This window comes from Actinomadura rudentiformis (assembly GCF_008923185.1).
Lineage (GTDB): Bacteria > Actinomycetota > Actinomycetes > Streptosporangiales > Streptosporangiaceae > Spirillospora > Spirillospora rudentiformis.
This window is the reverse complement of the sequence record NZ_WBMT01000013.1, coordinates 1-225906: the sequence shown is the minus strand read 5'-3', so window position 1 is coordinate 225906 and position 225906 is coordinate 1. Positions and strand designations below refer to the sequence as shown.

Below are 225906 nucleotides of genomic sequence, written 5' to 3'. Positions count from 1 at the left end.
AGGTTGAGGGACAGCACGTACACCGACGCGCTGAACCCCGCCGCGAGCATCACCCAGCCCACCCGGAGTCCGGGGCGATGCCGCAGCAGGAACGCGGCGACGGGCGTCCAGAAGAGGGCGATCACGATCTCCGGATGCCACCAGACCATCCGCCGGCGCTCGGGGACGTCCAGGCCGAGCAGCAGTGAGGCGAACACGAGCAGTACCGCGGTCAGGGCGAGCCAAAGCGCACCCCGGGCGCCGGCCCGCTCGCTGTGCCTCACCGTGAGCATCCACGCTCCCCGAGTCAAAAAGTAATGGAATGGTAAAGCTTCCGGGTCATGTCCTGTGGGCGCAGGGGCGGCCGCCTCAGGACAGCGGGACTGCTCGGTAAGGAGACTTGCCTCGTCACCCGCGTGTAACCGGGGTCGCGCGGGCGCTGCAAAAAAAGGGGGAGTTCGTCATGCGCGGGGTGCTCGTACGTAGGTTGGGCAGCGTCCCCATCGAACGGCTGACGAAGGGGCGTCGGCGGCGTGGCGGCGGGGGTGGACGTGACTCTAGCCGCACGGTGCGCGAAACCGCACTATCCGAACTTTCGCCGGAGACGGCTCAGGCTCAGGCGACGGCTGCGCTCTGGTGGGAACTGGCCGTCGGCTCACGCTCGCGTCCCGTACCGCGTCTCAAAATAGCCGGACGCTGGTAATGCACCGGCCGGGGTAAAGCCCGGTCAGGTGGGATCTGGGGTCAGGGTCGTGGACGCGGCCAGCGAGCGGAGCCCTCGGCGGAAGTCGTCCGGGGTGACGTCGCCCACGAGGAGGTACTGGAGAACGAAGCCCGGCAGCATGCCGAAGAGCGCCTTGCCCGCGGCGGTGCAGTCGGTGTCGGGCGGGACCATCCCGGCGTCGCGGAGCCGGCCCACGTACATGATCCAGAGCGACCGGACCACACTCATCCGGTCGCGGACATAGGTGCCGAATTGCTCGTCGTACATCGCCAGGGCCCAGGCCTGGGGGGCGAGGCGGAGGTTCTCCCCAGGGCCGACCAAGGTGACGATCTGCTCGGTCAGGCGGCCGACGGCGTCGTCCAGGGTCGGGACGGGATCCTCTTCGAGGACCGCGGCGACGTAGCCTGCGAGGCTGCCGATGGTGCCGGACGCCAGGGCCTCGATGATCTCGGTCTTGCTCTTGAAGTATCGGTAGACGGCCCCCGCGGACAGCCCGGATTCGGCGAAGATGTCCTGCATGGACGTCTCATGGAAGCCCTTGCGGATGAAACAGGCCCGGGCGGCGTCAAGGATCTGCGCGCGACGGCGTTCCAGGTGCTCTTCGCTGACTCGTGGCATGGTCAAAATATAAAACGAGTATTCGTTCTCCACAAATCCGCCACGCGGTACCGCCATCAGGGGGTGAAGTCGGCTCGGACCTGAATCCCCGTGCAGGTCCGAGCCGGCGCCTGGTCGGCCGGTGCCTGGCCGGTCGGTGCCTGGCCGGTCGGCGCCTGGTCAGCCGGCGGTGTCTGGGAAGGCCAGTTCGATGCCCTTGCGGTCGCTGGTGTAGCGGGCGTTCCACACGTACAACTTGATGTCCTTTGTGTCGAGGCTCTCGCTCACGGGCAGGTCGGTGGCGACGCGGACGAGGTACGAGGCGCCCGTGGGGATGAGGGTGTCACCGTCGTCCTGGATTGGGGCCTGGGAGCCGTTCAGGCGCGCCGTGACCTTGCTGTGGTTGGGGAGCGTGCACATGTGCTGGGGGACGCCTGCCTGAGGCATGCAGCGCTCCTGGGCCTCTCTGGGCACTTCCCCACGCGGCAGGAAGATGTCGGCAGGGAAGTCCAGAAGGACCGGGCGCTTCTGCGTGTTCGTGATGACGTATTCGGCGTACGCGTAGGTCGAGCCGGCCGGGGCCGGGGTGCTGTCGCTCAGCGGTTTGGAGTCGACGCCGGTCTTGGCTGCGGCGAGGCTGTAGGCGTAACCCTCGGGAGTGGTGATGCTGAGCGCCGGACCGACCTTGGGCGCGGGTGTCGTCCCTGGCGCGTTGCCCTGGCTGGAGAGTGCCGGAGGCCTGTCGGCGGCGCCATCGGAGCCGGGGCTCAGAACGGGGCGGATGACGAGTATCCCGGCCGCCACGGCCGCTATGCCGGCGGCACCCGTGAGGGCGCCGGCCAGGCCGACCTTGCCCGCGCTGCTTTTCTTGCGGCGGCGGTGTGAGTGGTAGCTGTTGGACATCGTCTCGTGCTCCTCGGGCTCTCCAGCACAGTCCTCGGGCCCCAGCCTCATGAAGCTCAGGCGCGTCGTCGGGCCTGCCTACCAGCGCAGGCGGGGCCGTCGTCGGACCTGCCTGCGGGCCTGAGCGCCGCGAGCCCGCCCCACCAGGCCCTGTAGGCGCTCCCTGTCCCGGGGGCAGTCACCATAGCAGGGCGTTCGGAATGATGGTGACGAGGCGTTACCAAGGGTGATTGGACGGAAAAGGTGGTCAGTTCGCTACGAAGATCGCCTGAGGAGGGGCCCGGCGCCGAGGCCGCGGAGTGAGGCGTCCAGCACCTCGGCCGTGTGCGCGACGGCGATCCGCGTGCCCTGGCGAGCCAGCGCGGTGGTGATCTGCATGGAGCAGCCGGGGTTGGCGGCGACGAGCAATTCGGCCTCTGTGGCCCTTACGGACAGGGCTTTGCGGTCACCGAGCTCGGCGGCGGCCTCCGGCTGGAGGAGGTTGTACGTACCGGCCGAACCGCAGCACACCTCAGGGTCGGAGATCTCGCGCACGGTCAGTTCCGGAATGCCGGTGAGCAGGGCGCGTGGCTGGCTGCGCACGCCCTGGGCATGCGCGAGGTGACAGGCGTCGTGGTAGGCGACGGTGGCCGGAACTGGCCGCCGTTCCGCTCGCGGCCCGATGTCGACGAGGAATTCGGCCAGGTCCTTGGTCTTGACCGACAACGCCTCGGCCCGGCCCGCCCACGTGGGATCGTCCGCGAGCAGCCTCGCGTACTCCTTCATCGCCGACCCGCAGCCCGCCGCGTTCACCACGATCACGTCCACGGCTTCGAACGCCACGATCGTCCGGCGCGCGAAGTCGCGTGCCTCCTCGTCCCGGCCGGAGTGCAGGGAGAGCGCGCCGCAGCACCCCTGGCTCTTGGGAATGATGACGTCGCATCCCTCCATGGCCAGAACACGGGCGGTCGCCGCGTTCACACCGGGGAAGAACTCCCGCTGCACGCACCCGGTCAGCATCCCGACCGTCGCACGCCGCTCGCCCCGTGCGGCCACGCGTTCGGGGAGGCGCGGCGCACGGCCGAGAGGCGGCGCGAGCCGTTCCATCGCGGCAAGGGACGGCGACAGGCGGTCCAGGACGCCGCTGCGGCGGACGAGCCGGTCGAGCCCCGTCTTCTGGTACGCGCGGAGCGGGCCGCGCAGAGCGCGGAGGCGGGCGGGGTACGGGAAGAGCTTGAAGATCGCCTCACGCACGAGACGTTCCCTGAGCGGACGGGGGTGCTCGCGTTCCACCTCGGCCCGGGTCAGCTCGATCAACCGGTCGTACTGGACTCCGGACGGGCACGCCGTCACGCATGCCATGCAGCCCAGGCACCGGTCGAAGTGCTCCACCATGGGCCCGCTCAGCGGCGTCCCCTCGGCGTGCTGCTGCATCAGATGGATGCGCCCGCGCGGCGAGTCCATCTCCTCGCCCCACAGCACGTACGTGGGGCACGTCGGCAGGCAGAACCCGCAGTGCACACAGTCGCCGAGCAGCTTGGGAAGCTCGCCTTCGCCGAGCAGGTCCGGCGGCGTGGCCCCAGGTGATCCCACGACCGGCTCAGGCAGATCCTGGGGTGCGGTCATCAGATTCCTCCCACGAAGCGGCCAGGTGACAGCCGGTGCTCTGGATCGAACTGGGCCTTCACCCGGCGCATCAACGTCAACGCGGGCACGGGTCCCCACACATCGTCGGCCGTACGAACACCTTCAGGCGCATAGCGCACGACGGCACCGCCCCGGTGGCGGGCGAGTGTCGTACGCAGGCGCGCCAGCACCTCAGCCACCTCGGCCGCGTTCGCCGTCAACCCCACATACCCCTTTCCAGACGCCGACCACCGCACCTGGCAACCCTCCACACCTGCCAGCGCCGCGCCCCACAGCAGCGCCGCGCCATCTGCCGGCGCCGTGCCTTCTGTGGCCGCAGGCGCCTCCGCCAGGGCTGAGGGCGGAGCGGTCACCTCGATGAGGGTCGTCCCATCAGGGTAGGCGCCCCACCAGGCCGGCGGTTCGTGGCTGATGTCGGCGCCGGGACCCAGGAGGTCCGCGACGCGTGTGGCGCGGGCCGCCACGCCCTCTGGAACGCCCTCCAGGAGGACGCCCAGCGTGATGCCGTCTCCGGAAGCCTCGCATTCGAGGGCGCTCGGGGCGACGGGGGAGTGCAGCACGCCTTGGACAGCCTCATGGGCGTTGGCGGCGTCTGGGACGCGGGTCGTGACGTAGGCGTGGGCAGAGGGCACCGGGTGCAGCCGGAAGGCGGCTTCGACGATGACGCCCAGCGTCCCGTACGACCCGGCGAACAGCCGCCCCAGGTCGTATCCCGCCACGTTCTTGACGACCTTGCCGCCCGAACGTGCGATCTGGCCGTCCGCGCGCACGATGGTGAGACCGATGACCAGGTCGCGGGGCGATCCGTACAGCAGCCGGAGGGGCCCGGCCGCGCCGGTGGCGATCGTTCCGCCGACCGTGGAGCCGGGGAGGGGCACATCGAGCGACAGGCGCTGGCCGCGCCCGGCGAGGACCTCGGCGAGCCGTTCCATCGTGAGCCCGGCTTCGGCCTTGACGACCAGGTCACCGGCGGCGTGTTCGATGACGCGGTCCAGCCGCGACGTGTCGAGGAGCAGATCGCAGCGGCCCGGTGGCAGGCCCCAGTCGAGGCGCGTCTCGCCGCCCCGGGGGATCACGGCGAGCCCCTGCTCGGCCGCGACCCGCATCACCTCGGCGGCCTCGGCCACCGTCCCGGGCGCGGCCACGAAACGCGGGGTGACGCCGAGGACGCCTTCTTCGGGCTCTCCAGGCCGTACGTCACCGCAGACCTTCGCCAGCGCGTCCAGAGGGTCCAGAGGGCCGCCCATCAGAAGATGTCCGCCTTTCCTTCGTACGGGTGCGGCCCCTTCCGCACGCCCGGGACCTCGCCGCAGAGGCGGGGTGTCGGGAACACCTTGCCCGGGTTGCACAGACCGGCGGGGTCGAAACCGCACCGCACCATCTGCATGGTGTCGAGGTCGGCGTCGCTGAACATCCGCGGCATGTAACGAGCCTTGTCGACGCCGACCCCATGCTCGCCCGTGATGGAGCCGCCGTGCTCGATGCAGAGATCGAGGATCCTGCCGGACACCTCTTCGGCACGTTCAGCCGCGCCTGGCTCGGCGTCGTCGAACAGGACGAGGGGGTGCAGGTTGCCGTCGCCCGCATGGAAGACGTTGGCGACGCGGACACCCGACTCTGCCGAGAGCGCGTCGATGCTGGCGAGAACCTGGGGGAGTGCCGTACGGGGAATCACGCCGTCCTGGACGATGTAGGCCGGGCTGATCCTGCCTACGGCGGCGAACGCGGATTTACGGCCCTTCCAGATCAGTGCCCGTGCGGCGTCGTCGGCGGCGATGCGGATCTCGAACGCGCCGGCCTCGCGGCACAGCCGTTCGACCTCGGCGAACTGGGCTGCGACCTCGGGTTCGGGGCCGTCGAGCTCGACGATGAGGACGGCGCCGGCGCCGGGCGGGTACCCGCACGCGACCGACGCCTCGGCGGCCTCGATGGACAGCGCGTCCATCATCTCGATCGCCGCCGGCACGACTCCCGCGCCGATGATCGCCGAGACGGCCGTGCCGCCGGCCTCGATCGAGTCGTACGCGGCGAGGAGCGTCTGCACGGTCTCGGGCACGCGCGTCAGCCGTACCGTGATCTTGGTCGTGATGCCGAGCGTGCCCTCGGAGCCGATGAACGCGCCCAGGAGGTCGTAGCCTGGGTCGCCGGCGGCCAGGGTGACCAGCTCGCCGTCCGGCGTCACGATCTCGCAGGCGAGGACGTGATGCGCCGTGAAGCCGTACTTGAGGCAGTGGGCGCCGCCGGAGTTCTCCGCCACGTTGCCCCCGACCGAGCAGATCTGCTGGCTGGAGGGGTCGGGCGCGAAGTAGTAGCCGTACGGGCGCACGGCGCGGGTCACATCGAGATTGATCACGCCGGGCTCGACGACGGCGCGCTGGTTCGGAACGTCGATCTCCAGGATGCGGCGCATCCGGGACGTGACGATCAGCACGCCGTCGGTCCGGGGGAGCGCGCCGCCCGACAGCCCGGTGCCCGAACCGCGCGCCACGTACGGGATGCCCGCCGCGGCGCACTCCCGCACGACCGCCGCGATCTGCTCCGCGCTCTCGGGCAGCACGACGATCGCGGGCATGGCGCGATGGTTGGTCAGCCCATCGCACTCGTACGTGCGCAGCCGCACCGGATCTGTGATGACCGCCTCGTCGCCGAGCGCCCTGGCCAGGCGTTCCGCGAGCGCGGGGAGTGTCGTCTCCATCCCCGCCCACCTCCCCTCGCCCCTTCAGCTTCCTCCCCCGAGACGAACGACTGCAAGATCACCCTGTCTTTTCCGGAGAGGTGACGAGGGTGACCTTGCAGTCGACGCTGCCTACGGGAAGTGGACGTACGCGGGAGTGGTCAGGAACTCCTTGTACTCGTCCGCGAGCGTGACGTCCTTGAAGAGCGCCACGGCCTCGTTGAAGCGCGGCTCGTTGAAGGCGTCGCCGAGCTCCTCCCGGATCTTGGCGAGCTCATCGTCCAGGATCTGCTCGACCCACTCCTTGGTGATCTTCTGGCCCTCCTTGGTGGAGATGCCGTTGTAGATCCACTGCCACACCTGGGAACGGGAGATCTCCGCCGTGGCGGCGTCCTCCATCAGGTTGTGGATCGCCACCGCGCCCGACCCGTTCAGCCAGGTGGCCAGGTAGCGCAGTGCCACGTCGACGTTGCCGCGCAGGCCCGCCTCGGTGATGTCGCCCGGCGTCGCGGCCACGTTGAGCAGGTCGGCGGCCGAGACCCGGACGTCCTCACGGAGCCGGTCGCGCTGGTTGGGCTTGTCGCCGAGCACGCCGTCGAAGACCTCACGGCACACCGGGACGAGGTCGGGGTGCGCGACCCAGGAGCCGTCGAAACCGTCGTTCGACTCGCGGGTCTTGTCGGCCCGGACCTTCTCCAGCGCGATCTTGTTGACCTCCTCGTCCTTGCGGGACGGGATGAACGCGGCCATGCCGCCGATCGCGTGGGCGCCGCGCTTGTGGCAGGTGCGCACCAGCAGTTCGGTGTACGCGCGCATGAACGGGGCGGTCATGGTGATCGCGTTCCGCTCGGGCAGGACGAAGTCGGCGCCGCGGTCCCGGAACTTCTTGATGACCGAGAAGAGGTAGTCCCATCGGCCGGCGTTCAGGCCGGCGGAGTGGTCGCGGAGCTCGTAGAGGATCTCCTCCATCTCGAACGCGGCCGGGATGGTCTCGATCAGCACGGTGGCGCGGATGGTGCCGCGCGGGATCTCCAGGGTGTCCTGGGCGATGTTGAACGCGTCGTTCCAGAGCCGTGCCTCGAGGTGGCTCTCCATCTTGGGCAGGTAGTAGTACGGGCCCTTGCCCTTCGCCAGCTGGCGGCGCGCGCTGTGGAAGAAGTAGAGGGCGAAGTCGAACAGCGACCCCGACACCGGCTCGCCGTCCACCAGGAGGTGCTTCTCCTCCATGTGCCAGCCGCGGGGCCGGACCACGATGGTGGCCAGCTCCTCGTCGGCCTTGAGCGCGTAGGACTTGCCGGACTTGGAGTCGGTGAAGTCGATCGTGCGGTCGAGGGCGTCGCGCAGGTTGAGCTGGCCCTCGATCATGTTGTCCCAGAGCGGGGTGTTGGCGTCCTCGAAGTCGGCCAGCCACACCTTGGCGCCGGAGTTGAGCGCGTTGATCGTCATCTTCCGGTCGGTCGGACCGGTGATCTCCACGCGGCGGTCCTCCAGGCCCGGCGCCGGCGCGGCCACCCGCCAGCTCTCGTCGGCGCGGATCTCGGCGGTCTCCGGCAGGAAGTCCAGGGTGCCGCCCGAGGACAGGTGCGCCTGCCGGTCGGCGCGGGCCTGCAGAAGCTCCTTGCGCCGGGCGCCGAGCTCGCGCTGCAGCGTGGCGACCAGGCCGAGCGCCTCGGGCGTCAGGATCTCGTCGTACCGCTCGTTGATGGGGCCGGTGACCTCGATCCCCACCCGACCAACCGACCCCGTCCGACCTCCCCGGCCTTCGAGTGCAGCCATCTGCCCTGCCCTTTCGTATCGTGAAATTCTGCTTCTGTTATGTGGAGAACGCTACTCGCCGGTACAGGAGCCGGTCAAAGCGGTGGGCTGGGTATCCCCTGGCGGCAGGGGGATAATCAACTGACCGTGCGGTCGTGGGCGTGAGACGATCGCCGGGATGTGAGGATCGCCGGCATGTGAGGGAAGACACGCCCGCGTGGCGGTGTTCAAACAAGACATATGACTCACGTTTTCTTCGCAGACCAGGAGACCAAGATCCGCAACGAGATCGAGCGGGACGAGATCGAGAGCTTCGAGGGTTCGAACGCCGCCGGAGACTTCGACGGCGACGCTGAGCTCGAGGGCAACGCCGGGTTCGACGACTTCACCGACTTCGACGGCGAGCCGATGACCGGCGAGCTCGACCTCGAGGACCGGCGGGCCCTTCGCCGCGTCGCGGGGCTCTCCACCGAACTGACCGACGTCACCGAGGTCGAATACCGGGCTCTGCGGCTCGAACGGGTCGTCCTCGTGGGCGTCTGGACCGAAGGCACCGCCGAAGAGGCGGAGAACTCACTGCGCGAGCTCGCGCTGCTCGCCGAGACGGCGGGTTCGCAGGTGCTCGAGGGCCTGTCCCAGCGACGCACCCGTCCCGACGCCGCCACGTACATCGGCTCCGGCAAGGCGGCCGAGCTGCGCGACATCGTCATCTCCACCGGCGCCGACACCGTCATCTGCGACGGTGAGCTGGCGCCCAGCCAGCTGCGGCACCTCGAGGAGATCGTGCAGGTCAAGGTCATCGACCGGACCGCGCTGATCCTCGACATCTTCGCCCAGCACGCCAAGAGCCGCGAGGGCAAGGCCCAGGTCGAGCTCGCCCAGCTCGACTACCTCCTTCCCCGCCTCCGCGGCTGGGGCGGCAACCTGTCCCGCCAGGTCGGCGGACGGGCGGCCGGCGGCGTCGGCATCGGCGGCCGCGGTCCCGGTGAGACCAAGATCGAGCTGGACCGGCGCCGGATCCGTACGCGGATGGCCAAGCTGCGCCGCCAGATCGGCGAGATGGCCAAGTCGCGCGACACCAAGCGCGGCGAGCGACGCCGCAACGCGGTCCCGGCCGTGGCGATCGCCGGCTACACCAACGCGGGCAAGTCGTCGCTGCTCAACCGTCTGACCGGTGCCGGCGTGCTGGTGGAGAACGCGCTGTTCGCCACCCTCGACCCGACCGTCCGGCGTGCGGAGACCCCGAGCGGCCGCACCTACACCCTCGCCGACACCGTCGGGTTCGTGCGGCACCTTCCGCACCAGCTCGTCGAGGCGTTCCGTTCGACGCTGGAAGAGGTCACCGACGCCGGGCTGATCCTGCACGTGGTCGACGGCTCCGACGCCGACCCCGAGGCCCAGCTCGAGGCGGTGCGGGTCGTGCTCCGCGAGATCGGCGCCGACTCGATCCCCGAGATCGTGGTCATCAACAAGGCCGACGCCGCCGACGACCTGACGCTCGCCCGTCTCCAGCGCCGTGAGCCGCACAGCGTGGTCGTCTCAGCCCGTACTGGCCAGGGCATGGACGAGCTCCGCGCGCTCATCGAGCGTGACCTGCCGGGGCTGGAGCGCGAATTCCACGGCGTCGTGCCGTACGCCCGCGGTGACCTGGTCGCGCAGGTGCACGACCGCGGCGAGGTCATCAAGCAGGAGCACGTCGCCGAAGGGACCGTCCTGCACGCGCGTGTGCCCGCTGACCTGGCCGGGGACCTCGAACGTTACGTGGAGCAAACGGTCACAACGTCCTAACCTTTGCACCGTTCTAACGTCACTCTCCGGAGTGGTGTGACGCACCGTAACGAGGCCATAGGGTCCTAGCGGGTCGGATGAGGCCACCGGTCGCGTCCGTCCCGCTGGTCCCGTCCGTACCGAGGGGCCTCGCCTGCCCCGCCGGACCGAGCCCATCGGTTCAGGCAGGCGGCTGCGGGGTCCGGTGCCCTGCGGGCGAGACCGGCTCCATCGGTCTCGCCCGAATTCCGGTCCGGGCGCGCTTGTGTGGGGGGTTGGCCATCCAAGCGACGACAGCCCATATTGCCTTCTGTTCCCTTTTAGGGCGCGGCGGGCAAACCACGAGTCGTCCGTGTCACACCAAGGCGGGCCGCTCGTGGGCCGCGCGCGGAGAGGCAGGTGGGCGCCCGGCTGAGCCTGGTGAACGCACCTGGTTCTGTTGCCGGTCCGGTGGCCGGCGGCGGTGCGCAGCCTCGTGTCTCATGCGTTTGGCGGGCGCCGGCGGGCGTTAGCATGTTGGCCGGTGGCATTGGCCGGGCAGGTTGGTCGTGCCTTTGGCCGGTGGAATGCCGGCCGAAACCTTAATGGTGGTCGCCTTACGGTGACAGCTTCTCAATTCCGCTTGACGCCCCTGCGAGAGTCCGTACGGTCGTAGGACTAAGGACAGGGCGTCGGAGGAGAGGGGCAGCGGCCGAATACTTCTTGGATTACTAGGGATCTGCGTACTTTGTCCGGTTGTCCACGTCTGGTGACCTGCGCGAACGAGGGGCCCTCGCGGCCCGGTGAGCGGCGGGTTCCTGGAACCCTTTCCGAGATGGGTGCGTTTGTTGGCCAGAGGTTGTCGGTCGGGCCTTCAGTGCACTACCGTGACGAAACCGATATCTCCGGTCTCGTTGCTCAAGGTGATCAATCGATCACCCGTTCCCCCAGTGGTGAGTTCGTCGGCACCCAGTCGGCGTTCGGATCGAGAGCAGGTGGCCCTCTGCATGGCATGTCTGCGTTCATGGTCGCGAGCAGGTGGCCCGCCCCATCTCGCCACGGCGTCCGGTCCCGTGCCGGCCGGCACGTTGATCCATTCAGGTCGGTGACCCTATGACGGTACGGCTGTTGACGAACATCGGCAGGCTCTGGACGGGCACCGACGTCTGCAGCAACGCCGCCGTGCTCATCCACGACGACCGGATCGTCTGGGCGGGCCCCGCGTCGGACCTCCCGCAGAGCGTCCCCGGCATCATCGACGACATCGTCGATGTCGACCACGTGGAAAACCTCGGCGGCGGCCTGGTCACCCCCGGCCTCATCGACGCCCACTCGCACCCGGTGTACGCGGGCAACCGCTGGGCCGAGCTCGCCATGCGCACGAGCGGCTCCTCCCACTCGGCGATCGCCGCGGCCGGCGGCGGCGTCAACTCCACCGTCACCGTGACGCGCGGCACCGACCCGTGGACCCTGTGCAACGCCGTTCGTGAACGCCTCCGCCAGTGGATCCTCGCCGGCACCACCACCGTCGAGGCCAAGACCGGCTACCACCTCACCCGCGACGGCGAGCTGGCCGACATCCGGATGCTGCGTTCGCTCGAGGGCGAGCCCTCCATGCCGCGCATCCACGCCACGTTCCTCGCCGCGCACATCCTGCCGCCGGAGTTCTTCGGCCGCCGCCGCGACTACATCGAGGCCGTCCGCCTCTGGGCCGGCGACGCCGCCGCGGCCGGCGCCGACTCGATCGACGTCTACTGCGACGAGGGACACTTCACCGCCGAAGAGGCCCGCGCGCTCCTGCTGACCGGCAAGCGTGCCGGCCTCAAGGCCCGCATGCACGCCTGCGCCAACGAGCGCGTCGGCGCCGCACAGGTCGCCGCCGAAGTCGGCTGCGCCTCCGCCGACCTGCTCACCCAGGCCAACGACGACGACATCAAGGCCCTCGCGCACGCCGGGGTCACCGCCACCGTCTGCCCGGGCAGCGCCCTCAACAGCGCCCGCCCGCCGGCCCCGGTCCGCGCCATGCTCGACCGTGGCGTGACCGTCGCCCTCGGCACCGACCACAACCCGGGCCAGTGCGGCATCACCTCGATGCCGCTCGTCATCGGCCTGTCCGTGGCGATGTTCGGCCTCAGCGTCACCGAGGCCCTGCGCGCCGCCACGCTCGGCGGAGCCGCCGCCCTCCGCGTCGGTGACCGCGGCTCCCTCGCCCCGGGCATGCTCGCCGACATCGTCCTCTGGGACGCCGACCACGAGGGTGCCTTCGCCTGGGCATTCGGACTTCGCGCCCTCCGGGTCTGGCGAGGCGGAGTCCCCGTCCAGCCCTGACCCAGGTCGTTCCGCAAACGCCCACGCTCACCAGCCCGACCCATGGACGAACGCGGCCCGGGAAGGCTCCGCTCGCATGCTGTGAGGGCGGCGAAAAAGGTTCGTTACCTGGCGATAATTCACCTTCCTGCCTGAGGGGATAACCTCGCTCCATGGGAAGCGCCGTCGCGGTCGTCACGGACTCCACCTCCTACCTGCCTCCCGGCCTGGCCGAACGGCACGAGCTCACCGTCGTACCGCTGCAGATCGCCATCGGCGGGACCGTGCGGGACGAAGGCGACATCACCTCCGCCGAGGCGGCTCAGGCGCTCAAGGAGTGGCATCCGGTCACCACGTCCCGGCCGTCTCCCGAACGGTTCGCTCATGCCTTCAAGGCCTGCGCCGGAGCGGGGGCGAGCTCCATCGTCTCGGTGCATCTGTCTGCGGCGATGTCCGGCACCGTCGAAGCGGCACGGCTCGCAGCCGAGGACGCGCCTGTGCCCGTACGCGTCATCGACTCCCACACCATCGGACTCGGGCTCGGCCTCACCGCTCTGTCCGCCGCCGCAGCGGCGCTCCGCGGCGCTGACACGGACGAGGTCGTGACGGTCGCCCGCCGCCGTGCCGAACTCTCCCGCTCGCTCTTCTACGTCGACACGCTCGAGCACCTCCGCCGTGGCGGCCGCATCGGTGCCGCCGCGACACTGCTCGGCTCGGCGCTCATGGTCAAGCCGCTGCTCAACATCGTCGGCGGCAAGATCGAGCCGCTGGAAAAGGTCCGGACGTCCTCCCGCGCGCTGGCCCGCCTCGAAGAGTTGGCGGTCGAGGCCGCCGGCGAACACCCCGTCGTCGACCTCGGCGTCCAGCATGTGTCCGCCGCCCCTCGCGCGGAGGCCCTGGCGGCCCGCCTGCGGGAGCGCATTCCCAACGTCGAGGATGTCTACGTGGGCGAGGTCGGACCGGTCATCGGAGCGCACGTGGGCCCCGGCATGATCGGCGTCGTGGTGGCTCCCCAGCTCCGCTGAACGGGCTGTGGTGGGAGTTATCCACAATTGGCTCAGGGTCTATCACCGGTTACGGTGAGTGCCTAGCTTCGTGAGGCATGAGGTTCAGTAGTCCCACTGACAGGCTGTACGAGCTGATCGAACGGTTGCGCGCGCCCAGGCGGGAAGGGAGTGGCCCGCCGAGCTCCTTCGGAGGCGGCGCTCCACCCGCCGCGTCCTTACGTTCGGGCCCCGAAGCCCCTGAGCCACCGCTCCGCGACCGACTCGACCCAGGCCTTCCAGGCGCCCGCGCGCTGGCCCTGCTCGGCGTGATCGCGGCCCTCGCCGCCGGTGTCTACCTCTGGATGGCGCGACCTCGTCCAGAGCCGGTGACTGCGGCCGCTCCCAGCCCGTCGCTCGCCGTCGCCGCCGTGGCGTCGCCCGCCGGCCGTGTCGTCGTTCACGTGTCCGGCAAGGTCCGGCGTCCCGGCGTGGTCGTCCTGCCGACCGGAACGCGGGTGGCTGACGCGATCAAAGCCGCCGGTGGCGCGCGAGCAGGAGCCCGGACGGACGCCCTCAACCTGGCCCGCAAACTCGTGGACGGCGAGCAGATCCCCGTCGGCATCCCTCCCCCGGCGGCAGCCGCTCCCGCCCTATCCGGAGGGCCGGCGTCCGGGGCTCCAGGGACACCTCTCGATCTCAACGCCGCGACCGTTGACCAGCTGGACGACCTGCCCGGTGTCGGCCCTGTCCTGGCTCAGCGGATCGTGGACTACCGCACCCAGCACGGCTCCTTCCGTTCAGTCGACCAGCTGCAGGAAGTCTCCGGAATCGGCGCGCGCCGCTTCTCCGAGCTCAAGTCCATGGTCCGCGTATGACGCCGCATGAGGAGGAGGGACAGCGACACGACTTGCGGCTCCTTCCACCCGCGTTGGCCGTGTGGTCGTCATCGGCGCTCGCGATCGGAGCTCCGCCAGTCGCGGCATACAGCGCCGCCACCCTTGCCGGACTTGCTGCGGTCCTCCTCCTGACCCGCCGATGGCGACGAGCAGCGAGCCTGGCATCCCGCATCGCGGGATCACGCTCGCAACTTACTGAGCCGAACGGTGACCTGGCTCGCGGGTGGTGGGCGGCGAGTGTGGCATCCCGCGCCGTGCGATCACGTTCGCAGCCTGCTGAGCCGAACGGTGACCTGGCTCGCGGGTGGCGGCGGGCAGCGAGGGCAGCACGATCAGGTTCGCAGGTCGCTGGGCCGAACGAGGAGAGGCGGCGGGCACGCTCCCCGAACGCGAGCCCGGTCGAAGAAAGTTCGCGCCCATGCGATCAGCGGAAGCAGAGAGGTTGGTTGGTGTGGAGGTCGGCGCGCCGCATTCACTCATTGGGGGCGGCAAAGGTTCGGCGGGCGCTGGTGGGGGTGGTGCTGGCCTGCGTGGCGGCTTCGGCGGTCGGTGTGGGAACGCGGGTTGCGGCGGTGGAGACGGGCCCGGTACGGGAGCTGGCACGGGCAGAACGTGTCGCGTCGCTTGAGGTGGTGGTGACCGGGGAGCCGCAGGCCACTGGGTCGGCGGCGCGTCGGATCTTGCTGGTTCGCGCGCGGGCGGAGGTGGTGCGGCGGACGCGGGTTCGGGTGCCGGTGTTGTTGATCGCGGCGGACCGGCGGTGGTCGGGGCTGGTGCCGAGCCAGAGGGTGCGCTTGACCGCTCGATTGACGGTTCCCCGGCATGGTGAGCTGCTGGCGGCGGCCGCGGTCGTGCGGGGCCCACCGCAAGTGCTGGGGCCGCCGTCGAGAGTCCAGCGGGCGGCGGAGGAGGTGCGGGCCAGGTTACGCCTGGCGGTCGAGGGGCTGCCCGACGACCAGCGGGGCGTGCTGCCGGGCATGGTGGTCGGCGACACGTCGCGGCTGGACGCCGGATTGGCCGAGGACTTCCGGACGGCAGGACTCTCACACCTGCTCGTGGTGTCCGGCGCGAATCTCGCGATCGTCATCGGCGCCGTGCTGGGGTTGTGCCGCCTGCTGGGATTGGGGCGGCGCTGGGCTCCGTTCGTCGCGGCCGTCGCGGTGGTCGCGTTCGTGCTCGTCGCGCGGCCCGAGCCCAGCGTGCTCCGAGCCGCGGTGATGGGCGCGATCGGCCTGCTCGCGCTGCTGAGCGGCCGTGAGAAGCAGGGGCTGCCCGCGCTGTGCGCGGCGGTGATCCTGCTGGTGCTGATCGACCCGTCGCTGGCGCGTTCGTACGGCTTCGCGCTCTCGGTGGCCGCGACGGCCGGGTTGCTCGTCCTCGCGCCACCCTGGCGGACGCGGCTCCGTCGCAGGATGCCCGGACCGCTGGCCGACGCCCTGGCGGTCGCGGCCGCCGCGCAGTTCGCCGTCACACCCTTGCTGGTGATGCTCTCGGGTGAGCTGGGGGTCGTGTCGATCGCGGCCAACCTGTTCGCGGCCCCGGCGGTGGCACCCGCGACGTTGCTCGGCGCGCTTGCAGCGGTGGTCGCGTTCGCCGAGCCGTCACTGGCGCGGCTGGTCGTGTGGCCCGCGGGCCTCGCGGTGGGCTGGATCATCTGGATCGCACGTACGGCGGCCGATCTGCCGTACGCGACCATCGCCTGGACCGGAGGCGCGCTGGGTGCGTGCACCCTATCGGTGGCGTGCGCCGCGGCATTGGTGATCCTGCGGTGGCGGCCGGCGCGCCTGCTCGGGGCCGCCGTGATGGTCGGCGTCCTCGCCGCCGTCATCGGACTGCGGGTGACGGCTCCGGGGTGGCCGCCCAGCGGCTGGGCGCTGATCGTTTGCGACGTGGGGCAGGGGGACGGTCTGGTCCTCGCGGCCGGGAGTGAACGAGCGGTCGTCGTGGACGCCGGTCCGGATCCCCAGCTGATGGACGGATGCCTGCAACGGCTGGGAATCCATGCCGTGCCGATGCTGATCCTCACTCATCCCCACGCGGATCACGTGGACGGGGTCGGCGGAGTCAGACGTGGCCGCGAAGTCGCCATGGTGCTGACCACGTCCCGCAGTTCGGGCAAGGAGTCGCGCCTGATCGGTGGCCTGCAGGTCAGGGCGGCCGTACCCGGGCAGCAGTGGACTGTCGGTGACCTCCACCTGTCCGTACTTGCGCCACCAGAGGGGCCGCGCCTGTCATCGGACGACGACGGGACCACGATCAACAACGCCAGCATCGTGCTGGTGGCGCGGCGCCCGGGCTTCAGCGCCCTCCTCGCAGGCGACATCGAGACCGAGGCTCAGAGCGCCCTCGTGGCGAACGTTCCGCCGGTGAACGTGCTCAAGGTCGCACACCACGGATCACGCCGCCAGGACCCGGCCTTCGTGACCGCAGCCGGCGCCGCGATCTCGGTCATCTCGGTGGGGCGGGACAACGACTACGGACACCCGGCGCCCGCCACCCTCACCCTCCTCCGGCACACGCATACCCGCATCTACCGCACTGACCAGAGCGGCGACGTGGCGTTGGTTCGAGCGACCAAAGGCGTGTCGGTGGTCACACGGCGGTGAGCGCCAGATCGCGGCATGCGCGGACCTGTATCTAGCGGACTGGCCTGAGTGGTGATGTGGCGTTGGTGCGAGAGTCATCCGACGGCTGGAACCAAGTCGGATTCCTAGTCCCGCTGTTCAAGGTTGGCGGGGACGGGTGCTCGGGCTGCTTGGCGGGGGAGCAGGAGCGGGGTGGCCAGGATGAGGAGGCCGGCCGTTGCGATTGCGGCGCGGGGGCTGGTGATGCCGGCAAGAAGGCCCCATAGGGCGGTCATGGCCGCGATGGCGGCGTTGCTCGTGACCGTCCAGGCGGCCAGGGTACGGGCGACGCGGTCCGTTGCGGTCAGTTCGAGCCGGTAGGTGACGTACACCGGGTTGAACACTCCCACGCAGGTGATCAAGCCGAGTTCGATGACGATGACGAGTGCGAGACCGGTGACGCCGGGATGGATGAGGGCCAGGCCGAGCAGCCAGCACGCGCGCAGTGTTCCAGCGGTGAGCATCACCTTGTGCTGACCGAACCGCGTGACGAGGCCGGGGGACAGGCGTGAGCCTATGAGGCCGCCGACGCAGGGCACCGCGAACGCCAGGCCGTACTGCCAGGGTGCGAAACCGAGGGGGCCGAGCATGAGCGACGCCAGCAGTGGCGCGGTGGCCATGATCAGGCCGTTGACCAGGATGGTGTTGAAGAACAGCGGGCGCAGGGTGGGGTTGGCCAGGATGTACCGCCATCCTTCGAGCAGGTCGGTGGCCCGGTGGCGTGGTGCGCCGGTTCGTACGGGCTGCGGCTCGTTCCCGCCGATGGCGCGGATGCCAACGGCCGAGAGCAGGAAGCTGACCGCATTGGCCACCACGGTCGTCACCGGGCCGAAGAGCCCGATCGCGGCCCCGCCGAGCGGCGGTCCGAGCACAGCGGCGGTCCATGTCGTCGACTCGAACCGTCCGTTCGCCACAAGGAGGTCCTCGGGGGGCACAAGCGCTTTCAGACATGCGCCGCTCGCCGCCCTGAACGCGATGTCAGCGGTGGCGACGATGACCGACACCACCAGGAGCTGGGCGAACGTGAGCCAGCCGAGCACGAACGCGGCGGGGACGCTCATCAGGGTCGCGAACCGGATCAGATCCATCGCGACCATCACCGGGCGCTTGCGGCGGAACTCCACCCAGGGGCCGAGCGGCACCGCGATCACTGTGCCGGCCGCGAGTCCGGCGGCCGCCAGCATCGACACCTCGCCCGGTTCGGCGTGCAGGACGAAAATCGCGATCAGAGGGAACGCGTCGAACGCGAGCCGCGTGCCGAACGTGCTGACCGCGTAGGCCGTCCAAAGCCACCGGAACTCCCGGCCCAGCGACCTCATGTTCTCCCTACAACCTCGCGTTGACCATCGAGACCGTAGCGATCGGGAAGCGTGAGGACAAACAACTGATGGGGGGTAGAGCTACAACCAAACGTTGTACCTCTAGGGTTCCCATTGTGGACCTCGGAGCCGTGCGCACCTTTGTGGCCGTCGCGAACGCGGGCCAGTTCCAGCAAGCAGCGGCCGACCTGGCGATCACTCAGCAGGCGGTCTCCAAGCGCATCGCCGCACTGGAGAAGGATCTCGGCGTACTGCTGTTCACCCGCACAGCGCGCGGAGCCCAGCTGACCATCGACGGCCAGGCGTTCCTTCCCCACGCCCATGAACTCCTCCAGGCCGAGGAACGGGCGGCCGCCTCAGTCCGGGCAGACCGCCGCGCGCTGCGGGTGGACGTGATCGGCCGGCACCTCGCACCAGCGGGTCTGCTCCGCGGCTTCCATCGCGCGCATCCCGATATCGACCTCGATGTCGTGACCCTCTTCGACGCCGACGCGGCCATCGACGCCCTCCAGTCCGGCACGATCGACGCGTCCTTCCGGGCCGTCACCCGGCGGCCTCCCGATGGCATCGAAGCGGCCCGGGTCTGCAACGAACCCCTTCAGCTCGTCACCGGGCCTGACCACGAGCTCGCCTCCGCCCGGGCGGTGACGCCCGCCCAGCTCGCAGGTCACCGGATCTGGATGCCCGGCATCCTCCCCGGCACCGAGTGGGCCACGTACTACCAGGACCTCGCCTCCGAGTTCGGGCTCACCATCGAGACGACCGGCCCCAACTTCGGCATGGACGCCCTCCTCGACACGATCGCCGACTCCGCGGCGCTGACCACCTTCGTCGGTGAGCAGACCCGTTTCGCCTGGCCCGCCGACTACGGTCTGCGGCGCATCGCCCTCCACAGCCCGACACCGGTCTATCCGCACTCGCTGATCTGGCGCGATGGCAACCCGCACCCCGCACTCGCGACCCTCCGCAATCACCTCGGCTTCCCCCGCCCCGACCCCGGGAGCTGGACCCCGAAATGGGCGCATCAGTGAGTGCCACGTGACGCCTTCGGGCGCCTACGTGCCATGACCATCGCCGTCATCGGGCCAGGTGCCTCGGGCTGAGTGGCCGGGCAGGGTGTGGTCGGGCTGCGTGGTCAGATAGGGGCACCCGGCAACGTCGTCAGGCTGCGTGGTCGGGCAGGTGTTGGGGGCCGGGCATGGCGACGGGTGTGATGGCTGGGAGGGCTGCTGGGCACAGGCGCGGGCGGGCTGTTGGTCGTCAAGTTGGTCGTCAAGGATGGCGGGGTTCGGGGACGGAGCCGGGGGTCAGGCGTGGCATGCTGCTGGGGTGCCAGCTGACCCCATCACGCTCATCGTCGGTGACGAAGAACTGCTCGTGGATCGTGCGGTCGGCGACGTGGTCGCCGCCGCCCGTTCGGCCGATCCCGAGGTCGAGGTGATCGACCTTGCGCCGGGCGGGCTGGAGACGGGGCGGCTGGCCGAGCTGACGTCGCCCTCCTTGTTCGGGGGCAGCAAGGTGCTCGTCCTGCGGTCCTCCCAGGATCTGGGCAAGGATCTGGCGGCGGAGGTCCTCGCGTACGTCAAGAATCCGGCCGAGGACGTCGCCCTGGTCGCGGTCCACGCGGGTGGCGCCAAGGGCAAGGCCTTGGCGGACGGGCTCGCCAAGGCCGGGGCCCGAAAGATCGCCTGCCCGAAGATCACCAAGATGGGCGAGCGGATCGACTTCGTCCGCAACGAGATTCGCCGGCACGGCGGGAAGATCTCCGCGGACGGCGCGCGCAACCTGCTCGACGCCGTGGGGAACGACCTGAGGGAGCTGGCCGGGGCGTGCAGCCAGCTCGTGGCCGACACCGGCGGCAAGATCGACGACGTCGCGGTCGCGCGCTACTACCGTGGCCGGGCCGAGGTCAGCGGCTTCAGCGTGGCCGACAAGGCGATCGAGGGGCAGCTCGCCGACGCCCTCGAACAACTCCGCTGGGCCCTGGCGACGGGCGTCGCGCCTGTGCTGATCGTCAGTGCCCTCGCCCAGGGGCTCCGGGGCCTCGCCAAGGTCGGTGGAGCCCCGCGCGGTGCCCGCGGAGCCGCGCTCGCCAAGGAACTCGGCATGCCCCCCTGGAAGATCGAACGCGTCCAGCGCCAGCTGCGCGGTTGGTCCGGCGAAGGCGTCGCCCGGGCCCTGGGTGCCGTCGCCGAGGCCGACCTCCAGGTCAAGGGCGGTGCCGCCGACCCCGCGTACGCCCTGGAGAAGGCCGTCAGCGACATCGTCGCTGCACGAGCCGTCCGCTGAGGCGATGGCCGGCTTCTTGCAGGCTGTCGGCGGCAAATGTGCGGCCATCGTCCGCCGTTCGCCGGGCTCGCAGCATCACGCGATCTGGGAACGCGGAAGGCTGCAACATTGCTGCGCGGCGCGGACTCCATCATGGGTGCCCTCCCGATCGCAGGAGGGGCGTCGCTCGGTGCTGCGGTGGTCCGGCTCGCTGGGCTACTGCTGGAGCTCGGCCTTGCGTTTCAGGCCGGCGGCTTCCATTGCCACATAGCGGCGGGAGCGGGCGCCGGCCAGGAGGGCGACTAGGAAGGCCAGGGGGCCGGTTTGGTCCAGGACCAGGCGGACGCTCACCGTGCCGTCGGCGTGGGTGGTGACGTCATGCGAGGCCACGGTGGTCAGGCCGGGGGTGCGTGCCGCCCAGGTGAACGACCGGCCCGGATCGAAATCGGTGACGGTCCACACGGCGGCAGGGAGTTTGGGCTGGTGGACGCGGGCCTTACTGCCTTCGCCGAACGGGCCCTGGGTGAGGCGTTCCACGCGGTCGATCGAAGCGGTCCACTCGGGCCAGCGTTCGACGTCCTCCAGGAGACGCCAGACGGTCTCCGCAGGCGCGTTGATCTCGACGGTGACTTCGTGGTGCATCTGGGGCTCCGGATCAGCCAGGGATCATCAGGTACGCGGGCGGGACGGAGTCGACCAGCCAGACGCCGTTGGCGCTGACCTGGAATTCGTGGCCGTCTGCGGCCATGCGGGCGGAGTCGACCACCAGGACGACCGGGCGGCCGCGGCGGGCGCCCACCCGGATGGCGGTCTCGCGGTCGGGGGAGAGGTGCACGGCGTGCCGGGCCATGGGGCGCAGACCCTCCTGGCGGATCGCGGCGAGGGAGGTGGCCACGGTGCCGTGGTAGAGGACGGCGGGCGGCGGCGTCACGGGCAGATCGAGCTCGACCTCCACGGAATGGCCCTGGCTGGCGCGGATGCGTTCGCCGGTCTCGTCGAACGAGTACCGGCGCTTGTCGTTGTTCGCGACCACGTGATCGAGCTCGGCGCGGGTGATCGGGAAGTTGTGCCGGGCGGCGGCCGCGAGCAGTTCCTCGACGTTCGCCCACCCGGCGGCGTCCAGGGTGAGACCGATCCGCTCCGGCCGGTGGCGCAGGTGCTTGGCCAGATATTTGGAGATCTTCACGGTGCGCCGGTCGTCCATGGTCACCTGGCCACCGTACGGCGATCACGTTGTCGGACGCTCGTCATTTTGGCGCTCCGGGCAGCACGAAAACGCCGTGGCCCGGCTGGGCCACGGCGTTCTGTGAAGACGCCGGGTCTTACTTGGCCTGCAGGGCGGCGGCCTGCTTGGCGATCGCCGACTTGCGGTTGGCGGCCTGGTTCTTGTGGATGACGCCCTTGCTGGCCGCGATGTCGAGCTTGCGGGCCGCGGTGCGCTGGGCAGTGATCGCCTCGTCGACGTTGCCCGCCTCGGCGGCCTCGCGGAACTTGCGGATCGCCGTCTTCAGCTCGGACTTGACGGCCTTGTTGCGCAGGCGAGCCTTCTCGTTCTGCTTGTTCCGCTTGATCTGGGACTTGATGTTCGCCACGTCGAAGAGCCTCAACTTGAAAGTCGTTGGTCAATGGGTTGCGCTCGCCGGCCCGGAGGGGCCGGCACCGGCGGCGGCCGCGGTGCCCCACGGCACGACGCAACGCCACACGCAGTCGCACAGCCTACCAATCCCAGCGCTCCACCCAAAACCAGCGGGCGCCGGGCTGTGCGACTCCAAATGTACGGCCTCGCGAGCGATGTGACCGTGTGAACGGAGCATGCCCGGGGACATGGGACTATGGGATACGGCAAGATCTGCCCTGCCATCGTCACCTGACGATCCCTGACCACCGAGTTTGCGAAACGGACCCCGGTGCCTGCGCCAGAGCCCAACAAGACCGATCCCGCGATCATCCGGAACTTCTGCATCATCGCGCACATCGACCATGGCAAGTCGACGCTCGCGGACCGCATGCTGCAGCTCACCGGGGTGGTCGAGGCGCGCCAGATGCGCGCGCAGTATCTCGACCGCATGGACATCGAGCGGGAACGCGGCATCACGATCAAGAGCCAGGCGGTGCGGCTGCCCTGGACGGGGAACGACGGCGTCGACTACGTGCTCAACCTGATCGACACCCCCGGGCACGTCGACTTCTCGTACGAGGTGTCCCGTTCGCTCGCGGCGTGCGAGGGGGCGGTGCTGCTGGTGGACGCGGCGCAGGGCATCGAGGCGCAGACGCTCGCCAACCTCTACATGGCGCTCGAGGCCGACCTGCACATCATCCCGGTGCTCAACAAGATCGACCTGCCGGCGGCGCAGCCGGACAAGTACGCCGCGGAGCTGGCGAGCATCATCGGCTGCGAGCCGGACGACGTGCTCCGGGTCTCGGGCAAGACCGGCGAGGGCGTCCCCGAGCTGCTCAACAAGATCGTTGAGACGGTGCCCGGCCCGGTCGGTGACCCGGATGCCCCGGCGCGGGCGCTGATCTTCGACTCGGTGTACGACACCTACCGCGGTGTGGTGACCTACATCCGGATCATCGACGGTCACCTGTCGCGCCGCGAGAAGAGCCTGATGATGTCGACCGGCGCGGCGCACGAGACCCTGGAGGTCGGCGTCATCTCGCCGGAGCCCAAGCCCGTCGCGGGGCTCGGCGTCGGCGAGGTCGGCTACCTGATCACAGGTGTGAAGGACGTCCGCCAGGCGCGCGTCGGTGACACGGTCACCGTGGCCTCGCGGCCGGCGCCGGAGTCGCTCGGCGGCTACCAGGACCCCAAGCCGATGGTGTTCTCGGGCCTCTACCCGATGGACGGCGACCAGTATCCAGAGCTGCGCGACGCGCTCGACAAGCTGCGCCTCAACGACGCCGCGCTGATCTACGAGCCGGAGACGTCGGCGGCGCTGGGCTTCGGCTTCCGCTGCGGCTTCCTGGGCCTGCTGCACATGGAGATCGTCCGGGAACGGCTGGAACGCGAGTTCAACCTGTCGCTCATCTCGACCGCGCCGAACGTCATCTACCGCGTGGTGATGGAGGACGGCACCGAGCACGTCGTCACCAACCCCAGCGAGTTCCCCGAGGGCAAGATCGGCAACGTGTACGAGCCGATCGTCAAGGCGACGCTGCTGGCCCCGTCCGAGTTCATCGGCGCGATCATGGAGCTGTGCCAGGGGCGGCGCGGGGTCCTGCAGGGCATGGACTACCTGTCCGAGGACCGCGTCGAGATCCGCTACACCCTGCCGCTGGCCGAGATCATCTTCGACTTCTTCGACCAGCTGAAGTCGCGGACGCGGGGGTACGCGTCGCTGGACTACGAGCCCAGCGACGAGCAGGAGTCCGACCTGGTCAAGGTCGACATCCTGCTGCAGGGCGAGTCGGTCGACGCGTTCAGCCAGATCGTGCACAAGGAAAAGGCGCGCGAGTACGGGCTGATGATGACCTCCAAGCTCAAGGAGCTCATCCCGCGGCAGCAGTACGAGGTGCCCATCCAGGCGGCCATCGGCGCCCGCATCATCGCCCGCGAGAACATCCGCGCCATCCGCAAGGACGTGCTCGCCAAGTGCTACGGCGGTGACATCTCCCGTAAGCGCAAGCTGCTGGAGAAGCAGAAGGAAGGCAAGAAGCGGATGAAGACGATCGGCCGTGTCGACGTCCCGCAGGAAGCCTTCGTCGCCGCCCTGTCCACCGGCGAGACCTCCACGGACAAGCCCAAGAAGTAACACGCGCACCGAACCGGCAGCCACAGGGGCATCGCGGTAGCCACAGGGGCATCGGCACCGCCACGCCCCAGAAGCGACGCGGGCGTACGGCTCGGGCCATATCGGATCAGGGCGCGTCGCGGGAGCGCGTTCCAGCAAACGTCTCGATATCGCAAAGCGGTGGTGACGCGGTGTCCCCACGAGGACACTGGGCGTTGTGACCCATACGTTGCTGCATCAGGTTCTCGTTTCCGACCTGGTGGTCCCGATCGGGCTGGCGGAGACGGCCGAGCAGGCGTCCCGTACCGGGTCGGGGCCACGGCTGGCCGACAACACGTGGCTGCGCTCGGATCTGCTGGTCTTCCGCAAGGAGCAGGACGCGGGGGATCGCGGGTACATCGAGGGGGCGCCGCTCCTGGCCATCGAGGTGACCTCCGACGCGTCGCGCGAGGTGGACCTCGGTGCAAAGAAGGACATGTACGAGCGGTTCGCGGTCCCGTCCTACTGGGTGGTCGACCTCAAGGGCGATGAGCCCGAACTGCAGGTCTTCGAGCTGAGCGATGACGGGCGGTACGCCGAGGAGGCGCGTGTCACCTGGGGTCGGACCTGCACGATCACCCGCCCCTTCGCGATCGAGCTCGCCCCTGACCAGATCTTCGACCGGCTGCCCCGGCCGCCCGCCCCGAGGAAAGGCATCCACATGTCCGACCAAGATCACCGAACTGGCCCGGACCTCCCGCACTGCGAGGAGCCCATCCTGATCGACGCCTTCGGCCGCTGGCCGACGGGTGCCGAGAAGGTCGAGCTGTGGGACGGCTGCCCCGTCTTCTACGGCGCCTGGGACGAGCGTGACGTCGAGATCGCCGAACGTGCCTATCCCGGCCGTGTCATCCGCCTGGACCAGCCGCCCGGCGAGCCCGGCACGCTCACCGTTCTCCCGGGCCCCGGCGTCCCTGAAGACTCCCAAGCCAGCTGAACCCGAGTCGGTTGAACGACCGTGTCGCCACACCGAGGCGGCGACTCATCGCTCAGACGGGCCGGCTCCGCCGGTCATTTGAAGATCGGCCAGGCCACCGGTGTCGGGACGCGGCGGAACTCGCCCCGGTTGGCGGCGCGCGCCCCGTACACCAGGTAGAACATGGTCACGGCGGTGAAGCCGAGCGGGATCCAGATCATCACCTCGACGGCGAGGGAGAGCAGGCCGCCGACCAGCCACACGGCGATCGCGGCGAGGCCCATGTTGAGGCCCTGCGCGGCGTGCCGGCGGACGAACGGTGACCGGCCCTTGCCGACGAAGGCGATGGCGGGGGCGATCGCGCCGATCAGGAACTGGCCCACATACGCCATGAGGGCCCAGCTCTTCTCGTCGTGGCTCACCTGGCCGAAGTGCCCCGGCATCTGGGCGGTGCTGCGGCCCTGCTGCGCAGGCGGCTGCTGCTGCTGCCATGCGGACGGCTGCGGCTGCTGCCAGGCCTGCTGGCCCTGCTGCTGCCATCCGGGCTGCCCCGGCTGCTGACCCTGGCCGGGTGAAGGGGGAGGCCCGTAGGCCATGAGGCATGTCCTCTCAGAGTCTGCGAGAGCTCTTGGCGAAGTCTACGACTACTTCGACGCACGCGAGGTTCGCAGGTTCCACGGGTTAATTGGGACCAGAGGGGTTGCGCCAGAGAATCGCAGTGGGGGACTGGGCAGTGAGCGTGATCGAGCCGGTCCAGGAAATGGCGGAACGCTGGGGGAGATAGGCGCTGCGCAGGAAGAAGCCACGGTTGACGGAGGTGACCGTGGACGGGGCGCCGTTGTCGCCGAGGCCGACCGGGCGGCGGATGGCTTCGATGGACGCGATGTCGGCGACGGTCGTGCCCCGGGGAAGTTCGATCGTCGTCGCTGCGGGGCCGTCGCGTTCGATGGACCAGGAGGGTTCTGCGTGGTCGGAACGGTAGAGCCTGGCCGGGTCGCGCTTCAGCCGTACACCGAGGGACACGCCGGGGGCCGAGCCGATGCCCGTCGGTGCGCCGGTGCGCTTGGCGAGCTCGACGAAGAGGTACGTGCGCAGATCGCCGACCGCCTTCGTGGCGGGGTCGGAGGGCTTCTCGATCTTGCCCTCGCGGAGCATCTCCTGGGCCATGATCCGGTACGTCCACGGCTCGCGGTCCATGACGACCTCGCGGGCACGGGCGGCGGGCTTGGTGCGCGACGCGTCGAGGAGGAAGCGGAGCGGGGCCTTCGGCATGATGACGTCGCACATGTTGTTGTTCATCGTGCACGTCTGCAGAACGGGATGGTCGCCTTCGTAGCGCCCGGTGAACTTCAACGTCAGATGTTGCGGCCCCTGGTAGACCCCGGTGCCGGCGACCCGGCGGCCGGACGCGTCCACCTCGACCCGGTACACCCATTCGATGTCGGTCGTACGGCCCCAGCGGGCCATGAGGGCGGGGCTGTCGGTGCCGCCGTCCTCGTTGCTCCACACCGCCGAGTACTCGATGATCCGGTGCCCGGCCGTCTTCGCGGGGGTCGAGTCATGCCAGGCGATCAGAGGCAGGTCGGTCTTGGCGTTCTGGTACGGGTCGCCGAACGGCCAGCCCGTGCGGCCGACGATGACGGGCGCGTGGCGGAGGGCGACCTGGTCGGCCTGAGGCATCCGCACGGTCGGCCGCGCGAGCGTGACGCGGCGGGCTGACGGTGCGCTGCCCTTCGCGAACCTGAGCGTGACCTTGTGCTTGCCCGGCCGTACGGGCCCCAGACCGAGGCTGCGCGGGATCGGATCCGCGGAGGGGACGACGAGGTCGGTCACATGCCGCCCGTCCACCGAGATCGCCACGACCGCGGACTCCGCGCTCTTGCGCGCCCACGAGACGCCGGGCGCGGCGGCGGTGAACGCGATCACGGCTTCGCCGGCGCGGTCGGCGGTGAACGTCAGCGTGCGTGCCGGGCCACCACGGTTCACGGTGATGATGCCGGGGGCTGAGGAAGCGGCGGCCGAGGAGGTGGTGGCGGCCGAGGAGGTGGTGGCGGGTACGAGAACGAGGGGTGCGCCGACGAGGGCGCCGGTCAGACCGAAGGCGGCGGAGCGAGCGCGGCTTCTCATGATCAGGGAATCTAGAGAGCCCTGATTGCGGTCCGGTGAAGAACGGGTCCCTCGTGGATGTCAGGATCGTTCAGCGGCTGTGGCGCCCCTGCCGTCGCCGGGCGGCTTGGAGCGAGACGCCGGTGAACAGGCCCTGCGCCGACCCGCCCTCCGGCCGGTAGAGCCTGAGGCCGAGGGCGGGCAGATGTGACATGCGGCCTCGTACGTTCACCTCGTGCCCGAGATCCCGGAGCAGTGCGATCACGTCGTCCGCGGGGTCGTCGAGCAGGTCGATGCCGTCGAGCCGGAAGCGCAGTTCGGGGTTGCCGCCCCAGCCCGTGACCCGTTCGCCGTAGATCTCTCCGACGAGCTCGTCGCCGCGGCCTCGGCCGTCCTGGCGTTCGGTCGAGACGGCGAGCCGTCCGCGCCCCACCCAGATGCTGCGGTGGTCGGCCCAGCCGCACAGGAACTGGGCCTTGGGCGGCCGCGTGCCGCACTGGTCGGCGACGGTGGCGAGCGTCGTCCAGGCGTCGGCCGCGCGCGTGGAAAAGCGCAGATGGGCGTCTGGCAGGACGGCGCCGTTGCCGGGTTCGAGCGTGACGACGTACGGGGGCACCTTCCCCGGGAACCGCGCCGGATCGGGATCCCGCAGGGTGACCAGGCCCTCCCACGCGATCGGAGCCTCGACCTCGAACCACGAGATGCCGGCTTCCAGGCCGAGTTCGAGGAACGTCCGGTCGCTCAGGCTCCGGCCGAGGTGCTCGCGGAGGCACTCGGCGGTCTCGTCCAGCCTGCGCCGCCACCATGCGGGTTCGGGCTCGCCGCCCTCCCAATGCACGCCCGGCCCGCGTACGTCGACGCGTTCCTCGGCCCCGTCCTTATCGACGATCACGTAGTGCCAGCCGCCGGGCTCGCCGCGGAGCAGCACCCGGATGGGCACCCGGCCGAACTTGATTGCCCCCTCATTCCGCACCAGGTGACCCTATCCGGGCTTGCGCGCCGCAGTCGTACGGACGCCGGCCGCCGGACGCCGGCCGCCAGATCGCCATTCGGATGGGGGTCGCGGCGCCCGTACTGATCGACCGTGATCGTCCCGGCTTGTCCTGGCGCTTTGACCTGGTGTTCCGTGCGACACGGCGGGGGTTGCTCATCCCGCGCGGATATGTCGGTACGGTCGGACGGCAAGGGTCGCCGAGGTCCGGGAGGTTTCGACCGTGCCCCACTCCGAGCAGGTTCTGCGTTCTCCGAAGGAGCGGGCAGCGGTGAACGGCGTGGTGCGAGCCCTGCGGTCCGCCGCGCCGTTCGGCTGGGAACGGCTCGGGTTCGAGTTCCGCGCCACCGTGGGCATCGACAGCGCCTCGTTCGAGATCATCGACTCGCGCGGGGAGGCGCGTCCGGCCGTGCCGCCGGGGCAGGCCATCGGCAAGATGGACGAGCTGCGCCGGGCCATGTACGTGCGGGGCAAGGGCGCCTGGTTCACCGCGCGCCTGAGAGTGGAACGGTCGGGACGGGTGAGCGCCGAGTTCGACTACGACGGCGAGCCGGATTTCACGCCGCCGCTGACCCCGTCCGCGTACGTTCTGGATCTCGAACGTTTCCCGCGTACCGACGAGCACATCCCTCCCTGGCTCCGCGCCAAGCTCCGCCAAGCCTGATCCGCCCGCCGCCCGCCGCCAACGGCGGCCGGACCAGGGGCATGGAGAGGGCAGACTTGAAGGGTGCCCGCGACCCTGCCCGATGGCGACCCCGTACCGGCCGACGGAACACTGCCCCGCAGCGCGATGACCGGCCTCGGTTCCCGGCCTTTCGCCTTCTACGTCCATGTCCCGTTCTGCGTGACCCGCTGTGGCTATTGCGACTTCAACACCTACACCGCCACCGAGCTGGGGCCGGGCGCGAGCAGGGAGTCCTACGCCGACACCGCGATCCGCGAGGTGCGGATGGCGCGGCGGGTGCTGGGGGAGGCCGCGCTGCGGGTCGAGACCGTGTTCGTGGGCGGCGGGACGCCGACGCTGCTCTCGCCCGACGACCTGGGACGCGTCCTCACCGCGATCGACGCCGAGTTCGGGCTGGCGCCGGATGCCGAGATCACCACGGAGGCCAACCCCGAGTCGGTGGACGAGGCCTACCTCGGGAAGCTGCGCGAGGCCGGGTTCACGCGCGTCTCGTACGGCATGCAGAGCGCCAGGGAGCATGTGCTGGCGACGCTCGACCGGACCCACACGCCCGGGCGGGTTCCGCAGGTCGTCGAGTGGACGCGGCAGGCGGGCTTCGAGCACGTCAACCTGGACCTGATCTACGGAACGCCCGGGGAGAACGACGACGACTGGCGGGCCTCGCTGGAGGCGGCGCTGGCGACCGAGCCCGATCACGTGTCCGCGTACGCGCTGATCGTCGAGGAGGGCACCCGCCTGGCGGCCCAGGTGCGGCGCGGTGAACTCGCCACCCCCGACGACGACGCGATGGCCGACCGGTACCTGATGGCGGAGGAGCTGCTCGGCGCCCACGGGCTGCGCTGGTACGAGATCTCCAACTGGGCCACCGGCGACGCGGCGGCCTGCCGTCACAACCTCCTCTACTGGACCGGCGCCGACTGGTGGGGGGTGGGTCCCGGCGCGCACAGCCACGTCGGCGGCACCCGCTGGTGGAACGTCAAGCACCCCGCCGCCTACGCGTCGCGGCTGGCCGAGGACGTCACCCCGGCGCACGCGAGGGAGATCCTCGACCCCGCCGACCGCCGGATCGAACGGATCATGCTGGAGCTGCGGCTGGCCGAGGGCTGCCCGGTGGAGCTCCTCGACGACGCGGCGGTGCGGCGCGCGATCGGCGACGGGCTGATCGAGGCCGGGCCGTACGAGCGCGGCCGCGCCGTCCTCACCCTGCGCGGCCGCCTGCTCGCCGACGCCGTCGTCCGCGACCTGACCTGACCGGTCTCCGGCCGGCCTACTTGATCATCGGCCAGGCCATGAACGTCGGGAACCGGTAGTACTCGCCCCGGTTGGCCGCGACCGCCGCCATGATCAGGAAGACGATCTGGGCGATCCCCTGCGCGATGAGCAGCGGGATCCCGATCAGGATGAAGATCAGCACGAAGTTGATGATCAGGTAGACGAACTGCGTGATCGCGAAGTTGAGCCCCTGGGCGCCGTGGTGGCGCAGGAACGGCGACTCGTCCTTCTTGATCAGGAAGACGAGCAGCGGCGCGATGAAGCCGAGCAGGAACTGGCCCAGGTGGCACATCAGCCCCCAGGTCCGGTCGTCGGAGCTCGGGGCGCCGTATCCGTGTCCCGGAGGCCCGTACGCCTGGATCTGGCCGCCATAGCCGTAGGGCTGGTCGTAGCCGGGCGCCTGCCCGTACCCCGGTACTTGGCCGTAGCCCTGCTGGCCGTAGCCCTGCGGCTGGCCATAGCCAGGGGTGTCTTGCCCGTAGCCCGGCTGGTCGTAGCCCGGCTGCTGGCCGTAACCCGGTTGCTCTTGCCCGTATCCGGGCTGCTGCCCGTACCCAGGCTGCTGCTGCCCGTGGCCCGGCTGGTTCTGTCCGTGATCCGGTTGTTCCGGAGGCCCGTACGACATCGCCTGCTCCTCAATGGGGGTCCGGCTTACAGCGGGGGGCGTCAGGGGTTCAGGGGACCGTCACAAAGTCGATCAATTCTTCGACGCGGCCCAGGAGTTCTGGTTCCAGGTCGGTGTAGGTGGACACGGACCGCAGGATCCGTTTCCATGCTTCCCCCACGTCGTCCCCCCAGCCCAGTGCGGCGAGTACCCCCTCCTTCCAGGGTACGCCGCGCGGGACTCGGGGCCACCCGGGAATGCCCACCGCGGCGGGCTTGACCGCCTCCCAGATGTCGATGAACGGATGCCCGGTGATCAGCACGTGCGGGGACGAGACCCGCGCGGCGATCCGGCTCTCCTTGGAGCCCGCCACGAGATGGTCGACCAGGACGCCCAGCTTGCGCTCGCGCCCGGGCCCGAACTCGTCCACGATGGCCGGAAGATCATCGATGCCTTCCAGATACTCGACCACGATGCCCTCGACCCGCAGATCATGGCCCCAGATCTTCTCGACGAGCTCGGCGTCGTGCACGCCCTCCACGTAGATGCGGCTCTCCTTGGCGACCCTGGCCCGCAGCCCCGGGACGGCGATCGACCCGGAGGCCGACAGCATCCGGCCCTTCGCGGCCGCGCCGGCCGTTCCCGCCGCGCCACCCCCGCCCCCAGCGCCCCCAGCGCCCGTCCCTGTTGGCCGGACGAGCGTCACCGGCTTGCCGTCGATCAGGAAGCCCGCCTTGGTCAGCGGGAAGACGCGCCGCTTGCCGAAACGGTCTTCCAGCGTCACGCCGAATTTGTCGCAGCTCACCACGGCGCCGCAGAATCCACTGCCGGGATCCTCCACGACCAGGTCGATCTCGGCCGGAATCTCGGGTATCTGTCCTTTACGCGGGCGCCGCCAGTCGCCCGCGAGAACGTCGTCACCGTAGTCCTTGCTCTGCACGGATCGGCACTCTAGTGACTGGAGACCATCCCGGCACCCTCCTGACCGTCCCTTCCGGGCCGTACAATTGGCACTCGAAAGTACGGAGTGCCAGTGGAGTGCCAGTACAGAGCCAGTGCACGGGGCGCTCGCAGGCAAGTGCCAGTACGGGGGCGAAGGAGGTGACCACGTGCTCGACGACCGCAAACTCGAGGTCTTGCGCGCCATAGTCGAGGACTATGTCTCCACCAATGAGCCGGTCGGCTCCAAGGCCTTGGTGGACCGGCACAACCTCGGCGTGTCCTCGGCCACGATCCGCAACGACATGGCCGTTCTGGAGGAGCAGGGCTACATCGCCCAGCCGCACACCAGCGCGGGACGCATCCCGACCGACAAGGGCTACCGGCTCTTCGTCGACCGCCTGTCCACGGTCAAGCCGCTGTCGTCGGCCGAGCGCCGGGCCATCGAGACGTTCCTCAACGGCGCGTACGACCTGGACGACGTCGTCGGCCGCACCGTCCGGCTGCTCGCCCAGCTGACCCGTCAGGTCGCGGTCGTGCAGTACCCCTCGCTCACCCGTTCGTCGGTACGGCACGTGGAGCTGGTGCCGGTCGCCTCGCGCCGGCTGCTCCTCGTCCTGATCACCAATACCGGCCGGGTGGAGCAGCGGGTCATCGAGACCTACGGCGAGGTCTCTGAGGAGTCCATCGGCCATCTGCGGGCGTTGCTCAACACCTGTCTGGACGGCTGCGGGCTGGGCGAGGTGCCGGTGGCGGTGGCCGACCTGCCCGAGAAGGTCGCGGCGGACGATCGGCCGCTTGCGGCCGCGGTCCTGTCGGTCCTGCTGGAGACCCTCGTCGAGAAGCACGACGAAAAGATCGTGTTCGCGGGGGCCGCCAACCTGGCCGCCGTCGACTTCTCCCGGAGCCTGCGCGACGTCCTGGAGGCACTGGAGGAGCAGGTGGTCCTCATGCGGTTGCTCGGGGAAACCGGTGATTCCTCTAGTCTTACGGTGCGCATCGGGACCGAGAACCCCGACGAGGGGCTCCGGTCGACTTCCGTCGTCGCCGCCGACTACGGAGTCGGCGATCAGACATTGGCCCGGCTGGGAGTGCTCGGGCCGACACGGATGGACTACCCCAGCACGATGGGAGCGGTACGGGCAGTGGCACGCTACGTCGGACAGATCCTGGCGGGTTCGTAAGTGGCCAACGACTACTACGCGACCCTAGGGGTCCGCCGCGACGCGAGCGCGGACGAGATCAAGAAGGCGTACCGCCGGCTCGCGCGCGAACTGCACCCTGACGTCAATCCGGATCCGGAGACGCAGGAGAAGTTCAAGGAGATCACCCAGGCCTACGAGGTGCTCTCCGACCCGAAGAAGCGCGAGATGTACGACCTGGGCGCCGACCCGTTCGCCCCGGGCGGCGGCGCGGGCGCGGGGGGATTCGGCGGCGCCGGGTTCCCGTTCAGCGACATCATGGACGCCTTCTTCGGCACGGCCACGTCCCGCGGGCCGCGCAGCCGCGCCCGCCGTGGCCGCAACGCGACCCTGCGCGTCGAGCTGGACCTGCAGGAGACCGCGTTCGGCACCACGCGCGAGCTGTCGATCGACACCGCGGTCGTGTGCACGAGCTGCACCGGCTCGGGCTGTGCCCCGGGCACGCATCCCGATACCTGTGACACCTGCCACGGCCGTGGCGAGGTCCAGCAGGTGCAGCGCTCGTTCCTGGGCCAGGTCATGACCTCCCGCCCCTGCCCGCAGTGCGGCGGCTACGGCAGCGTGATCCGCACGCCCTGCCCCGAGTGCTCGGGCGACGGCCGGGTCCGGACGCGCCGTACGGTCAAGGTCAAGATCCCGGCGGGCGTCGAGAACGGCATCCACATCCAGCTCGCCGGCGAGGGCGAGGTCGGCCCGGGCGGAGGCCCGCCCGGCGACCTGTTCCTGGAGATCGTGGAGAAGCCGCACCAGATCTTCGAACGCGAGGGCGACGACCTGCACTGCACCGTCGAGATCCCGATGACGGCGGCGGCCCTCGGCACCAACGTCACGATCGAGACGCTGGACGGCGCCGAGGAGGTCGACATCAAGCCCGGGACCCAGTCCGGCCAGGTGATCACGCTCTACGGGCGCGGTGTGCGGCACCTGAACGAGAGCGGGCGCGGCGACCTGATGATCCACGTGAACGTGGAGACGCCCGGCAAGCTCGACGAGGAGCAGGAAGAGCTCCTGCGCCGCCTGGCCAAGCTGCGCGGCGAGGAGCGCCCGCCGGGCAAGTTCGCCCCGGGCCAGCGCGGCGTCTTCTCGCGCCTGCGCGACGTGTTCAACCAGCACTGAAGAGAGACCGTCCGGTCCTACCAGGAGGGCCTGCGCGGCGACCCTCCGCCGTGATCGCACCCGGTCACGGCGGAGGTCTTCTCACGGGGCTCACGGGGGCTCATGGGGGCCTTCTCGCGCAGGCGTTCCCACGGTGGGTCCTTCTCGCGGGAGGATGAGGCATGAGCGCGCCGGTGTTCCTCGTGGAGCCCGATCGCCTGAGCGGCGAGAGCGTGGTCCTCGACGGGCCTGAGGGCAGGCACGCGGCGGCCGTGCGGCGGCTGCGCGCCGGGGAACGGGTCGACCTCACCGACGGCGCCGGGCTGCTGGCCGAATGCGTCGTGACGGCGGCCGGCAAGGCGACCCTGACGCTGGACGTCCTCGCCCGCCATCGCCATCCCCGCCCGGAGCCGCGCCTCGTGGTCGTTCAGGCCCTCCCGAAGGGCGACAGAGGCGAGTTGGCGGTCGAGACCATGACCGAGGTGGGGGTCGACGAGATCGTCCCCTGGGCGGCCTCTCGCTGCGTCACGCAGTGGAGGCCCGAGCGCCGGGACAAGGCCCTCGGCCGCTGGCGTTCGACCGCCCGCGAGGCAGCCAAGCAGGCCCGCCGCCCCTGGTTCCCCGAGATCACCGAGCTGGCCACCACCGCACACGTGGCCGAACGGATCAAGGCCGCGTCCAGCGCCCTGATCCTGCACGAGACGGCCACGTCCCCCCTCAGCGCCGTCCGGGCACCCACCACCGGCGAGATCATCCTCATTGTGGGCCCGGAGGGCGGCATCAGCGACGACGAGCTCGACGACTTCACGGCCGCCGGCGGCCGCCCGACCCTCCTGGGCCCGACGGTCCTGCGCACTTCCACGGCAGGCGTCGCCGCAGCGGCCGTCCTCCTGGCCGCTACGGGCCGCTGGTGACGACCGGCCGCTGGTGACAACTCGGCGGGCGGGGAGCGGCGGCGCCGTCCAAGGGCCTGTGACGGCGCCGCCTTTGGCCCGCTCGATCAGGGGTTGTTGGAGGTGGGTGGCGGTTCGTTGGCCGACTGTTCGGAGGCGGTGGGAGTCGGCGTCACCGAGGGCTCCGGCTCCTTGGTCGGCTTGTCGGTGGGCTTGTCCGGCGGCTCCGACGAGGGCGGTGGGGCGGTGGGCGCCGGTGCCGACGCACACGGGGACGCGGTCGGCTTGCTCGCCTCGGTGCTCTCCGGCTCCGGGGAGGAGGCACTCTGCGGCGGCGAACCACCGTCACCGCCGCCAGGAGGTCGGCAGGCGGACGTGGAGGAGGAGCTTGGCGGGGTCGGGCTCTGGGAGTTGGCGGGCTTGCCGTTCTGGGAGGGAGGCGGGGGTCCCTGGGTCTGGGAGCCGTTCGGCTGCCCCTGAGCGTTGGTGACGGTGCTCGGAGGCGCCTGGTTGCCGCCGGCGGTCGAGCCGTTGTGGCCCGCCGGCGACGTGAACAGGTTGACCGTCTGGGGTGCGGACACGCCGATGCCCGCGATGGCGACGGCCGCCCCGACGGCCAGTACGGGGCGTGCCCAGCTCTCGGTGAACCAAGCCCATCCGAAACGCCGGTGACGGCGCTCCTCGATTCGGGTCCGGATGCGCTCCAGACCGTCGGCGGATGGGGTGACCGTGTCCGCCTCCGCGTTCAGGGCGCGGCGCAGGATCTCGCCGTGCTCTTCGTGGGGATCGGTCATGAGAATTGCTCCAGGACGTTACGTAGCGCGGCCATACCGCGCGCCGTATGACTTTTCACAGCGCCGCGGCTGATGCCCATGGCGTGGGCGATCTCGGCTTCGGACAGATCGGCGTAGTAGCGCAGGACCAGCGCCTCACGCTGACGGTTCGGCAACTTGTGCAGCGCGGCGACGACCGCGGAGCGCTCGAGCTCCCCGATGGCCCCGGCCTCCGCGCTGGGCGCGTCGGGCAGGCCCTTGGGGGCGTACTTCTCGACCACGGCGCGGTGCCGCAACACCGATCGCGACCGGTTGACCACCGATTGACGCAGGTACGAGAGGGCCTTGTCGGGGTCGCGCAGGCGGCGCCACCCGCCGTGCATGGCCACGAACGCGTCCTGGACGACCTCTTCGGCCGTCCCGGAGTCCCGTACGAGCATCGCGGCGAGGCGTACCAGCGAGCGGTAATTGGCGCTGTAGAGGGCGGTCACGGCCTGATCGGCGTCCCAGGCCACAGCCACGGCCCCGGCAGTGCCCCTGGCCACGAGGGTCTCGGTCACGTCTGTGGGACGCGCACCCTCCTCGTCCGGTTTACGAAAGGGCATCTTCTGTCTTGCCTCAGTCACCTATCCGCCGCCTTTGCCGTCCCCCGGCCACCCATTCGGATGGTCACCTTCGGTACGGCGTGGATGGGCGATCCCCGGCCGGTCTGAGGCAGTGTGGCGCACGGCTTCGGGAGTCCGGGGGGAACGCCTGAGTTTGCAACTTTAACCAGTGAACGGCGGCCTGTGGACCCGAACGGCCGTTCGGTTGATCAACGAGAGATTACCCGGGGGAGAGGTCCGCAGGCTACGGCCGAATTCGCCCCCCGATAGGATTCGCTGGGGTTCGTGGCGACGGGAGGACACAGATGACGGACTGCCTGTTCTGTAAGATCGTTTCCGGTGACGTGCCCGCGAAGATCATTCGCGAGTCCGACCGGACGGTCGCGTTCCGCGACATCAATCCCCAGGCGCCCACGCACGTGCTCGTGATCCCGAGGGAGCACCACCCGACCGTCGCCGGTCTCGCGGCCGCCGACCCCGACCTGCTGGCGGAGATGCTCCAGGAGGCCGGCCAGGTCGCGGTCGACGAGGGAGTGGCCGACACCGGCTATCGCGTCGTCTTCAACACCGGCGCTCAGGCGGGCCAGACCGTCTTCCACGTGCACGCCCACGTGCTGGGCGGCCGTGGCCTCAACTGGCCCCCCGGCTGACGTTCGGCGTTCCCCTGGTGTTGCCCCTTCCGTTCCGGTGGCGGGGCAGGGTCCTCGGCGGCCGTAAATACAGCGGCGTGATGTCGTGGGCGGCCAGTACCATGGACAGAGACAACCGCTGGACACCTGGAGCAGACAGAAGGCAGGTCGGAGAGGCCGCAAGGCCCGGCTGATGACCCAATCAACTCACGCGGGACGCGACGACCGCAATGGTGCGCGGTCCCAGATCAAGATCCTGGTGCCGGACGACCATTCCATGGTGAGCCTGCTGGGCTCACGGGATGAGTTGCTCCACGTCATCGAGCGCGCGTTCCACGCCGACATCCATGTTCGCGGCAACGAGATCACCGTGACGGGTGCCGAGGCCGAGACCGATCTGGTGTCCCGGCTGTTCGCCGAGCTCATCGACCTCCTCAAGGGCGGCACCCAGCTCACCCCCGACGCGGTGGAGCGCAGCCTCGCCATGCTCCGCAACGAGTCCGGCGAGCGCCCGGCCGAGGTCCTGACCCTCGACGTGCTCTCCAGCCGCGGGCGGACGATCAGGCCCAAGACCCTCAACCAGAAGCGGTACGTCGACGCTATCGACAAGCACACGATCGTGTTCGGCATCGGCCCGGCCGGCACCGGCAAGACCTACCTGGCGATGGCCAAGGCGGTCAAGGCGCTGCAGGACAAGAAGGTCAACCGCATCATCCTCACCCGCCCCGCGGTCGAGGCCGGCGAGCGTCTGGGCTTCCTGCCCGGCACGCTGTACGAGAAGATCGACCCCTACCTGCGGCCGCTGTACGACGCGCTGCACGACATGGTCGACCCCGACTCGATCCCGCGCCTGATGGCGGCCGGCACGATCGAGGTGGCGCCGCTGGCCTACATGCGAGGCCGGACGCTCAACGACTCGTTCATCATCCTCGACGAGGCACAGAACACCTCGCCCGAGCAGATGAAGATGTTCCTCACCCGTCTGGGCTTCGGCTCCAAGGTCGTGGTGACCGGCGACGTCACCCAGGTCGACCTGCCGAACGGTCACCTGAGCGGCCTGCGGGTCGTCCAGGACATCCTGGAGGGCGTCGACGACATCCACTTCTGCCGTCTCAACAGCCACGACGTCGTCCGCCACAAGCTGGTGACCGACATCGTCGAGGCCTACAGCCGCTTCGACGAGGTGGCCCGCCAGGGCGGCAAGGGAGACCGGGTCTCCGAGATCAAGGGCGCCGCCGGCGGCCGCGGTGGCTCCCGCAAGCGAGGCCGCTGACGGTTTCCCGGCGAGCAGGCTCCCCAGCGACCACGGTCATCCGACCGTGGTCGCTGAGGTTTCGGGTGGGTCGGTAGGCTGTGGAAAGGTTTCGGGGGCACTGGGGCGATCTTGCCGGCTCGGCTCCACGACGGACCGGCTCGGCCCTCCATGGGACAGGATTCTGATGAGCATCGAGGTGTTGAACGAGTCGGGCGTCGGGGTCGACGAGAAGAGTCTCGTCGATCTGGCCCGGCATGTGCTGGACGGCATGCGGGTGCACCCGCTCGCCGAGCTGTCGCTGCTGCTGGTGGACGAGGCGGCGATGAGCGAGCTCCACGAGAAGTGGATGGGGGAGCCCGGTCCGACCGACGTTCTGGCGTTCCCCATGGACGAGCTGCGCCCGGGGCCGATGTCGGGCGGCACCGATGACGACGAGACCGATCCGGGGTTGCTCGGGGACGTGGTGCTCTGCCCGGCGGTGGCCGAGCGGCAGGGCGCCCAGGCCGGGCACGGCACGCAGGACGAGCTTGAGCTCCTGTGCACGCATGGGATCCTGCATCTGCTCGGGTACGACCACGCCGAGCCCGACGAGCACAAGGAGATGTTCGGCCTGCAGGCCGAGCTGCTGACCGCCTGGCGGGAGAAACGCGGCCAATGACGTCCCGAGCGGGGCTCGTCCGTTGATAGGCGGCTGGGTGGGGGCTGGAAGAGGTTGAGCCGAGCGAAGCTCGTCCGTTGATAGGCGGCTGGGTGGGGGCTGGAGGACGGTGAACACGCAGATGGGGTGGCTGCTCACCCTGGCGGCCGGACTGGTGATCCTGGCCGGGCTCCTGGCGGGTACCGAGGCGGCGCTGGCGCGGGTGTCGCGGGTCCGGGTCGAGGAGCTGGTCCGGGAGGGCCGGCGGGGCGCGCAGCGGCTCGCCGAGGTGGTGGCCGACCCCGCGCGTTACCTCAACATGGTCCTGCTGTTGCGGATCAGCTGCGAGCTGGTCGCGACGGTGCTCGTGGCCGATCTGTGCATCTCGTGGCTGGACGAGACGTGGCGCGCGTACGTGACCGCCGCGGCGATCATGATCGTGGTCAGCTACGTGGTGGTCGGGGTCGGGCCCCGCACGCTGGGGTTGCAGCATGCCGACCGGATCGCGCTGGCCGGGGCCGCCGTCATGCATCCGGTGACGAGGGTCTTCGGGCCGCTGCCCAAGCTGTTGATCTTGCTGGGGAACGCGCTGACACCCGGGCGGGGCTTCCGGGAGGGGCCGTTCGCCACGGAGGCCGAGCTCAGGGATCTGGTCGACCTGGCCGAACAGCGCAGCCTGATCGAGCCGGACGAGCGCGAGATGATCCACTCGGTGTTCGAGCTGGGTGACACGCTCGTGCGCGAGGTCATGGTGCCGCGTACCGACATCGTGTTCATCGAACGCGGCAAGACCCTGCGGCAGGCGATGTCGCTGGCGTTGCGCAGCGGCTTCTCGCGGATCCCCGTGGTGGGCGAGAACGAGGACGACGTGGTCGGGATCGCCTACCTCAAGGACATCGTCCGGCGCAGCCATGAGCATCGCGAGGGCGAGTCGGTGGAGAAGGTCGAGTCGGTGATGCGCTCCGCCACGTACGTGCCCGACAGCAAGCCGATCGACGAGCTTCTGCGGGAGATGCAGGCCCGGCAGACGCACGTGGCGATCGTGATCGACGAGTACGGCGGCACCGCCGGCCTGGTCACCATCGAGGACATCCTCGAGGAGATCGTGGGTGAGATCGCCGATGAGTACGACGTCGAGACGCCGCCGGTGGACTGGCTCGACGAGGACAAGGACACGGCCCGGGTGACGGCCCGGCTGCCGGTGGAGGACCTGGGGGAGCTCTTCGACGTGGAGATCGACGTCGAGGAGGTCGAGACGGTCGGCGGCCTCCTGGCGCACGCGCTGGGCCGGGTGCCGATCGAGGGCTCCACCGCCGAGGTGGCCGGGCTGGCCCTGACCGCCGAGAGCATCGCCGGCCGGCGCAACCGGATCGGCACGGTCCTCGTGCGCCGGCTCGAAGAGCACCGGACATCTCCGGAGTAATCGCCACAAGTCGCACATCGGGGTTAGATGCGCGTCCCGCTGGGAATGATCATGCGCTGAGAGATTCGGGGGGATCTCATGTGGCGCATCGTGGGCGGAGCCCTGCTCGCCACCTTGCTGGCGGGATGCGGGGCGGAGGCTTCGTCGTCGAGGCCCGCGGCGGTGAGCATGTCGGGCGCCGTTTTATCCGGTGCCGAGATGCCCCCGGGATTCCTGGCCGCCGACAACCAGCGGGTCTTCGAGGGGATGGAGCCCGTCGACCCCGACTGCGTGCGGCTGCTCCAGCTCGCCGACGTCCAGGCTCCGCGCGACATCCGGGGTGTCGAGGACGCCCCGCAGGCGCACGCCGCGTTCTACCGCGCCAGCCCCGTCGTCAGCCTCGCCGAACACGTCTTCCGGCTGCCGTCCGGCCGGGCCGCGCGACATGTCGCGGAGATGCGCAGGGCGACCGTCAGGTGTCCGCGGATCGAGGTCGAGACGGCCGAGGGAGACATCCGCCTGCGCCGGATCGACGCCCGGAGAGTCAAAGCCCTCCGCAACGCGCTCGCCGTCCACTACGCCGACGCGCAGGGGCGCGTTGGTCTGAGCGTGGTCATGGCCGCGGTCGGCGACGACCTGCTCGTGGTGGACGCCGCGGGGTCGGGCATGGCGCGTGTCACCGAGCAGGTCGCGATCAAGGCCTTGACGAAGCTTCGCGGCGTCCGCGCCGCGCCGGGCCCGTCCTGACGGAGACCGGCCCGTCCTGACGGAGACCGGCCCGTCCTGACGGAGACCGGCCCGCCCTGACGGAGTCAGGCGAGGGTGGTCTTCAGGGAGCCGTCCGGGGCGGCGACGAAGACGGGAGCCTTGGGACCCAGGTCGCGTACGGCGGCCACGTCGGAGTCGCGGGCGCTCTCGTCGGCCGTGACCAGCGCGGCGGCCTCCAGTTCTTCCGCGCCGCTGGAGACCGCCATGGCGATCGCCACCTGGAGGGCGGTCAGCTTCAGAGCCGGCAGGTCGACGCTGGTGGCCGAGTAGGTCCGCCCGGTCTCGTCGCGGACCGCCGCGCCCTCGGCCGCACCCGTGCGGGCACGGGCGGCCCGCGCCAGCGTGATGATCTTCTTGTCCTCGTCGTTCACGGGGACAAGCCTAGGGTCCCCGTCTCAAGTCACTGCCAAGTGGGCGGGTCGCAAGTCACTGCCAAGTGGGCGGCAAGGGCGGCGGGTGAGGCTCGTGACCTCAACGGAAGACGCTTTTGCGAGGGAACGATGTCTCGTCTGCTTTACCGCCTGGGAAGGGCCGCGGCGCTGCGGCCCTGGCGGTTCATTCTGGTGTGGGTGCTGCTCGTCGGCGCGGTGGCCGGTGTCTCCGGCGTCGCGGGGGGCGCGTTGCACGACGACTACACGCTGAAGGGCACGGGTTCCCAGGAGGCCACCGATCTTTTGAGGGAACGGTTCCCGGCCGTGGCGGGAGCGGACGCCCGGGTCGTGGTGCACGCCGAGTCGGGCAAGCTCGCCGAGGCGAGCGTCGCGGCGGCGGCGGAGCGGCTGAAGCGGCTCCCGCACGTGACCGCGGTGGAGACCGCCCCGCCCAGCAAGGACGGCGCGACGGCGCTGCTGACGGTGCGCTACGACGTGCCGGTCACCGATCTCACGCCGAAGGAGACGCTCGGGCACCTGGAGGACGCCACTGCGGGGCTGGCGTCCTCCGGGCACAAGGTCGAGTTCGGCGGGCAGGTGCCGGAGAACGTGACGGCTCCCGGCGGGCTCGCCGAGGCGGTCGGGATCGTGGCGGCGCTGGTGATCCTCCTGCTGGCGTTCGGCTCCATCGTGGCGGCGGGGCTGCCGCTGGCGGTGGCGCTGGCCGGGCTCGGCGTCGGGGTCTCCGGGATCACGATCCTCGCGGCGTTCACCGACGTGGCCACCACCGCGCCGACGCTGGCGATCATGGTCGGGCTGGGCGTCGGGATCGACTACGCGCTGTTCATCCTGACGCGCCACCGGGAGGGCCTGGCGCAGGGCCTCGACGTGCCGGAGTCGATCGGCCGGGCCACCGCGACGGCGGGCCAGTCGGTGATCTTTGCGGGCTTCACCGTGCTGCTGGCGCTGTGCGGGCTGGTGTTGTCGCAGATCCCGGTGTTCATCACGATGGGCTTCGCCACCGGGATCGTGGTGGCGGCGACCGTGGCCAGCGCCGTGACGTTGCTGCCCGCCCTCCTGGGCCTGGCGGGTCGCCGGGTGCTGCGCAAGCGGGACCGTGCGGAAGGCGCGCAGCTGAAGGTCGAGTCGCCGCGGGTGCGGAGATGGGCCGATCATGTCGCGCGCCGGCCGTGGGCGTGGCTCCTCGCCGCGCTGGTGCTCATGCTGACGCTGGCGGCCCCGGCCCTCGGCATGCGCACCTGGCCCAGTGACGCGAGCAGCGAGCCGACCTCCAACACCGTGCGCCGCGCGTACGACCTGATCGCCGAGTCGTACGGGCCCGGGGTGAACGCCCCGCTGCTCGTGACCGCCGACCTCGCGAAGGTCGACCGCGCCACCCTGCCCGCGCTGGGTGACAAGCTGGCGAAGACCGAGGGCGTCGTGGCCGTCGCGCCGCCGCAGTTCTCGCCGGACCGGAGCGCCGCCGTGGTCGCGGTGACGCCGGAGTACGGGCCGCAGGACGAGCGCGTCACCGGGCTCGTCGACCGGATCAGGGCGGACACGCTCCCCGACGGCGCGGAGGTCACCGGATACACCGCCGTCTACGTCGACCTCAGCCGCGTCCTGTCCGACCGGTTGTGGCCGGTCATCGGCGTGGTCGTGGCGACCTCGTTCATCATGCTGATGATCGTCTTCAGATCGTTGCTGGCGCCCCTCAAGGCCGCCGCCATGAACCTGCTGTCGATCGGCGCCGCGTACGGCGTGCTGGTGGCGGTCTTCCAGTGGGGCTGGGGCGCCGAGCTCCTCGGGCTGCCGCACAGCGTGCCGGTCTCCAGCTTCATCCTGCTGCTGATGTTCGCGGTGCTGTTCGGCGTCTCGATGGACTACGAGGTGTTCCTGCTGTCCCGGGTACGGGAGGAGTGGCTGCGCACCGGCGACGCCCGCGGCTCGGTCGCGACGGGCCTGGCGGCGACCGGCCGGGTGATCTCCAGCGCGGCGCTGATCATGGTCGCGGTGTTCCTCGGCTTCGCGCTCGACCCCGGCCTGGTCATCAAGCAGATGGGAGTGGGGCTGGCAGTGGCGGTCGCCCTGGACGCGACGGTCGTGCGCCTCGTCCTCGTGCCCGCGACGATGGCCCTCCTGGGCCGCGCCAACTGGTGGCTGCCCGGCCCGCTCGACCGGATCATCCCGAAGATCGACATGCACGGCGCCGAGCCCGCTCCCGCGGCCGAACCGGCCCGCGAGACCCTGCCGGTCTGATCGCGCAGTCCGATCACGCAGGTCTGACGGTCGCGCGAGCACCCGGAGCCGGCTGGACCCGGACCGCCTCTGGCCTCTGGCCAGGGGCGGTTTAGGCTTCCGTACATGGCGGGAGGCGTTACGGGGGCGGCGATCCGGGTGCTCGGCCCGTTCGAGGCGTCCGTCAACGGCGCGTGCGCCGATCTCGGCGGGCCGCGCCAGCGTGCCGTCCTTGCGCGGCTGGCGGCCGCCCACGGGCAGATGGTCCCGGCCGAACGCCTGATCGACGAGCTGTGGCCCGGTGAGGCGCCGCCCCGCGCGGCCGCCGGCCTCCAGTCGTTCGTCTCCCACCTGCGCCGCGCCCTCGAACCCGACCGTCCGCCGCGCACCCCCGCCGAGGTGCTGGTCACCTCGCCCCCCGGGTACGCGTTGCGGCTGCCCATCGGGAACGTGGACGCCTGGCGCTTCGACACGCTGGTGGACGAGGCGGGCGAGTTCCTCGCCGCGGCCGACCCGGCGACGGCACGGCTGCGGGCCGACGCCGCGCTGGGGGAGTGGCGCGGGCCTGCGTACGCCGAGTTCGCCGAGCTGTCCTGGGCCGTCACCGAGGCCGGGCGGCTGGAGGAACGGCATCGCCTGGCCGTCGAACGCCGCGCCGAGGCGATGCTCCGCCTCGGCGCCGCCACCGAGGCGGTACCCGACCTGGAGGCGCACGCGGCCGCGAATCCCATGCGCGAGGAGGCCTGGCGGCTGCTGGCCCTGGCGCTCTACCGGGCCGGGCGCCAAGGCGACGCCCTCGGAGCGCTGCGCCGCGCCCGTGCGACCCTGGCCGACGAACTGGGGGTCGATCCCGGTCCGGCCCTGAGGCGTCTTGAGGCCGACATCCTCGCCCAAGCGCCGGAGCTCGACCCGCAACCAGCGCCGATGCCGCCAACGCCAACGACACCACCCACGGCGTCCACGGCGCCCATGGTGTCCACACCGCTCCAGACTGCGCCGCCCCTTCTGCGCCTTGTGCCGGAGCCGGCGGAGGAGGCACCGGCGGGCCCGCTCTTCGTCGGGCGGGCGGACGAGTTGGCGAGGCTGGCCGCGGCCGCGCAGGCCTCGGCCGCGGGCAGATGCACCGTCGCCCTGGTCAGCGGCGAGGCCGGAATGGGCAAGACGTCCCTTATCGAACGGTTCGGCGACACTCTGGGCGGCGAGGGCTGGACCTGCGCCTGGGGCAGCGCGCCGGAGACCGGCGGTGCCCCGGCCGCCTGGCCCTGGGCCGAGCTGCTGCGGGAACTGGCCGCAGCCGACCCACCGGAGGCCGAGCTCGCCCGGACGCTCGGGCCGCTGCTCGGCGACGCGGTGACGGGTCTCGGAGCGGACGCCACCACGGCCCGTTTCCGGCTGCATCTGGCTGTGGCCGACTACCTGGGCGCGCTCTCCGAGAAGGCTCCGTTGCTCCTCGTCCTGGACGACCTGCACTGGGCCGACGACGAGACCCTGGCCGTTCTCACCGGGCTCCCGGCACGGCTGCGCGGCAGGCCCGTGCTCGTGGTCGGAACCTTCCGGCAGACGGAGATCTCCGACCGGCTGGCCACCACCCTCGCCACGCTCGCCCGCCAGGAGCCGCTGCGCATCGAACTGGCCGGGCTCGCCCCCGACGAGGTGGCCAGGCTCGTCCGGGACGTGTGCGTCACCGAGGTGGGCGAGGCGGACCTCGCCGGAATCGCCGAACGCACCGGAGGCAACCCGTTCTTCACCCGCGAGACCGCGCGGCTCCTGGACGCCGAAGGGATGCCGGCGGCCGCCCGCGGCGTCCCCGCCGGGGTGGGGGACGTCCTGCGCCGGCACATCGCCCGGCTGCCCGAGGACGCCCAGTCGATCCTGCGGAACGCGGCCGTCGTCGGCCGGGACGTCGACCTCGCCGTGCTGACCGAGGTCTCGGGCGGCGACGAGGACGCGGTGATCGAGGCGGTCGAGGCCGGGCTGGCCGGCGGGCTGATCGTCGAACCGGCGGCGGGGCGGATCCGGTTCGGGCACGCGCTCGTCCGCGACACCCTCTATGGCGAGCTGTCGCGGATCCGCCGCACCCGCATCCACGGCCGGGTGGCGGCCGCGCTGGAACGGTGGCGTCCGGGTGAGATCGCCGCGCTCGCCCACCACTTCCTCGCCGCCGGGGACGAGCCCGCCAAAGCCGTCCGCTATGCCCGGCTGGCGGCCGAGGCCGCCGAGGCCAGGTTCGCCCACGGGACCGCCGCCGAGCTCCTGGTGCGGGCAGCCGACCTCCTGCGCGCGCGGGACTCGGAATCCCTCCGCGAGCTTCTGGAGACGGAGGTGGACGCGATCCACGCGTCCGCGCTGGCCGGGCTGGTCGTCGCGGCGCGGGAACGGCGGTGGCGTGCGATCGCCGAGGCCCGCGCCTTCGGGGACCTACGGCTTCTGGGCCGGATCATCGTGAGCTACGACGTGCCCACGTTGTGGACCAGCCACGTGTACGGCACGGTCGACCATGACGCCATTGAGGCCGCCGAAGAGGCCTTGGCGGGGCTCGGCGACGACGATGAGGAGCTGCGCATCCGGCTCCTCACGTCGCTGGCGATCGAGCTGGAGGGCGACCCGGACGAGCGCGGCGCCGAGGCCTCCGTCGAGGCGGTCCGCCGCGCCCGCCGCCTCGGCAGGCCCGATCTGCTGGCGGTCGCCCTCAACGGCCGCTTCCTCAACGCCTTCCGGACCGCGGACGACCTGGCTGAACGCCGCCGCATCTCCGCCGAGATCCTGGAGCTCGCGACGGCCCACGATCTCGGTCTCTACCAGGTGCTGGGCCATCTGCAGATGCAGTCGGCCTCGTTCGCCTCCCTCGACCTGGCCGCGGCCCGCGAGCACCTGGAGGTGGGGCGGCGGCTGGCGGACCAGTACGGCCTGCCGCTGCTGGGCTTGATCGCGAGCTGGTACGACGCGATCGAGCATGTCTTCGCCGCCCGGCCCGAAGCCGCCGAACGCGCCTACTCCGAGGTGGGCGACGCCATCGGCCGGACCGGTATCTGGAGCAGCGAGCGCGGCATGGAGATGGTCGGGGTCTTCTGCGTCCGGCTGTCGCAGGGCCGTGCCGGCGAGCTCGTCGACGCCGCCCGATGGATCTGGCAAGAGTGGCCGCATGTCGGGGCCGCCGCCGACCTCTACGCGATAGCCCTGATCGAGGCGGGACGTACCGCGGAGGCCCGGCGCGTCGTGGCGGACGCCGGTCCGGTCCGGCCGGACTTCTTCTTCGACCTGGTGATGTCGATCCGCGGTCTGCGGGCCATCGCCCTGGACGAGCACGAACTGGCCGCCGACGTCTACGAGAGGCTGCTGCCGTACGAGGGTCACGTGAGCGGCGGAGCCTGCACCGTCGCGAGCGTCGGGCCGGTCGCGCACATCCTCGGTGACCTGGCGGTCTTCCTCGGCCGCCCCGGACCGGCGGCGGGCCATTACCGGCGCGCGGCCGAGGTCGCCGAACGCATCGGCGCGCAACACTGGGCAGAGGCCGCCCGTACCGCGCTGGCCGCCCTCGGCCACCCCGCCGCCTAGCCGCCACCCGGTCTCCGGTCCCACCGGATCAACGGAGCAGCCGCTTTCGCCTGCGACAATTGACGGCGTGACGACGAACGAAGGTTTCCGGTCCGGGTTCGCCTGCTTCATCGGGCGGCCCAACGTCGGCAAGTCGACCCTCATGAACGCCCTCGTCGGCACCAAGGTGGCGATCACCAGCAACCGGCCGCAGACCACCCGCCGGGCCATCCGGGGCATCGTCCATCGCCCGGACGCCCAGCTGATCGTCGTCGACACGCCGGGCCTGCACAAGCCGCGCACCCTGCTCGGCGAACGGCTGGACAGCCTGGTGCGGTCGACCCTGACCGAGGTCGACGCGATCGGGTTCTGCGTGCCGGCGGACGAGAAGGTCGGCCCGGGCGACAAGTACATCGCCCGCGAGCTGGCCGGCATCAAGAAGACCCCGATCGTGGCGATCGTCACCAAGACCGACCTGACCCCGCCCGAGCGGGTGGCCGAGCAGCTCATGGCGGTCGGGCAGCTCGGCGACTTCGCCGACATCGTGCCGTGCTCGGCCGCCGACGGCTTCCAGGTCGATCTGGTCGGCGACCTGCTGATCCAGCACCTGCCGGAGGGCATGCCGCTCTACCCGGAGGGCGACCTCACCGACGAGCCCGAGCAGGTGCTGGTCGCCGAGCTGATCCGGGAGGCCGCGCTGGAGGGCGTCCGCGACGAGCTGCCGCACTCGATCGCGGTGGTCGTGGACGAGATGGCGCCGAGGGAGGGCCGCGACGACTTCATGGACGTCTACGCGCACCTCTATGTCGAACGGGACAGCCAGAAGGGCATCATCATCGGGCACAAGGGCAGCCGCCTGCGCGAGGTCGGTTCCGGGGCCCGCAAGCAGATCGAGGCGCTGCTCGGCACCAAGGTCTACCTCGACCTTCGCGTCAGCGTGCTCAAGGAATGGCAGCGCGACCCCAAGCACCTGCGCAGGCTGGGTTTCTACGACTGAGTTTCTACGACTGATCAGGCGGGTGGCGGTCCGGGGTCGATGTCCGGCTTCTTCGAGGGCTTCGGCTCCTCGTCCTGCGGCTCGTACGTCTGCGCGTAGGCGCGGGCATCGGATGCGGGGTCCGCGTACGACTGGCCTGTGTGCGGCTGGCTTACGTACGCCTGGGCTACGTGCTGGTCCGTGTACGCCTCAGCCGCCTGCTGATGTTCCGCGTAGGCCTGCGCTCCGTGCGACTGGCTCCCGTACGACTGGCTCCCGTAAGGCTGGCTTGTGTACGGCTGAGCTGCGTACGGCTGGCCCGCGTCCTGCTGCTGAGCCGGAGCGTGCTGTCGCGGGTCCTGCCCTTCGCTCGTTCGCCTGCGCCCGATGAGTGGCCGCACCAGGCTGAAGCCCAGGACGAGCAGGGCGGCTGAGATCGACACGTACCACCCGTAGGCCGGGGTGACGTCGTACGGCAGCAACGTCGACCGGCTCCCCAGATCGTCACTCGCGTCGTCCAGCCGCAGCAGGAAGAGCATGCACACCAGCAGGGCCAGCGCTCCGGGGACGGCGGTGAGGGAGGAGATCCGGGTGTCGCGGGCGGCGATGCCCCAGAGCGCCATGCCGACGGCGGTGAGGGCGAGCACCGGGAGGGCCAGCACCATGCTGTCGGCGTCGATGCCCGCTCTCTCGCCGAGGTCGTGGGTGAGGGTCTGGCCGAAGGCGTCCACGATGACCCGCGCCCGGATCCAGGGCAGGAACGCCGCGACCAGCAGGGCCGACGCGGCGCAGACCACCAGGATGTTCCACCACGTGCCGGCGGAGTCCGAGCCGGAGGGCGGCGCGGCGGGTGCGGGCCGCCCTCCGGGAGCCTGCGCGGCGTCCTGCGCGGCGTTCTGCGCGGCGGGCGGCGGATACTCGTCGGCCGGTGGCAGGAAGTCCGGCCGCGGGCGCGGGGCGTGGGCGTCCGGGCCCTGGTCACCACTCATGGACCCAGAGTAAGGGTCACGGCGACCGTGATCTTTAGCGTCGCGGGGAACTCGGCGGGTCGGCCGCGTCACGGCCCGCGGATCGGTACTTTGGAGGAGTCCGTAATGGGAGGAGAGCCCCGGTGTTGCTAATTTTCGGCCTGTCGGTGTTCTTCCGTACGGTTAGTGAGGGATCGTTCCACTGCCCGCAGTGCGGCGGTGACCGGGCGTACCGGCGGCGGGCCGGGCGACGGTGGTTCACGTTGTTCTTCCTGCCGGTGATCCCGCTCAACCGGATCGGTGAAGTCGTCGAATGCCGGACCTGCCGTACCCGCTACAGCGTGTCGGCGCTGCGCGCCCCCACCGCCCAGCAGATGGCCGCCGCGCTGCCCGCCGGCATGCGCGCCGCAGCCACCCTGGTGCTGCAGGCCGGTGACCCCTCCGACGAGGCGGCGCGCGGCCGCGTCGTCGAGGTCGTCCGGGGTTACGGCGAGACGCGCTACGGCCCGGACGACGTGACCGCGGACCTTCAGCTCCGAGTGGAGTTCCTGGAGGAGGAAGTCGCCCAGGCAGGGGGCCAGCTCGCGGTCGAGGCCAAGGAGTGGTTCTTGTCACAGGCCGTCCGGGTCGGCTTGGCCGACGGACCGCTCACCGAGAACGAGCGCCAGACCCTGCACCGCGTCGCGCAGTTGCTGGGCATGTCCCGCGCGCATGCGCTCGGGGTCATCGTGACGACCGAGGGCGCGGCCCGGTGACCTCGCTGCCGGGGTCGTTCGCGCAGCCGCACCCCGGCTCGCCGGCGGGCGTCGCCCTGGTACGGGCCCCCGGCCCGCGGCTCGCCGAGGGACTCCTCACGCACATGGAACGGCGTCCGGTGGACGTCGCGCTCGCCGCGCGGCAGCACGCCGCGTACGTCTCGGCGCTGCGGGCGGCGGGCTGGCAGGTCCGCACGGTGGCGCCGGACGACGACCACCCCGACGCGGTGTTCGTCGAGGACGCCCTCGTGGTGTGCGGGGATCTCGCGGTCGTGGGCCGTTCGGGAGCCCCCGAACGCCGTGGCGAGGCGGCGGCGGCCGAGCAGGCGGCCCGCGACCTCGGCCTCCGGATCGAGCGCATCAAGGAGCCCGGCACCCTCGACGGCGGGGACGTGCTGCAGGCCGGCGACACCGTCTACGTGGGCCGCGGTACCCGGACGAACGAGGAGGGCATCTGCCAGCTCGCCCACCTCCTCGGCGGGCGGCGCGTGGTGCCGGTCGACATCGACGGGTGCCTGCACCTGAAGTCCGCGATGACCGCGCTGCCCGACGGCACCCTGATCGGGGTGCCCGAGATGCTGGACACCTCGGTCCTGCCGAGCGTGCGGGTCGCGCCGGAGCCCGCCGGGGCGCACGTGGTCGTGCTGGGCCCGGACCATGTGCTGCTGTCGGCCTCCGCACCGCGTACCGCCGAACGGCTCGCCGCGGACGGCCTGCGCGTCACCGCCGTCGACATCGGCGAGTTCGAGGCCCTGGAGGGCTGCGTCACCTGCCTTTCCGTGCTCGTCCGCTGACTCTGCGCCCGCCCACTGGCTCTGACCAGGCACTTTGAACGCCCCGGCTCGGGAATGAGTGGGGGCGTTCGTGGCGTTGAGGTGCTGAATAGGGGGATTTGTTACTGCGTCTCATATGGCGGACGGTGTTTCCGTAACGCGGATGGGATCTGTTAGCTTTGCCAGCGTGTTGCGTGAGCTGCTCCTCCTTAGCGGCCGCAGCGGGGGCCTGTAACCAGGTCGGCTCCCTCGCTGCGGGACTTTGGCGTGGACGGTCGGCCGCAGGAATCCGAGCAGAGGGAACTCACACGTGTATCCGCAACAACAGCCTTCCGGCATGCCGTTCGAGCGTTATCGGCCCTTCGAGGCGATCAAGCTCACGGACCGGACCTGGCCGGACAAGGTGATCACCGAGGCGCCGCGATGGTGCGCGGTCGACCTGCGCGACGGCAACCAGGCCCTCATCGACCCGATGGACTCGCACCGCAAGCTCCAGATGTTCGAGCTGCTGGTACGGATGGGCTACAAGGAGATCGAGGTCGGGTTCCCGGCGGCCAGCCAGACCGACTTCGACTTCGTACGGCAGATCATCGACGAGGACCGGATCCCCGAGGACGTGGTGATCCAGGTGCTGACGCAGGCGCGGCCCGAGCTGATCGAGCGGACCTTCGAGGCCGTACGGGGCGCCGAGCAGGCCATCGTCCACCTCTACAACTCCACCAGCACGCTGCAGCGGCGGGTGGTGTTCGGGCAGGACAAGGACGGCATCACCGCCATCGCGGTCGAGGGCGCCAAGCTGTGCAAGAAGCTCGCCGACGACATGGGCGAGACCCAGATCTTCTTCCAGTACTCGCCGGAGTCCTTCACCGGCACCGAGCTGGAGTACGCGGTCGAGATCTGCAACGCCGTCAACGACGTGTGGCAGCCCACGCCGGAGCGGAAGACGATCGTCAACCTGCCCGCGACGGTCGAGATGGCCACGCCCAACGTCTACGCCGACCAGATCGAGTGGATGAACCGCAATCTGGCCTACCGCGACTCGGTCATCCTGTCGCTGCACCCGCACAACGACCGGGGAACGGCGGTCGCGGCGGCCGAGCTGGGCTACATGGCCGGGGCCGACCGCATCGAGGGGTGCCTGTTCGGCAACGGCGAGCGCACCGGCAACGTGTGCCTGGTGACGCTGGGACTGAACCTGTTCACCCAGGGCGTCGACCCGCAGATCGACTTCTCCGACATCGACGAGATCCGCCGGACGGTCGAGTACTGCAACCAGCTGCCCGTCCACGAGCGGCACCCGTACGGCGGCGACCTGGTCTACACCGCGTTCTCGGGCTCGCACCAGGACGCCATCAACAAGGGCTTCGACCACCTCAAGCGCGACGCCGACGCGGCGGGCGTGCCGGTGGACGACTTCACCTGGGCCGTTCCGTACCTGCCCATCGACCCCAAGGACGTCGGCCGCTCGTACGAGGCCGTGATCCGGGTCAACAGCCAGTCCGGCAAGGGCGGCGTCGCGTACATCATGAAGACCGAGCACGCGCTGGAGCTGCCGCGGCGGCTGCAGATCGAGTTCTCGCGGGTGGTGCAGCAGCACACCGACGACGAGGGCGGCGAGGTCTCGGCCGAGCTCATGTGGGACATCTTCGAGAAGGAGTTCCTGGTCAGCGGGCCCCGGGTGGGCCTGCTCGCGCACCGCGCGACGTCCCGGGTGGACGAGAAGGACCTGCTCAACTGCGACATCCGGATCGACGGCGAGATCCGCGAGATCCAGGGCGTCGGCAACGGCCCGGTCTCGGCGTTCGAGGAGGCCCTCGCCGGCGTCGGGATCAACGTCCGGGTGCTCGACTACAGCGAGCACGCACTGAGCGCCGGCGGCGACGCCCGCGCGGCCGCCTACGTCGAGTGCGACGTGAACGGCACGACCGTGTGGGGCGTCGGCATCGACGGCAACATCGTCACCGCCTCCCTCAAGGCGATGCTCTCCGCCGTCAACCGCGTGGCGGGCGCCAGCTCCTAATACCTTCCTGGGCCGACCAAAGGCCCTGGAACACAAGCCCGGTCACAACGGTGTGCGAACCATGCGTGTGATCGTTGGTGCGGCCCCTGCCGTGATGACCTCACGGCAGGGGTCCGCTCGTTCTTGCGCCGGGCCGCTCAGGTCGGGCGGCCCAGGACGTGGTGGACCAGCTCGCGGAGCGGGCCGTTCAGCTGCGCCTCCCCGACGGTGGCGGTGTCACCGTCGATGTCGATGTCGTACAGGAACTGGTCGGGGATGCGGCCGGGCGGCGGAACGGCGCCCAGGTCGACGCGGTCCACCAGCCGGCGCAGCAGCGGATCGCTCGCGGTGTCGGACTCGCCACGCTTCTCGATGCCCGCGAAACCACCGCTGCGGATCACTTTCACCCTCACGCTGTCACCTCGGGTCGTTCGTCACGCCTGGACGCCTACCCCCGCCCACGCCTGTTGTACCGCGCGGGTCTCGGCCGCGTCGGCTCCGTACAGCCCGGTCGCGACGGCGATCGTCGCGGCGGCGAAGCCGGCGAAGTCCTCGTCCGTCTTGATCGTGCCGCCGGTGAGCGTGTCGTACCAGACGCGGCCGGCCTTCTCCCAGGCGTTGCCGCCGATCGCGACGGACGCCAGGTAGAACGCGCGGTTGGGGATCCCCGAGTTGATGTGGACGCCTCCGTTGTCGCGGTAGGTGTCGACGTAGTCGTCCATGTGCCCGGGCTGCGGGTCCTTGCCGAGCCGGGGGTCGTCGTAGGCGGTGCCGGGCTCCTTCATCGACCGCAGCGCCTTGCCGTTGACGCCCTCGGCGAGCAGGCCCTCGCCGATGAGCCAGTCGGCCTGGTCGGCGGTGTGCCCGAGATGCCACTGCTTGATGAGTGCCCCGAAGACGTCGGAGACCGACTCGTTGAGGGCGCCGGACTGGCTGTAGTACTCCAGGTTGGCGGTGTACTGCGTGATGCCGTGCACCAGCTCGTGCCCGGTGACGTCGAGGGGCCCGGTGAACGCGTTGAACAGCACCCCGTCGCCGTCGCCGTAGACCATCTGATCGCCGTTCCAGAAGGCGTTGTCGTAGTCGCGACCGTAGTGCACCGTTGAGATCATCGGCAGCCCCGCGGCGTCGATCGAGTTGCGCCGGTAGGCGGCCTCGAAGAAGTCGAAGGTGACTCCGAGCCAGTCGTACGCCTGGTCCACGATCGTGTCGCCCGTGGCGGGCGCGCCCTCGCCGCGCACCGTCTCGCCGGGCAGGACCTCTTGGTTCTGCGCGTCGGCGATGGTCCGGTTCGGGACGAAGTCCTCGGTGGGCGAGGGCGGCTCGACCGGCAGCGTGCGGCGTTCGGTGCGCAGGGCCGCGCTCAGCGCGAGGGTACGCCGCGCGATGTCACGGAGGGCCGGATCTTCGGCGTCGTGGACGACCCGCTCCAGCATGTGCGGAGGGACGATGGTGCATCTCATGGAACAACGCTGCCAGGTGGTTGTGATTCAGGCCACAGCTTTCGCGGCTCCAGTGCGACCGGATGCGGTCACGGACGGTGATGGACGGCCCGTGTCCCGGAGTACGGGAGAATGGGCGGGTGACGCTCTACCGTGACGAAGGCATCGTGCTGCGTACCCAGAAGCTGGGCGAGGCCGACCGCATCGTGACGGTCCTGACTCGGCGCACGGGCCGCATCCGCGCAGCCGCCAAGGGCGTCCGCAAGACCAAGTCGCGGTTCGGGGCACGGCTGGAGCCGTTCACCCATGTGGATCTGCAGTTGTACGAGCGGCGTTCGCTCGACCTGATCACCCAGGCCGAGACCCTGCGCCCCTACGGCGAGCAGCTGGTCGCCGACTATCCCCGCTACACGGCGGGCACGGCGATGCTGGAGACCGCCGAGAAGCTCACCGCCGAGGAGCGGGAGCCCGCACTGCGGCAGTTCCTGCTGCTGGTGGGCGCGCTGCGCACGCTGGTCGAGCGCGATCACGACCCCCGGCTGGTGCTCGACGCGTTCCTGCTGCGGTCGTTGTCGGTGGCGGGCTGGGCGCCCGCGCTCGACGAGTGCAGCCGCTGCGGCGATCGCGGGCAGCTGCGCGGCTTTGCGATCGCGGCGGGCGGGGCGGTCTGCGCCCGGTGCCGCCAGCCGGGGGCCGCGACCCCGGCGCCGCCGACGTTCGGGCTGATGCTGGCCCTGCTGCGCGGCGACTGGGAGTACGCCGACGGGAGCGAGTCTCGCCACCGGGTAGAGTGCAGCGGCCTCGTGGCGGCCTACCTGCAGTGGCACCTGGAGCACGGCATCCGGTCGCTCCGGCATGTGGAGCGATCCGGCGAGGGAACGAGTTTGAGCAAGGAGAGAGCTTGAAGAGGGCCGTTCAGCCGCCGTACCCGCACTCCGGCGGCGCCCGCCCGCCCGCGATCCCGGCCGACCTGGTGCCCCGGCACGTCGCCATCGTCATGGACGGCAACGGGCGCTGGGCCAAGGAACGCGGGCTGCCGCGCACCGAGGGGCACAAGATGGGGGAGGACTCCCTCTTCGACGTGATCATGGGTGCGATCGAGCTGGGCATCCCCAACCTGTCGGCCTACGCCTTCTCCACCGAGAACTGGAAGCGCTCGCCCGACGAGGTGCGGTTCCTCATGGGCTTCAACCGGGATGTGATCCGGCGCCGCCGCGACCAGCTGCACTCGATGGGCGTGCGGGTCCGCTGGGCGGGCCGGCGGCCGAAGCTGTGGCGCAGCGTCATCAAGGAGCTTGAGGACGCGGAGGAGATGACGCGCCACAACGACGTCCTCACCTTGCAGTTCTGCGTCAACTACGGCGGCCGGGCCGAGATCGCCGACGCCGCCGCGGCCATCGCGCGCGACGTCAAGGCCGGCAGGCTCAACCCCGACAAGATCACGGAGAAGGTCTTCGCGCGTTACCTCGACGAGCCGGGGATCCCCGACGTCGACCTCTTCCTGCGTTCGTCGGGCGAGCAGCGGATCTCCAACTTCCTGCTGTGGCAGTCGGCGTACGCGGAGATGGTCTTCCTCGACACGCTGTGGCCCGACTTCGACCGGCGGCATCTTTGGCACGCCTGCGAGCTCTACGCCAGCCGTGACCGCCGCTACGGAGGTGCCGTCCCCAATCCGGTCGAACCCTCAGCCGCACGGTAGTCCATATTCCCTACCGACTTTGTTGACTTTCCTGTGCCGGGCTGCGTAACTTCGTGGGCATGAGCCCGAACGCCCAGCAGACCCTCGATCCCGTTCGCCCGTCCGTCCTGGAGTTGTGTCCGGTGAGCGGCCGGATCGGGGCGGTCGTCTCGGGTGTCGAGCTCTCCGGGGATCTCCCCGAGGAGACCGTCGACGAGATCCGCCTCGCGCTCCTGCGGCACAAGGTCCTCTTCGTCCGCGGCCAGCACCACCTGGACGCCCGCTCCCAGTCCGCCTTCGCGCGGCGGCTCGGCGAACTCATCGACCCCGACACGGTCATCCCGTCGCTCGACGCCTGGCACAGCGACGCGACGTTCCTCGACCGGCCGCCGCTCGCGTCGGTTCAGCGGGCCCTGGAGGTTCCCGCGCAGGGCGGCGACACCGTGTGGGCCAACACCGTCACCGCGTACGAGGATCTTCCGGTGGAGCTGCGCGACCTGGCCGACCGGCTGTGGTTCCTGCACTCCGCAGCGCACGGCACGCTGGAGACCAGGCATCCGCTCGTCCGCGTGCATCCCGAGACCGGCGAACGGGCGATCCTGCTCGGCGGGTTCGCCCACTCGGTCGTGGGGCTCAGCCGGCGGGCCGACTCCGAGGCGCTGATCCGGCTCTTCCAGGAGTACGTGACGCAGCTGGAGAACACCGTCCGCTGGCGGTGGGCCGTGGGGGACGTGGCGATCTGGGACAACCGCGCCACCCAGCACCGCGTGGTCAACGACTTCGGCGACCGCCCACGCCGCCTGCACAGCGTCACCATCGCAGGCGACGTGCCGATCGCGGTCGACGCGGCTCGTGCTGGACGAGTCGACCAGCAATGAGCAGACTCGCCCCGCACCCGCTTAGGCGGGCGCGGGGCGAGTCTCTTTGCTGGGGCGTTCTGACAACCGTCAGGCGAGAGCGGCGTCCAAAGTGATCTTGGTGCCGGTGAGGGCCTTGCTGACCGGGCAGTTCTCCTTGGCGTTCTGCGCGGCCTTCTCGAAGTCGGCGGCCGAGAGGCCCGGCACGCTGGCGCGGACCGTCAGGTGGATGCCGGTGATGCCCTCGCCCGGCTGGAAGGTCACGTCGGCCTTGGTGTCGACCTTCTCCGGCGGGGTGCCCGCCCCGGCGAGGCCGTGGGAGAGCGCCATCGAAAAGCAGGTGGAGTGCGCCGCGGCGATGAGCTCCTCGGGGCTCGTCTTGCCGTTCGCCTCCTCGGCCCGCGACGGCCAGCTGACTTCGAACTCGCCGACGTTGGACGAGTCCAAGGAGACCTTGCCCTGGCCGCCCATCAGCGGCCCTTCCCAATGCGCGTTCGCGGTACGTGTCGTAGCCATGGTCCGATCCTTCCGCATTACCGGTCGGTTGGCGCCACCCGGGTCTCGGTTCAGCCGGTCTTGGCGGGGGCGGCACAGTCGGAGCAGGTGCCGAAGACCTCGACGGTGTGGGTGATCTCCACGAAGCCGTGCTCCGCGCCGATCGCGTCGGCCCACTTCTCCACGGCCGGGCCCTCGACCTCGACCGTGCGGCCGCAGTCGCGGCAGACCAGATGGTGGTGGTGTTCCTCGGTGCGGCAGGCACGGTAGACGGCCTCGCCCTCGTCCGTGCGGAGCACGTCGACCTCACCGGAGTCGCTCAGCGCCTGCAGCGCCCGGTAAACGGTGGTGAGACCGATTTTGGAGCCGTCCGCGCGCAGGTCGGCGTAGATGTCCTGGGCGCTGCGGAAGTTGTCGCAGCCGGCCAGAGCCTCCCGCACCGCGTTTCGACGGGCAGTCATCCCCCAAGCACCTCCGCCTCGGCTTCCACGCTGGTCCGGGCCGGTCGATCGGCGGTCGCCGGAACCGTACGGGTCCGCATCCGCCGCAGGACCGTGCCTCCGATCACCGCGGCGACGAACACCGCCAGGGCCAGCAACACGATCGAGGGCCCCGGCGGGAGATCGTACTCGAACGAGCCGGCCAGGCCGGACACCGCCGACAGTACACCGATGCCCATCGCCACGAGCATCGTGCTCTTGAATCCCCGGGTGAGCTGCTGGGCCGCAGCCACGGGCACGACCATCAGCGCGCTGACGAGCAGCAGCCCGATGGCGCGCATGGAGATGACCACGGTGACGGCGGCGGTCGCGGCGATCAGGATGCTGAGGAAGCGGACGGGCAGGCCCGCCGCCCGGGCCACCTCCTCGTCCTGGCAGAGCAGGAACAGCTCCCGCCCGAAGAGCGCCACGATGCCGAGGACGGCCACCGCCAGCCCGGCCACCACGTACAGGTCGGTCGCCGACACGCTGCTGATGGATCCGAAGAGGTAGGACTGCAGGCTGGTGCCGCCGTCCTGGCCGTTGGTGAGCAGCACGCCGCCCGCCAGCCCGCCGTAGAACAGCAGGGCGAGCGCCACATCGGCGCCGCTGCGGCTGCGCGCGCGCAGCACCTCGATGGCGACCGCGCCGAGCACGGACACCAGGAGGGCACCCAGGATCGGTGAGTTGCCGGTGAGCAGGCCCAGGCCGATACCGGTCAGCGCGATGTGCCCGATGCCGTCTCCGAGCAGGGAGAGCTTGCGCTGCACGATGAACGTGCCGACCGCGGGCGCGGTCAGCCCGATCAGCACCGCCATCACGAGGGCGATGCGCATGAAGTCGTACTGCAGCATTTCGGTCACGCAGGAGTTCCAGTCTCTGTGCTGAGGTGCGCGGTCAAGGCCGCACTGTCGTTCGCCATACGGCCGTGGTCGAGGACGATGCTCCGCGTGATGAGGGGCGCCAACGGGCCCAGCTCGTGCGTTACGAGGACCACCGTACGGCCGGCGGCGGTCAGGTCGCGCAGCGTTCGCGCCAACGCGGCCTGGCTCGCGGCGTCCACGCCCGCGGTGGGCTCGTCCATCACGAACACCTCGGGTTCGCCGGCCAGCGCACGGGCGATGAGCACCCGCTGCTGCTGGCCGCCCGACAGCAGGTGCGCGGAGTCACGGGCGCGGTGGGACAGGCCGACCGCCTCCAGCGCGCTGTCCACCGCCGCGCGGTCGGCGGCGGAGGTCGGCCGCCAGCGGGACTGCCGCGCCACCCGCCCCGACGACACGACTTCGCGGACGGTCGCGGGCACGCCGCCGCCCATGGGCAGCCGCTGCGGCACGTACCCGATCCGCTTCCAGTCCCTGAAACGGGCCGGGGCCGCACCGAAGATCTCGGTGCGGCCGGACGACAGCGGGATCAGCCCGAGCAGGGCCTTGATCAGGGTGGACTTGCCCGCCCCGTTCGGTCCCATGACGGCGAGGACGTCGCCGGGTTCGACGGTCAGGTCGATGCCGCGCAGCACGTCGCGCCCTTCGAGCCGGACGTGACCGCCGGTCATCTCGAAAGGCGCGGGCTGCGCGGCGGAGCCGCCGGGGTGGATGACCGTCATGTGACTCCCAGGGCGGTGCGCAGGGTCTCGAGGTTCTTCTTCATGATCGACATATAGTCGTCCGAGGAGCCCTTGGCGATGCCCTCGACCGGGTCGAGGACGGCGGTCTTCACCTTGGCCTCGCGGGCCAGGCTCTCGGCGACCTTCGGGCTCACCAGGGTCTCGGTGAAGATCGTGGTGGCACCGGCCTCGCGCACTTCGTGGGTGAGCTCGGCGATGCGCTTGGGTGACGGCTCGCTGTTCGGGTCGACCCCGGCGATCGAGACCTGCTTGAGGCCGTACCGGTCGGCCAGGTAGCCGAACGCGGCGTGCGCGGTCACGATCGTCTTGCCCTTCGCGCCCTTGAGCCCCTGGCTGTAGCTCTGGTCGAGCGCGGTGAGCTGGCCGGCGAGCGCCTTCGCGTTCGCCTTGTAGCCGGCGGCGTGGCCGGAGTCGGCGGCGGCGAGGCGGTCGCCCAGCGTGGTGGCGATCGTCGCCATGCGGCTCGGGTCGAGCCACACGTGCGGGTCGTACGTGAGCTCCTCGCCCTCGTGCTCCTTCCCCCCCGCCTCGTGCTCGTGCTCGTCCTCCGCGGCGGCGGGCAGCGTCTTGACCACGCTCACGGCGTCCAGGGACTTGTCCTTGGCGTGCTTGGCGACGGCGTCGTCCATGGCGGGCTGGACGCCCTTGACGTACACCGCGAAGTCGGCCTTCTGGACGTCGGCGATCTGCCGTGCCGTCAGCTCGAGGTCGTGCGGCTCGGCGCCCGGCTTGGTGAGCGTCTCGACCGACACGTGGTCGCCGCCGACCTTCTCGGCCAGCCAGGCCATCGGGTAGAACGATGCGACGATCTTCGTCTTGGCGGCGCCGGAGCCGGAGTCGCCGTCCGCCCCGGCGTTGCCACAGGCGGTGAGGCTGAGCAGCGCAGCGGTGGCCAGCGCCGGCAGCGAGAGGGCGCGGAGAGGCTTCGGGGAGGTGAACACCCCCCAAGTGTGTACGAAGATGAAAACGGTTGTCAAAACCGACTTAGAAGCCGCCTACCACGTGACCCACCGCGAAGGCCGCCAAAAGCCCCATCGCAACGACTCGCAGGGCCCGTCCCGAGGTGTCCAGCGCGGGCCAGTTGAGGTAGGCGAACCAGGTCAGGAACGCCAGCAGGACAAGCAGTCCCGCCGCGCCGACCCAGCCGTTCCCCCACATGCCGATCACCAGCAGCGCGAAGACCGCGACGAGCAGCACCCAGCGCGGGAGTGTGTGCAAGAACACCACCGGCTTCGCACTCAACCGCTCCACGGTGGCGCGCATTCCCGGGGTTTCCCTTTCAGTGTTCACGAGCCCAAACGTAGCCTCTCTCCGCCTGCCTGGAAGGATGGAGGGATGATCGCAATCACCCGGTACCGCGTGCCGAGCCAGGAGGCCGACGGGTTCACCGCGCAGATGACCTCCGTGCTCGACGCCCTCGCCGCGAGCCCGGGCTACCGGTCGGGACGGCTGGCCCGCACGGTCGACGACCCCGACCTCTGGGCCCTCATCACCGAGTGGGACGGCGCCGGGTACTACCGGCGGGCGCTCGGCGCGTACGAGGTGCGCCTGGTCTTCATCCCGCTGGCCGCGATGGCGGTGGACGAACCCGGCGCCTACGAGGTCGTCAGCGAGGTCGTCGGTCAACGAACGGCAGAGTCCGGGAAAGAACGTATCTGAAGTCGTTTCATCACCCTCCGTGCTGGTGATCACTGCCGCTGACGGGGCTGGGCGCACGGCACGGGGGAGTTGTGATGCGGCATGCGGTCGTACTCAGTGGACTGCTCGGGGTGGCGGGTGTCGCCGCCCTCGTCACCGGCCTCCAGCCGGCCACCGCGCGGCCCCCGGCCGTCCAGGCCACCGCGCTGAACCAGGCGGCTCCGGCCCGCGCGCTGAACCAGGCCCGCGTGGCCGAATACCGCGGCGTGCGGATTCCGGTGCCGGCCGGCTGGGAGGTGCACCGGCTCGACCTCGATCCCACGCGGTGCGTACGGCACGACCGTCCCGCGATCTATCTCGGCCGGCCCGGCCCGGAGCCCGACTGCCCGGCGCGGTTGATCGGCGGCGCGGAGACGCTGCACATCGAGCCGCTCGACGGCGCCACTGGGGCCTCCGGGGCCTCTGGAACCGCGCAGCGCGGCCGCGCGGTGGAGATGCGGGTCGCAAAGCTGGCCCGCTTCACCGTCCGGAAGAACGTCGATCACCAGGTGCGGATCGATCTCCCAGAGGCGGGGGCGTCGGTCACCGGCGTGTACGGCGCGGACACGGACGTGTTGCAGACCGTCATCCGTTCGATCCGGCTGACCGCGGAATGGATCACGACACCGCCTCCCAGCCCCCTCCGCGGCGGCACCGTGGAGGGCGAGTCCTCGGTCGCGCCCCTCACCGAGCGCGCCAAGTCCGGGACGAGCAGATCCTGGGGCAAGGGGAGGGGCTTCGACACTTGCACGGCACCTTCGAAGCGGGCCATGGCCGCCTGGCGCCGCTCGTACAGCGTCGTCAACATCTACATCGGCGGCGCGTCGCGTGGATGCTCCCAGCCCAACCTCACCAGGTCCTGGATCCGCGCCGTCCGCCGGATGGGCTACCGGCTGATCCCTACGTACGTCGGGAAGCAGGCGCCCTGTAACAGGGACAACTTCCGCGTCCACTTCAAGGCCGGGACCGCCGCCGCGGAGGGCCGCCGGGCCGCCGCGGCCGCCGTCGCGCGGGCCAGAGCGCTCCGCATCCCGCGCGATATGCCGATCTACTTCGACATGGAGGCGTACTCGAGCGGCAAGGCCAAGTGCCGCCGGGCAGTGCTGACCTTTCTTGACGCCTGGTCCCGTGCTTTGGCTGACCGGGAGTACGTCTCCGGCGTCTACAGCAGCGCCGCATCGGGTGCGCGCGACCTTGGCCGGGCCAACGGGATCACCAGGCCGGTGGCGATCTGGTTCGCGCACTGGGACAACAGGCCCAACCCGTACGCCACCCCGTACCTCCGCGCCCGCTGGTGGCACCCGCACCGCCGGATCAAGCAGTACCGGGGCAGCCACAGGGAGAGGCACGGCGGCATCGCGCTCAACATCGACAGCAACATCGTGGACGGCCACGTCTACTGACGGACGCGGGGGCGCGGGGCCTTTTGCGCACTCGTCACTTTGCGTACTCGACCGTATCCAGCCGGTCGACGTTCGGGAGGTGGCGGCGGTGCCCTAGACTCGGAAACGCTCTTGGAGCGCCGACGCGACGTCGCAGTCGAGGCGTCCAAGGGCGTCACACCACCGGGGATCACATCTCGCCTTTCCGCGCGCCGCCCGTCAGCAGATCGGGGTGGCGGCGTGCGGGGCGCACGAATATCCCGCCGACCGCCAGCCGGATGGAGAACGCTCATGGCACGCCGTTCCGACGTGATGGACACGATCGTCAACCTCGCCAAGCGGCGGGGACTGGTCTACCCGTCAAGCGAGATCTACGGCGGTCTGCGCGCCTCCTGGGACTACGGGCCGCTGGGCGTCGAGCTCAAGAACAACGTCAAGCGCCAGTGGTGGAAGTCGATGGTGCAGGGCCGGGACGACGTCGTCGGCCTCGACTCCTGCGTCATCCTCGCCCGGGAGGTCTGGGAGGCCAGCGGTCACGTCCAGGCGTTCGTCGACCCGTTGACCGAGTGCCAGTCGTGCCACAAGCGCTTCCGTGCCGACCACCTCGAAGAGGCCTACGAGGAGAAGCACGGCAAGCCGCCGGCCGGCGGTCTCGCCGACATCTCCTGCCCCAACTGCGGCGTGAAGGGCTCCTTCACCGAGCCGCGGATGTTCAACGGGCTGCTCAAGACCTACCTCGGCCCGGTCGAGGACGAGTCCGGGCTGGCCTACCTGCGGCCCGAGACGGCGCAGGGCATCTTCATCAACTACAAGAACGTCGAGCAGTCGGCCCGCCGCAAGGTCCCGTTCGGCATCGGCCAGATCGGCAAGTCGTTCCGCAACGAGATCACGCCCGGCAACTTCATCTTCCGGACGCGCGAGTTCGAGCAGATGGAGATGGAGTTCTTCGTCAAGCCCGGCACCGACGAGGAGTGGCACCAGTACTGGATCGACGAGCGCCTGCAGTGGTACGTCGACCTGGGCATCAACAAGGAGAACCTGCGGCTCTACGAGCACCCGCAGGACAAGCTCTCGCACTACTCCAAGCGCACCGTGGACGTCGAATACCGCTTCGACTTCGTCGGAAGCGAGTGGGGTGAGCTGGAGGGCATCGCCAACCGCACCGACTTCGACCTGTCGACGCACTCCAAGGCCTCGGGCGCCGACCTGTCGTTCTTCGACCAGGAGGCCGGCGAGCGCTTCGTCCCGTACGTGATCGAGCCGGCGGCCGGTGTCGACCGCTGCACGCTGACGTTCATGATGGACGCCTACGCCGAGGACGAGGCGCCCAACGCCAAGGGCAAGCTCGAGAAGCGCACGGTCATGCGGCTCGACCGCCGGCTGGCCCCGGTGAAGGTGGCGGTGCTGCCGCTGTCGCGCAACGCGGACCTGTCGCCGAAGGCCCGGGACCTTGCAGCCCAGCTGCGCCGGAACTGGAACGTCGACTTCGACGACGCGGGGGCCATCGGCCGCCGCTACCGCCGCCAGGACGAGATCGGCACGCCGTTCTGCGTCACCGTCGACTTCGACACCCTCGAAGACGACGCGGTGACCGTGCGCGAGCGCGACACCATGAGCCAGGAGCGCATCGCGATCGGCCAGGTCGAATCCTTCCTCGCAGCCCAGCTCATCGGCTGCTGATCACGGCTTTTACGGCGAACGGCCGTGTGATCACCGGCGAGGTGATCACACGGCCGTTCAGCTGATGTGGGAGCTCAGCCCGCACGCGATTGCGCTACCTGAGCCGGAGCGAGCGCCAGCGAAGCTTCGCGCGAAGATCGCGAAGCGATGTCGCAATCGCCGCTTTACGGTTCGGGTCCGAGCCGCCAGGCGAGGACCCGAGGCCGTAAAAGCCATGAACAGGGCCGTAGAAGCCATGAGTTAAGGGTTGGTACCAGTCACGTAGAGGGACTGGTCGTACGTGCCGGATCCGGGGGTGGTCTCACCGAGGAGCTGGTAGGTGGCGTTGACCGTCGCGGTCGACGGGCAGAAGAAGTTGCCGCCCGACAGCCGGTTGACGGTGGCGTTCGTGACGCCGACCTGGGCCTGGTTGTTGGTGGCGACCGGCCGGGAGGGGTTGTCGCCGTTGAACCCGTTGGCGGTCAGGTTGCCGCCGAAGTAGCAGGTGATGCCGCCGAGGAGGTCGACGACGGCCTTGATCCTGAAGTTGGAGATGAGGACGGTGGCGTCCCGGCCGCCGGTGTGGGCGGCGTCCCAGGTGACGTTGCCGCCGCTCCACGGGAGGTTCTCCGGGGTGATGGTGGAGGACACGCTGCCGGTGCACGGGCCGCCGTTGGTGTTGAACGTGACGCCCGAGATGCTGAGGTTCGAGCCGTTGGAATTGATCGAACCCGTCATCGTCGACTGGTTGCAGCTGCCGCTGCCGATGGAGGTGGTCACGGTGGCCTCGCCGAGGAGCGAGGCGCGCACGTTGCCGGAGTAGGCGTCGGCGGTGGCCGAGCCCTTGCGGATGGTCGTGGTGACAGCGGAGGCGGGCGGAGCGGCCACGGCGACGACGGCGAGAGCCGTGATGCCGACCGTGACGGTCTGTCTGATGCGTGCCACCGGAAACTCCTTCGTCCGGTTCGGGGGTGGGCATCGTGAAAGTAATTCGTCTTTTACTGGATCTGCAATGCCTTGTGGAGACCTTGGTATGGCCGGATTGAGACACCGTCGCGTTTTCCGAGGTGGCGGTCCCGGGCCCGCTCCGGCCGAAACGGATCAAGGTGGCCGGGCGGTCCGATAGCGTGGCGTGGATACAGCGGCCGCATCGGCGGCCTGGACCGACCAGTGAGGCCCACCGGCAGAGACGGAGGACGCGCGTGAGCGACGCTCAGCGATCCTCCCCGCCGGCCTGTGAAGATCGCGGGCGGGCCGCCAGGCTGCTCCTCATCGTGCTGGGCGTCCTGGGCTTCGTGGTCCTGCCCGGCGCAGCACCGGCGTCCGGCTCGGCCGGTGTCGGGATGCGTGCGGGCGCCACCGCCCAGCCCGGCCAGGCCAACGTGGCGAGCCGGGGCAAGAGCTCCAAGCCCTGCCCCGTCCGTTCCGACACGGCGGCCATTTCGGCCTCGGCGCGGCAGATCGCCGCCGCGCCCGCCCCGGCGCCTGTCCCCGCGGTCCTGCCGCCCGGTGTCGAAGTACGGCCGTCCAGCGTCGTCGCGGCCCGTCCGGCCGTCCGCGCCGAGTCTGCCGAGGCCGCTCCGGCCGGCCTGCCACGCGGGCGTGCCCCGCCGCTATCCACGTGATCTGACGACATCCCCCATCAGACCTCGTGGAAGGTTCTTCCTTTGACTCGCGCCAACGTGGTGCGGGCGATCCTGGCGTTCGCCGTGCTCGCCGCATCGCTGTACTTTGCCCTGTCCAAACCAGCCCGCCTCGGCCTCGACCTGCGCGGCGGCACCCAGATCGTTCTCGAGACCCAGGACTCGCCCAACGCCAAGGCGACCCGGGAGAACACCGACCGCGCCAAGGAGGTGCTGCACCGCCGCGTCGACGCGCTCGGCGTCGCCGAATCGTCGATCACCCGCTCCGGGGAACGGCGGATCATCGTCGAACTGCCCGACGTCCAGGACCCGACCCGGGCCGCCGAGGTGATCGGCAAGACCGCCCAGCTCACCGCCCACCCCGTCCGCGCCGGTGACGGCAAGCCCGCGAAGGGCGAGCAGGCCGTCGCCGACGAGCGGGGTGAGCCGATCCTGATCGGCCCGGCCGTGCTGACCGGCGACGGCGTCGGCTCGGCCGACGCGTCGATCGACACCCAGAACGGCACCGGCTGGTACGTCACGATCGACTTCCGCAACGGCGGCGGCAAGGCCTGGCAGCAGGTCACCGCCAAGGCCGCCTGTGCCACCGGCGCCGAGCGGCGCATCGCCATCGTGCTGGACGGCAAGGTGATCTCCTCACCGGGCGTCGTCGCGGACGTGCCCTGCAACGTCGGCATCGCTGGCGGCTCGACGCAGATCACCGGCGACTTCAGCGCGGACGAGGCCAAGGACCTGGCCGCCCTCGTCCAGGGCGGTTCGCTGCCCGTCCCGGTGAAGACCATCGAGCAGCGGGTGGTGGGCCCCACGCTGGGCGACGAGGCCATTGACGCCAGCGCCAAGGCCGCCGTCATCGGCGTGCTGCTGACCGGCCTGTTCATCATCGCCGTCTACCGCCTCGTCGGGGCGCTGGCGACCATCGCCCTGGCCTGCTACGCGCTGATCTCCTACGCCGCGCTCGTCATGATGGGGGCCACCCTCACGCTGCCGGGCCTGGCGGGCTTCGTCCTCGCGATCGGCATGGCGATCGACGCCAACGTCCTCGCGTTCGAACGAGCCCGCGAAGAGTACGAGGCGATACCCAAACGCGGTGTGCGCACCGCGCTGACCACCGGCTTCACCAAGGCCTGGTCAGCCATCGCCGACTCGAACATCACCACACTGCTGGCCGGCGGCCTGCTGTTCTTCCTGGCCTCCGGCCCGGTGAAGGGCTTCGGTGTGACCCTCACCATCGGTGTGCTGGGTTCACTGATCTCGGCGATGCTCCTGAGCCGCGTCCTCACCGACGCCGCCCTCAGCCGCAAGTTCATCGCCAACCGTCCCGGCCTCACCGGCCTCGGCTCCACCGGGCGGCTCCGTAAATGGCTGGACCGCCGTAACCCCGACCTGATGAAGGGACGCAAGCTCTGGCTGGGGCTCTCCGCCCTCGCCGTCGTCGTGGCCGTCACAGGGATCTTCTCCAAGGGGCTCAACTACGGCGTGGAGTTCACCGGAGGACGCCTCGTCGAGTACTCCACGAGCACGCCCCTGGACATCGACGACGCACGTTCGGCTGTGGCCGACGCGGGCTTCCCGCGCGCCGTCGTGCAGACCTCCGGCAAGGACGACATCTCCGTCCGCACGGAGAACCTCGGCAACGCCGAGGTGGTCAAGATCCAGAACGCCCTGGCCGAGAAGGGCGGCCAGACGACCAAGCAACGCGACGAGCTGATCGGCCCCAGCCTCGGCGAGGAACTCCGCAAGAAGGCCCTCATCGCCCTCGGCGTCGCGCTCCTCGTCCAGCTGGCCTACCTGGCCATCCGGTTCCGCTGGAGCTTCGGCGCCGGGGCCGTCCTCGCGATGTTCCACGATGTGATCATCGTGACGGGCGTCTTCGCCTGGCTCGGCAAACCCATCGACGGCGTCTTCCTCGCCGCGCTCCTCACCGTCATCGGCTATTCCGTCAACGACGCCGTCGTGGTCTTCGACCGCATCCGCGAGCTCTGGGGAGAGCAGCCCAAGGCCCGCTTCGCCGACGTCGCCAACCGCGGTGCCCTCCAGACCGTGCCCCGCACGGTCAACACCGGCATGGGCGCCGTCTTCATCCTGGCGGCTCTGGCCTTGCTCGGCGGTGACTCGCTGACCGACTTCGCCCTCGCCCTGCTGGTCGGCATCGGCGTCGGCACGTACTCCAGCGTCTTCACCGCGACCCCGCTGGCCATCGAGTTCGAGCGCTTCGTCAAGGCCCCCGCGCCCCGTCCGAAGACGCTCAAACGCCCCACCCGCCAGCCCGGCGAGTCCGGCGCCGTCGTCTGACGCTCGTTCCCTGGCGGGCCGCTCCACGCGGCGCGCCGGGGGCCACGAAGGGCATGCTCGCGCGAGCATGCCCTTCGTCGTCTCGCCCGGCAGAGTGTGATCTTGGATGGTCCACATGCGGCCATAAATGGAAAAGGCATGCCGACAGGCGGCTGTCCAGATGTGGCATCTGACCAAGTCTGCCGATCCAGTCATCACTGTAGTAAGCATTATTCCTAACGTGTCACCCGAGCAAAGGAGTGGATTGGCGACCAAATTCAGGAAGGTGTCATACGTCATCACCAGGAAGTGAGACAGAGGTGAACTCGATCAAGCGTGTTCTGCTATCGATGCTGGCGGCATTGGCCCTTATCGCGGGCCTGCTGCCCTCAGCCGCGATGGCGCGGAGCTCCTCGGCCCCACCCCCCGTCGATCCAGGTGCCGCCGCGGCGTCCGGAATCACGAACACCACATCGAGCAAGAAGATCCTGGACTACTGGACCACGGCGCGCATTCGTGCGGCCACGCCGGAGCCCCTCCCGCGTCCGGCGCCGCAGCCCACTGCGGAAAAGCAGGTCAAGAATGTCCTGCCGCCCCAGGCTGCGGGAGGAGCACGGCCTGCCCGGCTGAAGGGCACATCCGACTCACCGCGCGTGCTCGCTCATACGCAGGCCCAGCGCTGGAACAGGCAAGGCAGTATGCCGGCGACCACGATCGGCAAAATCTACTACGTCCGTAACAACGGAACGCCGGGCTACTGCTCTGGCAGCGTCATCAACGGCAACAACAAGAACACCGTCTGGACCTCCGGTCACTGTATCCATGCAGGTGGTGGCGGTGCGGGCAACTACTTCCGCGACTTCATCTTCGTGCCCGACGCCGACAACAACCGGGAGCCCCACGGCCGGTGGACCTACCGGTACGCCAACACGACCATCGGATGGGAACGGGACGGCAACTGGAGTTATGACGTAGCGGCCATCGCCTTCAACCCGCAAGCGCAGCGCGGCAATCTCGCCGACTGGGTCGGTTACCAGGGCTACCGGTTCGGCTACGGCCAGGCCTTCAACAACATCCACGCCTTCGGTTTCCCGCAGGACGGTTACCGGCGCACGGACTTCAGCGGCAATGACCTCTGGTATTGCCTGACCTTCACCTGGCGTGCCGGTGTCTTCGACGACCGTATCCACATGGAATGCGATATGCACCATGGCGCCAGTGGTGGGCCGTGGCTGGAAGACCTGCAACTGAGCCGGGGCTGGGGTTACATTATCGGCGCCTACAGTCATCGGAACGTCGACGGCAATCAGATGGCTGTCGACACCGTCGCGAAATCACCCAACCACGGCGACGCGGCCATCAACGTTCGCAATGACGTGCATGTCCGCTAAATATGCGCGTCCGCTGAACATGCGCGTCCACTGAATATGCGCGTCCGCTAAGGAGATGCGGGAGCCCGCAGTCCCGCATCTCAGCCGGGCGTCGCCTGCCGTTTGCGCTCGTCCGTCCAATAGGACGAGATCTCCTCCGGCGAACGGGTGTTCTCCACACCGCCGCCGACACCATCGTTGTCGGAAGCTTGGTTAAGCGCGACCACCACGCCAACTCCAACTGTGAGCGCGGTGCCCACCGCCAACGCGGCAATTCTCTTCCGCCTCATCCCGCCATGCTACGCCGCGTCCCGCACCCTGCTTCTCGGGGCCGAGCGCTTCAACGATCTGCTGGCCGGTTTGCCCGATCCGCCTGGAAGGCGCCCCCCAGGCGCAACATCGCCTGACCGCCCTTCTGGCCAACTCCGCTTGAGGCGGTGTGCCGTGGCCGGGGTCACCGGCCACGGCGGCGGCCTCAGGCGAGCGGGGGCGGGTTCTGGTCGTCCTCGGCCTGGATCACCTGCATGACCGCGTTGATCAGGGCCAGGTGGGTGAAGGCCTGCGGGAAGTTGCCCAGGTGCCGGCCGGTGTGCGGGTCGATCTCCTCCGCGTACAGCTGGAGGGGGCTGGCGTACGAGAGCAGCTTCTCGCAGAGCGCCCTGGCCCGTTCGAGCTCACCGATCATGACGAGGGAGCTCACCAGCCAGAACGAGCAGATGGTGAACGTGCCCTCCTCGGACTCGAAGCCGTCGTCGGTCTCGGTGGCCCGGTAGCGCAGGACCAGATCGTCCTCCGACAGCTCGTCGGCGATGGCCAGGACCGTCTCGCGGACCCGCTTGTCGTCGGCGGGCAGGAAGCCGAGGAGCGGGATCAGCAGGGCCGAGGCGTCGAGGGCGGAGGCGCCGTAGTGGGCGGTGAAGACCCCGCGCTCGTCCAGGGCGTTGGCCAGGACGTCGGCGTGGATCTCGTCGGCGGCCGCCTGCCAGCGCTGGGCCCTGACGTTGTCGCCGCGGATGCGGGCGAGGCGGGCGCCGCGTTCGGCCGCGACCCAGCAGAACACCTTGGACGAGGTGAAGTGCTGCGGCTCGCCGCGCACCTCCCACATGCCGCAGTCGGGCTGCTGCCAGTTGTCGAGCGCGTCCTCCACCTGCTTCACGACGATCTTCCACAGCCGGTCGTCCAGGCGGTCCCGCTTGCGCACGAACAGGTAGATGGAGCCGATGATGGCGCCCCACACGTCGTGCTGGGCCTGCATGTACGCCTCGTTGCCGATGCGGACCGGCTGGGCGTTGTCGTAGCCCGACAGGTGGTCGAGCGTGGACTCGGGGAGTTCCTCGCGGCCGTCGAGGCCGTACATGATCTGGAGCTTGCCCTCGGAGGCCTCGGCGACGTCGGTGATGAAGTAGAAGAAGTCGTTGGCTTCCCAGTCGTAGCCGAGCGTGTAGAACGCCCACAGCGCCATCGTGGAGTCACGGATCCACGTGTAGCGGTAGTCCCAGTTGCGGTCGCCCCCAGGGCTTTCCGGCAGCGAGGTCGTGGCCGCGGCGGCGACCGCGCCGGAGGGGGCGAAGGTCAGGCCCTTGAGGGTGAGGGCGCTGCGCTGGAGGTGGCTCCGCCACGGGTGGTCGGGGAAACGGCCCCGGTCGAGCCAGTGCTGCCAGTGGTGCACCGTCCAGACGAGGCGTTCGTGCGCGTCCTCGTAGGTGTGGGGCGGCTCGTGCTCGCTCCACGAGAGGGCGACGAAGCGGGCCTCACCCTGCTTGAGCAGCGTCCGCGAGGTGGCGAGCGAGCCTTCGAAGCCCACGTTCATGTCCGTGGTCAGGCGGAGGGACACCCCGTTGCCGCGCGCGACGGCCTCGTGGTAGCCGGCCCCGGTGTGCTCCCACCTGGCGGGTGCCCGGCCGTAGTCGAACACCGGCATGCAGTCGAGCCGCACCTGGACCTGGCCGTTCACGCACCGCACCATGCGCAGCAGCACGTGGTCGGCGTCATAGTCCGTGGGGGCGCGCCGATGGGTGTGGGATCGTTCCGTCTCGTGGTGCCAGGGGCCCATCAGCAGGGCGTCCGTCACCACCAGCCAGCCACCGTGGGTCCACCAGGTGGTCTCCATCACCATGGTGCCGGGGATGTAGCGCTGGGCCGCGGGCACCTCCACCCCCGCCGGGCCGACGCGGAAATACCCCGCGTCCCTGTCGAGGATCGACCCGAACACGCTGGGCGAGTCCATCCGCGGCAGGCACATCCACTCGATGTTCCCGCTCGGCGCCACCAGCGCGGTCGTCTCACAGTCGGACAGGAATCCGAAATCGGCGATGGGAGCGAACGGATCCCCCGCCCGGCCTCCGGCGACCATCGGCCTCACAACCTCACCTCCTTGATCCATCATTCCCTCTCAATCGCAATGGCTGCGCCATCCATGGCGCGGTGTCAGGCCGGTTTCCGACGTGACATGTCTGGAATGTCCGCATTGGAATAGACCACTAAAGCACCCCTGAGCTGCGAGAACGTGACGCGGGGACCGGGGCGACGAGCGAAGACCGGCTTCGCGGGTACAGTCCCGCAAACAGGGCATACGGCCTCCACGGCCAGGCGGGATCGCGGCGCAGCGTTCTCCCAGCTGAGGAGACCGGCCGTCCGGGGAGACCCGGGCACCCTGTGTTCGGGTTGAATCGGAGCGTAAAGGAGCTCCTCGTGCCGAAGTTCGTCTATGACTTCACTGAGGGAAACAAGGACCTCAAGGATCTGCTGGGTGGCAAAGGCGCCAACCTGGCCGAGATGACCAATCTCGGCCTGCCAGTGCCGCCCGGGTTCACGATCACAACGGAGGCCTGCAGGTACTACCTCGAGCACGGGACGCTTCCCGAGGGCCTCGAGGCCGAGATCGACACCCATCTCACCGCGCTCGAGAGCACGATGGGCAAGCGCCTGGGGCAGGCCGACGACCCGCTTCTCGTCAGCGTACGTTCCGGTGCCAAGTTCAGCATGCCGGGCATGATGGAGACGGTCCTCAACATCGGCCTGAACGACGAGTCCGTCCACGGCCTGGCCGCCCAGGCGGGGGACGAGCGCTTCGCGTGGGACTCCTACCGGCGCCTGATCCAGATGTTCGGCAAGACCGTGCTCGACATCGACGGCGACCTGTTCGAGGAGGCGCTGGAGGCGGCCAAGGACCGCAAGGGCACCAAGGACGACGTCGATCTCGACGCCGGCGACTTCCGCGACCTGGTCGGCACCTACAAGGGCATCGTGCGCGAGCACGCCGGCCGGGACTTCCCGACCGACCCGCGCGAGCAGATGAACCTGGCCACGATGGCCGTGTTCGACTCGTGGAACGCCGACCGCGCGATCCTCTACCGCCGCCAGGAGCGCATCCCGGTCGACCTCGGCACCGCGGTCAACATCTGCTCCATGGTGTTCGGCAACCTCGGCATGGACTCGGGCACCGGCGTCGCGTTCACCCGCGACCCCGCGTCCGGGCAGCAGGGCATCTATGGCGACTACCTGCAGAACGCGCAGGGCGAGGACGTGGTCGCCGGCATCCGCAACACCGTGCCGCTCGTCGAGCTCGAAAAGATCGACAAGGCCTCGTACGACCAGCTGCTCGACATCATGGAGACGCTGGAGAACCACTACCGCGACATGTGCGACATCGAGTTCACGATCGAGCGCGGCAAGCTCTGGATGCTCCAGACCCGGGTGGGCAAGCGGACCGCCGCCGCGGCGTTCCGCATCGCCTGCCAGCTGCTCGACCAGGGGCTCATCGACGCCGACGAGTCCGCGCGGCGGGTCACCGGCGACCAGCTCGCGCAGCTGATGTTCCCGCGCTTCGACGGCGCCGCCGCCAAGGAGGCCACGAAGCTGACCAAGGGCATGAACGCCTCGCCCGGCGCCGCCGTGGGCAAGGTCGTCTTCACCTCCGAGCGGGCCGTCGAGCTCGCCGCCCAGGGTGAGGACGTCATCCTGGTCCGCCGTGAGACCAACCCCGATGACCTGTCCGGCATGGTCGCCGCCCAGGGCGTGCTGACGTCGCGCGGCGGCAAGACCTCGCACGCGGCCGTCGTCGCCCGCGGCATGGGCAAGACCTGCGTCTGCGGCGCCGAGGAGCTCGACGTCGACGTCAAGGCCGGCTCGTTCACCGCGCCCGGCGGCGTGACGGTCAGCGAGGGCGACGTCATCTCGATCGACGGCAGCTCCGGCGAGGTCTTTCTCGGCGAGGTGCCGGTCGAGGACTCGCCGGTCGTGCGCTACTTCGAGGGGGAGCTGAGGGCCTCCGACGGCGACGAGCTCGTGAAGTCCGTGCACCGGATCATGAAGCACGCCGACGGGCGCGCCCGGCTCAAGGTCCGGGCCAACGCCGACAACCCCGAGGACTCCGAGCGGGCCCGCCGCTTCGGCGCGCAGGGCATCGGTCTCTGCCGGACCGAGCACATGTTCCTGGGGGAGCGGCGGCAGCTCGTCGAGAAGCTGATCCTGGCGGAGACGCCCGAGGAGAGGCAGGCGGCGCTGGACGCCCTCGAGCCCCTGCAGAAACAGGACTTCGAGGGCATCTTCACGGCGATGGACGGCCTGCCGGTCACGATCCGGCTCATCGACCCGCCGCTGCACGAATTCCTCCCCGACCTCACCGAGCTCTCGGTCAAGGTGGCCCTCGCCGGTGACAAGGCGGACCCCCAGGACCGGAGGCTGCTCGAGGCCGTTCACCGGCTGCACGAGCAGAACCCTATGCTTGGACTCCGCGGTGTGCGCCTGGGTTTGGTGATTCCTGGCCTCTTCTCGATGCAGGTGAGGGCGATCGCCGAGGCGGCCGCCGGACGGATCGAGGCCGGCGGTGATCCGCGCCCCGAGATCATGATCCCATTGGTCGGCGCCGTCCAGGAACTGGAGGCCGTCCGCGAGGACACGCTGCGGATCCTGGCCGAGGTCAAGGAGGCGTCCGGGGTCGACGTGCACGCCCTGATCGGCACGATGATCGAGCTGCCGCGGGCGGCGCTGACGGCCGGGCAGATCGCCGAGGCGGCCGAGTTCTTCTCCTTCGGCACCAACGACCTCACGCAGACGACCTGGGGCTTCTCCCGCGACGACGTCGAGGCGGCGTTCTTCTCCCGCTACCTGGAGCTCGGCATCTTCGGGGTGTCGCCGTTCGAGACGCTGGACCGCGACGGCGTCGGCCGCCTGGTGCGGATCGCCGCCGAGGAGGGCCGCGCGACCCGGCCGGGGCTGAAGATCGGCATTTGCGGCGAGCACGGCGGAGACCCCGACTCGGTGCACTTCTGCCACGAGGTCGGGCTCGACTACGTGTCCTGCTCGCCGTTCCGCATCCCGGTCGCCCGCCTGGAGGCCGGACGTGCCGCGATCGAGTCACACGGCGACGACACCCGCTAGGGGACGGTGAATGGGATCGATCCAGCGTGAGGTACGCCACGAGTCAAGGTTCTCCCGCGGGCACTTGTGAACCTCTGACAGGCGCCGGACCATCTAACTAACGTGTCGGATGCGATGACGTTGGAAGTGGAGTTGCCGGAGACCGAGCGCCCGGAGGAGTCCGAGGAGCGCCCGGACGACCTTCCGGAAGGGGCCAGGCGGCGGCGCGAGCCGCGGCCGCGCTGGCTCGTCCTGACGATGAGCGTGGTCCTCGGCCTGCTCGCGATCGCGGTGCTCACACCGCTCGTGGTGGGCTGGCGGGTCTGGTACCAGGCGCGCCAGGACGAACATCCCAAGTCCGACGCGATCATCGTGCTCGGCGCCGCCCAGTACAACGGCGTGCCGTCCCCCACACTGAAGTGGAGGTTGCAGCACGCCCTGAACCTCTACCGGGCCGGGGTCGCGCCGCGCATCGTCACCGTCGGCGGCAAGCAGCCGAACGACAACTTCACCGAGGCCGGGTCCGGCCGCCGCTGGCTGATCGAGAAGGGCGGGGTGCCCGCCGACCGGGTGATCGCGGTCGGGGAGGGCCGGGACACGCTGCAGAGCATGAAGGCGGTCGGCCGGGAGTTCAAGAGGCTCGACCTGCACTCGGGTGTGATCGTCACCGATCCGTGGCACGGCCTGCGCTCCAAGCGCATGGCCGAGGACAACGGGATCAAGGCGGCGGCCTCGCCGACGCGCAGCGGCCCGAGCGTGCAGACCCGCGACACGCAGATGCAGTACATCGTCCGGGAGACCGGCGGCTACCTGTCCTACGTCCTGCTGGGCAAGAGCTGGAAGCCGCCGAGCGAGACCATCAAGGGCAGCACTCCGCCCGACCCGTCGTGATGGTGACATCCTGGTTCGACCGTGACGTCACGAGGCCCGCATACCCTGATGATGAACGAGGGATTCCGGGTGATCGATGAAGGACTACACAGACCACGACCGGGAGCGATGGGCTCCGGAGCCCGCCAAGCGGCGTGACCGCACGGCGTTCGAGCGTGATCGCGCCCGCGTGCTGCACAGCGCGGCCCTGCGGCGGCTTGCGGCCAAGACCCAGGTGGCCTCGCCCGGCTCGGACGCGACGGCGGACAACGTGCAGAGCCTGCGTACACGGCTCACACATTCGCTGGAGTGCGCCCAGGTCGGGCGCGAGCTGGGCAAGTCGTTCGGCTGTGATCCGGACCTGGTCGAGGCCGCGTGCCTCTCGCACGACATCGGGCACCCGCCGTTCGGCCACAACGGCGAGACGGCTCTGGACGTGGTCGCGCGCGACTGCGGCGGCTTCGAGGGCAACGCGCAGAGCCTGCGTGTCCTGACCCGGCTGGAGCCCAAGTCGTTCGCCCAGGACGGGCCGCCCCTGCACGGGCGGAGCGTCGGTCTCAACCTCACCCGCGCCGCGCTCGACGCCTCCATGAAGTACCCCTGGCCCCAGTCCGAGGCCGTGAACGGCAAGTTCGGAGTGTACGACGACGACACCGACGTGGCCCGCTGGGTACGGGAGGGCGTGGTCGACGGGCAGACCTGCTTCGAGGCGCAGGTGATGGACTGGAGCGACGACGTCGCCTACTCCGTGCACGACCTGGAGGACGCGCTGGTCGCCGGGCACATCGACTTCGTGCGGCTGGCCGACCCGGCCGAGCGGCGCCTGGTGGCCGCCACCGCGATCAAGCTCTACTGCGACGACGCCGACCTGGCCGAGCTGGAGGAACGCTTCGCCGCGCTGCTGGCCGAGCCGTACTGGCCGGATCGCTACGACGGCACGCCGCGTTCGCTGGCCGCCTTGAAGAACCTCACCAGCACGCTGATCGGCCGGTTCTGCCTGGCCGCCGAGGACGCCACCAGGGCGCGCTACGGCGACCGGCCGCTGACCCGCTACGCCGCCGACCTGATCGTGCCGCGGGCCCAGCGCCTGGAGTGCGCGCTGCTCAAGGGCGTCACGGCGCACTACGTGTGGATCAGCCATGAGGAACGGCGGGCCCGCCAGCGGGACCTGCTCGTCGAGCTGGCCGAGCTGATCCGGCGCGGCGCGCCCGGCACGCTCGACCCGGCCTTCCGCAGCGCTTACCTGGAGGCCGAGGACGATGCGGGGCGGCTGCGCGCGATCGTCGACCAGATCGCCTCGCTGACCGACGCCTCGGCGGTCGCCCGCTACCGGCGCCTGGCCGGCCAGGACTGATCGGGCTCGGACTGATCGAGCTCGGACTGATCGGGCCGGCACCGTTGCGGGCAGGGACTGATCAAGCCCGTGTGTGCCCCCTTGTCTCCTTGGGAAGGCCGCTGTAGGGATAGCAGGAACGACGCGGTGCCCAGCGACTGGAGGTCGCCATGCCCGAGGAGACGTTCGTCATCGTCGGCGCGAGCCTGGCCGGAGCCAAAGCGGCGGAGACTCTGCGGGAGGAGGGGTTCGGGGGGCGGATCGTCCTCATGGGGGAGGAGATCGAACGTCCCTACGAGCGGCCTCCCCTGTCCAAGGGGTTCCTCCTGGGCCAGGAGTCACGGGACAAGGCGCACGTCCATCCGGCCGACTGGTACGAGAAGCACGATGTGGAGCTGCGGCTCGGCACGGCGGCCGCACGCATCGACCGGGTCGCCAAACAAGTGTGGCCTGCCAGCGGGGAGCCCGTCGGCTACGACCGCCTGCTGCTGACCACCGGCGCCTCGCCGCGCCATCTGGACGTCCCCGGCTCGAAGTTGCAGGGCATCCACTACCTGCGGTCGATGGGAGACTCGGCAAAGCTGCGGGAGGCGATTTCGCACGGCGGGCGCCGGGTCGTGGTCGCCGGGGCGGGTTGGATCGGCCTGGAGACCGCCGCGGCCGCCCGCGAGTACCGCAACGACGTGACCCTCATCGAACCGGAGCCGACCCCGCTGCACGGCGTCGTGGGTCCCGAGGTGGGCGGGATCTTCGCCGGGCTGCACCGCAAGCACGGCGTCGACCTGCGCCTGGACCAGGGCGTCGCCGGCTTCTGGGGCGCCGGTCAGGTGTCGGCCGTGGTCACCTCGGGCGGCGCCGAGATCCCGGCGGACGTGGTGATCGTGGGCATCGGGGTGAAGCCCAACACGGCGCTGGCGGAAGAGGCCGGCCTCGATGTGTCCGACGGCATCCTCGTCGACGAGTCACTGCGCACCTCCGACCCCGACATCTTCGCGGCGGGCGACGTCGCGGCGGCGTACCACCCGCTGCTCGGCCGGCGGATCCGGGTGGAGCACTGGGCCAACGCCCTGGACGGCGGTCCGGCCGCAGCCCGCGCGATGCTGGGCCGCGACGTCTCGTACGACAAGATCCCCTACTTCTTCAGCGACCAGTACGACATGGGCATGGAGATGGCCGGGACGTCCGCGCCGGGGGAGTACGACGAGGTGGTCTTCCGGGGCGATCGCGAGGAGATGGAGTTCATCGCCTTCTGGCTCGCGGGCGGCCGGGTCGTGGCCGGCATGAACGTCAACGTCTGGGATGTGACCGACGACATCCAGGCGCTGATCCGCTCGGGCAAGGAGATCGACCGGGACCGGCTCACCGACACCAAGATCCCCCTGACCGAGGTCTGAGAACGAACCGAGGTTCGAGAACGGTCTGCCCCGGTGCGGCGACGGCGCGAGCTTGATCTCAATTTGGCCTAGGCGGGCTGGGCATTTGTAGCGCTCAGGTAAGGTCTGGGCGAGTGAGCACCATTCAGCGGTCAAGACCGAGCAAAACGGTCGTGACCGCCACCAGACACCGCACGTTCCTGCGTGAGCTGCTGAGCTTCGGGTTCGTCGGGTTCGTCGGCACGGTGATCACCATCGGCGGCGCCAACCTGCTGCGGCACTGGCTCGGCGGCAGCCCGCTGACCAGCGTGGTCGTGCCGACCATGGCGTCGACGTTGTTCTCCTACCTCGCCAACCGCTTCTGGACGTTCCGGGAGCGCGACAGCGACGGTTCCGGCCGCGAGGTCGTGATCTTCTTCGCGCTGAACGGCGTGGGGATGTCGATCCAGGTGCTGATCACCGGCTTCACCTACTACACGCTCGGCCTGACCGGCGGCATCTCCTACAACATCGCGCTGCTGGTCGGCCTCGCCCTGGGCTCCGCCTTCCGCTACTGGTCGTACCGCAAGTGGGTCTTCACCCCGGCGGCCGCCTGACCCGCCCGTACGACGCCGTGAGCTCCAGACTCGAGACCGAGTGGCCCGAGCACCGTTCGGCGGTGTTCGGCGCCGCCTACCGCATCACCGGAAGCGTCGCCGACGCCGAGGACGTGACGCAGGACGTCTGGATGCGCGCCGCCGCCCAGGAGTCCCTGGACGGTATCCGCGATCTGCGGGCCTGGCTGATCACCGTGGCCGCCCGCCGCGCGTACGACCTGATGACCTCCGCCCGTGCCCGCCGGGAGAGCTACGTGGGGCCCTGGCTGCCCGAGCCGCTGCTCACCGGGCCCGACGCCGCCCAGCCGGTGCTGGTCGACGACACCGTGGGCACGGCGATGTTGCTGGTGCTGGAGGAGCTGTCGCCGCCCGAACGGGTCGCCTTCGTGCTGCACCAGGCCTTCGAGGTGCCCTACGAGCGGATCGCCGAGGTGCTCGGCAAGTCGCCCGCCGCCTGCCGGCAACTGGCCTCCAGGGCTCGGCGCAAGGTCGCGGGAGCCCGCGAGCCCAGGGCGTCGCGGGCCGAGAAGGAGAAGCTCATCGCGGCCTTCCGCGCCGCCTACGAGAAGGGCGACGGCGCCCAGTTGATGGCGCTGCTCGATCCGGACGCCACGTACGTCACCGACGGCGGCGGCAAGGTCTTCGCCGCCCGCAAGGTCATGGCCGGTGCCGGGCACATCGCGGCGATCATGCTGCGGGTGTCCGCCAAACTGTCGCCGCGCCTCGTCCCGGCCGACGTCAACGGCGAGCCGGGCCTGATCCACATCCGGAACGGCCGGGCCTTCGCCGTCGACACGTTCGCGGTCGCCGGCGGCCGCATCACCGCCGTCCGCCGGGTGCTCAACCCGGACAAGCTCGCGCACGTACAGGCTCACGGCAAATGAAAGAGCCCCCGGCGGTCTCACCGCCGGGGGCCCTTCACAGGTAGTGCGTCGTGCCGGACGTCAGGATCAGTCGAAGTAGTCCGGCTGGGTCTGCGCGTTCAGCTCGGAGAGCCACACGCGCTTGCCCTTGTCGGTCCGCCGGTCCCGGATGTCGATGACGTCCAGGCCCTTCTGGATGTCGTTGGAGTAGATGTAGCCGTTGTAGTAGTACGCCGACCACGAGCCCGCGAGGACCAGCTTGTCGTCGTACAGCGGGCCACGCTCGAACCAGCCGATCTCCTTCGGCTTGCGCGAGTCGGTGAAGTCCCACACCGAGATGCCGCCCTGGTACCAGGCCTGCACCATGATGTCCTTGCCCTTCACCGGGATCAGCGAGCCGTTGTGGGCGACGCAGTTCTCGGTGTCGGTGTTGGCGCGCGGGATCTTGTAGTAGCTGCGGAACTCCAGCTTGCGCTTCTTGCCCTTGCCGACGATGTCGTAGATCGCGTTGGCGCCCTTCTGCATGCCGATGGTGGCGTTGCAGGTGGCGGCGGAGCCGCCGCCGAGCTCGTCGGTGAAGACGACCTTGTTGGCGCGGTTGTTGAACGTCGCCGAGTGCCAGAACGCGAAGTTCTTGTCGTCGCGCACGCTGTGGATGGTGCGCGGGTTCTCCGGGTTGCTGATGTCGAACAGCACGCCGTCGCCCATGCACGCCCCGGCCATGAGGTCCTTGTCCGGGTAGGCGGTGAGGTCGTGGCAGCCGCTGGTCGCCCGGGTGCCCTCGGGGTAGGGCAGGTTGTCACCGGGGTTGCCGCCGTCCGGGAAGAGCACCGGCTCGCTGATCAGGGCAGCGGCGGCCGGCTTCTTCAGCGGCACCTTGATGATCGAGATCAGGTCGTGCGGCGGCTGGCAGTCCGGGTAGGTCGAGTCCGGGTTGTACGACGACACGTAGATGTACGCGGTGCCGCGCTTTCCGGGGACCATGGTGTTGGTGTGCGAGCCGCACTTGGTCTCGACGGCCTTGACGTACGCCGGCGCCGCCGGGTTGCTGATGTCGAAGATCTTGATGCCCTCCCACGCGGACTTGTCCGTCGCGGGCTTGGCCGTGCTCTGGCATGAGTCATCGCTGCGCGACGAGTCGGTCGACAGGAACAGCAGGTTCCCGGCGATCGAGACGTCGTTCTGGGAACCCGGGCAGTGGACGACCGCGACGACCTTGGGCTTGGCCGGCCTGCTGATGTCGTAGACCGTGAAGCCCTCGTAGTTGCCGCCGTAGGCGTACTTGCCCTTGAAGGCCCAGTCGGAGCCGTAGGCCGACTCCGGAGCCAGCGGGCCCTGCTTGGGAATGTTCGCCAGATGGTGCATGTTCGGGCTCTTGGCGATCTCGTCCCGGCCCGGGATGTCGGCCGAGGCCGCAGCCGCCGGAGCGACGAGCGCGGTGGAGACCGCCACGACCAAGGCCGCAAGGCTGCCCATCACTGCCCTGCGTCTGGTCCTGCGTTTGACGACTAGCGCCACCCTGACTCCTTCACACGTACTGGCCCCCGTTGATATGTCTTGATCATCGGAGTATGGGCGCTGGCCGGGGTTTTGACCAGCCCTGTGCGCATCTGTGAGCATCTCGAGATCTAAGACCCTTTTGCCGCGTGACCTTGACTGGATACGGTCCGGCTATCTGAGCAGCTTGGAGGATCGTTGATGCGACAGCGGATCGCGGTGGTGGCGACGGCAATGGCGTTGGCCGCCTGTGGCCTGGCTGGGTGCAGCGGGGGCGACGACAAGAAGCCTGACACCGGTCAGAAGGCCACGGTGCTGCAGCCGGGGCGTCCTGGCGAGCCCAACAAGACCGCCGTCATCGGGCCGTCCCCGGCCAAGCCGCCCACGGACGCGGAGGTCCGGTTCGTCCAGATGATGATCCCGCACCACCAGCAGGCGGTGGAGATGTCGGTGCTCGCGCCCGGCCAGGCGTCCAGTGCCCAGGTGAAGGCGCTGGCCGACCGCATCGACAAGGGGCAGGCGGGCGAGATCTCGGTCATGCAGTCGTGGCTGAAGAGCGTCGGCAAGTCGACCGCGGGCACGGGCACCGGCGGCGGGCACGGCGGTCATGGGGGCAAGAAGGACCCGCACGCGGGCATGCCGGGAATGGCCACGCCGGAGCAGATGACGCAGCTGCGGGAGGCGAAGGGCGCGGCGTTCGACAAGCTCTACCTGCAGTTGATGATCGTCCACCACCAGGGCGCGCTCACGATGGTCAAGGACGTCCTGGACAGGGGCACCAACGTGACCGTGCAGCAGATGGCACGGGACGTGCAATCCACCCAGCTGGCCGAGATCAACCGCATGAAGGACCTGATGGAGGCGTAGGCCCGCGGCCGTCGCCCAGGCCCTGGCCATCGCCGGGGCCGGGCGCGGGTGCTCAGGCGGTGCCGCGGACCAGGCCGATCAGCCGGTCGAGCACGCGCCCGTCGCTGACCCGCAGGCCGTCGTGCTCGTATTCGTTCGTCACCCAGGTGCGCAGTCCGCGGATCGCCGCCGCCGTCTCCATCGACATGCCGAAGTCGACGTACATGTCGTCGTGGTAGACGGCGGCTGCGACCGGGACGTCGTTGCCGCGCAGCCGGGCCGCGTCGTACAGCACCGGCCACGCGTCGTGCTCGGCGAGCAGGTCCGCCGTCTCACCCAGCGGGCGCAGCGACGGATCGTTCTCGAACATCCAGGGGTAGATCATCTCGCCGGTGAAGAGCAGCGGCCGTTCGCCGGGCTCGAACTCGGGGAATTCAGCGCGGACGCGTTCGGCGGCCCATCGGGTCGCGCGCCCCTGCGCGTAGATCGGCTCATGCAGCAGCGCGTAGAGCGGTGCCGCGGTGAAGCCGAGGTGCCGTTCGACCTGGGCCAGGAACGCGTCGGTGAGCTCCGGGCCCTCGGCGCCGTCCTCGAAGGCGTCCTCCAGCAGGTAGTGGAGCTGGTGGCCTCCTGAACCGGTGCCGAGCATCAGCCCGAGGGACTGGAACGCCTCGACGGTCAGGCGGGCGCCGCCGGGCAGCCGTTCGTCACGGTCGTGCAGATGGCCCGCGATCCGCGCTGCGATCGCCGCGTCGCCGGGGTAGCGGGCGTGATGCTCGCGGTTCTTGGCGGCCACCCGCGGATAGGCGGCGCGGTAGACGTCGTCGGCCGTGGCGTCGAGGCCCGGCAGCCCGCCGGTGATGAACACCTCACGGAGGCCTTCAGGCGCGAACGACAGGTACGTGGTCGCGCAGAAGCCGCCGAAGCTCTGCCCCAGCACGCTCCACGGCGCGTTCCCGGCCAGCTCCCGCCGGATCAGCTCGGCGTCCAGCACGATCGAGTCGGCACGGAAACACCTCAGATACCGGGCCTGTGCCGCGGCGTCGCCGATCCGGGCCAGCGAGCGCCGATGCGCCGGTGTCGAACGACCCGTACCACGCTGGTCCAGCAGCAGCACGCGGTAGTCGTCCAGCGCGCGGTCGAGCCAGCCCTCCCTGCCTATCGGACGAGGTGAGCGATTGCCCGGCCCGCCCTGGAGGAACAGCAGCCACGGTAGATCCGTCCTCTCGGCCTTGTCCGCGGCGACGACCTCCCGCGCGAACACCTCGATCTGGGGGCCGCCGGGATCAGCGTGATCCAGCGGGACGGCGAAGCGGTGGTCGGTCAGGACGGTGCCCGGGTGGCGGAAGGAGCTCATGATCCGATTCTGCTCGTTGTCACACGGCCGGGTGCCGCGTCGTCTCCCTGGCGAACCATCCGAAAAGGGAGAGACATGACACAGCGCATGCGCCTGAACGAGTCCGCGCCCGAGGCCTACCAGGGCTTCGTGGAGGTCGCGAAGGCCATCAAGGCCGGACCCTTGGCCGTGAAGCTCCAGGAGCTGATCAAGATCCGCGCCTCGCAGCTCAACGGGTGCGCCTACTGCGTGGACCTGCACACCCGCGACGCCCGCCGGTTCGGTGAGCCGGAGGACCGGATCCACCATCTGACGGTCTGGCGGGAGTCCCCGCTCTATGACGACGCCGAGCGCGCGGCGCTCGCCTACACCGAGGCCGTCACGCGCCGGGAGCCGGTGACGGACGAGCTGTGGTCCACGTTGAACGACCACTTCGACGAGAAGGAGGTCGCCAACGTCGTCGCCCTCGTCTCGCTGATCAACGCGTTGAACCTCATCGGCGTCCCGCTCCGCATGCGACCGCCGAACCGGACGAGCGCCGCCTGAACCGGATGACTGCCACCTGAACAGGGCGTCTGCCACGGCGGTGGCCCGTGGAGCCGGGTGGGTGACCGAGCCGGGCGGCTGGGGCATCCGGCCGCCCGGCTCCGCCGTGGTCAGCGGCCGACGGGGGTGATCTTCTCGGTCTGGGAGAGGGCCTCGGCCAGGGTTCCGGCCAGATCCTGCCCGGTCATCTGCGAGAAGATCACGTGGTCGACGCCCTGCTCGGCGAGGCGGCCGATCGTTTCGACGGCCTGGTCGGCGGACGGCTTCTCGCCCTGCAGCGACGTCAGCGAGGTCTTCTCGATCTCGGCGTAGTCGCGCCCCTCGCGTTCGCAGTGCTCGCGCAGCACGTTGAGCTTGTGGGGCAGCTCGTCGGAGTCGAAGATGTTGCAGGCGTCGGCGTACTTCGCCACGAACCGCAGCGTCTTCTTCTCCCCGGTGCCGCCGATCAGGATCGGCGGGTGCGGGCGGCGGACCGGCTGGGGCGAGTTAAGAGGCCGATCGAGCGTGTAGTGCTCGCCTTCGAACGGCTTCTCGTCGCCCGCCCACATCTGCTTGGTGATCCGGAGCGTCTCCTCGAGCCGTTCGAACCGCTCGGCGGTCGGCGGGAAGGCGATGCCGAGCCCGCGCGACTCCTCGTCGTTCCAGGCGGCGCCGATGCCCAGCCAGGCACGGCCGCCCGACAGCACGTCCAGCGTCGTCACGGTCTTCACCAGGACGCCCGGGTGCCGGTAGGTGACCCCGGTGACCATGGTGCCGAGGGTGATCCGCTCGGTGATGCCCGCCGCGTACGACAGGGCGCTGTAGCCCTCCAGCATCGGCTCGTCGGCGGGTCCGACGTAGGTGATCTGGAAGAAGTGGTCCATCACCCAGAGCGAGTGGAGCCCGCCTTGGTCCGCCTCGCGGGCCATCCGGCCGAACTCCGGGCCGATCCGCTCCGGGCCGCCGGAGAACGTGAAGCTGGGAATCTGAAGTCCGATGCGCATGGGGTCCACTCTGCTTCCTGGAGCGCACTCCAGGTCAAGGGCCTCGCCTCCGCGCGGATCGGCCTGGATCGGGGCCCCGCTAGGGCCCTGGGGTCCGATCTCCGGATCGTCCTTCCCGTTCCTCTCGCGCCAGGTCGCGGACGAGGCCGGCGAAGTCGGCCACGAGCGGGTTGGTGGTGGTCATCGGCCTGCAGAGCGCGATGCGCAGGGGCGGGATGTCGGGGATCGGCCGCCAGACCAGGTCGGGGCGGCTGTAGTGGGAGCTCATCGATTCGGGGCCGATGCAGATCGCCGTGCCCGAGGCGACATGTTCCAGCATCTCCTCCACGTTGTCGTTCTCCGGGCCCCAGATGGGCTCGCCGCCGCCGGGGCGCGGGTTCACCGCCCACCAGTCCACCCAGTCGCGGGGGGCCTGCCGGGTCCACACGATCGGCTCGGCTGAGAGGTCGTGGATGGAGACGGTGTCCCGGCCGGCCAGTGGATGCCCGGCCGCGAGCCCCGCCCAGCGCTGTTCGACGCGTACGACCTCGACATGCAGGCCCGCCGTCTCGGCTGGAAACCACACGAACGCCACGTCCACCAGTCCCTCATGCAGGGCCGTGACTTCGCCGCCCCAGTCGAAACGTTTGGGCTCGACGGAGGCGTCCGGGTGCCGCTTCATGAACTCGGCGTAGGCGCGGGTGCCCAGCGTTCCGGCGCCGGAGGCCTCGAAGCCGACACGCAGGATCCTGGACCGGGCGGCCGCCACCACACGCGCCGTCCGCTGCGCCGTCTGCCAGTCGGCGATCAGTTGCCGGGCCGCCGGGAGGAACGCCTCGCCTGCCGGGGTCAGGAGCACTTCTCGGCCGGTGCGCTCGAAGAGTGGCGTGCGCAGGTCGGCTTCCAGTTGCCGGATGCGGCGGCTGAGCGACGGCTGGGACACGAAGAGCCGCTCGGCGGCACGGGTGAAGTTGAGCTGTTCGGCGAGCACGACGAAGTACCGCAGCGTACGCGTGTCCACGTCCAACGAGGCCTCCGATAGCCATGCGTTCAGTGCATAGGTGCAGGTCTTGGACTTCGCTGCAGCAGCCTAGTTGCCTTAAGTGCATGTCCGACATTTCTCGCGCCACCCTGCTCCGCGCCGGTGGCCTCTCCGCCGCCGCAGCCGCGGCCGCAGCCGCCGTCGGCTCCGCGACGCCGGCGGCCGCCGCCGGCCGCGAGCACCCGCATGTAACGCTGATCCGCAACTACTACGCCGCGTACGCCGCCGGTGACACAGCCGCCATGCGTGAACGCTTCTTCGCTCCCGACATCATGTGGACGATCCCAGGTCACCACCCGCTGGCCGGCACGAAGCGAGGGGTGAACGAGGTCATCGCGTTCTTCGAGCAACTCGGCCGTGCCGGGATGAAGGCCGAACCCATCTTCCTGGCGGCGGACGGGGACTGGGTCGTGGACCTGCACCGGGGCTGGAGCACGACCCCGGAGGGGCTTGACCAGGTGTGGGCCCTCGCGTTCCGGATCAAGAACGGGCGCATCGTCGAGGCGGTCAACTACCCGGGGGACCAGCACGCCGCGGACGCGTACTTCTGGCGCGTCTACCCGCTCGCCCCGATTCCCAAGCGGCTCGCCCGGAGCCCCCGATGACGCCGCCCAGCAGGCGCAGCGTCCTGGCGACCGGCGCGGGAGTCCTGGGATTGGGCATGGTGAGCGCGCCGAACGCGGCGGCAGAGGCTCGCGGACGGCGTTTCGAAGGCAAGACCGTCCTGCTGACCGGCGGGACATCGGGCATCGGCAAGGCCACCGTGTACGCGCTGGCACGCGAAGGCGCCCGGGTCTTCTTCTGCGGCCGCCGCGCCGCGCTGGGCCGCCAGAACGAACGGGAGATCCGGGCCGCCGGCGGTGAGGCGACCTTCCACCGCACGGACGTGGGCATCGAGTCGGAAGTGTCGACGCTCGTCGCCGCGTGCGTGAAGCGGTACGGCGGGATCGACATCGCCGTCAACAACGCCGGCATCGAGACACCGAAGGCCGCGCCGCTCCACGAGCAGTCGGCCGAGGACTTCGACGCGGTGTGGCGGACGAACGCGCGCGGCGTCTTCCTCTGCATGAAGCACGAACTGCCGCACATGCTCCGGCGCGGGCGCGGCGTCATCGTCAACACCGCGTCGATCTCGGCGGAGGTGGGTTTCGCGACGATCGCCCCGTACAACGCCAGCAAGCACGCCGTCGCCTCGCTCACCAAGGTCGCGGCGCTGGAGTACGCCGCCAAGAACATCCGGATCAACGCGCTCGCGCCGGGCGCGGTCGACACCCCGATGCTGGAACGCGCCGCCAAGGCGTTCGGCATGACCTACGAGCAGATCGCCCAGGGATATCCCATCAAACGGATCGTCCGGGCCGAGGAGATGGCGCGCGTCATCATGTGGCTCGCCTCCGACGAGGCGAGCCCGGTCGTCGGCACCGACCTCGACGCCTCCGGCGGCTACCTGACCGGCTGATCCGACGCCAGGACGCTGACCAGGCGCCGTACGAGGTCGCGTGTCTCCCTCGTACGGCGCCTGGCTCAGGTCGTACGGCGCCTGGCTCAGGTCGTACGGCGCCTGGCTCAGGCACTCACGACACACCTTCGGGCACTCGCTCGCGGACGGGAGCAGACACGCTGACCCTGGACGGCGAGAGCACCGCGGGCAGGACGCCGATGACGGCGATGCCCGCGGCTGCCCACATCGCCGGGACGAACCCGTCGATGAACGCCTCCGGCGAGGAGTAGCCGCCCTGGCCGGCGAAGACCAGCGCGATGATCGCCACCCCGAAGACACTGCCGAGCTCGCGCAACGCGCTGTTGACACCCGACGCCACCCCGGCGTCCTCCAGCGGCACGGACGCGGTCACGGCGTTCGCCACGGTGGGCATCACGGCCGAAATGCCAATCCCTGAGACGATCAGCGGTCCCACCAAACTGACATAACCCACACCCGGCTCCACCACAGCCGCGAGCCATGCCAGTCCGCCCGCCTGCATCACCATCCCCAGCGCCATGAACGGCCGGTTGCCGAAGCGATCCGCGAGCGCACCCGCCACCGGTGCGGTGAGCATCAGCGTGCCGTTCCAGACCAGGATGCGCAGACCCGCCTCCCATGGTGAGTAGCCCATGCCGACCTGGAAGAGCTGCGCGATGATGAACAGCGATCCGATGAGCGAGATCTGCTGGAGGAACGCGACCACGTTGGACGTGGCGAAGCCGCGCGCCCGGAAGTAGCCCAGCGGCACCATCGGATGCGCAGTGCGGCTCTCCCACCGCAGGAAAGCCCCCAGGAACACCACACCGGCCACCAGCGCGCCGACGACCTCTGCGCTGCCCCAGCCCACCAACGGAGCGCGCACAGGCGCCCAGGTCAACGCGAAGACCCCGATCCCGGCCAGCACGAGGCCGATCAGATCCAACTGCGGACGCGGCCCGCGGCTCTCCCTCAGGAGGAACGTCGACAGTCCCGCCGCCGCCAGCCCCACCGGCACGTTCACCCAGAAGATCCACTGCCAGGAGAGGCCCTCGGTGATCGCGCCGCCCACCACCGGTCCGGCCGCGACCCCCAGCCCGGCGACCGCGCCCCAGATTCCGATGGCCGCACCCCGCTTGCCCGCGGGGAACGCGTCGACGATGAGCACGAGGGTCAACGGCAGGATGACCGCCGCCCCCACTCCCTGGACCATCCGCGCCACGATGAGCGCCTCGGCGTTCGAGGACATCGCGGCGGCCGCCGACGCGAGGCTGAACACGGCCAGCCCCACCACGAACATGCGCCGCCGCCCGAACCTGTCTCCCAACGCCGCGCCGGACAACATCAGGCAGGCGAACACCAGGTTGTAGGCGTTGATCGTCCATTCGAGGTCGGCCAAACTCGCGTTCAGCTCAACGCGCAACACCGGCAGGGCCGTCGCGACCACCACGATGTCGAGCGAGGTGAGGAACACCCCCAGCGGTGCCAGCACCAGGGTCCAGACCACCCGAGGTCTGCGAACGTCATTCATGTCAGCGCCTTTCCGAATCGGACCGTCTCTAATAGAGAGGCGCGACCCGGTGGCGATTCATCGGGCCCTGTTCCACTGCTCACCGCCTGTGATGGTCAGGTGCGTTGACCTGGAGTGCACTCCAGGTGGAATGCTGGAGGGCGTGAGCTTCTACTCCCCGGGTGAGACCGCTGAGAAGAGCGGCTTCAGCATCGACACACTGCGCTACTACGAGAAGATCGGCCTGCTGTCGGACATCGCGCGGAACGCGGCCGGACGGCGGGTGTTCACCGATGACGATCTCGCGTGGCTGCACATGCTGCGCTGCCTGCGCGAGACCGGCATGCCGATCGCGGAGATGTTGCGATTCTCCGAGCTGCTGCGCGGCGGCGAGGAGACCTTCAAGGAGCGGGTCGAGCTGCTGGAGGCCCACGACCGCCGGGTCGAGGAGCAGATCGCCGTGCTGAAGACGCAGCAGGAGCACATCCAGTGGAAGATCGGCTACTACCGGAAGCTCACCTAGCGAACCGGGCCGGCGGGGTTTTCAGCGGGCTACCGGGTCTACTCGGCGGCCCTTGCTGTCGAAGACCAGCAGGCGTTCCAGATCGACGGCCAGGCGGACATCGTCGCCGCGGGCCGGGCGGGGACCGGTGGTGATCCGGAAGATGAGGTCGGTGCGGCGGTGATGGCCGGTGCGTTCGGGCTCGGGTTCGGGCTCGGGGGTGGAGCGGCCGAAGAGGGCGCGGATCCGGGAGGGCTGAACTGGAGTCGGGGGCTGGATCGGACGTTGGGTGAACTCGGCCGGATCCACGGAGGGGATGCCCGCCTCGGCGTAGGCCAGCCATTCGTGGCCGTGGAATTCGAGTGTCCGCACGTGGCCGATCAGCTCCTGGCCGGTGGGTTCGGACGTCGCCTGGGTGAGGGCGTCGGCGCGGACTCCAATGGTCACAGGGGCGCCGTGATGGCTGATGAGGGCTGATGCGCGGGGGTCGTCCCAGGGGAGTGTCAGGTGCTGGGAGCCCATGTCCAGGACCACGCCTTGGTCTTGTACGGCCCAGGCCGTCGCGCGCAGGAGGTTGATGGGGGGAGAGCTGAGGAACGCGGCGACGAAGACCGTGGCGGGGTCGTGGTAGATCTGCTCGGGGGTGCCGACGTCTTCCAGCACGCCCTCGCGGAGAACGGCGATGCGGTCGGCCATCGTCATGGCCTCGACCTGGTCGTGGGTCACGTAGACGGTGGTCGCGCCGGTCGCGCGGACGAGGGCGGCTATCTCCACGCGGAGCTCGGCGCGCAGGCCGGCGTCCAGGCTGGAGAGGGGTTCGTCCATGAGGAAGAGGGCGGGCTCGCGGATCAGGGCGCGGCCCATGGCGACGCGCTGGCGCTGGCCGCCGGACAGGGTGCCGGGCAGCCGGTCGAGCATGCTGTCCAGGCCCAGGGCGCGGGCGAGTTCGCGGACCTTGGAACGTGCCTCGTCCGGGTCGCCCCTGGTGATCTCCAGCGGGAACATCATGTTGCCGCGGACGCTGCGATGCGGGTAGAGCGCGCCGTTCTGGAAGACCATCGCGACGTTGCGGTCGCGGGGGGACAGCCCGTTCGCCACGGAGCCGCCCAGCCACAGGTCCCCCGAGGTGAGCTCCTCCAGGCCGGCGATCATGCGCAGCACCGTGGACTTGCCACAGCCGGACGGGCCCAGCAGGACGAACAGTTCCCCGTCCTCGATGCGCAGGCGGAGATCGTGCACCGCGTGCTGGCCACCGGGGTAGATCTTGTTCACGCCGTCGAGCACAACGTCCATCCGGATCCCCCTGGGATGTGACGGGGATTACATCCTGCTGATCCCATCGTGCACGTGGTCGTTTGTCCAGGGGCCGTTTTGTGCATGTTTGCCTGGGATTTCGATGTTGATCATTCATGGCAGAGTGAGGAGGATGTCTGACAGACCCATTTACGAATCGTTCGCCGCGGAGTATGCCGACCACGCGGTGGACAGCCCGTACAACGCGTTCTATGACCGGCCCGCGGTACTGGGGCTGGCAGGTGACGTGAGCGGGCTCACCGTGCTGGACGCGGCCTGCGGGCCCGGGTTGTACGCGGCGGAATTGCGGCGGCGGGGCGCCCGGGTCATCGCGTTCGACCAGAGCCCGACGCTGGTGGAGCTCGCGCGGGAACGGCTCGGCACGGACGGAGATCTCCGTGTGCACGATCTCGCCGAGCCGTTGTCCTGGGTGGATGACGGCTCGGTCGATCTCGTGGTGCTCGCGCTCGCGCTGCACTACGTGGACGACCGGGTGGCGATGCTCAGGGAGTTCCGGCGGGTGCTGAGGCCGGGCGGGGTGGTCGTCCTCTCGACCCATCATCCGATCGCGGACTGGCAGGAGTTCGGCGGCTCGTACTTCACGGTTGGCGCGGTCGAGGTTTCGTTGAGTTCGAAGAACGACTGGCCTGTGCGGGTATGGCGGCGGCCGTTGACCGCTATGTTCGCGGAGTTCCGGGCCGCGGGGTTTCTGGTGGACGAGCTTCTGGAGCCGCGGCCGGACGCGGAGATGGCCACGCGTTACCCGGACGATTACGCCGAATTGGAAGAGGCGCCCGCGTTCATCGCGTTCAGGCTCGTTCCGGATCCGGCCAGTTCCTCGCCCTGAGCGAGGCGGCGGCGGAGCACGGCGGAATTGCCGGCCGCGGCCGCGATGAGGACGCCAGAGCCGGCGAGCGGGAGGACGGCCAGACCTTCGGCGGTGTGCGGCTCACGCGAAAGATCGGGGGCGACCAGCAGGACGCTGCCGATTGCCTTGGCGTCGCCGACTACGGAGCGACTGCCAAAGACGGCTGGATCGTCCAGGCGTAGCTCGTGGCGAAGGAGCGGCACGCCGTCGCGGGTCACGTCGAAGCGGCTGGTGTGTTTGCCAGGGAGCTCCAGATGACGTCCCAGGATGAGTTCCTCGTACCAGCGCAGCGTCGCGCCTTCGGCGAGGTCGATGGCGGCGGTCGAGCGGTGGTGGCAACCGGCGGCGGCCACGGTCGGCTCCGGGGCGAAGTCGAGATGGCCACCTGCGGCGACCGTGGCCCGTACGGTCATCCGGGATTCGCTGTCGCCGGGCAGTGCGAGCGTGGTGGCGACGGACCGAATCGCCAGGCGCGCGTCCGGTCCGATCTCCAGGGCGAGCTCGAAGTCGTCGCCGCCCAGGGGACCGGCGGCCGCCCCCACCAGGTAGAGCGCCTCGGCGGTCTCGCGCAGCGCGAGCGGGCCGTCGGAACGCAGCCTGGTCAGGCGCGTCCGGCCGCCCACGTCCCGTTCTACGGACGCGGCGGCGCGTGCGACGTACCCACGGCTCATGAGGCCGCAGCGTGGTCGTGATTGCGGGCCGTGTGGGAGTTGTCGTGGCGGGCCTCGTGCAGGACGGAGCGCACCCAGTCCGCGACCTCGGGGGCGCCAGGCTGCTCGCGCAGGGACGTGAACGCCACAGGCCTGCCGTTGCGGACCCGGGACGAGTCGCGGGCCATCATGTCCAGGTCGCTGCCGACCATCGGGGCCAGGTCGGTCTTGTTGATGACCAGCAGATCGGCTGCCGCCACGCCGAGGCCGCCCTTGCGCGGCACGTCGTCACCGCCCGCCACGTCCAGCACGAAGATCTGCCGGTCGGCGAGTCCCTGGCTGAAGAGGGCCGTCAGGTTGTCGCCGCCGCTCTCCACGATGATGAGGTCCAGGCCCGGGTGGCGTTCCTCCAGCGCCTCGACGGCGTCCAGGTTGGCGGAGATGTCGTCGCGGATGGCGGTGTGCGGGCAGCATCCGGTGCGTACGGCCGTGATCCGGTCGTCCGGCAACACGGCGTTCCGCCGCAGGAAATCGGCGTCCTCGGTGGTGTAGATGTCGTTGGTCACGACGGCGAGGTCGAACTCGTCGCGCAGCGTGCGGCACAGGGCGGCGGTCAGCGCGGTCTTGCCGCTGCCGACCGGGCCGCCGATGCCCAGCCGCAGGGCACGGCCGTGCGCGGGTGCGGCGGTGTGCGGGTCGTGGTCGTGGTTCGCTCCCATGAGCATCTCCTGGGTCGGTCGGCGGTCAGGATTCGAAGTGGCGCAGGTCCGCACTCATGTGAAGCTCCGCGTAGAGGTCGAGGATGGGGGCGGACGGGGCCGGGAGCGCCGCCCAGTCGTCCGGTGCGGCGGCGGCCTCGGTGGCGATCCTGTCCACGCCGGATGCCAGATCGGCCAGGGTCCGGTGCACGGCGAGGGGATCGAGGCCGAGGAGCCGTACGGCGGCGGACGCGGGGCCGGTGATCGCGCCGTAGGCGGTGATGGTGGCCGCTTGGTGCGGCGTACCGTTGCCAGCCGCCGCTGAGACGCCGAGCACGATCGGATGGTGCGGCTCGCGTACGGCTGTGGCGAGCGCTTCGAGTGCCGGGTGAGGCCAGGTCGTGCGTGCGGCACGCAGTAGAGAACGGCCCTGAGCGCGGGACGCCTGGCGTTGAGCCGGTGATGGCGTACGGGCGTCGGCCTCCGCATCGAGCCGTTCCCAGGCTTGATCTCCAGTGTGAGCGTGTGCGCAGGCTGCTGCCGCAAGCGCAGCGGCGACCAGCCCGGATGTCGCGAGGCGGCCGCGGAGGAAGTCGGCAAGCCCGGCGACGTCGGTGACTGCGCCAGCGGTGACGGCGGGCTCCAAGCCACCCGAATGCGCATGGCCCCCGGCGGGGAGCCGGGAGTCCGCGAGCAGCAGCAGCCGAGCGTCCATCAGAACAGGAAGTAGCGCTGGGCCATCGGCAGCTCCGTGGCGGGTGCGGGCTCCACCTCGTCGCCGTCGATGGAGACGGTGAACGTGTCCGGGTCCACTTCGATGCGAGGCAGCGCGTCGTTCAGCGGCATGTCCGCCTTGGTGAGGCGGCGTGTGTTCTTGACCGGAACGAGAGCGCGCCGGACGTCGAGGCGCGACGCCAGGTCGTCGTCCAGGGCGGCCTGCGACACGAAGTGAACGGACGTCGCGGCGGCGACGGCGGGCGCCGCCCCGAACATCGGCCGGGGGAGCACGGGCTGCGGGGTGGGGATGGAGGCGTTGGCGTCGCCCATCGCGGCCCAGGCGATCATGCCGCCCTTCAGCACCACCTGCGGGCGCACGCCGAAGAACGCCGGGTCCCACAGGACGAGATCGGCCAGCTTGCCGGGCTCGACGGAGCCGACCTCGCCGTCGAGACCGTGCGCGATCGCGGGGTTGATCGTGTACTTGGCGACATAGCGGCGGGCGCGCAGATTGTCGGCCGGGCTGGTGGGACCGCCGTCGCCGGGGAGCGTGCCGCGGCGCTTCTTCATGGCGTGGGCGGTCTGCCAGGTGCGGATGACGGTCTCGCCGATGCGGCCCATGGCCTGGGAGTCCGAGCCGATCATCGAGATCGCGCCGAGGTCGTGCAGGATGTCCTCGGCCGCCATCGTCGTCGGGCGGATCCGCGACTCGGCGAACGCCAGGTCCTCCGGCACCGACGGGTTGAGGTGATGGCACACCATCAGCATGTCGAGGTGCTCGTCGAGGGTGTTGACCGTGTGCGGGCGCGTCGGGTTGGTGGACGACGGCAGGACGTTCGGGTGCGCGGCGACGGTGATGATGTCCGGGGCGTGACCGCCGCCCGCGCCCTCGGTGTGGTAGGCGTGGATGCCGCGGCCGCCGATGGCCTCCAGCGTGGACTCGACGTACCCGGCCTCGTTCAGGGTGTCGGAGTGCAGCGCCGCCTGCACTCCCGATTCCTCGCAGACGCGCAGGCACGCGTCGATGGCGGCGGGCGTCGTGCCCCAGTCCTCATGCAGCTTGAAACCGGATGCCCCCGCGCGCAGCTGCTCCCACAGGGCGTCCGCGCTGACGGTGTTGCCTTTGCCGAGCAGCGCCACGTTCACCGGCCAGGTGTCGAGTGCCTCCAGCATGCGGTGCAGGTACCAGGCACCGGTCACGGTCGTGGCCTTGGTGCCCTCCGCCGGGCCGGTGCCGCCGCCGACGAGCGTGGTCACGCCCGCGCCGAGCGCCTCCTCGATCAGTTGCGGGCAGATCAGGTGCACGTGGGAGTCGACGGCGCCCGCGGTCAGGATCTTGCCGTTCCCCGCGAGGACCTCGGTGGACGGGCCGATCACGAGGTCGGGATGGACGCCGTCCATGGTGTCGGGGTTGCCCGCCTTGCCGAGCGCCACGACGCGGCCGTCGCGGATCCCGACGTCCGCCTTGACGACGCCCCAGTGATCGAGGACGACCGCGCCGGTGATGACCAGGTCGAGCGCACCCTCGGCGCGCGTCGTCCGCGCCTGGCCCATCGACTCGCGGATCACCTTGCCGCCGCCGAACACCGCCTCGTCGCCCGCGCCCGCCGGGCCGCGGCTGCGGTCCTCGGTCACCTCGATCAGCAGGTCGGTGTCGGCGAGCCGCACCCGGTCACCGGCGGTCGGGCCGTACAGCTCGGCATAGCGGGCCCGGGACAGCCTCATGGGAGCAGGCCCTGCGGAGCCAGGCCCTGCGGGATCAGGCAGCGTGGGATCAGTCATCGAGGGGTCCTGCCTTCTCCGGGCGCAGGCCGGGGACGACGCGATGCCCGGCCAGGGGTACGAGCGAGACCTCGCGCGTCATGCCGGGCTCGAACCGCACGGCCGTACCGGCGGGCACGTCGAGACGATGGCCCCAGGCGGCCTCGCGGTCGAAGTCGAGGGCCGGGTTGGCCACGGCGAAGTGGTAATGCGAGCCGACCTGCACGGGCCGGTCGCCGGTGTTGACCACGGTGACGGCGACGCGCGGGCGGCCAGGGTTGAGCTCCACCGGCTCGGCACCGGGAACGACCTCACCGGGAATCATGGGATCGGCCTGTGCACGGTGACGAGCTTGGTGCCGTCGGGGAAGGTCGCCTCGATCTGGACGGAGTCCAGCATCTCCGGGATGCCCTCCATGACGTCCTCACGTGAGAGCACGGTGCGGCCCGACTCCATGAGCTCGGCCACGGTGCGCCCGTCGCGGGCGCCCTCCAGGATGTGCACCGCGATGATGGCGGTCGCCTCGGGATGGTTGAGCCGCAGTCCGCGCGCCCGCCGGTCCCGGGCCACCTGCGCGGCCACATGGATCAGCAGACGTTCCTGCTCGTGTGGGGTGATCAGCACTCTTGCACGCTAGCCGCGGCACGAGCGGCGGCGGAACGGCACGGCCCGCGCTTTAACAGCCAATTCACAAGCCTGTGTCGTCCGAAACACGACCGTCATATCCGCCTCACACCACGGCAACGGCATCCGGAAACGTCGCTATTACAAAACGGAGCATTTGGTGAAACGGACCGATCCAAGACTCCCTCTGAGAGATCTTGGAGGTGTTCCATGCCGATTTCGGCAGAATCCCAGGGCGTCAGCAGACGCGGCTTCCTTACCCGGGTCGGGGCCACGGGTGGGGCGGGCGCGATGTTCGCCACCATGGGTGCGCTCGGCCTGGCACCCAGCGCCGAAGCCACAACGAAGGTTCCCTTCCAGCCTCCGCAGGCCTCCGACTTCCGGCTGCGCGGCCGCGCCGCCGCGAAGGTCGTGGTGCTCGGCGCCGGTGTCGCCGGACTGGCCACCGCGTACGAGCTGGGCAAGGCCGGCTACCAGGTGACGGTCCTTGAGGCGCAGGACCGGATAGGCGGCCGCAACCGCACGTTGCGCGGCGGAGACCGGCTCACGGAGATCGGCGGTGCGACGCAGCGCATCGGGTTCAGCGGCGACACGTACATGAACGCGGGTCCCGCACGCATCGCGCAGTGGATGACCACCATGGACTACTGCCGCGAGCTCGGCGTTCCACTGGAGGTCTTCACCAACTCCAACGCCGAGGCCTACGTCTACAACGAGTCGTCCGGGATGAAGGCCCCGGTGAAGTGGCGTACCGCCAAGGCCGACGTTTACGGCTACATCTCCGAGCTGCTGGCCAAGGCGACCGACCAGGGGGCGCTCGACCAGCGGCTGACCTCCACCGACAAGGAGCGGCTGCTGTCGTTCCTGTCGGGGTTCGGGGCCATCGGCAGTAAGACCAATGGCTTCGCGTACACAGGTGGCGACCGGCGCGGGTACTCGATCGACCCGGGTGCGGGGGAGACGGCGGGCACGCTGCTGGGGCCGCCGCCCTCGCTGAGCGACGTGTTCGCCAGCGGGGTGGGGAGGTACTTCTCGTTCGAGTTCGGTTACAGCCAGGCGATGCTGATGTTCCAGCCGGTCGGCGGCATGGACGCCATCCCGCGGGCGCTGGCCAAGGCCGTCGGGCACGGGCGGATCCGCACCGGCGCCAAGGTCAGCAAGATCACCAACCTGGCGTCCGGCGTCGCGGTGGAGTACGAGCGGGACGGTCGCACCCGCAAGATCGAGGCCGACTTCTGCGTCGCCACGCTGCCACCGCAGATCCTGGCGAAGATCCCGCACAACCTCGGCGCGCCGGTCCAGGCGGCGCTGAAGACCCCGGTCGCGGTGTCCACCGGGAAGATCGGGATGGAGTACCGCAGCCGCTGGTGGGAACGCGACGACAACATCTACGGCGGCATCACCAACACCGACCTCGACATCTCCACGATCTGGTACCCGTCGACGGGCCATCACGGGCGCCGCGGCCTGCTCGTCGGCTATTACAACTTCGGTGCCAACGCCGACGCCTACGCCCGGCTCGACCACGCCGGACGGCTCAGCCGCGCCCTCGACATGGGCGCCAAGATCCACGGCGACAAGTACCGCCAGGGAATCGCGGCCTCGGCCTCCATCGCGTGGATCCGCCAGCCGCACATCGAAGGCGGCTGGATCTCCTGGCCCAGCCGCGGTGCCGAGTACAAGCTCCTCTGCGCACCGCAGGGCAACGTCTACTACGCCGGCGACTGGCTCAGCTACGAGATCGCCTGGCAGCACGGCTCGTTCGAGTCGGCCCGCAAGGTGGTCACCGAACTCCACCAGCGCGTGCTCCAGGGATGACCGAAGGGATGATGACTGTGCGCAGGATCCTCATTGGCGGCTTCGTCACCGTCGCCACGACCGCCCTCCTCGCCGCCGGGGGAGGGGCCTCGGCCGCACCCGACAAGCCCGTCCGGCCGCCCAGGCTCACCGAGGTCCGCCCGGCGTTGCCGCCCGGCCAGACCAACCCTTCCATCGCCAACGGCGTCGCCACCGGCGCCCTCGTCGCCACGTACACCTCCAGCGGCCTCGGCCCGAGGGACGCCAACCCGGCCGCGCCCGCCGGCACACCTGAGCGGTACATCGATTTCCCGGGAGGCACACTGCCCCCGGGGGTCTCGACAACCGAGGCGCAAGCGATCAATGTTTTGAAGCAGATCACCGACAACCTGAAGGTGCAGGGCCTCACGCCGAAGGATGTGATCTCGATGCGGGCGTACCTGTCGAACCCGCCCGGCGCGGCGGCCGCCGACTTCGCCGGGTGGAACCGCGCGTACCGCCAGTTCTTCGCCAACACCGACCTGGCGACCGGCAAGGCGATCGACGTTCCCCTCGGCAGCGCCGCCCCGGCACCGCCGATGTTCGTCAACCCGGCCCGGCCGTCCCGCGTGACCATCGAGATCGAGAACCTTCCCGTGCCCGGCTGGCTCGTCGAAGTGGAGGTGGTCGCCGCCTTCCGGCACCGGTGACATGGCCCGATCCGACATGGCCCGACCCGCCTGGAAACAAGGAGATCCATGTCAGAGCTCCCCTCGACCCCGCCGAATCTCGCCGCCCTCACCCGCCGCGCCTTCCTCGGCCGTACCGGGGCCGGCGCCGCCCTCATCGCGGGCGGCCTGGCCATCGGCGGCGGCTCAGCCATCGCCCGCACCGCACCGGCCATCGCTCCCGCCGACCTCGACCCCCTCGCCCTCCTGAAGAAGATGCTCGCGTTCGACACCCAGAACTTCGGGGAGGGCGGCGTCACCCGGCCGCACGCCGAGATGCTCAAGGCCATGTGGGAGGCCGCCGACGTCGCCGCCGAGATCATCCCGACCCCCAAGAAGGACAACGTCCACCTGATCGCCCGCATTCGCGGCACCACGAGCGCCGCGCCGCTCCTGCTGCTCGGCCATTCCGACGTCGTCCCGGTGGAACGTTCGAAATGGACCGTCGACCCGTTCGCGGGCGTGGTCAAGGACGGCGAGATCTACGGCCGTGGCGCGCTGGACATGAAGGGCGCCAACGCCGCGTTCATCGCCGCCCTGCTCCGCCATCTCAACGAGAAGGGCCGTTTCGACCGCGACATCATCGTCCTCACCGACTGCGACGAGGAGGCGGGCCCGTACGGCTCCCGCTGGCTCGCCGAGAACCACTGGAACAAGATCGACGCGGGCATGGTGCTCACCGAGGGCGGCTGGTTCCTCGCCCAGAAGGACCGCACGACCCCGATGCTCATCACCGTCACCCGCCAGGACAAGGTCTACTTCAACCTCGACCTGGTGGCCGACGGCACCGCGACGCACAGCTCCAAACCCAACCCCGACTCGGCCATCGCCAAGCTGTCGCGCGCGATCGCGGAACTCGACAGCTGGCTGGCCCCCGTCACGCTCACCCCGGTCACCCGCGAATACTTCGCCGCCCTGGCCCGCGCCACCGATGACCGTCCGTTCAAACGCGCCATCGAACTGCTTCTGAACGCCAAGTCCGGCCCCTCCCGGGAACGGGCCGCCGCCCTCGTCGTCAAGCGCAGCTCCTATCCCTGGCTGCACCGCGCCCTCCTCCGCACGACCCACGCGTTCGTGATCGAGGACGCGGGCTACAAGGAGAACGTCATCCCGTCTTCGGCGACCGTCCGCATCAACTGCCGGGGCGTTCCCGGCGGCCAGCGTCCGCGTGACTTCCTGGCCCAGGTCCGCCGCCTCCTCGCCGACCGCGACGTCCAGGTCACGCTGGTCAGCAGCGCCGGCGAGACCGAGGAGGCCGCCCTCAAGCGCCTGGACGAGACGTTCGCCAAGCCGCCCTCGTCCATCGACAGCCCGCTCTTCACCGCGATCAAGGACGCGGCGGGCAAGACCTATCCCCAGGCGGCCTTTGCCCCGGCCCTGTTCGAAGCAGGGACGAGCCTGTCGCCGTGGACGTCCCGCGGCGTCCCCGGCTACGGCGTCTACCCGTACGTCCTGGACAACGACCAGCTCATCGGCATGCACGGCAACGACGAGCGGATCTCCGTCGCCGCGCTCAGCCAGGGCACCGACTTCATGTACCGCCTGTTCGAACGCTTCAGGGTGTGACGGGGCGCGGTTCGATGCCGGACGGTCTGACCCTGCGCCCGATCGACGGGTAGTCCTCCACGATCCCATCCGGCCCGAAGACGATGTCCTCGGTGAACCCATCATCCGCATAGTTGACGACGCCCCGGCGGACGTGCCGATACGTCTGCCGGGACGGCGTCACCACCAGATCCGGCACCGACACCCAGGCCATCAGGTGCTCCGCCCTTCCGCCCTCCAGAAACCCACCCCGGAGCACCGGCATCGTGTTGGTCAGCGGCGACAACCCCAGATCACAATCCAGAGCTCCCGCCAGCGCCGCCGCGTCCCCGCCGGGCGGAGGCAACTCCGCGTATCCCTCCGCCACACGCCCCTCCGCCTTCGCGCTGACGGTCCACTCGCCCTCCGGCCGGTTGATCAGCTCCAGCGACCGCCGCCAGCCCTCCCCGGACGCCTCCACCAGCAGCCGAGCCGTGATCCACCGCTCGCCCGTGGTCAGCTCGTACTCCAGCCGGTAGGGCAGCGGATCCCCGCCGATGGCCGACCCTGTGGCCCGCAACCGCCCTTTCCCGAGATCGACTTCGGCCAGCTCGGCCCCTTCAGGTTTGACCCACACGATCGACGTCATCCCCTCACGCTAGGGCGTGCGTCCTGGCCACGGGCAGTGACGGCGGAGCCTGACCACGGGCGGTGACCGGGCCTGATCACGGGCGGTGACCGGGGAGCACGTGTTCTGACGTGATGCACCGGATGTCGTGGGGCGACATTAGACTCGCCGCCGTGGCAGGCCGGATTCGTAATGAGGACATCGCGCTCGTACGGGAGCGATCACCCATCGCCGAGGTCATCGGCGAGTACCTCCAGCTCCGGAGTGCGGGCGGGGGCAACCTCAAGGGGCTGTGCCCGTTCCATGACGAGAAGTCGCCGTCGTTCAACGTGACGCCCGCCCGCAATCTCTACTTCTGCTTCGGCTGCGGCGTCGGCGGCGACGTCATCAAGTTCGTCCAGGAGATCGATCACCTGTCGTTCTCGGAGGCGGTGGAGCGGCTCGCGGCCAAGGCCGGGATCCAGCTGCGGTACGAGGAGGGCGGGTTCACGCCCCGGCAGGACGGCGGGCAGCGGGCCCGGCTGGTCGAGGCGCACAAGGCGGCGGCGGAGTTCTATGCCGAGCAGCTGAACGGCGCTGAGGCGATCATCGGCCGGAAGTTCCTGTCGGAGCGGGGATTCGAGGCTTCGGACGCGGCTCACTTCGGGGTGGGGTTCGCGCCCCGGGAGTGGGAGGGGCTGGTCCGGCACCTGCGCGGGCGGGGCTTCGCCGACAAGGAGCTGATCGCGGGCGGGCTGGCCAAGGAGGGCCGGCGGGGGCCGATGGACCGCTTCCGGGGGCGGCTGATGTGGCCGATCCGGGATCTGAGCGGGGACGTGATCGGGTTCGGTGCCCGGAAGCTCTACGAGGATGACGACGGGCCGAAGTACCTCAACACGCCCGAGTCGCCGATCTTCCACAAGAGCTCGGTGCTGTACGGGGCGGACCTGGCCAAGAAGGAGATCGCGCGGCGGCGGCAGGCCGTGGTCGTCGAGGGCTACACCGATGTGATGGCCTGCCATCTGAGCGGGATCCCGACCGCCATCGCCACGTGCGGGACGTCCTTCGGAGACGACCACATCAAGATCCTCCGGCGGCTGCTGATGGACCAGGACGAGTTCCGCGGTGAAGTGATCTTCACGTTCGACGGGGACTCGGCCGGGCAGAAGGCGGCGCTGCGGGCGTTCGCCGACGAGCAGAAGTTCGTGACGCAGACGTTCGTGGCCGTGCAGGCGGACGGGCTTGATCCCTGTGACCTGCGGATCCGTCATGGCGACGCGGCCGTCCGCGACCTGGTCGCCTCCCGCCAGCCCCTCTTCGAGTTCGCGGTGCGCAGTGCCATCTCGCAACACAATCTGGACACCGCCGAGGGGAGGCTGGCCGCCCTGGACGCCGCGGCGCCGGTCGTCGCGAAGATCAAGGACCGGGCGCTGCGGCAGATGTACGCGGTCAGCCTCGACCGGTGGCTCGGCATCATGGACGAGCAGTTCGTGATGCGGCGGGTGCGCGAGCTGGCGGCGCGGGAGCACGGGAAGCGCAACGGGCGGCCGGGCGGGGCGCCCGGGGGGGACAACGCCGCGGCCGAGCGACCCGCGTACGACCCGAACGACCCCGAAGTGCAGCGTGAGCGGGAGCTTCTGAAGATCGCGGTGCAGCGCCCCTCGCTGCTCGGGCCGGTCTTCGACGGGGTGCCGGCGGACGCGTTCATCGCGCCCCCGCACGCCGCCGTCCGGGAGGTCATCACTGCGGCTGGTGGTGTCACTGTGGTGGCCGGGGCGGCCGAATGGGTCGCCCTCCTCCATGAGCACGCGCCAAATGACCAGGTCAGGGGCCTTATTACCCAGCTTGCGGTGGAACCGACACGGTCCGCACAGGAATCGGATGACCGTTACGCGGTGGAACTACTTGCCCGAATCCAGGAACGCCAGCTCACACGCATGATCGCCGACGTGAAATCTAAACTCGGACGGCTGAATCCGGTCGAGCAGGCCGAGGAGTACAACAAGCTCTTTGGCGATCTTGTTGCGCTTGAGCAGCAGAGACGAGAGTTGCGCGAGCGCGGGCTTGGGTCCCAGTAAGTCAAGAGACCGCAAAATGGGTCCTGTGATCTAGGGCCTCATTGACGCAGACTGTCCCCGTGGGCCCTTCGGTGCTGCCTAGCGAGGCGCCATCGGTTGATCAGGTGGCAGACCTTGTCGCACGTGGCAGAGAACGCGGCGGTGTGACCGTCGATGATGTCGCTGCTGCACTCGATCGCTCCGACTTGCCGGACGATTCCTTGGAACGAGTTGTCCGGATGCTCGCAGAGCAGGGGGTAGAGGTTCTCGAGTCTCAACAGGAGACCGAGGACGTCACGCGAGCGGACGAGGGAGACCTCGGCAAGCGGGCGCCGACGAGCGACCTGGTCAGGATCTATCTGAGAGAAATCGGTCGCGTACCGCTTCTCACGGCAGAAGATGAAGTCGAACTAGCAAAATCGATCGAGGCGGGATTGTTCGCCGAGGAGAAGCTGGCGCACACCGCCATCCTCTCCCGGATGGAACAACTCGACCTCGAACTGCTCGCCCGCGATGGAGTGCGGGCGAAGCAACGCCTGATCGAAGCCAACCTGCGGCTGGTGGTGTCCATCGCCAAACGGTACGTGGGACGAGGAATGCTCTTCCTCGATCTGATCCAGGAGGGGAATCTCGGACTCATCCGTGCGGTCGAGAAATTCGACTACACCAAGGGATTCAAGTTCTCGACGTACGCCACCTGGTGGATTCGCCAGGCGATCACGAGAGCGATCGCCGACCAGGCCCGGACGATCCGCATTCCGGTGCACATGGTGGAGACCATCAACAAGCTGGTCCGGGTGCAGCGTCAGCTCCACCAGGACCTCGGCCGGGAACCGACGCCCGAAGAGATCGGCCTGGAGATGGGGCTCTCGCCCGTCCGGGTCGTGGAGATCCAGCGGATAGCCCAAGAGCCGGTGTCCTTGCAGTCGCCCATCGGAGAGGAAGACTCCGACCTGGGTGACTTCATCGAGGACGCGGACGCCGTCGTGCCGATCGAGGCCGCGGCGTTCATCCTGCTTCAGGACCAGCTCGAGGACATCCTGGGGACGTTGTCCGATCGGGAGCAGCGCATCATCCAGCTGCGCTTCGGCCTGACCGACGGGCATCCGCGGACTCTCGAAGAAGTCGGCCGCGAGTTCGGTGTGACACGGGAACGCATCCGCCAGATCGAATCCAAGACCCTGGCCAAGCTGCGTCACCCGTCCCGCGCGCAGATGCTCCGGGAGTACCTGGACTGACAACACGGATCAGTACGGCACAACTCAACACAGCGGCTCTCCGCCGTGATCGCACGATCGCCACCCCGGTCGCGTGATCACGGCGGAGAGCCGTTTCATAGGCTTCCCTCCATGACAGCAGACTCCCCGCAGGCGACAGGGCAGGCACCGTCGATCGACGGACGGCGGTTCCGTGCCGTCGCCGACGTGGTCGGGGGCGAGATCGTGCCCGAGACGCTCTTCACCTACCACGAGAGCGACGGCGAGATCTGGGCCGAGTACGCGGGCGGCGCGATCCGGCGGGGTCATCTCGTCGGCACTCGTACGGGCGACACCCTCGACTTCCGCTACAGCCAGCTCAACGCCGACGGTGAGACCAACAACGGGCACTGTGTGTCCGTCATCTCGACCCTGCCCGACGGACGGCTGCGGTTGGACGAGACGTGGGAGTGGGAGTCGAAGCCCGGTTCCGGGGTCAGCGCGGTGGAAGAGGTGTCAGAAGGGTTCTGACAGCACATTTCCGGCGTCGTTCCATTACCTTGGGAGCATGCTGATCGTGACGACTGACGGACTGGCCGGGTACGAGATTCGTTCCGTTCTCGGTGAGGTCCTCGGGGTGGCCGTCCAGACCGATCAGGGTCTGCCGTCAGGGCAGTCCTCGAGTAGCGCGACGTTCCGTGTGACGGGTGAGCAGCCGGGAGTGGGCCTGGCGGCGACCCGGCGCGAGGCCGTGGACCGGCTCGGCCAGGAGGCTCATCGCAAGGGCGCGAACGCCGTCGTGGGCATGTGCTTCGACACCGTGCAGCTGGCCGGGGGAGGACACGAGGTCTGCGCGTACGGCACCGCCGTGTGGGCAGAAGCGGCGAAGTCCGTCGCCGCCCAGCCGCAGTCCGCCACCATGCCGAAGCAGAGCGGCCAGCCCGCCCCGCAGCCGGGCGGCCCGCCCATGGCCGCGCGCAACCTCACGATCGGCCTGCACGACCGCCCCCGCTGACGAAGTCCCCCGGAGCAGGTTCAGAGAGAATCAGGTCAGAGAGAAGCCGGGGTCAGAGAGAAGCCGGGGTCAGATTCCGGCGGCGCGTTCGGCGCGGATGCGGGCCACCACGTCACCCGCGGCGGTCTTGATGGCCTCCAGCTCCTGGAGGTACGACCAGTAGTCGGGGTGGGGGCCCGTGAGCCGTTTGGGGGCCGTTTCGAGCCGTTCGACCAGGCCGTCCAGCACCCGCGCGTGCTGCGGCGCGGGCCCGCCGGGCTGGGCGATCGCGAGCTTCTGCGCGTCGCGGACGACGAACCGGGCCGCCTCGGCGGGCGCCGCCGGGTCGGTGCGGACGGCGTCCAGCTCCCTCACCCGCCCGGTGACCTGACCGGCCCGGCGGTCGGCCGCGTTCAGCTCGGTGCGCGCCGCGGTCAGGGCCTGCTGCGCCCTCTTCCACTCGTTCTGGGACAGCAGCGCGGACGCCTCGTTCAGCCGCTCCCGGGCACGCGTCACGCCGTCCTCAATGGCCTCCGGCGCACCCTTGAGGTCCTGCCAGCACGCCTGCGAATAGCCGACGAGCAGCTTCTTCATCGCCTGGCGTACGGACTCGACGCGCCCCGCCACCACGTCCACGCGCGTGCGGACCGAGGCCAGGGAGTTGCGCACCTTCTCGCCCAGGCGGGGCAGCTCCTCGGCGGCCTCCTGGGCGCGCGCGGCGATACGGGCCACCTCGTCGGCCTTGTCCATCGCGCCGGACAGCCCGAGCCCGCCGAGCCCCTGAGAGCCGAGCACCGCCAGCCCCTCCTTGGCCTTGGCCAGCTCCGCCTCCGGATCCGACACGTCCATGCCCGCCTTCTGGGCGGCCGCGATGGCGGCTTCGGCGGCGGCGACGGCGTCGCGGGCGGCGGCCAGCCGCGGTGGCAACTGGTCGAGCGCCGTCTCCAGCCGCGCCATCTGGGGCGTCAGCCGCTCGGCGAAACGGTTGAGATCGCCCGTGATCTTACGGAGCCGGTCGCCGACGGCCAGGAAGGCGCGGCGGGCGGCGTCGTACTCGGCCAGCGAACGGTCCGCGGAGTCCAGGTCGTGGGCGTCCACGACGTCGATGTAGCCGATGGACGCGGCGTCGGCGGTGTCGTTCAGCCGGTCGAAGTCCCTGCGGGCGGCGGCGCCGGCGGCCTGGTCGAGATCGGTCAGCACCGTGACCCGGCCGTCGATGTACTTCTGCGCCTGGTCCATGTCGTAGAAGGCCGCGGCCGCGTCCTGCTTGGCCTCGACGGCCGCGGCGCGGGCCTGCGCCTCGCGCCCGGAACCCCGGCCACGGCGGCGCTGATCGCCCGGTCCCCGCAACGCTGCCTCCCTTTCCCGCCTTGCTCGCTCTAGTCTCGCTCAGGCCGACCGCTGAGTTCACCTCCACAGGCCGGGCAATGTGCATCGGATCGCTCTTTCTCTGACGGTCTGGTCGATCTGGTGGACCAGAGTCGGTCCATGTGGCCAGAGTCAGTCCGTGTGGGGCAGAGGCGGTCCGTGTAGGGCAGATCGGTTCATAGGGAACGGATAGCATCACTTCCAGCGTCTTTATTGCGAGGCGTCGTGAGGCGCCGTCATGAAGCGAGCGATCTTGGAGGCACTGTGGGTGTCAGTCTCAGCAAGGGCGGCAACGTCTCCCTCACCAAGCAGGCCCCCGGGCTGACCGCGGTGACCGTCGGTCTCGGCTGGGACCTGCGCACCACGACCGGCACCGACTTCGACCTGGACGCGTCGGCCCTGGTACTGGACACCAGCGGCAAGATCGTCTCGGACCAGCACTTCGTGTTCTTCAACAACCTCCGCACGCCGGACGGTGGCGTCGAGCACACCGGCGACAACACCACCGGCGCCGGCGAGGGCGACGACGAGCAGATCAAGGTCAACTTCGGCGCCATGCCGCCGGAGGCCGAACGCGTCGCGTTCGCCGTGTCGATCTACGACGCCGACACCCGGAGCCAGAACTTCGGCCAGGTGCGCAACGCGTTCATCCGCGTGGTCAACCAGGCCGACAACTCCGAGCTCGCCCGGTACGACCTCACCGAGGACGCCTCCACCGAGACGGCGATGGTCTTCGGCGAGCTCTACCGCAACGGCGCCGAGTGGAAGTTCCGGGCCGTCGGGCAGGGGTACGCCTCGGGTCTGGCCGGCATCGCGATGGACTTCGGCGTCAACATCTGACCGCCCGCCCCCGACGCACGAGTCCCGACGCACGAGACCTGGGACACACGAGACCCGGGCGCACGAGATCAGAGAGAGCCAAGGAGCAGCGCGATCATGGGAGTATCGCTCGCCAAGGGCGGCAACGTCTCGCTGACGAAGGCCGCGCCCGACCTCACCGCCGTCTCGGTGGGTCTCGGCTGGGACGTGCGCGCCACCACCGGCGCGGACTTCGACCTGGACGCCTCGGCGCTGCTGCTGAACAGCAGCGGCAAGGTCCTCTCCGACCAGCACTTCGTGTTCTTCAACAACCTGCGCAGCCCGGACGGCTCGGTCGAGCACACCGGCGACAACCTGACCGGGGAGGGCGAAGGCGACGACGAGGTCGTCAACGTCGACCTGGCCAAGGTGCCCGCCGAGTGCGAACGGATCGTCTTCCCGGTGTCGATCTACGACGCCGACAACCGCGGCCAGAGCTTCGGCCAGGTGCGCAACGCCTTCATCCGCATCGTCAACCGGGCCGACAACAACGAACTCGCGCGATTCGACCTGACCGAGGACGCCTCGACCGAGACCGCCATGGTCTTCGGCGAGCTCTACCGGCGCAGCGGGGAGTGGAAGTTCCGCGCTGTCGGCCAAGGGTACGCTTCAGGTCTGGCCGGTATCGCCGTGGACTTCGGCGTGAACGTCGGTTGATCAGCGTCGATCAGCTCCTGCCTGTCCAGGTCGGTCAGCGCCAGTCACCCCGCCTAGCAGAAACGCATTCATGATTCTTCGCACCTTCGGGTGGTCCTTCGGGGTCACCGCCGCCGGCCTGGTCGCCGCGTTCTTGTACGACGGGCCGGCCGCATTCGCCCTCGTCGCCATCCTGGCCGTTCTGGAGATCTCGCTCTCGTTCGACAACGCCGTGGTCAACGCCAAGGTGCTCGAACGCATGTCGCCGTTCTGGCAGAAGATCTTCCTGACCATCGGCATCGCGATCGCGGTGTTCGGCATGCGGCTGGTGTTCCCCCTGGCCATTGTCGCGATCACCGCCGGGATGAGCCCCTATCAGGCGTTCGACCTGGCACTGAACGACGAGAAGGCCTACGCGCACGCCCTCGAGTCGGCCTATCCGATGATCGCCGCGTTCGGCGGGATGTTCCTGCTGATGCTCTTCCTCGACTTCGTGTTCCAGGAGCACGACCACCAATGGCTGGCCTGGCTGGAACGCCCCCTGGCCCGGATCGGCAAGCTCGACCAGCTGGCGGTCGTCATCGCGGGCACCGCGCTGGCCCTGGCCGGCGGCTATTTCGCCGACAACCCCGGCGAAGTGATGATCGCCGGCGTGCTCGGCATGATCACCTACATCCTGGTGAACGGGCTCGGTGAGCTCTTCGAGGGCGCGGGGGATCTCGACGAGGACGACGAGAACGTCAAGAAGGGCCCCAACGGGCTGGCCGTGGCCACCGGCAAGGCCGCGTTCTTCCTGTTCCTCTACCTGGAGGTCCTGGACGCCTCGTTCTCCTTCGACGGCGTGATCGGCGCGTTCGCGATCAGTACCAACCTGATCATCATCGCGCTGGGCCTGGGCATCGGCGCCATGTACATCCGGTCGCTGACGGTCTTCCTGGTGCGCAAGGGCACGCTGCACGAGTACGTCTACCTGGAGCACGGCGCGATGTGGGCCATCGGTGCGCTGGCGGCCTGCATGCTCATCAGCATCGGCCACCACGTGCCCGAGTGGATCACCGGCGGGCTCGGCGCGGGTCTGATCATCGCCGCGTTCGTCAGCTCCCTGATCCGCAACCGCAACGGCGACGCCGGGGACGAGGCAGCCCCCGACAAGCAGCTGCACTCCACCGGAGTGTGAGCACCGAACATGTAGTCATCCGATGGCCCCCGAGTCCAAGACCCCGCGTGTGACCCAACTCATCACCAAAGGAGCGGATGATGTCGATCTCACTGCAGAAGGGGCAGAAGGTCTCCCTTGCCAAGCCCGGCGGGGGCACTCTCACGCGTGTCAAGATGGGGCTGGGCTGGGACGCGGTCGCCAAGAAGGGCCTGTTCGGCAAGAAGGGCAAAGCCCAGTCGATCGACCTCGACGCGTCCTGCCTGCTCTTCGACGCCAGCGGCAACCTCGCCGACACGGTGTGGTTCCGCCAGCTGCGCAGCAAGGACGGCTCGGTGCTGCACACCGGCGACAACCTCACCGGCGAGGGTGAGGGCGACGACGAGGTGATCAACGTTGACCTGCAGAGCCTGCCGGCCAACATCACCCAGCTGGTGTTCACCGTCAACTCGTTCACCGGGCAGGACTTCTCGCAGATCGAGAACGCGTTCTGCCGCCTGGTGGACGAGGGGACGGGCCAGGAGCTGGCGCGTTACGACCTGAGCGGCTCAGGCCAGCACAACGCGCAGATCATGGCCAAGGTGTCGCGGGACGGCCAGGGCTGGTCGATGACCGCCATCGGCGCCATCGCCACCGGCCGGACGGTCCAGCATCTCGTCCCGGCGGTCACCCCGCACCTGTAGGCCGCCTGCCTGCGGGAGTGCCTGCCCTGTGGGTGCACCCACGTGCAGGCTCACCTTGACAAACAGTGGTGGGAAAGCACCGACGGGCATCATTTGGTGTTCGTCGGTGTTTTTCGTATGACCGAATACCCGCGTACCACCACATACCCTGGATATCGTGCCCGCGTGCGGGCCCGACGATGGGGAAGGACCCAGCGTGCATGCGGCACTTTGACCACATCGACACCGCGGACCGGAAGCATCTTTTCTATCGGCAGCCCCGCCGCTTCGACCGGCACGCCGACCCCGAAGTGCTGGCGGTCGCGCTGGGCGCCACCCTCTACAGCCCGGCCACCCGGCCCACCCTCGCCGACGACGTCACCAAGGCCCACCGGCGCGGCGTGATCAGCATGGTCATCTGCCTGGAGGACTCGATCGGGGACGCCGACGTCTCCGCCGCCGAGGCCAACGCCGTCGAGCACCTGCGCCGCGTGCACGCGGCCGGGTCCGACGCGCCGCTGCTGTTCGTCCGGGTCCGTACCCCCGAGCAGATCGGCGACCTGGCCGCGCGGCTCGGCGACGCCGTCGAGCTGGTCAGCGGATTCGTGCTGCCGAAGTTCACCGCCGCGAACGGCGAGGCCTTCCTGGACGCGCTCGGCGAGACCGCCGAACGCACCGGCCGGCGCCTGCTGGCCATGCCCGTGATCGAGAGCCGGGAGGCGGTCTACCGGGAGACGCGCGCCGAGCTGCTCCAGGACGTGGCGTTGCTCCTGGCCAAGCACCGGGAACGCATCCTCGCCGTCCGGCTGGGCGCCACCGACATGTCCTCCGCGTACGGGCTGCGGCGGCCGCCGGACCTGACGATCTACGACATCCAGCCGGTCGCCGGGGTGATCGCCGACGTGGTCAACATCCTCGGCCGCGCCGACGGCACGGGATTCGTGGTCACCGGTCCCGTCTGGGAGTACTTCTCGGCCGGTGAGCGCATGTTCAAGCCCCAGCTGCGGCAGTCGCCGTTCGAGGCCCAGCGGGCCGCGCCGCTGCGCCAGCGGCTGATCACCTCCGACCTCGACGGGTTGATCCGCGAGGTCCATCTCGACAAGGCGAACGGCCTCACCGGAAAGACCGTCATCCATCCGAGCCATGTCGCGGCCGTGCACGCGCTCTCAGTGGTGACCCACGAGGAGTACTGCGACGCCGCCGACATCCTCGGCGTGGCCGGGGGCGGTGCGATGGCGAGCTCGTACGCCAACAAGATGAACGAGGCCGGGCCGCACCGGGCCTGGGCCGAACGCCTCATGCTCCGCGCCCATGTCTTCGGGGTGGCGGCCGAGGACGTCACGTTCGTCGAGCTCCTCGACGCGGCGGGTGGCCGGTGAGCGCCGGCGCTGAGGCTTGGGCCGGAGAGTGGGTGTCGCGCCGGTTGGACGTACGCCTGGTCGACGGCGAACGCCCCGCCGGGGTCGGTTTGAGCGATCTGGTGGGGCTGGCGGTGCGGCGCAATCCGCGGCGGGCGCATCTGCTGGTGTCGGCGGTGCTCGGCAAGCATGTTCCGACCGATCCGCGGCTGGTGTACGGGTCGGGGTTGCTGCTGGGCGATCTGGTGAGGGCACGGCTGAACGTGCGGCAACCGGACGGCCTGAACGAGCGGCAGCCGAGCGGGCCGGACGGGTCCGCCGGGCGGGACGGCGGAGACGAGTCGATCGACCTGGGCGGACTGCTCGCGGAGGCCCTCAAGGGACGTCCGGGCGCCGCCGCCGCGTTGCGCGATCGTATGCGGGCGCCGCGTACACCGGTGGACGCCGTGGTCCTGGGCTACGCCGAGACCGCCACCGCCCTCGGGCACGCGGTGGCCGACGCGCTCGGCGGGGCCTACTACCTGCACTCCACGCGGCGCCCCGTCGCGGGCTTCGCCACGTACGGCGGCTTCGAAGAGGAGCACAGCCACGCCACCAGCCATCTCCTGCTGCCGGCCGACCCCGCGGCGGCCGGGGCCGAGGTGCCGATGGTGCTGGTGGACGACGAGCTGTCGACGGGCCGCACGGTGCTCAACACGATCCGTGCGCTCCACGCCGTACGGCCGCGGCGTCACTACGTGGTCGCGGCGCTGGTGGACCTGCGCGACGACGAAGACCGGGCGCGCATGCACGACCTTGCTGACGAGCTGGACGTGCGCATTGATGCCGTTGCCCTCGCGAGCGGTCGGGTCGAGCTTCCCGACGGGATCCTGGAAACCGGCCAGACTATCGTCGCCGAGCTTGAAGCCGTTCGCAGCGAGCAGCAGGTCGCTCGGCGGGCGGGACGACCGGTGACGCGAATCGATGTCGCATGGCCTGCGGGGCTCCCTGACGGCGGGCGGCATGGATTCACGCCTGGGCATCGGGATCTCTTGGAGAAGAGACTGCCCGACATGGCGGCGCGTCTCGTTCCGGCGCTGGCGGGGTGCGGGCGCGTGCTGGTGCTCGGCTTCGAGGAGCTGATGTACGCGCCGCTGCGGCTGGCTGAGGCGCTGGCGGACGCTCTCCCGGACGTGGCCGTGCGGTACTCGACGACCACACGTTCGCCGGTGCTCGCCGTGGACGATCCGGGCTACGCGATCCGGACGCGGCTGGCGTTCCCCGCCCACGACGATCCGGCGGACGGGCCGGGGGAGAGGTACGCCTACAACGTCGATGCGGGGTCCGACGCCGCTGCGAGGTTCGACGCGATCGTGCTCGTCATCGACGACGTCGCCGACACGGCGGCGCTGGCGGACGGGCTGCTGGCGGAGCTGAGCGCCCTGGCGCCGGTGTCCGTCGTCGTGATCCCGGCCCTGCGGAAGGGGGACCTGTGACCGACGTCCTGCCTGCGCCGCTGTACGGACCGGACTTCGGCAGTTACGCGCCCGCCGATGTCGCCTGGCTGCTGAAGGACTTGTCGCACGTACGGCTGGAAGCGCCCACGGAGGAACGCGAGGCCGCCATCCAGGCCGGCCGGGCCCACTACGCCGAGTCCCTGCCGGTCGAATACCAGCCGGGTGAGGCGTACCAGCGGCTCTTCCGCACCGCCCTCGAAGCGTCGGCCGAGCGGCTCGCGTACGCGGTCGGACTGATCTCCGAGCTGATCCTGGCCGAGCGCGGCCCGGACACCGTGCTGGCCTCGCTCGCGCGCGCCGGAACGCCGGTCGGGGTGCTCGTACGGCGCTGGGCGCGGTTCGCGCACGGCCTCGACCTGCCGCACTACGCGATCAGCATCGTGCGCGGCCGCGGGATCGACGCCGTGGCGCTGCGCTATCTCGCCGCGCACCACGACCCGGCGACCGTGATGTTCGTGGACGGCTGGACCGGCAAGGGTGCGATCACCCGCGAGCTCACCGCGGCACTGGACGAGCACGCCGCCGCGCATCCCGGCGAGCGCTTCTCCGACCGGCTCGCGGTGCTGGCCGACCCGGGCCGGTGCACTCCGGTGTACGGGACGCGCGACGACTTCCTGATCCCGTCGGCCTGCCTCAACTCGACGGTCTCCGGGCTGGTCAGCCGTACGGTCCTGAACGACCGGCTGATCGGGCCCGGGGACTTCCACGGTGCGAAGTTCTACGCCGAGCTGGCGGACTCCGATGTGTCGGAGCTGTTCCTGGACACGATTTGCGCGCGCTTCGGGGCCGTTGCCGAGCGGGTGGCCAAGGACGCACCCGATCTGCTCGCCGCCGACCGTACGCCGGACTGGTCGGGCTGGGACGCGGTACGCCGGATCGGGCGCGAGCACGGCATCGACGACCTCAACCTGATCAAGCCCGGAGTGGGAGAGACCACCCGGGTGCTGCTGCGCCGCGTTCCCTGGAAGGTCCTGGCCCGCGCCGACGCGGGCGACGACCTGACGCACATCCGCCTGCTCGCCGCCGAACGCGGCGTCCCGGTGCTGGAGGTGGAGCCCGGCGCGCTCCCGTACGCCTGCGTCGGCCTGATCCACCCCAGCTTCGGAAAGGGAGCCGTTCAGTGACCCTGCTGGTCTGCTCGGACCTCGATCGCACGTTGATCTACTCGGCCGCGGCGATGAGGCTGGCGGGGCCCGACGCGGCGCTGCCCCGGCTGCTGTGCGTGGAGCTCTACCAGGCCGCGCCCCTCTCGTTCGTCACCGAGACGGCCGCGCGCGGGCTGGAGCTGCTGGCGTCCACCGCCACCCTCGTGCCGACGACGACGCGCACGCCCGAGCAGTACGCGCGGGTGCACCTCCTGGAAAAGCCGCCGGAGTACGCGATCTGCGCCAACGGCGGCCATATTCTCGTGGACGGCGTCGACGACCCCGAATGGTCCGCGCAGGTACGCGCACGCGTCGCCGAAGGCCGCGCGGGGCTCGACGAGGTGCACGACCACCTCGTCCGGGTCGGCGGCGACTTCGTACTGAGACTGCGTACCGCCGCCGATCTGTTCGCCTACGCGGTCGTCGACCGGGCGGCGCTCCCCGCCGGCTGGATCGCCGACCTGACCGGCTGGTGCGCCGAGCGCGGCTGGCGCACCTCGCTCCAGGGGCGCAAGGTCTACTGCCTGCCCGAAACCCTCACCAAGGCCGACGCGGCGGCGGAGGTGGCCCGCCGGACCGGCGCCGAACTGACGCTCGCGGCCGGCGACTCGCTGCTGGACATCGAACTCCTCGAGTTCGCCGACGCCGCGATCCGGCCCGCGCACGGCGAACTGCACGACACCGGCTGGAGCTCGCCCCGCACCACGGTGACCGCCGCCACGGGCATCGCCGCCGGTGAGGAGATCGTCGACTGGCTGCTGGACCGCACCACCGAGACAGATCCCCTCCCAGAGCCGCTCCCGGACACCCTCGCAGAGACCTTCCCAGACGCCCTCACGGAGGCGTGAAACGCTCACGGAGGGTGTGACGTGCTCACAGAGGCGTGAACAATCACGTACCGGCCGATCTCAACGAAGAGAAGCGACAGCCAATAAGGGGTCGTCGTAGCCGCCTTCTGACGTCACAATCGCGGTAATCCACGGTGCGCGACCACCCGGAGGCGCGGCATGAAGGTCGACGTCGCTGTGGGCGGCCCGGAGCTCCGGCAGATCTCCGCGCTCGCCCGGCTGGCTGAGGACATCGGGTTCGACTCCCTCTACACCGCCGAGTCCTGCCATGATCCGTTCCTGCCGCTCGCGCGGGCGGCCGAGCACACCACCCGGCTCGGGCTGGGCACGTCCATCGCGGTGGCCCTCGCCCGCAGCCCGGTGACGCTCGCTCATCTCGCCAACGATCTGCAGGAGTACTCGCGCGGGCGGTTCATGCTCGGTCTGGGCGCGCAGATCAGGGCGCGGCCCGCGCGGCGGTACAGCATGTCCTTCCAGCCCCCGGTCCCGCGGATGCGGGAGCTGATCGGCACGATCCGCGGCATCTGGCGATCGTGGCAGACCGAGACAGGGCCGAACGGGGCATGGTTCACGCCGCCGCCCCATCCGTACGGCCCGCCCAAGATCCACCTCGCCGGGGTGGGGCCGCGCATGACCCAGCTCGCGGGCGAGCTCGCCGACGGGCTGATCCTGCACGGCTTCACCACGGCCCGGCACCTGCGCGAGACCACCGTTCCGGCGCTGGAACGCGGGCTGCGCCACTCCGGCCGGTCCTGGGAGGACATCGAGGTGATCGCCCCGGCCTTCCTCGTCACCGGCGCCACCGACGAGGCGTACGAACGCTCGGAACGACAGGTCCGGGAGACGATCGCTCTCTACGGCGCGAGCCCCGCGTACCGGCGCGTCCTCGAATCGGCCGGCCGCGCCGGCCTCCAGGACGAGCTCGCGATGCTCGCCCGGCAGGGACGCTGGCGGGAGATGCCCGGGCTCATCGACGACGAGCTGGTCGGCGAGGTCGCCGTCCGCGGGGAGCCGACGGAGATCCCCGAGCTCCTCGTCCGGCGCTACGGGGCCCTCTGCCGCCGGGTCACGCTGATGGGACCGTTCCATCAGGATCCGGGCACCTGGGCCGGCCTCGTCGCCCGCATCCATGAGATCACCTGTGAACCGGTCCCCTCCTAGGGGTGGCCAGAACGCGATCGAGAGGTCACCCTCAGGTTATGAGTCCCCGTCTGACCGGCGACGAAAGCGTGCTGTGGCAGGCCGCGGCACGGGTCCTCGACGCCAACTGGACCGGGGCGGCGACGGTGCCGTCCCCGGGCCTCTACCCGCACCAGTGGAGCTGGGACTCCGCGTTCATCTGCATGGGCCTGGCCCGGTACCGCCGGGACCGCGCCGAGCACGAACTGACGTCCCTCTTCCGCGGCCAGTGGGGGACCGGCCTCGTCCCGCACATCGTCTTCAACACCGACCAGTCACGGCTCGCCTACTTCCCCGGCCCCGACGTGTGGCGTTCGCACCAGCACCCCGCCGCCCCCCGCGACACCCACACCTCTGGCCTCACGCACCCGCCGCTGCACGCCGTGGCGGCCCTCCGCCTCCATGAATGCGCCTCCGACGCCGAGCGCAGCCGCGACTTCCTCGCCCACATCTATCCCAAGCTCGCCGCCCAGCACCGCTACCTCGCCGAGGCCCGTGACCTCGACGGCAGCGGCCTCATGGCCATCTGCCACCCCTGGGAGTCCGGCCTCGACAACAGCCCCGCCTGGGACCGCCCCCTCGGCGCCCTCCAGCTCCCGCCCACCGGGTACGCCCCCCGCAGGCTCCCGCGCAACCTGCCCACCGGCGAGGACTACGACCGCTACGTGTGGCTTGTGACCCTGCTCCGCGACGCCGGCTACCAGGACGAGTACCTCCGCGAAGACCACCCGTTCGCGATCCAGGACCCCCTGGTCAACGCCACCTATCTGGCCTCCACCCACGCCCTCGCGGAGATCGCCACGATCATCGGCGCGGACGCCGGCCCCCACCGCGAGGCCGCCCGGCGCATCCACTGCGGTCTCCTGGACCGCCTCTGGGACCGCGACACCGGCTGCTTCCGCGCCCGCGACCTCCGCGACGACCGCCTGCTCCCGGTCGTCACCGTGTCGTCCTTCGGCCCGCTCCTGGATCCCGACCTGCCGCATCCCGTGATCCGCAGCCTGGTCGATCTCCTGCTGTCCGCCCGTTTCGCGGGTGCCGCGGGTTACCCCGTCCCCTCGTGCGACATCCAGGCACCGTCCTTCGACCGGGGCGGCTACTGGCGCGGCCCCACCTGGATCTGCACCAACTGGCTGCTCTGGTACGGCGCCCTCGGTCACGACCTGACGGTCATAGCCGATCTCCTCTACGGCTCCACCCTCCGCCTGGTCCGCCAATCAGGCTTCCGCGAGTACTTCGACCCGTTCGACGGCACCGGCCGGGGCAGCCACGACTACAGCTGGTCGGCCGCCCTCGTGCTCGATCTCCTCGGCGCCCGCCGTGCCCCCCGGGCCGCCTGATCGCCTACGCTCGGAGCATGCGCCCGCCCGTCGACCTCGAACGCCGTGAACGCGTCCTCACCCACGCCCCCACCCGCGGCGGCTCGCACGTCGTCGCCACCACCACGGCCCTCCACATCCCCAAGATCGAGGGCGGTTTCCTGCGCATCCCCTGGGACCGCATCGACCAGGCGTCCTGGAAGAACGGCCATCTCCACGTCAAGACGGCCACCGCCGAACACCACGTGGGCCTCACCGCCCCGGGTTCGGTCCCCGAGACCGTGCGCGAACGCGTCACCGCCACGATCGCGGTCAGCCACCAGGCCAAACTGCCCCACGGCGGCAGCGTCCGGATCGCCGGTCGCCGCCCGGCCACGGGCGGCGACATCCGCTGGACGTTCGTCTTCGACGCAGGCCTGGACCCCGACGACCCGGGCCTCCGGGCCCAGGCCGAGCAACTCCTGGAAGACCTGCGCCGCCAGACCGGTCTCTAACTGACCGGCTCCCGCCGCGGATCCTCGAACTCCGCCGGCGCGTCCTTGTGCAGCTTGTTGGTGACGGCGTGCCCAGCCTTGTCGGCCAGCTCACCGCCCTTCACCTTGGCCGCCCCGGCCAGCTCCTCGCCCTTGGCGCGCAGCACCCCGGCGGTCTCCTGAACAGTCGGGTTCTCAGCGAGCTTGCGCGAGGTCCTCTTGATCTGCTCGTACCGCTCTCGTCCAGCCCGAGTCCCGAAGACATAGCCGACAACGGCACCCGCGAAGAACATTGCGCGGTGCTTCATGCCCACCCCCCAGTGGTGCGGATTCGTGCTGCCTGACATACCCAGGAACCGTGTGGCCAGTCACACCGGCACGAACAGGTCCCGGGATGCGCTAATCTAGACCCGCTGGCAGGGCGTGAAACCCCTGGCGAGCACCCAATCCCGCGTAGCTCAATCGGCAGAGCAGCCGGCTGTTAACCGGCAGGTTATTGGTTCGAGTCCAATCGCGGGAGCTTCCCTCACGCCCGCAAAGGCAAAGCTCAGGCCCCCACTCCGATCATGGAGCAGGGGCCTTCTGCGTTCCAGGGAGCCAATTGGGGAGCCTCACCCCGACTCGCCATCATCGACCTTGCGTTGCCGGAGGGCTTCAACAGCCAGCTCTGGTGTGAAGCGGGTTAGACGCGCTGGTAGATCGCGTGGAAGTGGCGTGACTTCAGCTGCCGGAGAACAAGAGGTGGCATGCGCCGGACCGTCAGCGGCGGTCTCACTATGTGGGCGCGAGCCGGTGGTGCGGGGATGTGCTTCAGCCCTGCGTCCAGCGACGGAGTTTCTCGGGGTTGCGTACTGCCCAGATGTGGGTGATCCGGTCGCGCGCGATATCGAACGCGAACACTGTCACGGTGACGCCGTCTTGCTGAGCCACCAGGCCGGGCTGGCCGTTGACCGTACGTTCCAGGACCGTCATGTTGCCGGGCCTCCGGTGAGCGATTTCGAGCCAGGCGTGTGCGATCTGCTCGCCGCCTTCGATGGGCTGCAGGAAGGTGGTGGCGAGGCCGCCGCCGTCGGCGATCGCCGTGGCGCCGGGGTCGAGCAGGCCGATCAGGGCGTCGATGTCCTTGGCCTCCCATGCCTGCTTGAAGTCTCTGACGATGCCCGCGCGCTGGGCCGCCGGAGTCGGGGAGGGCTGTGAGGCCCGGATGCGGCGGCGGGCGGAGGAGGCCAGCTGCCGGCAGGCCGCCGGAGTACGGCCGACGATCTCGGCCACTTCGGCGAAGGAGTGGCAGAAGACGTCATGGAGGATGAACGCGACGCGCTCGGCTGGGGTCATCGATTCGAGCACGACCAGGAACGCCAGGTTGACCGACTCGTCCAGGGTGACCCTGTCGGCCGGGTCGACGGTGGGGCCGCCCGGCCGGCCGGTGCTCCACTCGGTGTGTTCGGGGAGCGGCTCGGGGATCCATTCGCCCACGTAGGTCTCTCGCCGGGCCCGGGCCGAGCTGAGCACGTTGAGGCAGATGCGGCTGGCGACCGTCGTCAGCCAGGCGCCGGGGGATTCGATCACGTTCTGCTGCTGCGGGGACATGGCGTACCAGCGCGCGTAGGTCTCCTGGACGGCGTCCTCGGCCTCGGCCAGGGAGCCCAGAAGCCGGTAGGCGAGATTGATCAGCTGACGCCGCTCGCTCATGATCGCGTCCAGGCAGGGATCGGGCCGGCCGTGTCCTGGCTCGGATCGCGTGGTCATGGGGTCGACGTCTCCCTTGGTCGTGTCTGCTCTCACTAGTCCGACAACAGAGCCCTCCGGAATGTCAGGCCGGTGCGTCGCCTGACATTCCGGAGGGCTGTGTTGTCGGACTGCTGAGACGAGCACATCATCCAGCGAACAGGAAGCTCACAGACATCATGACCACTTCAATCCCGGCGACACCGTTCACCGACCCGGCGCCTGCGCAACGCCTGGAGCGGGCGGCCGCTGCGCTGATCGCACACGGTTTCACCGTCGAGGTTCTCGATGACTCCGCCGCCGCGCGTACCCGTGTCCAAGAGCTGATTCCCGAGGGCGCCAGCGTCTTCACCGGGGCCAGCGAGACCCTCCGTCTTTCCGGCATCGATGAGGACATCAACGGCAGCGGGCGATACGCGTCCGTCAAGGCACGCGGCAGGACCATGGACCGTGCCACCCAAGCGGCCGAGATCTGGCGGATGATCGCCTGTCCCGACGTCATTGTGGGCAGCGCCGCCGCGGTGACCGAAACCGGATCCCTTGTGGCCGCCTCGGCCAGCGGAAGCCAGCTGGCCGGCTACTCGGGCGCGGCGGCCCGCGCGATCTGGATCGTCGGGGCGCAGAAGGTGGTACCCGACCTGGACGCCGCGCTGCGCCGTATCGAAGACCACTGCCTCCCGCTGGAGAACGAGCGCGCCATGAAGGCCTACGGGCAGCCCAGTGCCCTCAACCGACTCCTCATCCTCAACGCAGAACCCCACCCCGGGCGCGGCACCGTCCTGCTGCTCCGCGAAGCCATCGGATTCTGAGCCACCGACATCATCGCCGCGCTGGACGCCTGTGGTGCCGGGGGCGGTGACGAGGTGCCGATCGGCCTCGAATCCAGGCCGTTGTGCAGAAGTGACCCGCCCCGGAGGAGAAAGTGACATGTCAGCAGATCAGATAGCACGCAACAAGGCGGCGTTCAGCCGCCTGCACGATGCCCAGAGCAGCGGTGATGTGGAGGTCTTCCGGAAGGTGGTCGTCGAGCCGGATGTGCTGATCCGCACGCCGTTGCCGATCGAGGCGACGGGGCCCGAAGCACTCAAGCAGGTGGGCGCGATGCTCCTTGGCGCGTTCCCCGACCTTCACGTCGAGGTCGAGGATGTGTGATCGCCGAAGGCGATAAGCTCGTCTTCAGGAACACGGTCACCGGTACCCACCAGGGCGACTACATGGGCGTTCCGCCGACCGGCAGATCCATCACCTACAGAGAGATCATGATCGTCCGCTTCACGGACGGCCGGATCGCTGAGACCTGGGGAATCGTCGACGTCCTCGCACAGATGAAACAGCTCGGCCTGATTCCAGCACAGAAAGCCCTTCGCCCATGATCGTGCGGAGTCCCGGGCGAGACAACGACGGGGCGGCCGGTCGTGCTGATCTGCGTGGACCTTTGTGTCCAGCGGGCGTGGTGGAAGCGCGTCGACGCCTGGTCCGCCGACCCGAGCGCAAGGCGCGGCTGCCGTGCCGGCCTGCTCGGATCATTCGACAACTCACAGTCCTTCGGGCTTTCGGACCTAGGTGCGGCGCACCGCCGATGCTGGCCTGGACGTCTCACCGACCGCCTTGCGGACCTCGGCGTTGACAACCTCGATTTCGATGAGGTCGTTCGGGGGTGCGCTCCAAGGTGTCGCACAGCGCGGCGAGGGCATCCATCGAAAGTCCTTCGCGCGTGTGCCCGAACGTCCCGGTACCCCGAGGGGTTGGGCGGGATAAAGGTCGTCCTCGATTGAGGTCATAGGGCGCCTCAGACTCCCAGGGTTTTCACGGTGGGGGAGGGTGGGACTTCTTCTTTGGCGGGGTAGGTGCCTAGGACCTTGTCGGAGATCGGGGTGATGATGCCGTACCAGTAGTTCTCGTTGCGGAAATGGTGGAGCTGGTGGGTGCGGCGGAGCTTCTTGTAGAGGGTTGATTTCGGGGTGTAGGCGGAGTGGATCAGGAAGTGGGTCCACTCGTAGGCCGTCAGGAGGGTGAACGACGTCGCCATGCCTGTGAGGGTGTGGCGGGGGTTGCGGAGGATCGCCCAGTTGGCGGCGGCAAGGCCCAGAAGGGTGGGCGGCAGGGCGGGAATGAAGAGGATCTCAGGGTTGCGCGGGTCCTTGTGGTGCAGCCGGTGCTTCTTGGACGAAGGCAGTTCGTAGGACTTGCCGCGGAACGTACGGGGGCCGAGGTGCAGGACGTTCACATGGATCAGCCATTCGACGAACGGCTCGATCGCGAGGGTCGTGGCGAGGGTTGCCGTGTCGCGTTTGGTGAATCTGCCGAGGGCTAGGCGGGCGGCGATGGCGGTGGTGGTGACCGGCAGCAGCATCTTGGCGTTGGGGTAGCTCATGAAGAGACGCGCGGCCTCGCTCAGGGTCAGGCCGCTGCGCCGGAACTCTTGGGTCTTGTTCACGGAACTCTCCTGGATCAGTGGATGAGCCACTGAGCCAGTGTTGAGAGGGTGGCCGCTCCTGTCAAGTCACCGATGAGTTTTCGGGTGACTTGTGGTCTGCAGAGCAGAGAGGAAGGTGAGGAGATGGAAACGAAGAATCTGGACATCTACGGGGACGCGCCGCTGCCGTGGAGCAGGGCGCGGGACGCGATGGTGGACGGCCTGCCTGCGGCGGAGACACCGGTGTTCCTGGGGACGACCCGGCCGGACGGGCGCCCGCATTCAGCGGGCGTCGGGATGTTGTGGCTGGATGGTGAGCTCTACTTCACCAGTGGTCCCGGCACGCGGAAGGCGCGCAACCTTGCGGCCAATCCGGCGTGCACGGTGTCGATGCGGCTGAAGGGACTCGACCTCGTGCTCGAGGGCGCGGCGGAGCGCGTCGAGGATCCGGTCCTGCTGGAGCGGGTGGCGGAACGGTACGCGGCGGGAGGATGGCCGGCGGAGTCGGACGGGGTGGGGCTCACCGCGCCGTACAGTGCGCCGAGCGCAGGGCCGCCGCCCTGGCACGTGTATCACTTCTCGCTCGATGTGGCCTTCGGGGTCGCCACGGCCGAGCCGTACGGAGCGACACGGTGGACGTTTGACCGGTGACGGCCAACTCTGCAGCAGCAGGGGCAATGCAGCAGCCTCGCCCAGGAAACTGGCAATTCGCTCGACGGGGGTCTCCGGGGACGATGGTCCATTAGCGTGGCCTCGTCCCGGGGGCCAAGAGCGGGCATACGCCGGGTGATCATCTTTTGGACGCCTGCCGGTCGCCTGGGGGCTTTCTGCTCCATGGAGGCTCCTCGCGCATACTTCGCTCCCCTCAGGAGGTTCCATGCTGCGCAGAGCGTTCCGCGGGCTCCTTCTCGCCGCGAGTGCCGGAGTCCTCTCCATCGTGGTCCACGTGCCCGCCCACGCCGGCCCGACGCCGCCGCCCGGGCCGCAGACCGACCCGCTGCCGCGCCACCTGGTGCCGGAGCTCGCCACGCCGCCCGCCAAGGCCGGCGGCACCGCGTGGGGCTGGGTCATCGGCGGCGACCAGGGCGCCGACAAGATCTGGGTCCTGGACGCCCGGCGCCGCGACTGGACCCCCGATACGCGTGCGGTGAAGTGGTCATGGTCGCCGACCGCCGAGGACGGGTTCGGGGACGTGCTCGCAGGCTGGGGTGCGGTCTCCGACGTACGGATTCGTAGGGCGGGGCACCGGACCTACGTGCTCGCCGGAGATTCCTGGGGCTACATCGGCGCCGTCGAGTTCCCCTCGGGCAAGCGGCTCTGGGCGGTCGACGCCGGTCGGCCGAACAACGTGCACGCCGCGGAACTGCTGCCCAACGGCAACATCGCCGCGGCCGCCAGTACCGGCGGGTGGGTGCGGGTCTACGCCGCTTCGCAGGGGCCGGCGGCCACCACGTACACCGAGTTCAAGCTGAAGGGCGGCCACGGTGTGCTGTGGGACCCGCGGCGCGAGGTGCTGTGGGCGATCGGCGACGACCACCTGGTGGAGTTGAAGGTCGGAGGCACGGCCGACGCGCCCACCTTGAGTGAGGTCCGGCGGGTGGCGCTGCCCACGCAGGGCGGCCACGACCTGGCGCCGGTGTACGCCGACCGGGGCCGCCTCTGGATCACCACCAACTACGGCGTCTACCAGTTCGACAAGCGCCGCGGCACGTTCGAGACCGACTACCGTTACGCGTCCACCGTGAACCTGCCCATCGTCAAGGCCGTGGGTGATAACCCGTTCACCAGGCAGGTGCTGCTCACGCGGCCCAAGAAGGGCTGCGCCACGACCTGGTGCACCGACACCGCGGAGTTCTTCGGCCGCACGTCATGGAACGCCACCCGCACGCTCACCGGCGCCCAGTTCTACAAGGCCCGCTGGTTCGTTCCGCGTTACCAATAAGGCGCACCAGCCCGTTTCGCGTCGCCACCAGGCGTGCCTGCCCGTAACGCGTTACCGATAGGCGCGTCAGTCTTCGGCCGTGTGCGGGTCCTGGCCGGTGAGGGCTTCGGCGAGGAGTTGTTCCTCGTCGGAGCCCCGGCGCCAGTAACCCATGAACTCCACGTGCTTGCGGTCGTAGCCGCGCTCGTTCACCAGATGGCGGCGGAGGGCGCGGATCGTGCCCGCCTCACCCGCGATCCAGGCGTACGGGATGCCTTCCTCGGGGAGATCGGCGTTCCGTATCGCGTCGAGCAGGCCGCCGGCCGGCAACCAGACGATCTCGGCGTCGGCCATCGTAGGCAGGTCCTGGCGGTCGTCCGGGTGCGGTACCTCGATCCAGACCTTGGCGCGGGCGCCCGCCGGGAGCCAGTCGAGGATCCCGCCGATCGCGGGGAGCGCGGTGGCGTCGCCGGCGAGCAGGAACCAGTCGGTCCCGGCCGGCGGCTCGAACTCCACGCCGCCGTTGTCGGGCACCGTCGGGCCGAGCACGACGAGGCGGTCGCCCGGCCGCGCCGTGACGGCCCAGCGCGAGGCCGGGCCATCGCCCCCGCCGTCGCCCCCGCCGTCGCCCCGCCCGCCGCCGTGCAGCGCGAAGTCGACGACCACTTCTCCCTCGTGCCGGCTCCGGACGGTGTACGTGCGCATGACCCCCCGCACGCCCGGGTCGAGGGCCCGCCACTCGGCGAACCAGTCCTCGCTCCGCGGCACCACGGGAACGTCCTGCCCCGGATGCGGCAGGAACAGCTTGAAACGCTGGTCACGCCCACCCGAGACGAAGTCGTCATCGGCGCCGAGGACGACGCGCATCATGTTCGGGGTGAGCCGTTCGGTCCGCACGACGCTCAGGTCGAAGAACCGGAACGGCGCCGCACCCGCCGCCATCAGGAGACCTTCTTGACGGTCTGCAGGGTCTTGGCGAGCTCTTCGAGGATCGGCGCGCAGCCCGCGTACGAGAACCGGGGCTCGGGCTGCCAGGGCAGGACCTGGTTCGCCTTGACCGCGGGGAGGTCCTTCCAGGAGGGCTTGGAGCCGAGGTCCTTGGGCTGAAGGGCCTGCGTACGGCTGTCGAGCAGCAGCAGGTCGGCCTTGTACTTGTCGGCGTTCTCCCAGCTGAGGCCCTCGAAGTAGTCGTCCTTGTCGAGCTTGTTCGGGACGATGATGTCCACGCCGAGCTCCTTGAAGTACATGAGGTCGCTGTTCTTGCCCGGGTTGGACGCGTAGAACAGGTCCGGGCTGGCCGAGCATGCCAGCACCTTGAGGCCGCCGGCGCGACCGGCCACAGCCTTGGCGGCCTGGCGGACGCTCTCGGCGGCCTTCTCGAAACGGGCCTTGGCGGCGGTGACCTGCGCGGAGTTGAGGTCGGCGCCGAGCGACGCGGCCAGCTGGGCGTAGCGCTCGATCGGCTTGGGCAGCGGGAGGGCGCCGGTGGAGATGGCGATCTGCGGCGCGAGGGCCAGGATCTTGTCCTTGCTCTCCGGCGGCACGTAGAAGATGTCGTTGGCGACGAACATGTGGCCGACGAGCACCTCGGGACGCAGCGAGGCGTACTTCTCGATGTTGAACTCGCCGTACGCGTTGCCGATGATCGTGACCTTGTTCACGTCCAGCTCGCCGGCCTGCGGGTCGCGGCTGCCGTCCTTGAGCTTGGTCGGGCCGAACACGCCCTTGACCCGGTCGGCCACGCCGTAGTCCTGCAGGATCGCCGCCGCGCCGACGTACGCGACGATGCGCGTGGGCTTGGCGGGCAGGGAGACCTGCTTCTGGCGGTCGTCGGTGAACGCCCAGGCGCCGCCACCCGCCTTGGTGGAGCCCGAGCCGTCGTCACCGCCGCACGCGGCCAGGAGCGCCCCGAGAGCGGTGGCTCCACCCGCGGCGAGGAAGCCCCGGCGAGAGAACTGCATGGCTCGGCTGTCTGACATTGTGTTTTAAGCTCCTATGCGTGCGGGGTTACTGATCGACCGATTCGGGGACTTAGGTTAACCTAACCTAACTAGATGTCCAGTCCCCGGGACCGCCCCTCCTCCCGGCCCTGTCCGAAAGCCCCGCAGGTGACCCTTTCGAAAGTCCCTCCGCCGACGGGCGCACCAGCACCCGCCGACCCGCCGCCGAAGGGGAGCAGCCGCTACGCGGCACGCTCCGCCGGACTCCTCGGCGCCCTGCTCGCGCTCCTCGCCGTCCTCGCGCTCAGCCTCGCCGTGGGCGCCAAGCCGCTCTCGCTGAACGAGGTGTGGCAGGGACTCGTCGACAGCGGTTCACCCGGCTACACGGTCGTGCACGAGATGCGGCTCCCGCGAACCCTGCTCGGGCTCCTGGTCGGAGCCGCACTCGGCCTCTCCGGCGCCGTGATGCAGTCGGCCACCCGCAACCCCCTCGGCGACCCGGGACTGCTCGGCATCAACGCGGGCGCGGCGGCGGCCGTCGTCTCGGCGATCTCGTTCCTCGGGCTGAGCTCGTTCCTCGGGTACGTGTGGTTCGCGTTCGCGGGGGCCGCCGCCGTCTCGGTCGCCGTCTATGCGATCGGCGGCGGGCGCACCGCCACGCCGACCAGGCTCGCCCTCGCGGGCGCGGCCCTCAACGCCGCGCTGTTCTCCTACGTGAACGCGGTGATGCTGCTTGACACCGCCGCGCTGGACAGGATGCGCTTCTGGACGGTCGGCTCGCTGGCCACCGCCCATCCCGGCACCGTCGAACGTGTCCTGCCGTTCGTCGTCGCGGGGCTCGTCCTGTCGCTGGTGCTCGCGCGCCCGCTCAACGCGGTGGCGATGGGCGACGACTCCGCCCGCGCGCTCGGCGCCGACCCGGCCCGCACCCGCGCGGCCGCGATCGTCGCCGTCACGCTCCTGTGCGGCGCGGCGACCGCGGCCTGCGGGCCGATCGTGTTCGTTGGGCTGATGGTGCCGCATCTCGTCCGCGCGCTGACCGGGCCCGACCTGCGCTGGATGCTCCCGTACTGCGCGTTGCTGTCACCCGCGTTGATGCTGGGTGCGGACGTCATCGGCCGTGTCATCGCGCGCCCTTCCGAGGTGCAGGTCGGCGTCGTCACGGTCGTGCTCGGCGGCCCGTTCTTCCTCTACTTCGTCCGTCGGCGCAGGACGGTGGCCTCGTGAACGCCCAAGCGAACGGCCCCGTGAGCGCCCAGAAGAACGACCCGGTGAACGCCCAGGTGAACGGCCTCGTAAAAGGGACCTTCCGTTCGGGACTCGTCCGTACCCCCGGTGGCCTTTCGCTGCGTTTCCAGCCGCGCGCCATCGTCGTCACGGCCGCGTGCCTGCTCGTGGCGTTCGGCGTCGCCCTGCTCGTCATCGGCAGCGGCGACTTCCAGCTGAGCCCGGGTCAGGTCGTCCGCACGCTCCTCGGCGGCGGCCATCCAGCCGACTCGTTCATCGTCAACGAGGTGCGGCTGCCCAGGGCCGTCACCGGCCTCGCCGTGGGCGCCGCGCTCGGTATGGCCGGGGCCATCTTCCAGTCGCTCTCGCGCAACCCGCTCGGCAGTCCGGACCTGCTGGGCTTCACGCAGGGCGCCGCCACCGGCGTGCTCACCGCGATCGTGCTGTTCGGCGCCGGGAGCCTGGCGGCGGCGGGCGGTGCCGTCGCGGGCGGCGTGGTCACCGGCCTGCTGATCCTCATGCTCACCGGGCGGCATGGTGCGCACGGGCAGCGGCTGATCCTGGTCGGCATCGGCGTCGCCGCGATCCTGACCGGCGTGAACGGCTACCTCATCACCAAGGCGGAGCTCACCGAGGCGGCGCGGGCGGTGCTCTGGCTCACCGGCAGCCTGGACGGCCGCGACTGGGCGGACGCGGCGCCGGTGCTGATCGCGCTCGCGGTGCTGGTGCCGCTGGTCGCGATCGGCTGCGGCCGCCAGCTGCGGATGCTGGAGATGGGCGACGACGCCGCGCACGGCCTGGGCGTACGGATCGAACGGGTCCGGCTCGTACTCCTCGCGGCCGCAGTGCTGCTCGCCGCGTTCGCGGCCGCCGCCGCGGGGCCGGTCAGCTTCGTGGCCCTCACCGCGCCGCAGCTGGCCCGGCGGCTCACCCGCACGCCCGGCCCCAACCTGCTGCCCGCCGCGTGCCTTGGGGCCGCGATGCTCGTCGCCGCCGACTTCGCCGGGCAGCGGCTCTTCCCCGGCCACCAGCTCCCGGTCGGCGTGGTGACGGGCCTGCTCGGCGGCGGATACCTGGTGTGGCTGCTCGCCACCGAACGCAAGACGGGACGGATTTGACCTCCTCCCCCTCGTCAACGAGGGGATTCCAACCCGCTACCTCAGGAGAGGAGGACAGATTGAGGTTCGCGGTTCGTCCGCCCCGGCAACCCGGAGCGTCCCCGCGCAGCAACGGCCGGTCCGGCCGCCGTGCACACGAGTGTGGTCTCGCGAGCGATGGTGCGGGCCGCGTTCACATCGGCGTTGCCGGTGTATGCACAGGCCCGGCACCGGAAACGCACTTGGCTCTCACGCGCCGCCCGGTCCGTGGTCCCGCACGCCGAGCACTTGGGTACCAGCACCGCGGCCCGCTTACGCGACAACCGCTTGACCTGGTGCGGTTTGACGCCGACCTGCCGGAACCCCTCATGCACCCCCTCTTGCGCCAGGTGGGACGGCGGTGAGTGCCGGCGAAGAAGTTGCTCATCGCCTGCGCGAAGTCACGCAAGGCCTGCTGCTGCACGGTCTGCGACCCGGCACGCAACCAGTCGAACTCGGCGCGCGCCCCGGTGAGCTGCCGGGACTGCTCGTTGTAATCCGGCGCCTTGCCCCGGTACCGCGACGCGAACCGATCGTAGTGTCCACGCTCGAACACAAGAACAAAAACGTGCCGGACAGCGCCTGCTCATCCGACGTTCGCCCCACGTGGCGAATCTCCTTTCCCTTTCCTGCTCCGCAAAAGTCCGATTCCTCCCCGGCCCCAAAGCCGGGGGTTTCCTCGGAGGTTCATTGATGACACACGGGACGGGTACGAAACGCGGGGCGACTCCGCAGGACGCGCGGCTGATCGGCGAAGGCCTCACGCTGGCCTACGACAAGAGGGTCATCGCCGAGGACCTCGACGTCGCGGTGCCGGACGGCTCGTTCACGGTGATCGTCGGACCGAACGCGTGCGGCAAGTCGACGTTGCTGCGCGCGCTCTCCCGCATCCTCAAGCCGGCCGCGGGATCGGTGGTCCTGGACGGTGAACGCATCGGCGCATGGCCCGCCAAGAAGCTGGCCCGCACACTCGGGTTGTTGCCCCAGTCGTCGATCGCGCCCGAGGGGATCACGGTCGCCGACCTGGTGGCGCGCGGCCGCTATCCGCACCAGGGCCTGCTGCGGCAGTGGTCACGGGAGGACGAGCGGGTCGTGCTGGAGTCGATGGCGGCCACCGGCGTCGCCGACCTCGCCGACCGTTACGTGGACGAGCTCTCCGGCGGGCAACGGCAGCGTGTCTGGATCGCGATGGCGCTCGCCCAGCAGACCCCGCTGCTGCTCCTGGACGAGCCGACCACCTACCTCGACATCGCCCACCAGATCGAGATCCTCGACCTGTGCGCGCGTCTGCACGAGGAGGGCCGCACCGTCGTGGCCGTCCTCCACGAACTGAACCACGCCGCCCGGTACGCCACGCACCTCATCGCGATGAGGGACGGCCGGATCGTCGCCGAGGGCGACCCGAACGACATCGTCACGGCGGCGCTGGTGGAGGACGTCTTCGGTTTGCCATGCCGCGTCATCGACTGCCCGGAGACCGGCACGCCGCTGGTGGTCCCCGCCGCTCCCCGAGCCCGCGTCACAGCCTGACCGTCGCCGCCACGGATACCTCCCGGCTAGCTTCTGATGTCGAATTCGGTGAACGCCGGCTTGCCGAGCATGCGGGCGTGTTCACGCGGGGTCCAGGGCCAGAGCTCGGGGAGGCCGTCCTTGCCGAGGTACCAACTGGAGCAGCCGCTGGTCCAGATCGTTCGGGGGAGGGCCTTGCGCATGGCCTCGTTGTAGGCCGCGGTGGCCTCGGGCTTGGGTGCCATGGTGGTGACGAGCCCGGCGCGGTGACGGCGGATCCAGCCGGTGATGTAGGCGGCCTGGGCCTCCGCGATCGCGACCAGCGAGTAGTTGCCGATCGGGCTGTGCGGGCCCATCAGGAAGAAGAGATTGGGGAAGCCCGGCATGGCCACGGTGCGGTAGGCGTGCGGCCCGTCCCGCCAGGCTTCGTCCAGGGTCCGGCCGTCGGGCGCGACCAGCCGCATCGGCCGGACGTACGCGTGGGCGTCGAAGCCGGTGGCCAGCACGAGGACGTCGATCTCGTGCAGGCGGCCGTCCTCGGTCACGATGCCGCGCGGTTCGACACGGGAGATCGCGTCGTCGACGAGCTCGACGTCGTCGCGCTGAACGGCGTCGTAGAAGCCGCCGGACGCGATGAGGCGCTTGCACATCGGCTGGTCCGGCGGGGTCAGCTTGCGGCGCAGCTCGGGGTCGGCCACCTTCTCCAGGTTGCGGCGGCAGAGTGCCCCGATCAGCGTGCGCTGCCAGCCAGGCCTGATGATGGCCTCAGCGAGGACCTTGCTGATGACGAACTCGTGCCAGCGGTAACCGAGGCGGTCGAGCACGGGCAGCCGGCGGTGTGCGGCCCGGGTGAGGCGCCCGTACGGCCGGTTGCGGACGGGCAGGATCCACTGGGCGGTGCGCTGGAAGAGCATCAGGCGGCCCGCCGTCCCCGCGAGGCCGGTGGTGATCTGCACGCCCGTGGAGCCGGTGCCGATCACGGCGATCCGGCGGCCCCGGAGCGGGACGCCGTGGTCCCAGCGGGCGGAGTGGAAGGCCGGGCCCTCGAAGGTGCCGAGGCCGGGGATGCCGGGGTGGCGCGGATGGTGCAGCACACCGGTCGCGGTCACGAGGAAGTCGGCCTCGTCCCGGACCCCGGTGGAGGTCTCGATCTGCCAGCGCTCACCGGTGTGGCGGGCGGCGGTGACCTCGGTACCGAAGACGATGTGCTCGCGGACGCCGTGACGGTCGGCGATGCGGTCGAGGTACGCCCAGATCTCCGCGCCGGGGGAGTAGAGATGCGTCCAGTCCGGATTGGTGGCGAACGAGAACTGGTAGAAGCGGGACGGCACATCGCACGTCAGCCCGGGATAGGTGTTGTCCCGCCAGGTCCCGCCCACCGCGCCGGCCTTCTCGTAGATCGTGAAGTCGCGCACGCCCGCCCGCCTGAGCGCGATCGCCATGCAGAGCCCGGACATGCCCGCCCCCACGATGACCACCCTCGGATCCGCCATGCGAATAAGTAAACACTGACCTCCCCTCACCGGAAAGAAGCGTCGGGCCGTATCGCCGGACCGCGTGGCCACGTCGGCGTGCCGCCTCGCGGTGCCGCCTTGGTGGGCCTCGTCGTGCCACGTCGCCGGGCTGTGTGGCCACGTCGGCGGGTCGTGTCGGTGGGCCGTGTTGCCGGGCGCGTTGGCGGGACGTGTCGTCGGGCCACGTCGCCAGACTGTCTTGGTGGGGCGTGTGTCGCCGGGGCATGTTGGGCGGTGGATGGGTCGGGGCGGGGTCAGTGTGGGCGGTTGTGGCCTGCGTCTGTGTCCATGCGGGTCCAGGCGGCTTCCCACTGGGCGTAGCGGACGCGGTCGAAGCGGCGACGGAGGAGACCGTAGGCGGCCAGGATCGGGATGCCGACGGCGGTGGTGGCGGCGAACGCGGCGTAGGCGGCATCGGTGACCGTGCGGCTGTGCGGACGTGGCCGGATCGTGATCGCGCCCTTGTCGTCGATCCAGACCAGCTTGGTGGCGCCGGTCTTGGCGCCCTTCCAGCTCGGCAGCGAGCCGGTGTGCGCCCTGCCGTCCGGGCCCGTCCACCTGGCCTGCACGGTCTCGTGGACGTAGCGGTCACCCGTGGTGCCGACCCCGCCGGTGGACACCACCGTCGCGCGGACCTGCCGGCGCTCCGCCTGCTCGGCGCGTTCCGCCCGCATGCCCGAGTCGTACGACCAGTTCGCGCACCAGGCCGCGGCGGGCGGCGTGACCAGCAGGAAGAGGCCGAGGAGTCCCAGCGCCGACAGCCGCTGGACACGATCTATGCGCCGGCGTAGCTCGTTGCGCTCCAGCCCCAGCCGTCGCCAGAGCCGCCGCGTGGGCGAGCATCCGTAACGGGCGCCGGACCTGCGCATCTCGTCACCTCCCCGGGGAGCACACTCCCGGTAAGAGGCCTTTAGCCACTCTTTCCCAGGATATTCCCGACGTGGTTGATCGGCACAGGCCCGGCGGCGCTTTTTACCGTTTGGCGGCCTCTTCGAGCAGCTCGTTGAAGCCGCCCAGCACGCCCTTGGAGAGGACGTCCAGATCGGGCATCGCGTCGAAGTCCCCTGTGATGCCGAAATGGAGCTGCCCGCAGTAGGACACGATCGCCGTCGCCACCCGGATGCCGCCCGTCAGCGGCACGTACGGATGCATCTCCAGGACCCTGCGGCCCATCACGTACAGTGGGAAGTTCGGGCCCGGCACGTTCGTGGTGACGGTCTGGACGAGGTCCTGGCGCAACCGCACCGGGAGGCGCGCGGCCAACGAGAGCAGCGCGGGCGCCACCGCCGTGTCGGTCAGCCGGGTCAGGGCCTTCGTCCCGGCGGCCTGGTTGCTGCCCTTGACGTCGTCGGTCTGCTCGCGGACGCGGCGCAGGCGCTCCAGCGGGTCGTCGACCCCGACCGGCAGGTTGACGAAGACCGCGGCGACGCGGTTGTTGAGCTCCCCCGCCTCGTCCTTACCGCGGACCGACACCGGGACCGCCGACCGGACGCAGGTGTCGTACGTGAGCTCGCCCCGGGCGTTCAGCAGGTCGCGGTATCCGGCGGTGACGGCGGTGAGGACGATGTCGTTGACCGTGCCGCCGAGGGCCTTGCGGACCGTCTTGACGTCGTCGAGCGCCAGCTGCTGCCAGCACCAGCGCCGGTGGGGCCCGATCGGCCCGTTGAGCGAGCCGGCGGAGGGGTGGATGAAGCGCGCGGTGGCACGGCTCAGGCCGAGGGCGAAGTCGCGCAGCTCGCGGCTCGGCCGGGGTGGGCTGAGCTGGCCGAGCCCGCCGTCGAGCACGCGGATCACGGTGTCGAGGCCCGGCGTGGCGGGCAGCCCGAGGCTGCGCGCGACGTCGCGGGTCACCCCGAGCGGCTGGGTAACGGCGCGCTGGGCGGAGTCGCGCAGCAGGGCCAGGGCGGACGGCTCGGGCTCGGGCACCCACTCCTCGGGCTCGCCCGGCGGCTCGTAGTCGGGGGACATGTCGAACATCACGGTCGCCAGGTCCATGCCGGCGACCCCGTCCACCATGCAGTGGTGGACCTTGGCGATCATTGCCCAGCGGCCCTCGGTGAGCCCCTCCACCAGCCAGATCTCCCAGAGCGGCTTGTCGGGGTCGAGCCGCTGGGCGAGCACACGGCCCGCGAGGTTCCGCAGTTGCTCGTCGTTGCCCGGCGCGGGGAGGGCCGTGTGCCGGACGTGGTAGAGCACCTGGAAATGCGGGTCGTCGGTCCAGACGGGCCGGCCGAGGTGCAACGGCACCGAGCGCACGCGCTGGCGGTAGCGCGGCACGAGCGGAAGCTTGGCGACGATCGCCCGGATCAGATCGCCGTACGAGGGCACGGGCCCCTCGAACACGATCACCGATGCCACGTGCAGGGGAGTGTTCTCGTCCTCCAGGAGGTAGAAGCTGGCGTCCAGTCCGCTCATCCGATGCACGGCCTCACCGTCTCTCTGCCGCCGGGTCGGGGAAGGGTGTCGCTCGGGGGGTCGGTGGCGGCGATCCAACCCAACACCGTGAGGCAATCTCTGACAAATGCCTTGACTCCATTTGACATTCGTCACCGGAGCGAGTGCCGCTGTCAGGTAAGGCCGCGCCATCCGGATGGAAGTCGGCACGTCACGCTAACCACCGCATGTGTCAGGGACGTGAAGAATGCGGTCGTTGTTGATGGCGGTACCGGCGCGGCCTGACCACATGCGGACAATTGTCCAGCATAGGTTTGGTGAGCGTCATGTGGCCCTTGAGCTTCGTCAGCCCTCGGCGGCCAGTTCGACGAGTTCGTCCAGGGCGGACCGGATGCCGTTCGCCAGGACCTCCAGGTCCGACATGCCGTCGAAGTCGCCGGTGAGCCCGAACGAGAGCCGCCCCTCGTACGAGAAGATCGCGATGCCGACCCGCAGCCCCGCCGCCAGCGGAACGAACGGGTAGAGCCCGACGAGCTTGCGCCCCAGCACGTACAGCGGGAACGGCGGGCCGGGCACGTTCGTCACCACGGTCTGCACGAGCGGCTGGCTGTGGCTCAGCGCGTATCGCGACCCCAGCGCCATCAGCGTCGGCGCGAACCCGGCGAGTTTGGCGAGCGTCTCGCCGCCCGCCGCCTGGTGGGTGCGCTTCACGTCGTTCATCTGGCTGCGGACCTTGAACAGGCGGCGGCGCGGATCCTCCTCGCCCGCCGGCAGGTTGACCAGCACGCCGGAGACCTTGTTGGCGAGCTCGCCGCGCTCCTTCTCCGCCCGCACCGACACCGGGACGAGCGTGCGCACCCGCGTGCCGTCCTCGAGCTCCCCCCGCCCGGCGAGCAATTCGCGGAATCCGCCGGCGACGGCGGTCAGGATCACGTCGTTGACGGTGCCGCCGAACGTCTTGCGCACCGCGCGGATCTCGTCGAGGTCCGCGTGGATCCACATCCAGCGGCGGTGGGGGCCGATCGGGCCGTTGAGCGAGCCGGCCGTGGACCGCGCGAGCCGGCCGATCGCGGTCGGCGCGCCGACGCCGAGGCTGCGCAGGGTGCTCGTGCTCATCAGCCGCCTGGCCGCCTGCGGGATCGCGGCGATCTGCTTCACGGGCTCGGCGACGGCGATGCGGGCGGTGTCGGCGAGCACCGCCACCGAGGACGGCTGCGGCTCGGGCTCGGGGAGCTCGCCCACCTCGGGCCGCTCGGCGTCGGGGGACAGATCGAACAGCGTGGTCATCAGGTCCACCCCGCCGACCCCGTCGACCACGCAGTGGTGCACCTTGGTGATCAGCGCCCAGCGCCCCTCCGAGAGGCCCTCGACCAGCCAGATCTCCCACAGCGGCTTGGTCGTGTCGAGCCGCTGCGACAGCACCCGCCCGGCGAGGTTGCGCAGCTGCTCGGGCCCGCCGGGCGCCGGGACGGCGGTGTGGCGGACGTGGTAGAGGATGTTGAAGTGCGGGTCGTCGACCCAGATCGGGCGGCCGAGATGCAGCGGCACGGTCCGGATGCGCTGGCGATAGCGCGGCACCTGCGGGAGCTTGGCGAGGACCGCCCGGATCACCTCCCCGTACGTCGGGGCCGGTCCCTCGAAGACCGTCACCGACGCGATGTGGAGGGGGGTGTTCTCCGACTCGGCGAAGAAGAATCCAGCGTCCAGGCCGCTCAGCCGCTCCATGCCAGTACCGTCCCGTCGTCAGCGAGCGAGAAGGGGATCGTAGGGGACTTCCCGTCGATGTTCGCCTCAATCGGAGTTCGCCTCAATCGGACACAATGCCGAAAGGCGACATGAAATCGGACATGTGATCGGCTCGACGCCTATCGATCACCGAGTCGGCGGGGCGGCAGGCCAGCAGGCCCAGCAGGTCAGCGGGTCAGCAGTTCGTCGCGTGCGGAGTCCGACACCTCGGGATCTTCGTTCCGGACGGTCACCGCGAGGGCCAGCAGGGCACCGAGCACGCACAGCGCGGCGGTCACCCAGAACATCTCCTGGTACTGGGTGCGCAGCGCGTCCTTCAGCGCAGCCTGGTAGGCGGTCAGCTTCTGCTTGAAGCCCTCGTCGAACGGCAGCGGCATCTGGAGGTCGGCGGTCAGCGAGCGGAAGCGGTAGAACCCCCACGCCGACAGCGCGGAGATCCCCAGCAACATCCCCATCATCCGCGCCACCACGACGGCCGCCGAGGCGACCCCGTGCTGCGCCGCCGGAACGAACCGCAACACGGCCGACGACACCGGCGCGATGACGAAACCCAGGCCCAGCCCGGTCACCACCAGATCGGCGTCCATCCGGGGGATCGGCCCGTACGAGGCGTTCTCCAGATCGGCGGGCCAGCCCGAGATCAACAGGAACCCCACGCCCGCGACCGCCATCCCGACGACCATCGGCCAGCGGTCCCCGATCCGCCGGGCCACATACCCGCCCGCCACCGCCGCGATCGGCAGCGCGACCAGGAACCGCGTCAGCATCAGCGCGCCGTCCACCGAGTCCTTCTCCAGCAGCGTCTGCGCGACCAGCACCACGTCCACCAGCGTGACCATCAGCGCCGCTCCGGAGAGCAGGCTCACGCCCAAGGTCGCGAACAGCGGCCCGCGCCGCACCCCCGTCAGATCGAGCAGCTTGGTCCGCGACCGCGCCTCCCACAGCACGAAGCCCACGAGGACGACCAGGCCCGCGCCGACCACCGGCAGGCCCCACGGCGGCAGCGCCGACTCCTCCGGCTCGGGGTTGTAGAGGCCCCCGACCAGCAGCCCGAGGCCGAGTGCCAGCAGCAGCCCGCCCACCACGTCCACGCGGGCCCGCTCAGCGTTGACTGGTGCTGCGTTGCTCCGTGCCGCGTCGATCCGTGCCGTATCGATCCCTGCCGCCTCCTGCGGCCGCCCGCCCGGCACCGAGAACTGCACAGCGATCATGGCCACCGCCGTCAGCGGCAGATTGATCCAGAAGATCCAGCGCCAGTCGTCGAACGCCGCGGCGATGCCGACTCCGTACAGCGGGCCGAGCACGCTGCCCAGCTCCTGCGCGGCCCCCACCGTGCCCAGCACCACCGGGCGCTGGCGCTCCTCCCACAGGTCACCGGCCAGCGCCATGGTCACCGGCAGCAGCGCACCGCCCGCGATGCCCTGGATCACCCGTCCCGTCGTCAGCAGCGGCACGCCGCCCGCGTACGCCGTGATGGCCGACCCCAGCGCGAAGAACGCCAGGCAGGCCTGCAGGACCGCGCGCCGCCCGAACCGGTCCGACAACTGGCCCAGCAGCGGCATCGCCGCGACATAGCCCAGCAGGAAGCCGGTCAGGACCGGCGTGATCCGTTCCAGCCGGTTGATCGGGATGCCGAGGTCCTGGGTGACGGTGACGATGATCGTGGTGATGACGTACGCGTCCAGCGCGGCCAGCAGCACGACGGTGCCGCCCACGCCGATGGCGATCCGGCGGTCGGCCATGGCTTACTTCGGCGCCGCGAACTTGTACGGCGCGTTGAACTCGGTGAAGTTGATGATCACAGAGCCCTTGTCGCCGCCGCCCGCCACCGGCGGGATGTTCGCCTTGACCTTCACCAGCCGGTGGTCGGCCTTGGTGATCCACACCTGGCCGTCGATGTCGGAGGTGATCCCGGGGATCAGGCCGCCGAGCGAGTCCTTGGGCAGCGTCGCCCGCACCCGGTCGGCGTCCTTGCCGTTCACCTTCTCGGCGCCCTCGACCTTGGGGTTCGTCATGGTCGTGAGCAGCTTGGAGATGCCGCGGTCCGGATCGAGCACCGCCGACGGGTCGTACAGTGCCGCCGCCATCGTCTTGGGCACCTGCCGCCAGCCGCCCGTCACGCCCTTGATGTAGATGCTGTCGCCCAGCGCGACGATCTTCATCTCGACCGCCTGGCCGCTCTGCGTGATCTGCAGCGTGCCCTCGGCGTCGCCGCTCTTGAGCAGCTTGAGGTCACCGCTCTTGACCATGATCGGCGGCTTGCCCTCGGTGGCGAGGGTGAAGGCCACGCTGCTGAGACCGGCCATCGCCGTGGACGCCTGCTTGAGGGTCGGCGCCCCGTCGGGCTGGTTCGCGGCGGGCTTGCTCGGCTCGTCGTCTCCGCCCGAGCACGCGCTGATCGCCGTCAGCGCGAAAAGGGCCATTACCAGGGCGGCGATCCGGCCGGGGATACTGGACATAGGCGGACCCTACCGACCGGTCACCGTCCCCGTCACTCGCCGCCAGGTATGACATCGCCGCCATCCCTGAGGCGGATGCCCGTTTTCGCGGTGGCCTCCGGAAAGACCGCGCCGCTATCATGGCCCGCGGCGCGCCCCACACCTGGTCACAGCGGTTCACGGGCCCGCTCAGGGGGCGGTAGCTCAGCTGGTCAGAGCAGGGGACTCATAATCCCTGGGTCGCGGGTTCGAGTCCCGCCCGCCCTACCCAACGCGGTCTCCGCAGGCATGGGCCGGTCACTCACTCAAGGCGACGCTGGCGTCACGCAGGGCAATGAAGAGTTAGGGCGTGCTTTATCCCTGTTTGTCCATTTCGTTCGTACGATCTTCTCCGGTGGACATACCGAGGAAATCAAGGACGATGCGGAGCGACCCGATCCAGCGCGACACGATCCATGTGCCGAAGTCCAGCCACAGTCTCGCCGAACGCTGGTCACTGGCCGAACGCCTGGTGGGCCTCGGCTGGGGCGAGTGGAACCTCGTCACCGACGAGATCGTCTGGACACCCCGGCTGTACGAGGTGTACGACCGCGACCCCGCCGACGGGCCGCTCCGGCTCGATCACCTGCCTGAGGTGGTCCTCCCCGACGACCTGCCCGCCGTCCAGGAGCGGCTCCGGACGCTGTTCGAGCAGCGCAGGCCGGTTGACGGCGAGTACCGGATCCGGGGCCGGCACGGGACGCGCCATCTGCGGGTGCTCCACGAGCCGCTCCTCGACGCGTCCGGCCGGATCGTCGCCATCCGCACGCTGGCCATGGACGTCTCCGCGCAGCGCGAGGCCGCCGAGGCGCTCGACGAGACCAGGGAAGAGGTGCTCCAGGCGCGGCGGCGCGTCGAGGACGAGCGCAGGATCGCGCGCCGGCTGCGGCGGGCGCTGCTCCCGGTCCGGGAAGGGCTGATCGAGTTCCCCGGGCTGCGGGTCGCCGTCCGCTACCTGGCCGGTGAGCCGGGCAGGGTCGGCGGCGACTGGTGGAAGGCGCGGCGGCTGCCCGACGACCGGGTGCTGCTGGCGATCGGCGACGCGATGGGCCACGGCCTGGAGGCCACCGCGATGATGACCGAGATGCGGGCGGGCCTGGCCGGGCTGGCCTACACCGGTGCCGCGGCGCCCCAGCTGGCGACATGGCTGAACGAGCTGGTGTGCCACATGGTGCCTGGCGAGACCGTGACCGGGACGGCGGCGCTTGGTCACTTCGATCCGGTGAGCCGCGAACTCGCATGGACCAGTGCGGGCCACCCCCCACCGGTCCTCGTGCGGGACAGGCACGCGCGGTTGCTGGACGACCTGCCGCACGGGCCGATGCTCGGGGTCCTGGAAGAGGCGGAGTTTCCGCTCACGGTGACCGCGCTGGAGCCCGGCGACATCGTGCTGTTCTACACGGACGGCATCCTCGACCGGCAAGGCCGTGATCGCGAGGATCTCACAGAAGCCATGCTGGACGCCGTCCAGAGCGTGGCACAGCGGGTCGCACGCAGTCCCAGCCCCGAGAACGCCGGCGACGCCGCCGACCCGACGCTCGCCGTCGAACGCGTCATGCTCGCCCTGGACGCCGAGGAGTCGGCGGACGACATCTGCGTGATGGCCATCCAGGTCCGCTGAAGCCCGGCCGGGTAAGGCCCGGCTCGGCCGTCAGGTCCGGCTCGGCCGTCAGGTCCGGCTTGGCCGTCAGGCCCGGCGCGGCCCGCCGAAGACGGCCGGGTCAGGCGGGCCACTCGGGGCGGCGCTTCTCCAGGAAGGCGCTCATGCCCTCCTGCGCCTCCGGTGTCTGGCTGGACGCCGCCATCACCTCGATCGCGTAGGTGTAGGCGTCCGCCTCCGTACGGTCGAGCTGGGCGTACATGGCCTGCTTGCCGAGCGCCTTGCTGCGCGGGCTGCCTTGGGTGGCGCGTTCCAGCAGGTCGCGAGTGGCCTTCTCCAGCTCGGCCGCCGGCACCACGCGGTTGACCATGCCCCATTCGTACGCCGTGCGCGCGTCGACCACGTCGCCCGTCAGGGCCATCTCCATCGCGCGCTTGCGGCCGATGTTGTGCGAGATCGCGACCATCGGCGTGTGGCAGAACCAGCCGCCCTTGCCGCCGGGCGCCGCGAAGCCCGCGTCCTCGCTCGCCACCACCAGGTCGCAGGTCACCGCCAGCTGGCAGCCCGCCGCCGTGGCGAGCGCGTGCACCTGGGCGACCACCACCTGGGGCACCGCCTGGATCGTGCGCATGAGCTCGGCGCAGGTCTGCAGGAGGCTGCGCGCATCGGCGTGCGACGCGCCGGCCATGTCGGCGAAGTCGTGGCCGGCGGAGAACACCGGCCCGTTCGCGGCCAGCACGATCCCGAGGGCGTCGGTGCGCCCCGCCTCGCGGAACGCCTCGGTGAGTACCAGCAGGAACTCCCTGGAGAGGGCGTTGCGGCGCTGTGGCCGGTTCATGGTGATCGTCGTGACGGCGCCGTCGCGCTGGACCAGAACATCGCTCATGAACGTGACGCTACGTCAGAACGATGCAGCCCGCACGAGCAGGGGATTTCACGATCCGGTGTGAGATGTCGGACCCGCGTCGTACGGTGGGCGCGACACGAAGGGGGCCGGGCCTTGAAACTCCTCACCGCCACGAACGCCACCCAGGGATACCGTCACAACGACTTCGACTGGTGCGTCGAGGGCGAGCTGGTGCACATCGGTGTCATCTGCGCCCGCGACCAGGCCGACCCGGACGGCGGCTGCGGCTGCGGCCGCGCGTTCGCCGGGCTCAACTCGCACCGCGCCACGACGACCGCCATGATCCGGGAGATTCCGGGCTTCTCCGACGACGACTACGTTCTGGCGATCCGTTCCAGCCTGGAGCAGCAGGGGTATGACTCCTCCTATGCCGAGCACGAGGCCGCCGAGCTGCGCATCCTGGTCCGGGACTGGCCGGTGGGCGCGATCGTCGAGCGCCGGCTGGACGAGATCGTGGTGCGCGAGGTGATGCAGCCGGATCAGGAGGCCGACACCTGATGGGGCTGCCGACGTCCGACCGCCTGCTCCGGCGGCTGGACGTGCTCGTGGGGGAGTGGGAGATCACCGTCGATCTCCCCGTGCAGATCTACCGGCGTGCCTGGACGACGTTCGAGTGGCTGGAGGACAGGTTCCTCGTCCAGCACGCGGACGGGGAGCTCGCCGACGGCGCGTCGCCCGAGTGGGTGGCCGAGTCGCCGCTGCCCACCACGACGATCATGGGGCTGGACGACGCGAGCGGCGAGTTCTGCCAGCTCTTCGCGGACGCGCGGGGGATGTTCAGGATCTACCGGATGTCCTTCGACGGCGGGGTCTGGAAGTTGTGGCGCGACGCCCCGGGCTTCCACCAGCGCTTCACCGGCACCATCGTCCCGGGCGGTGCCGCCATCGAGGCCACCTGGGAAAAGTCGACCGACGGCATCGAGTGGGAGCGCGACTTCGACCTGGTCTACACCAGGGTCACCTAGCCCCAGTCAGCCGTTCAGCCAGGCGGCCAGTTCGGCGTCGGTGGGCGGCAGCAGGCACCACAACGCCTCCTCGGTGGAGGAGCAGAGCGGGATGCGCTCATGCAGCCGCAGGATGTGGAACATCTTGGCCGCGAACGGGCGCACGCCGACGGTGGCGAGGCCCACCCCGAGCTCATCGCAGCGGCGGGCCGCGGACGAGACGACGCGCAGGCCCTCGGCGTCGAAGAACGACACCCCCGCCAGGTCCAGCACCAGCGGCCGGTACGCGGCGGCGGCGAGGTCGAGCAGGCGACGGCGCACCGCGGGAGCGGACATGCGGTCCATCTCGCCGGAGAGCAGCACGGTGGTGTGCCGTTCCCCCTCCATGACGACCATGTCGACGGCGGTGTCCCTCATGGCGGCCTCGCATTCTCGTGCGCCGGTGCACCTCGTGCGCCCGTAACACAGAAGCATCGCGCGAGTACGCATGGTTGCCAAGGGGAAGGCCCGAGATTGTTTCGATCGGCTCACACGGCACCTCACACGGCGGCTCACACACGGCACCTCACACGACGTCGGCGCCGAAGGCCTCCTTGAGCTCGCTCGTCAGCGCCGCGCTCGGTGTGACACGGTAGCGGTCGTCGATGCTCATCAGCACCGACTTCGCCGGCATGGTGAGCCGGATGCGCACCTCCGTGGAACCGCCGTGCGCCAGCAAGATCTCCTTCAGGCGCCGGACGAGCGGCTGGTTGACCCTCGATTCAGCGAGCGTGATCGTGAGTACCGCGGCGGCCGCGGCGTCAGGCGGTTCCGGCACTTCCAGCTCCATGGCGACCAGGCGGGGCACGTCCTCCCGCTTGTCCAGACGGCCCTTCACCAGCACGATCCGGTCCGCGGCGAGGGCCGCCCCGGCGAGCAGGTAGGCCGACGGGAAGAACAGGCAGTCGATCGATCCGGCGAGGTCCTCGACGGTCGCGATCGCCCATGGCCTTCCCTGTTTGGTCATCTTCCGCTGGATCCCCGAGATGATGCCCCCGATGGTGACGATCGTCCCGTCTGCGAGCCGGTCGTCGCCGGTGAGCGTCGCGACGGGATGATCCGTGCGGGACCGCAGGAAACCCTCCAGGCCCAGCAGCGGATGGTCGGAGACGTACAGGCCGAGCATGTCGCGTTCCTGCGCGAGCCGGTACGGCTTGTCCCACTCCTCGGCGGAGAACTCCAGCCCCAGCTTGAAGGCGGGATCACCCTCGGCGTCCGCCGCGCCGAGCCCGAAGAGGTCGTCCTGCCCGTACGCCTGGCTGCGTTTGACGCCGATCACGGCGTCCACGGCCTGCTCGTGCCGCTCGGCGAGACCCTTGCGGGTGTGCCCGAGCGAGTCGAACGCACCCGCCTTGATCAGCGACTCGATGGTGCGCTTGTTGCAGACCACGGCCTCGGACTTGTCGAGGAAGTCGGGGAACGACCGGTAGCGCCCCTTGGCCGTGCGGGTCGCCGAGATCGACTCGACGACGTTCGCGCCGACGTTGCGCACCGCCGCCAGCCCGAACCGGATCCGCCCGTCGCCGCGCGCCGCGAAGCCCGCCGCCGACTCGTTCACGTCGGGCGGCAGGACCTGGAGGTTCATCCGGCGGCACTCGCCCAGGTAGAGCGCCATCTTGTCCTTGTCGTCGCGGACGCTGGTCAGCACCGCCGCCATGTACTCGGCCGGGTGATTGGCCTTGAGATAGGCGGTCCAGTACGAGACGAGGGCGTACGCGGCGGCGTGGGCCTTGTTGAACGCGTAGCCGGCGAACGGGACGAGCACGTCCCACACCGCCTGCACCGCCTCGTCGGAATAGCCCCTCTCGCGGCAACCCTCCCGGAATGGGACGAACTCCTTGTCGAGGATCTCTTTCTTCTTCTTGCCCATCGCGCGCCGCAGGAGATCCGCCTGGCCGAGGGAGTAACCGGCGAGCTTCTGCGCGGCCAACTGCACCTGTTCCTGATAGACCACCAGGCCGTACGTCTCCCCGAGAATGTCGCGCAAGGGCTCCTCCACCTCGGGATGGATCGGTGTGATCTCCTGCTGCCCGTTCTTACGCAGGGCGTAGTTGACGTGGGAGTTCATGCCCATGGGACCCGGCCGATAGAGGGCGTTGACCGCGGTGATGTCGGCGAACTCGTCGGGCTTCATCAGCCGCATCAGTGAACGCATGGCGGCGCCGTCGAACTGGAAGACGCCCAGGGTGTCTCCGCGCGCGAACAGCTCGTACGTCGGCCGGTCGTCCAGCGGCAGCGAGAGCAGGTCGAGGCCCGTCCCGATCGCCTTGACCGCGTCGTCCATGATCGTCAGGTTGCGCAGCCCGAGGAAGTCCATCTTGAGCAGCCCGAGTGTCTCGCAGGTCGGGTAGTCGAACTGCGTGATGACGGCGCCGTCCTGCGGGCGCATGAAGACGGGGATGTGCTCGGTGAGCGGCTCGGCCGCCATGATGACGCCGGCGGCGTGCACCCCGGTCTGGCGGATCAGCCCCTCGATGCCGCGCGCCGTGTCGACGACCGACCGCACGTCCGGCTCGTTCTCGTACAGGGCCCGGACCTCCGCCGCTTCGGCGTGCCGCGGATGCGAGGCGTCGGTGATGCCGGAGAGCGGGATGCCCTTGCCGCCGAGGTCGGCCGGCATCGCCTTGGTGATGCGGTCGCCGAGGGCGTAGGGGTGGCCGAGGATGCGGCAGGCGTCCTTCACGGCGGCCTTGGCTTTGATCACGCCGAACGTGACGATCTGCGCGACCCGGTCGGCGCCCCAGCGGTCGGTCACGTACTGGATCACCTCGCCGCGCCGCCGTTCGTCGAAGTCCACGTCGATGTCGGGCATCGAGACGCGCTCGGGATTGAGGAACCGCTCGAAGATCAGGCCGTGCGGGATGGGGTCGAGGTCGGTGATGCCCAGCGCGTAGGCGACGAGCGCCCCGGCCGCCGAGCCCCGGCCGGGCCCGACCGCGATGCCCCGCTCCTTGGCCCACATGATGAAGTCGGCGACCACGAGAAAGTACGAGGGGAAGCCCATGCGGGCGATCACGTCCATCTCGTACTCGGCGCGTTCGCGATAGGCGTCCTCCTGGCCTCCGGGGAAGCGGCCTCTGGGGAAGCGGCGTGCGAGCCCGCGCCACACCTCCTCCCGGAACCAGCTCTCCTCGGTGTGACCCGCGGGGACGGGGAAGCGCGGCAGCAGGTCCTTCTTCTCGAACATGCCGGTGGTGTCGACGCGTTGGGCGATGAGCGCGGTGTTGCGGCATCCCGACTGCCAGGCGTCCGAGGAGTCGATCGTGTACATCTGCTCGGGCGACTTGATGAAGTAGCCGGAGCCGTCGAACCGGAACGCGGGAGCCTCCAGCTTGGATGCGGTCTGCACGCACAGCAGCGCCGAATGCGCCGTGGCCTCACGTTCGTAGGTGTAGTGCGAGTCGTTGGTGACGACGTACGGCGCGTTCAGCCGGCCCGCGATCTCCTCCAGTCCGGCGCGCGCCCGCCTGTCGATCTCGATGCCGTGGTCCATCAGCTCGACGAAGAAGTCGTCCTTGCCGAAGATCTCCTGCAGTTCGCCCGCCGCCCTGAACGCCTCGGCCTGCTGGCCCAGCCGGATGCGGGTGGCGACCTCGCCCGAGGGGCAGCCCGTGGTCGCCATCAGGCCCTCGGCGTGCTCGGCGAGCAGTTCGCGGTCCACGCGCGGCTTGCGGAAGTGCCCCTCCAGGGCGGCGCGCGACTGCAGGCGGAAGAGATTGTGCAGGCCCGTCGCGTTGTACGCCCAGATCGTCATGTGCGTGTACGCGCCCGCGCCCGAGACGTCGTCCCGCTTCTGTGCGAGGCTGCCCCAGCGGACCGGCTTCTGGACGGAACGATGCTCCGGCGCGACGTACGCCTCGATGCCGAGCACCGGGGTGATCCCGGCGGCGGTGGCCTGGGTGAAGAAGTCGTACAGGCCATGCAGGTTGCCGTGGTCGGTCATCGCGACCGCGTTCATGCCGAGGTCGCCGACCGCCCGGACCAGGTCGCTGAGCCGCGCGGCACCGTCGAGCAGCGAGTATTCGGTGTGTACGTGAAGGTGGGCGAATCGACGGGCGGAGTGACGGGCGGAGTGGTGGGCGGAGTCAGGCATCCTCGAGCCGCTCCAGGAGTGCCCGCAGGCCGTGCTTCACCTCGTCGGCGGTGAGCGCCCGCTCCGGGTCCACCAGCCACTGCTGGGACAATCCCGCGATCAGGGCCATGTGGATCGACGCCACCGCCCGCGCCGTCCGGTCGTCGGCCTCGGGGTCGATCCCGTAGATCGTCGCCGCCAGTTCGGGCCGGGCGCGCTCGAACGCGGCGGCGATGTGCTCGCGGACCTCCGGGATGTGCTCGGCCTGCGCCATCGCCTCCAGCGTGGCGACCAGCATCGGGCGGCTGGCGGGCAGCGACTCCATCGTCTGCTTCCAGGTGTCGCCGGCCGGGACGACCGTGTCGCCCCAGGCCTCCACCGTCTCCATGAGCGCGGCGATGAGCAGCGCGTCCTTGGAACCGTAGTGGTAGTTGATCGCGGCGTGGTTGGCCCCCGCCTCGGCCGCGATGTCGCGCGAGCTCGTCCGCGCGTAACCCCGTTCCGCCAGGCAGCGCTTGGCCGCCGCCAGCAGGCTCTCCCGTTGACTCATGGTGCCGACCCTAGCGCTAAACCATCCAGTTGGTTAAACCATTTGGTTATGCCGTTTGGATAAAATCTGGAACATGAGAGAGGGCCCCTCGGCGTCGAGGGGCCCCTCTCAGCGGGGTCTCAGATCACCGCTTGAAGGTGTCGCGCGCTTCCTTGGCCGCGTCCTTCGCCTGCTCGCCGACCTGCTTGGCGCCACCGGCCATCCGGTCCCTGCGGCCCTCGGCCTCCAGGTAGGGGTCGCGCGTGTCGCGGCCGGCCTCTTCCTTGCTCCGGCCCTTGGCCTTCTGGGCCTTGTTCTTGAGCTTGTCGAGGAATCCCATGATCCCTCCTTCCGTACGATCGTCGTACGCCGACGACCTGCCCGTTCCTCCGCGATCTATTCGCCGGGCCCGCCGAAGTCGAGTCATGCCGGCGTGTGGCCGGATCCGGCCACGAGCGTACGGGTGGCTGGGGCGGAACGATTCATCCGTCCCTGACATGGGTCTTGCGCAGGTTTGCCAGACGAAGTCAGGCGATTGAGCAAATTCTCCCCTTGTCGCCAACACGAGGCTTCTTCACGATTCACATGACTCCCAGGGCATGTCATCCGGACCTGCCTTGACTCATTGGAGGCACAGTGAGGATGAGACCCATCCGCCCCGTCACTGTCGTGAGCCTGGCCGCCGCCACCGCCGCCGCCATGCTGACCGCCGTCCCCGCCGCACAGGCGGCCCCCCCGTCCCCCGCCCCCTCTCCCGACGCGAGCACGCTGGCCACCTCCCTGGCCAAGAAGCTCGGCTCCCGCAGTGCGGGCTCCTACCTCGACGGCGGCAAGCTCGTCGTCACCGTCGCCGACGCCAGTGCCGCCCAGCAGGTGCGGGCGGCCGGCGCCGTGCCCAAGACCGTTCTCCGGAGCGGCGCGGCCCTGAAGAAGGTCACGGACGCCATCGACCGTTCGGTCAAGGTGTCCGGCACGGCATGGGCCGTGGACTCCACGACGAACCAGGTCGTGCTCTCGTACGACGACTCCGTCACCGGCGCGAAACTCGCCAAGGTACGCGCCGCCGCCGCCAAGCACGGATCCGCCGTCCGCCTCGAGCACGTCGCCGGCAAGTTCAGTCTGAGGATCTCCGGTGGCCAGGCCATCTACACCGGAGGCTCTCGCTGCTCCCTCGGCTTCAACGTCCGTAACAGCGCAGGCACGACGTTCTTCCTGACCGCCGGGCACTGCACCAACATCGGGTCCACGTGGTACGCCAACTCCAGCAGGACCACCGTGCTCGGTACCCGGACCGGCTCCAGCTTCCCCGGCAACGACTACGGCATCGTCCGCTACACCAACACGTCGATCGCCAAGGGCGGCGACGTCTACCTCTACTCCGGCACCCAGGACATCACCTCGGCGCGCAACGCGGTCGTCAACGAGACCGTCCGCCGCAGCGGCAGCACCACCGGCGTGCGCAGCGGCCGCGTGACCGCCCTCAACCAGACCGTCCGCTACGCGGAGGGGACCGTGACCGGCATGATCCGGACCACGGTCTGCGCGCAGCCCGGTGACAGCGGCGGCTCGCTGTTCGCCGGCAGTGCCGCCCTCGGCCTGACCTCCGGCGGCAGCGGCAACTGCACCACCGGCGGCACGACCTTCTTCCAGCCCGTCACCGAAGCGCTCAGTGCCTACGGCGTGAGCGTCTACTAGATCACCCGAAACGGATAGATCGCCGCAACGGACTGCGGAACACAGCAGGGGTCCCCGGTGCCGGGCCGACGGCGCCGGGGATCCCGCACGCCGGGGTGCGCGCCGGCTCCGACGACGAGAGCGGTTAGGGTACGGAATCATGACGACCGGATTCACTTGACGCTGACGCGCGCGTGCTCCGCCGCCGTCTCGACGTGTCCACGACCCGTACGAGACGACGACCAAGGAGACGACACGTGTCCCGTCACGTTTTCAGTCAGAGTGAGATCTTCTCTCACACGCAGATCTTCAGTCATACGGAGATCGCACACTACGAGGCGTTCGGCTTCGTGGTGCTCCGCGGCCTGCTCACGGCCGGCGAGGTCGCCCGCCTCAAGGACGAGGTGACCACCGAGCTGACCGCCGCGTTCGGCGGGCTCGGCACCGATCCCGGCGACGAGGGCGGCATCTCGGGGGACTACCTGCCGCTGACGGTGGACCGCGCTCCGTTCGCGCAGTCCCTGATCGCCGACGACCCGCGGTTCTTTCAGGGAGCCACCGAACTGGCCGGCTCGCCGATGGTGCCGGCGCCCGGCACGGCCATCTGCTTCACGGCCAACGCCGGATGGCACACCGACGTCGGGCCGGACGTCCGCGGGGTGAAATTCCTCGTCCACCTCGACCGGAGGACGGCCGAGACCGGCGCGCTGCGCGTCCTCCCCGGCTCGCACGAGCCCGCCTTCGCCCGCCGCGTCGAGCGGTACCTGTCCCGGGACCCCATGAACCAGGGTTTCCCGCCGGGGCTGCCCACGCCGGACACCGTCCTGGAGACCGAGCCCGGTGACGTCCTCGCGTTCGACCTGCATCTCCACCACCGCTCCCAGGGCGGGGAGAAGCGGCTGGCCTGGTCGATCGAGTACATGGAATGGCCGGGCATCGTCGACGAGAGCAGGAAGAAGCTCGTCCGCGATCTGATCGACCCCGACGGCGACCACTCCGGCGAGGACGTCGACCAGGACCGCTGGCCGGTCTGGCGGGAGTGGGCAGCGGGCGCCCCCGGCAGGGCCTCACGCCAGACCGCTCTCGAACGGCTCGAACTGCTGGAGGTGCCCGGCCTGACGTGAGCGCCGGGGTGGCCGACGTGAGCGTCGGCGCTGTCAGGCGGACCGCTGGGGTTGTCCGGCGTGCTCGGAGAGGATCACCCGGGCGGCTCTGACCAGCGCGGCGTTGTCGGGCGCGGCGGAGCCGTCCGGGAGCTCCAGCGTGTCCTCCAGGCCGATCCGGGTGTCCAGCCCCAGCGATGCCGCCAGCCGCAGAACCGGCCATGCGCCGCCCTGCTCGCCGTGCAGCAGGACCGGACGTTCGTTCGGCGCCAGCTCGGCGAGCAGGGCGGCGGCCGTCTCGGGCGCCGTCCGCGGATCGCTGTCGACCACCTCGGCGAGCACGCGCAGGACACGATGCCGGGACGGCCAGGCCAGGAAGCGCCGGGCCGCGTCGGTGCCGGAGAAGATGCCCGCCTCGATCGCCACCCCGTGGTCCAGCAGCGCGTCGGCGACCGGTTCGGCGCCCTCCTCGTGCCAGTTGACGGAGGCGTGGTCGGGGAGGACCTTCCAGGACTCGATGAGATCCACGCGGCGGCGGGGGTCGGGGCACGCCCAGGCGCCGGTGGTGACGCCGACGCGGATCCCGGGCGCGGCGGCGCGGACGGCCTGGATCGCCGCGGCGACATGGTCGGGATCGAGGGAGTCCAGGCCGTCCGGACCCTTGGGATGCAGATGGATGTCCTCCGCGCCCGCGACGACCGCGTCCCGTACGGAAGCGGCGAGCTCGTCGGGGGAGAACGGCACGGAGTGGTCGAGGGGACCGTTCGGGCACACCTGAAGCATGGCCCGATCCTCCCAGATGGAGGTGACCAGGCCGGTGACCCCAGGGTCGTTGAATCCGCCGGGCTGGGGTTTCGTGTCCGTTTCGCCGCTCTCTGGTGACAACTTGGCGGAAGACCGTAAGATCTCGTGAAAAGTCAACGGTCGGAGTGATGCGGATGGACGGCTGCCAGGGGCCTGGCGGCATCGATCTGAGCGTGCCGAACGTCGCCCGCATGTACGACTACTACCTGGGTGGCAAGGACAACTACGCCGCCGACCGCGCCCTTGCCGACCAGGTCCTCAAGGTCGCGCCGCAGACCCCCGCCCTCGCCCAGGAGAATCGTGCCTTCCTCCAGCGGGCGGTCCGTTACCTGGCGGGTCCCGCCGGGATCGACCAGTTCATCGACATCGGGGCAGGCCTTCCCACGCTCGAGAACACGCACGAGGTCGCGCAGCGGGTGGCACCTGACGCACGCGTCGTCTACGTCGACAACGACCCGGTCGTGCTCGCCCACGGCAGGGCGCTGCTCCAGGGCGCCGCGGGGACCAGAGTGGCCCAGGCCGACGCCCGCCGGCCGGACGACATCTTCGGCTCGCCCGAGGTGACCGGGCTGATCGATCTCGACCGCCCGGTGGCGATCCTGCTGGTCTCCGTCCTGCACTGCCTGCGCGACGATGAGGACCCCTGGAAGATCGTGGCGCGCCTGCGGGACGAGACGGCACCGGGCAGCCACCTGGTGATCTCGCACATCACCGCCGCCGACCACGCCGAGAGCGCCCAGGCGGGCGCGGACGTCTACCGAAGCGCCAGCAACACGATGACGCTGCGCACCCACACCGCCATCCGGCGTTTCTTCGACGGCTTCGAGCTGCTCGAACCGGGCCTGGTGCGGCTCACCGAGTGGCGTCCCCAGGAGGGCACCGAGCCCCGCCGGGACCTTCCGACCTGGTACTTCTGCGGCGTCGGCCGCAAACCCTGAGACACCGACCATCCTGAGACGCCGCACATCCTGAGACATCGGAGGCACGCGGGTGACCGAGCAGGAAACGACCCATCCCCGACTCGACTACAACCCGCTGGCGGGAGCCCGCCCGGTCGGCACCACCGCCGCGCTGCTGGACGGCCTTCGCGACGACCACCCCGGCTTCCACTCGACGTTCGGCCGCGGCTTCTGGGTGTTCACGCGGCACGAGGACATCCTGGCGACCCTCCAGGACCCGGAGGGCTTCTCCAACCGTTCGGTGAACGCCCTCGACCCCGAACCGCGCTACCGCTGGATCCCCGAGATGCTCGACCCGCCCGAGCACACACCCTGGCGGCGACTGCTCCGGCCGCACTTCACACCGGCCACGGCCAAGGCGAGGGAGGGCCGCATCCGCGAGCACTGCGCCGGCCTCATCGAGGACATCGCCGGGCGGGGCTCCTGTGACTTCGTCTCCGACTTCGCCCTCCGGTTCCCGTCGGTGATCTTCCTGGAGCTGATGGGGCTGCCGGTCGAACGGCTCGACACGTTCCTGGAGTGGGAGCACGCCATCCTGCACGGCCCGCCCGCCGCCAACCCCGCACGGGTCGCGGCGATGGGCAAGGTGACCGAGATGTTCGCCGGGCTGATCGAGGAGCGGCGGGCCGAGCCCCGCGACGACCTGGTGAGCGCGGCGGTCACGTGGCGGATCGACGGCGAACCGATCTCCGACGAGGATCTGCTGGCGTTCTGCCTGCTGATGTTCATGGCCGGGCTCGACACGTTGACGTCGCAGCTGTCGTACACGTTCTGGCATCTGGCGACGCACCCCGGCGACCGCGCACGGCTGCGCGCCGACCCCGGGCTCATGCCCTCGGCGATCGAGGAGCTGCTCCGCGCGTACTCGATCGTTCTGCCGGGCCGGAAGGCGACGCGCGACGTCACCGCCGCGGGGTGCCCGGTCAAGGCGGGCGAGATGGTGATGCTCCCGCTCTCCATGGCCAACCGGGACCCGGCGGTCTTCCCCGAGCCGGAACGGGTCGTGCTCGACCGCGCGCCCAACCGGCACCTGGCCTTCGGCGCCGGGCCGCACCGCTGCCTCGGCGCCCACCTCGCCCGCCTGGAGATCCGGGTCGCGCTGGAGGAGTGGCATCGCCGGATCCCCGACTACCGGATCCCTGACGACGCCGAGGCGATCGAGCACGCCTACATGCTCCTCGGGCTGGACACGCTCCCTCTGACCTGGTCGTAGGACGTGTCGCCGTAGGACGTGTCGTCGTAGGACTTGGCGCTGTAGGACTTGTCGGTGGCGGCCGGCCCGTACGAGCGCAACGTGACGGGCGTCCCCGAGATCTCCTCCACTCTGGCCACCGCGTCGCCGAGAGGCTCGTAGATCGGCCGCGCCGCGAGCAGCCGCCGCGTCAGCGCCGCCTGCCGTTCCAGATCGCCCGCCGGGCCGGCCGGAAGCCGCTCCAGGCGCCGCCCGCCGATCTCGTACGCGCGGCACAGCAGCAGGTCGGCGCGCTTGCGGGGCATGTCGAGGTGGGTGAGCGCCAGCTCGTCGACGCCGCCCACCACGTCGAGGGCATAGCGCAGCGTCACCGCGTCGAGGTGGCCGACGCGGAAGGCACCCTGCCAGCGACCCGGCCCGTTGTGCCGGTCCGGCAGATCGGTGGTGAGCGCCGGATCCTCGGTGACGAACGGTCCAGGGCCGTGCCGCGTCGCGTACGTCCGGAGCACTCCCAGGCGCGTGCCGGTGGCATCCGCCTCGGCCAGCAACGTCTCCGCGTTCGCGAAGGTGGTCGTCGACCAGGTGGTGTACGGGTGGAAGCCGTGCCACTCGTCCAGCAGCACGCCCTGCGCGCCCTCGAAGACCACGTTGCCCGTGCGCAGCAGTCCCTGGAGATGCTCGCCGCCGACGATCCGGACCCGTTCACCGAACGCGAGGAAGACCTCAAGGCACTCCTCGACAGAAGGCGCCGGCCCGCCCGCATCCTGCGGAAACGTGTCCAGATACCAGTCGCGGAGCACGGCGAGCCGGTGCCGCAGGCGGGCGGGGGAGAGGCAGTCGCCCGCCCGCGGCGCGTCGTCATGGGCCAGCGCGTACGAGGCCGTCTCGCCGATGCCCATGCCGCATGAGCCGTGCCGGGCCGGACCCCGGGCCGCCTCGCGCGCTTGATTGGCGGCCCGGTGGTACGGCGTGGTCAGCAGCGCGGCACGGTCGACCGTGAGCCGCGCCAGGGCGTCATGGATCCCCAGCGTCCGCAGATGATCGCTCTCGGCGGCGAGGGCCAGCGGGTCGACGAGCATGAACCGCGACAGGTGCGTCGCCACTCCCGGCGTGAACGTCCCCGAGCCGAACTGGGCGAACGTGTGGTGCCGCCCGTCCGGGGCGACGACGTTGTGCGCCGCCTGAGCACCTCCGTTGAACCGCACCACCGCGTCCACCGGTTCGGGCCCCCGCGAGCAGAACCAGTCCACGACGGTGCCCTTGCCCGCGTCGCCGAAGCCCAGGTCGACCACGATCACATGCCGGCTCATGGAGACCTACAGCCGGGTCGTGGCCGACGGCGCGCCGCGCAGATCGGCCGGGACGGCGGATGACGCGACCGGGGCGCGGTTCGCGTCCAGCCGGGCCAGCGCCCGCGAGACCGAGGCGCCGGCGTCGGAACCGAACTCGTCGAGGTGCTCCAGACCCTCGTCGAGGTCGATGGCGTCCTCGGCGAGCCCGATCGTGAGCGCGATGGTCTCGCAGACGGCGTCCAGGTCGTCCAGGTAGAGCACGTGCTGGCCCAGCAGGCCCTGCCAGAAGTCCTTCAGCTTCCGGCTCTGCGAGTGGTAGGCGCCCTCGGGGATGATGAAGTAGACCTCGTACATGCGCTGCAGCTCGCGCAGCATCTCCTCGACCGGGATGTCCCCGCCGGGCTCGCCGCCGATCACCTTGGCGATCTCGCGCCGCTTGACCTTCGGATAGGCCAGCTCGTCGCCGATCATGAAGAGGTAGCCGCGCTTGCCGCGCTTCTCGAAGCAGTCGATCGAGGTGTGCCGGGCCATGAAGTACATGCCGAGCTCGTACGACTCGGTCATCTGACCGCCGCCGCCCCCCTCAAGGTAGATCTTGCCGAGGTCGTCGTCCATGCGGTTGTCGGCCTCGAACTGCCCGATCTGCAGCGGGGCGCGATCGCAGGTCGCGTCGCCGACCGCGCCGAACAGAATGTGCGGGTGCTCGACATATCCCTTGCGCAGGAGCAGGCCGAGGAGGTCGGGCAGCTTGGACTGCAGCGTGCGCGGCACGGTGCCCATCGAGCCGGTGACGTCGAACAGCACCGCGATGGCCAGCGATTCGGGATGGTCGTCGGAGTCCCGGCTCTCCCGCACGGTCACGCCGCGCGGGTCGAGATCGGGATGGACGGTGGTGGCGCCGCTGTCGCTGTAGGCGAAGGCGCTCGCACCGGTGGCCGAGCGGTAGCTCGCCGCGGCGGCGTAGACGTCGGTGGACCAGTGTCCGCTTCCCATGGTGTCCTCCTTCAGATCACCGGGTGGTGGATGTGGGGTCGGGCGTAGGTGTGGGTCGGGTGGATATGGGGTCCGGCATGTGGAACGGGCGGAACCGGCGCGGCCCGTAGAGGCGTTCCAGGAGCTCGTCGAGCTCGCCCAGCAGCTTCCAGGCGTCGTCTGGGCGCCGCTTCTGCGAGGTGAGCAGACAACCCTTGGCGAACAGACGCATCGCCTTGGGCGCGGTGCCCGTTCGGTCTGCCCCGCCCATGAGCTCGGTCATGCACCGGGTGGCCATGAAGATGTCGGTGGCGGCGCTCGCCCGCTGGCGCGCCGGGACTTCCGGCGGGTACCAGGACGTGTAGCGGTCGACCATGGCGGGCACGCGGCCGGTGGCGTCGGCGTACGAGTAGCAACCGGGCACCGAGTAGCACCAGTCGACGAGCACCAGGCCGTGCTTCTCCGGATGGATGAGCACATGGTCGGGCAACACGGCACCGTGCAGGACACCCGCGCCATGCGCGAACCCGAGCGCCACCAGCAGGCGCCGCCACATCCAGGCCGCGTCGCGCGGATCCACCCCGCCGGGGTAGGCGGCGCGCACGTCGGCGAGGCTGTGGAAACCGTCGAGCGCGGCCATCGCGTTGGCCTGCCGCTGCTCGCCGGTCGCCGCGTCGCGGTGCCGGAACGTCTCGATGAGCCGCGGCACGTAGGCCCGGAACCGCTCGTCGCCGTCCTCGGGGAGCTGGCGCAGTGCCACCGCCTCGCGTTCGACCAGGTCGCTGTCGCGCGGGTCGCGCGGCAGCTTGACGATCGCGGGACGCGCGCCGTCATACGAGGCCGAGTAGAGGTTGGCGAGGTCGCCCTCGGCCTTCACGCCGCCGAGCCGGTAGGAGTGGTGGCGGGTCGTCAGGGTGGCGGCGTCGTCCCGGCTGTAGATCCGCCACAATGCGTTGAGCCGGGTGAACGCGTCGAGGGTGCGCCCACCGGTGGCGTCCGGGTGGACCAGGCGGGCCAGCCGCCGGTAGCTCCGGGCCGCATCGGCGGCGTCGGTGCCGAACAGGTCGGCCGGAGTGCGCACCCGGTCCAGCCGGGCCAGCGCCTCGTCGAGTTCGACGGGCCGTTGCGAAGACGGCGTCCTCTGATTTCTGTCAGTCATCTGATCTCTTCCTCTCGGCTGGGCCGGAGCAGAGCGGGGTGCAGGAGGCGGGCGTCGCCCGCGCGGTAGAGCTTGGGCCGGGGACCGCCGCGCCGGCCGCCCTTGTCCGAGGTGCTCCCGGTGCTCTCCACGAAGCCGGGGACGGACAGGACCTTCCGGTGGAAGTTGCCGGCGTGCAGCTCCTCGCCCCAGACCGACTCGTAGACCGCGCGCAGCTCGGGGATCGTGAATTCGCCCGCGCAGAAGGCCGTGGCCAGCGGCGTGTATTCGAGCTTGGCGCGGGCGCGTTCGAGCCCGTCGCTCAGGATCCGCGCATGGTCGAAGGCGAGCCTGCGGGTGGTCCCGGGGCGCTGGTCGGCGGCCTCGGTGAGGCCGAGCGCGTCGACCGGCACCCAGGCGGCGTCGACGGCGTCGCTGCCCGCCTCCGGGTCGGGGAGCTCGGGTGCGAACGCCAGATACGCGACCGAGATGACGCGCATGCGCGGGTCCCGGCCGGGAGTGCCGTACGTGCCCAGCTGCTCCAGGTGGACGCGGCCGAGCACGCCGCCCTTGGCACTGACCCCGGTCTCCTCGGCCAGTTCCCGGACCGCCGCGTCGGGCAGGTCCTCGGCGTCGCGCACGCCTCTGACGAAACCGCCGGGGAGCGCCCACATCCCGGCGTACGGGGCGTTGCCCCGCCGGACCAGCAGCACGTGCAGGCCACCGTCGCGAATGGTCAGGGCGACGACGTCCACGGTCACCGCGACCGGGTCGTAGTCCCGGGGGTCGTAGTTCGCAAGGAACTCCCGCTCGTCGCGCCGCGGCTCCGGGTCCATGTGTTGATCTCCTTGTGAGTAGATCTCAAGGTGAGTCAATCTCTTTCTGAGAAGAACATAACCCGGCCGGCGCCGTCCGTCCACCCCCTAGTCCCGTACAAACAGAACAGAGGCCGCCTCCCGGTCAAGGGAGACGGCCTCTGGTCCGGGCCTCAGCGGCGATGCCGCCCGCCCGCCGGCGGTGGGTCTGGATTCTCCTCGCCTGGCTCGTCCGCGTACGGGTCATAGGGGTCGTACGGGCTGGGACGGCGTGGGGTGCTCTGGTACGGATCCGACGAGTACTGCCCGGACGGGAACCGGCCGGTCAGGGATTGGCCGGTGGGGGGTTGGCCGGTCGGGTATTGCGCCGGGGGCTGCTGGCCGGACTGGCGCGGCGGGTGACGGTAGGGATCGCTCGGGTACGAGTCGCCCTGGTAGTAGGGGTCACCTTGATACGGGTCGTTCGGGTACGGGTCGCTCGGGTACGGGTCGCCCGGACGCGTGCTGAAGTGGTACGGGTCGGCGGCGAACGCGCCCGTCGTCTGCGAGCGGGCGACCGGCGTTCCTCCCGGCGTGGCCGCCGCAGGGGGCGAGCCGGGCGGGGGAGCGGCGAGCGGTACGGCGGCGGGCATCAGCGGCGGGCCCGCGGCCGCCGTCTCCAGTAGTTCGCGCAGCTGGCTCTTGCGGCGCCCGTACACGACGTACACGGTCATCCCCATCGCCATCCAGATCGCGAAGTAGCTCCAGGTCTGGACCTGCAGGTTGAGGAGCAGCCAGCCGATCGCCAGGATCGTGACGAGCACGGTCAGCGAGGCGGCCGGGACCTTGAACGGGCGGTGCAGGTCGGGCCGGTCGCGGCGGAGCGCCAGCACCGCGGCCGCCACGAACATGAACGCGAACAGCGTCCCGATGACGACCATCTGCTCCAGCGTCAGCACGTCCAGGGTCTGCGACATCACGATCGCCGCGACTCCGGCCACCAGGGTCGCGCGGGACGGCACCTTGAACCGGCTCATCTGGGCGACGCCGCGCGGGAGCAGGCCGTCGCGTCCCATGGAGAAGAGCACCCGGGTCAGGCTGATGACCAGCACCAGGATGACGGTGGTCAGCCCGAGCACCACGCCGACGTCGATGATCTTGCCCATGGAGTCGGCGCCCACCTTGCCGAACGCCACCGCCAGCAGCGGTTTGTCCGGATCCAGGTTCTTGTAGGAGACCATGCCGATCATGGCGATGGCCACGCCGATGTAGAGCACGATCGTGACGGCCAATGAGGCGATCATGCCGCGCGGCACCTTGCGCGGCGCGTCCTCCGTCTCCTCCGACGCGGTGGCGATCAGGTCGAAGCCGATGTAGCCGAACGCGATGGCGGGCGTCGCGGCCAGGATCCCCCAGATGCCGAAGACCTGCGGGCTGCCGCCGGTGATGCCGTTCCAGATCGCGTCCAGGACGGTCTGGCTGCTGGTGTCCGGCGCGGGCTGGGCCGGGGGCACGAACGGGGTGAGGTTGGCCGGCTCGAAGAACTTCAGCCCGGTCGCGATCACGAGGCCGAGCACGATCAGCTTGGCCAGCACCATGAACCAGAGTGTGCGCAGCCCCAGCCGGCTTCCGGTGGCCAGCATCACCACGACGAGGAGCAGGATCAGCAGCGCGAAGAGGTCGAACCCCTTCTCCTGGCCGATGATCCCGGCGAGCGGCTCGGGGATCGGGACTTCGAAGTCGGCGAGCGCCTGCGTCGCGTAGAGCGACCAGGCGCGCGCCAGCACGGAGGTGGCGAGCAGGAGCTCCAGGATGAGCGACCAGCCCACCACCCAGGCCCACACCTCGCCGAACGCGACGTAGCTGAAGGAGTACGCGCTCCCCGCGACCGGGATGATCGAGGAGAGTTCGGCGTACGAGAGCGCCGCCAGCAGGCAGACCACCCCCGCCACGACGAACGAGATGATCACTGCCGGGCCCGCGTTGTTCACCGCCTGCTGGCCCGCCACCTTGAAGATCCCTGCGCCGATCATGACGCCGAGGCCGAGCACGATGAGGTCTCGGGTCCGGTAGACGACGCGCAGCCGGTGCCGACCCCCGTACAACTGTCCGGTCGCCTGCTCCACCGGCAACCGTCGGAACATGTCGTTACGCATGCGGATGTCCCAGGTCATAGGTGTCCCTTGGCCTGAACCCGCGCCGCTGTTCGCGAGACAGAGCTTGCTGAAGTTCCTAAGAATTCACCAGGTAGAGGTAAAACCGCAACGTCTTCCCACGATTCGGACATGCTTCCCTTGGTGGGAGCGATCCCGTAAGGCCGGGGTCGGCCGGGGCGCTGGCGGCCGGCAGAGATCGATGGGACGGTGGGGGCGATGCGCATTCCAGGAGGTTCCGTGTCCCCCAGCACGAAACACCGCCGTACCGCTTTGACCGCCGTTCTACCGGCCCTCGCGCTCTCCCTCGTCGCACCGCTCCCGGCGGCTTCTGCCGCTCCGGCTGCCCCGGCCGCGACGGCCGCGACGCCGCCGCCGCGGCAGCCGGTGGCCACGGGCTACGGGGGCGCGGTCTCCACGGTCGACCCGGACGCGAGCCGCACCGCCATCGAGGTCCTCAAACGGGGCGGCAACGCGATGGACGCGGCGGTCGCGGCGAGCGCGACGCTGGGCGTGACCGAGCCCTACGTGGCGGCCATCGGCGGTGGCGGCTACATGGTCTACTACGACGCCAGGACCCGGAAGGTGCACGCCCTCGACGGCCGGGAGACCGCGCCGAACGCGATGACCGAGACCTCCTTCGTGGACCCTGCCACCGGCAAGGCGATCCCGATGGACCAGGCCGTCACCAGCGGGCTGAGCGTCGGCGTGCCCGGCACCGTCGCGCAGTGGGAGCTCGGCCTGCGCCGGTTCGGCAGCCGGGACCTGCGCACCCTGCTCAAACCCGCGATCAAGGTCGCCGAACGCGGTTTCGTCGTGGACCAGGAGTTCCGCGACCAGACCGCCACCAACGAGGCGCGGTTCCGCGACATCGTGCCCAGCCGGTCCCTGTTCCTGCCCGGTGGCAGGCTGCCGGAGGTCGGCTCGACGTTCCGCAATCCTGACCTGGCGCGCACCTACCGCGAGCTCGGCGAGCGCGGGCCGCGCTGGTTGTACGAGGGCGGACTCGGCCGTGAGGTCGTCCGGACGGTCAAGCGCCCGCCGGTGGACCCCGCGTCCACCCGCAACGTCCGCCCCGGCCTGATGGAATCGCGTGACCTGCGCGCCTACAAGGCACTGTCCAAGAAGCCAACCCGCGTCACGTACCGCGGCCTGGATGTGTACGGGATGCCGCCGTCCTCGTCCGGCGGGTCCACCGTCGGTGAGGCGCTCAACATCCTGAGCAACTTCCGGCTGGGCCCCAAGGACCCGGTCCGGACCCTGCACTACTACCTGGAGGCCAGCAAGCTCGCCTACGCCGACCGTGGCCGGTACGTCGGCGACCCGGAAAAGGTCGACGTGCCGCTGGACGAGCTGCTCTCGACCGGATTCGCCAGGGAGCGCGCCTGCCTGATCAAGCCCGGCCAGGCGGCCCAGGCCCCGGTGGCGCCCGGCTCGCCCGACGGCCGCTACACCCCGTGCATCCCGCCGGGCCAGTCGACGCGCGCGCTGGCGTATGAGGGGCCGCAGACCACCCACCTCGTCGTCTCCGACAAGTGGGGCAACGTCGTGGCGTACAACATCACCATCGAGCAGTTCGGCGGAAGCGGGCTGACGGTGCCGGGCCGCGGCTTCCTGCTCAACAACGAGCTCACCGACTTCAGCCTGCAGCCGCCCGCACCCGGCGCGGCGCCCGACCCCAACCTGCCGGGACCGGGCAAGCGCCCGCGCAGCAGCATGGCGCCGACGGTCGTGCTGAGGGACGGCCGCCCGATGCTCGCGGTGGGCACGCCCGGCGGCTCGACGATCATCACGACCGTGCTGCAGATCCTGCTCAACCGCATCGACCTCGGCATGGACCTGCCCACGGCCCTGGCCGCGCCGCGCGCCACCCAGCGCAACACCCCGGCGGTCTTCGCCGAGCAGGCGTTCGTCACGCGGTACGGCGCGGCTCTCGCCGCCCGCGGCCACAAGCTGGAACCCTTCCAGGGGCCGCCCGTCGGCGTCATCGGTGCCGCCACCGGCCTGGAATTCCTGCGTCCCGGCCTGGTGCAGGCCGTCGCGGAACCGGTCCGCCGCGGCGGCGGCGCCGCGCTCGTCGTGCGTCCCGCCAGGTAAGCGGCCCGCGCCGCGACTACGATCGGTGGTGGGGGAAGGAGCTTGCCATGGCGCAGGCGTACGTTCAGGTGACCACGACCACCGACTCGCGGGCGGAGGCGGCTGAGCTGGCCAAGTCGGCGGTCGCCGACCGGCTCGCGGCGTGCGCGCAGCTCGTCGGGCCCATCGCCAGCACCTACTGGTGGGAGGGGGAGATCGAGCACGCCGAGGAGTGGATGGTCGTCTTCAAGACCACCGCCGACCGGTTCGACGAGCTGGCGAGCCTGATCACAGACGGGCACTCCTACGACACCCCGGAGATCATCGCTACTCCCGTGGTGGCGGGCAGCATGGACTACCTCGCCTGGGTGTCCGAGCAGACCGAGCCGGCCGAGGCGGACGAGGCCGTCGACGACGCCGCGGTGGACTGATGGCCGCGCAGGCGGGCTATTCGGGCACCCCGCTGCCCCGGAAGCTGGGCATCAGGCCCGAGCACCGGGTGCTGATGGTCGGCGCCCCCGACGGCTTCGAACTGGACCCGCTCCCGCCCGGTGCTGTCCTGCACCGGCGCCCGTCCGGCCGCGACCCGTACGACGTGATCCTGGCGTTCTGCCCTGATCTCGCCACGCTGGAGCGGCGGTACGAGGCGTTGCGGTCGCGGCTCGACACGGCGGGCGGGCTCTGGATCGCCTGGCCGAAGAAGTCGAGCGGGGTCGCCACCGACCTGTCCGACGACGTCGTCCGGGAGTACGGGCTCGCCACCGGGATGGTCGACAACAAGGTCTGCGCGGTGGACCAGACCTGGTCGGGTCAGCGTTTCGTCACCCGCCTCGCCGACCGCTGACCGGTCCCGGACCAGGTGACAACGGTGTGACGCAGGTCATAACTGGGCAATAAGTCTTTAATTACTTCGGGGCGGTGTGGTTCCCTTCGGCATGCGGAGAAAGGCGGAACCAGGTGCGTGACGAGGACTACGGGCTGTTCGGGCCCGGCTCGGTGACCTGGCGGGTCATGGGCGAGCCGGTGCTCATGGTCGGCGGCGTCCGGGCCCTGTTGCTGCAGGCGCTCCACCCACGGTCGATGTGGGGGACCGCGCAGAACTCCGAGCTCATGGACCCCCAGGCCGCCTGGGCGCGGCTCGGCCGGACCGTCGAGTTCGTGCGCGTGCGCACCTACGGGACGCACGAGGAGGTCGACCGCGTCGGCCGCCGGATCCGCAAGCTGCACTCCAAGCTGACCGGGCTCGACATGCGCACCGGCGAGACCTTCCGCATCGACGACGCGGAGAACCTCCTCTGGGTGCACATGGGCGAGGTCGACTCCTACCTGGACGTCGCGCGCCGCGCCGGCGTGCCGCTGTCGGACGCCGACGCCGACCGGTTCGTGGACGAGCAGCGGCGCGCCGCCGAGGTGGTCGGCCTCGATCCCGCCGGCGTCCCCGCCACGGTCGCCGAGATGAGGGACTACTACGAGGGGATGCGCCCGCACCTCTGGGCGTGCAAGGAGGCCCGGGTGGGCCTGCGCCGCATGTTCAACCCGAACGTGCCCCGGCAGATGTTGCCGCTCAAGTTGGCTGCTCCGGGGATCGGGATGCTGGTCGTCGCCACGCTGCCGCGCTGGGCACGCAGGATGTACGGGCTCCCAGGGCTCCCCACCTCGGACATCGCCGCGACGCTGACCCTCAAGGGCCTCTACCGGACCACGCACGTTCTGCCGCAACGGATCCGGTACTCGCCGGACGCCAAGCGCGCACGTGAGCTGACCCGAGAGCACCAGGAGGCCGTCAGCACCTGGTCGATCGCCTCCTGACGCGCGGTCAACCGCGGCGCATGAGGCGGCCCACCGCGGCCATCAGCTCGGTGGACATCAGGTCGCTCTTGCCCTCCTCGGCGCCTTCGGCCACGCAGTGCCGCACGTGCCCGTCCAGGAGCCCGAGCGCGACCTTGTCGAGCGCCGCCTGGATGGCGCTGATCTGGGTCAGGACGTCGATGCAGTACCGATCGTCCTCGACCATCCGCTCGATGCCGCGGACCTGGCCCTCGATTCGGCGCAGCCGGGTCTGGAGCTGGTCCTTGGTGGCGGTGTAGCCGCGGGTCGGAGTCTCGGTCGCCATCGTCGTCGCCTTTCGTCGGGGGGCCGTCCGTCGGGGGCCTGCCCACGAACACTCGCTGGAGGGCTTACCCCCCAGGGGGTATTCTACCCGCTCAGGCCGGCGGTGGGACGTTCCACGAGGTGATCACCGGGCGGCCGTGCTCGGTGCCGAGCGTGGAGACCGAGCCGGTGTCCAGCGCGAACAGCCGTCCCTTGGCGGGCTCCAGCTCCAGCCAGCGCGCGGTGAGGACGCGCAGCACGTGCCCGTGCGCGACCAGGGCCACGTCGCCGTCGCCCAGCAGCGGCCGGACGCGCGCCAGCACCGCGTCGGCGCGCTTGCCGACCTGCTCGACGGACTCACCCGGATGGTCGGCGTCACCGGGGATCACCCCGTCGTCCCAGAGATACCAGCCCGGCCGTTCCTCGCGGATCGCGGCGCTGGTGACGCCCTCGTAACCGCCGTAGTCCCACTCCCAGAGATCGGAGTCGACGTCGGTCACCGTCAGCCCGGCCAGCCCGGCCGTGCGGACGGCGCGTTCAGCCGGGCTGGCGACGACGCTGACGAGATGCCGCGCCGCCACCAGCGGTGCCACCGCGCGGGCCTGATCCTCGCCGCGCGCGGTGAGCGGGAGGTCGGTCCGGCCGGTGTGGCGCCGGTCCCGGCTCCACTCGGTCTCGCCGTGCCGCAGGATGATCAGTTGCCCCATGGGGGCCACTGTACGGCCGTCAGGCGAGGACTTCGGAGACCGGGGTGAACGGGAGGCCGTGCGCCTCGGCGACGTGGTCGTAGGTCAGGCGGCCGTTGTGGGTGTTGAGGCCGAGCGCCAGCGCGTCGTCGTCGCGGAGGGCGCCCTGCCAGCCCTTGTCGGCGATCGCCACGGCGTACGGGAGCGTGACGTTGGTCAGCGCGTACGTCGAGGTGTTGGGCACCGAGCCCGGCATGTTGGCCACGCAGTAGAAGACCGACTCGTGCACCTTGTAGGTGGGGTCGGCGTGCGTGGTGGGCCGGGAGTCCTCGAAGCAGCCGCCCTGGTCGATCGCGATGTCGACGAGCACCGAGCCGGGCTTCATGTGCGAGACCAGGGTGTTGGAGATGAGCGTCGGGGCCTTCGCGCCCGGGATCAGCACGGCGCCGATCACCAGGTCGGCGGCGCGGGCCTCCTGCTCGACGGTGTAGGCGTTCGACACCAGGGTCTTGAGGCGGCCCTGGTAGATGGCGTCGATGTGGCGGAGCCGGTCGACGTTGACGTCCAGGATCGTGACGTCCGCGCCCATCCCGACGGCGATCTGGGCGGCGTTGAGGCCGGAGACGCCGCCGCCGATGACGACGACCTTGGCCGGGGCGACGCCCGGCACGCCGCCCGGCAGCACGCCGCGGCCCCCGTTGAAGCGCATCAGGTTGTAGGCGCCCACCTGAGGGGCGAGCCGCCCGGCCACCTCGGACATGGGGGCCAGGAGGGGAAGTGAGCGGTTGGGGAGCTGGACCGTCTCGTAGGCGATGGCGGTCACCCCGGACTCGAGCAGCGCGTCGGTGCACGCGCGCGAGGCGGCGAGGTGGAGGTAGGTGAAGAGGGTCTGGCCGCGGCGCATCCGGTGGAACTCGTCGGCGATGGGCTCCTTGACCTTGAGGACCAGCTCGCCCTCGGCCCACACCTCGTCCGGCCCGTCCAGGATCTTGGCCCCCGCCGCGGCGAAGTCCTCGTCCGGGATCTGGGAGCCCAGGCCCGCACCACGCTCGACGAACACGTCATGCCCGTGACGGGTGAGCTCGTGCACCCCCGCCGGGGTGATGGCCACCCGGTATTCGTGGTTCTTGATTTCGCGCGGAACGCCGACCTTCACGATGTCCTCCGACGTTGCCCTTGATCATCGTTGACCAGGGATGTGACCAGGATGCACGCCTGCATGTACGCCTACCCTGCATGTACGCCTACAGCGTGCGGTGCGGCGGCCTCCTCCTGCCATCTTCAACGTGTATAGGCATTCCCCGCATTCCTAACATGATGTAAAGCGCAGCAGATCAGTCCCAGGCCGGCCCCGGATCGGTCGCGCATCAGTCGTGCGGGCCGCGCGGCGGCAGCCATTCGTCGGCGATCGCGACGGTGAGCTGTTCGAGCAGCGGGCCCGCCTGGCGCCTGCACCGGTCGCCGTCCGGTTCGATGTCGGTGAGCACGTAGGCTGCCTGGATACGGGCGCGGCGCAGCTGCTCGCCGGTCAGTCCGCGCCGCCCGGCCACGGCCACCACCGGCACGTCGGCGCGCGCCCCGGCCCTGGCCACCCCGACCGACGGCCTGCCGCGCAGCGTCTGGACGTCGAGCGTCCCCTCACCGGTGACGATCAGCCGTGCTCCCCGTGCCTTCTCGGCGAATCCGAGCAGGTCGAGCAGCAGGGCGATGCCCGGTTCGAACCGGGCGCCGAGGAACGCCAGGGCCGCGAACCCGACGCCGCCCGCCGCGCCCGCGCCGGGCCGGTCACGGGTGGGCCTGCGGGACGCCGCCTCGGCCAGGTCGGCCCAGCGGCGCAGGCCCGCGTCGAGAATCCGCACCTCTTCCCTGCTCGCACCTTTGCGGGGGCCGTGCTGCCCGAACGACGAGGCGGCCGCGCCGTTGCGGCCGAGGAGCGGGTCGACGGCGTCGCCCGCGAGAATGATCGAGACACCGGACAGGTCGGGCAGCGCGCGCAGATCCAGGGCGTGCAGCGAACGCAGCGCGGCCCCGCCCGGCGGCAGGTCCCTGCCCGTGGCGTCCAGGAGCCGGCCGCCGAGACCCTGGACGAGGCCCGCGCCGCCGTCGGTGCAGGCGCCGCCGCCGAGGCCCAGTACGATCCGCCGCGCCCCCAGGCGCAGCGCGTGCGCCACCATCTGCCCGGTGCCCAGGCTGGTCGCGGTGAGCGGCTGGGGCTTGCCGTTGGGAAGCCGCCGCAACCCCGAGGCCTGGGCCAGCTCCACCACCGCGGTACGGCCGTTGATCGCCAGCGAGGCGGTGACGGGACGGCCGGTGGGCCCGCACACCTCGAGCTCGACCCGCCGGTAGCCCGCCACGACGGCGGCCTCGGCGGTGCCGTCCCCGCCGTCGGCGACCGGCAGCTCGACCACGGGCACCGCGGGCCGGGCGCGGCGCAGCCCGATGGCGAGGTGGCGGGCCACCTCGGGCGCGGTGAGCGTCCCGGCGAACCTGTCCGGCGCGAGCAGCACGTGACCGCGCGGGGGCGGATCGGGGGGATTGTCCGCGGACACCAGCTGCCAGCCTTTCACGCAGGGGGTAAGGCCCTACCTTCTGCTTACGCCATGACGGCACTATTTGACACCCAGAACTTCGTCAGCGGCGTTCAAATCGGAGTACGCAGTTTCAAATCGGAGGACACAAGGACCCCGATCCCCACCTCTTGACTCCCGTCCCGGCCCCGGATCATGATCATCCGGTGGAATACGTCGCGTTCGGGGCCCGGGGCCTGATCTGCCTGATCTTCGTCGTCTCGGCCTTCGGCAAGGTGCGCGACCGGGCGGCGTTCACCGAGTTCACCCGGACGACCCGCATCCTGCTCGGCGCGGCCCTGCGCCGCCGCGAGGTGAGCCGCCCGGCCGCGACGTGGACCGGGCGCGTGGTCGTGGCCGCCGAGATCGCGGCCGCGCTGCTGGTCCTGTTCCCGGTCACGGCCGCGGCCGGGCTGGGTGTCGCGGCGGTGCTGCTCGGCGCGTTCAGCGTGGCCATGGTGGCCGCGCTGCGCGGCGGGGTGAGCACCTCCTGCCGGTGCTTCGGCGCGAGCACGGCGCCCATCGGCCGGCGGCACGTCGTGCGCAACGTGCTGCTGATCTGCGCCGCGGTGGCGGGTCTGGTCGCCGCGTCCGCCGCGGGCTCGCCGCCGCTCGCCGGAATGGTGATAACGGCCGTCGCGGTGGCCGTGGTCGCGCTGCTGATGATCCGCTTGGACGATCTCTACGAGCTCTTCGCGGCCCCGGAGGCTCGCTGAGACACGGCTATTTCACGCCGAGCCAGTCCTCGATGGGGCTGATGGCGAAGAAAAGCAGGAAGAGCACGACGACCGGCCAGAGCCAGACGGAGACCTGGCGCCACCGGCCCCGGGCCGCCTGGATGAGGGCGTGGCTCACCACGCCCATGCCGATGCCGATCGTGATCGAGAACGTGAACGGCATGAAGATGATCGTGAGGAACGCCGGGATGGCGATGCCGAGGTCGTTCCAGTCGAGCTTGGCGACCTGAGTCATCATCAGCGCGCCGACCAGCACCAGCGCGGGCGCGGCCGCCTGGGCCGGGACGACCGCGGCCAGCGGGGTGAGGAAGAGCGCGACGGTGAACAGCGCGCCGGTGGCGATGTTGGCCAGCCCGGTGCGGGCACCCTCGCCCACGCCGGCCGCCGACTCCACGAAGACGGTGTTGGCCGACGAGCTCGTGATGCCGCCCAGCGAGGCTGAGACGCCGTCCACGGTGAGGACGCGGCCGAGGCGGGGCACCTGGCCGCGTTCGTCGATCAGCCCGGCCTCGTCGCTGATTCCCAGGATCGTGCCCATCGCGTCGAAGAACCCCGAGAGCACGAGGGTGAAGAGCACCACCAGCGCCGTGGCGAACCCGGCGCGGGCGAACCCGCCGAACAGGTCCACCTGGCCGAGGAGGCCGAAATCGGGGGTGGCGACCAGCGTGCCGGGCATGTCCGGGGTGACGACGCCCCAGCCGCCCTTGGGGATCGCCGCGTTCTCCTGGATGACCACGGCCAGCACGGTGGCGGCGACGATGCCGACGAGGATCGCGCCCGGCACCTTCCGCACGTACAGCACGATCATGAGGGTCAGGGAGAAGGCGAACACCACGGCCGGCCACGTCCGCAGGTGGCCGCCGGTGCCGAGGCTCAGCGGCGGGCTCTGGGCGCTGGAGGTCACGAATCCCGCGTCCACCAGGCCCACCAGCGCGATGAAGCAGCCGATGCCCACCGCGATCGCGTGCTTGAGCGCCAGCGGGATCGCGTTCATGATCCGTTCGCGGACGCCGGAGACGGCCAGCAGCACGATGACGACGCCCTCGATCACCACCAGGCCCATCGCCTGGGGCCAGGTCATCACCGGCGCCGCCTGGAAGGCGACGACGGCGTTGATGCCCAGGCCCGCGGCCACCGCGAGGGGCGTGTTGCCGACCAGGCCCATGAGGACGGTGGCGACGGCGGCCGACAGCGCGGTCATGGTCGTGAGCTGCGGGATCGACAGGGTCGCGCCCGTGACGTCCTTCGCCCCGCCGAGGATGATCGGGTTGAGCAGGATGATGTAGGCCATCGCGAAGAACGTGGTGACCCCGCCGCGGAGCTCGCGGGTGACGGTGGTCCCGCGCCCGGTCAGGTCGAAGAACCTGTCCAGCGGGCCGCGCGGGCCGTCCGCGGGCGGAGGGCCGCCGGCCTCCCCGGCGGTCGTGGCGTGCGACATCGTCCCGTGCTCCGAGTCCGGCTTGATCAGAAGAAACGAGCACACCCTAACTGCCCGTGCCCTGATCCGGTCGAACCGGTATTCGTGTAACGGTCGGTTCAGATCAGCTGCCGCGGTACGTGGAGTAGCCGTACGGGCTGACCAGCAAGGGCACGTGCTGGCGCGTTCCGCTGTCGGGCACCGCGAAGATGACGCACACCTCGGGATAGAAGGTCGCGACGCCGAGCTCCATGAAGTACGGGCCGGTGCCGAATCTCAGGCGATAGGTCCCTGTTTCCGGCGGGTGCCGGAGGGCGGTCCAGCGGCCGTCGTCATCGGTGACGCCGTCCGCGAGGGACTGCCAGGTGTCCCCGTCGTGCCGGTCGAGCCGGACCGGCACCCCGGCGGCCGGGCGCCCGCGGTGGGTGTCGAGGACGTGCGTTGACAGACTCATGCGTCCCAGTACAGCAGGGCCCCCTCCTGTACTGGGACGGGACGCCCTGTATAGCCTGCCGAGGTGCGAATGCGAGAGTTGGTCGGGGAGGTCGACTCGTACGCGCTGCTCCTGGCGTCCGTGCCGGAGCGGGTGCGGTGGTCGTTCCGTGACCGCCTGCTGGGGCCGCTGGAGGAGTACGACTCCGACAAGCGAGCCGATCTCGTGCACACACTGGAGATGTTCCTGGCCTGCTCGGGCTCCTGGAGCCGCACCGCGACGCGGCTGCATGTCCATGTGAACACGCTTCGGTACCGGATCCGCCGAATCGAGGAACTAACCGGGCGGGATCTCGGCACACTGGAAGATCGAGTCGATTTCTTCCTCGCCCTGCGTGCGACGCAGCGGTGAGAACCTGGTAGGCGGTGGTCACACGATGGATCGGGAGACACTGGGGCAGCGCATCCGGGCGCTTCGCATCCGGCAGGGCGTCAGCCAGGCTCAGCTGGCGTTCCCGGAGCTGTCCGACAGCTACATCTCGCTGATCGAGAGCGACAAGCGGGTGCCCGCTCCGAGTGTCATCGAGCTGCTCGCCGCCAAGCTGAGCTGCTCGCCGACCTACCTGGTCAGCGGTGTCAGTGAGGACGTCGTCGACGAGCTCAGGGTGACGCTCGACTACGCCGAGATCGCCCTGCAGAACGGGGCCGCCGCCGAGGCGCGGGCCCGCTTCGCCGAGGTCCTGGCCAACGCCGACGCGGTCGCGCTGCCGGAGATGTTGCACCAGGCGCGCTGGGGCCACGCCCTGGCGCTGGAGGCGGCGGGCCAGCTGGAGGAGGCGATCGCCGGGCTCCGGGCGCTGACCGCCGAGGCCTCCGCCGACGCCGATCTCGACCACTGGTCCAAGGTGCACGTCGCGCTCAGCCGGTGCCTGCGTGAACGCGGCGACATCAGCGCCAGCGTGCAGGTCGCCGAGGAGGCGCTGCGGCACCTCATCGCGATCGGCGCCGACTCGACCGACGCCGCCGTGCACCTGGGCGCCGCCCTGCTCGCCGCGTTCATCGAACGCGGTGACCTGGTGCGCGCCCGCCAGCTCGCCGGCCAGCTGATCGAGCGTTCCGAGCGGATCGGCAGCCCGCGCGCCCGCATGGCCGCCTACTGGGAGGCGGCCTACGTCGCCGAGGTGCGCGGCGAGTACGAGGAGGGCGTCGCCCTGGCCGAGCGCGCGCTCGTGCTCGCGGGCGAGGAGCCCGAGGGCGGGCTGAGCGCCGACCCGCGCAACCTGCACCGGCTCCGCATCGCCTATGCCGGGCTGCTGCTGCGGGCCCGGCCCGACCAGGCAGGCCGCGCCCACGACCTGCTGACCCGGGTGCGCGGCGAGATCAACGCCAGCGCCGCCGGTGAGATCGACGTCGCCTGGTGCCTGACCGAGCTCGCCCGCGCCGAGATCGCGCTCGCCCGTCCAGCCGAGGCGGCAGAGCTGGCCGAGCAGGCGCTCGACCTCCTCGGCGACGCCCCGCGCCGCGCCACCGCCTGGGCCCTCACCGTCCTGGGCGAGGCGTGCGTGCGCCTCGGCCGCCGCGACCGGGCCATCGACGTGCTCACCCGCGCCGCGACCCACCTGGAGGAGATGGAGTCCTCCCGCGAGGCCGCCCAGGCCTGGTTCGACCTCGCCGAGCTCCTCGCCGAGACGGGCGCCCCGCCGGAGCCCCGGATGGCCGCCTACCGCCGCGCCCTCACCTGCGCGGGCGTCTGAGAGCCCAGAAGGCCTTGACCAAGCGATCGCTTGGGTGACACGCTCGCCGGGTGGCGATCGTGACCTTCGCGGACCTGTTGCTGGCGCGCGCCGACGACGACCATGTCGGGCTGCGCTTCGAGGACGAGTCGTACACCTGGGCCGAGGTCGTGACGGCGGCCCGGCGCCGAGCCGGGCTGCTGTCACCCGGCACGCACGTGGGCGTCCTGCTGGAGAACGTGCCGGAGTACGTCTTCTGGATCGGCGCCGCGACGCTGGCCGGCGCCACGGTCGTGGGCATCAACCCCACCCGGCGCGGCCAGGAGCTCGCCACCGACATCCGCCACACCGACTGCGACCTCATCGTCACCGACACTGCCCACGCCGCGCTCCTGGAGGGCTTGGACACCGGCGCCGAACGCCTGCTCCTGGTCGACACTCCGCTCTCCCTATCGGCCCCCGCCGAGCCGGTCCTGGCCGGCCCTGGGGACCGGCTGCTGCTCCTCTTCACCTCCGGCTCCACCGGAGCGCCCAAGGCGGTGGCCTGCAGCCAGGGCAGGCTCGCCGCGATCGCCGTGATGTCGGCGAGGATGGGCATCACCCGCGAGTCCGTCACCTATGTCGCGATGCCGCTCTTCCACGGCAACGCGCTCATGGCCAACTTCGCGATGGCCGTGCACGCGGGGGCCACGGTGGCACTGCGCCGGAAGTTCTCCGCGTCGAGCTTCCTCCCCGACGTCCGAAAGTTCGGCGTCACGTACTTCAACTACGTCGGCCGTGCCCTGGCGTACATCCTGGCCACCCCGGAGCACCCCTCCGACGCTGACAACACCCTCCAGGCCTGTTTCGGCACGGAGGCCTCCGCCCAGGACATGGCCCGTTTCAGCGAACGTTTCCGCTGCCGGATCATCGAGGGCTACGGCTCCAGCGAGGGCGCCATCTCGATGCAGAAGACGCCCGAAACACCCCCGGACGCCCTGGGGTTGCCCCAACCGGGCATCGAGGTGGCCATCCTCGATCCGGAGACCGGCGCCGAATGCCCCCGGGCCCGCTTCGACGACCACAACGGGCTCCTCAACCCCGACGCCATCGGCGAGATCGTCGGCCTGAACGTCGCGTCGGCGTTCGAGGGCTACTACAAGAACCCCGAGGCGGACGCCGAACGGGTCCGGGACGGCAAGTACTGGAGCGGCGACCTCGGCTACCGCGATGAGAAGGGTTTCTTCTACTTCGCCGGACGAGGCGCCGACCGGCTCCGGGTGGACAGCGAGAACTTCGCGGCCGCCCCGGTCGAACGCATCCTCTCCCGCTGGCCCGCCGTCGTCATGTGCGCCGTCTATCCCGTGCCCGACCCGCGCACGGGCGACCAGGTCATGGCCGCACTCGAACTTCACGGCCTCTTCGACCCCGACGCCTTCACCGCCTTCCTCACCGCCCAGCCCGACCTGGGCACCAAGTGGGCCCCGCGCTTCGTCCGCGTCGTCGGCTCCATGCCGCTCACGGCCACAGGCAAGGTCGACAAGCGTCCCCTCCGCCGCGACCGGTGGGAGGCCGCCGACCCCGTCTGGCACCGTCCCGGCCGCGCTCTGACCTACGAGCCCCTCGACGCCGCCCGCGCGAGGGCGCTCCGCGCGGAGTTCGAGTCCCACGGCCGATCCCATATCCTCACCACCCTCTGATCGGCCTGTTCTCGCCCCGCGGCGCACCCATGGCGGAGGCTCAGTAGGGTGTGGTTGGCTTCAATCCCTGACTGGAGAATGTCGGCCTCCTATGATCACCACACATCGCGTGCGGGCCCGGCGTGCCGGTCTTGTCACCGCACTGCTTCTCGTCTTCGGCGCGGTCTTCGCCGCACCCGCGCTGGCGCACACCCGGCTGATCAGCAGCACGCCGGGCAAGGACGCCACGGCCGCAGGGGTGAACCAGGTCGAACTCGTCTTCAGCGACACGATCAGAATGGCGAAGGTGCTGGTCAAGGACGGTAAGGGCAAGGAGTTCCAGTCCGGGGAGGCCACGCGGTCCGGGCCCACGGTCACGCAGAAGCTGAACGGCGCCCTCCCGGCCGGGACCTACACCGTGGCGTACGCGGTGGTGGGCGAGGACGGGCACCGGATCGAGAACGCCGACCTCAGGTTCACCGCGACGGAGGGCGAGCAGCTCACGGCTGCCCAGCAGGGCGGCGACACGGCCGAGACCGCCCTGCCGACCACCGCCCAGCCCATGACCGACCCGCCGACGTTCAAGGCGGAGAAGGCGGCGAAGGAGTCCGGTTCCGGCGGCGGGGCCACGTGGATCATGATCGTGGTCGGGCTGCTGGTCGGCATCGGCATCGGAGTCGGCATCGTGCTCCGGGCCAAGAGCAAGCACGGTGCGGGCGGTGAATAAGGGCACGCTGGGCGTCCTCCGGGTCGCCGTGATCGCGTTCGCGGCGGCGGTCGGCACGCTGGTCGCCGGCCTGGTGCTCGGCGGCGCGGTGGCGGAGAAGATCATCCCGGGACTGGGCGACGCCGGCGTGGTCACCCGCTGGGGGTTGCCGGTCTCCCGCCTGCTGATGGACCTGTGCGCCGCCGTGACGGTGGGCGCGCTGCTGGCGGCCGCCGTGTTGCTGCCGATCACCGGCGGACGGGCGGCGACGCTCTCCGACGACGCCGTGACCTACCTGCGGGCCGGCTCGTGGGTCGCCGCCGCGTGGGCCACGGCGGCCGCGGGGACGCTGATCTTCACGGTCGCCGACGTGCTCGGCGAGCCGGTGGGGCAGGTCGTCACCGGCAGCGAGCTCAGCAGCTATGTGGGCCAGCTTCCGCAGGGCACCGCGCTGATGCTGGTGGTGCTCCTCGCGGTCGTCGTCGCGCTGCTGGCCCGGACGGCGGCCACGCCCGGCGCGGCGCTCGGGCTGCTCGCCATGGCGGTGGTGGCCCTGCTGCCGCCGCCGCTGACCGGGCACGCGGCCTCGGCGGCCAACCACTCGGTGGCCGTCACGGGCGTCGCGCTGCACGTCGCGGCCGTGGTGCCGTGGGTCGGCGGGCTCGGGCTGCTGGTCGTGCACGCGCTGACCGGGCGCGGCAAGCTGGAGGTCATGGCCGACCGGTTCAGCCGGATGGCCCTGTGGTGCTACATCACCGTCGGCGCCAGCGGGCTGGTGAACGTGATCGCCCGGCTGCCCGACCCGGCGGAGCTGCTGAGCACCGACTACGGGCGGCTGGCGCTCGGCAAGATCGCCTTCTTCGTGGTGCTCGGCTGGTTCGGCTGGTGGCACCGGGAGCGCACGCTCCCCGCCGTGGCCGCGCGCAAGCCGCTGGCCTTCACCCGGCTCGCCGGCGTCGAGGTCGCGGTGATGGCCGCGACGATGGGGCTCGCGGTGGCGCTGGCGCGCACCGCGCCGCCCGCGCCTGCGACCGAGGAGTCCCGGATCAAGGCGCTCACCGGGTACGAGATGCCGCCCGAGATCACGCCGGGGCGGCTGGCGTCCATGTGGACGTTCGACTTCTTCTTCGCCGTGCTCGTGGTCGTGCTCGGCGGGCTGTACGTGGCGGGCCTGATCCGGTTGCGGCGGCGCGGCGACGCCTGGTCGATGGGCCGGACCGTCTCCTGGTTCATCGGGCTGCTCACCATCGTGGCGGTCACCGAGACCGGCGTGGCGCGCTACGCGCAGGTGCTGTTCAGCGTGCACATGGTCCAGCACATGGTGCTGTCGATGTTGTCGCCGATCTTCCTGGTCATGGGCGCACCGGTGACGCTCGCGCTGCGCGCGTTCAAGCCGGCGAAGGTCCGGGGCGACCGCGGGCCGCGCGAGTGGCTGACCGTCGCCCTGCACAGCAAGGTCACCGCGTTCATCGCGCATCCGGCCGTGGCCACTGTGATCTTCGTGGCGAGCACGTTCACGCTGTACTTCACCTCGCTGTTCGAGGGCGCGATGCGCAACCACCTCGGGCACATCGCGATGAGCATCCACTTCCTGCTCTCGGGGACGTTGTTCTTCTGGGTGCTGATCGGAGTCGACCCCGCGCCCAAGAAGCTGCCCTACCCGGGCCGCATCCTGCTGCTGTTCGTGACGATGCCGTTCCACGCGTTCTTCGGCCTCGCGCTGATGAACCTGGGGCAGCCGCTCGCCCAGGCCTGGTACACCGCCGTGAACCCGCCCTGGGGCACCTCGGTCATCAAGGACCAGCACACCGGCGGCGCCATCGCCTGGGGCTTCGGCGAGATACCCACGTTCATCGTGCTGGTCGTCCTGGCGTTCCAGTGGTACTTCGACGACCAGCGGCAGGCCAAACGGCTGGACCGCAAGGCCGACCGGGCCGCCGCCGCGGAGGCGCAGCACGAGGACGACGAGCTGGCGGCCTACAACGCCCGGCTGGCCAAGCTTGCGGAGAAGAACGACCAGAGCCGCAAGGGCTGACCTCACCCGTCCGGGGGAATCACGGGGACACTGTGCCGGACCTGCGGGGGAGTACCAGGTCCGGGTGATCTGTAAGGATCGTGGTGTGTCCAAGGTTCTGCGCCGCGTCACCGACAAGACCACCTGGCGGCGGTGGTCGTATCTCGTCGTGGGCGGCGCCCTGCTCATGCCCTACTGGTTCCTCGGCATGCTGCTCGTGGGGTTCGCCCCACTGATGCCCCAGAACTGGATCGCCGGCGTGATGGTGCTCGTCGCGCCGATCCTCGCGGCGTTCGTCACCGGGTTGGTCCCGATCGTGCGGCCGCTGGAGAGCGTGGCGGCGAGGGAACTGCTCCGCGGCGCGAGCGGGGAGCTGAACGCGCGGCCGTCAGCCACCTGGGAGTCACGGATACGCGCCGGTGCGTGGTTCAGCCTGCACCTGCACGTCGGCGTGGTGATCGCCGCGATGAGCCTGGCGCTCCCGCCGTTCGCCATCGCGCTGCTGCTCTTCCCGTTCATCGGCGGCCGGTACGCCTCCGACAAGGAGTCGCCCTTGCACGACTGGAAGCACAGCTCGTGGGAGTGGCTCGGCCCACCGGCCGGGCTGCTGATGGTGTTCGTGCTCCTCGCGCTCATCATCGCGGCGGGGGAGACGCTGAGCCGGCTGGCCCCGGTCTTCCTCGGCCCGTCGCCCTCCGAGCGGCTGGCCGAGCTGGAGACCAAGGCCGTGAAGCTGGCCGAGCGCAACCGGCTGGCGCGCGAGTTGCACGACTCGGTGGGGCACGCTCTCAGCGTGGTCACGCTGCAAGCCGGCGCGGCCGGGCGGGTGCTCGACACCGACCCCGCGTTCGCCCGCGAGGCGCTCGGCGCGATCGAGGAGTCGGCGCGCTCCGCGCTGGAGGACCTCGACCACGTGCTGGGCCTGCTGCGCGAGGACGCCTCACCGCGTACCGCCCCGCAGGCCACCCTCAAGGACGTGGACCGCCTGCTGGAACAGACCCGCATCGCAGGCGTGAAGCTTGACGCCGAGGTGGACGAAGGCATCAAGCACGCCCCGGCTGCGGTGTCGCGCGAGGCCTACCGGATCGTCCAGGAGGCTCTGACCAACGCGCTGCGGCACGCCGGCAAGGTGCCGGTGCGGCTGCGCATCACGATCGGCGACGACCGGCTGGAGGTCGAGGTGAGCAATCCGCTGGGCGGCGCGTCCGCCGGGCACCACAGCGGCGGCCGCGGTCTGGACGGCATCCGCGAGCGCGTGACCGTGCTGCGCGGCCACGTGACCGCGGGGCCGGACGACGGCCGGTGGCGCGTCGCGGTGTCGCTGCCCCTAAGGTCTGGATCATGACAATCAGGGTCCTTCTGGTGGACGACGAGCGGCTCATCCGCGCCGGTCTGGCCGCCATCATCAACGCCGAACCCGACCTCACCGTGGTGGGCGAGGCCGCCGACGGCGCCGACGTGCCCGCCGAGGTGAAGCGGCTGGAACCGGACGTGATCCTCATGGACGTCCGGATGCCCAAGCTGGACGGCATCCAGGCGACCCGGCGCGTCATGGAGAACCCGGCGCCGCCCCGGGTCATCGTCGTCACGACGTTCGAGAACGACGAGTACGTCTACGACGCGCTCAAGGCCGGCGCCAGCGGGTTCCTGCTCAAGCGGACGCGCCCCGAGGAGATACTCCATGCCATCCGCATGGTGGCGCACGGGGACACGTTGCTCTTCCCGGCCGCGATCCGGTCGCTGGCCGCCACGCACGGCGGCGGTGCGGGGAGCGGCGGCGGCGCGCGCTGGCACGCCCAGCTCACCGAGCGCGAGGCCGACGTGCTGCGGCTGATGGCCAAGGGGCACTCGAACGCCGAGATCGCCACGGAGCTGTTCGTCAGCCCGCAGACGGTGAAGACCCACGTCGGCAACCTGCTGGGCAAGCTCCAGGCCCGGGACCGCACCCAGGCCGTGATCCTCGCGTACGAGACGGGCTTCATCACGCCGGGCTGATCCGGAAGGATGAAGGGCATGAGGGACTTCCGGTTCGGCTTCAACATCCGCGATGTGCGGTCGCGGGCGGACTTCGTCGAACGCTGCCGCCGCGCGGAGGGATTCGGCTACGACGTCGCGCTCGCCGCCGACCACCTGGGCGCTCCCGCGCCGTTCCCCACGATGGTCGCGGCGGCTGACGCCACCGACCGGATGCGGGTCGGCTCGCTCGTGCTGAACGTGGCGTTCTGGAATTCGCATCTGCTCGCCCGGGAGATCGCGACCGCCGACCGGCTCACCGGCGGGCGGGTCGAGATCGGCCTCGGCGCGGGCCACATGAAGTGGGAGTTCGACAAGGCGGGCATTCCCTGGCAGCCGTTCGACACCCGGGTGGAGCGGCTGGCCGAGACGCTCGACGAGCTGGGCTGCCTCTTCGCCCGGTCCGGCTACGAGCAGCAGCGGGCGGTGACCGAGGCGTTCGGGCTGGCCGATCTCGCCCCTGAGCAGCGGACCGGGCTCGGCGGGTTGGGCCCGCCGTTGCTCATCGGCGGGACGGGTGACACCGTCCTCAAGCTGGCCGCCCAGTACGCCGACATCATCGGCGTCGCCGGGACCTACCAGGCCAAGGGCGAGCCGCCGGGGACGTTCCTGCTGGGCACCGCCGAGCAGGCCGACGAACGGGTGCGTTTCGCCCGCGAGCACGCGGGCGAACGTGCGGACGCCATCGAGTGGAACCTGCTCGTCCAGTTCGTGGTGGTCACGGCCGACCGCCGGGCCGTGGCGGAGGAGATGGGCGTTCAGAAGCTGCCCTACCTCACGGCCGACGAGATCCTGGAGACGCCCTACCTGCTCATCGGCACCGAAGAGCAGATGGCCGAGCAACTACGAGAGCGGCGGGAGCGGTACGGCTTCTCCTACGTGACCGTGCACGGGTCGTTCATGGACACCTTCGGCCCGGTGATCGAACGGCTCAGGTGACCGAGCGGCTCGGGTGATCGGACGGCTCAGCTGATCGAACGGCTCAGCTGACGCAGAACTCGTTGCCCTCCGGGTCCTGCATGACGACCCAGTGCTCGCCCCACTGGCCGTCGCGCGGCTCCACGACCGAGGCTCCCGCGTCGGCCAGCCGTTCGACCGCGGTGTTGATGCGGCGGGCGCGCTCGGCGACCGGCGACTCCAGCGGCCCGCCGACACGCAGGTCCAGGTGCAGGCGGTTCTTGACCTCCTTGGGCTCCGGCACGCGCTGGAAGAACAGGCGCGGGCCGCGCCCATCGGGGTCGCGAAGTGCGGAGGCGGAGTTCCATTCCGACTCCGGGATGCCGCGCGCCCTGAGCGCCTCGTCCCAGGAGGCGAAGCCGGGCGGCGGCGGTTCCAGTTCGTAGCCGAGGGCGAGCGCCCAGAACTCGGCCAGCTTGGCCGGGTCGGCGCAGTCGATCGCGATCTGCAGTTCGGTGGCCATGAACGCCACGATAGGCCGACGCTCGCGCCGGACCTCCCAGCGGGGGGCGTCCGTTCGCGAGAGGCTCTGAGCATGAGACGCAGGAGCCATTGGGCATGGGGATACGCGGACGAGGAGCCGGCGCCGGCCGAGATCACGGCCGCGGTGGAGCTGATGACCGCCGTGACGGGCTTCACGCTCGACGGCGAGATCGAGGAGCCTGTGCCCCCGGACGCCGTCCGGCTGCCCCCGCCGAGGGTGGCGCCGCCTCCGCTGCCGTTCTGCACGGCCGAGCCGTACGAACGGATCACGCACACCTACGGGAAGGCCTACCGCGACCTCATGCGGGCCTTCCGCGGCCGTTTCGACAACCCGCCGGACTTCGTCGCGCGGCCGCGTGACGAGCACGACCTCATCCGCGTCCTGGAGTGGGCCGAGAACTCGGGCGTCGCCGTCGTCCCGTACGGCGGCGGAACGAGTGTCGTCGGCGGGGTGGAGCCGCGTGACCTCGGGCCCAGCGTCAGCCTCGACCTGACCCGGCTCGACCGCGTGCTGGAGGTCGACGAGGTGTCGCTGGCGGCCCGCATCCAGGCCGGCATGCTCGGCCCGGACATCGACCGCCACCTCGTCGCCCACGGTCTGACGCTGCGGCACTTCCCGCAGTCCTACGAGCTCTCCACGCTGGGCGGCTGGATCGCCACCCGGGCGGGCGGGCACTTCGCCACCCTCGCGACCCACATCGACGACCTGGTCGAGTCGATCCGCGCCATCACCCCGCGCGGGGTCTGGGAGTCGCGGCGCGTGCCGGGCTCGGGTGCGGGCGTCTCGCCGGACCGGATGTTGCTCGGCTCGGAGGGCGCGCTCGGCGTGATCACCGAGGCATGGGTGCGGGTCCGTCCCAGGCCCGCGCATCGCGCCTCGGCGGCGGTGCGGTTCCCGTCGTTCGGACGCGGCGCGGAGGCGGTGCGGACCATCTCGCAGGCCGGGCTCCACCCGTCCAACTGCCGGTTGCTCGACCCGGCCGAGGCACGCCTGACCTCGGGCGGCGATGGCACGTACGCGCTGCTCATGCTCGGCTTCGAGGCCGCCGATCATCCCGTCGACGCCTGGATGGACCGCGGCCTGGAGCTGGCGCGCTCGCACGGCGGGACGTGGGACGAGGTCCGTCCGGGTGGCGGGGGGCAGGGCGGGGCCTGGAAGGACACGTTCCTGCGCATGCCATATCTGCGCAACGCCTACCCTGCCATCGGGCTGGTCGCCGAGACCTTCGAGACCGCCGTGACGTGGGACCGGTTCGCCGCGTTCCACGCGGCCGTCACCGGCGCCGTACGGGACGCGCTCGGCGGCACCGGGATCGTGACGTGCCGCTTCGCGTTCACCTATCCCGACGGCCCGGCCCCGTACTTCACCGTGCTGGCCCGCGCCCGCCGCGGCGACGAGGTCGCCCAGTGGGACGAGATCAAGCGGGCGGCGGGCGAGGCAGTCCTCACCGCGGGCGGCACCATCACCCACCACCACGCCGTGGGACGCGACCACCGGCCGTGGTACGACCGGCAGCGCCCCGACCCGTTCGCCGCCGCACTCCGCGGCGCCAAGGACGCCGTCGACCCGGCGGGCATCCTCAACCCGGGCGTGCTCGTCTGACCGGTCCAACCGGGGAACCGGTCTAACCGGGGAGCTGCCCCAAGGTGACGTCGACGGTCTGCTTGGCGCCGTCGGCCTGCTCGATCTCGAGCTTGGCGGTGTCGCCGGGCTTGAGGGTGGCGAGCACCTCCGACAGGGCCGTCTGGTTGGGCGTGGCCTTGCCGTTGACCGAGAGGATCAGGGAGCCGGGCTTGATGCCCGCCCTGGCCGCCGGTCCGTCCCTGGTGACGTCCACCACGCCGACCGCCGTCTGCTGCCCGCTGACGGGGTCGATGACGGTGCGGACGGTCACACCGAGCGCGGCGCGGCCCGAAGCGGAGACCTTGCCGGACCGGATCAGCTGCGGCGCGATCGACTTGACCGTGTTGCTCGGGATGGCGAAACCGATGCCCACCGCCGCGCCGCCCATCTGCGGGTCCGAGGCGGCGGCCGTCGGGATGCCGACGACCTCGCCGTTCAGATTGACCAGCGCGCCGCCGCTGTTGCCGGGGTTGATCGGGGCGCTGGTCTGGATGGCGTTCGCGACCGTCGAGCCGGGGAACGCGCCTTCCTGCTTGGTCGAGACCGTCCGGCCGAGTGCCGAGACGATGCCGTTGGTGACGCTGCTCGACAGCCCGAGCGGGTTTCCCATGGCCAGCACCAGCTGGCCGACCCTGATCGAGCCGGAGTCGCCGAACGTGGCGGGCTTGGGCAGGTCGCCGCCGGACACCTTGACGACGGCCAGGTCGTCGGCCACGAAGGCGCCCACCAGCTCGGCCCGCAGCGGCGAGCCGCCGCTGGCGGTGGTGACCTGGATCCTCCGTGCGCCCGCGACGACGTGCGCGTTGGTGACGATGTCGCCCTTGTCGTCGAAGACCACGCCGGAGCCCTCGCCCTGATCGGTCTCGATCTCCACGACCGAGGGCAGGACGCTGCTGACGACCTTCTCGAACTGCTGCTCGACCTGGCTCGCCGCCGGGCCGGCGGCCACCGCCGGGCCGCTCGTGGTCGCGGCCGCCGGCTTCCTCCCGTCTCCGCCGTCGCAGCCCGTCAGCAGCGCCAGCCCGGCCACCGCCGCCACACCCCATTTGCCGATCTTCGTGTCCATGCGAGCACCTCCCGAAGGCGTTCTCCCCCCGTGCGCGGGAGCCATCCGCCGGGTGCCCACGGGTGTTGTGATCTTGGTTCCGGCTTTGACCAGCCGGATCCTCAAGCTCCTCTTACGCCTCGTTTACCAGGGACTAGTTACAAATGAGACGACAGGGAGCACCCAACCAATCGGGGGATCATGGACGCCGCCACTCTGTCCGAACTGCGCAAGCCGCGTACCTTCCCGGCGGTGTCGGTGCTGATGCCGACCAACCGCCGGGCGCCGGGCAACCGGCAGGACTCCATCCGGTTGCGCAACCTCCTGGCCGAGGTGCGCCGCAGGCTGCGCGAGGACATCCGCGTCGCCCCGGCCGCCGCCGACGAGGTCGTGCGCGGCCTGGAGCGGGCCGCCGGCGAGGTGGACCTGCGGCACGCCGAGGACGGCCTGGTGCTGTTCGCGACGCCGGACGGCGAGCACCACGCCTTCACGATCGACCAGCCGGTGGACGAACGGGTGATCGTCGACAACACGTTCGCCACCCGCGACCTCGTCGCCGCCTACACCCGTACCCCGCGTTACTGGCTGCTGTCGATCTCCGACCAGCAGACACAGCTGTGGGACGGCCGGGGTGACGAGCTCACCGAGGTCACGCGGAACGGGTTCCCGATCACTCCCGTGCAGGAGGAGGAACGGACCGCCCGGCATTCACCGCGTCCCGCACGGCACGGCGACGAGCACCACCGGCAGCTGATCCGCGAGGTCGTCGGGGCGCTGGAGGGCGTGCTGGCCCACGACCGGCGGCCCGTCGTCGTCGCCGGCGTCACCCGCCACCAGGCGTTCTTCGACGAGCTCGCCGGCCCCGGCATCACCGTCGCGGGCCGCATCGACGGCAGCCACGCGGGCGCCTCGCCCCGCCGGCTCGCCGAGCTGGCCCGGCCGGTCCTGCACGCCTACGAGGACCTCCGCGAGGTCGGGGTGCTCAGCGAGCTCGAGGCGGCGCGCAGCATCCAGCGCTATGCCGCCGGTCTGTCCGAGGTCCTGAGCCTGGTCGAGGAGGGCCGCGGCGAGCACCTGGTCGTCGAGCGCGGCTACTACGTCCCGGCGGTGTGGACCGAGGGCGAGTTCGTCCCGGTGGAGGGGCCGCTCGGCGCCCTCAAGGGCGCCGACGTCGTCGACGACGTCGTGGACAACATCATCGAGACCACCCTGGAGTACGGCGGCGAGGTCACCTTCGTCTCCGACGGCTTCCTGGTCGACCACGAACGCATCGCCCTCGTCACACGCTTCTAGGGCGTGCCCGGGCAGGAGGGCGCCCGCCAGACGAACCAGCAGAGGCCCCACGACGCGCGAAGCCGCTCAACCCGTCCGGCTGAGCCAGTCGGTGGCGACGTCGCCGAGCATCGAGCGTACGGCGAGGATGGCGACGCCCAGGGTCAGCAGGGGGGCGACCACGAAACGCTCCACCTTGCCGTCCGTACGGGGGATCAGCGGTACCTCGACGCGCATCTGGAGCGGCCAGAAGACCGGGCAGCCGCGGGGTGTCAGGCAGTCTCCGGCGACGTGCGCCAGGCAGCCGAGCGTTATCGCGAAGCCGACGAAGCTCATGTCCAGGCCGTGCATGAGCCAGACCGCGATGCCCGCGAGGGCACAGTCCATCAAGGCGGACTGCGGCTCCTTGCCCTCGAAGTCGAAGCCCACGCCCCGCAGGCCCAGGCCGACGATCATGAAGAGGCAGGCCCACCACGCGTAGACGACGTGGGTGGCGAGGGCGTCCATGGCCCAGCCGATGAGGACCGCGAACAGGATCGAGTGGGTGGCCATCCGGTGCCCGCCGGACAGCTTGCCGATCCACTTGCACATGACCTTCGTGATCGGGCCGAAGGTGTTGGCGATGCGGCCGTTGTGATGGTCGATGTCCGGGAGGATCGCCGCGCCCGCGCAGACGACCGCGCCCGCGACGACCTGCTGGGCGGACAATGAGACGGCGTAGTCGCCGAGGAGTCTCTCCTGGCTGATGACCGGTACGGCGGCCATCCAGACCAGCGCCCCGCTGAGGGCGTGCGTTCGGCCCATCATGCGAGCTTCACCCGCGTATTCACCTTTTTCGTCGCCACGGCCGGACTCTAACCGGATGGTGATCGGCTCCGGCGACGGCGCGCCGGAGCCGGGCTCTACCGATTTGAGGTGGGCGGGGCGGCTCAGGTTCCCGAATGGGCGGAACGGGCCGACATGACCTCGTTCACGTTCTCCTCGGCCCAGTCGGCGATGGCCTGGATCGGCCGCTGGAGGGACAGGCCCAGCGGAGTCAGCTCGTACTCGACGCGGGGCGGGACCTCGGCGAAGACCTGCCTGGTCAGCAGACCGTCACGCTCCATCGTCCGCAGGGTCTGGGTGAGGACCTTGGGGGTGACGCCGCCGATCATGTCGCGGAGCTGGGTGAAGCGGCGCGGCCCGTCGAGCAGGCTCAGCACGACCAGCACCGACCACTTGTCGCCGATGCGGTCAAGGACCAGCCGGGTGGGGCAGTTGGGATCGAACGCGTCTCCGTGCATGGTTTCTCAAAGGTACCAATGGAACGTTGAAGTAACCAGTATCCGATAGATACCTTTGGCCCCGCACCAACGTTAATGGAGGTCAGAGCCATGAAGATTCTGCTGATCGGCGCCACCGGCATGATCGGAAGCCGGGTCGCCGCCGAGGCCCGCGACCGCGGCCACGAGGTCACCGGCACCACCCGGGGCGGGGCCGACGGGACCGCGAAGCTCACCGCCACCGACACCGCGGCCGTCGCGGCGCTCGCCGCGGGGCACGACGCCGTCGTGGTGGCGATCGCGCCGCCGCGCGACGGCTCGGAGACCTCCGGCCCGCTCCTGGCCGCCGGGCACGCCGTGCTCGACGGGCTCCGCGAGGCCGGAGTGCGCCGCCTGGTCGTGGTGGGCGGCGCGGGGAGCCTGGAGGTCGCGCCGGGCGTCCGGCTCGTGGACGACCCGCACTTCCCCGAGCTCTACAAGGCCGAGGCCCTCGCCCAGGCCGACCTGCTGGAGCTGATCCGCAAGGAGGCGGACGACCTGGAGTGGACCTACGTCTCGCCGGCGGGGGTCATCGAGCCAGGGGAGCGGACCGGCTCGTTCCGGATCGGCGGCGACCAGTTCATGACCGACGCCGAGGGCAACAGCCAGATCAGCGCCGAGGACTACGCCATCGCGCTGGTCGACGAGCTGGAGAACCGGAACGCCGTCGGCCGCCGCATCAGCGTGGCCTACTGACGGGCCTATCGGACGGGAATGAGCCGCCAGTCCTCGGTCCGCGCACCGGGCTCGTAGACGGAGCCGAGGCGCTTGGCGACGACCGCGGGCAGCCCCTGGGCGGCGGCGGTCTCCCGGACGGCCTCGCCCTCGCCGGGGAACCAGGGCGTGGTCTGCCAGCGAGGCCCCGACAGGCCCAGTTCGTCGAGGCGCTCGCGACGTTCGGAGTAGGGCACGTCAAGCAGTGAGTGGCCGTCGAGATGCAGCACATCGAATATGAGGTACGTCTCGCGGCCCTCCACCTGTGCCAGTTCCCCGTCCAGGAGCACGGGGCGGGCTCCCACGTCGCGTCCGAGTGGGCCGCCCAGTCCGGCCGGGCCGCCGACCTCCCGCGACCGGCCGTCGGTGAAGCGGGTCCGCCCGCCCTCGACGTAGGCGAGCAGACGCCTGCCTCCCCACGCGAACTCGAAGCCGTAGGCGTCCTGGTCGCGGGGGAGGCGTCTGTTCTCGGCGGGGAGCATCGGGCGCAGCCTGGCCGGCAGCGGCTCGGCGTCCGGGTCGGCCGGCGGGTCCATCCGGTGGATCATCCAGTTCTTGCCACGGGTCTTGAACAGCACGTGCTTGCCCGACACCCGCGACCCGTGCAGCACGACCATGACCTCGCGCTCAGACCACTTCTCGGTCTCGTACGTGCCGCGGTCCCAGATCGTCATCGTTCCGGCGCCGTACTCGCCCCGCGGGATCTCACCCTCGAACGTGGCGTACTCCAGCGGGTGGTCCTCGGTGTGGACGGCGAGGTGGTTCACCTTCGGGCTCGGCGGGATGCCCTTGGGCACCGCCCACGAGACGAGCACGCCGTCCCGTTCCAGCCGGAGGTCCCAGTGCAGGCTGCGTGCGTGGTGCTCCTGGATCACGAACGTGTCGTCGTCGCCCCGGGGCAGCGCGTCGTCGCCCGACGGCACCGGCTCGGGGGTCTTGCCCGCGTCGCGCTTGCCCCGGTAGTCGGCGAGCGGATCTTCGTCCTTGCTCTTCTTCGCGGCCACGCAGGCTTCCTACCCGGGAATCGCCCGGCGATGAGGACGGCCGCCAGAGGCGTCAGCGGATGAAGACCGCGTAGTCGGCGACGCCGGCCGTGAGCGCCGGCGGCAGGCCCGCCACCGCCGACAGCTCCTCCGCGGACATGAACCCGCCGGTCTCGGCGCGCACCCGTTCGATCCGCACGGCGAGCTCCGGGGTGACGCCCGGCAGCAGGGTCAGCGCCTCCGCCGGTGCATGGTTGACGTCGACCAGCCCGCCGTCGTTGTACTCGCGCGGCAGGTCGGGACGGCCGATGCGCAGTTCGAGGGCCAGGCCCGGGTCGTCGGCGGCCAGCTTGCGCGCCTTGTCCCGCAGCAGCCGCTGCCGCCGCACCCGTTCGATGACCGCCTCGTTGTCGACGCCGGAGAGGCCGTCGGGGTCGAACACCCGGCGGCGGATCAGGAAGGCGTGCCCGCAGCCGACGACGGCGAGCAGGAACGTGAGGATGCCGATGACGCGCCGGGGGCCGTCCTGCTCGATGTCCGGCATGAGCACGAGCAGCAGGGTGAACACCGAGATGTAGGCCGCGGACGCGACCAGCAGGTGGGCACTGCGGCGCCAGAGCGCCGCCGCGGCGAACGTGAAGGGTGTGGCGTAGCCGAGGGTGAGGAACGGCAGCGCCGCCCAGGTCACGCTCAACGCCGCTCGACCCGGCGGCATGCTGTCAGAGGGGACCCGTGGTTCGTACGGCGCTGGGGCGTTCATCGAGCGATCTCCCGAGCCGGTATGGGTGATTTTGTTGTGAGGGTCAGGGCAGGGTCAGGATCTCGTGGCCGTTCTCGGTCACCAGGATCGTGTGCTCGAACTGCGCGGTGCGCCTGCGGTCCTTGGTGACGACCGTCCAGCCGTCGTCCCACATGTCGTAGTCATGGGTGCCGAGCGTGAGCATCGGCTCGATGGTGAAGGTCATACCCGGCTGCATCATCGTGGTCGCGCTCGGGTCGTCGAAGTGCGGCACGACCAGCCCGGAGTGGAACGTGGTGCCGATGCCGTGGCCGGTGAAGTCGCGCACCACCCCGTACCCGAACCGCTTGGCGTACGACTCGATCACGCGGCCGATCACGTTCAGCGCGCGGCCCGGCGCGACCGCCTTGATGGCGCGCGCCGTGGCCTCGCGGGTGCGCTCGACCAGCAGCCGCGATTCCTCGTCGACGTCGCCGCAGAGGAACGTGGCGTCGGTGTCGCCGTGCACACCCTCGATGAACGCCGTGATGTCGATGTTGACGATGTCGCCGTCGCGCAGCACCGTGTCGTCGGGGATGCCATGGCAGATCACCTCGTTGATCGAGGTGCACAGCGACTTGGGGAAGCCGCGGTAGCCGAGCGTCGACGGGTAGGCGTCGTGCTCCACCAGGAACTCGTGGCCGATGACGTCCAGCTCGTCGGTGGTGACACCGGGACGCACATGCCGGCCGACCTCCTCCAGCGCCTGCGCGGCGATCCGGCCGGCGACCCGCATCTTCTCGATGGTCTCGGGGGTCTTGACGTCCGGCTCGCCCGTCTTGGGACGCTTCTTGCCGACGTACTCTGGCCGCGCGATGTGGGCGGGAACCTTGCGCATGGGCGACACGCGGCCGGGCCGGAGCAGTTGGGTCGTCATATACCTGGAGTGTAGTCAGCAGGATCGGGGCACGAATCCGAGCAGCGGTCGACAGCGGAGGGTTGGATGAGTAAGGACAACGATGGTGACTGGTGGTTCTGCCTGAAGCACATGAAGGTCGAGCACGGCGCGGGCTGTCCCAACAAGGACCGCATGGGGCCGTACCAGAGCCAGTCAGAGGCCTCCAACGCCCTGGCCACGGCGCGCGAGCGCAACGAGGCCTGGCGCAAGCAGGACGCGACCTTCGACGGCGACGACTAGGCCGGCGCCCGGGTCAGGCGCCGACCACCGCGTAGGCGCGCACGGTGAACGAGCACATCCCCTCGACCGCGGGCGGCACGGCGTGGAACCGGAAGCCGTCGGGCGGCAACCGGTCGAGCCCGGTCAGATGCTCGACGATCGGGATGCCGGCGGCCAGCAGCGCGGTGTGCGCGGGACGCGCGGGGTCGGCGGTCGAGTCGATGTTCACCGTGTCGATGCCGACCAGTGCGGCGCCCTGGCCGGCGAGCCAGGCGGCGGCGTCCGCGGTGACGTACGGGTGCTCGCCGGAGCCGTAGGCCGGAGTGCCCCAGTGCCGGTCCCAGCCGGTGTGGATGATCACAGCTCGCCCGTGCACCTCGTACGGCACGAGCACGGCCGGGTCGATCGGGCCGCCCTCGGTGATCCGCACCACCAGCCCGTCGAGGTCGGCCAGCCGCGCCAGCGGCAGCCCCGCCACGTCCATCCCGTCGGCGAACCGGTGATTGGGGCTGTCCACGTACGTGCCGGTGCCTGAGACCATCGTGATCCGGTCGAACTGGAAGCTGGTGCCGGGCGCGTAGCGCGCGGCCGACTCCTCCCTGCTCAGGTGGTCACCGATCTCCGGGCCGGGCAGCCCGGGCACCGTGATGGTCCCGTCCCGCAGGACGTGCGAGAGGTCGACGATACGCCGATCGGCGGGACGGCCGGCCGCCACTGAGTCGCTCATGGCAGGACATTGTGCCTGGCAGCCCAGGGACCGCGTCAGCCCAGGGACCGCGTCAGCGCAGGTGCGACTCGTCGGCGGCCGTACCACTGATCTTGTCGAGCACGCGGGCCAGCCGGTCCCGCAAGCCGGGTCTCGGCCGGGCCTCGGGCGTCTCCTGGGCGGCCGCCGCGCTCACCAGGTGCTGGGCGCCGTCGAAGGACAGGAGCGACTCCTCGGGCGACACCGTGAGCGCCTCGTGCGCCAGGCCCTGGAGCTCACGGTCCCCGCCGTCCATCGCCAGGATGACCGCGCCGGTCCGGCGCGCGTCGTCCACCCGTTCCAGCAGCGGGACGGGCGCCTCCTCCTCCGCGACCACGAAGAGCGTCTCGCCGCGCTGCGCCCGCTCGAGGCGTTCCAGCCCGATCCGCAGGTGCGGCGGGGCGTCCGGCGGCGGCGACCAGCGCACCAGTGTGGGAGACAGCTCGGGCATCGCCCCGAGCCGGCTCTCGTCGTCGAGGTGGGCGGCCAGATGCCAGGGATCCTCGGCCGGCGTGCCCACCAGCAGCAGCCCGCCCGGCGTGCGCACGCTGACCCGCAGCGCCCGGCCGAACTCGCCGGTGCGCTCCAGCCAGCCGGTGGCGGCCAGTACCTCTCGCAACAACGTCACCTGCTCGGCGTCCACGCGCTCCATCGTGCCGTACGCGGCGCCGGGAGGCCGGGTGAATCGTGTTCGGGCTCACCTGGCAGACTCGTGACCATGACGGAGCAGCAGACGAAGACCCCCTACGACCTGCCCGACGTGAACGGTCTGGCGATCGGCATCCTCGGCGGCACCGGCGACCAGGGCGGCGGCCTGGCGCGGCGGTTCGCGCTGGCCGGGCACCAAGTGATCATCGGCTCGCGCAAGGCGGAGCGCGCCCAGCAGGCAGCCGAGGCCCTGGGTGAGGGGCTGCCCGTGCGAGGGGCGGAGAACGCGGTGGCCGCGAGCGAGGCCGACGTCGTGATCGTCGCGGTGCCGTGGGACGGGCACAAGGCCACGCTGGAGTCGCTGCGAGCCGAACTGGCGGGCAAGATCGTCGTTGACTGCGTGAACCCGTTGGGCTTCGACAAGAAGGGCGCGTACCCCCTGCCGGTCGAGGAGGGCAGCGCCGCCCAGCAGGCCGAGGCCGTGCTCACCGGCAGCCGGGTCGTCGCCGCGTTCCACCATGTGTCCGCCAAGCTGCTGCTCGATCCCGAGGTCGACGAGATGGAGCTGGACGTGCTCGTGCTCGGCGACGACCGGGAGGCGACCGATCTGGTGCAGGCCCTCGCGGGCCGCATCCCGGGCATGCGGGGCGTCTACGGCGGCCGGTTGCGCAACGCGCACCAGGTCGAGGCCTTCACGGCCAACCTGATCTCCATCAACCGGCGCTACAAGGCGCACGCCGGGCTCCGGATCACCGACGTGTGATCTTCGATTCCGCGTAAGCCCGGGACTTCCCGCCGCCGACTCAGTACGGTGCTGATCGTGGTCGAGGGGGAGAACGGTACGCGGCGGGCGCAGGTGATGCTGCCCTCGCCCAAGATCGGGCCGTTGCGCTCGGTGGTCTACCGGATCGTCATCGCCTGCGTCCTGCTGGTCGCCGTGGTCGCCGCGGTGTACCTCGACCGCGACGGCTACAAGGACAACAACGGCGGCCAGCTGTCGCTGTTGGACTGCTTCTACTACGCCACGGTGAGCATCTCGACCACCGGGTACGGCGACATCGCGCCGACCAGCCCGGGCGCGCGGCTGGTCAACATCATCTTCATCACGCCGGCGCGCGTGCTGTTCCTGATCGTCCTCGTCGGCACGACCCTCGAGGTGCTCGCGGAACGCACGCGCCAGGACTGGAAGCTGTCCCGTTGGAGGGATCGGGTGCGTGACCACATCGTGGTCGTCGGCTACGGCACGAAGGGCCGCAGCGCCGTCAAGACCTTGCTGAGCACGGGCGTCGCACGCGACTCGATCGTCGTGGTCGACCCCGATCCCCGGGTGGTCGCGGAGGCCGCGGAGGCCGGTTTCGTCGGGGTCGTCGGGGACGCCACCGAGAACTCGGTGCTACGCCAGGCGTCGGCGCATCTGGCCAGGGAGATCGTCGTCGCCACCGCGCGCGACGACACCGCCGTGCTGGTCACACTGTCCGCGCGGCACCTCAACCCGACCGCCGGGATCCAGGCGTCGGTGCGGGAGTCGGAGAACGTCCAGCTGTTGCGGCAGAGCGGTGCCGACCACGTCGTCACCTCGTCCGAGGCGGCCGGGCGGCTCCTCGGCGTCTCGACGTCGCAGCCGAACGTCGGTGAGATCATGGAGGATCTCCTGGAGCAGGGCCGCGGACTGGACCTCTACGAACGCGAGGTGCGGGTCGAGGAACTGGGCAAGCCGATCCGGGCCGTCCGCGAGCCGGCCCTCGCGCTGGTCCGCGACGGCCGCACCATGCCGTACGACTCCAAGGCCTGCCGCGAGCTGAAGCGCGGGGACCGCCTGATCCTGGTCAAGTCGACGCATCCGGAGAACGAGACGGACGAGGACGAGGTGACGGGTGCCTGACCGGAACGCCGCCCGGCTTTCGCACGTCGTATCATCTGAGCCAACAGGGCAGGTGAACATGAGGCAGAAGCGCTCGGCCGATCCGTGGAGCACGTTCCTGACCACCTCGGCGCGAGGCGGCGGTGGCCCCACGCCGGCTGACCGGCACGTCCCGGCGGCCCAGCCCGCCCCCGAGCCGGGCCACGCGCCGGGAAGCGGTGACGCTGCCGACCTGCCCGACGGCTGTCGCCGCGTGCTGAGCCAGCTCGACGCCGTCAACGCGCCGCAGACGCTGGAAGAGATCCACCACGGCACCGGACTGGGGCTGCTGGAGGTCGCCGAGGCCGTCGAGGCGTTGCGGGACCGCGGCCTGGTCGCGGTCGAACGCGAGGTCGACGAGGTCGTCCGCCGGACGGGCGGCAGCGGGCCCGGTTGAGATGGCCGGATACCTCGTCACGATCGCCCTGAGCTGTCTCGTCGGGGTCGCAGAACTCATCAGCCGCTACCGTGATCACCCCGGCAAGCTCGTGCGGGTCCCGAGCACCTGGGCGTACGTCATGATCAACGGCGCCGCCGGAGCCGGCTCGCTGTTGTTGCTGCACACCTTCGACTGGAAGCTCGGCGTGCCGTCGCCCGAGATGGCGGGGGCCGCACAGGTGCTGGCCGCCAGCCTCGGCTCCATGATGATCTTCCGCAGTGCGGTGTTCACCGTCCGCGTCGGCGACGAGGACGTCGCCGTCGGGCCGAGCACGCTGCTCAGCGCGCTGCTGGCCGCCGCCGACCGCGGCGTGGACCGCATGCAGGCCAAGGCCCGGGCGAACGAGGCGGGCGACATCATGAGGGACATCTCGTTCGCCAAGGCAAGACTCGCGCTGCCCACGTACTGCCTCGGGCTGCTCATGAACGTCTCGGCCGAGGACCAGGCCGCGCTGCGCACCGCCGTGGACGCGCTGGGCGGCACCGACGAGATGACCGACCGGCAGAAGGCTCTCAACCTCGGGCTGCTGCTGATCAACGTCGCCGGGCCCGACGTCCTGCAGGCCGCCGTCGGCACGCTCCGATCGGAGATCGAGGTCGACGCCGCCACCGGCGACGGGGCGCGCGTTCCCGGGCCGCGCCGCGAGCTCGCCAACGGCGAGTCACAGCGCGATCCGGTCCGTTCGAATCCCGACTGACCGCGAATCCCGACTGAAACGCGAAAACGGCCGGGCTGTGCCCGGCCGTTCGTTCGCTGTGCGGGTCAGTGGTAGGCGTGCTCGGACGTGGGGAAGGCACCGCCCACGACCTCGTCCGCGTACTGCCGGGCCGCGTCACCGAGGACGGTCTGCAGGTCGGCGTACTTCTTGACGAACTTGGCGGTGTGCGGGGTGAGCCCGGCCATGTCCTGCCAGACCAGCACCTGCGCGTCGGTGTTGTCGCCCGCGCCGATGCCGATGGTCGGGATCGACAGCGAGGCGGTGACCCTGGCGGCCAGGTCCTCGGGGACGCATTCGAGGACGATGGCGAAGGCGCCGGCGGCTTCGAGCGCCTTGGCGTCGGACATGAGCTCGTCGCCCGCCTGGCCCCGGCCCTGCACGCGGTAGCCGCCGAAGACGTTGACCGACTGCGGGGTGAGGCCGAGGTGGCCCATCACCGGGATGCCGGCGGCGACCATGGCCTCGGCCTGGGGAAGCACGCGGCGGCCGCCTTCGAGCTTGACGGCGTGCGCGCCGGTCTCCTTGAGGAAGCGGGTGGCGGTGGCCAGGCACTCGGCGACGCCGGTCTGGTAGGAGCCGAACGGCAGGTCGGCGACGACCATGGCGCGCTTGGAGCCGCGGACCACGGCGGCGGTCAGCGGGATCAGGTCGTCCACGGTGACGGGGATCGTCGAGTCGTAGCCGTACACCACCATCGCGGCGGAGTCGCCCACGAGCAGCACCGGGATCCCGGCCTCGTCGAAGACGCGTGCGGTGAGGGCGTCGTACGCGGTGAGCATCGGCCACTTCTCGTGCCGTTCCTTGGCGGCGGCGATGTCGCGTACGGTGACCCGTCGGTTGCTCTTGCCGCCGTAGAGGGCGGTCGGCTGAGCAGCGGGAACTGAAGATGTGGACACGCTGAACCTCCAGTCTCGAGGCGCCACTGTGGCGTACCCGGACGGAACCGATGATCCCACTCTCCCAACGATTCCGAAACCCTCTCGAATTCCCCGATAGTTTCGAAACGATACGGTTGCGTATCGGTCGGCGCGGGAGTACCTTGAAATACGCAACGCATCCGTATCGCTGGGTCTTCCCGCAAGGCCCGAGGGAGTGCAGTGGATCAAGAAACCATCCAGCGCCGCCGCTGGGCGATCCTGGGCGTGCTGACGTTCAGCCTGCTCGTTGTCGTGCTCGACAACACGATCCTCAACGTGGCGCTCAAGACCATCGCCGACCCCAACCAGGGGCTGGGTGCGACGCAGAGCCAGCTCGAGTGGTCGATCAACTCCTACACGCTGGTCTTCGCGGGCCTGCTGTTCACGTTCGGAGTGATCGGCGACCGGCTCGGCCGCAAGCGGGTTCTCATGGGGGGCATGGTGGTCTTCGCCATCGCCTCGCTGGCGTCGGCGTACGCGCAGACCCCCGACCAGCTGATCTGGGCCCGCGCCCTGATGGGCCTCGGCGGTGCCGCGATCATGCCGCAGACGCTCTCGATCATCACCAATGTCTTCGAGCCGCACGAGCGCGGCCGCGCGATCGGCATCTGGGCCGGCGCGGTCGGCCTGGCCGTGGCCATCGGCCCGGTCACCGGCGGCCTGCTGCTCGCCCACTTCTGGTGGGGCTCGGTGTTCCTCATCAACGTGCCGGTCGTGGTGATCGGCCTGCTTCTGATGACGTTCCTCGTGCCCGAGTCGCGCAACCCGCTGCCCGGCGGCCTGGACCCCACGGGCGTGCTGCTGTCGATCGTCGGCTTGGTGGCCGTCTCGTACGGCATCATCCAGGGCGGCGAACGCGGCGAGTGGCTGGCACCGCCCGTGCTCGGCCCGATCGTGCTCGGGCTTGCCGTGCTGGCGCTCTTCGTCTGGCACGAGGCCCGCACCGAGCACCCGGCGTTCGACGTGCGGCTCTTCCGTGACCCGCGCCTGTCCGCCGCCGTCGCGTCCATCGCGCTGTGCTTCTTCGCCGCGGCCGGCGTGTTCTTCTTCACCAACTTCTACATGCAGTCGGTGCGCGGGCTGAGCCCGCTGCACGCGGGCATGATGGTGCTCCCGTTCGCGGCGGCCCAGCTGATCTTCTCGCCGCGCAGCTCCACGATGGTGCGCCGGTTCGGCGCCAAGGCGGTCTGCACGGCCGGTCTGCTCATGGTCGCGGCGGCCCTGGCGGGCTATCAGTTCGTGGACGAGACCAGCCCGCTGTGGGTCCTGGGCGTGATCTTCTTCGTGCAGGGCGCGGGCATGGCCAACGTGATGCCGCCCGCGACCGAGTCGGTCATGTCGGCGCTGCCGAAGGAGAAGGCCGGCGCCGGATCGGCCATCAACAACACCGCCCGCCAGGTCGCGGTGGCCCTCGGCGTCGCCGTGCTCGGCTCGGTCGTCGCCTCGGTCTACCGCCAGGACCTGGCCGACCGCCTGGCGGCGCTGCCGCCGGAGGCACGCGAGGTCGCGACCGAGTCCGTCGAGGGTGCCAATCACGTCGGTGCCGGAATGGGCCCGGCCGGTCAGGGCCTCATCGACTCGGCCAACCACGCGTTCATGCACGGTATGCACATCGCCTCCATCGCCGCGGCCGTGATCGCCTTCCTCGGCGCGATGGTCGTGCTCAAGTGGATGCCCGGCCGGGGCGCCGCGATCACCCCTGAGACAGGGCAGACTGGGGACGCCGAGCGCCAGGAGCGGGAGACCGCCGGAGTATCCGGAGCATGAAGCGATGAGGCTGGACGCGGGATGACGGAGACCACGCAGCAGCGCCCGGGGGCCGGAAGGTCGCCCGGGCGGCCGCGCAGCGAGCGCGCCGAGAAGGCGATCATCGAGGCGACGCTCGACCTGCTCGCCGAGGAGTCCGGCGTGGCCGGCGTCTCCATCGAGGCGGTGGCCGCCCGGGCCGGCGTCGGCAAGACCACGATCTACCGGCGCTGGTCCAACAAGGAGGCGCTGATCGTGGACGCGCTGGCGTCGGTGAAGGGCACGCTGCCCACGCCGCCCGGCGACTCGGTGCGCGAGGACCTGCTGGTGCTCGCCCTCGCGATGCACACCGAGCGGCACCGCAAGCACGCCAAGTGCTTCTGGAACGTGGTCGGCAGCGCGGAGAAATTCCCCGAGCTGTACGCCCGCTACCGGCAGGACGTGATCGAGCCGCGCCGCGACGTCATCCGCGCGGTCCTGCGGCGCGGCATCGAGACGGGCGAGTTGCGCGCCGACCTGGACGTCGACGTCTCGCTCGCGATGCTGGTCGGCTCGCTCAGCATCAAGACGCCGAAGGACGAGCTGCCCGAGGGGTTCCCCGAGGCGGTCGTGGCGACCCTCCTGGAGGGGATCGCGGCTCCCGGAGCCTGACTCCGGCCCTCTTCCTGGAGCGCCTTCCATAGCGGCGAGACCGAAAGAGGATGGCAGGACGGTACCGATTTCACGCCGGTAAGCGTGATCTTCTCCCCTCGATGCCCCGGAATGCTCCATACTGGCGGCTGGGGAGTGGTAGGAGGACCGGCTGTCGGGAGCGCCTCAGGTGAGATCCGTGATTGCGCCGCAGGGCGATGTGGCCGCAGCCGACTCGGCGTCGCGGACGCTCGTGCTCGGCATCGACGGTGCCCAGGGCATCGTCCAGTGCGGCCCGAACGCCGAGGCCGTGCTCGGCCGTCCGCCCGCAGATCTGATCGGGCGGCCCGCCGCCGAGCTCGTCGACGACGACTCCAAGAGCGATCTCGAAGGTCTGCTCGAGGCGATCATTGCGGGCCAGGAACGCCGGGCCGTGCTGAGCGTCCGGCGTGGCGACGGCAGCACGACCGAGTCGGTGGTGACCGCGCAGCCGCTCGTCGGCGGCGTGGCGCCCGGCTTCCCGGCGGGGCTGTTGTTCGTCCGCGTGGCGCTCCCGGTCAGCGAGCGCTACCAGGATCCGGCCTTGATGCGGCGCGCCCTCATGGACGACCCGCTGGCGAGGTTCGGCGCCTCCCTCGACCTGGACCAGACCGCCAAGGGCCTGGTCGACGTCATCGTCCCCCACTTCTGCACGACCGCGTCGGTGCTGATCCTGGAGAGCCTGGTCGCCGCCGACGAGGTGCACAGCGAGTCCGGTTCGGCGGTGCTGCGGCGCATCGCGGTGACCTCCGACGACGGCAACCCCGCGTGGACGGCGACCTTCCCCGTCGGTGAAGTGCTCATCTACCCCGAGGGCACGCCCTACCGCCAGGTGCTGGACACCGCCCGTCCGGTGCACCTGCCGCACGTGGACGTCCAGCTCGCGGGCGACATCGCCGGGAAGTGGCGCCGCGGCCCCGTGGGCCGGCTCCTCACCGGCGTCTCCATGGTCCTGCTGCCCCTGATCGCTCGTGACACGCTGCTCGGCTTCATCGCCTGCACCCGGGTGCCGGGGTTCCGCAAGTTCGACGCGTACGACGTCGAGATCGGCATGGAGTTCGCCTCCCGCGCCGCCATCGTCATCGACAACGCCCGGCTGTTCAGCCGGGAGCGCGCGACCGCGCTCACGCTGCAGCGCAGCCTGCTGCCCAACCGGCTGTCCGCGCCGTCCTCGGTGGAGGTCCGGCACCGCTACCTGCCCGGCAGCAAGCTGGTCGAGGTCGGCGGCGACTGGTACGAGTCGATCGCGCTGCCCGGTGCCCGGGTCGCGCTCATCGTCGGTGACGTCGCCGGGCACGGCGTGCGCGCCGCCGTCACGATGGGCCGCCTGCGCACGGCGCTGCACACGCTCGCCAACCTCGAACTGCCGCCCGCCGACGCGCTGCACATCATGCACGAGCTGATGATCGAGCTGGGTGAGCAGGAGCCGCACTTCGCCACCTGCGTGTACGCGGTGTACGACGCCACCACCGGCACCGTCGAGGTCGCCTCCGCCGGGCACCTCCCGCCGCTCCTCGTCGCCCCGGAGGGCTCGAACGACTTCCTGGAGATCCCGCCCGCTCCGCCCCTGGGCGTCTCGGGCGGCGCGACGATCGAGAGCCGCGAGTTCAAGGTCGAGGACGGCAGCCTCTTCGTCATCTACACCGACGGCCTGGTCGAGAATCGCGGCACCGACATCGACGACGGCCTCGCCCGGCTCCAGGGCGTCTTCAGCCCCGGCAGCACCAGCCGGCCGATGGAAGACCTGGCCAAGGCGACCCTCGACGGCGTCTACGCCGACCACCACCGGGACGACATCGCGGTGCTGATCGCGCGGCTGAGCCGCCTTCCCGAAGACCGCTGCGCCACCTGGACCCTGCCCGCCGATCCCGCCGCCGTCCGCCGCGCCCGCGGGCTGGTCCGCAGCAAGCTGGACGAGTGGGAGCTCGGCGACCTGTCCTACACGACCGAGCTGCTCGCCTCCGAGCTCGTCACCAACGCGCTGCGTTACGCCCCCGGCGGCCCGATCGAGCTGCGGCTGCTGCTGGAACGCACGGTGGTCTGCGAGGTTTTGGACCGCTCCGCCGCCCTGCCGCGCCTGCGCCACGCCACCGACGACGAGGAGAACGGCCGCGGCCTGCTCGTCGTCAGCCAGCTCGCTCACCGCTGGGGCACCCGCCGCACCGCCGCCGGCAAGGTCGTGTGGTGCGAGCAGATCGTCCCGGGCGTCGACCCCGACCCCTCCGAGCCCGTCCCCGCCTGGCCCGGTGAGAACCACCACCGCGAATAGCCGGTCAGATCTGCAGCACGGTGAGCTTGGGATCCAGGGCGCGCAGATCGCTCGGGTCGGTCGTGATGACCGGTACATGATGTCGGCGAGCGAGCATCACCACATGGGCGTCGACTAGATCGTCGCCGTCCTGGCGGAGTCCGAGGAAGACTCCGATGGCCTTGGCGACGGGAACGGTGATCTCGACGACCTGAGTGCTCGGTCTCCGGAGCAACATGGCGAGCGCGGCCTGCCTGGGGGTGCCCCGCCAGGCCTCGGCGAGGGATCCGGCCGAGACGATGATCTCACCCTCCCGGCCGAGCTCGCGGAGCAACGCCGTGAGGTATTGCTGCTTGCCACGCCGCTCAAGGGCGATGAGCGCCCCGGTGTCCAGAACGCACCCTTCCATCACGCGGCGCCCTTGGCCGTCGGTCCCGGGCGGCGCTCCGCCGCCATCTCCCTCATGACCTTCATGGCCTCCGCGGCCCATTCCTTCGCGTCTTCGTCGGGCTCGCCGCCGATCTCGCGAAGCACGTCCACCAGCATCTCGTGGGCGTCGTAAGAGTCGATCCGGTCGCTGATCGCTTCCACGACGAACGAGGACACCGTTGGATAGACGTCCGGATTCCGGGCGATCACCGCCTTGATCCGCTCGACTTGCTCAAGCGGGAGCGTCACGGTCACCCGCTTAACGTTCTCGGCCATGCCTCGAAGCTAACATACGATCGTATGCAGAATCGTCGAATGCGCGGCGATCGTGCCGGGCAGGTGCTCGTTCAGGCACGGCCGCACGAAGACGCCGCCGCGCCCCTGGTGCCGCAACTGCGGCGCATCCACACGCTCTACCTCGCCGAACAGGAACGCTGTGCCGGTCGGCTCGCGCCCGGCAACCACTCGTTCGAACGTGGCATCCGCGTCACCGGCTTCGCGCTGGAGCTACTCGGCTGAGGGCTCGCGCCAGCGGTTGGTGATGGGGACGCGGCGGTCGCGGCCGAAGTTCTTCGCGGTGATCTTGGGGCCCGGCGGGTACTGGCGGCGCTTGTACTCGGCCAGGTCGACCAGCCGGATGACCCGTTCGACCAGAGCGGGATCGTGGCCCGCCGCCACCAGGGCGTCGCGGCCCATGTCGCGCTCGACGTAGTCGACCAGCAGTGGATCGAGGACGTCGTACGGCGGCAGCGAGTCGCGGTCCTTCTGGCCCGGGCGGAGCTCGGCCGACGGCTCCTTGTCGATGATGACCTCGGGAATCGGCTCCTCCCCGAAGGGGTGGAGGAACGCCAGATCCGAGCCGGCCTGCGCGTTGCGCCAGCGGGCCAGCGCCCACACCATCGTCTTGGTCAGATCCTTGATGGGGCCGAAGCCGCCTGCGGAGTCGCCGTAAAGGGTCGAGTAGCCGGTGGCCAGCTCGCTCTTGTTGCCGCCGGTGAGAACGAGGTGGCCGTACTCGTTCGACAGGCCCATCCAGACGTTGGCGCGGATGCGGGCCTGGAGGTTCTCGGCGGCGAGGCCGGTGAGATCGAGCTGCTCTTCGAACGCCTCGACCATGCGGGCGATCGGCACCACGCGCGAGTGCAACCCCTGCCGCTTGACCAGGTCCTCGGCGTCGGTGACCGAGCCCTCGGAGGAGTAGCGGCTGGGCAGCAGCACCACGTGCACGTTGTCGGGGCCGATGGCGTCGGCGGCGATGGTGGCGACCAGGGCCGAGTCGATGCCGCCGGACAGGCCCAGGATGACCGAGCGGAAACCGTTCTTGCGGACGTAGTCGCGGGTGCCGAGCACCAGCGCCGCATACACCTCACCGAGGTCGTCGAGCGGCTCGGAGACCGACTGCGGCTCCACGGGGTAGGCGGGCAGCGGAGTGGGGGACAGGACGCGGCGGTCGATCGTGATCGTGGTGCCGTCCAGGGCGTCCACCGGGACCTTGCCGGGCTCCAGCGCGGGATCGGCGGCGGGCAGCGCCAGGTCGGCGATCAGTAGGTGCTCGGTGAACTGGGGCGCGCGCGCCAGCAGGGTGCCGTCTGCGCCGACGATGATGGAGTCGCCGTCGAAGACCAGCTCGTCCTGGCCGCCGACCATGTTGACGTAGGCCAGCGCGCAGCCGGCCTCTCTCGCCCGCCGGGCGCACAGCTCGAGACGGACGTCGTCCTTGTCGCGCTCGTACGGCGAGGCGTTGATGGCCAGCAGCAGCCCGGCGTTGGCGGTCTCGGTGACGCTGACCGGGCCGCCGTCCTGCCAGAGGTCCTCGCACACCACGGTCGCGACGTCCACGCCGTGCAGACGGACCACGGGAAGGCGGTCGCCGCGCACGAAGATGCGGTATTCGTCGAAGACCCCGTAGTTGGGCAGGTGGTGCTTGGCCGACCGGACCAGCACCTCGCCGCCGTGCAGCCACGCGGCCGCGTCGAGCGGTGATCCGGCGGGCTGCCCCGCCCGCACCAGGCTGACCGTACGGCGGTCGAGGTAGCCGGTGACGACGGGAACGTCCCCGAGCCCCTCGTCGGCCAGCCTGCGGGCGGTGCGTTCCAGGACGCGGAGCGAGCCCTCGACGAAGGACTTGCGCAGCGCGAGGTCCTCCACCGGGTAGCCGGTCAGCATCATCTCGGGGAAGGCGACCAGATGCGCGCCCGCGTCGGCGGCGCGCCGGGTCCATTCCACGATGAGGTCGGCATTGCCGTCGAGGTCGCCGACCGTCGAGTTCACCTGCGCGAGCGCGATCCGTAGCTGTGCCACGTCACCAGCCTAAGCCGCCGCCGTATCCGATTCCGAGGAAGGTCTCGTCAATGTGACGAAAAGAACTCTCGGTCGTTGAGTACAGGCGATCTTCCCGTCCTGGCGGGCTTCATGCGCGGGTGCCCCCATGCGTCGGCGGGCCCTACGTACCGGCGAGCAGGGCCTGCTTGCGGCGGCGGCGGATCGCCGGGCCAAGGCCGAGCTGGGCCATGGCGGCCGCCAGGCCGAGTCCGAGACAGGCCAGCCACAACGCGGGCGCACCGATCCCGAGCAGCTGGGTGCCGCCGAGCGGGGCCAGCAGGAAGCCGCCCGACCATGCCATCCCGAACAGGCCGCTGTACCGCCCGCGCAGGTGGACCGGGGCGAGATCGGCGACGACCGCCTGGAGCACCGACGCGGCGATGATCTCGCCCAGCGTCCAGACCAGGACGGTGCCGACATAGCTCCACAACGACGACGCGAACGCGGTCAGCCCGTAGCCGACGCCGACGATCGCGAACCCGGCGGCGAGCACCCTGCTGTGGTCGCGGCGGCTCAGCCACGCCGCGACCAGGGGCTGCACGGTGATGATGACGACGCCGTTGGCGGCGATCGCGATCCCGTACGCCTGCGGGCCGAGGCCGTCCTCCTTCATGGCCAGCGCCATGGTGGTCATGCCCTGGAGGAGCACGAACGTGTAGGCGATCGCGATCAGCACGTACATGACCATGACGCGGTCGCGCAGGACGTCGAGGAAGCCCCCCTTGTCGTGGTCGGCACGGGCACGCTTGGGCCGTGAGTCGGGCACCGCCCGCCACACCAGGAGGCCGAAGCCGGCGCAGGTGATCGCGTCGATCCAGAACAACCACAGGAAACCCTGCTGGGCGAGCGTGCCGCCGAGGACGGTGGCGACCGCCCAGCCCAGGTTGATCGCCCAGAAGAGCAACGCGAACGCGCGCGGCCGTTCGGCGGGAGAGATGATGTCGGCGACCATCGCCTGCGACGCCGGCCGGTAGAGGTCCAGGACCAGACCGAGGACGAGCACCGCCGCGACGATCGACACGATGTCCTGCGCGTAGCCGAGCGCGAGCATCGCCAGGCCCGTGAGGACGGTGCCGAGGGTGAGGGTGGCCTTGCGGCCGATCCGGTCGGTGAGGAAGCCCCCGACGAGCTGGCTGACGATAGACCCGGCGCCGAGCACGGCCATCACCAGGCCCGCCTGGCCCAGTGACAGCCCGCGCGTGGTGGTCAGGTAGAGGCCCAGGAACGGCTCGACCATCGTGCCGAGCCGGTTGAGCAGGGTGCCCGACCACAGGATCCAGAACGTACGGGGGAAGCCGCCGATCCGGTCGTGCAGGAACGGGGGCAGCCTGCCGGGGGCGGAGGACTCGGCGACGGGGGGCGGGGGCTCGTCCAGGGCGGTCACGTGATCGATGGTGGAGACGGTGTGATGATCCCGAAAATCATTTAGCGTCAGCTAAATGATCGAGTTCGTCTTCCGCATCGACGACGTCGCGCGGGTGCGGTTCGCGTTCTCTCCGCTCTGGGAGCTGGTGCACGGGCTGCGGGTGCTCGCGGACCCGTCCCGGCGCGCCCTTCACCTGCCGTGGGTGCGCGCCGTACGGCCAAGGCTGCGCGGGCTCGACCTCGAACTCCTGCGGAGCGTGGTCCCGCCGACCGGCTACATCCCGGACTTCCTCACCCCGCCGCCGGAGACGCCGCTGCCGGACTTCGGGGCCGAGCTGGAGATCGTCCGGGCCACGCCGCCCGAGGTCGTCGCCAAGGAGCTCCGCTGGACGGGGTGGGGGAGCACCGAAAGGGGAGACAGCGGACGGGGAGACAGCGGACGGGAGAACGCCGCCGGGGCGTCGTGGCAGGTGATGGCGGATGAGCCCGCGCGGTCCCTGGAGGTGCTGTGCGACCAGCTCGAACGGTTCTGGAACGCCGCCGTCGAGCCGTACTGGGAAGGGATCTCGGACCTGCTGGAAGGCGACGTGCTGCGGCGGACACGGGCCCTGGCGGCGAACGGGGCGGAGGGTGTCTTCGCCGACCTCGACCCCGCCGTCCGCTGGCGCGGGGACACGCTCTTCGTCGACCGCTGGTGGGACTACCGGGGCGAGCTGGCCGGGCGCGGGCTGCTGCTGGTGCCCAGCGTCTTCGTCTGGCCGCAGGTCTCGGTGATGGTGCCGCCGTACCAGCCCATGCTCAGCTACCCGCCGTACGGCGTGGCGACCCTCTGGGAGTCGAGCCCCGCCGCGCCGCCGGACGCCCTCGCCGCCCTGATCGGACGGCGCCGCGCCGAACTGCTCATCGCGCTCGTCTCACCGGCCTCGACCACCGAGCTCTCCCGGCGGCTGAACGTGACGCCGGGCGCGGTCAGCCAGCATCTCGGTGTCCTGCGGGCCTGCGGGCTGGTCACCGGGCACCGCCTCGGCCGCCGCGTTCTCTACACGCGTACCAGGGCTGGAGACGCCTTGGCGGAGTCTCCGTCGGCGCAGTGATCTCCTCAGGCAGTGATCTCCGTCACCGCAGTGAGGCGAAGGCGTCGAGGCGCGGCCGCTGCCGACCGGGCAGCAGCGCGGCGCGGCCCGTACCGCCGGACTGGCTGTAGCGGCCGGACTCGGCGAGCCAGTCCAGGTAAGCCCGCGGCGCGTCCAGGAGGGCACGGACGACCTGGGCCGCCGCGCCGCGCGCCTCCTGGGGGAGCCGCAACGGCCCGAGCGAGTCACCCATCGTTCGGGCGGCCTCCTGCACGTCCAGCACGCGGTGGACGATGCGGTCCAGAATCCATCCGGCTGCCTGCGCCGGCTCGAATCCGTGGGCCGCCTTCAGCACCATGATCTGGTTGTGCACGTCGCCGTGCGCCGCCTCCTTGGCGTACGAGGCGATGTCGTTGCACCACGCCAGCACGTCGGCGGTGCCATCGATCAAGGTCTTCCACACCGGGGTGGCGAGCAGGAGGGGCGGCAGTTCCACGCCCAGCACCGGCTCGATCAGGTCGTACAGGAACGGCGCGGCGGCCCGCCGCCGGAGCGCCGGATAGGCGTCCTGCGCGGGGGTGCCGCCCACCCGACGGCCGACCGCCTCGTCCGCGCATCCGGTCCGGTGCTCCTCCATGTGCAGCAGGAACCGGCGGCGCCAGTCGCGGGTCATGCCGCCGGTGGTGGCCTGCCACAGCTCCACGACCGTGGCCTCCAGCGGCCGGGCCCCGGGCTTGGCGTGGCCACGGCGCATCGCCTTCAGCAGGTCGTCGTACAGCCCGTGCACGGCGGTCGCGCTGGCTCCCGTCGGGGTGTCGTCGAACGTGTCGTCCAGCGCGAATGACCAGGTCAGCCAGCGGGCAAAGAGCTCGACCCGTTCGAGCTCGGAGGTCGGGAAGATCCGCGCCGCCAGCCGTTCGAACCGCCCGCGGCCCAGCGGCGAGGTGTCCGGATCACCCAGCACCAGGCCCCGGTTGCGGGCCCACGCCCCCACCCGTTCACCCAGAGGCCAGGCGTGCGGATGCATGACCGACGGGGCGGCCAGGGCCGCGACCCGGTCGGTCAGCGAGAGCAGCAGGAAGGCGTCCACGAGGTGATCCACGCTAATGATCCCCCCGGGTCCTCCTGGAGATCGCCACGTCAAAACTCGGGAAATCCAGTCAAGCGGAGCTTGTCCGTTGGGAGGGTGGTCGGGTGGGGGCTGCCAGGGGGCCGCAGGTCGTATGGCAGAGTTCGGGGTGACGGTATGTGCGGCTTCTTCCCCGGCCGCGACGTGATCTTGGGCTTGTAACGTCTTCGAAACAGCGCCGGGGCATACTGCGAAGAAGACTGGACCTGTCGGCACCTGCGGAAACTCTGTGTGACGGCGGCCGGCAGGGGCATACGCAGAAATACCGGCATACGCAGGAAGTCGGCACGGCGATCGGTAGGGAGAGGACTTTGGACCGTCAGCAGGAGTTCGTGCTCCGCACGCTGGAGGAGCGCGACATCCGCTTCATCCGGCTGTGGTTCACCGACGTGCTCGGCTTCCTGAAGTCCGTCGCGGTCGCGCCCGCCGAGCTCGAAGGTGCCTTCGCCGAAGGGATCGGCTTCGACGGGTCGGCGATCGAGGGCTTCGCCCGGGTCTACGAGGCGGACATGATCGCCAAGCCGGACCCGTCCACGTTCCAGGTGTTGCCGTGGCGGTCCGAGGGGCCCGGGGTGGCCCGGATCTTCTGCGACATCCTCATGCCCGACGGCACGCCGAGCTTCGCCGACCCGCGCTACGTGCTCAAGCGGGCGCTGGCCCGGGCGGCCGACCTCGGCTTCACGTTCTACACGCATCCTGAGGTGGAGTTCTTCCTGCTCAAGGACCGGCCGGAGGACGGGCGCGAGCCGGTCCCGGTGGACTCGGGCGGCTACTTCGACCACACCCCGCACAGCGCCGCGCACGACTTCCGGCGCAACGCGATCATGATGCTGGAGGCCATGGGGATCTCGGTGGAGTTCAGCCACCACGAGGGCGCCCCCGGCCAGCAGGAGATCGACCTGCGGTACGCCGACGCGCTCACCACCGCCGACAACATCATGACGTTCCGGCTGGTCATGAAGGAGGTGGCGCTGGAGCAGGGCGTGTTCGCCTCGTTCATGCCCAAGCCCTTCACCGACCACCCGGGCTCGGGCATGCACACCCACATGTCGCTCTTCGAGGGTGACCGCAACGCCTTCTACGAGCCGGGCGCCGAGTTCCAGCTCTCCAAGGTCGGCCGCGCGTTCATCGCCGGCGTCCTCCGCCACTCCGCCGAGATCACCGCGGTGTGCAACCAGTGGGTCAACTCGTACAAGCGGCTGTGGGGCAGCGTCGGCTCCACGGCGGGTGCGGGCGGCGAGGCGCCGTCGTACATCTGCTGGGGCCACAACAACCGGTCAGCGCTGGTCCGCGTCCCCATGTACAAGCCGCAGAAGGGCCACGCGACCCGGATCGAGTTCCGGTCACTGGACACCGCCGCCAACCCCTACCTGGCGTTCGCGGCGATCCTGGGCGCCGGGCTCAAGGGCATCGAGGAGGGCTACGAGCTGCCGCAGGGCGCCGAGGACGACGTCTGGGCCCTGACGGCCGCCGAACGCCGCGCGCTCGGCATCGAGCCCCTGCCGCAGAGCCTGGACGAGGCCATCCGGGCCCTGGAGCGCAGCGAGCTGATGGCCGACGTGCTCGGCGAGCACGTCTTCGACTTCTTCCTGCGCAACAAGCGCCAGGAGTGGGAGGACTACCGCCGCCAGGTCACCGCCTACGAGCGCCAGCGCCTCATCGCGGTCCTGTGATCGCAGTCCTGTAGCGGATGCTCGCCTAGGGACGGCTCGGCCCGGGGCGCGCGTCCGGGCCGAGCCGTTCGCCTTACGGAAGCAGCGGATCGGCGAGCAGCGCGTTGTGCCGGGTGACGCCGATGTCAGCGGGGCCGAGATTCTTGACGCCCTTGACGGTCAGGCCTGCGCGGGTGCCGGTGAAGACGTACAGGCGACCGGGCCAGACGTACTGCGACGTGCCCGCGAGCTTGTACCCGTTCTCGTACGGCGTGCCGACCGTGAGTTCGGCGCGGCCGTCACCGTTGAGGTCGGCGAGGGACAGGCCACGGCCGAACGTGTCGCCCTTCTCGGCGCCGCCCGGCACGCCCTTGCTGTCCTGGCCGAACAGCTGTGCGCCCTTGGTGGTGAGCCCGCCCTTGGCGCCGTAGAGCACCGTGACGGTGCCCGCGTCGGTCACCTTGCCCACGTTCTCGTACGGGGCGCCGATCGCGACGTCGGCCTTGCGGTCGCCGTTGACGTCGCCGACCGCGATCCGGTACCCGAACTCGTCGCCCTTCTCACCGGTGCCCGGCACGCCCCGGGTGTCCTGAGTGAACGTCTTCGGTGCGCCGAGTCCGGTCCGGGTGCCGAGGTAGACCATGATCGCCCCCTCCTGCCGGGGCGCGTCGGTGGTCTGCCCGCGGGTGACGAGGTCGGCCCGGCCGTCGCCGTTGACGTCGCCGGTGGCCGCCACGTCGCCGGTCGGCCGGTTGATCTGCCGCGCCGGGCCGAGGCCCTTCTTCGACCCGAGCCGCAGCTGGAGGAACTGCGGGGACGGCCCGCCGTCGATGGAGCCCACGACCTGTACGACCAGATCGGAGTGACCGTCGCCGTTGAAGTCGGCCGCGGTCGGATAGTTGAACGTCATGCCCTCGTCGGCGGGCACCCGGTGCCGGACGCCCGGTACGGCACGCCCTCCGATGTCGCTGAAGGTCCAGTACTCGGCGACGCCGCGACCACCCTTGAACACCAGATCCGGGACCCGGTTGCCGTTGAAGTCCCCGATCGTGATCTTCGTGCCGGCCTCGTCCGTGCTGACCGGCAGGTGCACCGTGCGCCCCGTGAGCCCACGGGAGCCGCCGTACACGATGACCACGCCCTGCTTCCACGGCCCGCCCACCGCAAGGTCGGCGTACCCGTCCCTGTCGAAGTCGGCTGAGCCGACCGACTCGCCGAACGCACCGCTCTCCTGAGGCGAGCCCGGAATCCCTGGGCTGTCCTGGTCGATCGTCTGCCGTGCCTTGGTGTTCAGTCCCTTGGGGCCGCCGTAGACCACGGTCACGAATCCCGCCTGCGGCCGCCCCTTCACCCACCCCTCCGGGCTCACGGCCACGAGATCACGCCGCCCGTCCCCGTTGAAGTCGGAGGCCTTGGCGGGCTTGCGCGCCGTGGCACCCGCCGTCAACGCGGCGTCCAGCGCCTCCCCCTCCGACGCCGACACCGCCACCACCGCGCCGATCGCCACGACGATCGCCGCCGCGGCGCTGAACGCCGATACCGAGCTTGTTTTCACGTGTCTCCTTCGGGGAGCTCAAGGGGCAGATCTCGCGGGGCTGATCGTTTGAAGAAGGAGACGCCTCAAGATCCTCGGCGGTTCACACGGCCACCCCTGTTCGAGGGCATGGTCCCGGGGGAGCGTTGACGTAATCGAGATCTTCCGGCTACGAGCTTGCTCTTCCGCGGCGGGGCCGTCCGATTACGGTGGAGTCGTGCAGCAGCCGTGGACTCCTGATCGTCGTCCCTCGCTGGCCGGTCGCCTGGCCAGACTCGGCTTCACCGACGCGGGTCTCGCGGAGAGGCGGCTGATCGAGGAGGATCCGGACGGCGTGCTCGGTGATGGCCGGCTGGACGCGCTCGGCGCCACCGCGGATCCCGATCTCGCGCTGACGGGGGTCCTGCGCCTGCTCGCCGCGGCGGGGGATGACGGGGCCGAGCTGCGGGCCGTTCTGCACAAGGACCCGGCGACCCGGGAACGGCTTTTCACGGTGCTCGGGGTGAGCGCGGCCCTGGGGGATCACCTTGCCCGCCACCCTGCGGACTGGCAGGTCCTGCGCGGGGATGGAGCGCTCCAAGCCGCTTCCCCCGCGACCGTCCGGGCGGATCTGCTGCGCGCGGTCGGCGCCGATCCGGCCGGGCCCGAACCGGTCGCGAGCGGCTCGGGCACCGAGACACTTGTGGCGTTGCGCGCCGCGTACCGGCGGCACCTGCTCCAGCTGGCCGGCCGCGACCTCATCGGCGCGGCCGATGTCGGCCAGGTGTCGGCCGAGCTCGCCGACCTCGCGGCCGCCGCGCTGGAGGCCGGGCTGGCGGTGGCGCGGGCCGCGGTGCCCGAGTGCGCGGCGTGCCGGCTGGCGGTCATCGGCATGGGCAAGTGCGGCGGCCGGGAGCTCAACTACGTCAGCGACGTCGATGTGATCTTCGTGGCGGAGGCGCGCGAGGGGCACCCGGAGGAGGCGGGCCTGCGCACCGCCACCCGGCTGGCGTCGGCCCTGATGCGCGCGTGCTCGGCCAGCACCGAGGAAGGCGCGCTGTGGGAGGTCGACGCGGCGCTGCGCCCGGAGGGGAAGGCGGGGCCGCTGGTACGGACGGTCGCCAGCCACCGGGCGTACTACGAGCGCTGGGCCAAGACCTGGGAGTTCCAGGCGCTGCTCAAGGCACGGCCGGTCGCGGGTGACGCCGAGCTCGGACGGCGCTACATGGAGACGATCACGCCGATCGTCTGGAGGGCGGTCGGGCGTGGCCGGGAGGGTGAGACACCCGCCACGGGAGGCGAGAACTTCGTCGCGGACGTGCAGGCGATGCGGCGCCGCGTCGAGGCCCACCTGACCGAGCGCGGACAGGACGCCGAACGCCAGTTGAAACTCGGTCCCGGCGGGCTTCGCGACGTCGAGTTCGCCGTACAGCTGCTGCAGCTCGTCCACGGGCGCGCCGACGCCACGCTGCGCGGTGCCGGGACCCTGGAGGCGCTGGAGGCGCTGTCCCACGGCGGTTACGTCGGCCGCGACGACGCGGCCGCGCTGGCCTCGGCCTACCGGTTCCTGCGGCGCGTCGAGCACCTCATCCAGCTTCACCGGCTGCGCCGTACCCACCTGGTGCCCGACGACCCGATCGACCTGCGCCGGCTGGGCCGTGCGCTGGGGCTGCGCACCGACCCGGTGGGGGAGTTCACCGCGCTGTGGCGGCGGCATGCCCGCGAGGTGCGGCGCATCCACGAGAAGCTGTTCTACCGGCCGCTGCTGCTGGCGGTCGCCCGGCTGCCGGGCGAGGAGTCCCGGCTCACGCCCGAGGCCGCCCGGGTGCGGCTGGAGGCGCTCGGCTTCAACGACCCGGCGGGCGCGCTCCGGCACATCGAGGCCCTCACCTCCGGGGTGTCGCGGCGCGCGTCCATCCAGCGGACGCTGCTGCCGGTGATGCTCGGGTGGTTCGCCGACGCCCCCGATCCCGACGCCGGGCTGCTCGGGTTCCGGCGGGTGAGCGACGCGCTCGGCACGACCCCGTGGTACCTGCGGCTGCTGCGCGACGAGGTGACGGTCGCCGAACGGATGGCACGCGTTCTGGCGTCCAGCCGTTACGCCACCGACCTGCTGCTGCGCGCGCCGGAGGCGGTGGCGATGCTCGGCAGCGAGTCCGAACTCACGCCGCGGCCGTACGAGACGCTGCGCGTGGAGGCGATGGCCGCCGTGCGCCGCAGAGCCGAAGGCGATCTGAGCAGGCACAGAGCCGAAGGCGATCTGAGCAGGCACAGAGCCGACGGCGATCCGGACAAGCGCAGAGCCGAAGGCGATCTCGTCGACAACAGCGAGGCCGCGGTCGCGGTGGTGCGCGGGCTGCGCCGCCGGGAGCTGTTCCGGGTGGCGGTCGCCGACCTGCTCGGCCTCGCCGGCGTCCGTACGGTCGGCGAGACGCTCACCGACATCACGACCGTCACGGTCGAGGCCGCGCTGCAGGCCGCCATCAACAAGATCGAGATGGAGCGGCGGGAGCCGCTGCCGACCCGGATGGCGGTCGTGGCGATGGGCCGGTTCGGCGGCCACGAGCTCGGTTACGGCAGCGACGCCGACGTGATGTTCGTCCACGATCCGCTGCCCGGTGCCGACGAACGCGCCGCCAGCCGCGCCGCCCACGCGGTCGCCGAGGAGCTCCGCAGGCTCCTGGCGCTGCCCGCCCCAGACCCGGCGCTGGAGATCGACCCGAACCTGCGTCCCGAGGGGCGGCAGGGCCCGCTGGTCCGCACCCTCGCCTCGTACGCGGCGTACTACGCCCGCTGGTCCGCGCCCTGGGAGAGCCAGGCGCTGCTCCGCGCCGACCCGATCATCGGCAACCGCGACCTGTGCGAACGTTTCCGCACCCTCATCGACCCTGTGCGATGGCCGGAGGGCGGCATCGACGATGACACCGTCCGGGAGATCCGGCGGCTGAAGGCCCGAATGGAGTCCGAACGCCTGCCCAGGGGCGTCGACCGGCGCCAGCACATCAAGCTCGGGCCCGGTGGCCTGTCGGACGTGGAATGGGTCGCCCAGCTGATCCAGCTCCGGCACGCCCACGACGTCCCCGCGCTGCGTACGACCCGTACCCTCGCCACCCTGGACGCCGCCGTCGGGGCCGGCCTGCTCGACGAGGACGACGCCCGGGTGCTGTCGGAGGCCTGGCGGCTGGCGACCCGGATCCGCGGCGTGATCATGCTGGTGCGCGGCCGGGCCTCCGATCTCCTCCCGACCGACCACCATCGCGAGCGCAGCGCGGTGGCCAGCGTCCTCGGCTACCCCGGCACCGGTGACCTGCTGGAGGACTACCGCCGCCACGCCCGCCGGGCGCGCGCCGTGGTGGACCGGGTGTTCTACGGCGCCGAATGATCCCCGGCCGAACGGTCCCCGGCTAGATGAGGGGATGGCCGCGGGACAGGAGGGCGAGCGTGGAGGCGCGGAAGGCGCCGAGGGCGAGGGCGTAGCCGAGGGCGAGAGCCACGGCGCCGCCCACGGCATCGAGGATGTAGTGGTTGGCCGTACCCATGATGATCACCACGGTCAGCGCGGGGTAGCTCACCGCGAGCGCCACCACCCAGCGCCGCCGGACGATGGTGATGATCGCGGTGGTCGACCAGAGCGCCCAGGCCATGTGCATCGAGGGCATGGCGGCGTACTGGTTGGACACCTCGGCGGTCGGCCCGGAGTCGTAGATGCCCCACGTGCCGAAGCTGATCACGGTGTCGGTGAAGCCGGGCAGCATCCGCGGCGGGGCCAGCGGGAACAACCAGAATCCGACGAGCCCGATGAGCGTGGTCGCGAAGAGCAGGGACCGGTACAGCGGGTAGCGGCCCGGATGCCGAACGTACAGCCACAGCATCACGCCGATCGTCACGACGAAGTGCATCGTGGCGTAGAAGTAGTTGGCCGGGATCGCGATCCAGGTGTGTTCGGCGAAGAGCCGGTTGAGGGCGTACTCGACGTCGAGGTTCACGGCGTACTCGAGATCGAGGATCAGGTACGCGCGGTGCGCGGCCATCGCGTGGTCGGTCGGAACGAGGTTGCGGACGACCTCGTACGCGCCGTAGCAGATCAGCAGGAGCAGCAGCTCGGTCCGCAGCCGGGGCCGGACCGCCACCGCGGGGTGGCGGCCGGGGCCTGGTGCAGCGGCCAGCCTGGCCATGTCGTCAAGGATCTCAAATGCTGGTTTCCTGTGCACCTCGGACCGCGCCGGAATCGGCCGTGGCGGGTCTCGGCCGTGCCCGCGACCGCTGTGCCAGCAGGGACGCCGTACGGTCCCGCAGGGCCAGAACCGGTTCCGGACACCGGTGGTAGAGGACCCACGACAGGGCCATCGCCCCGCTGATCAGCGCGATCCCGGCCACCGCGTCCAGGATGTAGTGGTTCGCGGTGGAGAGGATCACGAAGACCGTGGTGGCCGGGTAGATCGCGCCGAGCACCTTGGCCCAGCGCCGCGCGGCCAGCCGGACCAGCAGGAAACCGCACCACATCGCCCAGCCCGCGTGCATCGACGGCATCGCCGCGTATTGGTTGGTGAGGGTGCCGGACGCGTCACTCGCATACAGGCCCAGCGAGTGCAGAGCGGTGACCGGGTCGACGAACCCCTCGGAGTGCAGGAACCGCGGCGGCGCCAGCGGGTAGAGCCAGAAGCCCAGCAACGCCACGCCCGTGGCGATCATGATCCCGGTGCGCGCCCAGCGGTAGTCCTGCGGTCTGCGGCGGTACAGCCACACCACGATCGCCAGCGTCACCGCGAAATGGGCGGTGGCGTAGAAGATGTTGGCGGTACGGGCCAGCCACGGCACCTGGAGCAACATCTGGTTGAGACCGAGTTCGACGTCGATCCCCAGGAACCGCTCGGTGGCCAGGATCTGATCCGCGTTCGCGAAGGCAGGTCCCGTCCCGTCCTGAACCAGAACGATGCGCGTCAGCGTATAACCGGCATAGAAGAGCGCGATCAGCAGCAACTCGCGCCACACCGGCGGCACGGAGATCCGCCTGACCTCCGGCACGCTGACGGCCCGCCGCGCGGGGGCGGGGCGGGCCTGTTCGGTCTGGCCTCGAGGAGCGGGTGGGGCGATTTGGGCCATGCTCCCTATCTTTGCGGTGCGGCCACCTATTTGAGATCACCGCGACGAATGGTCTTCATCTCAGCCTTGAGTAGTACGACCCTGATGCCGCCTCCGGACCTTTGGGGGAGGGTGGCTCTTGATCAGGAGTCAGCATAAGAGCACCTGGGTAGATCAGCACCGGCCCCCCGTGAGAGAACGGAGGGGACGAATGGTATGGAGGGTCTCAATACCCGACACAGGGGCGGTAAGCGTCGTCCTTGTGGCCGCTTTCGGTCTGGTGGCCTGCGGCAGTGACGTGCAGAAGAACCCGGCGCTCTCCTGGCAGGCCTGCCAGAAGTTCGAGTGCGCCACGGTCAAGGTACCGCTTGACTACGCCAAGCCCGACGGCGAGACCATCGAACTCGCGCTGATCAGGGCGAAGGCGACACAGCCGGCCCGCCGCATCGGCTCCCTGGTGTTCAACTTCGGCGGGCCCGGCGCCTCCGGAGTGGACGTCTTTTCCCGGGCCGCGCCCGCCTACAAGAACCTCAACACACGCTACGACCTCGTCAGCTTCGACCCGCGCGGCGTGGGCAAGAGTTCCCCGGTGACGTGCGTGGACGACACGCAGATGGACCGGATGGCGGCAATGGACGGCTCGCCCGACAACGCCGCCGAGGAAAGGGCCCTCATCAGCCAGCTCCTGTCGTACGACGAGGGCTGCAAGGCGCGCTCCGGCAAGGTCCTGCCGCACGTGGGCACGATCAACGCGGCCCGGGACCTGGACATGATCCGGAAGGCGCTGGGGGACAGGCGCCTGCACTACTTCGGGATCTCGTACGGGACGGAACTGGGCGCCAACTACGCTCACCAGTTCCCCAAGCAGGTGGGACGAGCCGTCCTCGACGGCGCCGTCGACACCAAGGTGAGCACAAAGAACCTCAGCCTCCAGCAGGCTGCGGCCTTCCAACGGGCGCTGGGCAACTATGGGGCCGCCTGCGCCGCGCCATGCCCGCTGGGCAAGGATGTCGTGGCCTCCGTTCAGAAACTCCTGACGACCCTGGACGCCAAACCGCTTCCGACCAGTGGCGAACGCAAACTCACCCAGAGCCTGGGCACCACTGGCGTTCTTACCGCCCTCTACTCCAAACAGCTCTGGCCGCTTCTCACGCAAGGCGTCACAGAAGCGCGACAGGGCAAGGGCGACATTCTGCTGGCCCTGGCCGACTTGCGGATAGGCCGCGACGAGACGGGCCACTACAACAACCTTGTGGCGGCCAACACCGCTATCAGCTGCGCCGACACGACCGACCGCTACACCCGGGCAGAAGTGCGAGAGGCGCTGCCCCGCTTTCGCAAGGCGTCGCCCATCTTCGGCCCATCGATCGCTTGGGGCATGCTGACGTGCACCGGCTGGCCGATCAAAGGCGACAAAGCCGCTAAGGAGGTCAGCGCCCCAGGCGCGGCACCCATCATGGTGGTGGGCAATACCGGCGACCCCGCCACGCCCTACGGCTGGGCACCTGCCCTGACCAAGGAGCTGGGCGGCTCCGCAACCCTGGTCACCCTTAAGGGTGAGGGCCACGGCGCCTACGACACCGGCGATCGCTGCATCCAGCGCACAGTGGACGCCTACCTGTTGGACGGCAAGCAGCCTGCCAAGAAGACCTGCCCGTGACGCGCACAACGTGCGCGGCGTGCACGGCGCGTGCCAGGGACGGACCGTCAGGTAGAGATGACCTGCTCGACCTTCATCGGCTCCTTGAGGGCGTTGCCGACCGTGCAGTAACTGTCGTGGACGCGCTTGGCGACCTTGGCGAGGACCTCTGCGGCCTTGTCGTCACCTTCGGGGAGCTCCACCTCGTAGTTGATGGTGATCGTGCCGAGCTTGCTCGTGGCGACCTTGTCGGCGGAGACGGTCGCGGCGAGCTTGACCATGCGGTGACCACGCTGGGCCGTGAGCGGTTCCACGGTCACGATCTCGCAGCCGCCCAGCGCCGCAAGCAGCAGCTCGACCGGAGTGAACGCACCTTCGATGTCGCTGGAGTCGCCGATGGCGACGCTCGCTCCGCGGTCGTTGGTGGCCAGGTAGCCGTCCTCGGTCCGCTCCACCTTCACCGTGGCCATGAGATCCCCTTTGATCGTTCCAATGACGCCCCATCGAAACACGGCGGCGCCCCTGGATCTTCCTCGGGGTGTCGTCAGCCGGTGCGGGAGGTTTCGAGGCGGAGCTGTTCTTCTTCGACGATCTGGCGCGCGAGGGCCTGCTCGGAGATGTCGACGGCGTCGGGGGAGGCTTCGGCGATGTCGCTGCGGCGGGCGTAGGCGTCGAAGAGGGCGTTCTTGCCCTGAAGCAGGTCGAGCATGCGCTGGTCGACGCTGTCAGTGGTGAGGATGCGGTGCACCTGAACGGGGCGGACCTGGCCCATCCGGTGCGCGCGCGCCACGGCCTGGCTCTCCAGGGTGGGCTTGACCTGGGGCTCGCAGATGATGACCACGGAGGCGGCCTGGAGGTTGAGGCCCGTGCCTCCCGCCTGGATCTGGCCCAGCAGCACCGCGTGGCCCGGCTCGTCGGTGAACGCGTCGACCATCGCCTGGCGGGCGGCAGGCGGGACGGACCCGGAGATGGGGCCGTGCGCGCGTTCGCCGAGGGCGCCGCCGACGGTGCCGAGCACGTCGCGGAAGAACGAGAAGACGACGACCTTCAGCTCGTTGGCGGCGGCCTCCTCGACCAGCTCGACCACGCGCTTGAGCTTGGCCGACTTGCGGGGGACCGCGTACGCCGCGTTCCGCATGGCCATGAAGTTGCCCGAGGCGACCGCCCGGCGGTAGGCCGCGGCGTCGGCATGACTGAACTGCTCCCATTCATCGACGTGCACCACCTCGGGCAGCTCCACAAGGACGTCGAGCTGGTTGCGCCTCAAGTAGGCGGGGGCCACGGCGGCGCGGAACGCCCGCGGCCCCATCGCCGCGTCGCTCCGCCGGATGTCGGGAACCAGGGCGGGCTGTAGGTGGGCGACCAGGTTGCGGAACTCCTCGACGCGGTTTTCCATCGGAGTCCCCGTGAGGAACAGCACCCGTTCGGTACGCGCGCACCAGGCGCCCACAGTCCGGGAACGCCGCGTCTCGGGATTCTTGACGAAGTGCGCCTCGTCCACCACGAGCATGCCGATAGAGACGGTACGCGGGACGTCCAAGGTGTGCAGAACGTCCAAGGTGGTCACCGCGATGCCGCCCTCGCGCACCCAGTCGGCCAGAGCACCGGCCCGATCGGAACCATGCACCGGATGCGCCTTCAGTGCGCTCCGCGCGTCGATCTCGCGTAGCCAATTAATGAGCACACTGGCCGGACACGCCACGAGGAAATGTGTCGCACCTTCCGCGGCCAGGTGGGCGAGCGCCGCGATGGCCTGAATGGTCTTACCCAGCCCCATTTCGTCACCGAGCACCACACGCCGCTGGGCCAGTGCGAAACGGGCGCCGAACGACTGGTAGCCACGCAGCGAGACGCGCAGATGAGTCTCGTCCAACACCTGCGCCTTGACTCGTCTCGTGATGTCGTCGGGCAGGAACCCTTCGCCCGGGTCGCGTTCCGGGTCAAGGGACGCCAGCTCCGCGAGCAGCGCATAGTAGTCGGACGCGCGCAGCTCAAAGTCGATCCACGCCTCATCAGCTGACACCCGCGGCCGCAGCAAATCCACCGACGCCTGCGCCAGGATCTCGGACGTCCCACGGGCATGCTCTTCGCGGAGCACCTGCGTGAGCTCGGCCAGTGCCCCCATCGCCTCCTCGCGCCGTTCCCGGCTCGAGAACAGTCGGCGCCACCAGCTCACCGCGGGCCTCGCCGTCGCCACCAACGGAGACAGCCGCTCGTCCAGCTCGACCGCCGCCTCACTGGCCCGCGGGACGTCCGGGCCCGCATTCACCAGCACGTGGAGCGCAACCACCAACCCCGTGGTGTCGGCATCACTCCGGTCAAGCCCGATGCGAATGCTCGCGACCCTTTCAGCCGCCTCAGCGATCTGCTGCGCCGCGGCCTGAATCTGATTGGCCGTCTGCGGCCCGATGCCAGGCAGGCACTGCAGCTCGTACGCCGTGGTGTCGAGGACCTGCAGCACCGTCTCGATCTCGGCCCGTTCCAACGCGGGCAACTGCAACCGGCCGCTGGTCACGTCCTTGAGCCGAGCCACCGGCATCGAGGCCAGCTGCTCCCGCGCCGCCCGCCGCCGCAACGGCCCCAGCGCCTCCTGCACCGCCACCCGGGCCCGCCGATGGTCCTCGACCAGAGTCCGTGCAGCGTCCCGCAGGTCATACGCGTTCCGCAGAAGCTCCTTGGAGTCAGCAGACGACCGCCCCCTGAGCACCTCCTGCGCCATCGTGCCCGCCACCTCCGTCCGGAGCACATGATGCCACCGACCTACGACACCGCGCCCCACCTCAACGAGCTCGGGCACGAATCACAGCATCGGTGTACTGCTCCGTCGTCAGCACAACACCCACTCCACCGAACGTCCCATCGCTGCTCATCGCGGCGATCAACCACACGTCAGATGCCACCATGCGCCAGGCCGGGAGATCCTCATACAAACCGAGCGTAACGATCACTCCGCTGATCTGGAGCGTTTGCGCTGGTTGGCATTGAAGCGCGCTTTCTTCTGGCGATTGCCGCACGTGTTCATGTCACACCATTTGCGGGTGCGGCTTTGGCTGGTGTCGAAGAAGGCGGCTTGGCAGGTGGGTGATGCGCACAAGGCCAATCTTCCGTCTCGTTCGCCTGCAATGATGCTGACCGCATCGGCGGCGATCACGCCGAGGGCATCTTCCACGCAGGAATCCGAGCTGAGCCGCCATTGACGCTTGCCCTCGGGCGTCAGGATCGCAGCGGCCCGACTCTGAATGCTGCAGTCATTGATGACTTGGACAGCAGATGCAGGGAGAGCGTCCTGGATCGCGGCCGCTGTCGCGGCGACGTGAATCGACTCCCTCAGTTCCCGGGCGAGGTCGAGCTGGGCAGCGGTGCAGGAGTCCACAGCCAGGCCGTTCACTGCCAGCCAGTCGACGAGTCGCTGCGGCGTGGGAATGCGCTCCACAGCGTTGCCGCGACGCTCCGTCAGAGTCGCCGTGAAGCTGGTCGCCAGCACGCTACCGAGGCGGAAGTCAGGGAACCCGGCACGCATGGAACCACCTTAGCTGGTTGCACGTTGACGAGATGACATGTTAGAACCGTCTTAGCCGGTTCCGCGATGGCCAGGAGGTCTCATGCCCCGTTCAGCCAGCGACGTGCAAGCGTTTGAAGCCCGCGCAACTGACGCTGACCTCGACGATCTGCGCGCGCGACTGGCCGCGGCGCGGCTACCGGAGGCCGAGACGGTGTATCGCGCCGCGTCCGGCCCTCGCCGATGGGAACAGGGCGTCCCTCTCGCCGACCTCGTCGATGTCGTGGACTACTGGCGCACCGGGTACAACTGGCGGTCGTTCGAAGAGCGCCTTAACCGTGTCGGCCAGTTCCGCACGACCATTGACGATCTGGGAATCCACTTCCTGCACTGCCGATCCGCGCGCGCAGACGCCACTCCTCTGATCGTGACGCACGGCTGGCCAGGCAGCATTGCTGAGTTCATCGATGTAGTGGACGAGCTGGCAGATCCGAAAGATGCAGACGCGCCGGCGTTCCACGTCGTGGTCCCGTCGCTACCAGGCTTTGGTTACAGCGACAAACCGGCCGCCACCGGGTGGGGAACCGAAAAGATCGCGACCGCATGGGTGGAACTGATGGGAAGGCTCGGCTACAGCACGTTCCTAGCCCACGGCGGCGACTGGGGAGGCAATATCACCACGGTTCTCGCCGGCAGATTCCCAGCGCACGTGCTCGGCATCCACACAACGTTCGCCGAGGCGCCGCCCGGGTTGACAACGGACGGGCTGACGGCGGTCGAGCGCAAGTGGACCGAGGAAACCCGCGATTTCTGGCACCACCGCGCGGCGTACGCGAAGCAGCAGGCGACCCGGCCGCAGACCATCGGCTACTCGCTCGTCGACTCACCGGTCGGACTTCTTGCCTGGATCCTTGACAAGTTCGCCGAGTGGTCAGACACCGAAGACAGCCCGTTCGAGACGATTTCCATAGACAGCATTCTTGACGACGTCACCCTCTATTGGCTGACGCGGACCGGCGCATCGGCGGCCCGCATTTACTACGAAAGCCACAACTCGCTCGATCCCGAACTCCGGGTCGACGTCCCGTCGGCAATCAGCATGTATCCCCGCGACATCGAGAAGTGTCCGCGCCCCTGGGCACAGGAGCGGTACCGACAGATCGTCCGATGGAGGTCGCCCGAAAGCGGGGGACATTTCCCGTCGCTGGAGGTTCCCGAGCATTTCGTCAAAGATCTGCAAGAAGGCCTCGCGGCGGTGCTGGCCGCTCATCGGTGAACGCGGCTCGACAGGTACCTGCCGATTGTGGCTCTTGTTCGTCACCCGTGAGCGCGCAACTGCTTCAACGTGTTCACGTGAAAGGCCGTCGACCATGTCCTGGACGGACGGGTGGTCGACGGCCTTTTTGTGCCCTGGTCAGTGGTCGGATTGCCTCCGCCGCGCCAGGGGCTTCCCGATCAGATGTCGTAGTAGAGCTCGAATTCGTGCGGGTGGGGGCGGAGGCGGATCGGGTCGATCTCGAACTCGCGCTTCATGGCGATCCACGTCTCGATGAGGTCGGGCGTGAAGACGCCGCCTTCGAGGAGGTAGTCGTGGTCGGCCTCGAGCGCGGCGAGGACCGCCTCCAGCGAGCCGGGCACCGTCGGGATGGCGCGGGCCTCTTCGGGCGGGAGCTCGTAGAGGTCCTTGTCCACCGGCTCGGCGGGCTCGATCTTGTTCTTGATGCCGTCCAGGCCCGCCATCAGCATCGCCGAGAAGGCGAGGTAGGGGTTGCAGGACGGGTCCGGCACGCGGAACTCGACGCGCTTGGCCTTGGGGTTGGAGCCCGTGATCGGGATGCGGATGCACGCCGAGCGGTTGCGCTGGGAGTAGACCAGGTTGACCGGGGCTTCGAAGCCGGGGACCAGGCGGTGGTAGGAGTTCACGGTGGGGTTGGTGAACGCCAGGAGCGACGGCGCGTGCTTCAGGAGGCCGCCGATGTAGTAGCGCGCGTTGTCGGAGAGACCCGCGTAACCCACCTCGTCGTAGAAGAGGGGGGAGCCGTCCTTCCACAGCGACTGGTGGCAGTGCATGCCCGAGCCGTTGTCGCCGAAGATGGGCTTCGGCATGAACGTCACGGTCTTGCCGGCGGCGCGCGCGACGTTCTTGACGATGTACTTGTAGAGCAGCAGGTTGTCGGCCGTCTTCAGCAGCGTGTCGAAGCGGAAGTCGATCTCCGCCTGGCCGGCGGTGCCGACCTCGTGGTGCTGCATCTCCACGTGGATGCCGGCGTCCAGCAGCTGTGCGACCATCTCCGACCGCAGGTCGGTGTAGTGGTCCATCGGGGGAACGGGGAAGTAGCCGCCCTTGTACGGGGGCTTGGCGCCGAGGTTGCCGCCCGGCTCCTCGCGCCCGGTGTTCCAGGCGCCCTCGACCGAGTCGAGGTAGTAGTAGCCCGCGTTCTCCTTGGTCTCGAACCGCACGTCGTCGAAGATGTAGAACTCGGCCTCGGGGCCGAAGTAGCACGTGTCGGCGATGTTGGTGCCGCGCAGGTAGTCCTGGGCCTTCTTGGCGACGTTGCGCGGGTCCCTGCTGTAGGGCTCCCCGGTCAGCGGGTCGTGGACGAAGAAGTTGAGGTTCAGCGTCTTGTGCTGACGGAAGGGGTCGACCACCGCCGTGCTCGGATCCGGGAGCAGGAGCATGTCCGACTCGTGGATCTCCTGGAATCCGCGGACCGACGAGCCGTCGAACATGAGCCCCTCGGTGAAGACGCTCTCGCCGAAGCTCTCCACGGGGAACGTGAAGTGCTGCATCTTCCCGGGGAGGTCCACGAACCGACAGTCGACGAATCGCACACCTTCGTTCCTGATGAAGCTCAGGACCTCATCGGCGCTGCTGAACATCCAGCCTCCTTGGGGCGCTTTTGGCTTACGGAAGGCTATGGGCGGGCGGTTTCCCGGCCGTGTCCCATATGTTTCGCCTGTGTTACGCATCACATTGTGGAGCAGGTCACTGCCCGGCGGGGCACTTGCCACGCCCCAAGTCCGAGTTCTTCCCGGAACCGGATAGCGTATGGACCATGAGCAAGGGCACCCGTTGGACGCAGACCTGGCTGGGCGGTGCCCGCGCGGCCGGTGCTGACCTCGGTTATCCGGGCGAACGCCTCGGCCTCCCCGAAAAGGGCAGCGGCGCCGTCGCCGGCTACGGCCGCCGGATCGTCGCCCTGCTGCTCGATCTCCTGGTCGCCGCACTCATCGGGGCCCTGCTCGCCAACGTCCTGGACTGGTCACCGGGCACCCGCTCCCTCGCCAACACCGGGATCTTCGCCCTCCAGGCCTGGCTGCTCACCGCCACCCTGGGAATGACCATCGGCAAGCGCCTCACCGGCATCCGCGTGGTCCGCCTCGACGGCAAGCCCGTCGGCCCCGGCTGGTCCCTCGCCCGCACCTTCCTCCTCATCCTGATCATTCCCGCCATGATCTGGGACCGCGACAACCGAGGCATGCACGACCGCGCCGCCAACACGATCGTCATCAACACCTGATCGTCGTTCGCCGCCGATCCCGGGTGGGGCTGCGCTCGTGTCTGGTTGCTCTTAGCCGACGTCGTACGCTGCCCTGGTACTTCTGCGTCGGCTGGCCCTGCCCGCATCGGTCGTCCGGCGCTGGCGCCTGCCGGGGCCTTGGGCTGGTCTTACGCCGTGGCGGTTGCGTGAGGGGCAACTCCTGCACTCTGCTGGCCGCGCCGGGTCGGACGCTCCCTTCCGGGGATTGCGCATCGCTCGTACGGTGCCGATTGCGCTGGTTGTGGTAACGCGCATGGCGAACCAATGTCGCGCTGATCGGATGGAGCGTTGATCGCGCGTGCCCGTTCTCCATTGGGCGTGCTACGTCAGGGCGTGGTACGCGCGCGATAGTCGTCGGCGGCGCTGACGGTGGGCGGTCGTTAACGCGAAGGAGGAGCGTGCCCTGGGTGGGCCGCTCCTCCTTGTTGGTCGTGCTCAACGCATTTTGGGCTTGGGGCCCTTCGGCATGCGGGAGCCCTTGGGCATGGGTCCCTTGGGCATCTGCATGGCGCGGGGGAGTGCCTGGAGGCGGTCGTTCAGCTCGGAGACCTGCGCCTTGGTGAGGTTGCGCGGGAGCTTCATCAGGTGGCGCTGCAGCTTGTCCACCGGGATCTGGCCCTCTTCGTCGCCCACCTGGATGTCATAGATGGGGACCTGCTGGGCGGCGCGGGAGATGCGCTTCTTCTCGGCGCCGAGGAGCTGGCCCACGCGGTTGCTCGGGCCCTCGGACACCAGGACCACGCCGGCGCGGCCCACCGCGCGATGGACCATGTCGAGGTTGCGGTTGCCGCTGACGGCCTCGGTGACCGTCCAGCCGCCGCGCATGTTCTTGAGGATCGCGGCGGCGGCGCCGGGCTGGCCTGCGATCACCTTGTACTGGGCGCGCTGCGCCATCTGGCCGAAGACGATCATGCCGACGGCGACGGCGGCCAGGAGGCCGAGGGGGATGAAGAACCACAGCTGGCCGATGAGCCAGCCGACGAGGATGACCAGGACCAGGGTGCCGATCGCGGCGGCGAAGACGATCGGAAGGGCCTTCGGGTCCGCCTGGCGGAGCACCTGGGCGACCATGCGGATCTGCTTGAGGCGGCCCGGACGCTCCTGGGCCCCGTCCGTGGCGTTTTTCGACATGGCCCCAAGGATAGTCGTGTCGTACCCCTGGACAGACACCCCAGCCCCGCACGCGAACGCGCTACCTGAGCCCCGGACGAGCCGAAGGCGTCGTCCGGGGCGAAGATCGCGAAGCGATGTCGCGTTCGCCGCTTTCGTGGTTCGGGTTCGAGCCGCCAGGCGAGGGCCCGAGGCCGCGGAAGAATCAAATACTGCGCGCCTCGATCGCCTGCTGGTAGAGACGGCCGGCGCGGTAGCTGGAGCGGACCAGCGGTCCGGACATGACTCCGGCGAAGCCGATCTCCTCCGCCTCGGCCGCGAGCTCGACGAACTCCTCGGGCTTGACCCAGCGTTCCACCGGGTGGTGGCGCGGGCTGGGGCGAAGGTACTGGGTGATGGTCACCAGCTCGGTGCCGGCCTCGTGGAGGTCGCGCAGGGCCTCGGAGACCTCTTCGCGGGTCTCGCCCATGCCGAGGATGAGGTTGGACTTGGTGACCAGGCCGGCGGCGCGCGCCTGGGTGATGACGTCGAGGGAACGTTCGTAGCGGAAACCCGGGCGGATGCGCTTGAAGATGCGCGGCACGGTCTCGACGTTGTGGGCGAGGACCTCGGGGCGGGAGCCGAAGACCTCGGCGAGGAGGTCGGGCTCGGCGTTGAAGTCGGGGATCAGCAACTCGACGCCGCAGCCCGGGATCGCCGTGTGGATCTGCCGTACGGTCTCGGCGTACAGCCAGGCGCCGCCGTCCTCCAGGTCGTCGCGGGCGACGCCCGTGACCGTGGCGTACTTCAGGCCCATCTGCGCGACGGACTCGGCGACGCGGCGCGGCTCGTCCCGGTCGAACTCGGCGGGCTTGCCGGTGTCGATCTGGCAGAAGTCGCAGCGGCGGGTGCACTGGTCGCCGCCGATGAGGAACGTGGCCTCGCGGTCTTCCCAGCACTCGTAGATGTTGGGGCAGCCCGCCTCCTGGCAGACGGTGTGCAGGCCCTCGGACTTCACCAGCTTGGTGAGCTCCCGGTATTGCGGCCCCATCTTCAGCCGGGTCTTGATCCAGTCGGGCTTGCGCTCGATGGGGGTCTCGGCGTTGCGGGCTTCAATGCGCAGGAGCTTGCGCCCCTCAGGGGTCACCGTCGTCACCCCCACAGATTACGTGCCGACCTGGCTTCTCGGCACATCAGGGCGGGTAGAGATCGCCAAGGGGGCGACCATGTTGATCAGCACGATGAACGATCTGCCGGGCTACGAGATCACCGAGGTGGTGGGCGAGGTCTTCGGGCTGACCGTGCGCAGCCGCCATGTCGGCTCGCAGGTCGGCGCCGGGCTCAAGTCGGTGTTCGGCGGTGAGCTCAGGGGCATGACCAAGATGCTCGAGCAGACCCGGGTCGAGGCGCAGAACCGCCTGATCGAGGCCGCCCGGGACCTCGGTGCGGACGCGATCCTGGCGATGCGATTCGACGCCAGCGATCTCGGCGGCAGTCGTCAGGAAATGTGCGCCTATGGCACCGCCGTGAAGATCAGTAAGCGATCCTGAGGCGCGAATCGGGAAGATCACAGGGCCGGACATAGGCCGATTCCCGCGTTTCCACCCTCGGTAGCATTTGATCTCTCTAAGGTGACTCCCTGTCGTCATGTCATACGCAGGAGGAACCACCGTGGGCCTGGCAATGTCGTACCTCAGGGTGCCGCCGACGATGGAGGGGGAGCCGGACCCGGGCCGGGTCGCCCGCCTTGTCTTCGGCACGCCCGACTGGCGGCGCCGCCAGCCCGCCGAACAGGTACTCGATCTGGGCGGCCACTGGCAGGCGCTGCACTACCTGATCACGGGTGATCCGTGGGACGGGCGCCAGCCGGAGTCCGACGTCGTGTGCGGCGGGCGGCTGCTGACCGAGGACGGCGAGGCCGAACTCGGCATCGACGTGATCTTCGTGGCGCCGGACCGGGTCAAGGCCGCCGCGGACCATCTGGCGGACACCTCGTTCGGCACGATCGCGGACCGGTACGACCCCGCCGCGATGGCCGCCGCCGAGGTGCAGGACGCCGCCGGTCTGGACGCCAAGACCCGCGACCGCGTGCTCAAGCCCGCCTACGAGAACCTCACGAGGTTCTTCGCCCAGGCGGCCGCCGACGGGCAGGCCGTCTTCAAGGTCATGACCCACTCCTGACCCGCTGGAGCACCCACCGGCCCCGAAGCCGTCACCCGGGCCGGTATTTCGTGCTGTCCGGATCCACAAGAGGCCGTTCCGGCGCAGGTGGAGCAGGCCGGTCGGCGCGGGTCAGGCGGCCAGTTGTGCGGTGGTGCGGTGGAGGGGGGCTGTGGCGCCCAGCAGGTCGGTGAGGTGGCGTTCGACCAAGGGGGTCACTTCGGCGACGGTGACGCGGCGGCCCAGTTCCTTGGAGAGCGACGTTGAGCCGGCGTCGCTGATGCCGCACGGGATGATCCGGTCGAACCACGACATGTCGCAGTCGCAGTTGATCTGGAAGCCGTGCATCGTCACGCCGCGCCGGACGCGGAGGCCGATCGAGCCCAGCTTGCGGTCGGGGGTGCCGGGCACCCACAGGCCGCTGCGGTCCTCGACGAACGTGGTCTCCAGGCCGAACTCCGCGCAGACGGCCATCATCATGTGCTCGAGCAGCCGGACGAACGCGACGCCGCCGCGGGGGTCGGGCAGCTTCACGATCGGGTAGCCGGTGAGCTGTCCCGGGCCGTGCCAGGTGATCTTCCCGCCGCGGTCGACCTCGATCACCGGGGCGCCAGGGTCTCCGACGGGCCGGTCCAGGGCGCCGGTGCGCTTGCCCGCGGTGTAGACGGGCTCGTGCTCCAGCAGCAGGACGGTGTCGGAGATCTCGTCGTCGATCCGCCGTTCCTGGGTGCGTCGTTGCAGATCCCAGGCCTTGTCGTACGGAACCGCGGCGGTGCCGAAGCCCACGTGGACGAAGACCAGCTCGCGCGTTGTCGGGGGCGCGTCGTCGCGCACGTCCAGTTCGCTCACGTTGCTCAGCTTATGCCTCCCCCGGCCTCCACCCGTCCACCCTGGCAGCGGACGAGCCTGGCCCGGCCCCCTCCGCCTCGCACCTCACATCGCGGCGAGAAAACGCGGCTCGATCCTGGTCTCCTTGGCGGTGCCGCCGTCCGGTTCGACGCGGTAGGCGCCGGCGTTCTTGTTGTACGAGACGGCCTGGACGAACTCGGTGCCCACGTAGTGCAGGGCCACCGTCTCGTCGGCGGCGTACCCGCCCGGCAGCGTCCCCTCGCCGACCAGCTGCTGGAGCAGCGGGCGGCGCTGGGGGTCGCTGTCGTAGTGGACGCCGCAGGAGTACGGGAGGAAGCCGAGGCCGTCAGTCAGCGGCCGCAGCTGGGGCCCGAAGGAGTCGGTGTTGCCGCCGACGTGCCAGCACAGCGCCCCCGCGCTCTGGCCGGAGAGCACCACGCCCTCGTTCCACGCCTCGCGCATGATCTCGTCAACCCCGTGCAGGCGCCACAACGCCAGGAGGTTGGCTCCGCTGCCGCCGAACACGTACACCAGGTCCTGGCTCAGCAGGTGGGACCGGATGTCCTGCACGTTGGGCATCGGGAACAGCGCGATGTGGCTGACCTCCGCGTCCAGCTGCGACAGCGCCGCGTAGCCTCGCGCGATGTGGTCGGCGCCGTCACCGAGGGCCGTGGCCAGGAAGCAGATCCGTGGCCGGTCCTGCCCGGTGAGGTCGAGGGCGTAGCGCAGCAGCGGGCCGGGCGTCATCCCGTACCGGCCGTCCGGCAGGAAGGTTCCCCCGCCGATCGCCACGATGTGCGGCTGCCCCTCGGTGCTCATGTCTCGCCTCCGGCTCGGAACTCATGTCGGCTTCGTCTGAGAGTCACCGTACGTCCGCCCATCGGAAACGCACGTCACTTTGATGTTTCTTGAAACGGCCGTTCAGTTGAGGGCCGCACTGACGGCCGAATCGACGTCCTGGTGGGCAAAAGAGAAGCCGGACGCATCGAGCCGCCGTGGCAGCACGCGCTGGCTGATCAGCGGTCCCTCGTCCGCCAGCTCGCGGAGCGCGAGCCTCAGCACGAACTTGGGCACGGTGAGCACTGTCGGCCGCCCCAGCGCCTGCCCGACGGCCCGCGTGTACGTCGCGTTCGTCACGGGACTGGGCGCGGTCAGGTTGACCGGCCCGGCCAGGTCGTGGTCGATCAGATGGCGCAGCGCGGCGAGGTGGTCGGTGATCGAGATCCAGCTGACCCACTGCCGCCCGTCGCCCAGTTTCCCGCCCAGCCCGAGCTTGAAGAGCGGCAGCGTCGTGCCGAGCGTGCCGCCCCCTCGCGCCAGGACGATCCCCGTCCGCGCGTGCACGACCCGTACGCCCGCGTCGGCGGCAGGTGCGGTGGCGGCCTCCCAGTCCCTGACCAGCTCGGCCAGGAACCCGCCGCCCATCGGCGACTCCTCGTCGACCTCCTGGCCGCCTGTGTCGCCGTAGTAACCGATCGCCGATCCGGACACCAGCACCTTCGGTTTGCCGCCCAGCCTCGCGATCGCCTCGGCCAGGGCCCGCGTGCCGCGCACGCGGCTGTCCCGGATCTTCTGCTTGTACGAGTCGGTCCAGGGCCGGTCGGCGATTCCGGCACCGGCGAGGTGCACGACCGCGTCGCAGCCCTCCAGCGCCTTGGCGTCGATCGTTCCGGACGGGTCCCAGCGCGCCTCGTCCGGCTTCGCGGGCTCCCGCCGTACGAGCCGCACGACGTCGTGCCCGTCCCCGCGCAGGTGCTCGACCAGCGCGCCGCCGATGAGACCGCTTGACCCGGTGATGGCGACCTTCATGCCGTCACCCTAGAACGTCGGGCGGCCGCCCGCCGATGGCACACCCGGAACGACGAGACCCCGCCGCTCCCGGGGGAACGGCGGGGTCTGGGCCTGCTTGCCCGGCCTTGCTTGGCGACGAAGCCTACAAACCCAGCTCAGCGTCGAAGTTGCCCTCTTCGAGGCGGTGTTTGATGGTGCCGAGGAAGCGGGCGGCGTCGGCGCCGTCGATGAGGCGGTGGTCGTAGGTCAGGGCGAGGTAGACCATGGACCGGACGGCGATGACCTCGCCCAGGTCGGGGTCGTCGATGACGGCGGGGCGCTTGACGACGGCGCCGGTGCCGAGCATGCCGACCTGCGGCTGGTTGAGGATCGGGGTGTCGAACAGGGCGCCGCGGCTGCCGGTGTTGGTGAGGGTGAACGTGCCGCCGGCCAGCTCGTCGGGGCTGACCTTGTTGGTGCGGGTGCGTTCGGCCACGTCGGCGATCCGCTGGGCGAGGCCGCCCAGGTTGAGCTGGCCGGCGTTGTGGATGACCGGGACCATCAGGCCGCGCTCGGGGACGTCCACCGCGATGCCGAGGTTCTCGACGTCGTGGTAGGTGACCTCGTTGGTCTCGCTGTTGATGACGGCGTTGACCTTGGGGTGGGTCTTGAGCGCCTCGATCGTGGCGAGCGCGAAGAACGGCAGGAACGACAGCTTGACGCCCTCGCGGGCCTGGAAGTCGGCCTTGGCGCGGTCCCGCAGGCGGGCGATCTTGGTGATGTCGACCTCGACCACGGTGGTGAGCTGCGCGGAGACCTGCAGCGACTCGACCATGCGGCGGGCGATGGTCTGCCGGATGCGCGACATCTTCTCGGTCTTGCCGCGCAGCGCGGCGGCCTCGGCCGTCGGGGCGGCCGGAGCCGGTGCGGCGGCGCGCGGCTGGGCGGCCGCGGG

213 protein-coding genes, 2 tRNA genes and 1 pseudogene (1 of these 216 only partly in view) are annotated in these 225906 nt (G+C 70.2%); 114 read left to right on the top strand and 102 right to left on the bottom strand.

Annotation, left to right across the window (positions count from 1 at the left end):
• From F8566_RS27195 to aceB, 7 genes are all read right to left on the bottom strand, one after another.
• Positions 1-272: the beginning of a sensor histidine kinase gene (locus tag F8566_RS27195; protein ID WP_151564584.1), read on the bottom strand. It extends 1684 nt beyond the left edge of the window; 272 of the gene's 1956 nt are visible here — the first part of the coding sequence; the start codon lies at positions 270-272; the stop codon falls past the left edge of the window.
• Between the two features lie 434 nt (positions 273-706).
• Positions 707-1321: a TetR/AcrR family transcriptional regulator gene (locus F8566_RS27190; RefSeq protein ID WP_151564583.1), complete on the bottom strand. Its 615-nt coding sequence runs from the start codon at positions 1319-1321 to the stop codon at positions 707-709.
• 159 nt (positions 1322-1480) lie between these two features.
• Entirely contained in the window at positions 1481-2203 is a 723-nt protein-coding gene (locus F8566_RS27185; RefSeq protein WP_151564582.1) for a hypothetical protein, read from the bottom strand.
• A gap of 255 nt (positions 2204-2458) precedes the next feature.
• A complete protein-coding gene (locus F8566_RS27180; RefSeq protein ID WP_151564581.1) occupies positions 2459-3808 on the bottom strand; it encodes a heterodisulfide reductase-related iron-sulfur binding cluster in 1350 nt (449 codons plus the stop codon).
• Positions 3808-5076 (bottom strand): FAD-binding oxidoreductase, encoded by a 1269-nt coding sequence (locus F8566_RS27175; RefSeq protein WP_225993571.1) that lies wholly within the window; start codon positions 5074-5076, stop codon positions 3808-3810. Before F8566_RS27175 ends, F8566_RS27180 begins: the two co-directional genes overlap by 1 nt.
• The gene (locus F8566_RS27170) at positions 5076-6524 is read right to left on the bottom strand and encodes an FAD-linked oxidase C-terminal domain-containing protein (RefSeq protein WP_151564580.1); all 1449 of its coding nucleotides are present in this window, start codon (positions 6522-6524) and stop codon (positions 5076-5078) included. Before F8566_RS27170 ends, F8566_RS27175 begins: the two co-directional genes overlap by 1 nt.
• Positions 6525-6635: 111 nt before the next feature.
• Complete coding sequence (gene aceB / locus F8566_RS27165) at positions 6636-8279, bottom strand: malate synthase A (protein ID WP_151564579.1); 1644 nt, start codon at positions 8277-8279, stop codon at positions 6636-6638.
• Positions 8280-8666: 387 nt separating this feature from the next.
• Between aceB and hflX the strand changes: the two genes are divergently transcribed.
• The 5 genes from hflX (at position 8667) to F8566_RS27140 (ending at position 16799) form a co-directional block, all read left to right on the top strand.
• Complete coding sequence (gene hflX / locus F8566_RS27160; RefSeq protein ID WP_151564763.1) at positions 8667-10046, top strand: GTPase HflX; 1380 nt, start codon at positions 8667-8669, stop codon at positions 10044-10046.
• A 1071-nt stretch (positions 10047-11117) separates the two neighbouring features.
• Positions 11118-12332, top strand: coding sequence for an imidazolonepropionase (gene hutI, locus F8566_RS27155; protein ID WP_151564577.1), 1215 nt, complete (start codon positions 11118-11120; stop codon positions 12330-12332).
• A gap of 152 nt (positions 12333-12484) precedes the next feature.
• On the top strand, positions 12485-13336 hold the full coding sequence (locus tag F8566_RS27150; protein WP_151564575.1) for a DegV family protein: 852 nt from the start codon (positions 12485-12487) through the stop codon (positions 13334-13336).
• Between the two features lie 77 nt (positions 13337-13413).
• Entirely contained in the window at positions 13414-14172 is a 759-nt protein-coding gene (locus tag F8566_RS27145) for a ComEA family DNA-binding protein (RefSeq protein ID WP_151564573.1), read from the top strand.
• Between the two features lie 815 nt (positions 14173-14987).
• Positions 14988-16799, top strand: a complete 1812-nt coding sequence (locus tag F8566_RS27140) for a ComEC/Rec2 family competence protein (protein ID WP_225993570.1) — start codon at positions 14988-14990, stop codon at positions 16797-16799.
• Between the two features lie 104 nt (positions 16800-16903).
• Here F8566_RS27140 and F8566_RS27135 read toward each other — a convergent pair whose 3' ends face one another.
• A complete protein-coding gene (locus F8566_RS27135) occupies positions 16904-18136 on the bottom strand; it encodes an MFS transporter (protein ID WP_151564570.1) in 1233 nt (410 codons plus the stop codon).
• A 116-nt stretch (positions 18137-18252) separates the two neighbouring features.
• Here F8566_RS27135 and F8566_RS27130 point away from each other — a divergent pair, with 116 nt between their 5' ends.
• A complete protein-coding gene (locus F8566_RS27130) occupies positions 18253-19167 on the top strand; it encodes a LysR family transcriptional regulator (protein ID WP_151564568.1) in 915 nt (304 codons plus the stop codon).
• A 298-nt stretch (positions 19168-19465) separates the two neighbouring features.
• Complete coding sequence (gene holA, locus F8566_RS27125; RefSeq protein ID WP_225993569.1) at positions 19466-20425, top strand: DNA polymerase III subunit delta; 960 nt, start codon at positions 19466-19468, stop codon at positions 20423-20425.
• Positions 20426-20620: 195 nt separating this feature from the next.
• Here the strand turns inward: holA and F8566_RS27120 are convergent, their stop codons facing one another.
• From F8566_RS27120 to rpsT, 3 genes are all read right to left on the bottom strand, one after another.
• A complete protein-coding gene (locus F8566_RS27120; protein ID WP_151564566.1) occupies positions 20621-21046 on the bottom strand; it encodes an SRPBCC family protein in 426 nt (141 codons plus the stop codon).
• A gap of 13 nt (positions 21047-21059) precedes the next feature.
• Positions 21060-21608: an RNA 2'-phosphotransferase gene (locus F8566_RS27115; protein ID WP_151564762.1), complete on the bottom strand. Its 549-nt coding sequence runs from the start codon at positions 21606-21608 to the stop codon at positions 21060-21062.
• A gap of 118 nt (positions 21609-21726) precedes the next feature.
• Entirely contained in the window at positions 21727-21996 is a 270-nt protein-coding gene (gene rpsT, locus F8566_RS27110) for a 30S ribosomal protein S20 (RefSeq protein WP_151564564.1), read from the bottom strand.
• Positions 21997-22311: 315 nt separating this feature from the next.
• On the opposite strand from rpsT, the gene lepA reads away from it, so the two are divergent.
• Positions 22312-24156, top strand: coding sequence for a translation elongation factor 4 (gene lepA / locus F8566_RS27105; RefSeq protein ID WP_151564562.1), 1845 nt, complete (start codon positions 22312-22314; stop codon positions 24154-24156).
• Positions 24157-24352: 196 nt separating this feature from the next.
• Entirely contained in the window at positions 24353-25111 is a 759-nt protein-coding gene (locus tag F8566_RS27100; protein ID WP_151564560.1) for a Uma2 family endonuclease, read from the top strand.
• A gap of 74 nt (positions 25112-25185) precedes the next feature.
• Here F8566_RS27100 and F8566_RS27095 read toward each other — a convergent pair whose 3' ends face one another.
• The 3 genes from F8566_RS27095 to F8566_RS27085 all read right to left on the bottom strand — a co-directional run bounded on the left by F8566_RS27095 (position 25186) and on the right by F8566_RS27085 (position 28169).
• Positions 25186-25686 carry a DUF4870 domain-containing protein gene (locus F8566_RS27095; RefSeq protein ID WP_151564559.1) on the bottom strand — a complete coding sequence of 167 codons (501 nt, stop codon included), beginning with the start codon at positions 25684-25686 and terminating at the stop codon, positions 25186-25188.
• Between the two features lie 85 nt (positions 25687-25771).
• On the bottom strand, positions 25772-27217 hold the full coding sequence (locus tag F8566_RS27090; RefSeq protein ID WP_151564557.1) for a hypothetical protein: 1446 nt from the start codon (positions 27215-27217) through the stop codon (positions 25772-25774).
• Between the two features lie 70 nt (positions 27218-27287).
• On the bottom strand, positions 27288-28169 hold the full coding sequence (locus tag F8566_RS27085) for a hypothetical protein (protein WP_151564555.1): 882 nt from the start codon (positions 28167-28169) through the stop codon (positions 27288-27290).
• Positions 28170-28458: 289 nt separating this feature from the next.
• Here F8566_RS27085 and F8566_RS27080 point away from each other — a divergent pair, with 289 nt between their 5' ends.
• The gene (locus F8566_RS27080) at positions 28459-28851 is read left to right on the top strand and encodes a hypothetical protein (protein WP_225993568.1); all 393 of its coding nucleotides are present in this window, start codon (positions 28459-28461) and stop codon (positions 28849-28851) included.
• A 63-nt stretch (positions 28852-28914) separates the two neighbouring features.
• Positions 28915-30123 carry a radical SAM family heme chaperone HemW gene (gene hemW, locus F8566_RS27075; RefSeq protein ID WP_151564551.1) on the top strand — a complete coding sequence of 403 codons (1209 nt, stop codon included), beginning with the start codon at positions 28915-28917 and terminating at the stop codon, positions 30121-30123.
• A 16-nt stretch (positions 30124-30139) separates the two neighbouring features.
• On the opposite strand, the gene F8566_RS27070 is transcribed toward hemW, so the two are convergent.
• Positions 30140-30769, bottom strand: a complete 630-nt coding sequence (locus F8566_RS27070; protein WP_151564550.1) for a DUF4870 domain-containing protein — start codon at positions 30767-30769, stop codon at positions 30140-30142.
• 49 nt (positions 30770-30818) lie between these two features.
• Positions 30819-31688: a DUF3097 domain-containing protein gene (locus F8566_RS27065; RefSeq protein ID WP_151564548.1), complete on the bottom strand. Its 870-nt coding sequence runs from the start codon at positions 31686-31688 to the stop codon at positions 30819-30821.
• A gap of 169 nt (positions 31689-31857) precedes the next feature.
• Here F8566_RS27065 and hrcA point away from each other — a divergent pair, with 169 nt between their 5' ends.
• The 3 genes from hrcA (at position 31858) to F8566_RS27050 (ending at position 34898) form a co-directional block, all read left to right on the top strand.
• The gene (hrcA, locus tag F8566_RS27060; RefSeq protein WP_151564545.1) at positions 31858-32871 is read left to right on the top strand and encodes a heat-inducible transcriptional repressor HrcA; all 1014 of its coding nucleotides are present in this window, start codon (positions 31858-31860) and stop codon (positions 32869-32871) included.
• On the top strand, positions 32872-34005 hold the full coding sequence (gene dnaJ / locus F8566_RS27055; protein ID WP_151564543.1) for a molecular chaperone DnaJ: 1134 nt from the start codon (positions 32872-32874) through the stop codon (positions 34003-34005). It abuts the gene before it with no gap.
• A 161-nt stretch (positions 34006-34166) separates the two neighbouring features.
• Positions 34167-34898, top strand: a complete 732-nt coding sequence (locus F8566_RS27050) for a 16S rRNA (uracil(1498)-N(3))-methyltransferase (RefSeq protein WP_151564541.1) — start codon at positions 34167-34169, stop codon at positions 34896-34898.
• Positions 34899-34984: 86 nt separating this feature from the next.
• Here F8566_RS27050 and F8566_RS27045 read toward each other — a convergent pair whose 3' ends face one another.
• A complete protein-coding gene (locus F8566_RS27045) occupies positions 34985-35671 on the bottom strand; it encodes a hypothetical protein (protein WP_151564539.1) in 687 nt (228 codons plus the stop codon).
• Positions 35668-36210, bottom strand: a complete 543-nt coding sequence (locus tag F8566_RS27040) for a SigE family RNA polymerase sigma factor (protein WP_225993567.1) — start codon at positions 36208-36210, stop codon at positions 35668-35670. Before F8566_RS27040 ends, F8566_RS27045 begins: the two co-directional genes overlap by 4 nt.
• 350 nt (positions 36211-36560) lie before the next feature.
• On the opposite strand from F8566_RS27040, the gene F8566_RS27035 reads away from it, so the two are divergent.
• From F8566_RS27035 to F8566_RS27015, 5 genes are all read left to right on the top strand, one after another.
• A complete protein-coding gene (locus F8566_RS27035) occupies positions 36561-36905 on the top strand; it encodes a histidine triad nucleotide-binding protein (RefSeq protein ID WP_151564535.1) in 345 nt (114 codons plus the stop codon).
• Between the two features lie 172 nt (positions 36906-37077).
• The gene (locus F8566_RS27030) at positions 37078-38157 is read left to right on the top strand and encodes a PhoH family protein (protein ID WP_151564534.1); all 1080 of its coding nucleotides are present in this window, start codon (positions 37078-37080) and stop codon (positions 38155-38157) included.
• A gap of 166 nt (positions 38158-38323) precedes the next feature.
• Positions 38324-38797 carry an rRNA maturation RNase YbeY gene (gene ybeY / locus F8566_RS27025; RefSeq protein ID WP_151564532.1) on the top strand — a complete coding sequence of 158 codons (474 nt, stop codon included), beginning with the start codon at positions 38324-38326 and terminating at the stop codon, positions 38795-38797.
• Positions 38798-38906: 109 nt separating this feature from the next.
• Positions 38907-40199, top strand: a complete 1293-nt coding sequence (locus F8566_RS27020) for a hemolysin family protein (RefSeq protein WP_151564531.1) — start codon at positions 38907-38909, stop codon at positions 40197-40199.
• A 78-nt stretch (positions 40200-40277) separates the two neighbouring features.
• The gene (locus F8566_RS27015; RefSeq protein WP_151564529.1) at positions 40278-40925 is read left to right on the top strand and encodes a hypothetical protein; all 648 of its coding nucleotides are present in this window, start codon (positions 40278-40280) and stop codon (positions 40923-40925) included.
• Between the two features lie 65 nt (positions 40926-40990).
• On the opposite strand, the gene F8566_RS27010 is transcribed toward F8566_RS27015, so the two are convergent.
• The gene (locus F8566_RS27010) at positions 40991-41317 is read right to left on the bottom strand and encodes a cytidine/deoxycytidylate deaminase family protein (protein ID WP_151564527.1); all 327 of its coding nucleotides are present in this window, start codon (positions 41315-41317) and stop codon (positions 40991-40993) included.
• Between the two features lie 129 nt (positions 41318-41446).
• Between F8566_RS27010 and F8566_RS27005 the strand changes: the two genes are divergently transcribed.
• The 3 genes from F8566_RS27005 to era all read left to right on the top strand — a co-directional run bounded on the left by F8566_RS27005 (position 41447) and on the right by era (position 48086).
• Positions 41447-43576: an MMPL family transporter gene (locus tag F8566_RS27005; protein ID WP_151564525.1), complete on the top strand. Its 2130-nt coding sequence runs from the start codon at positions 41447-41449 to the stop codon at positions 43574-43576.
• 105 nt (positions 43577-43681) lie between these two features.
• Complete coding sequence (locus F8566_RS27000; protein WP_151564523.1) at positions 43682-47110, top strand: BTAD domain-containing putative transcriptional regulator; 3429 nt, start codon at positions 43682-43684, stop codon at positions 47108-47110.
• Between the two features lie 67 nt (positions 47111-47177).
• Complete coding sequence (gene era / locus F8566_RS26995; protein WP_225993566.1) at positions 47178-48086, top strand: GTPase Era; 909 nt, start codon at positions 47178-47180, stop codon at positions 48084-48086.
• 14 nt (positions 48087-48100) lie between these two features.
• Here era and F8566_RS26990 read toward each other — a convergent pair whose 3' ends face one another.
• On the bottom strand, positions 48101-49054 hold the full coding sequence (locus tag F8566_RS26990) for a hypothetical protein (RefSeq protein WP_151564521.1): 954 nt from the start codon (positions 49052-49054) through the stop codon (positions 48101-48103).
• 122 nt (positions 49055-49176) lie between these two features.
• Here F8566_RS26990 and F8566_RS26985 point away from each other — a divergent pair, with 122 nt between their 5' ends.
• The 3 genes from F8566_RS26985 (at position 49177) to leuA (ending at position 52581) form a co-directional block, all read left to right on the top strand.
• Positions 49177-49788: a zinc-ribbon domain-containing protein gene (locus F8566_RS26985; RefSeq protein ID WP_151564520.1), complete on the top strand. Its 612-nt coding sequence runs from the start codon at positions 49177-49179 to the stop codon at positions 49786-49788.
• Positions 49785-50582 carry a dimethylargininase gene (gene ddaH, locus F8566_RS26980; protein ID WP_318836443.1) on the top strand — a complete coding sequence of 266 codons (798 nt, stop codon included), beginning with the start codon at positions 49785-49787 and terminating at the stop codon, positions 50580-50582. The genes F8566_RS26985 and ddaH overlap by 4 nt, the downstream gene beginning before the upstream one ends.
• Positions 50583-50898: 316 nt before the next feature.
• Complete coding sequence (leuA, locus tag F8566_RS26975) at positions 50899-52581, top strand: 2-isopropylmalate synthase (protein ID WP_151564519.1); 1683 nt, start codon at positions 50899-50901, stop codon at positions 52579-52581.
• A 137-nt stretch (positions 52582-52718) separates the two neighbouring features.
• Here leuA and F8566_RS26970 read toward each other — a convergent pair whose 3' ends face one another.
• Together F8566_RS26970 and F8566_RS26965 are read right to left on the bottom strand one after the other, a co-directional pair.
• On the bottom strand, positions 52719-52973 hold the full coding sequence (locus F8566_RS26970) for a protealysin inhibitor emfourin (protein ID WP_225993565.1): 255 nt from the start codon (positions 52971-52973) through the stop codon (positions 52719-52721).
• A 21-nt stretch (positions 52974-52994) separates the two neighbouring features.
• Positions 52995-54023 (bottom strand): M4 family metallopeptidase, encoded by a 1029-nt coding sequence (locus tag F8566_RS26965; protein ID WP_151564518.1) that lies wholly within the window; start codon positions 54021-54023, stop codon positions 52995-52997.
• A 119-nt stretch (positions 54024-54142) separates the two neighbouring features.
• On the opposite strand from F8566_RS26965, the gene recO reads away from it, so the two are divergent.
• The 3 genes from recO to F8566_RS26950 are packed head-to-tail and all read left to right on the top strand — an operon-like array spanning position 54143 to position 56558.
• Complete coding sequence (recO, locus tag F8566_RS26960; RefSeq protein WP_151564517.1) at positions 54143-54907, top strand: DNA repair protein RecO; 765 nt, start codon at positions 54143-54145, stop codon at positions 54905-54907.
• Positions 54904-55701: an isoprenyl transferase gene (locus F8566_RS26955; RefSeq protein WP_151564516.1), complete on the top strand. Its 798-nt coding sequence runs from the start codon at positions 54904-54906 to the stop codon at positions 55699-55701. The genes recO and F8566_RS26955 overlap by 4 nt, the downstream gene beginning before the upstream one ends.
• Before the next feature lie 59 nt (positions 55702-55760).
• Positions 55761-56558, top strand: coding sequence for a TauD/TfdA dioxygenase family protein (locus tag F8566_RS26950; protein ID WP_151564515.1), 798 nt, complete (start codon positions 55761-55763; stop codon positions 56556-56558).
• 69 nt (positions 56559-56627) lie between these two features.
• Here F8566_RS26950 and F8566_RS26945 read toward each other — a convergent pair whose 3' ends face one another.
• Genes F8566_RS26945 through F8566_RS26920 form a run of 6 tightly spaced genes read right to left on the bottom strand, consistent with a single transcriptional unit; the run spans position 56628 to position 60425 of the window.
• On the bottom strand, positions 56628-57053 hold the full coding sequence (locus tag F8566_RS26945) for an OsmC family protein (protein ID WP_151564514.1): 426 nt from the start codon (positions 57051-57053) through the stop codon (positions 56628-56630).
• 50 nt (positions 57054-57103) lie between these two features.
• The gene (locus tag F8566_RS26940; protein WP_151564513.1) at positions 57104-57493 is read right to left on the bottom strand and encodes a Fur family transcriptional regulator; all 390 of its coding nucleotides are present in this window, start codon (positions 57491-57493) and stop codon (positions 57104-57106) included.
• On the bottom strand, positions 57490-58374 hold the full coding sequence (locus tag F8566_RS26935) for a metal ABC transporter permease (RefSeq protein WP_151564512.1): 885 nt from the start codon (positions 58372-58374) through the stop codon (positions 57490-57492). Before F8566_RS26935 ends, F8566_RS26940 begins: the two co-directional genes overlap by 4 nt.
• Positions 58371-59114 carry a metal ABC transporter ATP-binding protein gene (locus F8566_RS26930; protein ID WP_404800347.1) on the bottom strand — a complete coding sequence of 248 codons (744 nt, stop codon included), beginning with the start codon at positions 59112-59114 and terminating at the stop codon, positions 58371-58373. Before F8566_RS26930 ends, F8566_RS26935 begins: the two co-directional genes overlap by 4 nt.
• Positions 59111-60076, bottom strand: a complete 966-nt coding sequence (locus F8566_RS26925; protein ID WP_151564511.1) for a metal ABC transporter substrate-binding protein — start codon at positions 60074-60076, stop codon at positions 59111-59113. Before F8566_RS26925 ends, F8566_RS26930 begins: the two co-directional genes overlap by 4 nt.
• A 43-nt stretch (positions 60077-60119) precedes the next feature.
• Positions 60120-60425 (bottom strand): DUF6703 family protein, encoded by a 306-nt coding sequence (locus F8566_RS26920; protein WP_151564510.1) that lies wholly within the window; start codon positions 60423-60425, stop codon positions 60120-60122.
• A gap of 45 nt (positions 60426-60470) precedes the next feature.
• Between F8566_RS26920 and F8566_RS26915 the strand changes: the two genes are divergently transcribed.
• The 3 genes from F8566_RS26915 (at position 60471) to F8566_RS26905 (ending at position 63874) form a co-directional block, all read left to right on the top strand.
• Complete coding sequence (locus F8566_RS26915) at positions 60471-60794, top strand: antibiotic biosynthesis monooxygenase family protein (protein ID WP_151564509.1); 324 nt, start codon at positions 60471-60473, stop codon at positions 60792-60794.
• Between the two features lie 74 nt (positions 60795-60868).
• The gene (locus F8566_RS26910) at positions 60869-62215 is read left to right on the top strand and encodes a DUF1906 domain-containing protein (RefSeq protein ID WP_151564508.1); all 1347 of its coding nucleotides are present in this window, start codon (positions 60869-60871) and stop codon (positions 62213-62215) included.
• A 270-nt stretch (positions 62216-62485) separates the two neighbouring features.
• Positions 62486-63874: a glycine--tRNA ligase gene (locus F8566_RS26905; protein ID WP_192809877.1), complete on the top strand. Its 1389-nt coding sequence runs from the start codon at positions 62486-62488 to the stop codon at positions 63872-63874.
• 240 nt (positions 63875-64114) lie between these two features.
• On the opposite strand, the gene F8566_RS26900 is transcribed toward F8566_RS26905, so the two are convergent.
• Entirely contained in the window at positions 64115-64798 is a 684-nt protein-coding gene (locus F8566_RS26900) for a hypothetical protein (RefSeq protein ID WP_151564507.1), read from the bottom strand.
• Between the two features lie 257 nt (positions 64799-65055).
• Between F8566_RS26900 and F8566_RS26895 the strand changes: the two genes are divergently transcribed.
• From F8566_RS26895 to F8566_RS26885, 3 genes are all read left to right on the top strand, one after another.
• Positions 65056-65478 (top strand): hypothetical protein, encoded by a 423-nt coding sequence (locus tag F8566_RS26895; protein WP_151564506.1) that lies wholly within the window; start codon positions 65056-65058, stop codon positions 65476-65478.
• Positions 65479-65520: 42 nt separating this feature from the next.
• Positions 65521-67788, top strand: a complete 2268-nt coding sequence (secD, locus tag F8566_RS26890; protein ID WP_151564505.1) for a protein translocase subunit SecD — start codon at positions 65521-65523, stop codon at positions 67786-67788.
• Positions 67789-68087: 299 nt separating this feature from the next.
• The gene (locus tag F8566_RS26885; RefSeq protein ID WP_225993564.1) at positions 68088-69158 is read left to right on the top strand and encodes a trypsin-like serine peptidase; all 1071 of its coding nucleotides are present in this window, start codon (positions 68088-68090) and stop codon (positions 69156-69158) included.
• Between the two features lie 80 nt (positions 69159-69238).
• On the opposite strand, the gene F8566_RS26880 is transcribed toward F8566_RS26885, so the two are convergent.
• Both F8566_RS26880 and F8566_RS26875 read right to left on the bottom strand, forming a co-directional pair.
• Positions 69239-69427 carry a hypothetical protein gene (locus F8566_RS26880; RefSeq protein ID WP_151564504.1) on the bottom strand — a complete coding sequence of 63 codons (189 nt, stop codon included), beginning with the start codon at positions 69425-69427 and terminating at the stop codon, positions 69239-69241.
• A gap of 185 nt (positions 69428-69612) precedes the next feature.
• Positions 69613-71490 (bottom strand): glycoside hydrolase family 15 protein, encoded by a 1878-nt coding sequence (locus tag F8566_RS26875; RefSeq protein WP_151564755.1) that lies wholly within the window; start codon positions 71488-71490, stop codon positions 69613-69615.
• A 338-nt stretch (positions 71491-71828) separates the two neighbouring features.
• Here F8566_RS26875 and ppdK point away from each other — a divergent pair, with 338 nt between their 5' ends.
• The 6 genes from ppdK (at position 71829) to sigJ (F8566_RS26845) (ending at position 79554) form a co-directional block, all read left to right on the top strand.
• On the top strand, positions 71829-74519 hold the full coding sequence (gene ppdK / locus F8566_RS26870; RefSeq protein WP_151564503.1) for a pyruvate, phosphate dikinase: 2691 nt from the start codon (positions 71829-71831) through the stop codon (positions 74517-74519).
• A gap of 114 nt (positions 74520-74633) precedes the next feature.
• The gene (locus F8566_RS26865) at positions 74634-75389 is read left to right on the top strand and encodes a YdcF family protein (RefSeq protein ID WP_151564502.1); all 756 of its coding nucleotides are present in this window, start codon (positions 74634-74636) and stop codon (positions 75387-75389) included.
• Between the two features lie 76 nt (positions 75390-75465).
• Entirely contained in the window at positions 75466-76722 is a 1257-nt protein-coding gene (locus F8566_RS26860; RefSeq protein ID WP_151564501.1) for a deoxyguanosinetriphosphate triphosphohydrolase, read from the top strand.
• 149 nt (positions 76723-76871) lie between these two features.
• Positions 76872-78095, top strand: coding sequence for an NAD(P)/FAD-dependent oxidoreductase (locus F8566_RS26855; RefSeq protein WP_151564500.1), 1224 nt, complete (start codon positions 76872-76874; stop codon positions 78093-78095).
• 152 nt (positions 78096-78247) lie between these two features.
• Entirely contained in the window at positions 78248-78670 is a 423-nt protein-coding gene (locus F8566_RS26850; RefSeq protein ID WP_225993563.1) for a GtrA family protein, read from the top strand.
• 17 nt (positions 78671-78687) lie between these two features.
• On the top strand, positions 78688-79554 hold the full coding sequence (sigJ, locus tag F8566_RS26845; protein ID WP_151564498.1) for an RNA polymerase sigma factor SigJ: 867 nt from the start codon (positions 78688-78690) through the stop codon (positions 79552-79554).
• 66 nt (positions 79555-79620) lie between these two features.
• Here the strand turns inward: sigJ (F8566_RS26845) and F8566_RS26840 are convergent, their stop codons facing one another.
• A complete protein-coding gene (locus F8566_RS26840) occupies positions 79621-81009 on the bottom strand; it encodes an LVIVD repeat-containing protein (RefSeq protein WP_151564754.1) in 1389 nt (462 codons plus the stop codon).
• 222 nt (positions 81010-81231) lie between these two features.
• On the opposite strand from F8566_RS26840, the gene F8566_RS26835 reads away from it, so the two are divergent.
• Positions 81232-81897 carry a DUF305 domain-containing protein gene (locus F8566_RS26835; RefSeq protein WP_151564497.1) on the top strand — a complete coding sequence of 222 codons (666 nt, stop codon included), beginning with the start codon at positions 81232-81234 and terminating at the stop codon, positions 81895-81897.
• Between the two features lie 52 nt (positions 81898-81949).
• On the opposite strand, the gene F8566_RS26830 is transcribed toward F8566_RS26835, so the two are convergent.
• A complete protein-coding gene (locus F8566_RS26830; RefSeq protein ID WP_151564496.1) occupies positions 81950-83233 on the bottom strand; it encodes an alpha/beta fold hydrolase in 1284 nt (427 codons plus the stop codon).
• A 75-nt stretch (positions 83234-83308) separates the two neighbouring features.
• Here F8566_RS26830 and F8566_RS26825 point away from each other — a divergent pair, with 75 nt between their 5' ends.
• On the top strand, positions 83309-83758 hold the full coding sequence (locus F8566_RS26825) for a carboxymuconolactone decarboxylase family protein (RefSeq protein ID WP_192809876.1): 450 nt from the start codon (positions 83309-83311) through the stop codon (positions 83756-83758).
• 110 nt (positions 83759-83868) lie between these two features.
• Here the strand turns inward: F8566_RS26825 and F8566_RS26820 are convergent, their stop codons facing one another.
• The gene (locus tag F8566_RS26820) at positions 83869-84741 is read right to left on the bottom strand and encodes an LLM class F420-dependent oxidoreductase (RefSeq protein WP_151564495.1); all 873 of its coding nucleotides are present in this window, start codon (positions 84739-84741) and stop codon (positions 83869-83871) included.
• A 79-nt stretch (positions 84742-84820) separates the two neighbouring features.
• Positions 84821-85741 carry a LysR family transcriptional regulator gene (locus tag F8566_RS26815; protein WP_151564752.1) on the bottom strand — a complete coding sequence of 307 codons (921 nt, stop codon included), beginning with the start codon at positions 85739-85741 and terminating at the stop codon, positions 84821-84823.
• Positions 85742-85827: 86 nt separating this feature from the next.
• Between F8566_RS26815 and F8566_RS26810 the strand changes: the two genes are divergently transcribed.
• Positions 85828-86367 (top strand): nuclear transport factor 2 family protein, encoded by a 540-nt coding sequence (locus tag F8566_RS26810; RefSeq protein ID WP_151564494.1) that lies wholly within the window; start codon positions 85828-85830, stop codon positions 86365-86367.
• On the top strand, positions 86364-87221 hold the full coding sequence (locus F8566_RS26805) for an SDR family NAD(P)-dependent oxidoreductase (protein ID WP_151564493.1): 858 nt from the start codon (positions 86364-86366) through the stop codon (positions 87219-87221). Before F8566_RS26810 ends, F8566_RS26805 begins: the two co-directional genes overlap by 4 nt.
• A 115-nt stretch (positions 87222-87336) precedes the next feature.
• On the opposite strand, the gene F8566_RS26800 is transcribed toward F8566_RS26805, so the two are convergent.
• Positions 87337-88752, bottom strand: a complete 1416-nt coding sequence (locus F8566_RS26800) for an MFS transporter (protein ID WP_151564492.1) — start codon at positions 88750-88752, stop codon at positions 87337-87339.
• Between the two features lie 142 nt (positions 88753-88894).
• On the opposite strand from F8566_RS26800, the gene F8566_RS26795 reads away from it, so the two are divergent.
• The gene (locus F8566_RS26795) at positions 88895-89254 is read left to right on the top strand and encodes a MerR family transcriptional regulator (RefSeq protein ID WP_151564491.1); all 360 of its coding nucleotides are present in this window, start codon (positions 88895-88897) and stop codon (positions 89252-89254) included.
• Positions 89255-89275: 21 nt separating this feature from the next.
• Here the strand turns inward: F8566_RS26795 and F8566_RS52685 are convergent, their stop codons facing one another.
• Positions 89276-90526 carry an ABC transporter ATP-binding protein gene (locus tag F8566_RS52685; protein WP_151564490.1) on the bottom strand — a complete coding sequence of 417 codons (1251 nt, stop codon included), beginning with the start codon at positions 90524-90526 and terminating at the stop codon, positions 89276-89278.
• Positions 90527-90659: 133 nt separating this feature from the next.
• On the opposite strand from F8566_RS52685, the gene F8566_RS26785 reads away from it, so the two are divergent.
• The gene (locus F8566_RS26785; protein WP_151564489.1) at positions 90660-91373 is read left to right on the top strand and encodes a class I SAM-dependent methyltransferase; all 714 of its coding nucleotides are present in this window, start codon (positions 90660-90662) and stop codon (positions 91371-91373) included.
• Here the strand turns inward: F8566_RS26785 and F8566_RS26780 are convergent.
• The 6 genes from F8566_RS26780 to F8566_RS26755 are packed head-to-tail and all read right to left on the bottom strand — an operon-like array spanning position 91298 to position 95844.
• Positions 91298-92065 (bottom strand): urease accessory protein UreD, encoded by a 768-nt coding sequence (locus tag F8566_RS26780; RefSeq protein ID WP_151564488.1) that lies wholly within the window; start codon positions 92063-92065, stop codon positions 91298-91300. The two genes, F8566_RS26785 and F8566_RS26780, sit on opposite strands and share 76 nt — an antisense overlap.
• Complete coding sequence (gene ureG / locus F8566_RS26775) at positions 92062-92763, bottom strand: urease accessory protein UreG (RefSeq protein ID WP_151564487.1); 702 nt, start codon at positions 92761-92763, stop codon at positions 92062-92064. Before ureG ends, F8566_RS26780 begins: the two co-directional genes overlap by 4 nt.
• 25 nt (positions 92764-92788) lie before the next feature.
• Positions 92789-93457, bottom strand: coding sequence for an urease accessory protein UreF (locus F8566_RS26770; RefSeq protein WP_151564486.1), 669 nt, complete (start codon positions 93455-93457; stop codon positions 92789-92791).
• A complete protein-coding gene (locus F8566_RS26765; protein ID WP_151564485.1) occupies positions 93457-95184 on the bottom strand; it encodes an urease subunit alpha in 1728 nt (575 codons plus the stop codon). Before F8566_RS26765 ends, F8566_RS26770 begins: the two co-directional genes overlap by 1 nt.
• A gap of 49 nt (positions 95185-95233) precedes the next feature.
• Complete coding sequence (locus tag F8566_RS26760; RefSeq protein WP_151564484.1) at positions 95234-95545, bottom strand: urease subunit beta; 312 nt, start codon at positions 95543-95545, stop codon at positions 95234-95236.
• Positions 95542-95844: an urease subunit gamma gene (locus F8566_RS26755; RefSeq protein ID WP_151564483.1), complete on the bottom strand. Its 303-nt coding sequence runs from the start codon at positions 95842-95844 to the stop codon at positions 95542-95544. The genes F8566_RS26760 and F8566_RS26755 overlap by 4 nt, the downstream gene beginning before the upstream one ends.
• 210 nt (positions 95845-96054) lie before the next feature.
• Here F8566_RS26755 and F8566_RS26750 point away from each other — a divergent pair, with 210 nt between their 5' ends.
• The 3 genes from F8566_RS26750 to F8566_RS26740 are packed head-to-tail and all read left to right on the top strand — an operon-like array spanning position 96055 to position 99914.
• Positions 96055-97662 (top strand): flavin monoamine oxidase family protein, encoded by a 1608-nt coding sequence (locus F8566_RS26750; RefSeq protein ID WP_151564482.1) that lies wholly within the window; start codon positions 96055-96057, stop codon positions 97660-97662.
• 8 nt (positions 97663-97670) lie between these two features.
• The gene (locus tag F8566_RS26745; protein ID WP_225993562.1) at positions 97671-98330 is read left to right on the top strand and encodes a Rid family hydrolase; all 660 of its coding nucleotides are present in this window, start codon (positions 97671-97673) and stop codon (positions 98328-98330) included.
• Positions 98331-98378: 48 nt separating this feature from the next.
• Entirely contained in the window at positions 98379-99914 is a 1536-nt protein-coding gene (locus F8566_RS26740; protein WP_151564481.1) for a M20/M25/M40 family metallo-hydrolase, read from the top strand.
• On the opposite strand, the gene F8566_RS26735 is transcribed toward F8566_RS26740, so the two are convergent.
• Positions 99904-100521: a putative glycolipid-binding domain-containing protein gene (locus F8566_RS26735; RefSeq protein ID WP_151564480.1), complete on the bottom strand. Its 618-nt coding sequence runs from the start codon at positions 100519-100521 to the stop codon at positions 99904-99906. The genes F8566_RS26740 and F8566_RS26735 overlap by 11 nt on opposite strands.
• Positions 100522-100673: 152 nt before the next feature.
• On the opposite strand from F8566_RS26735, the gene dnaG reads away from it, so the two are divergent.
• The 4 genes from dnaG to F8566_RS26715 all read left to right on the top strand — a co-directional run bounded on the left by dnaG (position 100674) and on the right by F8566_RS26715 (position 104747).
• Positions 100674-102557: a DNA primase gene (gene dnaG / locus F8566_RS26730; protein WP_151564479.1), complete on the top strand. Its 1884-nt coding sequence runs from the start codon at positions 100674-100676 to the stop codon at positions 102555-102557.
• A gap of 71 nt (positions 102558-102628) precedes the next feature.
• Complete coding sequence (gene rpoD / locus F8566_RS26725; RefSeq protein ID WP_151564750.1) at positions 102629-103774, top strand: RNA polymerase sigma factor RpoD; 1146 nt, start codon at positions 102629-102631, stop codon at positions 103772-103774.
• A 111-nt stretch (positions 103775-103885) separates the two neighbouring features.
• Positions 103886-104263: a hypothetical protein gene (locus F8566_RS26720; RefSeq protein WP_225993561.1), complete on the top strand. Its 378-nt coding sequence runs from the start codon at positions 103886-103888 to the stop codon at positions 104261-104263.
• Between the two features lie 37 nt (positions 104264-104300).
• On the top strand, positions 104301-104747 hold the full coding sequence (locus F8566_RS26715) for a YbjQ family protein (RefSeq protein ID WP_151564478.1): 447 nt from the start codon (positions 104301-104303) through the stop codon (positions 104745-104747).
• A 69-nt stretch (positions 104748-104816) separates the two neighbouring features.
• Here F8566_RS26715 and F8566_RS26710 read toward each other — a convergent pair whose 3' ends face one another.
• Positions 104817-106076, bottom strand: a complete 1260-nt coding sequence (locus F8566_RS26710) for a molecular chaperone DnaJ (protein ID WP_151564477.1) — start codon at positions 106074-106076, stop codon at positions 104817-104819.
• Between the two features lie 282 nt (positions 106077-106358).
• Here F8566_RS26710 and F8566_RS26705 point away from each other — a divergent pair, with 282 nt between their 5' ends.
• The 11 genes from F8566_RS26705 (at position 106359) to F8566_RS26655 (ending at position 117245) form a co-directional block, all read left to right on the top strand.
• Complete coding sequence (locus F8566_RS26705; RefSeq protein WP_151564476.1) at positions 106359-106934, top strand: TerD family protein; 576 nt, start codon at positions 106359-106361, stop codon at positions 106932-106934.
• Positions 106935-107030: 96 nt separating this feature from the next.
• On the top strand, positions 107031-107609 hold the full coding sequence (locus tag F8566_RS26700) for a TerD family protein (protein ID WP_151564475.1): 579 nt from the start codon (positions 107031-107033) through the stop codon (positions 107607-107609).
• A gap of 70 nt (positions 107610-107679) precedes the next feature.
• Positions 107680-108765, top strand: coding sequence for a DUF475 domain-containing protein (locus F8566_RS26695; protein ID WP_151564474.1), 1086 nt, complete (start codon positions 107680-107682; stop codon positions 108763-108765).
• Positions 108766-108845: 80 nt separating this feature from the next.
• The gene (locus tag F8566_RS26690) at positions 108846-109427 is read left to right on the top strand and encodes a TerD family protein (protein ID WP_151564748.1); all 582 of its coding nucleotides are present in this window, start codon (positions 108846-108848) and stop codon (positions 109425-109427) included.
• A gap of 200 nt (positions 109428-109627) precedes the next feature.
• On the top strand, positions 109628-110785 hold the full coding sequence (locus tag F8566_RS26685; RefSeq protein ID WP_151564473.1) for an HpcH/HpaI aldolase/citrate lyase family protein: 1158 nt from the start codon (positions 109628-109630) through the stop codon (positions 110783-110785).
• Between the two features lie 32 nt (positions 110786-110817).
• Positions 110818-112239: a phosphoribosyltransferase family protein gene (locus F8566_RS26680; RefSeq protein WP_225993559.1), complete on the top strand. Its 1422-nt coding sequence runs from the start codon at positions 110818-110820 to the stop codon at positions 112237-112239.
• A complete protein-coding gene (locus F8566_RS26675) occupies positions 112236-113384 on the top strand; it encodes a cysteine protease StiP family protein (protein ID WP_225993558.1) in 1149 nt (382 codons plus the stop codon). The genes F8566_RS26680 and F8566_RS26675 overlap by 4 nt, the downstream gene beginning before the upstream one ends.
• Positions 113381-114253, top strand: coding sequence for an HAD family hydrolase (locus tag F8566_RS26670; RefSeq protein ID WP_225993557.1), 873 nt, complete (start codon positions 113381-113383; stop codon positions 114251-114253). Before F8566_RS26675 ends, F8566_RS26670 begins: the two co-directional genes overlap by 4 nt.
• A 159-nt stretch (positions 114254-114412) precedes the next feature.
• Entirely contained in the window at positions 114413-115414 is a 1002-nt protein-coding gene (locus tag F8566_RS26665) for a TIGR03617 family F420-dependent LLM class oxidoreductase (RefSeq protein WP_151564471.1), read from the top strand.
• 38 nt (positions 115415-115452) lie between these two features.
• Positions 115453-116772, top strand: a complete 1320-nt coding sequence (locus F8566_RS26660; protein ID WP_151564470.1) for an MGH1-like glycoside hydrolase domain-containing protein — start codon at positions 115453-115455, stop codon at positions 116770-116772.
• Between the two features lie 17 nt (positions 116773-116789).
• The gene (locus tag F8566_RS26655; RefSeq protein ID WP_151564469.1) at positions 116790-117245 is read left to right on the top strand and encodes a hypothetical protein; all 456 of its coding nucleotides are present in this window, start codon (positions 116790-116792) and stop codon (positions 117243-117245) included.
• Here F8566_RS26655 and F8566_RS26650 read toward each other — a convergent pair.
• The gene (locus F8566_RS26650) at positions 117242-117532 is read right to left on the bottom strand and encodes a YtxH domain-containing protein (RefSeq protein WP_151564468.1); all 291 of its coding nucleotides are present in this window, start codon (positions 117530-117532) and stop codon (positions 117242-117244) included. The two genes, F8566_RS26655 and F8566_RS26650, sit on opposite strands and share 4 nt — an antisense overlap.
• A gap of 139 nt (positions 117533-117671) precedes the next feature.
• Here F8566_RS26650 and F8566_RS26645 point away from each other — a divergent pair.
• Positions 117672-117744, top strand: a tRNA-Asn gene (locus tag F8566_RS26645).
• 290 nt (positions 117745-118034) lie between these two features.
• Here the strand turns inward: F8566_RS26645 and sigJ (F8566_RS26640) are convergent.
• Positions 118035-118973 carry an RNA polymerase sigma factor SigJ gene (gene sigJ, locus F8566_RS26640; protein WP_151564467.1) on the bottom strand — a complete coding sequence of 313 codons (939 nt, stop codon included), beginning with the start codon at positions 118971-118973 and terminating at the stop codon, positions 118035-118037.
• A 158-nt stretch (positions 118974-119131) separates the two neighbouring features.
• Between sigJ (F8566_RS26640) and F8566_RS26635 the strand changes: the two genes are divergently transcribed.
• The 3 genes from F8566_RS26635 to F8566_RS52365 all read left to right on the top strand — a co-directional run bounded on the left by F8566_RS26635 (position 119132) and on the right by F8566_RS52365 (position 120325).
• On the top strand, positions 119132-119761 hold the full coding sequence (locus F8566_RS26635; RefSeq protein WP_151564466.1) for an LUD domain-containing protein: 630 nt from the start codon (positions 119132-119134) through the stop codon (positions 119759-119761).
• A gap of 118 nt (positions 119762-119879) precedes the next feature.
• Positions 119880-120104 (top strand): ester cyclase, encoded by a 225-nt coding sequence (locus F8566_RS52370; RefSeq protein ID WP_264159429.1) that lies wholly within the window; start codon positions 119880-119882, stop codon positions 120102-120104.
• The gene (locus F8566_RS52365) at positions 120101-120325 is read left to right on the top strand and encodes an ester cyclase (protein ID WP_264159428.1); all 225 of its coding nucleotides are present in this window, start codon (positions 120101-120103) and stop codon (positions 120323-120325) included. The genes F8566_RS52370 and F8566_RS52365 overlap by 4 nt, the downstream gene beginning before the upstream one ends.
• Before the next feature lie 416 nt (positions 120326-120741).
• Here F8566_RS52365 and F8566_RS26625 read toward each other — a convergent pair whose 3' ends face one another.
• Positions 120742-121389 (bottom strand): sterol desaturase family protein, encoded by a 648-nt coding sequence (locus F8566_RS26625; RefSeq protein ID WP_151564465.1) that lies wholly within the window; start codon positions 121387-121389, stop codon positions 120742-120744.
• Positions 121390-121512: 123 nt separating this feature from the next.
• Here F8566_RS26625 and F8566_RS26620 point away from each other — a divergent pair, with 123 nt between their 5' ends.
• Together F8566_RS26620 and F8566_RS26615 are read left to right on the top strand one after the other, a co-directional pair.
• Positions 121513-122019: a pyridoxamine 5'-phosphate oxidase family protein gene (locus tag F8566_RS26620; RefSeq protein ID WP_151564464.1), complete on the top strand. Its 507-nt coding sequence runs from the start codon at positions 121513-121515 to the stop codon at positions 122017-122019.
• Between the two features lie 226 nt (positions 122020-122245).
• Positions 122246-123310, top strand: coding sequence for a DUF6528 family protein (locus F8566_RS26615; protein WP_151564463.1), 1065 nt, complete (start codon positions 122246-122248; stop codon positions 123308-123310).
• Between the two features lie 66 nt (positions 123311-123376).
• Here F8566_RS26615 and F8566_RS26610 read toward each other — a convergent pair whose 3' ends face one another.
• Together F8566_RS26610 and F8566_RS26605 are read right to left on the bottom strand one after the other, a co-directional pair.
• Positions 123377-124231: a siderophore-interacting protein gene (locus F8566_RS26610; protein WP_151564462.1), complete on the bottom strand. Its 855-nt coding sequence runs from the start codon at positions 124229-124231 to the stop codon at positions 123377-123379.
• Positions 124231-125268 (bottom strand): ABC transporter substrate-binding protein, encoded by a 1038-nt coding sequence (locus tag F8566_RS26605; protein WP_151564461.1) that lies wholly within the window; start codon positions 125266-125268, stop codon positions 124231-124233. The genes F8566_RS26610 and F8566_RS26605 overlap by 1 nt, the downstream gene beginning before the upstream one ends.
• A 129-nt stretch (positions 125269-125397) precedes the next feature.
• Here F8566_RS26605 and F8566_RS26600 point away from each other — a divergent pair, with 129 nt between their 5' ends.
• Together F8566_RS26600 and F8566_RS26595 are read left to right on the top strand one after the other, a co-directional pair.
• On the top strand, positions 125398-126456 hold the full coding sequence (locus F8566_RS26600) for a FecCD family ABC transporter permease (protein ID WP_225993556.1): 1059 nt from the start codon (positions 125398-125400) through the stop codon (positions 126454-126456).
• Positions 126453-127574, top strand: coding sequence for a FecCD family ABC transporter permease (locus tag F8566_RS26595; RefSeq protein ID WP_225993555.1), 1122 nt, complete (start codon positions 126453-126455; stop codon positions 127572-127574). The genes F8566_RS26600 and F8566_RS26595 overlap by 4 nt, the downstream gene beginning before the upstream one ends.
• Positions 127575-127615: 41 nt before the next feature.
• On the opposite strand, the gene F8566_RS53050 is transcribed toward F8566_RS26595, so the two are convergent.
• Positions 127616-127855, bottom strand: coding sequence for a transposase (locus tag F8566_RS53050; protein ID WP_225993582.1), 240 nt, complete (start codon positions 127853-127855; stop codon positions 127616-127618).
• 430 nt (positions 127856-128285) lie between these two features.
• Between F8566_RS53050 and F8566_RS26585 the strand changes: the two genes are divergently transcribed.
• On the top strand, positions 128286-129122 hold the full coding sequence (locus F8566_RS26585) for an ABC transporter ATP-binding protein (RefSeq protein WP_151564459.1): 837 nt from the start codon (positions 128286-128288) through the stop codon (positions 129120-129122).
• Positions 129123-129148: 26 nt separating this feature from the next.
• Here the strand turns inward: F8566_RS26585 and F8566_RS26580 are convergent, their stop codons facing one another.
• The 6 genes from F8566_RS26580 to F8566_RS26555 all read right to left on the bottom strand — a co-directional run bounded on the left by F8566_RS26580 (position 129149) and on the right by F8566_RS26555 (position 137214).
• The gene (locus F8566_RS26580) at positions 129149-130594 is read right to left on the bottom strand and encodes a flavin-containing monooxygenase (protein ID WP_151564458.1); all 1446 of its coding nucleotides are present in this window, start codon (positions 130592-130594) and stop codon (positions 129149-129151) included.
• 275 nt (positions 130595-130869) lie between these two features.
• Complete coding sequence (locus F8566_RS26575; protein WP_151564457.1) at positions 130870-131484, bottom strand: Rv1733c family protein; 615 nt, start codon at positions 131482-131484, stop codon at positions 130870-130872.
• 103 nt (positions 131485-131587) lie between these two features.
• On the bottom strand, positions 131588-133030 hold the full coding sequence (locus tag F8566_RS26570; protein ID WP_151564456.1) for a WS/DGAT/MGAT family O-acyltransferase: 1443 nt from the start codon (positions 133028-133030) through the stop codon (positions 131588-131590).
• Between the two features lie 324 nt (positions 133031-133354).
• A complete protein-coding gene (locus tag F8566_RS26565; protein ID WP_151564455.1) occupies positions 133355-134734 on the bottom strand; it encodes a WS/DGAT/MGAT family O-acyltransferase in 1380 nt (459 codons plus the stop codon).
• A gap of 188 nt (positions 134735-134922) precedes the next feature.
• The gene (locus tag F8566_RS26560) at positions 134923-136497 is read right to left on the bottom strand and encodes an MFS transporter (RefSeq protein WP_151564454.1); all 1575 of its coding nucleotides are present in this window, start codon (positions 136495-136497) and stop codon (positions 134923-134925) included.
• A gap of 3 nt (positions 136498-136500) precedes the next feature.
• Positions 136501-137214 (bottom strand): LppX_LprAFG lipoprotein, encoded by a 714-nt coding sequence (locus tag F8566_RS26555; RefSeq protein WP_151564453.1) that lies wholly within the window; start codon positions 137212-137214, stop codon positions 136501-136503.
• Between the two features lie 172 nt (positions 137215-137386).
• On the opposite strand from F8566_RS26555, the gene F8566_RS26550 reads away from it, so the two are divergent.
• Positions 137387-137460 (top strand) — tRNA-Ile (locus F8566_RS26550).
• Positions 137461-137614: 154 nt separating this feature from the next.
• Entirely contained in the window at positions 137615-138853 is a 1239-nt protein-coding gene (locus F8566_RS26545; protein WP_151564452.1) for a PP2C family protein-serine/threonine phosphatase, read from the top strand.
• A 100-nt stretch (positions 138854-138953) separates the two neighbouring features.
• Here the strand turns inward: F8566_RS26545 and F8566_RS26540 are convergent, their stop codons facing one another.
• Positions 138954-139718, bottom strand: a complete 765-nt coding sequence (locus F8566_RS26540; protein WP_151564451.1) for an enoyl-CoA hydratase-related protein — start codon at positions 139716-139718, stop codon at positions 138954-138956.
• Positions 139719-139832: 114 nt separating this feature from the next.
• Between F8566_RS26540 and F8566_RS26535 the strand changes: the two genes are divergently transcribed.
• Complete coding sequence (locus tag F8566_RS26535; protein WP_151564450.1) at positions 139833-140237, top strand: DUF7715 family protein; 405 nt, start codon at positions 139833-139835, stop codon at positions 140235-140237.
• Positions 140237-140704: a hypothetical protein gene (locus tag F8566_RS26530; protein WP_151564449.1), complete on the top strand. Its 468-nt coding sequence runs from the start codon at positions 140237-140239 to the stop codon at positions 140702-140704. Before F8566_RS26535 ends, F8566_RS26530 begins: the two co-directional genes overlap by 1 nt.
• A 6-nt stretch (positions 140705-140710) precedes the next feature.
• Here F8566_RS26530 and F8566_RS26525 read toward each other — a convergent pair whose 3' ends face one another.
• From F8566_RS26525 to F8566_RS26510, 4 genes are all read right to left on the bottom strand, one after another.
• On the bottom strand, positions 140711-141100 hold the full coding sequence (locus F8566_RS26525; RefSeq protein ID WP_192809872.1) for an STAS domain-containing protein: 390 nt from the start codon (positions 141098-141100) through the stop codon (positions 140711-140713).
• Between the two features lie 148 nt (positions 141101-141248).
• Positions 141249-144815, bottom strand: coding sequence for a DNA polymerase III subunit alpha (gene dnaE, locus F8566_RS26520; protein ID WP_151564447.1), 3567 nt, complete (start codon positions 144813-144815; stop codon positions 141249-141251).
• Entirely contained in the window at positions 144808-145344 is a 537-nt protein-coding gene (locus F8566_RS26515; RefSeq protein ID WP_151564446.1) for a TetR/AcrR family transcriptional regulator, read from the bottom strand. The genes dnaE and F8566_RS26515 overlap by 8 nt, the downstream gene beginning before the upstream one ends.
• Positions 145345-145468: 124 nt before the next feature.
• The gene (locus tag F8566_RS26510) at positions 145469-145663 is read right to left on the bottom strand and encodes a CsbD family protein (RefSeq protein WP_151564445.1); all 195 of its coding nucleotides are present in this window, start codon (positions 145661-145663) and stop codon (positions 145469-145471) included.
• A gap of 302 nt (positions 145664-145965) precedes the next feature.
• On the opposite strand from F8566_RS26510, the gene F8566_RS26505 reads away from it, so the two are divergent.
• Complete coding sequence (locus tag F8566_RS26505; RefSeq protein WP_151564444.1) at positions 145966-147018, top strand: S1 family peptidase; 1053 nt, start codon at positions 145966-145968, stop codon at positions 147016-147018.
• Positions 147019-147254: 236 nt separating this feature from the next.
• The gene (locus tag F8566_RS26500) at positions 147255-148121 is read left to right on the top strand and encodes a phytanoyl-CoA dioxygenase family protein (RefSeq protein ID WP_225993554.1); all 867 of its coding nucleotides are present in this window, start codon (positions 147255-147257) and stop codon (positions 148119-148121) included.
• Between the two features lie 33 nt (positions 148122-148154).
• Here the strand turns inward: F8566_RS26500 and F8566_RS26495 are convergent, their stop codons facing one another.
• The gene (locus F8566_RS26495) at positions 148155-148883 is read right to left on the bottom strand and encodes a 3-keto-5-aminohexanoate cleavage protein (RefSeq protein WP_151564443.1); all 729 of its coding nucleotides are present in this window, start codon (positions 148881-148883) and stop codon (positions 148155-148157) included.
• Between the two features lie 149 nt (positions 148884-149032).
• Here F8566_RS26495 and F8566_RS26490 point away from each other — a divergent pair, with 149 nt between their 5' ends.
• Entirely contained in the window at positions 149033-149842 is an 810-nt protein-coding gene (locus F8566_RS26490) for an SAM-dependent methyltransferase (RefSeq protein ID WP_225993553.1), read from the top strand.
• 52 nt (positions 149843-149894) lie between these two features.
• On the top strand, positions 149895-151076 hold the full coding sequence (locus tag F8566_RS26485; protein ID WP_151564441.1) for a cytochrome P450: 1182 nt from the start codon (positions 149895-149897) through the stop codon (positions 151074-151076).
• Here F8566_RS26485 and F8566_RS26480 read toward each other — a convergent pair.
• From F8566_RS26480 to F8566_RS26460, 5 genes are all read right to left on the bottom strand, one after another.
• Positions 151031-152365 carry an adenylosuccinate synthetase gene (locus F8566_RS26480; RefSeq protein ID WP_151564440.1) on the bottom strand — a complete coding sequence of 445 codons (1335 nt, stop codon included), beginning with the start codon at positions 152363-152365 and terminating at the stop codon, positions 151031-151033. The two genes, F8566_RS26485 and F8566_RS26480, sit on opposite strands and share 46 nt — an antisense overlap.
• 6 nt (positions 152366-152371) lie before the next feature.
• A complete protein-coding gene (locus F8566_RS26475) occupies positions 152372-153340 on the bottom strand; it encodes a hypothetical protein (RefSeq protein WP_151564439.1) in 969 nt (322 codons plus the stop codon).
• A 16-nt stretch (positions 153341-153356) separates the two neighbouring features.
• Positions 153357-154478 (bottom strand): molecular chaperone DnaJ, encoded by a 1122-nt coding sequence (locus tag F8566_RS26470; RefSeq protein WP_151564438.1) that lies wholly within the window; start codon positions 154476-154478, stop codon positions 153357-153359.
• A complete protein-coding gene (locus F8566_RS26465; RefSeq protein WP_151564437.1) occupies positions 154475-155293 on the bottom strand; it encodes an NUDIX hydrolase in 819 nt (272 codons plus the stop codon). The genes F8566_RS26470 and F8566_RS26465 overlap by 4 nt, the downstream gene beginning before the upstream one ends.
• A gap of 152 nt (positions 155294-155445) precedes the next feature.
• On the bottom strand, positions 155446-157425 hold the full coding sequence (locus F8566_RS26460; RefSeq protein ID WP_225993552.1) for an amino acid permease: 1980 nt from the start codon (positions 157423-157425) through the stop codon (positions 155446-155448).
• A 219-nt stretch (positions 157426-157644) separates the two neighbouring features.
• Between F8566_RS26460 and ggt the strand changes: the two genes are divergently transcribed.
• The 4 genes from ggt (at position 157645) to F8566_RS26440 (ending at position 161289) form a co-directional block, all read left to right on the top strand.
• Positions 157645-159501: a gamma-glutamyltransferase gene (ggt, locus tag F8566_RS26455; RefSeq protein WP_225993551.1), complete on the top strand. Its 1857-nt coding sequence runs from the start codon at positions 157645-157647 to the stop codon at positions 159499-159501.
• A 47-nt stretch (positions 159502-159548) separates the two neighbouring features.
• Positions 159549-159911: a divalent-cation tolerance protein CutA gene (gene cutA / locus F8566_RS26450; protein WP_151564435.1), complete on the top strand. Its 363-nt coding sequence runs from the start codon at positions 159549-159551 to the stop codon at positions 159909-159911.
• Complete coding sequence (locus F8566_RS26445; protein WP_151564434.1) at positions 159911-160324, top strand: DUF3052 domain-containing protein; 414 nt, start codon at positions 159911-159913, stop codon at positions 160322-160324. The genes cutA and F8566_RS26445 overlap by 1 nt, the downstream gene beginning before the upstream one ends.
• Positions 160325-160437: 113 nt before the next feature.
• Positions 160438-161289, top strand: coding sequence for an oxygenase MpaB family protein (locus F8566_RS26440; protein ID WP_225993550.1), 852 nt, complete (start codon positions 160438-160440; stop codon positions 161287-161289).
• Between the two features lie 7 nt (positions 161290-161296).
• Here the strand turns inward: F8566_RS26440 and F8566_RS26435 are convergent, their stop codons facing one another.
• The 4 genes from F8566_RS26435 to F8566_RS26420 form a co-directional block, all read right to left on the bottom strand.
• Positions 161297-161593 (bottom strand): metal-sensitive transcriptional regulator, encoded by a 297-nt coding sequence (locus F8566_RS26435; RefSeq protein WP_151564433.1) that lies wholly within the window; start codon positions 161591-161593, stop codon positions 161297-161299.
• A 91-nt stretch (positions 161594-161684) separates the two neighbouring features.
• Positions 161685-162278 (bottom strand): histidine phosphatase family protein, encoded by a 594-nt coding sequence (locus F8566_RS26430; protein WP_151564432.1) that lies wholly within the window; start codon positions 162276-162278, stop codon positions 161685-161687.
• Positions 162279-162297: 19 nt separating this feature from the next.
• A complete protein-coding gene (gene ald, locus F8566_RS26425; protein WP_151564431.1) occupies positions 162298-163413 on the bottom strand; it encodes an alanine dehydrogenase in 1116 nt (371 codons plus the stop codon).
• A 211-nt stretch (positions 163414-163624) separates the two neighbouring features.
• Positions 163625-164809 (bottom strand): glycerate kinase, encoded by a 1185-nt coding sequence (locus tag F8566_RS26420; RefSeq protein WP_225993581.1) that lies wholly within the window; start codon positions 164807-164809, stop codon positions 163625-163627.
• Positions 164810-164991: 182 nt separating this feature from the next.
• On the opposite strand from F8566_RS26420, the gene F8566_RS26415 reads away from it, so the two are divergent.
• Entirely contained in the window at positions 164992-165540 is a 549-nt protein-coding gene (locus F8566_RS26415) for a MauE/DoxX family redox-associated membrane protein (protein ID WP_151564430.1), read from the top strand.
• Between the two features lie 7 nt (positions 165541-165547).
• On the opposite strand, the gene F8566_RS26410 is transcribed toward F8566_RS26415, so the two are convergent.
• Both F8566_RS26410 and uraH read right to left on the bottom strand, forming a co-directional pair.
• Positions 165548-166999 carry an NCS2 family permease gene (locus tag F8566_RS26410; RefSeq protein WP_151564741.1) on the bottom strand — a complete coding sequence of 484 codons (1452 nt, stop codon included), beginning with the start codon at positions 166997-166999 and terminating at the stop codon, positions 165548-165550.
• Between the two features lie 103 nt (positions 167000-167102).
• Positions 167103-167432: a hydroxyisourate hydrolase gene (gene uraH / locus F8566_RS26405; protein ID WP_151564429.1), complete on the bottom strand. Its 330-nt coding sequence runs from the start codon at positions 167430-167432 to the stop codon at positions 167103-167105.
• 66 nt (positions 167433-167498) lie between these two features.
• On the opposite strand from uraH, the pseudogene F8566_RS26400 reads away from it, so the two are divergent.
• The 8 genes and pseudogenes from F8566_RS26400 to F8566_RS26365 all read left to right on the top strand — a co-directional run.
• Positions 167499-167822: pseudogene (locus F8566_RS26400) on the top strand (PucR family transcriptional regulator); the annotation flags it as partial.
• Between the two features lie 25 nt (positions 167823-167847).
• Positions 167848-169164 (top strand): helix-turn-helix domain-containing protein, encoded by a 1317-nt coding sequence (locus F8566_RS26395; RefSeq protein ID WP_151564427.1) that lies wholly within the window; start codon positions 167848-167850, stop codon positions 169162-169164.
• Between the two features lie 50 nt (positions 169165-169214).
• Positions 169215-170822, top strand: coding sequence for an AMP-binding protein (locus F8566_RS26390; protein WP_225993548.1), 1608 nt, complete (start codon positions 169215-169217; stop codon positions 170820-170822).
• A 91-nt stretch (positions 170823-170913) separates the two neighbouring features.
• On the top strand, positions 170914-171528 hold the full coding sequence (locus F8566_RS26385; RefSeq protein WP_151564426.1) for a copper resistance CopC family protein: 615 nt from the start codon (positions 170914-170916) through the stop codon (positions 171526-171528).
• The gene (locus F8566_RS26380) at positions 171521-173542 is read left to right on the top strand and encodes a cytochrome c oxidase assembly protein (RefSeq protein WP_151564425.1); all 2022 of its coding nucleotides are present in this window, start codon (positions 171521-171523) and stop codon (positions 173540-173542) included. Before F8566_RS26385 ends, F8566_RS26380 begins: the two co-directional genes overlap by 8 nt.
• An 85-nt stretch (positions 173543-173627) precedes the next feature.
• A complete protein-coding gene (locus F8566_RS26375; protein ID WP_225993547.1) occupies positions 173628-174866 on the top strand; it encodes a sensor histidine kinase in 1239 nt (412 codons plus the stop codon).
• On the top strand, positions 174863-175516 hold the full coding sequence (locus tag F8566_RS26370; RefSeq protein WP_151564424.1) for a response regulator: 654 nt from the start codon (positions 174863-174865) through the stop codon (positions 175514-175516). Before F8566_RS26375 ends, F8566_RS26370 begins: the two co-directional genes overlap by 4 nt.
• A gap of 18 nt (positions 175517-175534) precedes the next feature.
• Positions 175535-176473 carry a TIGR03621 family F420-dependent LLM class oxidoreductase gene (locus tag F8566_RS26365; RefSeq protein ID WP_151564423.1) on the top strand — a complete coding sequence of 313 codons (939 nt, stop codon included), beginning with the start codon at positions 175535-175537 and terminating at the stop codon, positions 176471-176473.
• 43 nt (positions 176474-176516) lie between these two features.
• On the opposite strand, the gene F8566_RS26360 is transcribed toward F8566_RS26365, so the two are convergent.
• On the bottom strand, positions 176517-176954 hold the full coding sequence (locus F8566_RS26360) for a VOC family protein (protein ID WP_151564422.1): 438 nt from the start codon (positions 176952-176954) through the stop codon (positions 176517-176519).
• Between the two features lie 72 nt (positions 176955-177026).
• Here F8566_RS26360 and F8566_RS26355 point away from each other — a divergent pair, with 72 nt between their 5' ends.
• Complete coding sequence (locus F8566_RS26355) at positions 177027-178577, top strand: FAD-binding oxidoreductase (RefSeq protein ID WP_192809871.1); 1551 nt, start codon at positions 177027-177029, stop codon at positions 178575-178577.
• Between the two features lie 22 nt (positions 178578-178599).
• On the opposite strand, the gene F8566_RS26350 is transcribed toward F8566_RS26355, so the two are convergent.
• The gene (locus tag F8566_RS26350) at positions 178600-179664 is read right to left on the bottom strand and encodes a S1C family serine protease (RefSeq protein ID WP_151564421.1); all 1065 of its coding nucleotides are present in this window, start codon (positions 179662-179664) and stop codon (positions 178600-178602) included.
• Positions 179665-179844: 180 nt separating this feature from the next.
• Here F8566_RS26350 and F8566_RS26345 point away from each other — a divergent pair, with 180 nt between their 5' ends.
• Complete coding sequence (locus tag F8566_RS26345; protein ID WP_151564420.1) at positions 179845-180936, top strand: baeRF3 domain-containing protein; 1092 nt, start codon at positions 179845-179847, stop codon at positions 180934-180936.
• Positions 180937-181002: 66 nt separating this feature from the next.
• Here F8566_RS26345 and F8566_RS26340 read toward each other — a convergent pair whose 3' ends face one another.
• Complete coding sequence (locus tag F8566_RS26340; RefSeq protein WP_192809870.1) at positions 181003-181722, bottom strand: metal-dependent hydrolase; 720 nt, start codon at positions 181720-181722, stop codon at positions 181003-181005.
• Positions 181723-181844: 122 nt separating this feature from the next.
• Positions 181845-182198 (bottom strand): winged helix-turn-helix transcriptional regulator, encoded by a 354-nt coding sequence (locus F8566_RS26335; RefSeq protein ID WP_151564419.1) that lies wholly within the window; start codon positions 182196-182198, stop codon positions 181845-181847.
• 90 nt (positions 182199-182288) lie between these two features.
• Between F8566_RS26335 and F8566_RS26330 the strand changes: the two genes are divergently transcribed.
• Complete coding sequence (locus F8566_RS26330) at positions 182289-182912, top strand: NAD(P)-dependent oxidoreductase (protein WP_151564418.1); 624 nt, start codon at positions 182289-182291, stop codon at positions 182910-182912.
• A 5-nt stretch (positions 182913-182917) separates the two neighbouring features.
• On the opposite strand, the gene F8566_RS26325 is transcribed toward F8566_RS26330, so the two are convergent.
• From F8566_RS26325 to map, 3 genes are read right to left on the bottom strand one after another with little or no spacing between them, the layout of a single operon-like run.
• Entirely contained in the window at positions 182918-183934 is a 1017-nt protein-coding gene (locus F8566_RS26325) for a DNA polymerase ligase N-terminal domain-containing protein (RefSeq protein WP_151564417.1), read from the bottom strand.
• Positions 183935-183986: 52 nt separating this feature from the next.
• Complete coding sequence (locus F8566_RS26320) at positions 183987-184673, bottom strand: ComEA family DNA-binding protein (RefSeq protein ID WP_151564416.1); 687 nt, start codon at positions 184671-184673, stop codon at positions 183987-183989.
• Between the two features lie 43 nt (positions 184674-184716).
• On the bottom strand, positions 184717-185568 hold the full coding sequence (gene map, locus F8566_RS26315; protein ID WP_151564415.1) for a type I methionyl aminopeptidase: 852 nt from the start codon (positions 185566-185568) through the stop codon (positions 184717-184719).
• A gap of 66 nt (positions 185569-185634) precedes the next feature.
• Here map and F8566_RS26310 point away from each other — a divergent pair, with 66 nt between their 5' ends.
• Entirely contained in the window at positions 185635-185829 is a 195-nt protein-coding gene (locus tag F8566_RS26310; protein WP_151564414.1) for a hypothetical protein, read from the top strand.
• A 13-nt stretch (positions 185830-185842) separates the two neighbouring features.
• Here the strand turns inward: F8566_RS26310 and F8566_RS26305 are convergent, their stop codons facing one another.
• Positions 185843-186535 carry a cyclase family protein gene (locus tag F8566_RS26305; RefSeq protein WP_151564413.1) on the bottom strand — a complete coding sequence of 231 codons (693 nt, stop codon included), beginning with the start codon at positions 186533-186535 and terminating at the stop codon, positions 185843-185845.
• A 52-nt stretch (positions 186536-186587) separates the two neighbouring features.
• Positions 186588-187205 carry a hypothetical protein gene (locus F8566_RS26300; RefSeq protein ID WP_151564412.1) on the bottom strand — a complete coding sequence of 206 codons (618 nt, stop codon included), beginning with the start codon at positions 187203-187205 and terminating at the stop codon, positions 186588-186590.
• A gap of 66 nt (positions 187206-187271) precedes the next feature.
• Between F8566_RS26300 and npdG the strand changes: the two genes are divergently transcribed.
• From npdG to F8566_RS26280, 4 genes are read left to right on the top strand one after another with little or no spacing between them, the layout of a single operon-like run.
• The gene (npdG, locus tag F8566_RS26295) at positions 187272-187964 is read left to right on the top strand and encodes an NADPH-dependent F420 reductase (RefSeq protein WP_151564411.1); all 693 of its coding nucleotides are present in this window, start codon (positions 187272-187274) and stop codon (positions 187962-187964) included.
• A gap of 57 nt (positions 187965-188021) precedes the next feature.
• Positions 188022-189083, top strand: coding sequence for a potassium channel family protein (locus F8566_RS26290; RefSeq protein WP_225993546.1), 1062 nt, complete (start codon positions 188022-188024; stop codon positions 189081-189083).
• Positions 189084-189141: 58 nt separating this feature from the next.
• The gene (locus F8566_RS26285; RefSeq protein WP_151564410.1) at positions 189142-189498 is read left to right on the top strand and encodes a hypothetical protein; all 357 of its coding nucleotides are present in this window, start codon (positions 189142-189144) and stop codon (positions 189496-189498) included.
• 1 nt (position 189499) lies between these two features.
• Positions 189500-190237, top strand: a complete 738-nt coding sequence (locus F8566_RS26280; protein ID WP_151564409.1) for a hypothetical protein — start codon at positions 189500-189502, stop codon at positions 190235-190237.
• Between the two features lie 65 nt (positions 190238-190302).
• Here F8566_RS26280 and panB read toward each other — a convergent pair whose 3' ends face one another.
• Positions 190303-191154, bottom strand: a complete 852-nt coding sequence (gene panB / locus F8566_RS26275) for a 3-methyl-2-oxobutanoate hydroxymethyltransferase (protein WP_151564408.1) — start codon at positions 191152-191154, stop codon at positions 190303-190305.
• Positions 191155-191355: 201 nt separating this feature from the next.
• Between panB and F8566_RS26270 the strand changes: the two genes are divergently transcribed.
• The 3 genes from F8566_RS26270 (at position 191356) to F8566_RS26260 (ending at position 195859) form a co-directional block, all read left to right on the top strand.
• Entirely contained in the window at positions 191356-192942 is a 1587-nt protein-coding gene (locus tag F8566_RS26270) for an MFS transporter (RefSeq protein WP_225993545.1), read from the top strand.
• A 21-nt stretch (positions 192943-192963) separates the two neighbouring features.
• The gene (locus tag F8566_RS26265) at positions 192964-193572 is read left to right on the top strand and encodes a TetR/AcrR family transcriptional regulator (protein WP_151564407.1); all 609 of its coding nucleotides are present in this window, start codon (positions 192964-192966) and stop codon (positions 193570-193572) included.
• A 169-nt stretch (positions 193573-193741) separates the two neighbouring features.
• On the top strand, positions 193742-195859 hold the full coding sequence (locus F8566_RS26260; protein WP_225993544.1) for a SpoIIE family protein phosphatase: 2118 nt from the start codon (positions 193742-193744) through the stop codon (positions 195857-195859).
• 4 nt (positions 195860-195863) lie between these two features.
• Here F8566_RS26260 and F8566_RS26255 read toward each other — a convergent pair whose 3' ends face one another.
• Together F8566_RS26255 and F8566_RS26250 are read right to left on the bottom strand one after the other, a co-directional pair.
• Positions 195864-196247 carry a PIN domain-containing protein gene (locus F8566_RS26255; RefSeq protein ID WP_192809869.1) on the bottom strand — a complete coding sequence of 128 codons (384 nt, stop codon included), beginning with the start codon at positions 196245-196247 and terminating at the stop codon, positions 195864-195866.
• Positions 196247-196543 (bottom strand): hypothetical protein, encoded by a 297-nt coding sequence (locus tag F8566_RS26250; protein ID WP_151564405.1) that lies wholly within the window; start codon positions 196541-196543, stop codon positions 196247-196249. The genes F8566_RS26255 and F8566_RS26250 overlap by 1 nt, the downstream gene beginning before the upstream one ends.
• Before the next feature lie 39 nt (positions 196544-196582).
• Here F8566_RS26250 and F8566_RS26245 point away from each other — a divergent pair, with 39 nt between their 5' ends.
• Positions 196583-196786 (top strand): hypothetical protein, encoded by a 204-nt coding sequence (locus F8566_RS26245; protein WP_151564404.1) that lies wholly within the window; start codon positions 196583-196585, stop codon positions 196784-196786.
• On the opposite strand, the gene F8566_RS26240 is transcribed toward F8566_RS26245, so the two are convergent.
• Entirely contained in the window at positions 196775-198568 is a 1794-nt protein-coding gene (locus F8566_RS26240) for an NAD+ synthase (RefSeq protein WP_151564403.1), read from the bottom strand. The two genes, F8566_RS26245 and F8566_RS26240, sit on opposite strands and share 12 nt — an antisense overlap.
• Before the next feature lie 142 nt (positions 198569-198710).
• Positions 198711-199973, bottom strand: a complete 1263-nt coding sequence (locus F8566_RS26235) for an MDR family MFS transporter (RefSeq protein ID WP_225993543.1) — start codon at positions 199971-199973, stop codon at positions 198711-198713.
• Positions 199974-200028: 55 nt separating this feature from the next.
• Here F8566_RS26235 and F8566_RS26230 point away from each other — a divergent pair, with 55 nt between their 5' ends.
• Entirely contained in the window at positions 200029-201048 is a 1020-nt protein-coding gene (locus F8566_RS26230; protein WP_151564402.1) for a DUF5937 family protein, read from the top strand.
• Positions 201049-201070: 22 nt separating this feature from the next.
• On the opposite strand, the gene F8566_RS26225 is transcribed toward F8566_RS26230, so the two are convergent.
• The gene (locus F8566_RS26225) at positions 201071-202129 is read right to left on the bottom strand and encodes a terpene synthase family protein (RefSeq protein WP_192809868.1); all 1059 of its coding nucleotides are present in this window, start codon (positions 202127-202129) and stop codon (positions 201071-201073) included.
• A gap of 338 nt (positions 202130-202467) precedes the next feature.
• Here F8566_RS26225 and glnA (F8566_RS26220) point away from each other — a divergent pair, with 338 nt between their 5' ends.
• Positions 202468-203829, top strand: coding sequence for a type I glutamate--ammonia ligase (glnA, locus tag F8566_RS26220; protein WP_151564401.1), 1362 nt, complete (start codon positions 202468-202470; stop codon positions 203827-203829).
• Positions 203830-203902: 73 nt separating this feature from the next.
• Here the strand turns inward: glnA (F8566_RS26220) and F8566_RS26215 are convergent, their stop codons facing one another.
• A complete protein-coding gene (locus tag F8566_RS26215) occupies positions 203903-205363 on the bottom strand; it encodes an FG-GAP-like repeat-containing protein (RefSeq protein WP_151564400.1) in 1461 nt (486 codons plus the stop codon).
• A gap of 196 nt (positions 205364-205559) precedes the next feature.
• On the opposite strand from F8566_RS26215, the gene F8566_RS26210 reads away from it, so the two are divergent.
• A complete protein-coding gene (locus F8566_RS26210) occupies positions 205560-208703 on the top strand; it encodes a bifunctional [glutamine synthetase] adenylyltransferase/[glutamine synthetase]-adenylyl-L-tyrosine phosphorylase (RefSeq protein ID WP_151564399.1) in 3144 nt (1047 codons plus the stop codon).
• A gap of 22 nt (positions 208704-208725) precedes the next feature.
• Here F8566_RS26210 and F8566_RS26205 read toward each other — a convergent pair whose 3' ends face one another.
• Together F8566_RS26205 and F8566_RS26200 are read right to left on the bottom strand one after the other, a co-directional pair.
• Positions 208726-209496 carry a phosphatase PAP2 family protein gene (locus F8566_RS26205; RefSeq protein WP_151564398.1) on the bottom strand — a complete coding sequence of 257 codons (771 nt, stop codon included), beginning with the start codon at positions 209494-209496 and terminating at the stop codon, positions 208726-208728.
• A gap of 13 nt (positions 209497-209509) precedes the next feature.
• Positions 209510-210424, bottom strand: coding sequence for a phosphatase PAP2 family protein (locus F8566_RS26200; protein WP_225993542.1), 915 nt, complete (start codon positions 210422-210424; stop codon positions 209510-209512).
• A gap of 241 nt (positions 210425-210665) precedes the next feature.
• Between F8566_RS26200 and F8566_RS26195 the strand changes: the two genes are divergently transcribed.
• Positions 210666-212063: an alpha/beta hydrolase gene (locus tag F8566_RS26195; protein ID WP_225993541.1), complete on the top strand. Its 1398-nt coding sequence runs from the start codon at positions 210666-210668 to the stop codon at positions 212061-212063.
• A gap of 47 nt (positions 212064-212110) precedes the next feature.
• On the opposite strand, the gene F8566_RS26190 is transcribed toward F8566_RS26195, so the two are convergent.
• The 3 genes from F8566_RS26190 to F8566_RS26180 all read right to left on the bottom strand — a co-directional run bounded on the left by F8566_RS26190 (position 212111) and on the right by F8566_RS26180 (position 215562).
• Positions 212111-212512, bottom strand: a complete 402-nt coding sequence (locus F8566_RS26190; protein WP_151564396.1) for an OsmC family protein — start codon at positions 212510-212512, stop codon at positions 212111-212113.
• Positions 212513-212586: 74 nt separating this feature from the next.
• A complete protein-coding gene (locus tag F8566_RS26185; RefSeq protein WP_225993540.1) occupies positions 212587-214839 on the bottom strand; it encodes a DEAD/DEAH box helicase in 2253 nt (750 codons plus the stop codon).
• Positions 214840-214986: 147 nt separating this feature from the next.
• Positions 214987-215562, bottom strand: coding sequence for a CGNR zinc finger domain-containing protein (locus F8566_RS26180; protein ID WP_151564395.1), 576 nt, complete (start codon positions 215560-215562; stop codon positions 214987-214989).
• A gap of 82 nt (positions 215563-215644) precedes the next feature.
• Here F8566_RS26180 and F8566_RS26175 point away from each other — a divergent pair, with 82 nt between their 5' ends.
• Positions 215645-216817, top strand: coding sequence for an epoxide hydrolase family protein (locus F8566_RS26175; protein ID WP_151564394.1), 1173 nt, complete (start codon positions 215645-215647; stop codon positions 216815-216817).
• 179 nt (positions 216818-216996) lie between these two features.
• Here the strand turns inward: F8566_RS26175 and glnA (F8566_RS26170) are convergent, their stop codons facing one another.
• Positions 216997-218421, bottom strand: coding sequence for a type I glutamate--ammonia ligase (glnA, locus tag F8566_RS26170; RefSeq protein WP_151564393.1), 1425 nt, complete (start codon positions 218419-218421; stop codon positions 216997-216999).
• Between the two features lie 176 nt (positions 218422-218597).
• Between glnA (F8566_RS26170) and F8566_RS26165 the strand changes: the two genes are divergently transcribed.
• Positions 218598-219062 (top strand): RDD family protein, encoded by a 465-nt coding sequence (locus tag F8566_RS26165; RefSeq protein WP_151564392.1) that lies wholly within the window; start codon positions 218598-218600, stop codon positions 219060-219062.
• A gap of 456 nt (positions 219063-219518) precedes the next feature.
• On the opposite strand, the gene F8566_RS26160 is transcribed toward F8566_RS26165, so the two are convergent.
• The gene (locus F8566_RS26160; RefSeq protein WP_151564391.1) at positions 219519-220214 is read right to left on the bottom strand and encodes a DUF4191 domain-containing protein; all 696 of its coding nucleotides are present in this window, start codon (positions 220212-220214) and stop codon (positions 219519-219521) included.
• Positions 220215-220398: 184 nt separating this feature from the next.
• The gene (gene lipA / locus F8566_RS26155) at positions 220399-221328 is read right to left on the bottom strand and encodes a lipoyl synthase (protein WP_151564390.1); all 930 of its coding nucleotides are present in this window, start codon (positions 221326-221328) and stop codon (positions 220399-220401) included.
• A 70-nt stretch (positions 221329-221398) separates the two neighbouring features.
• Between lipA and F8566_RS26150 the strand changes: the two genes are divergently transcribed.
• Both F8566_RS26150 and F8566_RS26145 read left to right on the top strand, forming a co-directional pair.
• Entirely contained in the window at positions 221399-221722 is a 324-nt protein-coding gene (locus F8566_RS26150) for a YbjQ family protein (RefSeq protein ID WP_151564389.1), read from the top strand.
• A 121-nt stretch (positions 221723-221843) separates the two neighbouring features.
• A complete protein-coding gene (locus F8566_RS26145; RefSeq protein WP_151564388.1) occupies positions 221844-222353 on the top strand; it encodes a YfbM family protein in 510 nt (169 codons plus the stop codon).
• A gap of 111 nt (positions 222354-222464) precedes the next feature.
• Here F8566_RS26145 and lipB read toward each other — a convergent pair whose 3' ends face one another.
• From lipB to sucB, 4 genes are all read right to left on the bottom strand, one after another.
• Entirely contained in the window at positions 222465-223181 is a 717-nt protein-coding gene (lipB, locus tag F8566_RS26140) for a lipoyl(octanoyl) transferase LipB (protein WP_151564387.1), read from the bottom strand.
• Positions 223182-223265: 84 nt separating this feature from the next.
• Positions 223266-224000: a Type 1 glutamine amidotransferase-like domain-containing protein gene (locus F8566_RS26135; RefSeq protein ID WP_151564386.1), complete on the bottom strand. Its 735-nt coding sequence runs from the start codon at positions 223998-224000 to the stop codon at positions 223266-223268.
• Between the two features lie 102 nt (positions 224001-224102).
• Positions 224103-224990 carry a TIGR01777 family oxidoreductase gene (locus F8566_RS26130; RefSeq protein ID WP_151564385.1) on the bottom strand — a complete coding sequence of 296 codons (888 nt, stop codon included), beginning with the start codon at positions 224988-224990 and terminating at the stop codon, positions 224103-224105.
• Positions 224991-225114: 124 nt separating this feature from the next.
• The coding region (gene sucB, locus F8566_RS26125; RefSeq protein WP_151564384.1) for a 2-oxoglutarate dehydrogenase, E2 component, dihydrolipoamide succinyltransferase at positions 225115-225906 on the bottom strand (792 nt) is incomplete at its 5' end.

Excerpts from the sequence above, each read along its gene's own strand:
- F8566_RS27190 (WP_151564583.1), bottom strand. The coding sequence starts at position 1,321 with ATGCCACGAGTCAGCGAAGAGCACCTGGAACGCCGTCGCGCGCAGATC.
- F8566_RS27185 (WP_151564582.1), bottom strand. The coding sequence starts at position 2,203 with ATGTCCAACAGCTACCACTCACACCGCCGCCGCAAGAAAAGCAGCGCG.
- F8566_RS27180 (WP_151564581.1), bottom strand. The coding sequence starts at position 3,808 with ATGACCGCACCCCAGGATCTGCCTGAGCCGGTCGTGGGATCACCTGGG.
- F8566_RS27175 (WP_225993571.1), bottom strand. The coding sequence starts at position 5,076 with ATGGGCGGCCCTCTGGACCCTCTGGACGCGCTGGCGAAGGTCTGCGGT.
- F8566_RS27170 (WP_151564580.1), bottom strand. The coding sequence starts at position 6,524 with ATGGAGACGACACTCCCCGCGCTCGCGGAACGCCTGGCCAGGGCGCTC.
- aceB (WP_151564579.1), bottom strand. The coding sequence starts at position 8,279 with ATGGCTGCACTCGAAGGCCGGGGAGGTCGGACGGGGTCGGTTGGTCGG.
- hflX (WP_151564763.1), top strand. The coding sequence starts at position 8,667 with ATGACCGGCGAGCTCGACCTCGAGGACCGGCGGGCCCTTCGCCGCGTC.
- hutI (WP_151564577.1), top strand. The coding sequence starts at position 11,118 with ATGACGGTACGGCTGTTGACGAACATCGGCAGGCTCTGGACGGGCACC.
- F8566_RS27150 (WP_151564575.1), top strand. The coding sequence starts at position 12,485 with ATGGGAAGCGCCGTCGCGGTCGTCACGGACTCCACCTCCTACCTGCCT.
- F8566_RS27145 (WP_151564573.1), top strand. The coding sequence starts at position 13,414 with ATGAGGTTCAGTAGTCCCACTGACAGGCTGTACGAGCTGATCGAACGG.
- F8566_RS27135 (WP_151564570.1), bottom strand. The coding sequence starts at position 18,136 with ATGAGGTCGCTGGGCCGGGAGTTCCGGTGGCTTTGGACGGCCTACGCG.
- F8566_RS27120 (WP_151564566.1), bottom strand. The coding sequence starts at position 21,046 with ATGCACCACGAAGTCACCGTCGAGATCAACGCGCCTGCGGAGACCGTC.
- F8566_RS27115 (WP_151564762.1), bottom strand. The coding sequence starts at position 21,608 with ATGGACGACCGGCGCACCGTGAAGATCTCCAAATATCTGGCCAAGCAC.
- F8566_RS27095 (WP_151564559.1), bottom strand. The coding sequence starts at position 25,686 with ATGGCCTACGGGCCTCCCCCTTCACCCGGCCAGGGTCAGCAGCCGGGG.
- F8566_RS27090 (WP_151564557.1), bottom strand. The coding sequence starts at position 27,217 with ATGAGAAGCCGCGCTCGCTCCGCCGCCTTCGGTCTGACCGGCGCCCTC.
- F8566_RS27070 (WP_151564550.1), bottom strand. The coding sequence starts at position 30,769 with ATGTCGTACGGGCCTCCGGAACAACCGGATCACGGACAGAACCAGCCG.
- F8566_RS27050 (WP_151564541.1), top strand. The coding sequence starts at position 34,167 with ATGAGCGCGCCGGTGTTCCTCGTGGAGCCCGATCGCCTGAGCGGCGAG.
- F8566_RS27045 (WP_151564539.1), bottom strand. The coding sequence starts at position 35,671 with ATGACCGATCCCCACGAAGAGCACGGCGAGATCCTGCGCCGCGCCCTG.
- F8566_RS27035 (WP_151564535.1), top strand. The coding sequence starts at position 36,561 with ATGACGGACTGCCTGTTCTGTAAGATCGTTTCCGGTGACGTGCCCGCG.
- F8566_RS27030 (WP_151564534.1), top strand. The coding sequence starts at position 37,078 with ATGACCCAATCAACTCACGCGGGACGCGACGACCGCAATGGTGCGCGG.
- ybeY (WP_151564532.1), top strand. The coding sequence starts at position 38,324 with ATGAGCATCGAGGTGTTGAACGAGTCGGGCGTCGGGGTCGACGAGAAG.
- F8566_RS27015 (WP_151564529.1), top strand. The coding sequence starts at position 40,278 with ATGTGGCGCATCGTGGGCGGAGCCCTGCTCGCCACCTTGCTGGCGGGA.
- F8566_RS27005 (WP_151564525.1), top strand. The coding sequence starts at position 41,447 with ATGTCTCGTCTGCTTTACCGCCTGGGAAGGGCCGCGGCGCTGCGGCCC.
- F8566_RS27000 (WP_151564523.1), top strand. The coding sequence starts at position 43,682 with ATGGCGGGAGGCGTTACGGGGGCGGCGATCCGGGTGCTCGGCCCGTTC.
- F8566_RS26990 (WP_151564521.1), bottom strand. The coding sequence starts at position 49,054 with ATGAGTGGTGACCAGGGCCCGGACGCCCACGCCCCGCGCCCGCGGCCG.
- leuA (WP_151564519.1), top strand. The coding sequence starts at position 50,899 with ATGCCGTTCGAGCGTTATCGGCCCTTCGAGGCGATCAAGCTCACGGAC.
- F8566_RS26965 (WP_151564518.1), bottom strand. The coding sequence starts at position 54,023 with ATGAGATGCACCATCGTCCCTCCGCACATGCTGGAGCGGGTCGTCCAC.
- F8566_RS26950 (WP_151564515.1), top strand. The coding sequence starts at position 55,761 with ATGAGCCCGAACGCCCAGCAGACCCTCGATCCCGTTCGCCCGTCCGTC.
- F8566_RS26945 (WP_151564514.1), bottom strand. The coding sequence starts at position 57,053 with ATGGCTACGACACGTACCGCGAACGCGCATTGGGAAGGGCCGCTGATG.
- F8566_RS26940 (WP_151564513.1), bottom strand. The coding sequence starts at position 57,493 with ATGACTGCCCGTCGAAACGCGGTGCGGGAGGCTCTGGCCGGCTGCGAC.
- F8566_RS26930 (WP_404800347.1), bottom strand. The coding sequence starts at position 59,114 with ATGACGGTCATCCACCCCGGCGGCTCCGCCGCGCAGCCCGCGCCTTTC.
- F8566_RS26915 (WP_151564509.1), top strand. The coding sequence starts at position 60,471 with ATGATCGCAATCACCCGGTACCGCGTGCCGAGCCAGGAGGCCGACGGG.
- F8566_RS26910 (WP_151564508.1), top strand. The coding sequence starts at position 60,869 with ATGCGGCATGCGGTCGTACTCAGTGGACTGCTCGGGGTGGCGGGTGTC.
- F8566_RS26905 (WP_192809877.1), top strand. The coding sequence starts at position 62,486 with ATGGCACGCCGTTCCGACGTGATGGACACGATCGTCAACCTCGCCAAG.
- F8566_RS26880 (WP_151564504.1), bottom strand. The coding sequence starts at position 69,427 with ATGAGGCGGAAGAGAATTGCCGCGTTGGCGGTGGGCACCGCGCTCACA.
- F8566_RS26875 (WP_151564755.1), bottom strand. The coding sequence starts at position 71,490 with ATGGTCGCCGGAGGCCGGGCGGGGGATCCGTTCGCTCCCATCGCCGAT.
- F8566_RS26865 (WP_151564502.1), top strand. The coding sequence starts at position 74,634 with ATGACGTTGGAAGTGGAGTTGCCGGAGACCGAGCGCCCGGAGGAGTCC.
- F8566_RS26860 (WP_151564501.1), top strand. The coding sequence starts at position 75,466 with ATGAAGGACTACACAGACCACGACCGGGAGCGATGGGCTCCGGAGCCC.
- F8566_RS26855 (WP_151564500.1), top strand. The coding sequence starts at position 76,872 with ATGCCCGAGGAGACGTTCGTCATCGTCGGCGCGAGCCTGGCCGGAGCC.
- F8566_RS26840 (WP_151564754.1), bottom strand. The coding sequence starts at position 81,009 with ATGGGCAGCCTTGCGGCCTTGGTCGTGGCGGTCTCCACCGCGCTCGTC.
- F8566_RS26835 (WP_151564497.1), top strand. The coding sequence starts at position 81,232 with ATGCGACAGCGGATCGCGGTGGTGGCGACGGCAATGGCGTTGGCCGCC.
- F8566_RS26830 (WP_151564496.1), bottom strand. The coding sequence starts at position 83,233 with ATGAGCTCCTTCCGCCACCCGGGCACCGTCCTGACCGACCACCGCTTC.
- F8566_RS26825 (WP_192809876.1), top strand. The coding sequence starts at position 83,309 with ATGACACAGCGCATGCGCCTGAACGAGTCCGCGCCCGAGGCCTACCAG.
- F8566_RS26820 (WP_151564495.1), bottom strand. The coding sequence starts at position 84,741 with ATGCGCATCGGACTTCAGATTCCCAGCTTCACGTTCTCCGGCGGCCCG.
- F8566_RS26810 (WP_151564494.1), top strand. The coding sequence starts at position 85,828 with ATGTCCGACATTTCTCGCGCCACCCTGCTCCGCGCCGGTGGCCTCTCC.
- F8566_RS26805 (WP_151564493.1), top strand. The coding sequence starts at position 86,364 with ATGACGCCGCCCAGCAGGCGCAGCGTCCTGGCGACCGGCGCGGGAGTC.
- F8566_RS26800 (WP_151564492.1), bottom strand. The coding sequence starts at position 88,752 with ATGAATGACGTTCGCAGACCTCGGGTGGTCTGGACCCTGGTGCTGGCA.
- F8566_RS52685 (WP_151564490.1), bottom strand. The coding sequence starts at position 90,526 with ATGGACGTTGTGCTCGACGGCGTGAACAAGATCTACCCCGGTGGCCAG.
- F8566_RS26785 (WP_151564489.1), top strand. The coding sequence starts at position 90,660 with ATGTCTGACAGACCCATTTACGAATCGTTCGCCGCGGAGTATGCCGAC.
- F8566_RS26780 (WP_151564488.1), bottom strand. The coding sequence starts at position 92,065 with ATGAGCCGTGGGTACGTCGCACGCGCCGCCGCGTCCGTAGAACGGGAC.
- ureG (WP_151564487.1), bottom strand. The coding sequence starts at position 92,763 with ATGGGAGCGAACCACGACCACGACCCGCACACCGCCGCACCCGCGCAC.
- F8566_RS26770 (WP_151564486.1), bottom strand. The coding sequence starts at position 93,457 with ATGGACGCTCGGCTGCTGCTGCTCGCGGACTCCCGGCTCCCCGCCGGG.
- F8566_RS26765 (WP_151564485.1), bottom strand. The coding sequence starts at position 95,184 with ATGAGGCTGTCCCGGGCCCGCTATGCCGAGCTGTACGGCCCGACCGCC.
- F8566_RS26760 (WP_151564484.1), bottom strand. The coding sequence starts at position 95,545 with ATGATTCCCGGTGAGGTCGTTCCCGGTGCCGAGCCGGTGGAGCTCAAC.
- F8566_RS26750 (WP_151564482.1), top strand. The coding sequence starts at position 96,055 with ATGCCGATTTCGGCAGAATCCCAGGGCGTCAGCAGACGCGGCTTCCTT.
- F8566_RS26745 (WP_225993562.1), top strand. The coding sequence starts at position 97,671 with ATGATGACTGTGCGCAGGATCCTCATTGGCGGCTTCGTCACCGTCGCC.
- F8566_RS26740 (WP_151564481.1), top strand. The coding sequence starts at position 98,379 with ATGTCAGAGCTCCCCTCGACCCCGCCGAATCTCGCCGCCCTCACCCGC.
- F8566_RS26735 (WP_151564480.1), bottom strand. The coding sequence starts at position 100,521 with ATGACGTCGATCGTGTGGGTCAAACCTGAAGGGGCCGAGCTGGCCGAA.
- F8566_RS26720 (WP_225993561.1), top strand. The coding sequence starts at position 103,886 with ATGACAGCAGACTCCCCGCAGGCGACAGGGCAGGCACCGTCGATCGAC.
- F8566_RS26715 (WP_151564478.1), top strand. The coding sequence starts at position 104,301 with ATGCTGATCGTGACGACTGACGGACTGGCCGGGTACGAGATTCGTTCC.
- F8566_RS26700 (WP_151564475.1), top strand. The coding sequence starts at position 107,031 with ATGGGAGTATCGCTCGCCAAGGGCGGCAACGTCTCGCTGACGAAGGCC.
- F8566_RS26695 (WP_151564474.1), top strand. The coding sequence starts at position 107,680 with ATGATTCTTCGCACCTTCGGGTGGTCCTTCGGGGTCACCGCCGCCGGC.
- F8566_RS26690 (WP_151564748.1), top strand. The coding sequence starts at position 108,846 with ATGTCGATCTCACTGCAGAAGGGGCAGAAGGTCTCCCTTGCCAAGCCC.
- F8566_RS26685 (WP_151564473.1), top strand. The coding sequence starts at position 109,628 with ATGCGGCACTTTGACCACATCGACACCGCGGACCGGAAGCATCTTTTC.
- F8566_RS26665 (WP_151564471.1), top strand. The coding sequence starts at position 114,413 with ATGAAGGTCGACGTCGCTGTGGGCGGCCCGGAGCTCCGGCAGATCTCC.
- F8566_RS26660 (WP_151564470.1), top strand. The coding sequence starts at position 115,453 with ATGAGTCCCCGTCTGACCGGCGACGAAAGCGTGCTGTGGCAGGCCGCG.
- F8566_RS26655 (WP_151564469.1), top strand. The coding sequence starts at position 116,790 with ATGCGCCCGCCCGTCGACCTCGAACGCCGTGAACGCGTCCTCACCCAC.
- F8566_RS26650 (WP_151564468.1), bottom strand. The coding sequence starts at position 117,532 with ATGAAGCACCGCGCAATGTTCTTCGCGGGTGCCGTTGTCGGCTATGTC.
- sigJ (WP_151564467.1), bottom strand. The coding sequence starts at position 118,973 with ATGACCACGCGATCCGAGCCAGGACACGGCCGGCCCGATCCCTGCCTG.
- F8566_RS26635 (WP_151564466.1), top strand. The coding sequence starts at position 119,132 with ATGACCACTTCAATCCCGGCGACACCGTTCACCGACCCGGCGCCTGCG.
- F8566_RS52370 (WP_264159429.1), top strand. The coding sequence starts at position 119,880 with ATGTCAGCAGATCAGATAGCACGCAACAAGGCGGCGTTCAGCCGCCTG.
- F8566_RS26620 (WP_151564464.1), top strand. The coding sequence starts at position 121,513 with ATGGAAACGAAGAATCTGGACATCTACGGGGACGCGCCGCTGCCGTGG.
- F8566_RS26615 (WP_151564463.1), top strand. The coding sequence starts at position 122,246 with ATGCTGCGCAGAGCGTTCCGCGGGCTCCTTCTCGCCGCGAGTGCCGGA.
- F8566_RS26610 (WP_151564462.1), bottom strand. The coding sequence starts at position 124,231 with ATGGCGGCGGGTGCGGCGCCGTTCCGGTTCTTCGACCTGAGCGTCGTG.
- F8566_RS26605 (WP_151564461.1), bottom strand. The coding sequence starts at position 125,268 with ATGTCAGACAGCCGAGCCATGCAGTTCTCTCGCCGGGGCTTCCTCGCC.
- F8566_RS26585 (WP_151564459.1), top strand. The coding sequence starts at position 128,286 with ATGACACACGGGACGGGTACGAAACGCGGGGCGACTCCGCAGGACGCG.
- F8566_RS26580 (WP_151564458.1), bottom strand. The coding sequence starts at position 130,594 with ATGGCGGATCCGAGGGTGGTCATCGTGGGGGCGGGCATGTCCGGGCTC.
- F8566_RS26575 (WP_151564457.1), bottom strand. The coding sequence starts at position 131,484 with ATGCGCAGGTCCGGCGCCCGTTACGGATGCTCGCCCACGCGGCGGCTC.
- F8566_RS26570 (WP_151564456.1), bottom strand. The coding sequence starts at position 133,030 with ATGAGCGGACTGGACGCCAGCTTCTACCTCCTGGAGGACGAGAACACT.
- F8566_RS26565 (WP_151564455.1), bottom strand. The coding sequence starts at position 134,734 with ATGGAGCGGCTGAGCGGCCTGGACGCTGGATTCTTCTTCGCCGAGTCG.
- F8566_RS26560 (WP_151564454.1), bottom strand. The coding sequence starts at position 136,497 with ATGGCCGACCGCCGGATCGCCATCGGCGTGGGCGGCACCGTCGTGCTG.
- F8566_RS26555 (WP_151564453.1), bottom strand. The coding sequence starts at position 137,214 with ATGTCCAGTATCCCCGGCCGGATCGCCGCCCTGGTAATGGCCCTTTTC.
- F8566_RS26545 (WP_151564452.1), top strand. The coding sequence starts at position 137,615 with ATGCGGAGCGACCCGATCCAGCGCGACACGATCCATGTGCCGAAGTCC.
- F8566_RS26540 (WP_151564451.1), bottom strand. The coding sequence starts at position 139,718 with ATGAGCGATGTTCTGGTCCAGCGCGACGGCGCCGTCACGACGATCACC.
- F8566_RS26530 (WP_151564449.1), top strand. The coding sequence starts at position 140,237 with ATGGGGCTGCCGACGTCCGACCGCCTGCTCCGGCGGCTGGACGTGCTC.
- F8566_RS26525 (WP_192809872.1), bottom strand. The coding sequence starts at position 141,100 with ATGAGGGACACCGCCGTCGACATGGTCGTCATGGAGGGGGAACGGCAC.
- dnaE (WP_151564447.1), bottom strand. The coding sequence starts at position 144,815 with ATGCCTGACTCCGCCCACCACTCCGCCCGTCACTCCGCCCGTCGATTC.
- F8566_RS26515 (WP_151564446.1), bottom strand. The coding sequence starts at position 145,344 with ATGAGTCAACGGGAGAGCCTGCTGGCGGCGGCCAAGCGCTGCCTGGCG.
- F8566_RS26510 (WP_151564445.1), bottom strand. The coding sequence starts at position 145,663 with ATGGGATTCCTCGACAAGCTCAAGAACAAGGCCCAGAAGGCCAAGGGC.
- F8566_RS26505 (WP_151564444.1), top strand. The coding sequence starts at position 145,966 with ATGAGACCCATCCGCCCCGTCACTGTCGTGAGCCTGGCCGCCGCCACC.
- F8566_RS26495 (WP_151564443.1), bottom strand. The coding sequence starts at position 148,883 with ATGCTTCAGGTGTGCCCGAACGGTCCCCTCGACCACTCCGTGCCGTTC.
- F8566_RS26490 (WP_225993553.1), top strand. The coding sequence starts at position 149,033 with ATGCGGATGGACGGCTGCCAGGGGCCTGGCGGCATCGATCTGAGCGTG.
- F8566_RS26480 (WP_151564440.1), bottom strand. The coding sequence starts at position 152,365 with ATGAGCCGGCATGTGATCGTGGTCGACCTGGGCTTCGGCGACGCGGGC.
- F8566_RS26475 (WP_151564439.1), bottom strand. The coding sequence starts at position 153,340 with ATGGGAAGCGGACACTGGTCCACCGACGTCTACGCCGCCGCGGCGAGC.
- F8566_RS26470 (WP_151564438.1), bottom strand. The coding sequence starts at position 154,478 with ATGACTGACAGAAATCAGAGGACGCCGTCTTCGCAACGGCCCGTCGAA.
- F8566_RS26465 (WP_151564437.1), bottom strand. The coding sequence starts at position 155,293 with ATGGACCCGGAGCCGCGGCGCGACGAGCGGGAGTTCCTTGCGAACTAC.
- F8566_RS26460 (WP_225993552.1), bottom strand. The coding sequence starts at position 157,425 with ATGACCTGGGACATCCGCATGCGTAACGACATGTTCCGACGGTTGCCG.
- cutA (WP_151564435.1), top strand. The coding sequence starts at position 159,549 with ATGGCGCAGGCGTACGTTCAGGTGACCACGACCACCGACTCGCGGGCG.
- F8566_RS26445 (WP_151564434.1), top strand. The coding sequence starts at position 159,911 with ATGGCCGCGCAGGCGGGCTATTCGGGCACCCCGCTGCCCCGGAAGCTG.
- F8566_RS26435 (WP_151564433.1), bottom strand. The coding sequence starts at position 161,593 with ATGGCGACCGAGACTCCGACCCGCGGCTACACCGCCACCAAGGACCAG.
- F8566_RS26430 (WP_151564432.1), bottom strand. The coding sequence starts at position 162,278 with ATGGGGCAACTGATCATCCTGCGGCACGGCGAGACCGAGTGGAGCCGG.
- F8566_RS26410 (WP_151564741.1), bottom strand. The coding sequence starts at position 166,999 with ATGTCGCACGCCACGACCGCCGGGGAGGCCGGCGGCCCTCCGCCCGCG.
- uraH (WP_151564429.1), bottom strand. The coding sequence starts at position 167,432 with ATGAGTCTGTCAACGCACGTCCTCGACACCCACCGCGGGCGCCCGGCC.
- F8566_RS26395 (WP_151564427.1), top strand. The coding sequence starts at position 167,848 with ATGGATCGGGAGACACTGGGGCAGCGCATCCGGGCGCTTCGCATCCGG.
- F8566_RS26385 (WP_151564426.1), top strand. The coding sequence starts at position 170,914 with ATGATCACCACACATCGCGTGCGGGCCCGGCGTGCCGGTCTTGTCACC.
- F8566_RS26370 (WP_151564424.1), top strand. The coding sequence starts at position 174,863 with ATGACAATCAGGGTCCTTCTGGTGGACGACGAGCGGCTCATCCGCGCC.
- F8566_RS26365 (WP_151564423.1), top strand. The coding sequence starts at position 175,535 with ATGAGGGACTTCCGGTTCGGCTTCAACATCCGCGATGTGCGGTCGCGG.
- F8566_RS26360 (WP_151564422.1), bottom strand. The coding sequence starts at position 176,954 with ATGGCCACCGAACTGCAGATCGCGATCGACTGCGCCGACCCGGCCAAG.
- F8566_RS26355 (WP_192809871.1), top strand. The coding sequence starts at position 177,027 with ATGAGACGCAGGAGCCATTGGGCATGGGGATACGCGGACGAGGAGCCG.
- F8566_RS26350 (WP_151564421.1), bottom strand. The coding sequence starts at position 179,664 with ATGGACACGAAGATCGGCAAATGGGGTGTGGCGGCGGTGGCCGGGCTG.
- F8566_RS26345 (WP_151564420.1), top strand. The coding sequence starts at position 179,845 with ATGGACGCCGCCACTCTGTCCGAACTGCGCAAGCCGCGTACCTTCCCG.
- F8566_RS26340 (WP_192809870.1), bottom strand. The coding sequence starts at position 181,722 with ATGATGGGCCGAACGCACGCCCTCAGCGGGGCGCTGGTCTGGATGGCC.
- F8566_RS26335 (WP_151564419.1), bottom strand. The coding sequence starts at position 182,198 with ATGCACGGAGACGCGTTCGATCCCAACTGCCCCACCCGGCTGGTCCTT.
- F8566_RS26330 (WP_151564418.1), top strand. The coding sequence starts at position 182,289 with ATGAAGATTCTGCTGATCGGCGCCACCGGCATGATCGGAAGCCGGGTC.
- F8566_RS26320 (WP_151564416.1), bottom strand. The coding sequence starts at position 184,673 with ATGAACGCCCCAGCGCCGTACGAACCACGGGTCCCCTCTGACAGCATG.
- map (WP_151564415.1), bottom strand. The coding sequence starts at position 185,568 with ATGACGACCCAACTGCTCCGGCCCGGCCGCGTGTCGCCCATGCGCAAG.
- F8566_RS26310 (WP_151564414.1), top strand. The coding sequence starts at position 185,635 with ATGAGTAAGGACAACGATGGTGACTGGTGGTTCTGCCTGAAGCACATG.
- F8566_RS26305 (WP_151564413.1), bottom strand. The coding sequence starts at position 186,535 with ATGAGCGACTCAGTGGCGGCCGGCCGTCCCGCCGATCGGCGTATCGTC.
- F8566_RS26300 (WP_151564412.1), bottom strand. The coding sequence starts at position 187,205 with ATGGAGCGCGTGGACGCCGAGCAGGTGACGTTGTTGCGAGAGGTACTG.
- npdG (WP_151564411.1), top strand. The coding sequence starts at position 187,272 with ATGACGGAGCAGCAGACGAAGACCCCCTACGACCTGCCCGACGTGAAC.
- F8566_RS26285 (WP_151564410.1), top strand. The coding sequence starts at position 189,142 with ATGAGGCAGAAGCGCTCGGCCGATCCGTGGAGCACGTTCCTGACCACC.
- F8566_RS26280 (WP_151564409.1), top strand. The coding sequence starts at position 189,500 with ATGGCCGGATACCTCGTCACGATCGCCCTGAGCTGTCTCGTCGGGGTC.
- F8566_RS26265 (WP_151564407.1), top strand. The coding sequence starts at position 192,964 with ATGACGGAGACCACGCAGCAGCGCCCGGGGGCCGGAAGGTCGCCCGGG.
- F8566_RS26255 (WP_192809869.1), bottom strand. The coding sequence starts at position 196,247 with ATGGAAGGGTGCGTTCTGGACACCGGGGCGCTCATCGCCCTTGAGCGG.
- F8566_RS26250 (WP_151564405.1), bottom strand. The coding sequence starts at position 196,543 with ATGGCCGAGAACGTTAAGCGGGTGACCGTGACGCTCCCGCTTGAGCAA.
- F8566_RS26245 (WP_151564404.1), top strand. The coding sequence starts at position 196,583 with ATGCGCGGCGATCGTGCCGGGCAGGTGCTCGTTCAGGCACGGCCGCAC.
- F8566_RS26230 (WP_151564402.1), top strand. The coding sequence starts at position 200,029 with ATGATCGAGTTCGTCTTCCGCATCGACGACGTCGCGCGGGTGCGGTTC.
- F8566_RS26205 (WP_151564398.1), bottom strand. The coding sequence starts at position 209,496 with ATGGCCAGGCTGGCCGCTGCACCAGGCCCCGGCCGCCACCCCGCGGTG.
- F8566_RS26200 (WP_225993542.1), bottom strand. The coding sequence starts at position 210,424 with ATGGCCCAAATCGCCCCACCCGCTCCTCGAGGCCAGACCGAACAGGCC.
- F8566_RS26190 (WP_151564396.1), bottom strand. The coding sequence starts at position 212,512 with ATGGCCACGGTGAAGGTGGAGCGGACCGAGGACGGCTACCTGGCCACC.
- F8566_RS26180 (WP_151564395.1), bottom strand. The coding sequence starts at position 215,562 with ATGCGTGCCGGGTTCCCTGACTTCCGCCTCGGTAGCGTGCTGGCGACC.
- F8566_RS26175 (WP_151564394.1), top strand. The coding sequence starts at position 215,645 with ATGCCCCGTTCAGCCAGCGACGTGCAAGCGTTTGAAGCCCGCGCAACT.
- glnA (WP_151564393.1), bottom strand. The coding sequence starts at position 218,421 with ATGTTCAGCAGCGCCGATGAGGTCCTGAGCTTCATCAGGAACGAAGGT.
- F8566_RS26165 (WP_151564392.1), top strand. The coding sequence starts at position 218,598 with ATGAGCAAGGGCACCCGTTGGACGCAGACCTGGCTGGGCGGTGCCCGC.
- F8566_RS26160 (WP_151564391.1), bottom strand. The coding sequence starts at position 220,214 with ATGTCGAAAAACGCCACGGACGGGGCCCAGGAGCGTCCGGGCCGCCTC.
- F8566_RS26150 (WP_151564389.1), top strand. The coding sequence starts at position 221,399 with ATGTTGATCAGCACGATGAACGATCTGCCGGGCTACGAGATCACCGAG.
- F8566_RS26135 (WP_151564386.1), bottom strand. The coding sequence starts at position 224,000 with ATGAGCACCGAGGGGCAGCCGCACATCGTGGCGATCGGCGGGGGAACC.
- F8566_RS26130 (WP_151564385.1), bottom strand. The coding sequence starts at position 224,990 with ATGAAGGTCGCCATCACCGGGTCAAGCGGTCTCATCGGCGGCGCGCTG.